Origin of the sequence: Shewanella sp. UCD-KL12, assembly GCF_001957125.1 — a bacterium.
Taxonomy (GTDB): domain Bacteria; phylum Pseudomonadota; class Gammaproteobacteria; order Enterobacterales; family Shewanellaceae; genus Shewanella.
In genome coordinates this window covers 57,672-288,357 of record NZ_MPHJ01000003.1, presented here as the reverse complement: position 1 = coordinate 288,357, position 230,686 = coordinate 57,672, and the positions used below count along the sequence as shown (strand labels likewise).

General features: G+C 41.7%; 207 protein-coding genes, 1 tRNA gene and 1 other RNA gene (2 of these 209 only partly in view). 45 read left to right on the top strand and 164 right to left on the bottom strand.

Going from position 1 to position 230,686, the window contains the following annotated elements; translation table 11 throughout:
- The 19 genes from BM736_RS09015 to pssD all read right to left on the bottom strand — a co-directional run.
- A protein-coding gene (locus BM736_RS09015) for a nucleotide sugar dehydrogenase (RefSeq protein WP_076411057.1) crosses the window boundary here: on the bottom strand, positions 1–565 show its start. It extends 602 nt beyond the left edge of the window; 565 of the gene's 1,167 nt are visible here — the first part of the coding sequence; it begins with the start codon at positions 563–565; its stop codon lies off the left edge, out of view.
- Between the two features lie 88 nt (positions 566–653).
- The gene (locus tag BM736_RS09010) at positions 654–1,376 is read right to left on the bottom strand and encodes a WecB/TagA/CpsF family glycosyltransferase (protein ID WP_083699998.1); all 723 of its coding nucleotides are present in this window, start codon (positions 1,374–1,376) and stop codon (positions 654–656) included.
- Entirely contained in the window at positions 1,363–2,409 is a 1,047-nt protein-coding gene (locus tag BM736_RS09005) for a glycosyltransferase family 4 protein (RefSeq protein ID WP_179079030.1), read from the bottom strand. Before BM736_RS09005 ends, BM736_RS09010 begins: the two co-directional genes overlap by 14 nt.
- A gap of 51 nt (positions 2,410–2,460) precedes the next feature.
- Positions 2,461–3,606, bottom strand: a complete 1,146-nt coding sequence (locus tag BM736_RS09000) for a glycosyltransferase (protein WP_076411052.1) — start codon at positions 3,604–3,606, stop codon at positions 2,461–2,463.
- A 100-nt stretch (positions 3,607–3,706) separates the two neighbouring features.
- Entirely contained in the window at positions 3,707–4,810 is a 1,104-nt protein-coding gene (wecB, locus tag BM736_RS08995) for a non-hydrolyzing UDP-N-acetylglucosamine 2-epimerase (protein ID WP_076411050.1), read from the bottom strand.
- Between the two features lie 4 nt (positions 4,811–4,814).
- On the bottom strand, positions 4,815–6,221 hold the full coding sequence (locus BM736_RS08990; protein WP_076411048.1) for a lipopolysaccharide biosynthesis protein: 1,407 nt from the start codon (positions 6,219–6,221) through the stop codon (positions 4,815–4,817).
- Positions 6,222–6,246: 25 nt separating this feature from the next.
- The gene (locus BM736_RS08985) at positions 6,247–7,377 is read right to left on the bottom strand and encodes a hypothetical protein (RefSeq protein WP_076411046.1); all 1,131 of its coding nucleotides are present in this window, start codon (positions 7,375–7,377) and stop codon (positions 6,247–6,249) included.
- A complete protein-coding gene (locus BM736_RS08980; protein ID WP_076411044.1) occupies positions 7,377–8,465 on the bottom strand; it encodes a nucleotidyltransferase family protein in 1,089 nt (362 codons plus the stop codon). Before BM736_RS08980 ends, BM736_RS08985 begins: the two co-directional genes overlap by 1 nt.
- The gene (locus BM736_RS08975; protein WP_179079029.1) at positions 8,462–9,070 is read right to left on the bottom strand and encodes an acetyltransferase; all 609 of its coding nucleotides are present in this window, start codon (positions 9,068–9,070) and stop codon (positions 8,462–8,464) included. The genes BM736_RS08980 and BM736_RS08975 overlap by 4 nt, the downstream gene beginning before the upstream one ends.
- On the bottom strand, positions 9,063–10,205 hold the full coding sequence (locus BM736_RS08970; protein WP_076411040.1) for a DegT/DnrJ/EryC1/StrS aminotransferase family protein: 1,143 nt from the start codon (positions 10,203–10,205) through the stop codon (positions 9,063–9,065). The genes BM736_RS08975 and BM736_RS08970 overlap by 8 nt, the downstream gene beginning before the upstream one ends.
- A 36-nt stretch (positions 10,206–10,241) precedes the next feature.
- A complete protein-coding gene (locus BM736_RS08965) occupies positions 10,242–11,432 on the bottom strand; it encodes a UDP-N-acetylglucosamine 4,6-dehydratase (RefSeq protein WP_076411038.1) in 1,191 nt (396 codons plus the stop codon).
- A gap of 9 nt (positions 11,433–11,441) precedes the next feature.
- Positions 11,442–12,527, bottom strand: a complete 1,086-nt coding sequence (locus tag BM736_RS08960) for a DegT/DnrJ/EryC1/StrS aminotransferase family protein (RefSeq protein ID WP_076411036.1) — start codon at positions 12,525–12,527, stop codon at positions 11,442–11,444.
- Between the two features lie 4 nt (positions 12,528–12,531).
- On the bottom strand, positions 12,532–13,110 hold the full coding sequence (locus BM736_RS08955) for an acyltransferase (RefSeq protein WP_076411034.1): 579 nt from the start codon (positions 13,108–13,110) through the stop codon (positions 12,532–12,534).
- A 70-nt stretch (positions 13,111–13,180) separates the two neighbouring features.
- Positions 13,181–14,125, bottom strand: a complete 945-nt coding sequence (locus BM736_RS08950) for a Gfo/Idh/MocA family protein (RefSeq protein ID WP_076411032.1) — start codon at positions 14,123–14,125, stop codon at positions 13,181–13,183.
- Between the two features lie 2 nt (positions 14,126–14,127).
- The gene (gene tviB / locus BM736_RS08945; protein ID WP_076411030.1) at positions 14,128–15,399 is read right to left on the bottom strand and encodes a Vi polysaccharide biosynthesis UDP-N-acetylglucosamine C-6 dehydrogenase TviB; all 1,272 of its coding nucleotides are present in this window, start codon (positions 15,397–15,399) and stop codon (positions 14,128–14,130) included.
- Positions 15,400–15,423: 24 nt separating this feature from the next.
- Entirely contained in the window at positions 15,424–16,764 is a 1,341-nt protein-coding gene (locus tag BM736_RS08940) for an O-antigen ligase family protein (protein WP_076411029.1), read from the bottom strand.
- Between the two features lie 21 nt (positions 16,765–16,785).
- Positions 16,786–17,739 (bottom strand): Wzz/FepE/Etk N-terminal domain-containing protein, encoded by a 954-nt coding sequence (locus tag BM736_RS08935; RefSeq protein ID WP_076411027.1) that lies wholly within the window; start codon positions 17,737–17,739, stop codon positions 16,786–16,788.
- Positions 17,740–17,784: 45 nt separating this feature from the next.
- Positions 17,785–18,237: a PssE/Cps14G family polysaccharide biosynthesis glycosyltransferase gene (gene pssE, locus BM736_RS08930; protein ID WP_076411025.1), complete on the bottom strand. Its 453-nt coding sequence runs from the start codon at positions 18,235–18,237 to the stop codon at positions 17,785–17,787.
- A complete protein-coding gene (pssD, locus tag BM736_RS08925; protein ID WP_076411023.1) occupies positions 18,234–18,716 on the bottom strand; it encodes a PssD/Cps14F family polysaccharide biosynthesis glycosyltransferase in 483 nt (160 codons plus the stop codon). The genes pssE and pssD overlap by 4 nt, the downstream gene beginning before the upstream one ends.
- A gap of 513 nt (positions 18,717–19,229) precedes the next feature.
- Here pssD and BM736_RS08920 point away from each other — a divergent pair.
- The 3 genes from BM736_RS08920 to BM736_RS08910 are packed head-to-tail and all read left to right on the top strand — an operon-like array spanning position 19,230 to position 22,154.
- Positions 19,230–20,087, top strand: a complete 858-nt coding sequence (locus BM736_RS08920; protein ID WP_076411022.1) for a glycosyltransferase — start codon at positions 19,230–19,232, stop codon at positions 20,085–20,087.
- A gap of 34 nt (positions 20,088–20,121) precedes the next feature.
- A complete protein-coding gene (locus BM736_RS08915; RefSeq protein WP_076411019.1) occupies positions 20,122–21,276 on the top strand; it encodes a polysaccharide pyruvyl transferase family protein in 1,155 nt (384 codons plus the stop codon).
- Positions 21,273–22,154, top strand: a complete 882-nt coding sequence (locus tag BM736_RS08910; protein ID WP_076411017.1) for a glycosyltransferase — start codon at positions 21,273–21,275, stop codon at positions 22,152–22,154. Before BM736_RS08915 ends, BM736_RS08910 begins: the two co-directional genes overlap by 4 nt.
- Before the next feature lie 13 nt (positions 22,155–22,167).
- Here BM736_RS08910 and BM736_RS08905 read toward each other — a convergent pair whose 3' ends face one another.
- Together BM736_RS08905 and BM736_RS08900 are read right to left on the bottom strand one after the other, a co-directional pair.
- On the bottom strand, positions 22,168–23,214 hold the full coding sequence (locus BM736_RS08905) for a nitroreductase family protein (RefSeq protein ID WP_256717765.1): 1,047 nt from the start codon (positions 23,212–23,214) through the stop codon (positions 22,168–22,170).
- A 219-nt stretch (positions 23,215–23,433) separates the two neighbouring features.
- Positions 23,434–24,726, bottom strand: a complete 1,293-nt coding sequence (locus tag BM736_RS08900; protein ID WP_179079028.1) for a flippase — start codon at positions 24,724–24,726, stop codon at positions 23,434–23,436.
- A gap of 563 nt (positions 24,727–25,289) precedes the next feature.
- Here BM736_RS08900 and BM736_RS08895 point away from each other — a divergent pair.
- On the top strand, positions 25,290–26,942 hold the full coding sequence (locus BM736_RS08895; RefSeq protein ID WP_143562366.1) for a phosphoethanolamine transferase: 1,653 nt from the start codon (positions 25,290–25,292) through the stop codon (positions 26,940–26,942).
- A gap of 61 nt (positions 26,943–27,003) precedes the next feature.
- On the opposite strand, the gene BM736_RS08890 is transcribed toward BM736_RS08895, so the two are convergent.
- The 15 genes from BM736_RS08890 to BM736_RS08820 all read right to left on the bottom strand — a co-directional run bounded on the left by BM736_RS08890 (position 27,004) and on the right by BM736_RS08820 (position 47,107).
- A complete protein-coding gene (locus tag BM736_RS08890; RefSeq protein ID WP_076411009.1) occupies positions 27,004–28,374 on the bottom strand; it encodes a glycerophosphodiester phosphodiesterase family protein in 1,371 nt (456 codons plus the stop codon).
- 690 nt (positions 28,375–29,064) lie between these two features.
- Positions 29,065–30,483, bottom strand: coding sequence for a hypothetical protein (locus tag BM736_RS08885; RefSeq protein WP_076411007.1), 1,419 nt, complete (start codon positions 30,481–30,483; stop codon positions 29,065–29,067).
- A gap of 1,428 nt (positions 30,484–31,911) precedes the next feature.
- Positions 31,912–34,191: a secretin N-terminal domain-containing protein gene (locus tag BM736_RS08880; protein ID WP_076411005.1), complete on the bottom strand. Its 2,280-nt coding sequence runs from the start codon at positions 34,189–34,191 to the stop codon at positions 31,912–31,914.
- Between the two features lie 74 nt (positions 34,192–34,265).
- A complete protein-coding gene (locus BM736_RS08875; protein ID WP_076411003.1) occupies positions 34,266–34,835 on the bottom strand; it encodes a hypothetical protein in 570 nt (189 codons plus the stop codon).
- Complete coding sequence (locus BM736_RS08870) at positions 34,822–35,373, bottom strand: hypothetical protein (protein ID WP_076411001.1); 552 nt, start codon at positions 35,371–35,373, stop codon at positions 34,822–34,824. The genes BM736_RS08875 and BM736_RS08870 overlap by 14 nt, the downstream gene beginning before the upstream one ends.
- Positions 35,370–36,614 (bottom strand): hypothetical protein, encoded by a 1,245-nt coding sequence (locus BM736_RS08865; protein WP_076410999.1) that lies wholly within the window; start codon positions 36,612–36,614, stop codon positions 35,370–35,372. The genes BM736_RS08870 and BM736_RS08865 overlap by 4 nt, the downstream gene beginning before the upstream one ends.
- Before the next feature lie 44 nt (positions 36,615–36,658).
- A complete protein-coding gene (locus tag BM736_RS08860) occupies positions 36,659–37,921 on the bottom strand; it encodes a general secretion pathway protein GspK (RefSeq protein ID WP_076410997.1) in 1,263 nt (420 codons plus the stop codon).
- Positions 37,921–38,616, bottom strand: a complete 696-nt coding sequence (locus tag BM736_RS08855; protein ID WP_076410995.1) for a type II secretion system protein J — start codon at positions 38,614–38,616, stop codon at positions 37,921–37,923. The genes BM736_RS08860 and BM736_RS08855 overlap by 1 nt, the downstream gene beginning before the upstream one ends.
- A 164-nt stretch (positions 38,617–38,780) precedes the next feature.
- Positions 38,781–39,317: a PilW family protein gene (locus BM736_RS08850; protein WP_076410993.1), complete on the bottom strand. Its 537-nt coding sequence runs from the start codon at positions 39,315–39,317 to the stop codon at positions 38,781–38,783.
- Positions 39,298–39,792: a type II secretion system protein gene (locus BM736_RS08845; RefSeq protein ID WP_076410991.1), complete on the bottom strand. Its 495-nt coding sequence runs from the start codon at positions 39,790–39,792 to the stop codon at positions 39,298–39,300. Before BM736_RS08845 ends, BM736_RS08850 begins: the two co-directional genes overlap by 20 nt.
- A 3-nt stretch (positions 39,793–39,795) precedes the next feature.
- Positions 39,796–41,007, bottom strand: a complete 1,212-nt coding sequence (locus tag BM736_RS08840; protein ID WP_076410989.1) for a type II secretion system F family protein — start codon at positions 41,005–41,007, stop codon at positions 39,796–39,798.
- Positions 41,008–42,660 carry a GspE/PulE family protein gene (locus BM736_RS08835; RefSeq protein WP_083699987.1) on the bottom strand — a complete coding sequence of 551 codons (1,653 nt, stop codon included), beginning with the start codon at positions 42,658–42,660 and terminating at the stop codon, positions 41,008–41,010.
- The gene (gspG, locus tag BM736_RS08830; protein WP_256717764.1) at positions 42,660–43,076 is read right to left on the bottom strand and encodes a type II secretion system major pseudopilin GspG; all 417 of its coding nucleotides are present in this window, start codon (positions 43,074–43,076) and stop codon (positions 42,660–42,662) included. The genes BM736_RS08835 and gspG overlap by 1 nt, the downstream gene beginning before the upstream one ends.
- Before the next feature lie 45 nt (positions 43,077–43,121).
- Complete coding sequence (wecA, locus tag BM736_RS08825; RefSeq protein ID WP_076410985.1) at positions 43,122–44,171, bottom strand: UDP-N-acetylglucosamine--undecaprenyl-phosphate N-acetylglucosaminephosphotransferase; 1,050 nt, start codon at positions 44,169–44,171, stop codon at positions 43,122–43,124.
- A gap of 161 nt (positions 44,172–44,332) precedes the next feature.
- The gene (locus tag BM736_RS08820) at positions 44,333–47,107 is read right to left on the bottom strand and encodes an SLBB domain-containing protein (RefSeq protein ID WP_076410983.1); all 2,775 of its coding nucleotides are present in this window, start codon (positions 47,105–47,107) and stop codon (positions 44,333–44,335) included.
- 588 nt (positions 47,108–47,695) lie between these two features.
- On the opposite strand from BM736_RS08820, the gene BM736_RS08815 reads away from it, so the two are divergent.
- Both BM736_RS08815 and BM736_RS08810 read left to right on the top strand, forming a co-directional pair.
- On the top strand, positions 47,696–49,162 hold the full coding sequence (locus tag BM736_RS08815) for an MBL fold metallo-hydrolase RNA specificity domain-containing protein (protein WP_076410981.1): 1,467 nt from the start codon (positions 47,696–47,698) through the stop codon (positions 49,160–49,162).
- Positions 49,163–49,731: 569 nt separating this feature from the next.
- Entirely contained in the window at positions 49,732–51,240 is a 1,509-nt protein-coding gene (locus BM736_RS08810; RefSeq protein WP_076410979.1) for a peptide MFS transporter, read from the top strand.
- Positions 51,241–51,429: 189 nt separating this feature from the next.
- Here the strand turns inward: BM736_RS08810 and BM736_RS08805 are convergent, their stop codons facing one another.
- From BM736_RS08805 to BM736_RS08795, 3 genes are all read right to left on the bottom strand, one after another.
- Positions 51,430–51,822, bottom strand: a complete 393-nt coding sequence (locus BM736_RS08805) for a four helix bundle protein (RefSeq protein WP_076410977.1) — start codon at positions 51,820–51,822, stop codon at positions 51,430–51,432.
- Between the two features lie 83 nt (positions 51,823–51,905).
- A complete protein-coding gene (locus BM736_RS08800; RefSeq protein ID WP_076410975.1) occupies positions 51,906–53,009 on the bottom strand; it encodes a response regulator in 1,104 nt (367 codons plus the stop codon).
- A gap of 51 nt (positions 53,010–53,060) precedes the next feature.
- The gene (locus BM736_RS08795; protein WP_256717763.1) at positions 53,061–54,035 is read right to left on the bottom strand and encodes a VacJ family lipoprotein; all 975 of its coding nucleotides are present in this window, start codon (positions 54,033–54,035) and stop codon (positions 53,061–53,063) included.
- A 380-nt stretch (positions 54,036–54,415) separates the two neighbouring features.
- Between BM736_RS08795 and BM736_RS08790 the strand changes: the two genes are divergently transcribed.
- Complete coding sequence (locus BM736_RS08790) at positions 54,416–56,440, top strand: hypothetical protein (RefSeq protein WP_076410973.1); 2,025 nt, start codon at positions 54,416–54,418, stop codon at positions 56,438–56,440.
- Positions 56,441–56,604: 164 nt separating this feature from the next.
- Positions 56,605–56,922 carry an EscU/YscU/HrcU family type III secretion system export apparatus switch protein gene (locus tag BM736_RS08785; RefSeq protein WP_076410971.1) on the top strand — a complete coding sequence of 106 codons (318 nt, stop codon included), beginning with the start codon at positions 56,605–56,607 and terminating at the stop codon, positions 56,920–56,922.
- A gap of 46 nt (positions 56,923–56,968) precedes the next feature.
- On the opposite strand, the gene BM736_RS08780 is transcribed toward BM736_RS08785, so the two are convergent.
- The 51 genes from BM736_RS08780 to BM736_RS08530 all read right to left on the bottom strand — a co-directional run bounded on the left by BM736_RS08780 (position 56,969) and on the right by BM736_RS08530 (position 107,960).
- Positions 56,969–57,373: a DUF2802 domain-containing protein gene (locus BM736_RS08780; protein ID WP_076410968.1), complete on the bottom strand. Its 405-nt coding sequence runs from the start codon at positions 57,371–57,373 to the stop codon at positions 56,969–56,971.
- 90 nt (positions 57,374–57,463) lie between these two features.
- Complete coding sequence (locus tag BM736_RS08775) at positions 57,464–57,955, bottom strand: chemotaxis protein CheW (protein ID WP_076411178.1); 492 nt, start codon at positions 57,953–57,955, stop codon at positions 57,464–57,466.
- A 7-nt stretch (positions 57,956–57,962) separates the two neighbouring features.
- The gene (locus BM736_RS08770; protein ID WP_076410966.1) at positions 57,963–59,015 is read right to left on the bottom strand and encodes a chemotaxis protein CheW; all 1,053 of its coding nucleotides are present in this window, start codon (positions 59,013–59,015) and stop codon (positions 57,963–57,965) included.
- Positions 58,999–59,790 (bottom strand): ParA family protein, encoded by a 792-nt coding sequence (locus tag BM736_RS08765; protein WP_076410964.1) that lies wholly within the window; start codon positions 59,788–59,790, stop codon positions 58,999–59,001. The genes BM736_RS08770 and BM736_RS08765 overlap by 17 nt, the downstream gene beginning before the upstream one ends.
- 36 nt (positions 59,791–59,826) lie before the next feature.
- Complete coding sequence (locus tag BM736_RS08760; protein WP_076410962.1) at positions 59,827–60,486, bottom strand: hypothetical protein; 660 nt, start codon at positions 60,484–60,486, stop codon at positions 59,827–59,829.
- The gene (locus tag BM736_RS08755; RefSeq protein WP_076410960.1) at positions 60,479–61,600 is read right to left on the bottom strand and encodes a chemotaxis response regulator protein-glutamate methylesterase; all 1,122 of its coding nucleotides are present in this window, start codon (positions 61,598–61,600) and stop codon (positions 60,479–60,481) included. The genes BM736_RS08760 and BM736_RS08755 overlap by 8 nt, the downstream gene beginning before the upstream one ends.
- A 24-nt stretch (positions 61,601–61,624) precedes the next feature.
- Positions 61,625–63,841 carry a chemotaxis protein CheA gene (locus BM736_RS08750; RefSeq protein ID WP_076410958.1) on the bottom strand — a complete coding sequence of 739 codons (2,217 nt, stop codon included), beginning with the start codon at positions 63,839–63,841 and terminating at the stop codon, positions 61,625–61,627.
- 15 nt (positions 63,842–63,856) lie between these two features.
- A complete protein-coding gene (locus tag BM736_RS08745; RefSeq protein WP_076410956.1) occupies positions 63,857–64,594 on the bottom strand; it encodes a protein phosphatase CheZ in 738 nt (245 codons plus the stop codon).
- A 13-nt stretch (positions 64,595–64,607) separates the two neighbouring features.
- Positions 64,608–64,991 (bottom strand): chemotaxis response regulator CheY, encoded by a 384-nt coding sequence (gene cheY / locus BM736_RS08740; RefSeq protein ID WP_012324268.1) that lies wholly within the window; start codon positions 64,989–64,991, stop codon positions 64,608–64,610.
- Positions 64,992–65,033: 42 nt separating this feature from the next.
- Positions 65,034–65,753 (bottom strand): RNA polymerase sigma factor FliA, encoded by a 720-nt coding sequence (locus BM736_RS08735; RefSeq protein WP_076410954.1) that lies wholly within the window; start codon positions 65,751–65,753, stop codon positions 65,034–65,036.
- Complete coding sequence (locus BM736_RS08730) at positions 65,746–66,627, bottom strand: MinD/ParA family protein (protein ID WP_076411176.1); 882 nt, start codon at positions 66,625–66,627, stop codon at positions 65,746–65,748. The genes BM736_RS08735 and BM736_RS08730 overlap by 8 nt, the downstream gene beginning before the upstream one ends.
- 4 nt (positions 66,628–66,631) lie before the next feature.
- Positions 66,632–68,023: a flagellar biosynthesis protein FlhF gene (gene flhF, locus BM736_RS08725; protein WP_076410952.1), complete on the bottom strand. Its 1,392-nt coding sequence runs from the start codon at positions 68,021–68,023 to the stop codon at positions 66,632–66,634.
- Positions 68,024–68,034: 11 nt separating this feature from the next.
- Positions 68,035–70,134 (bottom strand): flagellar biosynthesis protein FlhA, encoded by a 2,100-nt coding sequence (gene flhA, locus BM736_RS08720; RefSeq protein ID WP_076410950.1) that lies wholly within the window; start codon positions 70,132–70,134, stop codon positions 68,035–68,037.
- A gap of 305 nt (positions 70,135–70,439) precedes the next feature.
- Positions 70,440–71,573, bottom strand: coding sequence for a flagellar biosynthesis protein FlhB (gene flhB / locus BM736_RS08715; protein ID WP_076410947.1), 1,134 nt, complete (start codon positions 71,571–71,573; stop codon positions 70,440–70,442).
- Between the two features lie 126 nt (positions 71,574–71,699).
- Positions 71,700–72,500, bottom strand: coding sequence for a flagellar biosynthetic protein FliR (gene fliR / locus BM736_RS08710; protein ID WP_076410945.1), 801 nt, complete (start codon positions 72,498–72,500; stop codon positions 71,700–71,702).
- A 49-nt stretch (positions 72,501–72,549) separates the two neighbouring features.
- Positions 72,550–72,819: a flagellar biosynthetic protein FliQ gene (locus tag BM736_RS08705; protein ID WP_076410943.1), complete on the bottom strand. Its 270-nt coding sequence runs from the start codon at positions 72,817–72,819 to the stop codon at positions 72,550–72,552.
- Positions 72,820–72,828: 9 nt separating this feature from the next.
- Positions 72,829–73,581 (bottom strand): flagellar type III secretion system pore protein FliP, encoded by a 753-nt coding sequence (gene fliP, locus BM736_RS08700; protein WP_076410941.1) that lies wholly within the window; start codon positions 73,579–73,581, stop codon positions 72,829–72,831.
- Complete coding sequence (gene fliO / locus BM736_RS08695; RefSeq protein ID WP_076410939.1) at positions 73,578–73,955, bottom strand: flagellar biosynthetic protein FliO; 378 nt, start codon at positions 73,953–73,955, stop codon at positions 73,578–73,580. The genes fliP and fliO overlap by 4 nt, the downstream gene beginning before the upstream one ends.
- A gap of 8 nt (positions 73,956–73,963) precedes the next feature.
- A complete protein-coding gene (gene fliN / locus BM736_RS08690) occupies positions 73,964–74,347 on the bottom strand; it encodes a flagellar motor switch protein FliN (protein ID WP_076410937.1) in 384 nt (127 codons plus the stop codon).
- 73 nt (positions 74,348–74,420) lie between these two features.
- On the bottom strand, positions 74,421–75,449 hold the full coding sequence (gene fliM, locus BM736_RS08685; protein ID WP_076410935.1) for a flagellar motor switch protein FliM: 1,029 nt from the start codon (positions 75,447–75,449) through the stop codon (positions 74,421–74,423).
- 111 nt (positions 75,450–75,560) lie between these two features.
- Entirely contained in the window at positions 75,561–76,082 is a 522-nt protein-coding gene (gene fliL / locus BM736_RS08680) for a flagellar basal body-associated protein FliL (RefSeq protein WP_076410933.1), read from the bottom strand.
- A gap of 105 nt (positions 76,083–76,187) precedes the next feature.
- Complete coding sequence (locus BM736_RS08675) at positions 76,188–77,816, bottom strand: flagellar hook-length control protein FliK (protein WP_076410931.1); 1,629 nt, start codon at positions 77,814–77,816, stop codon at positions 76,188–76,190.
- A 154-nt stretch (positions 77,817–77,970) separates the two neighbouring features.
- Entirely contained in the window at positions 77,971–78,417 is a 447-nt protein-coding gene (gene fliJ / locus BM736_RS08670; protein WP_076410929.1) for a flagellar export protein FliJ, read from the bottom strand.
- A 41-nt stretch (positions 78,418–78,458) separates the two neighbouring features.
- A complete protein-coding gene (gene fliI, locus BM736_RS08665) occupies positions 78,459–79,799 on the bottom strand; it encodes a flagellar protein export ATPase FliI (protein ID WP_076410927.1) in 1,341 nt (446 codons plus the stop codon).
- The gene (fliH, locus tag BM736_RS08660; RefSeq protein ID WP_076410925.1) at positions 79,768–80,829 is read right to left on the bottom strand and encodes a flagellar assembly protein FliH; all 1,062 of its coding nucleotides are present in this window, start codon (positions 80,827–80,829) and stop codon (positions 79,768–79,770) included. Before fliH ends, fliI begins: the two co-directional genes overlap by 32 nt.
- The gene (fliG, locus tag BM736_RS08655) at positions 80,829–81,866 is read right to left on the bottom strand and encodes a flagellar motor switch protein FliG (protein ID WP_076410923.1); all 1,038 of its coding nucleotides are present in this window, start codon (positions 81,864–81,866) and stop codon (positions 80,829–80,831) included. The genes fliH and fliG overlap by 1 nt, the downstream gene beginning before the upstream one ends.
- Positions 81,856–83,562, bottom strand: a complete 1,707-nt coding sequence (gene fliF, locus BM736_RS08650) for a flagellar basal-body MS-ring/collar protein FliF (RefSeq protein WP_076410921.1) — start codon at positions 83,560–83,562, stop codon at positions 81,856–81,858. Before fliF ends, fliG begins: the two co-directional genes overlap by 11 nt.
- A gap of 70 nt (positions 83,563–83,632) precedes the next feature.
- Positions 83,633–83,989 (bottom strand): flagellar hook-basal body complex protein FliE, encoded by a 357-nt coding sequence (gene fliE / locus BM736_RS08645; RefSeq protein WP_076411174.1) that lies wholly within the window; start codon positions 83,987–83,989, stop codon positions 83,633–83,635.
- Between the two features lie 234 nt (positions 83,990–84,223).
- Complete coding sequence (locus BM736_RS08640; RefSeq protein ID WP_076410919.1) at positions 84,224–85,585, bottom strand: sigma-54 dependent transcriptional regulator; 1,362 nt, start codon at positions 85,583–85,585, stop codon at positions 84,224–84,226.
- On the bottom strand, positions 85,578–86,696 hold the full coding sequence (locus tag BM736_RS08635; RefSeq protein WP_076410917.1) for a PAS domain-containing sensor histidine kinase: 1,119 nt from the start codon (positions 86,694–86,696) through the stop codon (positions 85,578–85,580). Before BM736_RS08635 ends, BM736_RS08640 begins: the two co-directional genes overlap by 8 nt.
- Before the next feature lie 138 nt (positions 86,697–86,834).
- Complete coding sequence (locus tag BM736_RS08630; protein ID WP_076410915.1) at positions 86,835–88,268, bottom strand: sigma-54-dependent Fis family transcriptional regulator; 1,434 nt, start codon at positions 88,266–88,268, stop codon at positions 86,835–86,837.
- Positions 88,269–88,568: 300 nt separating this feature from the next.
- Complete coding sequence (gene fliS / locus BM736_RS08625) at positions 88,569–88,979, bottom strand: flagellar export chaperone FliS (protein ID WP_076410913.1); 411 nt, start codon at positions 88,977–88,979, stop codon at positions 88,569–88,571.
- 10 nt (positions 88,980–88,989) lie between these two features.
- Entirely contained in the window at positions 88,990–89,310 is a 321-nt protein-coding gene (locus BM736_RS08620) for a hypothetical protein (RefSeq protein ID WP_076410911.1), read from the bottom strand.
- A gap of 27 nt (positions 89,311–89,337) precedes the next feature.
- Entirely contained in the window at positions 89,338–90,708 is a 1,371-nt protein-coding gene (fliD, locus tag BM736_RS08615) for a flagellar filament capping protein FliD (RefSeq protein WP_076410909.1), read from the bottom strand.
- 27 nt (positions 90,709–90,735) lie between these two features.
- Positions 90,736–91,125, bottom strand: coding sequence for a flagellar protein FlaG (locus tag BM736_RS08610; protein WP_076411172.1), 390 nt, complete (start codon positions 91,123–91,125; stop codon positions 90,736–90,738).
- Between the two features lie 107 nt (positions 91,126–91,232).
- Positions 91,233–92,051, bottom strand: a complete 819-nt coding sequence (locus BM736_RS08605; RefSeq protein WP_076410907.1) for a flagellin — start codon at positions 92,049–92,051, stop codon at positions 91,233–91,235.
- A gap of 216 nt (positions 92,052–92,267) precedes the next feature.
- The gene (locus BM736_RS08600) at positions 92,268–93,089 is read right to left on the bottom strand and encodes a flagellin (RefSeq protein WP_076410905.1); all 822 of its coding nucleotides are present in this window, start codon (positions 93,087–93,089) and stop codon (positions 92,268–92,270) included.
- A gap of 88 nt (positions 93,090–93,177) precedes the next feature.
- Positions 93,178–94,368 carry a flagellar hook-associated protein FlgL gene (flgL, locus tag BM736_RS08595; RefSeq protein WP_076410903.1) on the bottom strand — a complete coding sequence of 397 codons (1,191 nt, stop codon included), beginning with the start codon at positions 94,366–94,368 and terminating at the stop codon, positions 93,178–93,180.
- An 11-nt stretch (positions 94,369–94,379) separates the two neighbouring features.
- Entirely contained in the window at positions 94,380–96,299 is a 1,920-nt protein-coding gene (gene flgK, locus BM736_RS08590) for a flagellar hook-associated protein FlgK (protein ID WP_076410901.1), read from the bottom strand.
- Positions 96,300–96,375: 76 nt separating this feature from the next.
- Positions 96,376–97,374, bottom strand: coding sequence for a flagellar assembly peptidoglycan hydrolase FlgJ (gene flgJ, locus BM736_RS08585; protein ID WP_076410899.1), 999 nt, complete (start codon positions 97,372–97,374; stop codon positions 96,376–96,378).
- 180 nt (positions 97,375–97,554) lie between these two features.
- Entirely contained in the window at positions 97,555–98,646 is a 1,092-nt protein-coding gene (locus BM736_RS08580; RefSeq protein ID WP_076410897.1) for a flagellar basal body P-ring protein FlgI, read from the bottom strand.
- 30 nt (positions 98,647–98,676) lie between these two features.
- Positions 98,677–99,357, bottom strand: coding sequence for a flagellar basal body L-ring protein FlgH (gene flgH, locus BM736_RS08575; RefSeq protein ID WP_076410895.1), 681 nt, complete (start codon positions 99,355–99,357; stop codon positions 98,677–98,679).
- Positions 99,358–99,366: 9 nt separating this feature from the next.
- The gene (gene flgG, locus BM736_RS08570; RefSeq protein WP_076410893.1) at positions 99,367–100,155 is read right to left on the bottom strand and encodes a flagellar basal-body rod protein FlgG; all 789 of its coding nucleotides are present in this window, start codon (positions 100,153–100,155) and stop codon (positions 99,367–99,369) included.
- Between the two features lie 9 nt (positions 100,156–100,164).
- On the bottom strand, positions 100,165–100,908 hold the full coding sequence (flgF, locus tag BM736_RS08565) for a flagellar basal-body rod protein FlgF (protein ID WP_076410891.1): 744 nt from the start codon (positions 100,906–100,908) through the stop codon (positions 100,165–100,167).
- Positions 100,909–101,109: 201 nt separating this feature from the next.
- Complete coding sequence (gene flgE, locus BM736_RS08560; protein WP_076410889.1) at positions 101,110–102,471, bottom strand: flagellar hook protein FlgE; 1,362 nt, start codon at positions 102,469–102,471, stop codon at positions 101,110–101,112.
- 202 nt (positions 102,472–102,673) lie between these two features.
- On the bottom strand, positions 102,674–104,038 hold the full coding sequence (flgE, locus tag BM736_RS08555; protein ID WP_076410887.1) for a flagellar hook protein FlgE: 1,365 nt from the start codon (positions 104,036–104,038) through the stop codon (positions 102,674–102,676).
- Between the two features lie 120 nt (positions 104,039–104,158).
- Complete coding sequence (gene flgD, locus BM736_RS08550; protein WP_076410885.1) at positions 104,159–105,010, bottom strand: flagellar hook assembly protein FlgD; 852 nt, start codon at positions 105,008–105,010, stop codon at positions 104,159–104,161.
- Positions 105,011–105,022: 12 nt separating this feature from the next.
- Positions 105,023–105,436, bottom strand: coding sequence for a flagellar basal body rod protein FlgC (gene flgC / locus BM736_RS08545; RefSeq protein ID WP_076410883.1), 414 nt, complete (start codon positions 105,434–105,436; stop codon positions 105,023–105,025).
- A gap of 2 nt (positions 105,437–105,438) precedes the next feature.
- Positions 105,439–105,837: a flagellar basal body rod protein FlgB gene (gene flgB / locus BM736_RS08540; RefSeq protein ID WP_076410881.1), complete on the bottom strand. Its 399-nt coding sequence runs from the start codon at positions 105,835–105,837 to the stop codon at positions 105,439–105,441.
- A gap of 228 nt (positions 105,838–106,065) precedes the next feature.
- The gene (locus BM736_RS08535) at positions 106,066–106,905 is read right to left on the bottom strand and encodes a protein-glutamate O-methyltransferase CheR (protein ID WP_179079032.1); all 840 of its coding nucleotides are present in this window, start codon (positions 106,903–106,905) and stop codon (positions 106,066–106,068) included.
- Between the two features lie 134 nt (positions 106,906–107,039).
- Positions 107,040–107,960, bottom strand: a complete 921-nt coding sequence (locus tag BM736_RS08530) for a chemotaxis protein CheV (protein WP_076410877.1) — start codon at positions 107,958–107,960, stop codon at positions 107,040–107,042.
- Between the two features lie 222 nt (positions 107,961–108,182).
- Here BM736_RS08530 and flgA point away from each other — a divergent pair, with 222 nt between their 5' ends.
- The 3 genes from flgA (at position 108,183) to BM736_RS08515 (ending at position 109,723) form a co-directional block, all read left to right on the top strand.
- The gene (flgA, locus tag BM736_RS08525; RefSeq protein ID WP_076410875.1) at positions 108,183–108,887 is read left to right on the top strand and encodes a flagellar basal body P-ring formation chaperone FlgA; all 705 of its coding nucleotides are present in this window, start codon (positions 108,183–108,185) and stop codon (positions 108,885–108,887) included.
- Positions 108,888–108,970: 83 nt separating this feature from the next.
- Positions 108,971–109,291 carry a flagellar biosynthesis anti-sigma factor FlgM gene (flgM, locus tag BM736_RS08520; protein WP_076410873.1) on the top strand — a complete coding sequence of 107 codons (321 nt, stop codon included), beginning with the start codon at positions 108,971–108,973 and terminating at the stop codon, positions 109,289–109,291.
- Between the two features lie 6 nt (positions 109,292–109,297).
- Positions 109,298–109,723 carry a flagella synthesis protein FlgN gene (locus tag BM736_RS08515; RefSeq protein ID WP_076410871.1) on the top strand — a complete coding sequence of 142 codons (426 nt, stop codon included), beginning with the start codon at positions 109,298–109,300 and terminating at the stop codon, positions 109,721–109,723.
- Between the two features lie 464 nt (positions 109,724–110,187).
- Here BM736_RS08515 and BM736_RS08510 read toward each other — a convergent pair whose 3' ends face one another.
- Together BM736_RS08510 and BM736_RS08505 are read right to left on the bottom strand one after the other, a co-directional pair.
- Positions 110,188–110,730: an LPP20 family lipoprotein gene (locus BM736_RS08510; RefSeq protein WP_083699981.1), complete on the bottom strand. Its 543-nt coding sequence runs from the start codon at positions 110,728–110,730 to the stop codon at positions 110,188–110,190.
- The gene (locus BM736_RS08505) at positions 110,727–111,356 is read right to left on the bottom strand and encodes a FlgO family outer membrane protein (protein WP_076410869.1); all 630 of its coding nucleotides are present in this window, start codon (positions 111,354–111,356) and stop codon (positions 110,727–110,729) included. Before BM736_RS08505 ends, BM736_RS08510 begins: the two co-directional genes overlap by 4 nt.
- A 377-nt stretch (positions 111,357–111,733) precedes the next feature.
- Between BM736_RS08505 and BM736_RS08500 the strand changes: the two genes are divergently transcribed.
- From BM736_RS08500 to BM736_RS08485, 4 genes are all read left to right on the top strand, one after another.
- On the top strand, positions 111,734–112,894 hold the full coding sequence (locus tag BM736_RS08500; protein ID WP_076410867.1) for a flagellar assembly protein FlgT: 1,161 nt from the start codon (positions 111,734–111,736) through the stop codon (positions 112,892–112,894).
- 128 nt (positions 112,895–113,022) lie between these two features.
- Positions 113,023–113,098: transfer RNA gene (locus tag BM736_RS08495), tRNA-Arg, on the top strand.
- Positions 113,099–113,148: 50 nt separating this feature from the next.
- A complete protein-coding gene (locus tag BM736_RS08490; RefSeq protein ID WP_076410865.1) occupies positions 113,149–114,444 on the top strand; it encodes a motility associated factor glycosyltransferase family protein in 1,296 nt (431 codons plus the stop codon).
- Positions 114,441–114,719: a hypothetical protein gene (locus BM736_RS08485; protein ID WP_076410863.1), complete on the top strand. Its 279-nt coding sequence runs from the start codon at positions 114,441–114,443 to the stop codon at positions 114,717–114,719. Before BM736_RS08490 ends, BM736_RS08485 begins: the two co-directional genes overlap by 4 nt.
- 42 nt (positions 114,720–114,761) lie before the next feature.
- On the opposite strand, the gene BM736_RS08480 is transcribed toward BM736_RS08485, so the two are convergent.
- The 20 genes from BM736_RS08480 to pseB form a co-directional block, all read right to left on the bottom strand.
- Entirely contained in the window at positions 114,762–115,760 is a 999-nt protein-coding gene (locus BM736_RS08480; RefSeq protein WP_076410862.1) for a kinase, read from the bottom strand.
- Positions 115,757–116,485, bottom strand: a complete 729-nt coding sequence (locus BM736_RS08475) for a sugar phosphate nucleotidyltransferase (protein ID WP_076410860.1) — start codon at positions 116,483–116,485, stop codon at positions 115,757–115,759. The genes BM736_RS08480 and BM736_RS08475 overlap by 4 nt, the downstream gene beginning before the upstream one ends.
- Entirely contained in the window at positions 116,475–117,962 is a 1,488-nt protein-coding gene (locus tag BM736_RS08470) for a B12-binding domain-containing radical SAM protein (RefSeq protein WP_076410858.1), read from the bottom strand. The genes BM736_RS08475 and BM736_RS08470 overlap by 11 nt, the downstream gene beginning before the upstream one ends.
- On the bottom strand, positions 117,962–119,020 hold the full coding sequence (locus BM736_RS08465) for an alpha-ketoacid dehydrogenase subunit beta (RefSeq protein ID WP_076411168.1): 1,059 nt from the start codon (positions 119,018–119,020) through the stop codon (positions 117,962–117,964). Before BM736_RS08465 ends, BM736_RS08470 begins: the two co-directional genes overlap by 1 nt.
- Positions 119,007–119,954, bottom strand: a complete 948-nt coding sequence (locus BM736_RS08460; protein ID WP_076410856.1) for a thiamine pyrophosphate-dependent dehydrogenase E1 component subunit alpha — start codon at positions 119,952–119,954, stop codon at positions 119,007–119,009. Before BM736_RS08460 ends, BM736_RS08465 begins: the two co-directional genes overlap by 14 nt.
- Positions 119,944–121,317, bottom strand: coding sequence for a hypothetical protein (locus BM736_RS08455; protein ID WP_076410854.1), 1,374 nt, complete (start codon positions 121,315–121,317; stop codon positions 119,944–119,946). Before BM736_RS08455 ends, BM736_RS08460 begins: the two co-directional genes overlap by 11 nt.
- Entirely contained in the window at positions 121,314–122,300 is a 987-nt protein-coding gene (locus BM736_RS08450) for a GDP-mannose 4,6-dehydratase (protein WP_076410853.1), read from the bottom strand. The genes BM736_RS08455 and BM736_RS08450 overlap by 4 nt, the downstream gene beginning before the upstream one ends.
- The gene (locus BM736_RS08445; protein WP_076410851.1) at positions 122,297–123,241 is read right to left on the bottom strand and encodes an NAD(P)-dependent oxidoreductase; all 945 of its coding nucleotides are present in this window, start codon (positions 123,239–123,241) and stop codon (positions 122,297–122,299) included. The genes BM736_RS08450 and BM736_RS08445 overlap by 4 nt, the downstream gene beginning before the upstream one ends.
- Positions 123,238–124,401, bottom strand: coding sequence for a DegT/DnrJ/EryC1/StrS aminotransferase family protein (locus BM736_RS08440; RefSeq protein WP_076410849.1), 1,164 nt, complete (start codon positions 124,399–124,401; stop codon positions 123,238–123,240). The genes BM736_RS08445 and BM736_RS08440 overlap by 4 nt, the downstream gene beginning before the upstream one ends.
- 319 nt (positions 124,402–124,720) lie before the next feature.
- Positions 124,721–125,749, bottom strand: a complete 1,029-nt coding sequence (locus BM736_RS08435) for a radical SAM/SPASM domain-containing protein (RefSeq protein ID WP_076410847.1) — start codon at positions 125,747–125,749, stop codon at positions 124,721–124,723.
- 43 nt (positions 125,750–125,792) lie between these two features.
- Positions 125,793–126,851: a putative sugar O-methyltransferase gene (locus tag BM736_RS08430; RefSeq protein WP_076410845.1), complete on the bottom strand. Its 1,059-nt coding sequence runs from the start codon at positions 126,849–126,851 to the stop codon at positions 125,793–125,795.
- Between the two features lie 22 nt (positions 126,852–126,873).
- Positions 126,874–127,962: an FkbM family methyltransferase gene (locus BM736_RS08425; RefSeq protein ID WP_076410843.1), complete on the bottom strand. Its 1,089-nt coding sequence runs from the start codon at positions 127,960–127,962 to the stop codon at positions 126,874–126,876.
- Positions 127,955–129,520: a class I adenylate-forming enzyme family protein gene (locus tag BM736_RS08420; RefSeq protein WP_076410841.1), complete on the bottom strand. Its 1,566-nt coding sequence runs from the start codon at positions 129,518–129,520 to the stop codon at positions 127,955–127,957. Before BM736_RS08420 ends, BM736_RS08425 begins: the two co-directional genes overlap by 8 nt.
- A gap of 8 nt (positions 129,521–129,528) precedes the next feature.
- The gene (locus tag BM736_RS08415) at positions 129,529–129,786 is read right to left on the bottom strand and encodes a phosphopantetheine-binding protein (RefSeq protein WP_076410839.1); all 258 of its coding nucleotides are present in this window, start codon (positions 129,784–129,786) and stop codon (positions 129,529–129,531) included.
- A gap of 25 nt (positions 129,787–129,811) precedes the next feature.
- Positions 129,812–130,876, bottom strand: coding sequence for a pseudaminic acid synthase (pseI, locus tag BM736_RS08410; protein WP_076410837.1), 1,065 nt, complete (start codon positions 130,874–130,876; stop codon positions 129,812–129,814).
- Between the two features lie 11 nt (positions 130,877–130,887).
- Positions 130,888–132,024 carry a Gfo/Idh/MocA family protein gene (locus BM736_RS08405; RefSeq protein WP_076410835.1) on the bottom strand — a complete coding sequence of 379 codons (1,137 nt, stop codon included), beginning with the start codon at positions 132,022–132,024 and terminating at the stop codon, positions 130,888–130,890.
- 7 nt (positions 132,025–132,031) lie between these two features.
- Positions 132,032–133,666 carry a UDP-2,4-diacetamido-2,4,6-trideoxy-beta-L-altropyranose hydrolase gene (gene pseG / locus BM736_RS08400; RefSeq protein WP_076410833.1) on the bottom strand — a complete coding sequence of 545 codons (1,635 nt, stop codon included), beginning with the start codon at positions 133,664–133,666 and terminating at the stop codon, positions 132,032–132,034.
- On the bottom strand, positions 133,667–134,365 hold the full coding sequence (gene pseF / locus BM736_RS08395; protein WP_076410831.1) for a pseudaminic acid cytidylyltransferase: 699 nt from the start codon (positions 134,363–134,365) through the stop codon (positions 133,667–133,669).
- Entirely contained in the window at positions 134,362–135,510 is a 1,149-nt protein-coding gene (gene pseC, locus BM736_RS08390) for a UDP-4-amino-4,6-dideoxy-N-acetyl-beta-L-altrosamine transaminase (protein WP_076410829.1), read from the bottom strand. Before pseC ends, pseF begins: the two co-directional genes overlap by 4 nt.
- A gap of 2 nt (positions 135,511–135,512) precedes the next feature.
- Positions 135,513–136,508, bottom strand: a complete 996-nt coding sequence (gene pseB / locus BM736_RS08385) for a UDP-N-acetylglucosamine 4,6-dehydratase (inverting) (RefSeq protein WP_076410827.1) — start codon at positions 136,506–136,508, stop codon at positions 135,513–135,515.
- Positions 136,509–136,895: 387 nt separating this feature from the next.
- On the opposite strand from pseB, the gene BM736_RS08380 reads away from it, so the two are divergent.
- The 3 genes from BM736_RS08380 to BM736_RS08370 all read left to right on the top strand — a co-directional run bounded on the left by BM736_RS08380 (position 136,896) and on the right by BM736_RS08370 (position 140,582).
- Positions 136,896–139,376 carry a motility associated factor glycosyltransferase family protein gene (locus BM736_RS08380; protein ID WP_076410825.1) on the top strand — a complete coding sequence of 827 codons (2,481 nt, stop codon included), beginning with the start codon at positions 136,896–136,898 and terminating at the stop codon, positions 139,374–139,376.
- Between the two features lie 115 nt (positions 139,377–139,491).
- The gene (locus BM736_RS08375) at positions 139,492–139,971 is read left to right on the top strand and encodes a DUF2947 domain-containing protein (protein ID WP_076410823.1); all 480 of its coding nucleotides are present in this window, start codon (positions 139,492–139,494) and stop codon (positions 139,969–139,971) included.
- A gap of 41 nt (positions 139,972–140,012) precedes the next feature.
- Positions 140,013–140,582: a chalcone isomerase family protein gene (locus BM736_RS08370; RefSeq protein WP_076410821.1), complete on the top strand. Its 570-nt coding sequence runs from the start codon at positions 140,013–140,015 to the stop codon at positions 140,580–140,582.
- A 104-nt stretch (positions 140,583–140,686) separates the two neighbouring features.
- Here BM736_RS08370 and BM736_RS08365 read toward each other — a convergent pair whose 3' ends face one another.
- Positions 140,687–141,583 (bottom strand): DUF6268 family outer membrane beta-barrel protein, encoded by an 897-nt coding sequence (locus BM736_RS08365; protein WP_076410819.1) that lies wholly within the window; start codon positions 141,581–141,583, stop codon positions 140,687–140,689.
- 90 nt (positions 141,584–141,673) lie between these two features.
- Positions 141,674–142,300, bottom strand: a complete 627-nt coding sequence (locus tag BM736_RS08360; RefSeq protein WP_076410817.1) for a TetR/AcrR family transcriptional regulator — start codon at positions 142,298–142,300, stop codon at positions 141,674–141,676.
- Between the two features lie 144 nt (positions 142,301–142,444).
- On the opposite strand from BM736_RS08360, the gene BM736_RS08355 reads away from it, so the two are divergent.
- From BM736_RS08355 to BM736_RS08340, 4 genes are all read left to right on the top strand, one after another.
- Entirely contained in the window at positions 142,445–143,578 is a 1,134-nt protein-coding gene (locus BM736_RS08355) for an efflux RND transporter periplasmic adaptor subunit (RefSeq protein ID WP_076410815.1), read from the top strand.
- 5 nt (positions 143,579–143,583) lie between these two features.
- On the top strand, positions 143,584–146,661 hold the full coding sequence (locus BM736_RS08350) for an efflux RND transporter permease subunit (protein WP_076410813.1): 3,078 nt from the start codon (positions 143,584–143,586) through the stop codon (positions 146,659–146,661).
- Positions 146,662–147,070: 409 nt separating this feature from the next.
- On the top strand, positions 147,071–149,074 hold the full coding sequence (locus BM736_RS08345; protein WP_076410811.1) for a methyl-accepting chemotaxis protein: 2,004 nt from the start codon (positions 147,071–147,073) through the stop codon (positions 149,072–149,074).
- A gap of 297 nt (positions 149,075–149,371) precedes the next feature.
- Positions 149,372–149,590 (top strand): TfoX/Sxy family DNA transformation protein, encoded by a 219-nt coding sequence (locus BM736_RS08340; RefSeq protein WP_083699975.1) that lies wholly within the window; start codon positions 149,372–149,374, stop codon positions 149,588–149,590.
- A gap of 148 nt (positions 149,591–149,738) precedes the next feature.
- Here BM736_RS08340 and cydX read toward each other — a convergent pair whose 3' ends face one another.
- The 4 genes from cydX to purL all read right to left on the bottom strand — a co-directional run bounded on the left by cydX (position 149,739) and on the right by purL (position 157,726).
- Positions 149,739–149,855 (bottom strand): cytochrome bd-I oxidase subunit CydX, encoded by a 117-nt coding sequence (cydX, locus tag BM736_RS08335; protein ID WP_076410809.1) that lies wholly within the window; start codon positions 149,853–149,855, stop codon positions 149,739–149,741.
- 15 nt (positions 149,856–149,870) lie between these two features.
- The gene (gene cydB, locus BM736_RS08330; protein ID WP_076410807.1) at positions 149,871–151,010 is read right to left on the bottom strand and encodes a cytochrome d ubiquinol oxidase subunit II; all 1,140 of its coding nucleotides are present in this window, start codon (positions 151,008–151,010) and stop codon (positions 149,871–149,873) included.
- 15 nt (positions 151,011–151,025) lie between these two features.
- On the bottom strand, positions 151,026–152,582 hold the full coding sequence (locus BM736_RS08325; RefSeq protein WP_076410805.1) for a cytochrome ubiquinol oxidase subunit I: 1,557 nt from the start codon (positions 152,580–152,582) through the stop codon (positions 151,026–151,028).
- Positions 152,583–153,844: 1,262 nt separating this feature from the next.
- The gene (gene purL / locus BM736_RS08320; RefSeq protein ID WP_076410804.1) at positions 153,845–157,726 is read right to left on the bottom strand and encodes a phosphoribosylformylglycinamidine synthase; all 3,882 of its coding nucleotides are present in this window, start codon (positions 157,724–157,726) and stop codon (positions 153,845–153,847) included.
- A 324-nt stretch (positions 157,727–158,050) separates the two neighbouring features.
- Between purL and mltF the strand changes: the two genes are divergently transcribed.
- Positions 158,051–159,490 (top strand): membrane-bound lytic murein transglycosylase MltF, encoded by a 1,440-nt coding sequence (gene mltF / locus BM736_RS08315; RefSeq protein ID WP_076410802.1) that lies wholly within the window; start codon positions 158,051–158,053, stop codon positions 159,488–159,490.
- Positions 159,491–159,570: 80 nt separating this feature from the next.
- Complete coding sequence (locus BM736_RS25400; protein ID WP_256717762.1) at positions 159,571–159,693, top strand: hypothetical protein; 123 nt, start codon at positions 159,571–159,573, stop codon at positions 159,691–159,693.
- Positions 159,694–159,719: 26 nt separating this feature from the next.
- Here BM736_RS25400 and tadA read toward each other — a convergent pair whose 3' ends face one another.
- Positions 159,720–160,235 carry a tRNA adenosine(34) deaminase TadA gene (gene tadA / locus BM736_RS08310; RefSeq protein ID WP_076410801.1) on the bottom strand — a complete coding sequence of 172 codons (516 nt, stop codon included), beginning with the start codon at positions 160,233–160,235 and terminating at the stop codon, positions 159,720–159,722.
- Between the two features lie 113 nt (positions 160,236–160,348).
- Between tadA and BM736_RS08305 the strand changes: the two genes are divergently transcribed.
- Entirely contained in the window at positions 160,349–161,227 is an 879-nt protein-coding gene (locus tag BM736_RS08305) for a GGDEF domain-containing protein (RefSeq protein ID WP_076410799.1), read from the top strand.
- Positions 161,199–161,360, top strand: a complete 162-nt coding sequence (locus BM736_RS25135) for a hypothetical protein (RefSeq protein ID WP_179079027.1) — start codon at positions 161,199–161,201, stop codon at positions 161,358–161,360. The genes BM736_RS08305 and BM736_RS25135 overlap by 29 nt, the downstream gene beginning before the upstream one ends.
- 120 nt (positions 161,361–161,480) lie before the next feature.
- Here BM736_RS25135 and guaA read toward each other — a convergent pair whose 3' ends face one another.
- Together guaA and guaB are read right to left on the bottom strand one after the other, a co-directional pair.
- Complete coding sequence (guaA, locus tag BM736_RS08300; RefSeq protein WP_076410797.1) at positions 161,481–163,058, bottom strand: glutamine-hydrolyzing GMP synthase; 1,578 nt, start codon at positions 163,056–163,058, stop codon at positions 161,481–161,483.
- A 147-nt stretch (positions 163,059–163,205) separates the two neighbouring features.
- The gene (gene guaB, locus BM736_RS08295; RefSeq protein ID WP_076410795.1) at positions 163,206–164,678 is read right to left on the bottom strand and encodes an IMP dehydrogenase; all 1,473 of its coding nucleotides are present in this window, start codon (positions 164,676–164,678) and stop codon (positions 163,206–163,208) included.
- A gap of 119 nt (positions 164,679–164,797) precedes the next feature.
- Between guaB and xseA the strand changes: the two genes are divergently transcribed.
- Positions 164,798–166,126: an exodeoxyribonuclease VII large subunit gene (gene xseA, locus BM736_RS08290; protein WP_076410793.1), complete on the top strand. Its 1,329-nt coding sequence runs from the start codon at positions 164,798–164,800 to the stop codon at positions 166,124–166,126.
- Between the two features lie 62 nt (positions 166,127–166,188).
- Here the strand turns inward: xseA and BM736_RS08285 are convergent, their stop codons facing one another.
- The 9 genes from BM736_RS08285 to BM736_RS08245 all read right to left on the bottom strand — a co-directional run bounded on the left by BM736_RS08285 (position 166,189) and on the right by BM736_RS08245 (position 175,951).
- Entirely contained in the window at positions 166,189–166,689 is a 501-nt protein-coding gene (locus tag BM736_RS08285) for an SRPBCC family protein (RefSeq protein WP_076410791.1), read from the bottom strand.
- A gap of 275 nt (positions 166,690–166,964) precedes the next feature.
- On the bottom strand, positions 166,965–168,437 hold the full coding sequence (der, locus tag BM736_RS08280; protein WP_076410789.1) for a ribosome biogenesis GTPase Der: 1,473 nt from the start codon (positions 168,435–168,437) through the stop codon (positions 166,965–166,967).
- Positions 168,438–168,596: 159 nt separating this feature from the next.
- Positions 168,597–169,784 carry an outer membrane protein assembly factor BamB gene (gene bamB, locus BM736_RS08275; RefSeq protein ID WP_076410787.1) on the bottom strand — a complete coding sequence of 396 codons (1,188 nt, stop codon included), beginning with the start codon at positions 169,782–169,784 and terminating at the stop codon, positions 168,597–168,599.
- A 10-nt stretch (positions 169,785–169,794) separates the two neighbouring features.
- Complete coding sequence (locus BM736_RS08270; protein WP_076410785.1) at positions 169,795–170,415, bottom strand: tetratricopeptide repeat protein; 621 nt, start codon at positions 170,413–170,415, stop codon at positions 169,795–169,797.
- Between the two features lie 13 nt (positions 170,416–170,428).
- The gene (hisS, locus tag BM736_RS08265) at positions 170,429–171,703 is read right to left on the bottom strand and encodes a histidine--tRNA ligase (protein WP_076410782.1); all 1,275 of its coding nucleotides are present in this window, start codon (positions 171,701–171,703) and stop codon (positions 170,429–170,431) included.
- Between the two features lie 159 nt (positions 171,704–171,862).
- Complete coding sequence (gene ispG / locus BM736_RS08260; RefSeq protein WP_076410779.1) at positions 171,863–172,978, bottom strand: flavodoxin-dependent (E)-4-hydroxy-3-methylbut-2-enyl-diphosphate synthase; 1,116 nt, start codon at positions 172,976–172,978, stop codon at positions 171,863–171,865.
- A gap of 63 nt (positions 172,979–173,041) precedes the next feature.
- Positions 173,042–174,010, bottom strand: a complete 969-nt coding sequence (locus BM736_RS08255) for a RodZ domain-containing protein (protein ID WP_076410776.1) — start codon at positions 174,008–174,010, stop codon at positions 173,042–173,044.
- Positions 174,010–174,798 (bottom strand): type IV pilus biogenesis/stability protein PilW, encoded by a 789-nt coding sequence (gene pilW / locus BM736_RS08250; RefSeq protein ID WP_076410775.1) that lies wholly within the window; start codon positions 174,796–174,798, stop codon positions 174,010–174,012. Before pilW ends, BM736_RS08255 begins: the two co-directional genes overlap by 1 nt.
- Positions 174,799–174,829: 31 nt before the next feature.
- On the bottom strand, positions 174,830–175,951 hold the full coding sequence (locus BM736_RS08245) for a bifunctional tRNA (adenosine(37)-C2)-methyltransferase TrmG/ribosomal RNA large subunit methyltransferase RlmN (protein ID WP_076410773.1): 1,122 nt from the start codon (positions 175,949–175,951) through the stop codon (positions 174,830–174,832).
- 277 nt (positions 175,952–176,228) lie between these two features.
- Here BM736_RS08245 and BM736_RS08240 point away from each other — a divergent pair, with 277 nt between their 5' ends.
- Both BM736_RS08240 and BM736_RS08235 read left to right on the top strand, forming a co-directional pair.
- Positions 176,229–177,329: a CNNM domain-containing protein gene (locus BM736_RS08240; RefSeq protein WP_076410772.1), complete on the top strand. Its 1,101-nt coding sequence runs from the start codon at positions 176,229–176,231 to the stop codon at positions 177,327–177,329.
- A 116-nt stretch (positions 177,330–177,445) separates the two neighbouring features.
- A complete protein-coding gene (locus BM736_RS08235) occupies positions 177,446–179,200 on the top strand; it encodes a bifunctional UDP-sugar hydrolase/5'-nucleotidase (protein ID WP_076410770.1) in 1,755 nt (584 codons plus the stop codon).
- 6 nt (positions 179,201–179,206) lie between these two features.
- Here BM736_RS08235 and BM736_RS08230 read toward each other — a convergent pair whose 3' ends face one another.
- Entirely contained in the window at positions 179,207–180,106 is a 900-nt protein-coding gene (locus BM736_RS08230) for a LysR family transcriptional regulator (protein ID WP_076410768.1), read from the bottom strand.
- Positions 180,107–180,242: 136 nt separating this feature from the next.
- Here BM736_RS08230 and BM736_RS08225 point away from each other — a divergent pair, with 136 nt between their 5' ends.
- Together BM736_RS08225 and BM736_RS08220 are read left to right on the top strand one after the other, a co-directional pair.
- Positions 180,243–180,689 (top strand): DoxX family protein, encoded by a 447-nt coding sequence (locus BM736_RS08225; protein ID WP_076410766.1) that lies wholly within the window; start codon positions 180,243–180,245, stop codon positions 180,687–180,689.
- Positions 180,690–180,714: 25 nt separating this feature from the next.
- On the top strand, positions 180,715–181,410 hold the full coding sequence (locus tag BM736_RS08220) for a pirin family protein (protein ID WP_076410763.1): 696 nt from the start codon (positions 180,715–180,717) through the stop codon (positions 181,408–181,410).
- 51 nt (positions 181,411–181,461) lie between these two features.
- On the opposite strand, the gene BM736_RS08215 is transcribed toward BM736_RS08220, so the two are convergent.
- From BM736_RS08215 to BM736_RS08205, 3 genes are all read right to left on the bottom strand, one after another.
- Positions 181,462–181,974: a GNAT family N-acetyltransferase gene (locus BM736_RS08215; protein WP_076410761.1), complete on the bottom strand. Its 513-nt coding sequence runs from the start codon at positions 181,972–181,974 to the stop codon at positions 181,462–181,464.
- 154 nt (positions 181,975–182,128) lie between these two features.
- Positions 182,129–182,431: an NrfJ gene (locus tag BM736_RS08210; protein ID WP_076410759.1), complete on the bottom strand. Its 303-nt coding sequence runs from the start codon at positions 182,429–182,431 to the stop codon at positions 182,129–182,131.
- A 186-nt stretch (positions 182,432–182,617) separates the two neighbouring features.
- The gene (locus tag BM736_RS08205; RefSeq protein ID WP_076410757.1) at positions 182,618–182,842 is read right to left on the bottom strand and encodes a DUF3820 family protein; all 225 of its coding nucleotides are present in this window, start codon (positions 182,840–182,842) and stop codon (positions 182,618–182,620) included.
- A gap of 607 nt (positions 182,843–183,449) precedes the next feature.
- Between BM736_RS08205 and BM736_RS08200 the strand changes: the two genes are divergently transcribed.
- The 4 genes from BM736_RS08200 (at position 183,450) to BM736_RS08185 (ending at position 186,360) form a co-directional block, all read left to right on the top strand.
- Positions 183,450–184,193 (top strand): AAA family ATPase, encoded by a 744-nt coding sequence (locus BM736_RS08200; protein WP_076410754.1) that lies wholly within the window; start codon positions 183,450–183,452, stop codon positions 184,191–184,193.
- Positions 184,153–184,605, top strand: a complete 453-nt coding sequence (locus tag BM736_RS08195; RefSeq protein WP_076410752.1) for a CopG family transcriptional regulator — start codon at positions 184,153–184,155, stop codon at positions 184,603–184,605. The genes BM736_RS08200 and BM736_RS08195 overlap by 41 nt, the downstream gene beginning before the upstream one ends.
- A 240-nt stretch (positions 184,606–184,845) precedes the next feature.
- Positions 184,846–185,670, top strand: a complete 825-nt coding sequence (locus BM736_RS08190; protein WP_076410750.1) for a M90 family metallopeptidase — start codon at positions 184,846–184,848, stop codon at positions 185,668–185,670.
- 129 nt (positions 185,671–185,799) lie between these two features.
- On the top strand, positions 185,800–186,360 hold the full coding sequence (locus BM736_RS08185) for a nuclear transport factor 2 family protein (protein ID WP_076410748.1): 561 nt from the start codon (positions 185,800–185,802) through the stop codon (positions 186,358–186,360).
- Positions 186,361–186,445: 85 nt separating this feature from the next.
- Here the strand turns inward: BM736_RS08185 and BM736_RS08180 are convergent, their stop codons facing one another.
- The 5 genes from BM736_RS08180 to BM736_RS08160 form a co-directional block, all read right to left on the bottom strand.
- Positions 186,446–187,918 carry an HDOD domain-containing protein gene (locus BM736_RS08180; RefSeq protein WP_076410747.1) on the bottom strand — a complete coding sequence of 491 codons (1,473 nt, stop codon included), beginning with the start codon at positions 187,916–187,918 and terminating at the stop codon, positions 186,446–186,448.
- Positions 187,919–188,394: 476 nt separating this feature from the next.
- Entirely contained in the window at positions 188,395–190,044 is a 1,650-nt protein-coding gene (aceB, locus tag BM736_RS08175; RefSeq protein ID WP_076411166.1) for a malate synthase A, read from the bottom strand.
- Between the two features lie 1,107 nt (positions 190,045–191,151).
- The gene (locus tag BM736_RS08170; protein WP_076410745.1) at positions 191,152–193,035 is read right to left on the bottom strand and encodes a GGDEF domain-containing protein; all 1,884 of its coding nucleotides are present in this window, start codon (positions 193,033–193,035) and stop codon (positions 191,152–191,154) included.
- A gap of 244 nt (positions 193,036–193,279) precedes the next feature.
- The gene (locus tag BM736_RS08165) at positions 193,280–193,486 is read right to left on the bottom strand and encodes a hypothetical protein (protein ID WP_076410743.1); all 207 of its coding nucleotides are present in this window, start codon (positions 193,484–193,486) and stop codon (positions 193,280–193,282) included.
- Positions 193,487–193,576: 90 nt separating this feature from the next.
- Positions 193,577–194,392, bottom strand: a complete 816-nt coding sequence (locus BM736_RS08160) for an SAM-dependent methyltransferase (protein WP_076410741.1) — start codon at positions 194,390–194,392, stop codon at positions 193,577–193,579.
- A gap of 504 nt (positions 194,393–194,896) precedes the next feature.
- On the opposite strand from BM736_RS08160, the gene bamE reads away from it, so the two are divergent.
- Positions 194,897–195,421: an outer membrane protein assembly factor BamE gene (gene bamE / locus BM736_RS08155; protein ID WP_076410739.1), complete on the top strand. Its 525-nt coding sequence runs from the start codon at positions 194,897–194,899 to the stop codon at positions 195,419–195,421.
- Between the two features lie 92 nt (positions 195,422–195,513).
- Here bamE and BM736_RS08150 read toward each other — a convergent pair whose 3' ends face one another.
- A complete protein-coding gene (locus BM736_RS08150) occupies positions 195,514–195,846 on the bottom strand; it encodes an RnfH family protein (RefSeq protein WP_076410737.1) in 333 nt (110 codons plus the stop codon).
- Between the two features lie 50 nt (positions 195,847–195,896).
- Complete coding sequence (locus tag BM736_RS08145) at positions 195,897–196,328, bottom strand: SRPBCC family protein (protein WP_076410734.1); 432 nt, start codon at positions 196,326–196,328, stop codon at positions 195,897–195,899.
- 306 nt (positions 196,329–196,634) lie between these two features.
- On the opposite strand from BM736_RS08145, the gene smpB reads away from it, so the two are divergent.
- A complete protein-coding gene (gene smpB, locus BM736_RS08140) occupies positions 196,635–197,129 on the top strand; it encodes an SsrA-binding protein SmpB (protein ID WP_012141754.1) in 495 nt (164 codons plus the stop codon).
- 169 nt (positions 197,130–197,298) lie between these two features.
- Positions 197,299–197,654, top strand: a transfer-messenger RNA (tmRNA) gene (gene ssrA / locus BM736_RS08135).
- Between the two features lie 115 nt (positions 197,655–197,769).
- On the opposite strand, the gene BM736_RS25515 is transcribed toward ssrA, so the two are convergent.
- The 5 genes from BM736_RS25515 to BM736_RS08110 all read right to left on the bottom strand — a co-directional run bounded on the left by BM736_RS25515 (position 197,770) and on the right by BM736_RS08110 (position 200,402).
- Positions 197,770–198,246, bottom strand: coding sequence for a type II secretion system protein (locus tag BM736_RS25515; RefSeq protein ID WP_076410732.1), 477 nt, complete (start codon positions 198,244–198,246; stop codon positions 197,770–197,772).
- A gap of 322 nt (positions 198,247–198,568) precedes the next feature.
- Positions 198,569–198,853 (bottom strand): hypothetical protein, encoded by a 285-nt coding sequence (locus BM736_RS08125; RefSeq protein ID WP_076410729.1) that lies wholly within the window; start codon positions 198,851–198,853, stop codon positions 198,569–198,571.
- A gap of 36 nt (positions 198,854–198,889) precedes the next feature.
- Positions 198,890–199,579, bottom strand: coding sequence for a hypothetical protein (locus BM736_RS08120; protein ID WP_076410727.1), 690 nt, complete (start codon positions 199,577–199,579; stop codon positions 198,890–198,892).
- A 145-nt stretch (positions 199,580–199,724) separates the two neighbouring features.
- The gene (locus BM736_RS08115) at positions 199,725–199,967 is read right to left on the bottom strand and encodes a hypothetical protein (protein WP_076410725.1); all 243 of its coding nucleotides are present in this window, start codon (positions 199,965–199,967) and stop codon (positions 199,725–199,727) included.
- Between the two features lie 120 nt (positions 199,968–200,087).
- Positions 200,088–200,402, bottom strand: coding sequence for a hypothetical protein (locus BM736_RS08110; protein WP_076410723.1), 315 nt, complete (start codon positions 200,400–200,402; stop codon positions 200,088–200,090).
- Between the two features lie 330 nt (positions 200,403–200,732).
- Between BM736_RS08110 and BM736_RS08105 the strand changes: the two genes are divergently transcribed.
- Positions 200,733–201,134: a hypothetical protein gene (locus tag BM736_RS08105; protein ID WP_076410721.1), complete on the top strand. Its 402-nt coding sequence runs from the start codon at positions 200,733–200,735 to the stop codon at positions 201,132–201,134.
- 190 nt (positions 201,135–201,324) lie between these two features.
- Here BM736_RS08105 and BM736_RS08100 read toward each other — a convergent pair whose 3' ends face one another.
- The 6 genes from BM736_RS08100 to BM736_RS25510 form a co-directional block, all read right to left on the bottom strand.
- Positions 201,325–201,627, bottom strand: a complete 303-nt coding sequence (locus tag BM736_RS08100; protein WP_076410719.1) for a hypothetical protein — start codon at positions 201,625–201,627, stop codon at positions 201,325–201,327.
- Positions 201,628–201,682: 55 nt separating this feature from the next.
- A complete protein-coding gene (locus BM736_RS08095; RefSeq protein WP_076410717.1) occupies positions 201,683–202,246 on the bottom strand; it encodes a hypothetical protein in 564 nt (187 codons plus the stop codon).
- Between the two features lie 137 nt (positions 202,247–202,383).
- Positions 202,384–203,865 carry a DUF726 domain-containing protein gene (locus BM736_RS08090; RefSeq protein ID WP_083699968.1) on the bottom strand — a complete coding sequence of 494 codons (1,482 nt, stop codon included), beginning with the start codon at positions 203,863–203,865 and terminating at the stop codon, positions 202,384–202,386.
- A 759-nt stretch (positions 203,866–204,624) separates the two neighbouring features.
- Positions 204,625–205,167 carry a phosphatase PAP2 family protein gene (locus BM736_RS08085; protein WP_076410714.1) on the bottom strand — a complete coding sequence of 181 codons (543 nt, stop codon included), beginning with the start codon at positions 205,165–205,167 and terminating at the stop codon, positions 204,625–204,627.
- A gap of 355 nt (positions 205,168–205,522) precedes the next feature.
- Complete coding sequence (locus BM736_RS08080; protein WP_076410711.1) at positions 205,523–205,864, bottom strand: zinc ribbon domain-containing protein YjdM; 342 nt, start codon at positions 205,862–205,864, stop codon at positions 205,523–205,525.
- Positions 205,865–206,476: 612 nt separating this feature from the next.
- A complete protein-coding gene (locus BM736_RS25510; RefSeq protein WP_076410709.1) occupies positions 206,477–207,004 on the bottom strand; it encodes a type II secretion system protein in 528 nt (175 codons plus the stop codon).
- A 365-nt stretch (positions 207,005–207,369) separates the two neighbouring features.
- Between BM736_RS25510 and nrdG the strand changes: the two genes are divergently transcribed.
- Positions 207,370–207,903 (top strand): anaerobic ribonucleoside-triphosphate reductase activating protein, encoded by a 534-nt coding sequence (gene nrdG / locus BM736_RS08070; protein ID WP_083699966.1) that lies wholly within the window; start codon positions 207,370–207,372, stop codon positions 207,901–207,903.
- Positions 207,890–209,671 (top strand): anaerobic ribonucleoside-triphosphate reductase, encoded by a 1,782-nt coding sequence (nrdD, locus tag BM736_RS08065; RefSeq protein ID WP_076410707.1) that lies wholly within the window; start codon positions 207,890–207,892, stop codon positions 209,669–209,671. The genes nrdG and nrdD overlap by 14 nt, the downstream gene beginning before the upstream one ends.
- A 70-nt stretch (positions 209,672–209,741) precedes the next feature.
- On the opposite strand, the gene BM736_RS08060 is transcribed toward nrdD, so the two are convergent.
- Positions 209,742–211,028 (bottom strand): acetyl-CoA hydrolase/transferase family protein, encoded by a 1,287-nt coding sequence (locus BM736_RS08060; RefSeq protein WP_076410705.1) that lies wholly within the window; start codon positions 211,026–211,028, stop codon positions 209,742–209,744.
- A 343-nt stretch (positions 211,029–211,371) separates the two neighbouring features.
- Here BM736_RS08060 and BM736_RS08055 point away from each other — a divergent pair, with 343 nt between their 5' ends.
- Both BM736_RS08055 and BM736_RS08050 read left to right on the top strand, forming a co-directional pair.
- Positions 211,372–211,854, top strand: a complete 483-nt coding sequence (locus BM736_RS08055; protein ID WP_076410703.1) for a hypothetical protein — start codon at positions 211,372–211,374, stop codon at positions 211,852–211,854.
- A 197-nt stretch (positions 211,855–212,051) separates the two neighbouring features.
- Positions 212,052–213,059, top strand: coding sequence for a lipid A deacylase LpxR family protein (locus tag BM736_RS08050; RefSeq protein ID WP_076410702.1), 1,008 nt, complete (start codon positions 212,052–212,054; stop codon positions 213,057–213,059).
- 51 nt (positions 213,060–213,110) lie between these two features.
- Here BM736_RS08050 and BM736_RS08045 read toward each other — a convergent pair whose 3' ends face one another.
- From BM736_RS08045 to BM736_RS08000, 11 genes are all read right to left on the bottom strand, one after another.
- Entirely contained in the window at positions 213,111–213,935 is an 825-nt protein-coding gene (locus BM736_RS08045) for a DUF1207 domain-containing protein (protein ID WP_256717761.1), read from the bottom strand.
- Between the two features lie 15 nt (positions 213,936–213,950).
- Positions 213,951–216,140: a cation:dicarboxylate symporter family transporter gene (locus BM736_RS08040; RefSeq protein WP_076410700.1), complete on the bottom strand. Its 2,190-nt coding sequence runs from the start codon at positions 216,138–216,140 to the stop codon at positions 213,951–213,953.
- A 31-nt stretch (positions 216,141–216,171) separates the two neighbouring features.
- On the bottom strand, positions 216,172–217,323 hold the full coding sequence (bshA, locus tag BM736_RS08035) for an N-acetyl-alpha-D-glucosaminyl L-malate synthase BshA (protein WP_076410698.1): 1,152 nt from the start codon (positions 217,321–217,323) through the stop codon (positions 216,172–216,174).
- A 149-nt stretch (positions 217,324–217,472) separates the two neighbouring features.
- Entirely contained in the window at positions 217,473–218,627 is a 1,155-nt protein-coding gene (locus BM736_RS08030) for a PleD family two-component system response regulator (RefSeq protein ID WP_076410696.1), read from the bottom strand.
- A gap of 24 nt (positions 218,628–218,651) precedes the next feature.
- Positions 218,652–219,572, bottom strand: coding sequence for a diguanylate cyclase (locus tag BM736_RS08025; RefSeq protein WP_076410694.1), 921 nt, complete (start codon positions 219,570–219,572; stop codon positions 218,652–218,654).
- The gene (locus BM736_RS08020; protein WP_076410693.1) at positions 219,565–224,001 is read right to left on the bottom strand and encodes a response regulator; all 4,437 of its coding nucleotides are present in this window, start codon (positions 223,999–224,001) and stop codon (positions 219,565–219,567) included. Before BM736_RS08020 ends, BM736_RS08025 begins: the two co-directional genes overlap by 8 nt.
- A gap of 13 nt (positions 224,002–224,014) precedes the next feature.
- On the bottom strand, positions 224,015–224,341 hold the full coding sequence (locus BM736_RS25385) for a hypothetical protein (RefSeq protein WP_256717760.1): 327 nt from the start codon (positions 224,339–224,341) through the stop codon (positions 224,015–224,017).
- A 48-nt stretch (positions 224,342–224,389) separates the two neighbouring features.
- Positions 224,390–225,178, bottom strand: a complete 789-nt coding sequence (locus tag BM736_RS08015; RefSeq protein ID WP_256717759.1) for an ABC transporter substrate-binding protein — start codon at positions 225,176–225,178, stop codon at positions 224,390–224,392.
- 369 nt (positions 225,179–225,547) lie between these two features.
- Positions 225,548–226,144: a type II secretion system protein gene (locus BM736_RS25505; RefSeq protein WP_076410691.1), complete on the bottom strand. Its 597-nt coding sequence runs from the start codon at positions 226,142–226,144 to the stop codon at positions 225,548–225,550.
- Between the two features lie 212 nt (positions 226,145–226,356).
- Entirely contained in the window at positions 226,357–226,629 is a 273-nt protein-coding gene (locus BM736_RS08005; RefSeq protein ID WP_083699961.1) for a DUF333 domain-containing protein, read from the bottom strand.
- Positions 226,630–226,724: 95 nt separating this feature from the next.
- Complete coding sequence (locus tag BM736_RS08000; RefSeq protein ID WP_076410689.1) at positions 226,725–227,393, bottom strand: hypothetical protein; 669 nt, start codon at positions 227,391–227,393, stop codon at positions 226,725–226,727.
- A 543-nt stretch (positions 227,394–227,936) separates the two neighbouring features.
- Between BM736_RS08000 and BM736_RS07995 the strand changes: the two genes are divergently transcribed.
- Both BM736_RS07995 and BM736_RS07990 read left to right on the top strand, forming a co-directional pair.
- Entirely contained in the window at positions 227,937–228,593 is a 657-nt protein-coding gene (locus tag BM736_RS07995; RefSeq protein ID WP_076410687.1) for a hypothetical protein, read from the top strand.
- Between the two features lie 281 nt (positions 228,594–228,874).
- Positions 228,875–230,686 carry the 5' portion of an LruC domain-containing protein gene (locus tag BM736_RS07990; RefSeq protein WP_076410686.1) on the top strand. Its footprint extends 333 nt past the window's final position, so the window shows 1,812 of its 2,145 coding nt (coding positions 1–1,812); its start codon is at positions 228,875–228,877; its stop codon lies off the right edge, out of view.

Sequence of the window (230,686 nt, the reverse complement as noted above, 5' to 3'; positions counted from 1 at the left end):
CAGTAAATAAGACTTCTATATCAGACTTTAATGCCGCATCGGATAAGAGGCTTGCGAAAACGCTAGCCCGCTCTGAGCGTTCACCCACAATAATTCGAGAAGGGTAAAGATTATCATGTAATGCTTTTCCTTCACGTAAAAACTCTGGCGAAAAAATAATGTTTGAACAGGCAAACTTTTCAGAGATAGACTTGGTATAGCCAACTGGTACTGTTGAACGAATAACTATTGTAGCTTTAGGGTTTACGTCTAAAACATCAGAGATAACAGACTCTACTGATGAAGTATCAAAATAGTTGCTACTGACGTCATAATCGGTAGGAGTAGCAATAACAATAAACTCAGCATCGGTATACGCAGTTAACTTGCAACTGGAAGCCACAAGATCGATCTCTGGAGAGTTTAAAAAACGTTCTATATCGTCATCAGCGATTGGCGAGATAGAGTCATTAATTAATGCGACACGCTCTTCTAAAATATCTAAGGCAATAACAGAGTTTTGTTTCGCTAATAAGACAGCATTAGACAATCCAACATAACCTGTACCGACCACCGCAATTTTCATAGGTGTTCCTATTCAATATTCGTTTTAATGCACTTTGAAAGCAAGCTTTAAACGAGCTAAGCCTCTTCATAAGAGACTTTTTGCTCAATTACTTTGACTTAGTTTTAAAAAGTTTCTCTTTCATTATCGCGAATAAAAATAAAGGTAACACACGTTGACGTTTCCAACGCCACGGCTCCTGAACCAGCCTGTAAAACCACTCCAAGCCATTATCAACAAAAAATGATGGTGCACGATTCAAGCGTCCACTTATGATATCTAACGCACCACCACAGCCGATAAATATTGACTCAAGACCCGCAACTGTACACTTGTTTGCAAAAAACTCCTGTCTAGGAGAGCCTAAAGCTAGCATGACTAACTGAGGCTTGCTCTGTGCAATACTTTCCATTGCAGACTCTTGAGAGTGATAACCATGCATGTTGCCAACAATTTGTATATTAGGGTACTTAATCTTAATTTTGCCAATCGCATCATTATGAACATCTTCCTGAGCGCCATATATAAATACACGCCAGCCATTAGCATTAGCTTCTTCTAATGCCAAAATTGGCATATTAATTTTTTCACTTTTCATGCCAAAGAAAAGACGTCCAGAGATCACAGCCCCTGCACCATCAGGGTATGGGTATAAAGAAGCATCGACAACAGACTTTAGTTGTTCATCCTTACGATATCGGTATATTTTCTCAGCATTTATTGCTACAAAATAACCAAACCTCTTACTCTCAACGAAGGAGTTTATGTGTTCCCTTGCCATATCTGAATCAACCAGATTAATTGGGCACCCAAGTATCTCATTCGTTTCCACTACGACTCTCCATATAAGACAACAGATCTTTCACTACTTTTTTTCGAGAGTATTGTAATGCGGTGCTAACTGCATTGGTAGATAAATCTTGGCGTTCGTCACTATTCAGCTCTGAGAACTGCACTAAAAAATTAAGTAGTTGGTCACTATTTCCTTTCTCCATAAGATACCCGTTGACTCCGTGTTTAACGTATTCAGGTACAGAGGCATAATTAGAACCAATTACAGGCAAACCAAAACTCATAGCTTCAATTGGTGCGAGCCCTAAACTTTCATGATGCTTAGTGGGAAATAGAAATAGCTGCGCTTGCTCAAAATATTGAGGTAGTTCAGTTTGCTTTACCTCACCAATAACCCGTAAAGAGACTCGTTTATTGACTAATGATGAAAATATATCCTCTTCGATACTCCCAACAACCGTAAGCTCAACATCAAAATCAACTTTATTAAGAGCTTCAAATATTGTATCAATTCCCTTCGTTTTTGTAACTCGGCTAACAAACAAGCACCTGAGCGGTGATGTAACATTAGCATCATAATTAACCTGCTCAGGAAGCTTAACCCCACCAGATGGGGAAACGAAAAACTGTTCAGCAAATGAAGGCTTGGTATCGGCAAGTATTATCGATTTAAAGCTTTCTGAAGGAATGATCAATCCATCACAGAACTTAATTGCCCACAAGTTAAGTCGATGACCTAATCCATTCTTCTTCTTGGGGATTGTATAATCTGAACTGTGGACATTAAAGATTACTTTTTTACGAAATATATACTTCGCAATAACACCTGGGATCAAGGTTCTAGAAAGAAAATGACAGTAAACAACATCTACCTTAGTGAATATTAAAAGATACAAAACCTTTATATAAAAAAGCAGGTATGAAAGTAGTTTGTTCGTGGAGTACTCCATCGCACACAGAGTTAACTTCCCTGAATGGAGTTCCTTCATTTCATCATGAACATTTTTGACAAAAACCCCATAAGAAGGTCGTGATTGGCTTGGGTACATATTAGATAGTAAGAGTATGTTCAAGTTCGTAGTAACCATAATAATAGATAATAAAGGTGCTGATTTTCTAAAGCGCTAACTTTCAATTAATAACTTAGACCAATTATGTTTGACATGTTCCCATTCAAATTGCTTAACTGACTGAGAAACTAATTCTGAATCAAAGCTATAAACGCCATCGAAATAACCTTTCATTTCAGCAGTTAAAGCAGATGTATCTAGATGTTTACTAAGCAGACCATTGTCTCCATGGGTAATAACTTGTGAAAAAGTTAAATTATCCCATGCAAGCACTGGAGCTCCAAGGTGTAAAGCTTCAATTAGAGAGTTACTCACTCCACTTCCACCGCTAACATTGATAACAAGATCAGCCAATTTGTAATAATCAGAAACGTTATTTTTTGCTCCCAAAAATTGAGGAGCGATACTAAGTATTGATGCCTTCGTAGCGTAGGCGTCAAGCTGACCTTTACCAATAAAGACAAGCTCAGAGCCATCTATGATATTTCTTGGTAAGTTTGCGTAAGCCTCGAGTATGAAATCTATGCCTTTAATTGGCCTAACAGTTCCAACATGTAAAAAGATAACTTTGCCATCAGCTTTTGCTCGTTCAAGCTCAACTAAATTATCTGAATTGTTGTCAATGGCATTTTTTCTAACGTCTAAATTAACGCCATTTGGTATAACTATCGATTGACTTGAATAGAAGGTTTCAAGGTAAACGGAAGTATCTTTGCCATTGGCTACAAGATGATCTGCAAAATAAATAACTGAACGTTCAACGGCTCTAATCATATACTGCATTAACTTAGGCTTACGTAAGTCGACTGCATCTTGTGCGAGGCTACCTCTCACTGAACAAATAATACTTCCTTTTATTCGCCTAAACATTTTTAGCAAAATAACGGAAAACATTGTGGGAATGGTTGACAGCACTAGGTTATTTGCATGCTTGTCTACAGTAAAAAACAACTTCTTAAATAAAGTAAGTGACCAAGAAACCATAGTTGCGTAACTATGGAAAGAGCCTATGTAAATCACTCTTAAGTTTGTATACCCCTCAATATCAAATACTATTTGACTATCAGCAGGTGGTGTTGGGCAATACAGGGTGATCTCCGTCGTTTCATCAAAGCTAGAGATGAAATTATTTAACCAAGTATCAATACCACCAGAGTAGTAAGGAAAGGGGGAGTGATGGAATATATTAAGTTTTTTCATTTTTTACTCTATGACATTTAACTACTTCAATAACCCCCCTGAACAAAGCTACTCAAGCTAGAGTAACCTAACCAAGGGGGAGACAAGCACTTAATGTCAGTTATTTACGACTGGAAACTAAGCTTTTAACAATCTTGTCAGCAGCATTCCCATCACCATAAAACGTCTTACCGAAACATGAAGTTGGAAGAATATCACGACACAACTCGTCGGCTTTTTGGAGTAGGAGGGATTTATCAGAGCCTACGATAAAGTTTGCACCAGTTTCAACTAACTCCACCCACTCAGTTTCTTCACGGAGTATTAAACAGTGTTTATCAAAAAAGTAAGCTTCTTTTTGAACTCCTCCGCTATCAGAGGCAACAAAGCTACAGCGGTCTAATAGATAAACCATTTCCAGATAACCAATAGGGTCAATTAAGTGAATGTTGAGTTCTAAGCCAAACTCATTGAGTTTATTCTTTGTTCTAGGATGTAGTGGCATAATGACTGGAGTCGTTAAATGCAACTCATTTAGTGCACTTACAAGCTCCGCTAACTTAGCTTTATCATCTGTATTTTCAGCTCGGTGAATTGTAGATAAAATAAAACCAGCAGATAGATCTATTTTCTCTAAGCCTTTAGGCTTAGCAGCTCTTGGAGTATAAAACTGAGCAGCATCATACATAACGTCGCCAACAAGTTGCTGACTTATAGGAAAGTGATCAAACCCTTCACGTTTTAAATTTTCCAACGCCGAATTAGTTGGGCAAAAAAGCACCGAACTTAGCCTGTCAGTGAGTATTCTATTTTGCTCTTCTGGCATCTTCATATTAAAGCTACGCAAACCCGCTTCAACATGAGCAACATTGATATGAAGTTTAGAAGCAGCTAACGCTCCTGCTAGTGTCGAGTTAGTATCACCGTAAACGAGCACTAGATCAGGCTCAACCTCAAAAATAACCTTTTCGATCTGTTCAAGTTGCTGCCCAGTCATTGCACCGTGCGTCCCGCCACCAATGCCTAATGAATAGCTAGGTTTAGGGATATCCATCTCTTCAAAAAAAATATCACTCATATTAATGTCATAATGTTGACCAGTATGAACAATCACTTCCCTAATTGAATCCTCTGGGTGCTGCTTATTATGCTCTTTGATGGCACGACTTACAGTCGCAGCCTTAATAAACTGAGGGCGAGCACCTACTATTGTCATTATAATCATATAATTACCTGATACTTTTGATTTTTTCTTTAATTTCGATGATACTTGATTTAAAACTAAAGAGGATAACGAGTGAAAATACTAACCAAGCCACATAGACGTAAATCTTCAGGTCATAGGTTAAAAATAAGTGCATTATGGATAAGGTCATACAGCAAAAAGTGACTATATACAGTTTTTTAACTGGAAAAACCCTCCAGAGCATTCTCGAAAAGAATGTTCGGAAGAACAAAAAAAGCCAAAATGAGATAATCGTAGCTGCTGCAGCTCCTATAGCACCATAGCTTGGGATTAGTAAAAAATTTAATACAATATTAGCAACGAGTGCTATCAAGCTAGTGTATAGATTGTATAAAGATTTTTTCATCACATTAATGCCGATACCTGATGTCTCTGCTAATGTGTAAAACAATGGAAACCCAATACACGCGACCATAAGGTATTGCACGCTATTATACTCTACTGGCAATATATATGTGACAAGCCATGAAAAAAGCCCAAAGACACAGAAGGCAATTGCAACGATAAAGAGTAATAGCTCAGTCATGTCATCTACTTTGCTCATATCTTCATCATCAGCGACCCATTTATAGACTGTCGGCGCCCATAGAATAGAAAAAATTGTTTTGAGAAGCATCGCAGCCCCAGCAAAACTGATTGCAACCGAATATAATCCAAGTTCTGTATACGAGGAGTAATGTTGAAGAAAAAATCGATCAAGCGCTGTAATTCCCCAGAAAGCCAAACCAGAGAATGCCAGTGGAAAACCAAAAGCCAATAGCGGTTTTAATTCAGAACAATTATAGGATTGCTTTAATGTTAGAAGCAGCTCTTTGCGAGTCAAAAAAACAAGTAACAAAAAAACAAAGGTCAAACTAACTGTTTGGGCTAACATCAGGTAAAAGAAGTCTAGTTTAAGAGGAAAAGCAACATAAACTACAATTATGATTAAAAATACAAGCTTAGGTAACAGCTGGCTCATGGAGAATGCTAAACCACGGTCTTCCATACGCAGCACTAAAGATAAGTATCGTATAAAGAAAGAGGCCGATAAACAGATATACAACATCAAATCTAATCTAGTGTCTTTAATTTCGAATATGGTTTCAGACGGACTGCTGACACCAAATATAACACTTGTTATCAGCATTATTAGAAGGACTAAACTGGGCAAAACAATAGTCAATAACAAACCAGGTTTATTGTTGTTTTGATGGTATTCTCTTACATATGACTGATCTAAGCCTAAACTGCAAAAAAGGATAGTGAAACTCACAACAACGTGAAGCAGTGAGATTCTCCCTATATCCTCTTGAGGGAAAATCCAGGTCAATAAGGGCAAAGTAGCCATACCAAGCACAGCTACGCCAATAGGGCCTAGCGAAAATGATAATATTTTTTTCAAATTCATAAGAAAATAGTTCGACCAACGCAGATCATATTTGCTTCCACTGCGAGACCACACTCTCCCATGAACTTAACTTCCAAATAATATCCCGGTTATTGCTTAAATGCTCTACCGATTGATTATTGCTTTGTGAAAGCGTCGACAGCTTTGACCCAATATCTTGGACATGACTGACAGTATTGTAACTTATACCGGCATCAACAAAAGTACCGTAAGGTAGCCATTCACCCACTATCACATTAGTTTTAGTAAATAAGCTCTCTTGTGTTGCACCAGATAAAGCATCTGTAGTTTGCAGCTGAATAAAGTAATCAGCGACCACTCTTAAAACCGCATTTTGCTGTTCTGTTAAATAGCTGGTCAGAACCTGATAATTCAGCCCCGAAGAAACCAAAGCATCCTTCACGCTCTCAACATATTCTGGGTTACCGGAATATGTCATCGGGAAGACAAAAAAACAATCCTCGAAAGAGTAGTTAGATAGTGAGTGTATTATTTCTAAGTGCTGCTGTTGTATAGATGCATTTGAGCCAACAACAACAATTTTCATATCAGCTCGGCAATTTAAGCCTAAGATCTTCACCATTTCTAATCTGCTGTACCTGCCATGAGACAGTTGCTTTAAAAGATTCAGAGGGGTCAAACCAAACTTGAAGTTGGTAACTTTCTTTAAATTCAAAGAGTCTTCACCCATTAATGAAGCAACCTTAGCTTTCATTTCTGGTGTTGTGACATTGATAGTATCGCTTTGAAGAAGGATCTTTCGTAATTTAGGTTCACTACGACTTCTGAAAATATCAGAGCCCCAAGTTACACAACTTACATTTGTCGCACTTAATTTATACAGCTTAAAGGGAAGAAGGTGCAAAGAGTCAACATAATGCAGTTGAATTGAATCGTAGTGAATACGATCCCTTCTCAAAATAAACCAGCAAAGCACGCCAGCAAACCATGCTCCACCACCGTATTTTTTGAAAAGTTTAACCCAAATATAACTTAGGTAATTGTGGTATACCCTATCAATACCTTCGGCTTTCACTTTAGGGTATGAAGTTGAAAGACAATCAACTCTTAGGTTAGGATCATCTTTCTTCAGGTTTTCAACAAGCCCCTTTAGATAGGGAGAGTTTAAATTCCCGATTATTAGCTTCGATTTCATTATAAACCTAGAAAATTTCTATCTTCAGAGATACTTTTTACTGTTTTTATATATTCTGGCCATTCGCCGATATCCAGCCAAGATTTTTCACTGATAGGGAAGACACCAACACGTCCTCCTCTAGCACGTACATTTTCTATTAACTCAGTAATATGGAAAAACTTTGCATCTGGTATTTCATCCAATAGATGCGGTTCTAGCATGTACACACCAGCATTAATTTTAAAAGACAGTTCAGGTTTTTCTTGCATACTTTCAAGAAGCCCATCCTTGCCGGATGTCATAGTCCCGTAAGGAATTGATATCTGTTTCAGCGCAGCGACAAGGGTTATCTCATTATTATTATCAGCGTGATACTTATAAAGTTCATTAAGGTCCTGGTCTATCAAGATGTCACAATTCGTCACATAAAATGTGCTCTTGATTTTTCCTTTTAACAAGCTTAATGATCCCGCAGTCCCTAGAGGCTCAGTCTCAGAGAAGTACTCGATAGAATCGGACTTACCAATACTGTCTAAGTAATATTTGATCATCTCTTTTTTATAGTTGACTGACAGGTAGAATTTTTCAGTGCCAGCATTTTCAAACCGGTCCATAATCTCTTCTAAAATGGTTCTCTCACCAATAGGAATAAGAGGCTTAGGGATAACATTTGAGATAGGCTTTAATCGAGTTCCTTTTCCGCCAGCCATTACGACTACAGGGATGTTGTTTTTAACTTTATCATGTGACTCGTCAGCTTCGGCAACACTATCCCAAAAAATGACATCGTCAAGCTCACCACCCTCATTAAGCACAGGCATAAACTCAGCACGTATACTCGTCATAAGTGACTTGATGCTTTCAAGAGAATCATCAGTTGTCGCAAAAACTTTCTTATCTATTACAATCTCATCGAGTCGCTCACTCAGCGCATGACCTTTTATAATAGAACGCTGTATATCACCAATAGAGACTAAATTAATGAAGTTATCTGTGCTACTTTTCAATATGAGTAGCTTTCGTCCTGTATCGTCCATGAGCTTTAAAGCTTGAAGGAGCGTACATTCTGTTTGAATACTTATTTTTTGTACTTGCTGATATGTCATCGTAATTTTCTCGCAGGGTTTCCACACACAACAAAACCATCAGGGACGTCTTTAGTGACTACACTTCCCGCGCCAACAGTAACATCAGAGCCTATGGTTATGCCTGGTAATATAGTTGCGTTAGCACCAATGTAGGAACGGTGACCGATTTCCACTCCACCTAATAAAACAGCATTAGGTGCAATTGTTGTAAATTCGCCAACAGTGCAATCATGCATTACATTTGCATGACAGTTAATTTTCACACCAATTCCTAAAGAGACATTGCTAGATAAATGTGCTCCAGACTGTACACAACTAGCCTCATTAATTGTCGCCGTAGGCGAAATCATTGCTGTAGGACAAATAAGTGTAACTAGGTTGTGCCCAGCTTTAGAATACAAGTGGTAAAGTTTATCCCTAACTTTTGGATAGTCAGGAGTTAAAAACACACTCTCATCACTCGCTTTGGTTAAAAAATCTTCATCTGTAGGATATAACTTGATTAGTTGATTAGTCGGTTCATTATATAAAGGGTCAACAACAGCTGTTAGCTTCACACCAATCCGGTCCGCTAACTCATGTATCTCTTTAAAGTAACCAACCAAAACTAAACTGTTATTCACCACTGTTCAGTCCTTCTCTCAAAGCCTTGGCAATATAACGAACATTTTCACGAGTTATAGCTGCATACATAGGTAAAGTGATCTCGTTATCACCAACATACTCAGTTAAAGTAAGATCTTGACTATTAAACCTTTCAAAGACTGAGAAACGATGCACAGCAGGATAATGAACACTGGTTTGAACCCCTGCAGAATGTAAAGCATCTCGTAAAGTATCTCTCTTTTCCGCTGTAGACTCTTTGAGGATGACAGGCATGACATAGTTAGATGAAAATTCAGTACAGTTTTGAAAAGGTATAACGATACCGGGTATTGCTTTTAGTTCTTCTAAATACCATGAACGGACTTTTGCTCTACTTTCTAAGTCTGCTTGTAACTTACCAATCTGTACAAGTCCAATAGAAGCTCTTAGGTCATCCATTCTATAGTTATAACCTGAATCTACAACATCATAAGTGGTCGCATGTCCAGCAGCCCTTTGGTAAGACATTGTTGTCATGCCATGTGAACGAAGAAGCTTTATTCTGTCAGCAATCTCATCATTATCAGTGATAAGCATTCCACCTTCGCCTGTACTGATATTTTTATTAGAGAAAAAACTAAAACACCCCACATCTCCTATACTACCTAATTTTCGACCTTTATATTCCGAAAGTGGTCCATGACAAGCATCTTCAATTACTTTCAAATTATGCTTTTTAGCAAGAGCCATTATTCTATCCATATCAGCAGGATATCCTGCAAAATGCATAGGAATTATAGCTTTGGTATTTGGTGTAATTTTATTAGCTATATCATCTACACTAATCGTTAAATCATCTAAGCTTGTTATATCTGCAAACACAGGCGTAGCACCAACGTACCTGACACAATTAGCCGTTGCGACAAAAGTCAGTGAAGGTACAATGACTTCATCACCCTCTTTGATATCCATGGCCATTAAAGCAAGGTGAAGTGCAGCGGTACAGTTAGTGACTGTAACTCCACGTTTACTGCCACACATCGCTGCAAACTTTTCTTCAAGCTCAACACATTGTGGTCCCATAGAAAGCCATTTACTTTCTAGGGTAGCAACTACGGCAGCGGTTTCTTCCTTGCCGAAATTCAGATCAAATAGAGGTATTTTAAAACTCATTATTATTGCCTAAACAGTTAGATGGTTTTCATAGCATTACATTTTGCTATCGAGATATTTACCGGTTTCTTTATGCCCGAAATCAGGGATCATTTTGAAGAAAAGCTCTACAAGCATCTCTTTATTCCATGCTTTGTTTGATTTCATCTTCGCAATTTCTTGTTCAAATAAAGCGACTAGCTCTGCATCAAAAATGGCATCATTCTTAATGACACCTAAATTATGAAAACGTTCCATATCCAAAGTTTCATTATCAGTAAAAAACTCTTCGAAGTCTTTCTCACCGGTAGTGTCACTGTCTACGAATAAGCAAGGCCACTTTCCTTGCTCAGGTAAGGTCTTGGCTAACTGCCGTGCCTCATCTTCAGAATCACATAAATGCGGTTCATAGCCTAATTGCTCAAGATACTTAACTGCGATATCTGCAAAAGTGATGAGATGTAGAGCCTCACTTAACTTAGGGAAAAAGATGTCTCTATTCTCACCAAAAATACATGACATTAAACAAAGCTGACCTGACTCTTGAGGGGTCACAAAATAGCGCTTAATATCTTTTGGTGCAACGATAGGTTGTCTTTTTTGAATACGTTGATTGAACCCGTGTAATAGAGAACCATCTGAAAACGCAACATTTGCAAATCGTGCTGTCGAGATAGAGATATCGTGGCTACGACGCATAAGGAACATCTCCATAATGCGCTTAGATGCTCCCATCATATTGACAGGATTTGCAGCTTTATCTGTCGAAACACAAAAATATTTCTTCACACCTTTCTCAGCAGACTGAAGCAAGGTTTTTTCTGTATTAAATACGTTAACGTCAACCATGCGCATTAAGGTAAAAGGGTCTTTTTCGCTACGGACATGCTTTAATGCAGACAGGTTAAGTACGTAATCATACTTTCCGTCAGCCTTAATAAAAGCATCGTACTCTAAGGAGCCAATATCTAGAGCAAATGTTTGAAAATCCCCTTCAATATAGCCAAATGAGCTTCTGATATCTCTCACCAGCTCAACCATATTGTTTTCACTGATATCAACAACATGAAGCTTTTTAGGGTTACGCTTAAAAATCTCTTTAGTTACAGCCTGACCAATAGAGCCAGCTCCGCCAAGCACTAAAAAAGAACACCCTTCAACTTCTCTACGAAGTACAGCATCCCTCTTAGCAATATCCATTTCAAAAAGCGTATTTGTTCGGCCTATTAAAGACAAGATATCAGACACGTAGAACTCCTAAATATTATGTAAATCAGAATCAAGGTATGGATGCATAGGCAAACTAAACACCTGAGCTGAGAGTTGCTCTGCTACAGGAAAGTCCCCCTCTTGGTAACCTAAATGATTGAATGCGGTTTGCTGATGCATACAAGTGCCATAATAGATCATCGTAGGTATACCTTTAGCCTTATAATCAGCCATAACAGCATCTCGATTCTCATCAAGTAAGGTATATTGAGCCCAAGATGATACATAGCCTTCAGGCACTTGTGGCAGGTTAAACTTACTAGCAAGCTTTGCTTGATATGCCTCTGCAGCCTGATTTCGGCTTACCAACTCTTCAGGAAAAACAGCCAGTTTCTCTAGCAAAACTGCCGCTTGGATAGTATCCAAACGGCTATTCATACCTATTCTAACATTGTCATACTTATCACTGCCTTTACCATGAACTCTCAATGATTTAAGCAGAGAGGCATACTCATCGTTATTGGTAAACACAGCACCGCCATCACCATAACAACCTAACGGTTTAGCAGGAAAGAAACTGGTTGTCGCTATATCACCAAAGCTACCTGCACGCTGACCATTTATCTCCCCACCAAAACCTTGAGCTGCGTCCTCAATCAGTTTGAGACCATATTTATCAGCTAGCTTTTGGATTTCAGGATAGTTCGCAGGAAGGCCAAACAGATCAACAGCCATAATCGCTTTAGGAGTTAGCTTCCCTTCCTCAAGTACCGCCTGGATGCGCTTTTCAAGATCTACAGGACAAATATTGAAAGTGCTAGCATCTGAGTCAACAAACACTGGAGTTGCATTAGCAAAAGCAATCACTTCAGCTGATGCAAAAAACGTGAAGGTAGGACAGAAAACAGCATCGCCCTCTTTAATATCCATAACCATCATGCACAGCTGCAGAGCATCGGTACCATTGGCACAAGTAATAGCGTGCTTAACACCAACATACTTAGCGAGTTCAGACTCAAGCTCCGCGACCTCTGGTCCCATGATATATTTACCATGGTCAAGAACAGTTTGAATTCTGTTATCAATACGAGTCTTAAGATGCTGGTATTGTGCTGCTAGATCAATAAATTGCATATGATTAACTCGCTTTCGTTAATATGTCATTACTAAGAATATATTTTGCACCTGTATGTTCACAGGCACACTCAGCGTCTCCCTTCAAAGGAAGTGGTAGCTGCTCGCCATACTCGCTGATCCAACCGATCTGTTTAGCAGGTACCCCTACCATTAATGCATAGGCAGGAACGTCTTTATTGATCACCGCACCAGCACCTACTAATGAGAAAGCACCGACAGTAACGCCACAAACAATAGTGCAGTTGGCGCCTAGAGTCGCGCCTTTCTTAATGCGTGTATCTCTGTACTCTGTTTTTCTTTCAATAAAAGAGCGTGGGTTATACACATTGGTAAAAACCATGCTAGGACCGCAAAAAACATCGTCTTCTATATAGACATTGTCATAAACAGAAACATTATTTTGAATCTTAACGTTATTGCCAATTTCAACTTTGTTGCCAACAAAAACGTTCTGCCCTAATGAGCAGCCTTCACCAATACTTGCTTGCCCACAAATGTGAACAAAGTGCCATACTCGCGTGTTGTCACCTATGCGAGCGCCATCATCAATAATGGCAGATTCATGCTTGGTATATTTCATAAGGGAACTCATCTCAGCTGTAAGCCATGTCTCATGGCTTACAGAGCTATATAGATAGAAGCGTAATGGTTTAAACCAATTTGCTCATTAATGGATGGTAATTGTCAGGATTAGGCGTCAATGCCTGCTCTCTGATGATTTCAACAGTTTCGATCGCGACGCGATTGTCTTCCAGACCGTAACCTTCATTATTCAAAATTTTAGTGTAGCTTTGAGTATGCAGATCAGTGAACCCACCTGAAAACTCTAACTCTTCATCACCAATCATAATACTACGGTAGGTTTTCTTTTCACCTTGCACAGCGTTATCAGGAAGGTTATTGGCGTCAATAGACAGGAACCACTTAACGCGAGCTTGAGCATACTCTAAATAACCTGCAGCAGTTTGCTCATCTCGGTAGTGAACTTCATTGTGCTTTAGCTCACCGAAGATGAAATGCAGCATGTCGTAGAAATGTACACCCACGTTAGTAGCAACACCGCCAGATTTAGCGTTATCACCCTTCCAAGATTTTAGGTACCACTTACCACGAGAAGTCATATAGGTAAGCTCTACATCGAAAACCTTATCTTTAGGCGCGTTGGCAACCTTCTCTTTAAGAGCAAGAATCGAAGGATGAAGACGTAGTTGCAGGATAGTATTAACCTTAGCACCATACTTCTCTTCGTAACCTGCTAGAAGATCTATCTCTTCAGAATGAAGCACCATCGGCTTTTCACAGATAACATCAATGCCATTTTTCAAAGCAAATTTCATATGTGGAGTATGCAAGTAATTTGGTGAACAAATAGAGATGTAATCTAGTTTGTTACCTTTAATCGCTTCATCTTCAATATAGGCAGCGAAATCTTCGAACTCAGTAAAGAATTCAGATTCAGGAAAATGCATATCCATAATGCCTACAGAGTCATTAACATCCATAGCGACAGCGAGATCATTCCCCGTATCACGAATAGCATTTAGGTGTCTTGGTGCGATATAGCCAGCCGTTCCTATCAGTGCAAACTTTTTCATTATTACAACCTCAAATCTGAATCAGATGTTTCAAAAACATACTTAACGTCATAAACCACGTGCTTGTCTTTACCTAGCGCACGTACTTTTTCAATACCCATCTCTTTAAATTCACTATGGTCAACAGCAATGACAATACCGTCGTACTCATTTTGCTTAAGTTCAGAGATCAATGACAGGCCATATTCATGCTTAACTTCAGCAGGATCAGCCCAGCCATCATAAACATCAACGGAAATATTGAAGCTCTTAAGTTCGTTCACAACATCAATGATTTTGGTGTTACGCACATCAGGGCAATCGCCTTTAAAGGTAAACCCAAGTACTAAAACCTTTGCTTCATCAATGTGGATCTTTTTACTAGAAAGCTTCTTCACCATCTGCGTAGAAACATACGCGCCCATACCATCATTGATACGACGGCCAGCTAGAATCACTTCAGGGATGTAACCAACTTCCTTTGCTTTGTGAGTCAAATAATATGGGTCAACACTGATACAGTGGCCGCCAACTAATCCAGGCTTAAAATGTAGGAAGTTCCATTTTGTCCCTGCCGCCTTCAATACCTCTTCAGTATCGATATCGAGTCGATTGAAAATTTTGGCAAATTCGTTGATGATCGCAATATTAAGATCACGTTGAGTATTCTCAATCACTTTTGCCGCTTCAGCTACTTTTATTGACGAAGCTTTGTGAGTACCAGCTGTAATAATCGATGAATAAAGCTGGTCAACAAACTCAGCAATCTCAGGAGTTGAACCGGAAGTAATCTTCATAATGGTAGTTAAGCGATTAACTTTATCACCAGGGTTAATACGCTCAGGGCTGTAACCTGCGAAAAAATCCACATTAAACTTAAGACCCGATACTTTTTCGATAATCGGAATGCAGACTTCTTCAGTCGCTCCAGGGTATACCGTTGATTCATAAATAACAGTATCACCCTTATTAATGACCTGACCAAGTGCTTCAGATGCTTTAACAAGCGGTGTTAAATCAGGCGCATTGTTGTCATCTATCGGAGTTGGTACTGTCACAATGTAAATATTGTAATCTTGAATATCTTGTAAATCGCAAGTGAAAGTTAAACATTCAGCTTCTAACAGCTCTTCACTTTCAACTTCTAAAGTACTGTCAGTCCCAGACTTTAGTTCAGCAACACGCGCTTCGTTAATATCAAAACCAATAGTCGGAAAGCTTTTGCCAAACTCTACCGCTAAAGGTAAGCCCACATATCCAAGGCCAATAATCGCTATTTTAGATTGTTTAAACATTACACTTCTCTTTATATCTTAAAATCATAACTGACAATTGTGCGGGCCTTGGCCTTCAGATTGCACCTTTTTGTTGCTCGCATTCTTCTTAATAAAATCCATTTTTTCATACCACAGCAAGCTATTAATCACGCCAACTGCAATACCTAAAGTACCTGAAATCCAAATGTGTCCACTAAAGCCTGATAACATAAACAGCAAGCCATTTACCAAAAATATGCCCGGAGCATGCACACTATTTACTCGCAGTGTTAGCTTTCCAGCTAACCCAAGCAAAAATGAATAGAAAGCTAAACAGATGGATAAGCCAATAAAACCAAACCAAATTAATAGGTCAACGAAATCAACCTCTGCAGATCCCTTACCACCAGAATGCTTTAAGCCGATGCCTATACCTTGCCCGAAAAGTTGTTCAATAACTGTGCTCTGGTACATATATATGTGCATCAATTCCTTGATAAACACATCCCTGCTTGACCAGATAATCCCCATAATCCCAAACTTTCCATAAAGAAATTGAAAGCGTCCAAGTAGGCCAATAGAGTCAAGGATCTCTAGCACACTAATAAACAGTGCTACTAGTACCACCACCAGAGGGATAATTAGCTTTGCTTTAAATTTAGTAAAGCGATACAGGTTTTGTCTTTCATTAACTATTGGAACCATAAAGACTAAAATAATAGCCGCTAACATGGTCGTTTTAGTCGCGACAATGAGTCCACAAATAACAGTTAAAGCAGATAGCATTAAATACACAAAACGTGGTCTATCATTCCACACCTTATGCAGGGCGTAACCAAAAACAACAAGGAAAGCCGCACCTAGCTCGTTGCCCGCATAAATAAAGCCAGTTGAGCCTGCAGAGTTTCCTCCACCTGTGCTATATGTTATTTGTCCCATGCCCATACCAGCAAATAGGAAGTTCAAGCACAAGGAGAAAAAACAAACCCAAAGGATTCTTTGCGCCCAACGGTAAGACCATTCTGCTGACTCTATGCTCATAATATAAAAGTAGATAAAAATCGTGATAGGCATCAGTAGCTTGATCACATAACCGAAATCGAAAAAAAACATTCCGGGGTTTAACACTTTTATATATGACAAAACAGGTGCGATCATCAAGACAACGATCACTCCGAGAATTGCCAACATCAGCTTAAATCGATAGCGGCCAATTAATAACAACAATATGCCAAACAGAGGCGTTTTATAGATCAGAGAAAACTTCAGATCTAAGCCAAATGTCATTAAAGAAAAGCCAGAAATCATATCCGATAGCAGGTACCCCGCCATCAACCACATCACTACGTGATGTAGCAGAACAATAAACTTATCATTTCGCGCTTTAATCAGCTCACTTTGCATTTTGTATTCTGCAACTAACGATTAATCATGAGACTTGAAAACTAAAACAGGTCGAATAGCGCAATAAAATAACCCTAGAATACAGGACAATACAAAACCTAGTACGAAACCGATTATGCATAACAAGGCTCTAGAAGGTGCACTCTTCTGTTCAGGTACAACAATAGGAGCAATGGTCTCAAATAAAACTTCATCACTCACTTCATTAAGAATTGTAGTCTTTGTTTGCTCGGCGATAAGTTGGTAAAACACTGTTCTTAGCTCAGAAAGTTGAGCATTTTCAGCCTGCTTTGTTAGAAATGCGATGCTTTTTTGAGTCTGTTCATGCTCTCTTTCTTTCCAGTAAGCATTCAGATCTTCTACTAACCAACCAAGCCATAAAGCCGCAAGTTCAGGCGAGTAATACTCAAGATCAATCTTAATAAAACCTTTCTTAGATTGTTCCGTCACAGTGATCATGCTGCTTAATGCTGCATAGGCTTCCCAAGCGGTGGGAACAACATTGAAACCTGGAGGCGCTCCTCGTACCCACTTTTGATTAGCTTCATCATACAGTTCAGGTATGATATTTAACTTTCTACTCACAGGGTCCCAGCTTTCAGCCGCCAATAGCGGTACATATAAGTCACGCTTCTCGATAAATGCCTGCAAGAAAGCTCGAGAGCGCATAAACTCCAACGCAGCAGCTGTTTTATCTGCTCCGCCCCCGCCTAAGTTAATGCCAGCCATACTGGCTAATCCGCCAAATTGACCAGCGATTTGAGAGAGTCCGCCAGCATCGTCTGCACTTTTGGGTAAATAGATTGCGGACGCCCTGTACACATTAGGTAAACTCAGAGCATAGTTAACTGTGATCATTGAAACTAAGGCTGTAAAAATTATGATGAACCATTTAGTACGCCACAACATGGCAAACATAGCTCTAAAAGAGACCACTTCTGTATTTGAATTCAGTTGTTCAATTTCACTAGACATCAATATTACCTAAGTTATTAATATAGCTAAAAATTAAATATAGCTTTAATCAATCAGTTTTAATCTTTCTGCAATTTCATTTGCAGCAAAAAATGGCTCACTGCAGTAAGGTTTGGCTTCAAATTTCGACACATTATTCAGCAACGCCTCTAGTGTCGATAAATTTCGGCAAACTTGTGCAAACTCACTAGTTTCGACAAATCGTAATAGATCTTCTTGATGAGTATCTACCCTATCAATATTGGCTATCACTATGGTTGGTTTACCCATCTCTAATAAAGTAAAAACACTACCGGCGCCGGCATGAGTAATCACCACATCAGCGTTTTCATAATGAGTTTGAATATTTGAAGAGTAGCTAAAGTGCTCACCCGTTTTTGGAATATAGCTACCGTCTGACATCTGAGAGACAAAATGCCATTCAGTGCGACTTATTTCATCAATCTGCTTAAAAAGAGAGTCAAAGCGAGTATGGCCAACAGTAACAAAAATATTCATAACCGCCCTGCATATTCAGCTTTCGGGAATACTTTACTCATACTACGATTTTGTACATAAAAGCTGTGAGACACTCTGTACATTACGTGTCCAGTCAACGACCCTGTAAAGAACCTCGACCAAGACTCAATATAAACAACATGTTTGCCTAACAGTCTGAAGAAAATTGAGGGTAAAACGGCCATACCTGGTCCCGTTGATACAATACCCGATATATTAAACTGTTTAGTCAAACGAAAGCATTGAACTAAACTCACGCTAGCCGCATAACAAAGTTTAAAAGGAGAGCCCCACTTAGCAAACTTATCTCTCGGTTCAGGGCACTCTAAATGCTTTAGCGAACCTAACTTATCGGGCACATCTGCAATCGAGACAAACTTCATATCAGGAGAAGCTTTCCTTAGCTGGATCAATAAACGGCGCATTTGCTCTTGATGACCGCCACGACCATAAATCACCAAAATTACTTTTTCGGACATACTGACTACTGTACCTATCTCTCGATATTGAAAGTGCACCAGAGCGCAAAAATAAACACGACATTGTAATGTAAACCCCCAAACTTAACCACCACCCCTATAGGTAAAAGGCGAGTAAAACAGCTATTTCTAGCTAAAAAGGCATTTCATGGTTATTTTTGTATAAGCATTAATCGCAAAAATACACATCCATAACAAATTCACTCATATTTTATCGACAGATTTTGTGAGAAATGAGAGGAAACCAACAAAAACAAGTGTATACACACCCGCCCAACTTGACACTCGCATATATAGCACCGTCAAGTTTTTACATCGGTTACAATTAGGTGAAGGTTTTTATAGAAAGCAATTTTTGAAAAGATTCACAGCAAGGTTTTAAAGCTACAATATCAAACTACTCAACAAAAGAAATTCTAATGAAACAGTAAACCTGTTAGTCTATGCCTCAGAAATATTGGCCTCCATCTATGCAGCTATCGAAAGGTTGATTAGCATTCTCGGTAAATCAAAATGTTCAGTATCATCATCCCCGCGTACAACGAATCTAAAGTTATAATACCAACACTTGAATCTATTCTATTCGATGAATTTATCTGTAACTCCGAGATCTTAGTCGTTACTAATGCTTGCTATGACAATACAGTAGAGGTAGTTGAAAACTATAAAATTGATAACAGATCACGATTAGAAACACGTGAAGTTGTACTGACAATCATAGATACCCCAGTAGCATCTAAAACAAATGCCATCAATTTAGGCATTGAACACTCAAGCTATCAAGCTAGAGTGTTGTTAGATGCCGATATCTTGATTAGCGGTAAAGACCTTCACACGCTACACAGTAAGATGCTGCAAAATAATGCATTGGTCGCTTCGCCTAAAGTGGCCTTTAACTATCAACGCAGTAACTTTTGGGTAAGTCACTACTACCGAGTAGCCTCTCAATCAAACTACAACCGTTTCCTACGCATCTCCAATGTAATTGCACTATCTTCTGAAGCAATTGCGCGATTAGGAAAGTTACCTAAGATTATTGCTGATGACGACTACATCAGGCGTCAATTTATTCAATCAGAAAAACTGGTTGTAGATGAATGTCAGTTTGAGTTTGTCTGTCCATTGAATGTAACTAGTCTCTTAAAAGCACTCACTCGGGTAAAAATCGGCAACCTACAACTCGCAAAAATTGCATATCTAAAAGATCAATCTTCAGTACCTTTAATCAATCATGGTGATAGTAATAAACCTGGCTTACTGTCGCTAACCATTTTTAGCAGCATTAAATTGATAGTGTTACTACGCGCCAAATGGCAATTGATAACCGGAAACATACCTGTATGGGAACGTGACGAGTCTAGTCGAACTTGAGCAGCTTCCCTGACAAACAATGAGTTAATGAGTAATGAAAAAACAACCAACAACAATTGAAATCTGCGGCATTGGTTTTCCCAATAAGGGCGCGGAGCTGATGCTAATAGCTATCAAGCAATATATGCAACAACACGCTATTCGCTGGTGTATGACGCCTAAGAATGACTATCATTACCGCGCTCAATATCAGTTGTGGCAAAAGTCGTATATTGATCGTTTTGGTTTTAACTTTGCTCAACCTTTAGCAATGTTGCCATGGAAATTTAGGCGCTTCTTTGGACTACTCAATGAATCACAGGTTGATATAGTTTTCGACGCATCCGGTTTTGCCTATGGCGATCAATGGGGACTAAAAAACACGCAGCGTCTGGCTAAGAATGTTGAGAAATGGCACAAACAGGGCAAAAAAATAGTCCTCTTTCCACAAGCTTTCGGTCCTTTTGAGCTGACTGGCCATGGGCAATTGGTTAAAGATATCTGTAGTAAGGTAGATCTAATATTCGCCAGAGATCCAGACTCTTATTCCTATCTGATTAACAAAACGGACAAAGGCAATGTGTTCTTGTCTCCGGATTTTACGCCATTAGTCACAACAGAAGTCTATAAAACTAGTCTCGCCTACAGAGACTATGTATGTGTTATTCCGAATAATAAAATGCTCACTAAGGGCGATAAGACTGAGCAATCTCATTATTTAGAGTTTATCGTCAATCAGGTCGACACCGCTTTATCAATTACCGATAAAGTAGTACTACTAAGTCACGATGGCCACAGAGATAGCGCCTTAATTGAGAGTATTCAGGCCAAGATAAGCCAGCCTGTGCAGTGCTTATATATTGAATCTGCCACCGAATTAAAATCCGTCATCGCCAGTGCAAAAGTAGTCATCAGCTCTAGATTTCATGGCTTAGTAAGCGCCCTATCGAATGGGATCCCTATAATAGCGACTGGCTGGAGCCATAAGTATCGCCACCTGCTTAGCGACTATAATGCACAGGCTCAGCTATACAAAAGCCAAGATAAAGACACTGCAGCTGAACACTTAACTAAGCTTCTCAATGATGAACAGTTTTACTATGACACGGCTAAAGTATTAAGCGATAAAGGCCAAGACCATAAGCAGAAAGTTGAACAGATGTGGGCAAAAATTGAAGACTTAATCCAACTAGAAGACTCAACTCTGTGAATACAGTAACAACACAACCTTTGGTTAGCGTCTATATGCCAACCAAAAACCGTAAAGAATTACTTGAAGTCGCTATTAATTCAGTATTCTCACAAGACTATCCCAATATAGAGCTCGTCATAGTTGACGACGGTTCGTCAGATGGTACCCAAGCGTGGCTCGAGAAGCTCGCACAGCAGCATCAAAATGTTAAGGTGTTTCGATTTGAAGAAAGTCTAGGGGCTTGCGCCGCAAGAAACTGGGCAATAACACATGCATCTGGTGAATTTGTGACAGGCTTAGATGATGATGACCTCTTCCTACCAAATAGAATTTCCTCACTAGTTAATGGTTACAGTGATGACTATGCTTTTATTTGTAGCAGTTGTATTTGGGACTTTGGCAAGCGCCAGCGTATCATTGACAGTATCGACTGCACCATCAATCTAGAACAGCAGCTCAGTTACAATGAAGCGACTAATCAGATCTTAGTTAAACGCGAACGTGTGCTCGCGATAGGTGGTTTTGATACTAGCTTTGTTTCATGTCAGGACTATGACCTCTGGACCCGACTGATTATTGAATATGGTGAAGCTCGTCGTATAAATATCCCCAGCTATATTATCAACGACAATGGCTCGTCAGAACGCATGATCCACAGCTCAAATGGCACCGTCGGTTATACCCAGTTTAACAACAAACATAAACACCTAATGACCAAAGCCAATCTAGCAAATCAAAGGTTTATGCAAATAAGAAGACTAAGAAAGCCATTAACAATCTTAGAAGTTTTAAAACAGCTAGGTTCTGGACATATGAAAAGTAAACTAAGGTACTTTCTCTCATCAAATTTCAAATTCGTACGTCGACTGCATCAGAAGATATACAGAAAAAATTAATCTACACGGGCTTTTACTCAATATCTTTGCGCAAAACGGTTACCGTTTTTTTCTGTGAGTAAGGGATCATACCACTGTCTTTGGCGTAGCCAACGGCGATAAGCATAACGGGCCTTTGATGCGCCTCAAGTTTAAGCAGTTTAGCCATTTTCTGCTCAGGTACCTCAATATCTGGCCAATTAATGGGGCAAGTGCTTAAACCTAAGGTCTCTAGGGCCAGCATCAACTGCATTGATGCAAGGGCACCATCTAAATAGATCACATGACGATCTCGCTCTAAGGCATAAGCGCTTAAGTCCCCCACAACCACTAAGGTACAAGGAATATTATCAGCAAATCCCACAGTGCCTCCGGCCAGTTTAGCCACTTTAGTCGCCATACTTTGTTCATTAGCGACGTAAAACTGAAACGGCTGGCGGTTACACGCACTGGGCGCTAATGAAGCTGTCTCTATTGCCTGATTAAGCAGTTTGTCAGGTACTGACTCAGAGGTAAACCAGCGAACTGAGCGTCGTTGCTGGCAAAGGCCATGAAATTGCTCTGCAGTAACCTCACTGCTTTGTAACTCATGCTTTTGATATGGTATTTTAATTGCTTCAGTCACATCCGAGCCACTATCTGCGTCCCCGAACCTCGCTGAGTACTTCGACTTGGCAGCTTCAAAACTTAATTGGGCTTGAGTCACTATCACTGTTTGCTCAACCGTCTCGAAGTAATGATGTAAGACATCATGCGCCCAGTTTAACTCATCTGTACATAGCTGCTCGCATTCAATGCACTGGTTAAAGCAAGCAACCGTTTCAACAATATAATCTTGAGCGAAAACCGCACGACGAGGCGACATACTCAACCCCTTCTCTATCCTGTGGGTATTACGCCTTAAAAGCGCGCTTGACTGTTGCCCGATGCCTTGCTGCTGATCATAGGCATTGCGACCCGCTAATACCGCTCGTTGTTCTCGGCCAAATTGGCTATTAAAACAGCTGTAGAACCAAGAAGCTCTAGCGCGTAAAAACTTATTGCTAAAACATCGACTCATGGCTAAATCAAATTTCGCCATATTGTGTCTGATCACGGTTTTAAAATTAGATGGAAGGATTGCACGGGCAAGACTTTTCATGGGTAACAAATATTCAGAAATATTGAGCGAAATCTTACGCCAATCATAACCAAAATACCACTGCAACACAGCAATATGACAGTAGAGTTAAGCTAGAGAGAGTAACTAAATACAATCGAAACTCAATTTACTGACAGGCATTATTGTTAAGGCATTAAATCAAAGAGGTGACTGCTTAACATGATAAACATACCGTAACGGTGCGAGTAGCGCCTTAGTCATCACAAAAGCCATAGGACGGGTCTGAACAAAGCAAAAAAGTACGATGTAAGAAGCGACTGCATAAGATACCAAAGTTGCCCATGCTGCACCTATCGCGCCCCATTGAGGGATTAACCAAAGGTTTAAAATAATATTAATCACAGCGCCACTGGCATGGGTCAATAATGAATACTTTGGAATATCTTCAATCAAGATCCACTTACTAAACAGCGCCCGCATAAAAATGAACACACTGGCCCAAATATGTATTTGCAATATCATAATAACACTGCTGTACTGCTCGCCAAACAGCCAAGGAACAAGAGGCGGAGCAATCAATGTCATCACCACTGCAATAATCACAGCCCCCCAGCATAAATAAGTACATAAGGATTGTAATTGGTTTTTATAGCACTTAGCCTTCGCTTTTGACCGGATCAAAGCAGGGTAAAACGAAGCGACAATAATACCAGGAACTAGATACCAGACTTCAGATAAACGACTGGCTAAACTATAAAAGGCAACCGCCTCATTGGAGTCCATATTACCCAGCATCACTTGATCTATTTTCAGATAAATTACAGCAGCAATACTCGATAAAATAAGCCAGACACATCGGCATAAATAATGCCTAGCTTGAGTAGAACACCATGTTAAATGTCTAACCCTTTGATGGTATAGCTGATAAACAATAAACCACATAACACCGAGCACTAGCCACTCGATAGCAGTAATGAGTAGAATACTAGTAATCCCCATACCGTTAACCACAAAAAACAGCTTTATCAACATAAAGCTAAGACCAACACAGGTCCTAATTACTGCTGATACTTTAGATTGAACTTTGGCCTCGAAATAATAATCGAATACGCCAAAAGCATGGGTGAGCTGGGCCAGTAATAAAACCCAAAATAGTGATTGTAGCTCTATAGGCACTAACCAGAGCGCCAACACAGCATAAACAAGGCCCCCAAGCATTGCCCCGATTAAACGCAGCAATATAGCCGTACCTAATATCTTATCTGTATCACCTTCCCTAAGCACAAGCTCTTTACTAACCAAAGAGTTCAGACCTAAGTTTGAAAAAGGCAATAAGAGTCCGATTAACGCCAGTATGTATTGATACTGCCCCAGCTCAGATACAGTCCAGTAGCGGGTCAAAAAGATTGTAAAGATAAAACCACTACCGAGCAGCAGCCCCTTTTCTATAAGTAGCCAACTGGCGTTCTTTAATGCGTTAGATTGCTGCACTTTTTTTATAAGAGTGTGTAAGAAGCTGAGAGGCATAAATATCTAGATTGGCAATTATCAGACTCGATTGTAAACCTTAGCTAGATAAAAACCAAATGCTTACCTAACTTGGGCTCTGCAGCTTTTAGCCCAGAAAAGGGAAAACAAAATCAATAAATATCAGACAAAAAAAAGCCCCTGATATCAGAGGCGATTCATGAAATTGCTAATAAGTTACTTCCATTTCAACTTATTTTACTCGCTATTGGATGAGCGATATGTTCAGCTTTTGTAGGCTTAATTGTGTATATAGGTATGAAAGCCAAGGCTATAAAAGCAGAAATCATTATAGAACACAAAACAAACAATGTTAACCGCCATATGCAAACTTTTACACCAGATTGCGGGGCGCTATGACCGAAAATAGCCTTGTGCACTAATTTGAGTAAGATATACTCCCTCAGAGAAAAAATACCTGAGCCCAGCAGTACTCATCTCAAAATAAAAAACGGGCACAGTGCCTGTAACTGCAACTGCATTGATAATCCTTGTTAGTTTTTAACTCAAGTGAGCGCCCTACCTTTATGAAAAACAAAGTCCTCTTCAGCCTCATTACACTGTGTTTTTCTAGTCTATTTTTCTTTTCACTGTTCAGCTTTAGCTTTGTTTCTATTATTGGCGCATTAGTTAAAGCAGTCATCAGCGGACTGACGCTTTTAATCATCATGTCGGTAATAAACAATAGAAAATCAAGGTATCTATTAGCAGCAGCTTTCAGTGTCAATTTCGCCATTTTGTTTTACGTAGCACTCATGTATGGCCGTTTTACATCGGGTATGTTCGCATCAGTATTAGAGTCCAATAACCAAGAAGCATTGGCACACCTTGCCAGCTTGGATGGCACACTGGTGTTTATCACATCAGCCATGAGTCTCTTGTTATTTGTTTTCACAATTAAAATAGAAAACAATACAAAAGTAGATAACAAGACAAAATTAATGCCTTACATGATGCTCTTGTGTCTATGTATTGCGGTTGTCGCAGCCACAGAGGTAAAGTCACACGGTATTAAAGGGACCAGAATTTCAGAGTCAAGCTACCGAGCCGATGGCGAAGAGCTAATCATCAACCTGTTTTCAGCTAACGCCAACACCCTGATGCTTGCCTCTCTTTATGAATACCGCTCACTCAATGCCTTGGAAACAACCCAAGCAGAGAGCCGTTGGTCAGGCATCAAACGATTAACCCCAGCAAAAGATATTTATGTGGTGATTATTGGTGAATCCGCCAACCGAGATAGATTTAAGCTGTATGGTTATCATAGAGATACCAGCGATGCCTTAGCTGATACAGATCATATCACCTTAGTCACAGATCCACTTTCGGCTTCGGTGGTAACCCGCACCTCAATCCCTAGAAGCTTCTACGTTAATGATGTAGATACTATAGATCATGGCTTGAACATTATTGACCTAGCCAAACAATCTGGCTCAAAAACATATTGGATATCCAACCAAGGGGTTGTTGGCAATCACGATACACCGATCACTGCTATTGCCAAGCATACCGATACACAAAAGTTCTTAAACTCAAACTATGAACTCGCCCGGAGCGACATGGTATTTACTAAAGAGCTAGCGCTAATCCTTAAAGAGACTCATTTAGATGACAGTAACATTCTGAACGGTGCTCATGCTAACGAGCAACAAACTAAGCAAATCAGTAGCAAGTTGGTATTTTTGCACACTATGGGCTCACACAATGACTTTTGCGACCGTATAGAGGGGATGCCATTAAGGCTAGAACCTAAAGAGCTTGATACAGCAGAGGAGTGCTACGACAACAGCATTCTCAATACCTACCATTTAATCACTGAACTAAAAACACAGCTCGATGATTCAAACTTAAGTTATAAGATGCTCTACTTCTCTGATCACGGGTTAGTAGAAATTAAACGCTCACCTTACTTAAGTCATGGCAGTGGCAAGCTCTTCTCAAGGCAGGCATTAGAGGTCCCGCTACTGTTTATCTCCCAAAAGCCCTTAATGTCAGCGGAGCAAAAAGCGATCACTGCGCGCTATTACCTCTCTGACTTCCCACACACCTTTGCCGACTGGCTTGGGGTCACTGCGGACCAAATCGATTTCAGGCGCTCTGTGATCAACCCTAAGTTCGATCCAAACCTGCAACCAGGGAAAGTATTCGATGACAGCTTTAGGGTTCAACTGATTGATTAATAAGTAGCTATAAGCTGTTAGCTGTAAGCTGTTAGCTTTAAGCTGCAAGTTCTAAACTAGTTTATGGCTGAGTGAATAATACTTGTTTATCGACGCTGAAATAATCACTGTATATGGCCGATGCGGTAATGCCGATGTTAGCCCTTATATAGTCGATATCATCCTTTGAGGTGTACACCAAAGATACTATCCCCTGTTTATTGAGCGCCACGGCGTTAGCATAGGCAAGCTTGTCTGCGGGGCTCACACCTCTATAGGTCACCATCATGATCTCATTCCTAACCAGATAGTTGACCAGATCTCGATTTTGCATATGCGCATTCAGCGCCGTATTGATAACACCATGTCGCTTAGCCCGTCGACATTGCACTAAGCTAAAGCATTCGACTATCAAGCGCTCAGTAAAATCAAACTTATCGATAATCTGGCCATAGTCACGGGTTTTATCAGTCACTAGAATAAGGTCGGTATACTGCTTAAAAAGTTGATTTAATTGAAGCAAGTCTACAGGCTTGACGCTACTCTTCTCTCTGAGTTTTACAAACTCATCAAAAGATAATGGCTTAGCATCGTGTAGACCTCTATCGGTAATGCCTTGATATGCTAAAATCCCTTTAACTCTCGGCCAGTCATGACCCCCTATCAATACACCGTCGGACGTCGAAATAAAGTCAATCTCAATCAGTTTCTTACCATCACGTATCGAATGCTCTACTGCGCCCATTGAGTTGGTGTACTTGTCGAACAGATAACTCGCGTCATCAGCCAACTGCACCCCGCCACCTGCATGAGCAATAATAGCGTAGGCATCACCAAATTGGGTATCACCCAGCCTAGACAACACATACTCACTGCTAGCTTCAGCTGAAACACCTAGCCTGTCACTAATCTTCTCATTTGCGTCCACGTAAGTGTTTAGATCAGAAGTCGAATAGGGATCTAAATGGGGAGTCGAATAGCGAGTAAGGTTATCAAGTGTATTTCTGACTAAAACAAAGCTATAGCGATATAGGCTCACCGAACTAGCAAAAGAGATACACGCTAAGATTAGCAGCAAAAGATGGCTTAACTTGAGCTTAGTGCTAGAGCTAGTGCTGAGCTTAAGCCTATCAGTTAACCACCCGGTATGCCTATCAAGCCTCCCATCCATCACATAAGTGATAAATAGTTGCGAGCCAACAAGGATTAAAAAAAAGGTACTAGCGACTATCAACCAATCAAACAGTGACAAAGCTTGCAGCAAACCGGTAGAGAAGTAGAGCTCCTCAAAATCGATATAAGCCGCAAAGTCGCCTTTTAACTGAATCACAACCAACTGCATCAGTAAGAACAGGGCCACTAGCCCAGTTAGCAGGCGTTTTAGTACCAGAGGCTTACTAAAGCTCACCAATGTGAAGGCAAGCAAGGAGAAGAGTGCGATTTTTAACAGCATAGAAAATGAATCACCAGGCTAAGTTAATGGTTAATAGGCTTCATAACATCAAGAGTCATTCTCGCATAAATAGACATAAAAGAGAGATAAAGAGAGATAAAGAGAGATAAATAAGTAAAACGAATCACCTTTATTACCACAGCTTTATAGCAGAAAATCACATTGGCTACTATCATCTCCCCCAACTTGTTACGATTGCTATCCACAACTTAATATGCTCGATTACTGCTAGAAGTCGTAATGGTAATGCTGAAAAAGAGTTTGACACCATTAGCAATTGTATCAAGTTATGAGTAAAAAGCCGAAACTGCTAGTTAACAAACATAAAGCTCTAGTACTTGGCACTTTCTTTATAAAAGACTTGGGGAGCAACCGAGTCGAACAATGCAAAAGTAAAAAAATAGTGAGAGTAACCAGGTTGACTAGCTGGAGCTTTATTTTTGAAGTGCAGTGTTTTTTCTGACGTGATGCTTTACAAAAAGCTAAGCCGAAAAGTTAAGCTAAGCTGTTAGCGTTTTAAGCTATGAGATACAGGAATGAGACACAGAGTCTTAACCAAAGCGTAAAAGCTGTTCTGCGCTAATGCTCTTTAACAATTAAAAACAACAAGCATAAAAAAGGTGAGCCTAAGCTCACCTTTTTATCTAACTATTCAAGATAGTCGGATATAAAACTCTATTAAAGGGTTACTTAGAAAGCAGCACCGTTAGAAGAGTTAGTTACAAAGCCACGGTCAGATGCGTTAGCATTGTAACCAGTGTGTAACTGTACAGTTGAAGAAGCGATGTCTGCGTTACCACGGAATTTAACAGCTAAAGATACTTTACCTTTAGTGAAACCTTCAGCAGCAAGACCATTCTTGATACCAGTAGCTAGTTTAGTTACTGAAGAAGCAGTAGCAGTAGCAACAACACCTAGGTCGTATGAAGTACCAGCTTCGTCAGTAGCGATTACGCTAACTTCAACATCAGATGCTGAAAGGTTTTGTGCGTAGATAACCTGAGATAGACCTTCACCGTAAGGCATGTAAGGAACGTTTACAGTCTCAGAACCAGTTACAGTCCACTGACCAGCATTTAGTGCACCAGCAGCAAGGACAGTAGCACCGTTAGCAGCGATAGCAGCATTGTAAGTAGTTGCAACCATAGTTGGAGCAGAAGCACCAGTCTTTGGAGCAATAGTGATAGTATCATCAGCTACTGTAGCGCCAGTTGGGTAAGTTACAGTGAAAGTAACATCACCAGCGTTATCAGCAGTAGTGATTACACCACCTGCAGCAGAAGCGTAAGTGTACTTAGCAACATCAACAGTAGCTAGAGTTGAAAGAATTGTTGCGATTGGAGCAACAGAATCAGCAGCAGCAGTTAGATCGTTAATACCGTCATCTGCACCAAGTAGTGCTGTAGTAGGCATAGTCTTAGGATCTGAGTAATCGAAAGAGAAAGTATCTTCAGTACCTGATACGAATACTTTCGATGCACCAGCTGTTGAATCATCAATTACAGCATTGAACTTCTTAGTTACAGCGGCTGTGCCAAACTGTGTGATGCTAGCAGCGAAGATTTCAGCGTTAGCTACAGTAGTGTCAGTATCGTGGTTAGACGCACCGTTGTTAGTTGTAGAAGCTGCTGTGATTGTAAGTGGAGCATCTAGAAGAAGAGCACGAGTGAATACTAGGCCGTTCTTAGTGTTGTCAGAAAGATCAGCAGTTGTTGATTTTTCTTGTGCTAGAGTGAAAGTAGAACCACTATTAGCAAGACCAGAAACTACACGGTAAACAACAGTAGTTGCAGTAGTAGAAACTTTATCGAACTGAGCAGTGTCAACCATAACTGTTGTAGGGAACACTGACTTAGAGTCGTAAGCACCACCAAAAGTAAGCTCTAGCTCATCACCAACGATGTAAGCAGCGCCAAATGTGTAAGAAACAACAGGACCAGCCTGAAGGTCAGTAGATGCAAGCTGTGCAGCACCTTCAGTAGAGTAAACAACTGCATTTTCGTTCATAGTAGGTGTAGTTGCATCATCTGGTGCAAATGTACCAGCAGTAGCAGTACCAGTTACTGCAACTGCAGCAGCTACTAAAGACATTTTAAAAAACTTGTTCATACCATCTCCAATTTCATGAAATTCGGAATTGCCCTACTCCTAATATGGAGTATTTATAAAAGGACGCATCCTAAGTTAAATTTAACGTTAGATGAGACCCTAACGCTAACTTTTAAATTTAGTTGTAACTAAGTTGTCGACTTTCACTTGCTAGCTTCTAGTAACTAGCAACTACTTTCTTGCAACTATAAAGCTATCAACTGATTTGCCACACTTCCTTATGGGCAACTTGCTTATGGCGCTTTATACGAGGAAAACTCAATATAAAGGACACATAACGTCGACATAAAGAAGCACCAATACAGATGTATTAGTGCAGCTAGATTTTTAAACCTAGACATTAATACTATCTTTTATTTAGCTTTTCAAGCGCTAACATTAAAATTGGCACTGAGATTGTCACTAATGAGCAATATCTGTGCGAGCGGTTAACATTAAACATTTTCAAAGCGTAAATGTATTGACATCTAACAAGCTTTTGACGCTTTTTCGGTTCCTAATTCAATTAGGCATACCAAAGCAAGAAAGCTGATAAAAGTCTGACACTTAATCTAATAACGACTAGTAATTATCAAATTAACTTAATCGCAACTAACTTAAAGTCTGAATGCTATTACCAAATACGATTCCTGTACAAGAAATAACATTTCAGCATTAGCAGTTTCATCCGACCTCAATTCTAGTGATTATATTAACTGTGTCAACAAGAAACATAGACCACATGCACTGAAAGCGAACAAAAAAAACACAAACGCGAGTTTGTAAATACCAAATTAAGCTTAAATCTAAAAAAACGAGCTTGTTTTGGGTTTCGAGCTTCGAGCTTCGAACTTCAAGCTTCGTACTTCGCGGATAAAAATAGCCACTGCTATACATATGCTTAGTATTTTAATGGCTTTAACCTTTAACAGAAAGGGGAAAGCCACTAATCACTCATAAAGAGGCTTACATTGTGCCTTATCTCACAGATTGGGTAATACTTAGCAAACATTTCCAAATAACTATTGATAAAGAGAAACAATTAGCCAACCCACTTTCAACAAACCAAGGAAAATGTAACGGCTAGGGCTTCGAGTTGCGAGCAACAAGCCAACACTCAAAGCTGGATGCTGAAACAAGCTCAGCATGACACTTTTGGTTAGTTCAGTATGACGCTTTTATTTAGTTCAGTATGTCAGTGTAGGTAGAACTTGATGGGTTTGTCATTCCGTAAAGTGAGGCACGAACTTGTACGGAATCTAAAGCTGTATGCTTGTTAGTTGTTATAAACTAGCAGCTAACATAGGTTACGAGCAACCCTGCTTCAGAATATTCTAAGCACAAAAAAGCCAACCTAATGGTTGGCTAATTTTCATCTGTTTTTACTCTTGACCTACGGTTTATAACTTACCGCTGATAGCTATTAGTTTACAACTCAAACCTGACCGCTTATAGCTGCTCGTCGACCGGTTGCTGTAGATCGATATTGTTCAGTGCTCGCTGGAAGTCATTAAGTATGCTGTTCCATTGACTTGAACGCTCAACAATTTTTGGCGTTACCATGATCACTAGCTCGGTTTTAGTATTACTCTTGCCCTCAGATTCAAACAGGGCACCGATTAGCGGAATTGATTTAAGCCAAGGCACACCAGTATTAGAGTTTGAGCTATCTTCACTGATCAAGCCACCGAGTAAGATAGTTTGCCCAGAATCTGCGACAACTTCGGTTTTGATGGAGCGTTCGAAGAATATCGGGTTATCGCCCTTACCGACCTGGCCAGCTAGCTGATTGGAGATATCTTGATTGATCTCCATAATGACTACCCCTTGTGCATTGACCGTCGGCATAACGGTTAGCTTAATACCGGTCTCTCGGTAACTGATGTTTTCGGTAACCACTTCTCCACTGCCACTTGATGAGCTACCGCTGCTAACGGGGATTTTATCACCCACATTGATGCTAGCCTCAGTACCATCTCGCACGAGTAGTGAGGGCTTTGAGAGAATATTGACTTGGGAGTTCTCATCGATAAAGTTAGCAATCACTTCATTGCCACCACTCTTCCAGCCGAGACTGATACCGCCGATATCTTTAAGCCCCATGGCTCCTTTGGTTGATGCACTGAAATTGCCGCTGCTGAGCGCAAACTCAAAGCCTCGCTTAAACTCACCGGTGAGTTTAACTTCGGCAATGGTGACATTCAACAAGACCTGCTTAGGCAGTATGTCCATACGGCGCACCAGGGGCAGTATTGCCTGATATTCACGGCCCGATGAGTGGAATATCAAGCTGTTCGATCGCTCATCGACCACAAGGGTCATATTTTCATTACTACTGACACTGCTTGCAGGCTTACTGGGGTTATTCGCAATTACACCTGAGTCTTGGCCATCTTTACTGGTATCTAATCGATTCTCCTTTTTCTTGCCCGTAGAACTGACTCCACTGATCAACGGCGCGATACTCTCACCAAGATCAGAGGCTCTGGCAAACCTTGGGGTATAGATATGATACTGACGCTCGGTGCCCATGGAAGGTTTATCTATTTTCTGCACCCAATATTCGACCCTATTTAATAGGTCACGCTCTGCCGAAAATACCGTCACCGCACCTAGCTGTGGCAAGGGCACAAATAGCACACTACCACTGGTTCTTCCCTGCTCAGCAACATCAATCCCTTCGGTTTTCAGAAGATGCGTAATGGAGGTAACAAACTCTTTAACCGATAGGTAAGTAGGGGAGATAAGCGAGATATACTTGCCTCGATTAGCGGGGACATCGAGCAACTGGATCAGTTCGAGGCCACGTACAATCTGCTCCCGCTCACCTTGAATAAATAGCACCCCCTGATCAAAGTCAACACTGATCTGAGCTTCTATTAAGCTACCTAAAGTACGCTGCACATTACCGCGCACGCCATATTTAAGTGGTGTTACCTGTAAGATGGTGCCAGCACTTTGAGGCACTGAGGCTACATCACGGCCAAAGCCCATCACCATGGCAGATTTCTGCCCTTTAGGCACTTGGTAGATATAGTAGATACCATCGGCAAAACGTATGCCCACCCCCTGCTGCATAAGTACCTGCTGGGTCATCTCAAATAATCGACGGGGGCTGATCTTATTACTGACATTCAGCGTCATCTTGTCATTAGGCACATCTTTACCTATGACATAATCAATAGCTAACTGCTCACCAAAAACGTAATTGAGAAATGACTTCATGCTCATATCATCAACGGCTACCGACAGTGATTTTACATCACTGAACTGCTGGCCAGCTTGATTGTTACTGACATTGACCTCATCTCTTGGCAAGGCACTGAGTTTTTGAATATCTGTGCCTTTCTTTTTATCCTCCTCCAACAACTCAGCGACTGAGCTGGCAGCGCCGTCAGCCGACTCTTGGTTATTAGATTGGCCACCCTTAGCGGTTTCTCCAGAGCTAGTATCTTTTGTAGCACTACTAGCTCCATCAGATTCAAGGTAGGAGGGAGTCACCTTATACTGCTCACCCGCTGCTGGGATGCTTGATGTCGCTTCGAGCCCAGTGACTGAATCGGATGTCATAGCACAGTTACTCAAAGAGAGCGTCAGCGCTAACGCTATGCCAGAGCGGGTAAAAATCTTGCTAGCTAATGCGGGCTCAGATGCAGGAGCAGGTCCTGAAACAAGTGCTGAACCTGTATTTATGTTACTGCTGTTTATCATGTTATCTACTTTCATCATTTTAATTCTTTTCATCTACTGATTTAACTGGCGACTCTCTTCAGAGTTGACACCTAGCGTAATTAATCATCGAGTTAGTCGAACATGCTGAGTATGATAGTCCGCTCGCCATTAACAAATTCTATTCTCGCTTGGCTGATTGTTTGGATAGTATAACTGCCCATCATCTGCTGTTGAGCGACACGGAGCTCTTCAGATTCACTGGTTTTAACATCAGTTTTAATTAGTACGGCAAAATACTGCTTATCCCAGAAGATACCTGATAAGCGATATTCATTGTCATCGATAAATAGTTTATCTAAACGGCCCTGCTGGGCTAACTGTTCAGCCTCTGACATGCCAGGCTTTGGCTTATTAACTACATTGGTGTTATCAATTTCTTGTTCAGGCTCAGGTAGATCATAGTTGGCATAGAGTTGATTGACCTTAGCTAGCACCTGCTGATCCAGTAGTGTATTGTCGGCATTAAGAATAGCTTGAGTCTCATTTTGACTCGACACGTCATCACTGCCAACATATAAGCGACTTGCACCGTCCCACATTAAAATAAGTAAAAAAAGCAGCCCCATTGACAACCAAGCCACTTGCTTGTCAGTAAAGTTCGCTAAGGAGCCTGGTAGATTATAAACATTAGTTGACGGCATCAGGGCTCTCCAATGGCATGAATCGAATGATGGCATTGCCGCTAAATGTCCCTAAAGACTCAGGTGTCTGCCCGCTCATGGTGAGACTTAGGTTTGTCACATGAACACTATCACCTAAAGCCGCAATTTGAGTGTGCAGTTGAATAAACTGGTTCACCTGCCCAGAAAACTGTAACCTTAACTGCAATGTCACCCCTTTTGCAGTCGCGATAGGATCGAGCCAGTTACTGCTTCTAATTTCAATATTATTTGCGGTAAACATCTGCTCAAATTGACGTTGTTTAGCAATTTGATAGCGGCCGATATCATTGTAAGTTTCACTGGCTTGATGACGTGCGGCTAACGCAGCGGTTAACTCATCACCAAAAGCCCGCAGCTTAGGCAGGTCATCAATATAGGCGGCAGACTTATCGAGCTTATTTTGTAAACTGTTGGTCTCCTCTATAGTCGCGTTTTGCCAATCAAATATGGGGACAACGACAAATCTCAGTACAAATAACACGGCCAGTAGGCTCAGTAGCAAGGGTTTATTGTTCATAACACTTGCTCCTTAGCACCTGAGCCGCTGCTTTCTTGCGCAGCTTGTTTCATATTATCTGTCACACTGTTTGCTGTATTCTGTGTCGCGATAGTTTCAGATGTATGCTCATCTTGACTAGCATCATAGGGTGCAAGTGAGAAACGGATAATAAAGCTCTCTTTATCATTACGCTGCTTTTTTACTGCCGTCGTGAATTCTGGGTCAAGTACCATAGGGTTATCTAACATGGACTCTAATATATTTGAGGCAGACTCAGCCTCAGCACTGAAGTAAACCTGCTCGTTGTTATAGCGGATAAATTTAACTGTTACCTCTTGCGCATAAAATGGCGCAAAAATTTGCCACACTCGCCACAAGGGGGGCTGCACTTCATTAATATTTTCAAATTGAGCTAGCTCTTGAGTACGTTGGGCAATTTGGCTCTGCAGACGTAACACGGCATTTATAGAATCCGCTTGCTCATCGATTTTCGACTCAGCACGATTATATTGAAACGACACATAGGCTGTACTCAGGGCTAAGTATACTGAAGCACAAACGATTGCAGGCAGTAGCAATGGCTTTAGTAGTGCTTGCCAGTCACGTTTAACCCGCTCAGAGCGACACCAAAAGCCTGTAAATAGCGCTTGACCTCGGCTAAACACACCTTGTATTAACTGCTTTGCTAAATCATCAGAGGAGAACTCAAGAGGTTCAGAGATACTCACGCCAGCAGCCTGAGTAAAAATTGGCAAAGTCTGGTTCGCACTCGCGCTAGAGAACAGGTGAGTCAAGGTATTGGTTAACAGTACTGGACGGCCATCAGTACTCAGATAACGCAAAATCTGATTAGGCGCTAATAAACCGGCAAGCAGATATGACTCAGGAATAACCAGAGCGATCCCTTTAGGGATAATAGCCTTAGGCACTTGCCAAATAGCGACGCGAGTTTTGCCCTCTGACTGATGCACCACCTTATAGAAGAGTTGAAACTCCTGCTGTAGGCCCTCAATCTCAAATTCGATAGCAGCTTTGACATCTTGCTTAATGGTGATCGGTAAGCTGATAGTACGCTCGATATAGTGATGCCTAGCAACCACTAATACCCTAGATAGCTTGTTTATATGAGACAGCTTGTTTAAATGACTTGACTCACCTTGCTCAATTTTATCAAAGCCAGTATCGGACAGGCGATATAAGCCATCCGAGTAGTAAAGTAGCGCTTTACCTATAAGCTGATTAATTCTTGTATAGTTCAATTGATACTCTTTTTTCGCACTGCTTAGCTATGAGTAGCCAAGCATTATATCTTAATTTCGTAAACGATATAGGGGTGTTTATCATAGGGTTGCATCATGATATCCAATTGCTTGGTCAACAAAACTTGATTAACACTTACCTGTATCTCGATTCGTAGTAAGCCACTATTTACAAAGTTGATGGTTTCATCCACCTCTAGTCCACTGAGGTTTTCAAACTGCTGTTGGTCTAACTGTCCTGTCTCTCTAAGCCTAACAATTTCATCCACCCTGTCTTGAGGCATATACAAGCCCATGACCCTAGGTGGTGCTATCATAGGATTGATATAACCTTGAGGCCTGATGGTGATATAGGGCCATAAAAGTTCAAGCATCTGCCTATTAAACCCCCTAACATGCCTCAGCTCTTGGTAGGTTTGCAAGGGCAAATTTGTCGGCATACCTGGGGTATCGTAAAAGCGGGCTTCGGCGCCATTGATACGCTCAGCATCATCACCGTCTTGCCAGTCAACCATGCTGTTGGCCATGATAGAGGGTTGGAGCTGTTCGAGTAACGCTGCAGAGTACTCTTGCTGATAAGCGTTCTGTTGCGAATGAGCGTTACGATTTAGAAAACCACTTTGGTTACTGCTTTCATAATTATTTCCATAAGAGTTTTCAAAATAGTTTCCATAAGAGTTTTCATAAGTGTCTATTCTAGGATTCGTCGAAAAAGAGTTGAGTAGCTCTTCGAATTTAGTCGCCCCATTGCCCCTGTATAAACTAATAAGTCCGGTTTGATCTTGCATGGTGATCTGCACATTATCACGACCTTCTAGACTGAAATTTTTCAACCGCGTACCGTCATCGTTAAAGCGGTAGGTCTCTTGTGGTTGGCTCGTAGAGAAGGCAGATTGATTACTAGCGAGATCTGACTGACTGGCTTGTGTTAAACCAAACGGCTTACCATAGAAGTTCCAGTTTTGGGCATAGCTATTATTAGAATGAATATCTCGCTGACGCTTTTCGGTTATCAGTGAAAATAGCAGTTCAGCCTCTGCGCTTCTTAACTCAGATTGTGCCTGAACGCGATCGACTATGGTTGATGCTATAGAAATTTGATTGCGAGCGGTCTGAGTAAACTGCATCGCCATGATACTAATCACTGCGGTGATCAGCAAAACTTGAAACAGAGCGATTCCTTTCTGCTTAGCATGCCAAGTACCATTACAATGAGAAAGACCAACCTTTGAGCGATGAGACCTCTTTTGTCTATTTATAGCTTGGCTATTCGCTGCATAGCTTGAGTTACTCGAATAAATGGACATTATTGATTCTCAAGCTGGGTAATACGGCTCAAGGAGCTACCTTGATCATTAACCATAGGAATGAGTATTTCAGCCTTATCCCAATAGATGGCAATTGACAATGGCATATAATTACTCTTTTCTGCATCATAACTGTCACGCCATAAAGGTCTAGCACCACTGTTAGTCATAGGATCTTCGCTGGCCATTTTTTGTTGGATATCTTTCCAACCAAATACCTTAAATTGGATATCATCAGCCTTGGCAATTAAAATTTTCTCGTGGCTGTAGTTGATCTCTTGCCCTTGGGTTATCACACCTAACTCAGCCTCTTGATACAAGAGGTATTTAGAGCCATCCTCGAAGTCTTCAACAGTAAATTTAAAGGCGACCGCAGATTTTGGGTGAAAAATAGAACTTTGAGTCACCGCATACATCTCGGTGGGGGTCGATTTGAAATAGTACCTAGGATTGTTAGAAACCCGATAAACGTAGGGAATAATCGAGCTAACAATATCATTCATCAAGATATAGTCTTTGGTCTGTGAGACATTCTTAGAAAAATGACCTAAGCGCCCTTCCCAGTTTGTAGTAAACAGTGAAAAGCTCCAACTGCCCAGCAACATGATCATAGATAGTATGGTCATGGAGATAAGTAACTCAACTAAGGTAAAGCCCTTTGAGAGTCTGTTGATTAGTTGGCTTTGTTTTTTCACTCGATCTCGGTTTTAAGTTTTAAGTTTTAAGTTTTAAGTTTTAAGTTTTAAGTTTGCCACTGTCATGCTGAACTTGTTTCAGCATCCAGCCCTTGGCTCTTAACTTCTGGATATTAGGCTGGCTCGTAGCTCGTAGCTCGTAGCTCGTAGCTCGTAGCTAAAGCTTACCTTTCCCAGCTCAGCTCTTTGTAGTTATATACTCGCTCTTTACTGCCTTGAGAAACAATTAATTCGACATTCCACAGGTAAAATCGAACAGGTTGTTCAACCCAGTCACCTTCATCGATATCAAACTTTTCTGCTGCGCCTTTCTTAGTAATCAGCTCAGTACTCCAGCGATAATCAACGCCAGCTAAATGCCCATCACCACTCATAGCTTCAGTCGCATTACCTCCACGTACATGGCCCTGAATAGTATTGAAAATCATACCGACACTGGCACTGAACTCAACATTATCTGATGCTTTACCACTCGATAACGCTGCCGTGCGATAAACCATCGTCATAGCAGTAACCGTCATGATCAATATCACTCCAGCGATCATCACTTCGACTAAGGTAAAGCCTTTCGAGCGGTTAACTAACTTGCTGCTTTGTCTGCGGCTATTATGCAACGTCTTTTTACGCGAAGCACTTTTATGCAAAGTATTGTTATACAAGGCACCTTTAGACAAAGCGCTATTACTCTTCGATACGTGCATCAACACCCTCAACGAGCTTAAAAAGGTTAACCTCTTCACTCTTATTCGGTAGCTCTATTACCATGGTCTCAGGATAGGGGTAACCACGACTATTAAACGTAATCGTTTGCGGTGCAAAGCTTAAGTAATCGAACTTGGTTTGTTGAAGTTCGCGATTAGCTTTATAAACAATCAATTGGTCTTTATTTAATTCAAATGAATGCTCTGTCGCACTAGCAAAGGCAATATAACTGACTTTGCTTATACTATTCTTAAAACTAATCAATTCTGACTGGGCTTGTGCGCGATCTAACATACGTAAGGTTAATGGGCCAACTAAAGACAGTACTATGCTCATAATCAGCATGACTACGATGAGTTCTATAAGGGTAAACCCCTTAGCACTTAACTTTTGGTTTTGGGCAAAGCTCTGCTTGTTTTTAGCTTTTAGTTCTGAACTAAAGTCAGCTGGTAGTTTAAGGTGAGATTTAGCCATGCATTAGATGCCGATATCATTAACAGATACGATACTCATCATCATGACTACGACGACAGAACCAACAATGCCACCCATAAATAGGATCATTAAAGGTTCGATCATGCTGGTCATTTTATCGGTCCAATTAGAGAACTCTGTGCGAGAGCGATCTGATATCTCTTCAAAAACTGGCGCCATTTTGCCGCTCTCTTCACCCACTTCTAACAGTGACATAAACAGATCGGGAAACAATCCACTTTGTTTAAGTGCTTTAGTGATTGGCTCACCTTTACGTACCTTGTCTTTAACACCCGATAGGTTACGCGCTATCACACGGTTTTTCACACTGCCAGCCGATAAAACTAAGGCCTGATCGAGCTTCACATCGGAATTGAGCATCAAAGACATACTACTGGCAAAACGGATACGCTCAATGAGATTGACAGTGTTGCGCAGTATAGGCAGCTGAAGCAATACATCATCAAACTTATGAGCAAAATGTCCCTGTTGCATCATCCAGCGAAAACCAAAGGCGATTGCAGCAACAACAACAAACAGATGGACTTGATAAGACTGGATCCAGTCAGACACACCAAGCAGTATTTCAGTATAAATCGGTAATTCAGCCGCATCAGCAAACATCACGGTTAACTTAGGTACCACAAAGTTGAAGATGAATAAAACTGAACAGATACAAACCAGTAAAATCACGGTTGGATAGGCGATCGCCTGAGTGATCTTACTTTTAAGCTCTTTGCGGTACTTCAGATCTTGTGCAAGCCCGGCAAAAACCGCGACCAAATTACCACTGGACTCACCGATGGTAACTAGGTTGATATACAAGTTATCAAACACTTTCGGATGCTTGGCCATCGCATCACTGAGACTTTGACCTTTACGCACGTCGTTAGACAGCTTGTTTAATAGCTCCGCCAAAGCTGAGCCCGATTTAGTCCTTGCCAACACAGACAAGGCTTTATCAATTTTAACCCCTGAGTTAAGCAACAAACTCAGCTCAGCAGTGACAAATTCGACATCATCTAGCGTGACAATATTACTATTGCCAAAGCTAAGCTTTATACCTTCTGCAGCGGGCTTTTTTTCAGTGAGTTGAACCGGGCGAAGTTTGTCTTTAACTAGCTGTTCTTTAGCTTGAATTGCACTACTTGCTTCAAGTTCTCCACTGACTACAGCGCCGCTACTGTCATAAGCTTTATACGTATATTGCGCCATTTAACCAGCAACCCTCAACACTTCCTCTATTGAAGTGGTACCTATCATTGCCTTGTAAAAACCATCTTCAAGAAGGTTACGGTATCCCCTCGCCTTAGCCGTTTCGCGGGCAACTAATGGGAAATGCTTATCTTTAGGCAATTTTTTAATCTCGTCGTCACAACGCAGATACTCAACAATCGCAATTCGTCCGCTATAGCCACTATGATTACAGTGTTCGCAACCTTGTGGTACATGAAGGTTGATATCTACACCGCATTGCTTGGCTAAGTCATTAAGCTGATATTTTTCTATTACTCCGGCCGCATCAGGGTGAGGTGCAGCACAGTGTTGACATAGTTTTCGAGCCAGTCGCTGTGCGATAACGGAGGTAATCGCCGCATTGAGCAAAAACTCTTCGGCTCCTAAGTCAATCAAACGCGTATAAGCACTTGCAGCGTCATTGGTATGCACTGTACTAAATACTAAATGACCCGTTAGAGCAGACTGCATGGCAATTTGTGCTGTTTCAGAGTCTCGAATTTCACCTAACATGATCACATCGGGATCTTGCCTTACTATGCTTCGAAGACCTGCTGAGAAGTCAAAACCTATCTCAGATTGCACTTGAACTTGATTAACCCCTTCAAGTTGATACTCGACAGGATCTTCGAGTGTAATTATTTTTACATCGCTGTTATTAATTGAGTTAAGGAAGGTATATAAACTGGTCGTCTTACCACTACCTGTAGGCCCCGTTAGCAGAATGACGCCCGCAGTGGTTTTAAGGTCTTCCTCAATCAAGTTACGAATATCACCGGAGAGGCCAAGTACATCCATATCGTACTTGATCGCTTCTTTTCGCAAGAAGCGCATCACTATACTTTCACCATCATTAACAGGCAAAGCAGAGACACGGATATCGAACTCTTCAGAAGCGATCTTCATCTCGATTTTACCATCTTGTGGCTTACGCTTTTCGGCGATATCCATGCCTGATAAAATTTTCAAACGTGATGCAATTGGCAAGCGCATCTTCGCAGGAAGCATCTCAATATCTTGTAATACCCCATCGATACGAAAACGAATGCGATACTTTTCTTGATAAGGTTCTAGGTGCATATCTGACGCACCGGCCTTTAGCGCTTTACCGATTAGTGAATTCAGTAAGTTAACCGTTGGTGCTTCAGTAGCCAGCTCCTTTAAACGCTCCTCTTCATCAGTAGAGAGTTCATTATCGGCCACTTGCTGATCAGCATCTTGGTAGTGATTAGCTAAGAATCCACTGGTTTCATCATCCAGGATCTGCAGTGAAAAATCGATTTGATAAAACTCTAGCTGCTGCTGAATATCAAAATTTAACGGATCTTGAACTGCAATGACCCAATGACCCTCTTCATTTATAAGAGGGTACCAAGACTGCTCAACCATTTTCGATAAAGCGACTTTTTCCTGCCACTCAGGAGCGTTCCACTCTTTAAGTGACTCTAGGTTAACTAAAGGAAGTTGCAACAACTTGCAATAAAGGTGAGGCAATGTCTCTTCAGACAGTGCCCCCATGTTGACAAGAATCTTTTCTAAGCGTCCATTAGCACGTTTTTGATAAGCATTCGCTTTTTCTAAATCGACTGATGAAACAGCGAAGTCTTGCGATAGTAATGTTTCAATATTCATTATTGATGGATAATATCTTCATTGTCATCTGTGCCACCAACTTGACCATCTTTGCCTAATGATCTTAGCGAATAAGGTAAACCACCTTCACCTGGTGATTGATACTGATATTCGTTACCCCAAGGATCGAGCGGTACATCTTTAGGTAGATATGGGCCGTCCCAACCGTGCTTTGTCGAGCTTCTTAGTTCAGCTAAACTTGATGGGTAAGACCCAACATCGAGTCGATAAGTATCGAGAGAGGTTTCCAGGTTTTTCATTTGCGCAACTGCTGTGCTACGTTGTGTTGAGCTAACCTTACTAAACATCTTTGGCGCAACCAGTGACATTAATAACCCTAGAATAGTTATCACAATGAGAAGCTCAACCAAGGTAAAACCTGCACCTTTTCGTGACTTGCTATGTAACTTTTTCAAATCTGACCTCATTCCAACTGAATATTGAATTGCTAATTAAGTCAATTATAAAAATCGACTTCTAAAACGTGAAATAATCTGCCATGCATGCTGGATGGCATAACTGTATAGGGCAAATATAATAATAAAGCTGATGAACATAATGACTTCTGGAACTTGATAAAGTTCCGAAACAACGCCAACAATTGTCATTAAGCTAGCGCAAAGGCTGATAATGACTAAAGACTGTCTTGGGGTAAAGCCTGCTCTCATGAAAATATGATGCAGGTGGTCACGATCAGGTTTAAAAGGAGAGTCTCCTTTATTAATACGCCTAAACATAATCGCAGCCATATCCATTAATGGAATTGCGATAAAATATAGAGCAGTAACAGGTCTAAATGCCTCAACACCTTCGCTAACACCTATCACCAGTAACCAAACTACAGTTAGTCCGATAAGCATGCTACCCGCATCACCCATAAAGACCTTTCTGAGTATCTTAGTTGGCCAACCTAAATTAAACATTAAATATGCAATCAAGGCAGCTATAAACAGCAAGGGTAATAAAAACCACTCACTGCCAACACGACTAAGTAGAAAAGCCAGTCCAGCGAAGGAGATAAGGCTGAGCATACCAGCTAATCCATCAATACCATCCACCATATTAAACGCATTAATTGCACCTATTACAGCTATCACAGTAAAGAATACCCCAACCACACTGAGGCTAATTAAACCAAACCCAAATAGATTACCTAGGTCTTTAAGGTAAAAGCCTGCGCCGAAAATCATCATAGAAGCGACGATAACTTGTGCAACTAGACGATACCTTACCGGAATATCATATTTATCATCCAGAACACCAATAAATAACAGTAGTGAGGCTGACACTAAATAGATATTTAGCGCTTGGCTATTTGGAATAAACACCATGCTGGTCGTTAACACACTAAGGTAAATTGCAAAGCCACCAATTAACGGGACCCTGCCTGAGTGTTGTTTCCTTCCTGCTGGAATATCGACAAGACCTACCTTCTCAGCAATTGGAATAACCCAACGGATAGCCATAAAGGAGACGATAAATGCGCAACTCAAGGGGATTATAAAATCCATGATTGCTTTCCTATTAACTTACTGATGATCAAACTTGAAAAACGTACAAAGTTAGCACTGCTTAATGATTTAAACAGTGCTAACTTATGTACAACATGTTTGCAAACAAGGAACTTTTTAAGGCTCTTTGTGAATTAACTCAAACTTTATAGCTAATATCTCTACTTAATATTAGAGATAGATGAAAATGCTACGGCTGTATTATAGATGATACTCGTTACCTGAGTCCAAAGGGTTAAGTTATCTTTGTATTCGGTATCTAGCGGTACAATAATCGTGTCACCTGGCTGCAAGCGGTCTTCGCTGCTAAACCACATTGAACGACTTGGTAGCATCACTGAACCGTTGGCTTTGATAACATAGGTTCTGCCATCATCAGCTCTTTCTCTAACCCCACCAGACATATTCAAATATTGGTCTAAGGTTAAACCCTCTTTAAACCTGTGAGTGGCCGCATATTGAACTTCCCCCATCACTGCAATAGTCTGCTTAGTTGATGGCACGTAAAGTACATCTGAATCTTCTAATTGAAGATCGGCCTGCTCAATACCAATAGAGATTGCAGATAGATCGACCACGAGTCGACCAACAGCTTCAATGTTTTCAAGATCCATCAGCATCATCTGAACATCTGAATAATTGACGACATCACCATCTTTTGAAACACCACGAGTAGCGATATCACGACGAAGCTGATCGGCTAACTTTTTAATTTCTAACTGCTCTTGAAGACGAACTGACTCACGAACAAATACTGATGAAGGAAGATACGCGTAATCAGTAAAGCCACCAGCACGTTCTATAACATCCTTAAGGCTTTCACCACGACGTATGTTATAAACCCCAGGGAAACGAACTTCACCACGGATCTCAACTGATTTATTTTCCTGCCATTCTGGCGTTGTCATCACAGTGAGAATATCTCTTCCCTTCAGCACTAAATCTGCATTTGGGTCTCCATTTAGAGCGGGTAATAATTCTATATTCTTATGGGTAATACTTGATCCATCAGCGAGAGTCACTGTACGAGTAAGCTCTGCTCTTGAGGTGTATGCCCCCTCTTTTAAGCCACCTGCAGCGCTGACAATATCAGAGATACGTGCATTGACAGGTAAAGGATACATACCTTCGTGGTATACCTGACCTTTAATGGCTACAACTTGTACGCTTGTCCCTGAGCGACTCTGGTGATTGAGCTTCATAATGATAGGGTAAAGCAGCTCACTTCTATTCATCAGTCCACTTAGCTTGATCAGCTCAGGATCTTCAAACAGGTTAGCCATCATGCGATTAACTTCACCTTTAATCGCTAAAGCTTCATCATCTTCCTCTTGCTCTTGTGCAACGACGACGCCGCCTAGTTGGCTACGATCTCTTAATTTTTGATTTTCTAGTTGTGAAAAACCAGCTTTAAAAAGATCTTTAGATAATGAATTATCTCCAACAAGTTGAACGACTTTTTCAACTCGTTCCCTAACTAAAGTGTTAAGTTCGAAGCGATTTTGAGTATCATCACTAAAATTGAAAAACATCACAATGTCACGAGGGCTGAGCTGAAGATCACTGCTTAGCTGTTTGTCTACAATGGCTTGGGATGGCGAGAACTGGTGAACTTCAATATCACCGTGTTTATTGATCTCTCTGATAATAATTGCGTAATCAAGATCAACTGATGAAGCTAAATCTCCCCATACTGATGGAAGTAAATCACTGATTTTTTGACCTTGATACCATTGATACTTACCAGGACGAACTACCGCACCAACGACTGTAATCGCATCTTCAAATTGTAGAGAAGAGGTTTTAACTTTTACAATATCACCGGCTTTAGCTTTAACAGAACGTTCACTGTCGCTGGTCAAATCAACATTTTTTATCGATCTTAAGCCTTGTTGATTATATCGTTCGATACTGCTGCTTTTAGGGTATGCGCCCCCCGTCAAGCCACCAGCCATATGGATAACATCACCAATTGTTTCATTCTTGCTTAGCTCATAAATAGCAGGTCTACGAACTTCACCATCGACAGATACTAGTCCGCCTACTGATGGAATAAATACCACATCACCTGAGCGTAAACGCATATCGTTAGAGGCGTCACCACGCATAAGCAGATCATAAAGATCTAAAGTACCAATCAATTTACCTTTGCGCTTAAGTTGAATATTTCTGAGCGAGCCAATCTCTGCAATACCGCCCGCGACAAAAAGTGCTTGAGTCATAGTTGATAGGCTAGAAACTGTATATGAACCAGGTTTATACGCATCACCAGCAACGAATACTCTGATTGAGCGCAGCTCACCCATGGTGATATTCGACTCAACCCCTATCATCTGCTGCTTGATACGAGCAGAGACCGTCTTACGCAGGTCCTCAAACTTTAATCCAGAAACTGAAATTGGACCTAGCTCCGGAAACTGAATGCTTCCATCACGACTAATAACCAGATCATACTCTTTGTTTTCTTTGCCATAGAGTTGGACTTTTATATTATCACCAGGACCAACCAAGTACTCACTAGGTACTGGAATATCTGAAACGGGTGAAAAAGTGGTAGGTTCACCTGCGAATAGGTCGTAACCATAGGGCTGTAGCTTTTTGGTGTCTCTATCTTTTTGATCTTTGAGAAATTGAGCGACTTCTTCAACGAGTATTTGTTGCTCTCTCATCTCTTTGGCTTTTTCATCCTCAACTTCACGAGGGTTGATAAGTTGAGAGTTATTAAAATCATCTTGTTGATTGCCTGTACCGCTCGGTGAGGCAAGCATTGATGGGTCGAGTCCATACTGCTTTGCCACTCTTTCTTGCTCAGCTTTGGGTAACTTTTTAAATTGCTCAATCATCTGCGGAGACGGGGTATTAGCCTGAACAGTCCCACTTAATAAACATATTGCACCAAGTCCTGCAATAATGAGCTTTTTGAATTTCAATAACACCTATAAATCTCCAAGATTTAAGCCAAAGCACTCGAGTCAAACGACGCATCTAGTAAAAGTGAAAGATAGAAAAGAATGAGCGATTTAGTATCGATTTAACTAATTACGGCTCTATTTGCAATAACCCTTGACTAACTTTAGGATTAACTTCCTTTCAAAATCCCGCTCGATTATACGCAATTAGACAGCCCAGTACAGTAGAAGATTATTCTGCGCTGACGACTAAACAAGCTGTTAACAAAAGTATATAAACAATCTTCACCTTTTTAGGCTTTCTTATATTCATACTCTTCTCGGTTTTACTCTTTTAGCGATGCGATTAGTGTATCAAGTAGAAACATTGCAATCCTGCCTAGACATAAATAAAGCAGATATAATGCTTGTATATGAACGTAAAGAAGTCACGGCACAGAAGGGCTGAAATACCGCCACTCCATCACAAGCAGCTTTAGCCTCCTCTATACGAACCAAAAAATCGCCATTACAGGAAAAAAGCGGTACATTGATTTAGTACGTAAGGCAAATAACAAGCTAAGTAGCAAATACAATTACAATTACACAAAATGCATGTAATACAAGGAACGTATTATGACCACCTCCCCTATAGCTAGTATCACCCATCATGGTGCAGTTAATGGCGTAACAGGTTCATGTCATCAATTAAATATTCATGCTCAATCAGCTGTTTTGGTTGATTGTGGTCTATTTCAAGGTGCTGAAACGGCAGGGAAGAGCTCTGCAGAGCAAATGAGCATAGAGTTTGATATCAGTCAGATCACAGCGCTATTGGTTACTCACTGTCATATCGATCATGTTGGTCGTATCCCTTATCTTATCGCTGCAGGTTTTAATCAGCCCATCTATGCCTCAGTCGCAATTGCTGCGCTATTGCCAATTGTGATTGCAGATGCTCTTAAAGTCGGTGTCACCAAGAATAAGCGGCTCATAGACCTCTACTTAGATAAGCTAAAGCAACTTATTGTTCCAGTTGAATACGATACTTGGGTAAATATTCAGGTATTGCCACATGCATCCGATACAGATCACGTAAGTCAACATCTTGCTTTCAACAGCGCAAAAGCGAAATTTAAACCAGCGGGTCATATTTTAGGCTCAGCTTATATCGAAGTTGAACTCAGTCGGCCTACAGCTCCAACTGCACACTTAACCGGGAATAATCATCGTGTTGTGTTTTCTGGAGATCTTGGTGCTACTTACACCCCACTTCTACCTAGTCCGAAAAGTCCTTACAGAGCGGACACTTTAGTCATTGAATCGACTTATGGGGATAAAAATCACAAAAACAGAAAGCATCGCAGTAACAGTTTACGTAAAGTGATTGAAAAGGCCGTTATCGATAATGGTGTAGTACTCATCCCAGCTTTCAGTATTGGGCGGACACAAGAAGTGCTTTATGAGCTTGAACAGATTATTCATCGGCAATCCAATAGCCTGCTATGGCAGCAAATTGAAATTATTGTTGACTCCCCTCTTGCAGCCAAATTCACCGAGCAGTATCTGTCTTTCAAACAGCTTTGGGACAAGGAAGCTAGAAAAGCCCTTGAGCAACACAGGCACCCTTTGGATTTTGAACAACTATATACGGTTAACACTCATAAAGAGCACCTTGCCACTATCGATTATTTAGCTAAGCGTAACAAACCCGCAGTAGTCATAGCCGCAAGTGGTATGTGTAGTGGTGGCAGGATAATGAATTATCTAGAAAGGTTTTTAGTAGAGCCTACTGCCGATGTGGTTTTTGTCGGCTACCAAGCAAATGGCACTGCAGGCAGAGACATTCAGCATTATGGTCCATCAGGCGGATATGTTGATATCGATGGTAATAGGATAGATATAAAAGCTGGCATACATACCATATCTGGCTATTCGGCCCATGCAGATCAAAGTAATCTGATTAACTTTGTAAAGCGAATGCGCCGAAAACCGCAACATATCCGTATTGTTCATGGCGATCAGGCGGCCAAAACCGCTTTAGCAGGTAAATACAGAGAGTTATTGCCGGAGGCAGAAATTGAGATAGGGGTTGAGAGCTAAGCCGATAATTGCTCCATGCATCTTCGGCATTCCTGCAGTCCCTTGCGGTCAGATGACGCTACGCTGATAAAGCCAAGAGGACGGCGTTGCCTGAAAAGCTATGAAGTCGCTAGCGCAAAAATGCTTAGATGATGCTTAGCTGGGAGCTGAGACGACGCTTCGCTATTGGAACAGATATGGTACGACAAAATCCTCGAGGCTAATGCGTTCTCCTACATAACTGTAAGCGGCATAAATAACGATAGATAACGAATGAAACAATTTTTAATTTCACCACACCTTTACACCCTAGCTTGTTTAAATACTCAGCATTCACGCCTGCAAAATTGACAATTGCAATCAGAAAAAGGTATATAAGGTGGGTTTCGTAGAATTTATAGCTCCAAATATTAAAATATAACAATAGTCTGTTTCTAAATTGTTGCCAACCATGTTAGGGAAAGCACAATTAATCATGAGCTTAAGTTAGTATTAATGCTCTAAGTTACCAGACTGTAAAATAAAGTAATAATAATTTTTCTGTAGTGACACTTGTTCTACAGGCAATCACAAGCGAAGGTGGAAACTTAATGAGCGTAGCAAAACCCCAAGGGACGATGCTCGGGCATCCAAAGGGACTGTTCCTGTTGTTTACAACAGAGTTATGGGAACGTTTCAGTTATTACGCAATGCGCGCCATTTTGGTGCTTTATCTGGTTGATCAGGTTCAAACTCACGGCGGAGGAGGGCTTGGTTGGACACAAGCTGACGCACTATCTCTTTACGGTACATTTACAGGTCTTGTTTATCTTACACCTCTTATTGGTGGCTGGCTTGCCGATAACATATTAGGTCAACGTAAATCGATCTACATCGGTGGCGCGTTAATGGCCATTGGTCAGTTTACCCTAGCAGCCCCTCATGCTTGGTTCCCAGGTTTAGAAACAACCGTTTTTTACATCGGTTTAGGCACACTTATTTTAGGTAACGGCTTATTTAAGCCAAATATCTCAACTATGGTTGGTGACCTTTATGAAGAGGGCGATCACCGTCGAGATGGTGCATTTACCATCTTCTACATGGGTATTAACTTAGGTGCAGCCTTATCTGGCTTTATTGTTGCTTGGGCTTACACGCAATTTGGTCATACTGAAATTGTCGATGGCAAAGAGATATTTATCAACAACTGGCAGGCAGGTTTCTTCTGTGCTGGTATTGGTATGGTCGTTTCTTTAATCATTCAGTTTTTGTTTGCTCAAAGATTACTAGGTGACATAGGTACAGTACCTGCTGCTAAACTTGATAAGGCGGAATCTGAAGCTAATGGTGAAGTTCGTAAAGAGCCACTCACAAAAATAGAACGCGATCGCATCAAAGTGATCATGGTGATGGGTCTATTTACCGTGATTTTCTGGGCAGGTTTTGAGCAGGCCGGTGGATTAATGAACCTATTCACCAATGACTTTACTGACCGTATGATTGGCGGCTGGGAAGTCCCTACCACATACTTCCAATCACTTAACGCAATATTTATCGTAATTTTTGCTCCGGTTATCGCCTCTATCTGGATCCGCTTAGGTAAGAATGAGCCGAACTCTCCGGTTAAGTTTGCTTTGGGTCTAATCCTGTTAGGTATTGGCTTCCTATTTATGATCGGTGCTGTACTTCAGATGGGCGGAAATCCTGACGCTAAGTCGAGCATGTGGTGGTTAGTCGGTGCATACTTCTTCCATACAATGGGTGAGCTTTGTCTATCTCCTATTGGTCTTTCAATGGTAACTAAACTTGCTCCACTGCGTATCGCATCACTGATGATGGGTACATGGTTCCTATTTATTGCGATAGCAAATAAAGTTGGTGGTATCGTTGGTTCGTTTATTGGACATGGCGGCGCGAAAGAAGAGCAGCTAGCAAATGCTATGTCAATCTTCGCAGGCATCGCTATTACAGCTGCAGCCTCTGGCATACTGCTATATTTCATGGCTGACAAGCTTGTAGATTGGATGCATGGTGCTGAAGGTAATGAGAAACATACAGAAGAGCAAATTCTTGAAGAAGAGATTGCAGTTACTGCTGAGCATGAAGGGATAAAGCATTAAAGAAGGTTCGAGATACGAGTTCCTAGGTTAATAGGACTTGATACTAACCTTGTTATCTGTAACGCCTCACTTGTAAAAGTGAGGCGTTTTATTATGAAACAACTAATCATAACCCCCTAGATACGATGACTTACATCGATATTAAGTACCAAGCCTGAATGATACATCTCATGCCTATAGCAATTGCTCTCAGTTAGTTTTAGCCTTATCTTCCACAGGCGATTCATTCACATCTTCTTGCCTAATTTTGATCAGGGCAGCCAGCATGGCTGAAATCTGTTTAGTTTCATCAATAAGACTCAGCCCCTTATCTCTATCTATGAGTTCGACTTCGATAGCGATATACAGCTGGGTGGCGAGATCTCCTGCGGAACCTTTTGAATAGTATAGGAAGCGAGCAGAATCTTTAGCGGAGGAGCTCTCTTCACCTTCAGCAATATTGGAAGGAATGGAAAGTGAAGATCGAGTTACTTGATCTTTAAAGCCATAATCTCTGCAATTATTGAATAAACGATAGATATCACAAACTAAACGCGAAGAACGACGCCAGACTTCGAGATGTTCAAAAGCATATTTTCTCATCACACAATCCATAGCTCTGAAAAACTATCAAGGCAAGTATTGAGCTAATACCTCGTACCTAAACGCTCGCCACTAGAGCCTTCTTAAAAAGACAGCTGTACATAACCACCAGTTGGTATTTGTTTGTCGTAGGCAAGACCATGAAATTGGTTCTCAAGTAACATCTGTTTATGCTCAGGTTTATTTGAAGCGATACAGAGCTGCTCGCCGGGCATTAACGTTCTAAATTGGGCACTAGGGTGACCCCAATCTAATATGCCTAATTGAAGTGAATCAGGAAGGGCTAAAGGCGTTAAGCCTTGTTGGTTGCGGATATAACAACGCAAGCCATTACCAGCCTGCGCAATTGAAGCGCGATATTGAGTTAACTCGACCACCACATAAGCTATGTCAATACAGATATCTAGCCCTGACTTTGTCATTCTCTCATTGAGATAGCTCAGCATTTTATAGGGCTCGATAATCGCTGCCGTCGTACCATTACGAAATAGCTTTAACTTCTGATTGACGAAGCTTTTTAGTAAGACACTTGCAAATGCAGCTCTATTATCTTGCGGATGAAAGTGCGCCATATACATAACAAGATGATTGTCACCGACATTGACTGTATCAATAAAGTAAGCACTCACCTCATCGGTTTTAAATAGGCTGTAGTCAACTTTTGCTGTCAGATAATTAATTTGGGAAGGGGGAAACAGTTGCTGCTGCACACTTTTAGCTGCCTCCTCATTTTGCTCTAGTAAGGCTAAATTATCTTGTAGCTCTTGGTAAGATAGCTCCTCGATATCTTCAAGGTGAACCTCTTTTGAGATAACAGACTCTAAACACTGTTTTATCGCGTTTTCAATCAGAAAAAGATCTGATACCGGCTTGACCAGGTAATCGCTCGCGCCAATACGTAGTGCTTCGACCACATCAGCCATAACCTGGTTACCTGAGATCACAATAGAGGGGATATTAGCATTAAGCTCTGACATCTGTTTTAGCATGTCTAGGCCGCCCATGATGGGCATACTTAAGTCTGCAAGTACGATATCAAATGCAAACTGTCTAAATTTTTCTAACCCTTGCTCACCATCGTTTGCTTCTATGACCGTTGCCCCCCTGCTATTAAGAAAGGTGGCAACGACTCTTCGAAAAACGGGGTCATCTTCAACAAGTAATATTACTAACTCTTCTAGCGCCATCAATGGTCCTTTTTATAGAAGACCTATTGAGTTAATAATACTCTAGTCTTCTTAATCTAGCTCCTGCATATATTCATCGAGTAGATCATCTTCATCTTGATCTACAGGAACATTTCCATCATACACCTTATAGTCCATATGTTGAAAATAAGCTTCTTTAACAAAAGTATATGGATCTAGTGCATTATCAACTAAGCGTTCCTGATCGATAGCTGATGCACGACTATGCAGGCTTTTCAAGCCCCACTTAAGCAATGATTGCCATATAGTAAGCTCTGATAAAGGAAAGTATAGATCATCTACCCAATCAGATGCGAGTTCACGTGTAACATAAGGTCCTAGAAATGGTGCCATAAAATAGGGACCATTAGGGACACCGTAGTAGCCTAAAACTTCATTAAAATCGTCTTGTTTACGGGGTAAGCCCATCATATCTGCTACATCGATAACCCCCAACAAACCTAAGGTCGTATTGATTGTAAAACGGCCTCCAGCATTTGCAACCCAGCCCCACTTCCCTTGTAGGGTGTTATTGACTATCGCATTGGGTTCTTCAAGATTTAATACGAAATTATTAACCCCAGTTTTTACTGGCATAGGAATATAGTCATTGTAGCCATGAGCAACCGGGCGATAGAAATACCTGTCCATAAATAAATAATTAAAATCCCATATGGCTCTATTAAAGCCTTCTATTGGATCTCTTTCATCGGTATAGCTAATGGTTACAGTCGCTTCATCTGCTTTTACTTGCTCTTGACTAGACTCAAGGGGCGAAGCCGCAAGTTCAGCGCTATGGGTTAAGGTGGTCTTATTTATAGTGGTCTTACTTGTATCCGTCTTACTTGTAGTGCTCTGTTTATCCGTACTGTCGTTAACTGTATTGGGTAAATTAATACTCTTCTGGTGCAATGCAGGGCTATCCGCTGGAGGCTGGCTCGAGATTAAACCGCCCTCTTCAGCAAATAGCTGCCCATGAAATAAGCTGAGGGCCGTTACAAATGATGCTATCCATCTAAACTTCATATTCATCTCTTCGATAATGCAGCCGAATCCATTTCAGCTACTACAACTAATAACTATCGGTATAACGTTTGAGCATTCGGACAGTCTTATCTGCCCCCTTTTATCAGCACTTCCCCTTTAATATAGGCCAGAGCACTGAACCTATAAACTGTAGGTATTACACACTATAGTAAAAGTAGATAGTTTATACGAAACACTAAAGGCCTGAGGCATCAAGTCGATAACAAGATGAGCTAAGTGCGTTTCAGATATAAGTGTAACTAACTAGACTGCTGAGTGTGATTTTCGTTACAAGAGTGCTAAGGATACTTAGCCATAGAAATAGATCAAACTTAAAATCATAAAAAATGTAAATTTAAATATGTTGATAGGATGTTTTGATGGTAGATCCACTCAGTTCGATAACTCATCCCAATGTGTCTAGTACACCTAAGAGTGCGACACCTATAGATGCAACACAGCCACAAGCGCCCAGTAACAACAGTGCACAAACAAGTTTGGCAACTGGCAGTTCGCCTATAGCGAGTGGCGCTTCAAAGACGGCAGCAAACTCAGTAACAGCCAACGTAAACGCTAATGAAGTCCAAATACCAGTATCTCTCAAACTCAGTAGCAAGTCTGATACTCTTGTGGTTAATTCAATACGTTATCAAGTTACTTTTCAGACCACTGCAGACAGAGCTACTGCTAAAGCTTCAGTTTCATACTTGCTCAATAGCCAAATAATTAGCGCCTTATCAGGTTTCTCTAAGGCTAGCCCTGCAGTGACTCAAACCGGTGAAATAAAAGCTACAGATATATCCGCCCATAGAGGAACACTATTAGTTTTAGGTAAGCCCATATCAATACCACTGCCAAAAGCACTACAACAGCTGATTACTGAGCAAAATATCAACCTTAAACAGTTACAACAGATTAGTGCTCGGGAGCAGGGTTATATATTGCCCAAAGCTTCTCTTATCCATCAAAACCTTATCTTTGCTAATGAAAGTAAAATACCTTTACCACCTAAAACGCTACATGAGCTGACTGCTCTGGCTGCTACTAATAGTGCTACTAATGGTGCTAGCAAATCTACAGGCTTAACTGTCATACCCAGTATTCATTACCAGAACAAACAGTGGATGCTCACATTAAAACCACAGCTCGGTGACCTCAACATCAAAATATCGCCAGAAACGGCATCTAATATGAGCTCACCAGTTAACCTTCAGCAGACGATTATTGCAAAGCCAGAGATTTCAAATATCTACTCACAGCTATTTAAGCTATTGAGTAGCAGTGATACTGGGGCAATGCAGAGTTCGAATAAAGAATTCACTAATCCGTTGTTGAAATCAACGCCAGGCCATGACATCCAATCAAAGATAATGCCGAACCAATCGAGCTCAACCAAAGTAGATAAGTTAGGACTGCCCCAAGAGCAGGCTAAAGAACAAACTGCAATTCAAGCAGCTAAACCAGGCCTCATACAAAATCATCTTGAAAAAGCCCTAGGTAAAGCAGGGAGCCTGCCTGAGACTGTACTTACAAAGCCTTCCGTTGCAAACTCATCAGCTGCAACTTCATCAACGATAAACGCATCTAATCTAAGTCAACCTTATGAGAATATATTAGCAAAGAGTGTAAGCACGAATAAACCGCTGGACAATCTATTCTCAAAACTTGCACTTATAATTCCACAGCTGAAACCTTTACCACTTGGTGCTCTGGCAATCCCAAACACAATCAGACAGGAGTTAGCTGGCTTACTTAATATAAACTCCCCCATAACAATGCAGAGTCAAAGCTTGTCTGGCTTTTCTCACATGAACTCAGTTTCTTTGCTGTTTCAGCTACTTCTTGGTGTTAGAGCTAACAATACAGGCAACACGAGTAAAGCGAACATTTCAGCTGTAAAGCACTTGCATAAACTGCAGGCCCAACTGAGCAACCAGAGTGCTTTATTAAATAGCTTAGATAAAGCTGGGGCGACAGAAACCATAGGAAAGCTAGTTTCCAATTTAAATATATACTCCCAAGCGAGTAATGACACTAGCACAGCGGCTAACTGGTATTTCACCCTCCCCTATTCACTCAATCAGCATCAAGAGCAACTAGAGGGTCACTTTAGTAAAGAGGTTGATAACGATGATGAAAACAGTAACCACTGGCGCCTTCAGTTGAAATTCAACCTTAATGAAGGGCCACTGCTCATTCAAGCTAATGTAAAAAACGCTCGATTGAAGATGCTTTTTAATGGGGATAACCATGCATTATTAACCAGGATTGAGCAACTATTGCCTCCATTAGTAAAAAAAATTGGTGACATAGGCTTAAGACCAGACACTGTCGAAACTAAGTTTGCAAAAGTGCCTGCGACTCTTTTGCCTGGTGAGCACTTTTTAGTGAAGGTCAAAGTATAGATGAGGGGGCTATAGGTCAAAGAAGGTTTTAAAGCTTAGTAAGGCAAAGACGACGCCGACACATTGGCTGCCACAAGCCAGATCCTGAAACTAGTTCAGGATGACAGGCATAATTATTTGTAGGAGGGTGCTTTTGCCCCGAGGCTCTAATAAATGGAAATAAGATGAAAGATGAATCTAACAAGAAAAATGAGCGAGAAGCCGTAGCACTTAGCTTTGATGGCCATAGCGCTCCAACGGTATCAGCTTCTGGTAAAGGTCTCCTCGCCGATGAGATAATCGCTATCGCCCAAGAAGCTGGTATACACATACACAAAGATCCACATTTGAGTGATTTTTTACAGCGATTAGAACTAGGAGAGGAGATCCCAAAAGAACTCTACCTTTTGATTGCAGAGTTAATTGCATTTGCTTACATGCTCGATGGCAAGTTTCCTGACAAGTGGGATAATATGCATCAGAAAATAGTGGAAGAGGTTTAAATTGCCCTAGCTACTAGGATACTAGGAACTAGATGCTAGAGGCTTACTAGCCTTTTCCATGTAGTCGGATCAATAGCTCGGCTTCTGCCTTTGGAATTTCACACTCTTGAATTAACTCCTCAACACCTGCCCCTAAATCAACCATTTTCATTGCTCGCGAGTAAAGTTTGGCTTGAGGATCTTGCTGGCTGGCCTCATCAAATTTGGCATCATGCTTTGAAGTGCGTTTTTCAAGTTCTAACATCCGCTTGCCTACGCCAATAGTGCCACTTCTTAACTCTTGAAGCTCTCGCTTTACTGTTTCACGCTGTCGGTCACTCTCTTTAATTAATAACGTCAAAGCCTCAACTTTTGCAGCAAGTTTCTTTGTCTGTTTTTGCTGATACAGCAAGAAACCAAGACTGACTAATACATACACTAATGCCGCAATTAAAATTCCATCACTGGTCATGAATAAGACTCTATAAAGATAGGGCTCCTAAGACCTTTAAAGTCTCAGGAGCTGGATAGTAGAAGCTGGTTGTTATGAACTTAAAGTAGATTAAACCTGTGACAGCTCCATCCACTCCTCATCAGACAGGAGTTTATCTAGGTCAACGAGAATCAATAACTCATTATCTCTGTTGCTAACACCTTGAATAAACTTAGCACTCTCTTCAGTGCCTACATTCGGTGCATTATCTATCTCAGAACCACGTAGATAAACCACCTCGGCAACACTGTCGACTAAAATACCAATCACTTGCTTTTCCGCTTCGATGATCACGATTCTTGTTGAGTCATCGACATCTGCTGATGCGAGCCCAAACCTAGAACGTGTATCAATAACAGTAACAACGTTACCGCGAAGATTAATAATACCAAGTACATAATGAGGCGCGCCTGGGACAGGTGCAATCTCAGTATATCTCAACACTTCTTGAACCTGCATCACATTGATACCATAGGTTTCGTTGTCGAGTCTAAAGGTTACCCACTGCAACACTTCATCGTCTTTATTTACTGCTACTGCTACATTGTTTGCGTCTGACATATCTACCTCAACCAACAGGGTCCTGACTACCTAAACCTGCATTTAAAAGTTCTATAAGTGCGTCGACATGTAAAATGCCGCACATCTGCTCTCTAACGACTCCAGCTAACCACGGGCGCTTTCCTGCATTACTGCGCCAATTGACTGCTGATTTGTTAATTTTTACTGAGTTGACTAACGATTCGCAAGTCAAACCCCAATTGCTATCTTCTAATAATACAACATATTGATAGTTTACGGTTTCAGCTAATGATTTATCATACTTCTCAGGCATCACCCAGGCACAAGTATCGACAATATTTAATTGTGACTCTCTATGAGTTTGAACACCTTTATACCAAGATGGCCTACCCATAATATGATTAACTCGCTCTAATTGAACTATGCCACCTAAGCTCACTAAAGGAACGGCTAATGTTAAACCTGCTACCTTAAAGAATAGTACTTGAAACTCATCATCGAGAGTTTCTAGTAGATCTTTTGTTACTTTTGGAGGCGTTGACGCAACTTGCTGTTCAACCTCAGCCTTTATCTCAATACTGCTACGTACTTTCTGCGTATTTTCCGCTTTACTTTTTTCTTGAATCTTTGGCTCGACCTTAACTGTCGTAGCTATATGCGGTTTAGTTTCTGTTGCAAGCTTTGCATTAACGCTTGTTTTAGCTTCTATTTTGGTTTGAGCTTCTGTTTTAATTTCAGCTTTGACTTCTGGTTTAAAGACTGGTGCCAGCAGTTGCTCTAAAGCTTGTTTATCTAATTGAGGCTCAACTTTATCCAGCCTTGGCTTAGCTGCAACTGTTGCAGTCGGCTTAACTGGCTTTGCTTTAGACAAAGCAGGCTGAACTTGCGGCTCCTGTTGCGGTGACTCAAGTTCACGCTTGTTTGCTATAGGTGAAGCTGTTTTTTCTTTGACTTTTTTATCTGTGACTATATTAGGCTTAGCAGCCTCAGCCTTTGCTTCTACATTAACCTCTGTGGCCACTGTGATACTTTCATCCTCAGTATCGGCAAGAAGCACTGAGAAATAATCGAAAACGGCTTCATCAACTAAGCTTGTCATGAGATAACACTCCTGCAAGCAAATAGTCTAGTAGTCTCTCATAAGCCTTTACACCTCTGCTATGCGGCGCGTAATGAGAAGCAGGTAAGTGCGCTAGGCTAGCATCTCGAAACTTAGTATCCACAGGCACGACATCCGGCCAGAGGTGATCGCCATACTCCTCACCTAAATGTTGAAGCGCTGATGAAGAAGCCTTTGTTCGTCTGTCATACATAGTTGGCACTACGGTATAGCTATACTTAGTCTTTTTAGAGCGTCCCATCAAAATCATGGTTTTTATCATGCGGTCCAGACCTTTTATAGCCAAAAACTCAGTCTGAACAGGTACTATAATGTGCTGGCTAGCGGCTAGGGCATTGACCATTAAAACCCCTAGTACTGGTGGGCAATCTATCAAAGCAATGTCGTACTCATTCTCCACTGAAGCAAGCGCTTTCTTTAAGATGAGTCCCATCCCCTCTTGATGTCCCAAAGAGCGGTCTAATGTCGCTAGCGCCATTGTAGAGGGTAGTAGTGCTATGCCTTCGACAGATGTCGGAACGATATGCTGCTTCACTACACTCGCATTGAGCTGTTTATGAGCTAGAAACACGTTATAAAGCGAGCCTTCTACCTCTTCAGAGTCTACGCCTAAGTAGTAACCTAATGAGGCGTGAGGATCGGTATCGACCATCAAGACACGCAGGCCACGCTTTGCTAGAGTTCCAGCCAGACTTGCTACCGTAGTTGTTTTACCTACGCCACCTTTTTGGTTTGCAATTGTCCAGACTTTCAAAAATAGCCCCTCAGATACACAAATTTCGACATATTATTATTGATTATTCTCTCGTGTCGTTACTCTTATTCCACCATGGGGCAGACTAATCACTTTCACACCATCTTTATCCTCAGAAAGTGTTAATACTTCCTGAGCTTGCTGTTCGTGGTTTGATGATACCTTATTAGCTTCGTCGATTGGCAGAACATTATTATTTGCGTGATTCAGCTTACTACTTTGCTGATCGATTTCAGGTAACAGTTCATTTAAGCCACTCTCTCTAGCCAATGAGACAGGGATCTGTTTTTCTTGTTGCTTAGAGATCAGTGGCACTTGCGCTTTTATGCCTACGCCTTGACTCATTTCAGGCTCCGGATCCGAAAGCTTGGCATCATTAGCTGTAACTTCATCACTTTCAGCAGCTGAGCGAAAGGCACCAGGACCAATCTCGAGAGTAACCTGCTCGCCAGGTTTAGCCTGAGAGAGTAATGTTTGTGTAGCTTCAGGGTGCTGAGCCATCCAGCTCGCGACAGCCTGTGCTTGTTCATCAGGTACCATCAGCAGCACCTGGGTCTTTTTCAACTCTTCAACTTCTTGTAGTAACAGCACATTCTTTTGGCTCATATCCCAAAAAAGAGAACTAGAAACTACCAGAGCAATAGTAAGCAAGAAAATGATTAGAACAGAGAAGGTTTTACCCTTTTCCTTAGCCATTTCCTGATTCTCTTAAGATAGACTCAGCCATATCTTCAAGGCTAATAGAATGAGTCGATAAGCCAGCTGCTGTCACAGCCTGAGGCATTCCATAAACCACACAACTAGCTTCATCTTGGGCCCAAATAGTGGCACCTGCAGATTTAAGCATGCGAGCGCCTTCTCGCCCATCTGCTCCCATGCCTGTCAGCACAACTGCCAATGTATCTCTTCCCGAAAGCTTAGACGCTGACGCAAAGGTTATGTCAACACTAGGCTTATAGTTCATGTCGGCACTACCTGCTAATACTTTAATTCTGCCATGAGCGCCGCCCCTTTCAACCATCATCTGCATGCCGCCTGGCGCAAGGTATGCTGTACCGGGTTTAAGCTGATCACCATTTTGTGCTTCTTTTACCTCAATTTTACATAGCCCATTGAGGCGCCCAGCAAAAGCAGGAGTAAAAGCAGCAGGCATATGCTGTATAAGTAATATGGGATGAGGGTAATTTACAGGCAGCTTAGTTAATATTTTTTGCAGAGCAACTGGGCCTCCAGTAGAAGTACCAATTAGTAACAACTTATACTTTTTGCCCGAGGCTCTCACCGCTGAAGATGACCGAGGCGCAGGGGCTGCGTCTCGGGTTACCCTAGGTGAAGACGATGAAGGACTCACAGAACGTGTCGATGTAGAGCTTGGTGCCGCAGGAGTTGAACGAGTCACTGGACGATAAATACGTCGACGACCTAAGGCTTTTATTCGTTGCTGAAGTAAAACTATCGCATCATCTTTATTTGTTGCAATATCTTCAAAACGTTTTGGCAGAAAATCTAAAGCCCCCGCCTCCAATGCATCTAGTGTTGCTTTGGCACCATCGTGGGTAAGAGATGAAAACATCAAAATTGGCGTTGGAGACTTCGCCATAATTTCACGTACTGCAGTGATGCCATCCATGACAGGCATCTCTATATCCATGGTGATAACTTGAGGTTTTAACTCAGCCGCAAGCTTTACCGCCTCAGCTCCGTTTGCAGCGGTACCAATAACCTCAAGATCTGGGTCTTTAGTTACAATTTCACTAACCCTGCGACGAAAAAAACTCGAATCGTCAACAACGAGAACTTTAATGCCCATTCAAATTCCTATACCGCTTTTTAATTATTTTTTTGCGTAATGCTTAAGTAAACCAGGTACATCTAAAATTAAGGCTATGCCACCATCGGATGTAATCGTCGCCCCAGCCATACCAGGCGTTCCATGTAGCAAGGTACCAAGAGGTTTAATTACAACCTCCTCTTGACCAATTAGAGAGTCAACGACAAAGCCTATCTGCATAGTACCTAGTTGAACAATAACGACATGGCCATGCGCTTTATCACCATGTTTTAGGTTTGACTGCATGCGACTGAGCCAATGCTCTAGATAAAATAGCGGTACCGCCTTCTCTCTAACAATAACGGTTAGCTGGCCGTCAACTATATTGGTTTTGGTCAGATCTAGATGGAAGATTTCGCTAACACTAGAAAGAGGAAGTGCGAACACTTGAGTCGCAACTTCAACCATCAAGGTTGGCATAATGGCGAGAGTAAGTGGCACTTTAATCTCAAGGCGAGTACCTTTGCCCTTGAGTGAGTCAATATGTATGGTACCGTTTAGCTGTGCTATACGGGTTTTAACCACATCCATACCAACACCACGTCCAGATATATCTGAGATCTCTACTTTGGTAGAGAAGCCTGGCGCAAAGATCAGATTGTATGCTTCAGCATCTGACATTCGAGATGCTGCATCTTCATCAAGAACGCCTCGACTAATCGCAATCTCTTTCAATTTGTTTGGATCCATTCCAGCGCCATCATCTTCAATTTTTAACAAGATGTGGTCGCCCTCTTGGCTCGCCGAAAGGGTAATGGTACCGGTTCTGGATTTGCCATTAGCTTCACGTTCAGCTGGCATCTCAATACCATGATCAACTGAATTTCTTACTAAGTGAACAAGGGGATCGGCTAACGCTTCGACTAAATTTTTATCTAAGTCGGTATCCTCACCTATCATGGTAAGGTTAATATCTTTATTTAAACTACGCGCTAAATCTCTAACAACACGCGGGAAACGACCAAAGACCTTCTTAATCGGTTGCATGCGTGTTTTCATTACCGCCCCCTGAAGGTCTGCAGTAACAAGATCTAAGTTAGCGAGCGCTTTGGACATCTCCTCATCATCACGAGATATCCCTAAACTCAGCAAGCGATTACGCACAAGCACTAGCTCACCAACCATATTCATGATCTGGTCAAGCCGAGCGGTATCTACTCGCACTGTTGTTTCTGCTTGAGGCATATTTGCTGGTGCAGGCTTTGCGACAGCTTTCTTCTCTTTTGCAACAGGTTGCGGAGCAGCTTTAGGCGCAGCGACTGGCGCTGAAGCTTGAGGGGCTGCTACAGGTGCCGCTTTTTCGACAGCAGGCTTAGAGGCAGCAATCGGTGCAGTAACACCAGGCCCTGTTCCAGCACCATGCAGCTCATCAAGTAACTTTTCAAATTCATCATCTGAAATATCATCAGAGTCTACTGCTGGTGCAGCTTCTGGGACATCACTCGATCCTTGGGCTTCATTTGATTTGAAGTTGCCAGAGCCATGTAGCTCATCAAGCAAAGACTCAAATTCATCGTCAGTTATATCATCTGACGCTCCAGGGGCTGGAGTGGATGGTGCAGCTTTTGGCTGACTTGACTCAGATGGAGATGGTCCTTTACCACCACCGTGTAAAGCATCTAGTAGCGCTTCAAACTCATCTTCGTTGATCTCATCAATCCCACCCTCACCCGCAATACTGGTTTCGTCTGCGACAGGTGCAGAATCAAACAATTCAATACCTGAGTCATCAGCACTTGTATCTACAGCTGGGCTCTCATCAAATAGCTCAATTGAAGCGTCTATCGTCGGCTCTGCTGGAGGTGTCGAACCTCCCTCACTGGGTAGGGCTGCGCCTGAACTCAGCAGTTTTAAATTGGCAAGTAGCGTGGGATCGGCAGCATCTTGCTCCTCACCAGCTTGTGTCTGCGCGAACATACCATTGATAGCATCAACAGCTTGCAGAATGATATCCATCAATTCAGCTGAAACGGCTCTTTTGCCAGTACGAAGAAGATCGAACGTATTCTCTGCTTCATGGCAAACATCGACCATAGGAGTCAAACTAAGAAATCCCGCTCCACCTTTTACGGTATGGAAGCCACGAAAAATTGCATTCAGCAACTCTGAGTCTTCAGGGTTATTTTCTAAGGTAACTAACTGTTCAGATAGAAGCTCTAGTATCTCACCAGCTTCAATCAAAAAGTCTTGCAGTATCTCTTCATCAACATCAAATGACATTAATATGACTCCTAATTAAAAACCCAGACTCGAGAGTAGATCGTCAACTTCATCTTGGCCTGCAACGACATCTTCACGCTCTTCAGCATTCATGATCGGGCCTTCAGCTTCAACGCTACTATCAACTCTTGTTGGGTTTTCGCTAACAGGTTGATCGCCAAATACTGTTAGCATCGAGACTAAATTATTTTCAACTTCACGAACTAGGTCAATGACTCTTCTAATCATCTGCCCAGTTAAATCCTGAAAGTCTTGGGCAAGCAATATTTGGTTTAGCAGCTCTTTAAGCCGAATTGAATCTAGCTCGCTGCTTTCTACAAATTGCTGAACATCGTGGCATAAAGTTTTAAACTCACTCAGCTCAATATCTCGCCTCATCAGGCGATCCCAGGTAGGTTTAACCGATTGAATATTAGTTGTAAGTGCAGAAGCGAGAGGCAAGCATTCCTCGACAGCATCCATTGTCTTATTAGCAGCTTGCTCTGTCATATCAATAACATAAGTTAGCCGCTCTTTAGCGTCAGGTATCTCATTACTCGCCAGTTCAACCAAGCGATCGTCAACCTGAAAATCTACAATGGCACTGTGAAGTTGACGAGTCAGCCTTCCGACCTCATCGAATAACTCTTTTTGTATAGGCGTAGCAATCTCACGAACTAACTCATCAGCAAGAGATTGCTCTCCTTGAGTCAACAATTCTACAAGTTTATTTGCCTGCTCTAACGAAATGAGCCCTGAAGTTTTCGCCTGCATATCACAACCTTGGTTAACCGAGTCGTTCAAAGATTTTATCTAGCTTCTCTTTTAATGTTGCTGCTGTAAAAGGCTTAACAACATAACCATTCACACCGGCTTGCGCCGCTGCAATAATCTGTTCTCTTTTCGCCTCTGCAGTCACCATCAATACAGGGATATTTTTTAACTCATCGTCAGCACGGATCGCTTTTAATAGATCGATCCCTTGCATGCCAGGCATGTTCCAGTCTGTTACTACAAAGTCAAAATCGCCTTTCTGTAACATAGGTAGCGCTGTTGAACCGTCATCTGCTTCCTGGGTGTTATTAAAGCCCAAGTCTCTTAACAAGTTCTTAATGATACGTCTCATTGTTGAAAAATCATCAACAACGAGAATCTTCATATTCTTGTCCAAGGTTTCCTCCACGGATCTCTTAATTATTGCTTCATGTAATCGTTATTTTTGGGTCCAATGCTTAAGTTTAGCTTTTAGTCGGAGCATTGCTTGACTTAATATCTGGCTTACTCGCGACTCACTAACCTCTAGAATGGCTCCAATCTCTTTTAAATTTAGTGCTTCGTCATAATAAAGCGACAAAACTAATCCATCTCTTTCAGGCAATAATTTAATTGCGGCTACTAATGCAGAATGAAACTGGTCTTCTGCAATTGATTCAAATGTATCATCCTTTACTCCCTCTTCATGAGTAATAACATCGACCGATACACCTAAATCTTCAATCCCGATGACCTTCCCCACCGAAACATCATTCAAAATATGATGGTAATCGTCTAAGGTCATCTCTAATCTTTGCGCTATTTCAGTATCTTTGGCATCTCTGCCGAGCTCTTGTTCAAGCTCGTCAATAACTTGAGCCACACGTCGTTGGTTTCGATGAACCGATCTTGGTACCCAATCCCCCCGGCGTATCTCATCTAACATCGAACCTCGAATTCGAATACCTGCAAAGGTCTCAAATTTAGCGCCTTTACTGCCATCAAACTTAGAAGACGCTTCAAGTAAGCCCATCATTCCAGCTTGAAGGAGATCATCTATCTGCACAGAGGCCGGTAGACGTGCGAGCAAATGGTGAGCAATCTTCTTTACAAGCGGTGCGTACTGTTCAACGATTAAGGCTTTATTATCTAAACAAGTATACGCAGAGGCTTTACTCACTCGCTCTATCCTCCTGGTATTCAGGTCTCTGAACTAAACGTTCAACAAAGAACTCTAGGTGACCCCCAGGCTGCTGCGGTATTGGCCAACTGATAATCTTGTTGGCTAAACCGTGGTAAGCAATCGTAGCTGGCGACTTTGGAAATGCCTCTACAATCAATTTCTGTTTACGAACCGATTTTCTTAAGTTCTCATCAAATGGAATTGTAGCAACTAATTCTAACGCTACATCTAAAAATCGATCGGTAACTTTACTAAGTTTAGCAAAGAGTTCCATCCCTTCACGTAAACTTCGCACCATATTGGCAACTATTTTAAATCGGAAGACGCCGTGCTCTCGACTCAAAATCTTAATCAGTGCATAAGCATCGGTAATTGACGTAGGTTCATCACATACGACAACTAATACATCTTGTGATGCTCTTGAAAAGCTTAGCACCATATCAGATATACCCGCTGCAGTATCGACAATCAGTATGTCAAACTGAGTACGCATCTCACTAAACGCTCGAATAAGACCAGCGTGCTGCGCCTGAGAAAGCTCGACCATAGCTTGTGTTCCTGAGGTTGCAGGTATAATACCTATGCCTTTAGGGCCACGAACTATGATGTCATCCAGTTCAGCATCACCAGAAAGAACATGAGATAAGTTACGCTCGGCACGCAAACCTAGCATGACATCCACGTTCGCCAAACCTAAGTCGGCATCGAGAACGAGTACACGCTTCCCTTTCTCTGCTAACGCAACAGCGGTATTAATTGAAACACTGGTTTTACCAACGCCACCTTTACCACCAGATACGGCTATTACTTTTACTTTTTCGTTATAAGGTTGATTCATCATACGTAAACCACTTGCTTGATCCCGACTCATTGCTTTACTCAAATGCATAGGCCCTTTCATCTGACCGTTCACTATTTATTACTGCTGGTTTTCTATCTAAAACCGATAATGCTTTACTTGCTAACGCTAAAGTATCGGCCACTTGCATATCTTCTGGAACTCTTTGGCCATCAGTAACATAACTTAATGGTAACCCACTTTGTATCAAAACACTCAATGCAGGGGCTAAAGATACTGATTCATCGAGTTTAGTAAGCACTGCACCCGATAATGGAATCCTTTTAAACTGCGCTACAGCATCTTCCAAGACTCTTCTTTGCCCTGTAGATGACAGTACCAGATAACTGCGAATAGGTAATCTGCTATTTGCAGCTAAATTATCAAGTTGTTGAAAAAGTCTTAAATCTCTTTGACCCATACCAGCCGTATCTATCAATACTAGCTTGCGATTACGGAACTGATAAAGAATTTGTTCCAACTCATTGAGATCATGAGCTTGCTTTACTGGACACCCCATTATTTTGCCATAGGTTGCCAATTGCTCAAAGGCTCCAATGCGATAATGGTCGGTTGTGATCAATGCAACTTGATCTGCACCATGATGAGCGGCAAAACGCGCGGCTAGTTTAGCCACTGTTGTCGTCTTTCCAACGCCTGTCGGCCCAACAAAAGCGACGACCCCACCTTGGCGCACTATATCATCACCTTGATTATCTAGCAGGTTAGCTAAACTACGAGGGAGAGCTTTTACTAGATCTGCTGGTGTGTAATGCTCGCTTAACTCAGAGAGTTTCTTGGCAACTTCAGGAGAAAACTCTGCATCGAGTAGCTTACTCTCTAGCATTGCCCCAACCGGATCTACTCGGCTTTTTTGTTCTGTCATCAGAGTATTAACCTGATGTGTCAATAAGTTGCGCAATGATGCCAGTTCTTCTCGCATCACTTCAAGCTCTTGATTAGCCTTGCCCTTCGATTCAGACGGAGACCGGTTAGTCATTGGTTGAGGCGCTGATGCAACGGGCTTGCTGTCTTGCGGTGCTTGCAAACCTTTTGCCCAATCAGGCATATCCAAATCTTGACGGCTATTCTGGCTTACTTGTTGCTCAACCCGACTTTGCTGTCTTTCTAGCAAAGCTTGCAATGAATCCGCTGCTGGAGCAGGTTTAATTTTTGATTCGGAGCGTACAGGTCGCTTTAAACCTAGAGAGATCTTCTCTTCAGCAAGGTCCATAAATGTCGGGCTTGGCACAGCAGCTTCACTTTGAGAGACCTTAGGTTTAGGTTCATCATAATCAACTGCTGCAACGATCTCTATTCCACCAGTCACCTTCTTATTAGACATAATAACGGCATCTGAGCCTAAGGTTTCTTTAACCTGTGCTAGTGCCGTACGCATATCTTTCGCTAAAAACCGTTTAATTTTCACTTATATGCCCTCTACTGGCCTACCGCAGAAACAATTCTAATTTGTTTCTCATCGGGGACTTCCTGGTAGGAGATCACCCTAAGGTTCGGAATAGTGTGCTTTACAAAACGAGAGAGAGTCGAACGTAACATGCCGGATGTTAGCAAGATGGCTGGTTGACCTACCATCTCCTGTCTTTGTGATGCATCTTCTAAAGACTTTTGCATTCGTTCAGCAAGGCTAGGTTCAATGTTAGGACCCTCTCCACCTGTCGCCTGCATGGACTGATGCAACATCTGTTCCAACTCTGGCGCCAAAGTTATGACGGGAATTTCTGTTTCTGGGCCACTTATCTCTTGAACGATCATACGTTTGAGTGAAATACGAACCGCAGCTGTTAATACCTCTGTATCTGCACTCTTAGGCCCATACTCCAGTAATGTTTGCACTATTGTCTTAAGATCACGAATAGAAACGCCTTCGTTAAGCAGGTTCTGCATTACCTTAACGACTGTGCCTAATGGCATTACATCGGGAATAAAGCCATCTACAAGTTTCGGTGAATGCTTTGCCAGCATCTCCATCAACTGCTGCACCTCTTCATAGCCAAGAAGCTTAGCTGCATTATTGGTGAGCAATTGGCTTAAGTGAGTAGCCACTACGGTTGCGGCATCAACGACTGTGTAACCTAAAGTTTGTGCATGCTCCCTAAGTTCTGGTGCTATCCAGACTGCTTCTAAACCAAAAGCGGGGTCCGTAGTTGCAGTCCCTTCTAACGTGCCATAAACTTGGCCAGGGTTGATAGCAAGCTCACAATCATGGCGGATCTCAGCCTCACCAGATGCAACTCCCATTAAGGAGATGCGATAGGTATTCGGCGAGAGATCGAGGTTATCGCGAATATGTACTGCTGGCACTAGGAAGCCTAACTCTTGAGAAAGCTTCTTTCGCACGCCTTTAATGCGGCCTAATAACTCACCACCTTGGCCTTTATCGACTAATGGTATAAGACGATAACCAACTTCTAAACCGATAGTATCTACATGCTGTACATCATCCCAACTAAGCTCTTTGGGTTTAGCTGCAGACTTATCAGCTGCAGGCTTTTTAGCAAGCTCTAGCGATTGCTCTCGCTCTTTTGCCTGCTTCCTATAAAGAAAATAAGCGGCAGAGCCAACTGCAAGCGCAAGTGTTAAAAAAGCAAAGTGCGGCATGCCTGGCACAATACCCATAATAAACAGCACTGCAGCAGCAATGCCAATGGATTTAGGGTTGTCAAACATCTGACTCATCATCATCTGGCCCATGTCACCAGATTCATTTTGACGGGTCACCATAAGCGCAGCGGCGATGGATAGCAGTAGTCCTGGAATTTGTGCTACTAATCCGTCACCGATTGTGAGCAGGGTATAGATCTCAACAGCTGATGAAAAATCCAAGTCATGCTGTACCATACCGATCACAAAGCCACCTAGAATATTGATCACCATAATCAAAATACCGGCGATCGCATCCCCTTTTACAAATTTTGAAGCACCATCCATTGCGCCATAAAAATCAGCTTCCTTGGTGACTTCTGCACGTCTATCACGTGCTTGTTCTTGATTTAATACCCCAGCATTGAGATCTGCATCAATGGCCATCTGTTTACCTGGCATTGCATCTAAGGTAAAGCGAGCACTAACTTCAGATATTCGCCCAGCACCTTTGGTAACAACAGCAAAGTTAATGATGATCAAGATAAGGAAAACAACTAAACCTACGGCATAGTTTCCACCAATAACCACGGAGCCAAATGATTCAATCACCTTACCCGCCGCGTCACCACCATTATGGCCCTCTAATAAAACCACGCGAGTTGAAGCAACGTTAAGTGCTAAACGCAATAATGTCGCAATTAAAAGCACACTGGGGAAGGCTGCAAAATCGAGTGGTCTATCGGTATATATAGCGACAAGCAGTACTACAAGCGCTAACGCAATATTGAACGAAAAAAGAATATCGAGAAGCAACGCCGGCATTGGCAATACAATCATTGCCAGTGCAGCTAAAACAATTAAGGGGGTGCCTAGGCCTTTAAAGTTACTAGGCTTTACTTGCTTTAATTGACCGAGGCGCGCTCTAACATCCATTCAAAAAGTCCAAACTTTGACATCTAGACCTAGCACAGCAAGTTTTAAGCCAATTAGGTGGGAGTGGTTTCAAAAGTGAATTCATTATAATTAGTTTTATACATAGGACTATACCGTTTAATTCACCTTGAATGAATGGCTTATAGCTTAAACGGATAATATATCAGCAAAAATTGCTAAACTTCGGTTCAAATCCTGATATTGATTAAGCTAGCAAAGAACTTGAATGATGAAAGATGCATACTGTCTATCAAATAAAGCGGTAATTAGGGCTAAAAATTCAATTTTAATTTAAGTATTAAGCCTTAATGTTTCAGCTCATCTGGAATTGGCTGTTTAGTCGGAATTGGAGTGGGCCTTCTTCCGCCATTTTCTTGGTACTGTCTTAACTGAAAAACATAAGCTAACACTTGAGCAACGGCAGTAAATAACCCCTCAGGGATCTCTTGATCTATCTTAGTTGTGTAGTAAATAGCTCTAGCTAAAGGAGGTGCCGAAACAATTGCAATATCATACTCTCTGGCTATTTCTCTAATCTTAAAGGCAACATCATCCGCACCTTTAGCAAGTACATATGGCGCGGTAGATTTCATGGCATCGTATTTTACTGCAACGGCATAATGCTCAGGGTTAACCACAATCACATCCGCATTAGGTACCTCAGACATCATTCGCTTTTGAGCCATCTCCCTCTGCATTTGTCTCATTCGGCCTTTAACTTCAGGCTTACCCTCAGTATCTTTAAATTCATCTTTAACTTCTTGTTTTGTCATCTTAAGCTGTTTGCTGTGATTCCAGATCTGAAAAGGAATATCTATCACGACAATAATAATTGTTGATGAACATAGAAGAATAAACATCCACACAAGAAGATCTAATGCATGATGAACATTCCCTGGGAGATTTTCTCTCGAAAGGGCCAAAATTTCATCAAAATAAAAGCTAAGCAAAAAATAGGCAGACAATGCAACGACTGAAAATTTGGCAATACCTTTGGTTAACTCAACAACCGCTTGAACGCCAAACATTCGTTTAAAGCCCGCAATCGGACTCATTTTATCCGTTTTTGGCATAAACGCTTTTGTTGAAAAAGTAAGACCGCCAAGCACGATATTGCCAAGAAAAGCTACCAGTGCAATAACCAGCACTAAACTGGCCATGGGAACAGCAAGTTCTTTACCTATCATGCTCCAAATTAGAAACATCTGATTAGTATCGAACACCTGCTCACGATTCATGGTGAACAGTTTTGTCATCACAGTCATCAAGCTTTGAGCAAGGCTTGGCCCCACCATAGCAAAGCCTACTGCAGCAGACATCAAAACCGCAGAAGTCCCTAACTCCTTTGAGCGAGCAACCTGCCCCTTCTCTCTTGCTTGCTGCAATTTTCTGGGGGTTGCTTCCTCTGTTTTTTCTTGACTGCTATCATTTTCAGCCATTAACTACCCCTTCCCAAAATTGACAGTTCCACTTCACTGAGATGACAGTTTAATACGGATCTATTTGGATGCTTCCAGCTAATTATCCATCGCCTTATGAACTTCACAACAACTAATACATCAATATCATTGCAACACACCATCAGTGTTACATTGAAGGTGTAAAACATTACACATCAACACTTGAGCAGAACTCCATACACTCCCAAAATGCTCCATTATAGGCGTTAATGTTAACCATAGAATGATAAGACCGCTCACCATAGTAACTGGAAAACCAATAGCGAAAATATTCAGTTGAGGCGATGCACGCGTCATCACGCCAAATGACAAATTAATTAATAACAGAGCAACAATCGCTGTCATTGACATGGTGAGTGCTGCACCAAACATGTAGGCGCCCCACTCTGCCAACAGCTTATAACTTGCGACACTAATTCCCTTATTAGATATTGGAATAGTTTCGAAACTCATCACCAACATTTTTATCATCACAAGGTGGCCATCGACGGCAAGAAATATCATGGTAGTAAGCAACAGAAATAGGTTACCAATCACCGGAGTTTGTTGGCCAGATGATGGATCGACCATAGAAGCAAAGCCTAAACTCGTTTGCATACCTATAATTTGCCCCGTGAGTACAAAAGTTTGCATAACAAGTATTGAAATAAAACCCATAGCTGTTCCTATGAGGATCTGCTGCAACGTAACAAATATTGCGGCAACCCCAAACAGCTCGACATTCTCTACAGGAGGGAGGACTGGAGCAATTGCCAAAGTAATGGCCATAGAGAGTAGCAGTCGAACCCTAGTTGGGGTTGTATTCGCGCCAAAAACTGCCATCACCATAAACATGCTTGAAACGCGAAATAATGGCCACATGTATGATGCTATCGTGTCCATGATGGTGGCCATGAGTATATCCATCAAGGCAACCTAAATACTACAGTTTCAACTCGAACTGAAATTGATAATATCATCCCACAACCTGCGGGATCATATTCACCATCTGCACAAAAAACTCCATCATAGTCTGAATCAAGGTATGACCAAGAAACATCAGTGCAAACAGGGTCGTTAATAGGCGAGGCAGAAAGCTAAGAGTTTGCTCATTAATAGAGGTCGCAGCTTGGAAAACGGCGACAACAAGACCGATCACAAGCCCTGGTACAATGATTAGGGAAACAATAGTCACGATAACCGACAGGGCTTCTCGGAAAATATCAACCAGTGACTCAGGATTCATAAGCCCTCCCTACACCCCAACCCCGAAGCTATTTGCTAGGGTTCCCATCACTAAACTCCAGCCATCTACGAGCACAAATAGCATAATCTTAAATGGCAAAGAAACAATCATCGGCGAAAGCATCATCATACCCATCGCCATCAAAATACTTGCAACAACCAGATCTAGCACCAAAAAAGGGACAAACAACATAAAGCCAATCTGAAAGGCCGTTTTCAATTCGCTGGTTATAAATGAGGGGATTAACACGCTCATAGGTACATCTTCAGGCTCATTAATATTTTGATAACCTGAAATTTCGATGAAGGTATCTAAATCCGTTAATCTTGTTTGAGCCAGCATAAAGGTTTTTATGGGCTGCTTGCCAAGTTCAAATGCTTGCTCAACATTGACTGCTTCTGCCATATAAGGCTTTACGGCGTCGTCATAAATCTTGTCGAAAACAGGTGCCATAATAAAGAATGTCATAAACATACTCATGCCTATGATCACCTGATTAGATGGGGTCTGCTGCAGACCAATAGCTTGCCGAAGAATTGAGAGAACCACCACTATTCGCGTAAATGAGGTGAGCATAATAACCATTGCAGGCAAAAAGCTCATTGCCGTCATCAGTAACAAAATCTGCATTGTCACTGAGTACTGAGTCTCACCATCTGGATTGGTGGATACCGTAACTGCGGGCAAAATACCATCAATAGCTGATGCTGCTGGAGTGAAAGCAAGTAAACCTATACTTAATGTTGCGAGTAGCCCCTTCATACTTGTTTGCCCTTAGCTTGACGGAGGCGATCAGCAAAAGATTCTGTTTCAATTTTAATAGGAGAAGATAACTTATCAATGACTTGAACTTGCTGGGAAGTGACACCAAGCAAATACTGCTGCCCTCCTACTTCAAGTAATACGATTTTCTCTCTCTGGCCTAAAGGCATTACCGCTAACGTTTTTAACACACCATGGCTTGTTGGCGTTAAATTCAAGCGTTTCACAATATAAGCAAGTACAAAAATAATAATGAGTACGACGATTAACCCACCTAACATATTCGTCATGGTGGAAATAGCAGACCCTTTCTCAACGGCAGAAGTAACTTCTGGAGAAGCTGCAAGACCACCAACGAACAATGAGTTAATCATAACAACCTTTACTTTAGCTTTTTAATACGCTCTGTTTGACTGATAACATCAGTCAGTCGAATACCAAACTTATCATTCACCACCACAACTTCACCATGAGCAATCAAGGTTCCATTGACCATAACATCTAATGGTTCACCTGCAACACGATCAAGCTCAACCACTGAGCCTTGGTTTAGCTGCAACAAGTTTCGGATACTAATAAAACTCCTTCCCACCTCCATCGAAATAGTGACAGGAATATCCATAATGGCATCAAGCTTAGATGCATCCTCTTCAGAAAGAGGGGTTGAACTATCGGCTAGCTCATCAAACTCAACAGCTTGTGCTTCCTCAATCGCTTGCTCGGCCATTGCTTCGGCCCAATCATCACCAGTATCTTCTGTGCTCATTTTCTGTTTACCTTAACCACTTACTATCAATTCAAATACCTTAGCTGGAATCTATTCCATACCTAAGCGTTTTCTATAGCTCTGATATTTCCCTGCTCTTTCCCTTTCTCGTCACTAGCTGCAGTTCAGATTTTACCGTTTCAGGTCTAGGGATCTTCTCCGAAACGCGCAGAGCTAAATTATCCCTGGTCTTACCTAATTTACATCTATATGTAGGCAGGTCTTCAACACGTAAAACGATATGCTCAGGCAGTTCGACAGGTATGATATCGCCGGCTTTAAACTCCATTACATCTTTTAGGGTGATCTCCTGCTCTACGACAGTAGCATCTAAGCCTACATCGATATCCATGATCTCATCTTTGAGGGCTTGGGACCACCTCATGTCAGTATCTTGAGTATCACTTTGGACACCAGCATCTAATAGCTCACGAATAGGCTCTATCATCGAATAGGGCATAGTGATATGAAAGTCACCACCTCCCCCATCGACTTCGATATGAAAAGAGCTTACGACGACCACCTCTGTAGGGCTGACAATATTCGCCATCGCAGGGTTAACTTCTGAGTCTAGGTAATCAAACTCTACATCCATCACCGGCGCCCAAGCATCTTTGTAATCTTCAAAGATGATTTTCAATAGAAGTTGAACAATTCGCCGCTCGGTAGGAGTGAATTCACGCCCTTCAATTTTGGCATGAAAGCGCCCATCTCCACCAAAAAAGTTATCAACAAGAATGAAAACTAACCGTGCTTCCATAGTGATCAACGCAGTACCTTTAAGGGGACTGAAGCGAACCATATTTAGGCTTGTTGGTACAAATAGGGTGTGAACATACTCACCAAATTTAAGCATTTGGACGCCATTAATAGACACCTCAGCCGCTCTTCGCATCATGTTAAACATACTTATGCGTAAGTGACGAGCAAAACGCTCGTTAACAATCTCAAGCGTTGGCATTCGCCCACGAACAATACGATCTTGAGAAGAGAAGTCATAAGAGCGGGCGTCTATCCCGCCCTCTTCAACATCATCCTCTTCAACGTCATCTACACCATGTAATAACGCGTCAATTTCGTCTTGGCTTAATAGATCACTCACAATAATGCCTTTTTAACAAGAAGTTGGAGGGCTATAAATACAGTCAAAGCACATTTAATCAATTTTACACTCACAGAAAACATTCACATATTTCGACAGTTTTACTATTTATTACTGCATGACAAAGCCGGTAAAGAGTACTTTTTCGACCACTTTTCTGCCAGTCACAGGCAGTAGCGTATTTTGTACATTTAGTAGTGCCAGTTGACGCATCTCATCTTTGCCAGCCAGCGAGCTTAATTTTTGAACATCTGCGCTACTAAAGGTTGTTAGCAACGCATCTTCAATTAGGGGGATATGTTTTTTGATAAGCACATCATCATCTGAACCTCGAACCATCAGCTGGACTTTAATTTCAACCAACCTCGAACGATTGGCTCCAGGCAAGTTGAAGAGAAAAGGTCTAGGCATACCAACATAAAATGCCTCACCGACATTAACGGCCTCCTCAGTTTCGACGCTGCCATCATCAGTAACAGTACTTTCGCTACTATCACTAGAGCCAAGAAAAAACCATAGCGCTCCCGCAATAACCAATACCAGTACTAAGCCAATGACGCCAAAAATAATCAGTTTCTTTTTACTTTTAGGCTCTTCATTTTCTTCAAGCTCTAGAGACTCTTCTTCAGCCATTTGCGCTTCCTTTTAAGGCATCCTTCTCACATATCTTTACCAATAATAGGTTAAGATTAAGCGAGGTCTACAATTAACAATCTCATTTTGCTATAGATTACCCTCTTATGCATAATAATCTATACCTGAGCGATAACTTGTTGCTTGATTTGAGCTTAATAGTGAATCATCTGCGGATAATTCATCCAGTTCAGCATCATAACTGTCTTGAGAATGCTCTGAACTTCCCCCCTCCCCTTGATCTTTGCCTGAGTCTTGTTGAGACACATGACTGTCGGTCAATTGCATCCCTTGCTCAGCTAACATATCTTTTAATCTTGGAAGCGCTTGTTCGACAATATCTCGAGTCTGATGTTGAGCAACTTGGAACTGAACTTGAGTTTGATCGCCTTGAACTTGAATTCTCACCCTGACCTGACCTAACTCTGGTGGATCGAGTCTGATTTCAGCATGCTGTATTCCTTGACTGACCATAGTAACAAGTTGTTGCTTCATTACAGGAGAGAATCGTTGAATCATATCCTGCATGGTATTTTGTTGCTCATTATGTTGGCGCAATGATAGCTGGAACTGAGGGATTTCAGGCTTAGCATGCGTATTTGCACCAAGAGGTGTGGTTTGAACAACTTTTAAGTCAGATGTTAATGATGAGTCATTTTGAGATGTCCCCTCAAGGCTACTAACCGCAGAGAGTTTAACTGACAAATCTGCGCCTTTTAATTGCTGCTCAGCTTGAATACTTGCAGCCATAGCAAGCTTTGTATTAACTTGAGCCTTCGGTGCTTCTTCAATAATGCTCTTTTCACCCAATATATTAGTAGCTTGCCCCGCTCTCCCTTGCAATGATAAGTCAAGTTGTTGCCCAGGGATCTGCCCTTTAGAGGCATCCTGATGAATGACTTTCCCATCATCAAGTTGAATCGTGGCGCCTTTAGATACTTGCCCTGCTGCCAATGAGGCCTGTGGATTATGCTGTGCTATCGATTCGTTTACCTTTGAAGCATTGGCAGTAGTAACAGAACTTGTAGCTTCAGTCGCTCCAGAGACACTCACTCCGGACAATTGAGCTTGGGTTAATTGCACATTAACCCCTTTTGCCATAGCAATAAGTTCAGTCAACGCTTCAGGGGCAAGTTGAGTTAATTCATCTTCAGTTAAACCTGTTTGCTGAATAAGTGTATTAAGCAGCTCACTATCCATAACCTCACCGGTTTGCGGGTCTAACATCGCGCTTTCATCCAGCTTACCGATGGCTGAACTTTTTGAGTCAGTGGATAAGAGCAATTCATCTGCGGCTAAAGTTTTAGTTTCTAAGTCTAGAGCTTCTAAGTCTAGAATTTCAGCACTAAGGCTATCGGTATCACTATCAAGCGGCAAAGTATCGCCGCTAACTTGCAGCAGCTCTTTATTATCTAGGTCACTGGCTAAATTTATTTGCGCAAGCAAATGGTTCACATCAGCCGTTTTATCTGCTGCTATTTCATCTTTTGATACAAGATCATTAATCTTGGTATCAACGCCCTGCTTAGCAGCAGGCATACCCTCTTTCGAGTTGGTATTTTGAGTATGTTTATTTTCACTAGACTTAGCATTAGCTTGCTCTAAAACTGCTGAAAAATCATCACCTTTAGCGGATTTACTTTCGCTTTTATCGCTTTGTTTAATACCTCCAGTCGACATTTTTTCAGGGGCATTATCTTTACTCGCTAAAAGTACATTTGTCATTTTCTGCATATAGCCTCCAACAAGGCTGTTCGTAAATCAATTTAGAGAAATTAGCTGCATTAGGCTGCGTCAATTTTGTGGCCTAAATACACTGGAACACAAGCTAACTAAATACCGAAGCAATAAAGATGCCAAAACATTTTAAACATCAAGTCTATGGAAGTTAACGGCTGCGCTTACGGTAAAATTGCTGAGATGCAAACTCATCTATCATCTTCTGTTCAAGCCTTGACTCTACTAACTTAGCCTTTTCCGCTTTGTGTTCGAGAAGCAACTCAACGGCTTTGCGCTTTTGTTGCTTCTCTTGCCAGTGACTCTGACGATGCGCTCTTTGATTATCAGCCTCTGATACTGAGGCGATTTGTTTAATTATCGCTTCATCAACTTGCTTCACAAATTGATGAAATTGATGGTAATAACTTGCACTGATATTTTTGCCATGATGGCCTTCCATCTGCTTCATATAATCTAAGCGATAATTACGTAATGCATCTAACTGACCCTGACTTTTTTGCAACGTTAGTTGAGCTGACTTCAGTTGAAGCGCAGCTTGCTCCTCAGCTTCCGTAGCCAGTTTTAACACTGTGATAAGAGGGTCTTGTTTTGCCATTTTTACTCCTGAACTAATAGCGGCTAGACACTAGCATCTAATCATACCTGACACTGGGCACCTAGCTGAGACAGCATAAGCTCACTACTTTCAAAACTGATAGCATCTTTCATCGTCTGCCTTAGAAAGGCGTTCATTGCAGGTTGAAGTCGAATGGCATTGTCAATTCTCGGATCACTGCCTTGGGTATAGGCACCGATGGAGATAAGATCTTTGTTTTGTTGGAACAGAGAATACACCTGCTTGACGCGGCGCATAGACTCTAAATGTTCAGCAGAAATCACCATAGGAGCAACACGGCTTATTGATGCTTCAACATCAATAGCTGGGTAGTGACCTGAATCTGCTAATGTTCTTGAAAGAACAATATGCCCATCAAGAATTGCTCTTGCCGCATCGGCAATGGGATCTTGTAGGTCATCTCCCTCTGTGAGTACAGTATAAAAAGCAGTAATAGAACCTTGCCCTGGCCCACCATTTCCAGCCCTTTCTACGAGCTTAGGAAGCTTTGCAAATACTGATGGCGGGTATCCTTTAGTTGCAGGTGGCTCGCCCACCGCCAGTGCTATCTCTCGCTGAGCTTGGGCATAACGAGTAAGACTATCCATCAGCAATAATACGTTATAACCAAGATCGCGAAAGTACTCAGCAATCCTTGTTGAGGTTTCACAAGCTCTAAGCCTCATCAAGGGAGATGTGTCAGCAGGCGCTGCAACGACGACTGAACGTGCCCGCCCCTCTTCACCTAAAATCTCCTCAATGAACTCTTTCACCTCTCGCCCACGTTCACCGACCAAGCCAACAACAATAATATCTGCGGTAGTACCGCGCGTCATCATGCCTAGTAGCACACTCTTACCCACGCCGGATCCTGCGAACAACCCCATACGCTGACCTTTACCGACTGTCAGCATTGAATTAATGGCTCTAACACCAACATCAAGGGGCTCTGTGATAGCTCGTCTAGCTAATGGATTGATTGAAGCGGAATGCCGTGGCGCTTTTTGTTCAGTTTTAAGGCGACCTAAACCATCAAGGGGTTGACCGTTGCCATCTAAAACCCGGCCTAACAGCGAAAGGCCTACATTTAGCCCTGTTTGTTCACCAAGTGGAGTCACTCGAGCGCCAGGGAGTACTCCCCTTAACTCTTCGATAGGCATTAGGTATAACAGCTCATCATCAAACCCTATCACTTCAGCAATAAGCTCACCTGCTAGCGTTTCTATACTGCATAAACTACCTACTGATGCCCTACATCCCGTCGCCTCAAGTGTTAAACCAACGACACGGACAAGCTGACCGCTTGCCTCAGCGACAAAAGGATGAATTTTTTCCTGTTGTTGGCGAACTTTACTCAGTAGTTGGTTTTGCCGACTGCTCATTTTCATCTACGCCTTCTGCATCATTAACCTGGCTGTCATTAACCTGAGTATCATTAAGCTCAGCATCTTTAAGCTGATCATTATGATAATCATCTGAACTTATAGGAGGTGTCTCAGTTACTTCTGAACTTGTCTGTTCAGGCTCTGGTTGTGCAGTGTCTGATTGTGGCGCTTCACTGGAAGATGATTCATCAGCTGTTGATTTAGTATAAACGTCAGACAATGACTCCTCTTGCTGTAATTGAGTATGAGCCAGGTGCTGATGGTGATGGTTCATCTCATCAAAAACACTATTGATTCTTTGCTCTAGGCGCATATCGACACTGCTTCGCTGACTATGAATAACACAGTCACCCGCAGTTAAACTCGGATCAGCTTCTAATAACCAGCGACTCTTCTCTAATTGCTCTGCAGTGTATAGCTGCTGCACTAATTGGTGATCATCAGGGTGTAATCGAATCGTTATCCCTTGCTCTTTAATCGGCAGGGAATCTACACCTTGCCTTAATGCAGATAAAATATGTTCAGGGTGAGTTTTAATCTCATGACCTATGACCGTACGAGCAAGCATCATAGTTAGCGCAACAAGCTCTTTCTCAATTTCTGTATCTAACAACTCCAGCGGCTTCTCAAATTGTGCGATTAAAGACTCAAAACGAGATATCATTTGTGCAGCTTGCTCTAACCCTTCGGCATGCCCCTGCTCTATCCCCTGCTTAAGCCCCTCTTCATGTCCTTGCTTTAACCCTTCAAGACGCCCACTTTCAATACCAGATTTAATTCCCTCCTCTTTACCTTGAGAGAAACCATCTTGAATCGCTTCATCTCTAATAGCCTCAATTTCAACTAATGTCGGAGGAAGAAAAGAGGGAGCCTCATCTTCTATGGTTTTTTGTAAGGTTTTTCGGCCGAATAAATTCGAAGTATCATCAGCTACAGGCTCTGTAATATCTGGGATCTGCCAATGAGAATAATCGCTAACTTCGACATTTACATCGGCAGAGTCTTGTTCATTATTATCAGGTTTCATTATAAGAACTCTTCACCACCGCCACCGCCTAGCATAATTTCACCACTGTCACTTAAGCGTCTTGCGATAGATAAAATCTCTTTTTGAGCGACTTCCACTTCACTAATTCGAATTGGGCCCATCGCCTCTAAATCATCTCTTAATAGCTCTGCAGCACGTTTAGACATGTTGCCTAATATCTTATCCTTAAGAGCATCGTCGGCTCCCTTCAGTGCCTTCATCAGCACATCTTGTTGAATTTCCCGCAGCAAGACTTGAATACCGATATCGTCAACATCACTAAGATTCTCAAAAACAAACATGAGGTCTTGGATCTGTTGGGCCATCTCTTCATCAGACTCTCTCATGGTTTCCATAAGCTGGCTTTCAACACCTGTGTCGAGATAGTTCATGATGTTTGCCGCAGCTTTTAAGCCACCCATCTTGGCGGCCTGAGCGCCACCCTGTCCAGCAAACTGCTTCTCCATAATGTCATTCAGTTCTTGAAGTGCTGCAGGTTGGACCTCTTCAAGGTTTGCAATGCGCATCATCAGGTCGAGTCGAGTATTTTCTGGAGACTGAGCAAAAATTTCGGCAGCCTGGTCAGGCTCAAGGTATGAAAGTACAATGGTTTGTATCTGTGGGTGCTCGTTTTGGATAATAGTAGAGACTTGGCGTGGATCCATCCATTTCAAGGATTCAAGGCCTTTTGCCCCGCCGCCCATAATGATCTGCTCAATCAAGTTACCCGCTTTATCTTCACCTAAAGCTGCGGTCAACGCCTTTCTAACGAACTCTTCACTATTAAAACCAATCGATGAGTATTTCTGTACTTCATCAAGAAAAAGCTGGTGAACACCAATCACTTTTTCCTGTCCAAAGTCTTGCATAGCAGCCATCGCCATACCCACCTTTTGTACCTGTTTGGGCTCTAGGTGTTTTAAAATAGATGCCGCATCGGCTTCACTCAAACTTAATAGTAAAATAGCCGTTTTTTCAATACCGGTTAACTCATCGATATTACCTGGCTTACCGCCATTATCTGAATTATTGCTCATCTTGTTGTAACCAACCTTTTACTACCTGTGTAGATAACTCAGGTTCATTTGCCACTAGTGCTCGAATAGCTTTAATCATATCATCATCTTTATGAAGATCCGGTATCAAAATTGAACCATCATCAGCATAACTATATTCAGCTTCTGGGCGGTTAAGCATCCCTAATGTGTCCGATGCAAACTGATCTTCAATCTCTGCAAGCTCATCACCAAATTTTGGCTCATCAGGTACATTCACGCTATCTGGATAAATAAGACGCTTTAGCATAGGTCTAACAATAAACAGGATAAGTGCAAGAATGATGATCCCGCCCATACCTAATTTAAGCGCTCGCCAGAACCAAGGCTGCTCCCATAATTCAGGCGCTGGGGCCTCCTCAATGAGTTGATCCATAAAGGGGACGGTCACTACTTCAAGAATATCGCCGCGTTGAGTATTAAAACCAACAGCGCCTTCTAATAAACGGCGAATGTTTGCCAGTTCCTGCTCGGTTCGCGGTACTCGATTAACTTGTCCATCTTCACCTGCTGCACCTGTTTTGAAGTCGACAGCGACTGATACACTGACTCGTCTAACCGTACCTATCTGTTGTCTTGTATGGCTAATGGTCGTATCTAGTTCGAAATTACGTGTCGCTTCTTTATGTGAAGACCCTGATGGGTTACCGCTGCCTTCTGCATCGTTATTCAAAGCATTTTCTGGGATGTTGCTTTCCATTGGAGGCTGGTTTGTCAAAGCACCAGGGATGCCTCCAGTACTGCCACCATTAGAGTTATTCTCTACCGTCATCTCGCTTCTTAGCGCTGGCAGATCTGGGTTAAATCTCTTCGCTGTCTGCTCGACAGCGGTAAAGTCCATAGATACATCGACTTGAGAAGTAAAGTTTTCGGGGCCTAAGATAGGCATCAATATAGACTGAACTTTAGCTCTATATTCAGACTCTTTTTGTTGCACGAGCTCCAGTTCGCGTCTTGCTCTGGCCGATACACCATCTTGGCTGCCAGAGTTGAGTAAACGGCCATTTGAATCAGTTACTGTGACTTTTGTAGGAATTAATCCCTGTACAGCTGATGCAACAATATCGACAATAGAATCAACTTCCTCTTGTCCTAGTCCGCCTCGTCTGGCATTAATCACCACAGTCGCACTTGGTTGAGCACGATTACGAGCAAATACATTTTCCTTAGGTATCGCGAGAATTACTTTTGCGCGGCTAACACTTCTTAGCTCTTCAATTGCTCTGGCTAGGTTTAGCTCTTGACTGTGTTTAAGCCTCGCTTGCTCCATACGCTGGCTCACACCAAAACCACTATCTTGGCTTAAGAAATCATTCTTTGTCGCGGCATTATCGATCCCTTCACGGCTTAAGATCATTTTGACTTCTTGGTACTTATCTTCCGGTACCTTTACGACATTCACATCAATCTGATATTTAATTTTATTTTTATCAAGTACATCTAAAATTTGTACCATCTCCTGAGTATCCATCTTCCCTAATGGTCGATATTCAGGTTCCTGAGCCCATAGCATGATGAATACAGCAAGGGCTAAACAGATAGCTAGCGCAAGGATCATAGTTACTTGACGTAACATATCGACTCCGCCAAACATTCCGCTCCCGCCTGACTTATTCTCTTCTTGAACGCCACCTGCAAGTTGATCACTTGCTAATGTGGACTCAGAACCTACAACCATATCGGTACTCAAAATAGATACTCGCTTATTCTATTAGTTTTTAACTAGGTGCTTAATTTGTTACCTGAAGTTAAACAGGCATACTCATAATTGATTTATAGGCTTCAACGAACTTATTTCTTACCTGAACCGTCGCTTCAAAAGCAACACTGGCTTTCTCTCTCGCTATAACTGTATCGGAAAGAGTAACTCGGGTATCGCCCATGTCTAATCGGCTAGCAAGCGAAGCTGAATTTGATTGTAACTCACCTACAGTACCAATAGCTTGTGAGAGTAGCTCTCCAAACTCACTGCCTGATGTATTGTTAACCTGTTGTGTAATAGGTGAGCTGATCGGAGAGCTAAGACCAGAGCTAAACCCTGATGGCTTAATTTCTCCACTTAGAGATTGCATCTCTTGTAGTAATGAATTGGCTCCAATTTGCATATCTTTCTCCCTATCACACTGGCTAGTGTCGAATAGTTGACGAACATAACTGATAGATATGAACATGCAACATTCCTGCCAAGTAATCAGAATTAGTAGATACTGAAATACTTCAGACTTAAAGAATGGCTGTTAGTACGCTAAGTATGTGCCCACTTAGTGGGCCATAACTAGAAGTAAAAAAGGAAGGTTTTAAAAGAATAGTTTCTAGCAGTTCGAGAAAATTATCTTACGTTATGCGGGGATCTCAATACCTAAATCTCTCATTTTAGCCATTTTATATCTCAGTGTTCTTGCACTGATCCCTAGTTTTTCAGCAACCAATTTTCGACTACCTTGGCACATAGTCAAGGTTTCTAGAATAATCACATGTTCTTGCGCTTTTAGCTCATCACCAAGGGCATCAAGTTCAGCAGGCTTATTCTGAACATTCACCTCAGTCTCTACTGGATCCTGACTCAAAACCACATCATTAGTATCAAGTATAATATCACCGACTGAAATTTTATCACCGCAGTTCATTATCAGGGCTCTTTGAATAACATTGTCTAACTCTCTGACATTACCCGGCCATCGATGAGTCAATAACCTTCGACAAGCACTTTCATCAAGCTCTGGAACTAACGATAACCCAGCAGTCGATGCATGCCTTGCTATTAAATGTCTAGCGAGAGGTAAGATATCAGCGGGTCGTTGATTTAAAGCTGGCCAGGCTAGTGGGAATACATTAATTCTATAATAAAGATCTTCGCGAAATTCACCGGCGGCGACAATCGCTTTTAGATCACGATTAGAGGTCGCTAGTACTCTTATATCTAGCTTTATGCTCTTTCGCCCACCGAGGCGCTCAACTTCTCGCTCCTGTAGAACCCGTAGAAGTTTAGCTTGAAGTCCTAAGTCCATTTCAGAGATCTCATCGAGCAATAGCGTACCACCTTGGGCTTGTTCAAATTTACCAGGACACGCTTGATATGCTCCCGTAAAAGCTCCCTTTTCATAACCAAACAGAGTGGCTTCGAGCATATTTTCAGGGATCGCTGCACAGTTAATGGCAATAAACGGCCCCTGCTCTCTGTTACTGTTCTGATGAATATATCGGGCCAATACCTCTTTACCTGAGCCACTAGGGCCGAGGATCATAACCGAGGCATCAGAACTTGCGACTCTCTGAGCAAGATTTAAAAGCGCCAAACTTTTATCATCGGCAACGATAGGCTTATTTTCAACCGTCTTCGGCTTAACGTACCTCGACACCTGATTTAACAGCACTTCAGGCGCAAAAGGTTTTGCAAGATAATCAACAGCGCCTAATTTTATCGCATTAACTGCATTATCAATCGTTGCATAGGCTGTCATCAATAAAACGGGCAGTTGCACTTGATGTTGTTGCAGATAATTCAGTAATCCAATACCACCAATACCTTCCATTTGAACATCACTGATAACAAGATCGTAAACGCCTTGTTTGAGTTTCATAATGGCATCTTCTGCAGAGCTCACATCATCACATTCGTATTGCGCTAGTAACAAGGTATCTAACAGTGCTTCTCGTAGAGAGTGATCATCTTCAACCAGTAAAATTTTACCTTCAGACATGATTGCCTCCTTTGCTTGTTAAAGCCTCTGTCACTATTGGCTTGGTGCCAGGTTCTGAGGATTTACAATGTAGCTTAGGGAAGATAAGGCTTGCCTTACAGCCTTTACCTTTTTCACATCTTAGTTGTAACTTTCCGCCGTGGTTAGCAACGACAGACTGCACAACGGCAAGTCCTAAACCTGTGCCTTGAGCCTTGGTCGTAAAAAAAGGTTCAAGAACCTTTTGCTGCATCGCTTTATCTAGCCCCTTACCGTTATCAGTGACATCGAGCAGTATCTGGTTGTCGGTCTCTGTAGACTTCAGTTGAACCTGGGTTGCACCAGCCTCAATACTGTTAATGACCAAATTATTAATCGCTGAGCTTAATGAGCTAGTATTGGCAATAAATTCACTTGTTGACTCATCGATGCGGCTTAATTGACAGAGATGCTGCTCAGCGATTGGCTCACAATTTGCCATGACATTGTCAAAAATAGATGAAGCAAGCTGAGCGTCTCCTTGCTCTTGTCCTCTACCATTGGCCATGAGTAGCATATCATTGACTTGATGCTCCAACTCATTGAGCCTATCGACTAATTTACTTTGAAAACGCGTTCTTGATTGTTCTGAAATTTTTGAACTCGCTAAATTAGACGCATAAAGTAAAGCGGCCGTTAGCGGTGTCCGGACTTGATGGGCTAATGTCGCCACCATTTTACCTAACGCAGACAAACGTTGCATATGCGATAGGTTCTTTTGTAATAAACGCGTTTCGGTAAGATCGGTCAATACAATCAATTGACCAGGCTCTGGTGTGAGTGGCGTTATCGCTAACTTAACTCGACGACCATTCTTGAGTGACACTTCATGACCATCATCATCCTGCGGGGAAAAAGCGCGATTAATAATCTGCAACCATTTCAGCCCCTCAAGTGGTAAACCTAAAAGTTCTATGGCCACTGGATTAGCTTCAGTTACAAGACCGTCACCATTAAGAATGATAATACCGGAAGGCATGGCCTGCAGGATATGCTCCATACGGTTAGACATATTTGCAGCAGGTGTTGACTCCAACCATTTAGGAGACCTGTGATGATAACTATTCTGTTTTAGTTGAGGACTAACCGACATACCCGCTCCGTCAAAAAAATACTGCTAACGGAGTAACTGCACGAAGTGTGCCAAGAGGTAAAGTAGGGCTTTAGATGAGAGTTCCTAGGCAATAAGACTTTGAGGCCTTGAAGCCTAGGAATTATACAGGTTTAACAGTTAATCTTTGCCCATGCCATACTTGCGCATTTTTTCTACAAGCGTTGTACGCCTGATACCAAGCATCTCTGCGGCCCTAGCGACAACATTATCTTGCTGTTCAAGCGCTTGCCTGATCATATCAATCTCTAGCTCAGCCAAGAGGTCCTTCAAGTTAACACCTTCTGGCGGAAGTTCACTTGGAAAACGTGTTTCAGGGATCTCAATGGACTCTTCGTCACTAAAGATAGCAGCCAGTGCGTCACGCTCCAACTCCTCTTCACTGATCTCAACAGAGTACTCAGGTACATCTATATGACGATACTTAACGGGCAAGTCATTGACATCGACTAAACCACCTGGGTAAAGGATAGTGAGCCGTTCAACTAAGTTAGATAGCTCTCTAACATTACCAGACCAAACATGTTCTTTGAGAGATTCTATTGCCCGCTGTGTGAAGCGAACCTTACCACGTCCTTCATTATAGACACGGCTGACAAGCTCTTGTAAAAGCAGTGGGATATCATCTTTTCTTTCACATAAAGCAGGCATCTCAATTGGGAATACATTTAGGCGGTAATAGAGATCTTCTCTAAAACCACCATCGGTGATCATCACCTCGAGATCTCTATGAGTAGCTGCAACGACACGAACATCAGCTTTGATTGGTTTACTGCCACCGACGCGCTCAAACACCCGCTCTTGGAGTACACGCAGTAACTTAACTTGCATCTGCAGTGGCATATCACCAATTTCATCAAGAAATAATGTGCCATTTTCAGCAAGTTCAAAACGACCTTTCCTCGCGCTAATCGCACCAGTAAAAGAGCCCTTCTCATGGCCGAATAACTCACTTTCTAACAATTCTGCTGGTATAGCACCGCAGTTAACAGGAATAAAAGGCCCGTCGCGTCTATCAGAAATGTAGTGAATATTTCTTGCCACGACCTCTTTACCCGTACCTGATTGACCGAGTACAAGAACCGTTGCTTCTGAGCTCGCAACTTGGCTTATCAAATGACGAACCTGAGCGATGCCCGTGCTTCGACCTACCATGCTTCTAAACAGCTTGGTTTGATTGGCACTCGTCGGCGTATCAGAACGTTTAGCTTGGCCAAACACCTGACAGAAATGAAGTAGCTCAGTGAGCTGAGGATAATTCAATGGCTCTTCAATATAGCCAAGAATATTAGAAGCAGAAATGCCATCTTGCTCACCAAGTAGCAAAATGGGTTGCCATGGCAGTTTTGCTGCTAAAGCTTGAAATAACTCTTTAGACTGTGAGTCAGCAGCGATAACCAAGGCTCTGAATCGAGTGTTTTTAATTCGCAGTTCAAGTTTATCAATTGCGACTAACTCAACTTGCTCACCTAAAAACTCAAATACACATGATAAGCGATTAATTCGCTCTGACTGGTTACCGACAAGTAGAATTCGTTGATCTGTTTGCATCATTAAAAAAGCCGTAAAGCGCTCGTCATTATTCGCATTAATTATTAGTGTTTGTTGCTTAAAAGCGATGTAGTGTTGCCATTACAATTCTGAACAAAATCACTACCATGAGGAATAGTGTATTATCAGCAAGCTATTAGCAAGTCTCAGATGCACTTTATGCTTAACTGAATTGATATTCTTTCAACTTATTTGATTTTAGCTGAAAAACTCAACGAATCCATAGCGGCTCGTCAATTTATTGACTAGAGCCAAATATTTGGGGCCGCAGCCCCTAAATAGGCTCTACATGATAGTAATTGATTAAACAGCTTCCGTATGAGATGCCATATGATGTTGCTCAATAGGGATTGCATCCCATCCCTCTTTAATCGTTCGTAGGATCTCACAAACATCATCGATCGCTTGAACATCATTATTTAAGTTAGCTTCTGAGATTCGGCGTAACATAAAATCATAAAGATCACTTAAGTTATTCGAAATATCCCCGCCTTCATCCATATTAAGGCTGTTATTTAATCCATTGACAATCCCAACCGCCTTGCCTATGTAAACACCTTTATTCTGTACATCATTATTCTCAATAGCGTAACGGCTCTGTGCAAGCCTTTGTAATGCGCCTTCAAACATCATTTGAATAATTCTGTGAGGAGTTGCAACCGAAATTTCACTTTCGACTGATACTTTACGATATGACTGTAATGATTTTCTCATGATAACCTGCCTATTTCACACCAATTGATTGGTAAACATTGATTTGGCGCTTAGCTTTACTTCCTATGTGTAACAACGCTTGTCTATGACGCAAAATAACTTGTGCTTGTTGCTCAAACTTCTGCGTTAATAGTAATTGCTGTTCTAACATCTGCTTATCTTCAGCTTTTAATGACTGTAAGACTTTATCGAGTAAAACTTGACGCTTTTCAACATAACCAAGCAATTTTTGAACCAACTCATCAGTACCCTCATCCTCTGCAGGGATTTTATCTAAAGTTATTAGACAATTGGTTAATTTTAAATTCAGTTCATCCAGCTCTACTAACATATGTAATCAAGTTCCTAAAGTTGATAACTATCCAGAATTCTTAATCACGCCTGGTAGGGAATTCAAGCCATTTACTATGCCAGAGGATTGCTGGTTTAATTTACCAACGACAAGATCCATTGCGTTAAACTGTTTAAAAAGTCTTGCTTCTAATAATTCCATTTTCAATGAAAAAGCTTCCCTTTGAGAATCCAATCTTTGCTTATCACTGGTGTATGCGTTATTTCTAGAGTCAATTAAACCACCAGTTTTTACGTAACCTTCAACTAAATCATCTAACCTAACTGCAAGCCCTGTCGATTCAGTAGAAAAAAGCCCCTCTATACCAGCCATGTTCGTTTCAATTGCAGAATCTAACTTACTGCTGTTAACTGATAACTTTCCATATCTATCAGCTTCAATACCAATATCATAGAGTGCCACAGATTCACTACCGACTGTCACTCGATCGCTAATCATATTTCTTAACTGAGACTCGATAGAGCGAACCATTGAGTCGCCTTGTAACGCAGCAGCCTCATCTTTATCACTATCGTATTTAGTTAATTTATCAATTGAATTAATTAAACTATTATAAGAATCAACAAAGCCTTGAACATTTGTTTTTACAGCTTCAGTATCTAACTCAATTTTTAATGTGCTTGTTTTACTTAGGTCTGCATCGGTAAGGTTTAGAGTCACGCCGGTAATCGCACCTGTGACTTCATTGGTTTGCGAGGTTATTTTCTGTCCATCGACATGAACAATTGAGTCTTGAGCACCTTGAAGTTCTTCTAAATTGCCTACACCGAACATGTCATTAAGTGCAGAACCTGTAGTATCGTTAGCAACAACAGAGATTTGGCTATCTGTTCCCTCTGTATCAGAGCTAAGTACTAAACGGCTGCCTGCATCACTGGTAATAATAGTGGCTGTGACCCCCACATTATCTTCAGCGCTATTTATATTAGCAGCAATATCTTCTAGAGAGTCAGCGGCACCAACATTAACAGAAAAGCTATTTCCATTAACAGTGAGATCTAAGCTTCCCTCTCCTACGGCTGCTGTTGGGTCAGTAACATTTGTCCCTGCAACTTTATGTGCTAATGCAAGTTGCTCAACTTGTATATTATAACTACCAGACTGTGATGTTTTATCAGCAGTGGCCGTTAAGTACGTACTTTCGCCAGTTGATACACTGCGTTGATTTAAACTTTCGCCATCTTTAAGCTTCTCTAGTGCATCTTGAAAGTTTGATAAGGCACTTTTAAGCGTGCCAATAGCAGAGACTTTCGCGTCAATAGTCTCTTCTGTTTTATCAAAAATAGCTTCTTTCGGTACTTTTTCTGCATCAACTAACACACCGACAATAGTGTTAATGTCGAGCCCAGAACCTATTCCCGTTGCTGTTAATGCCATACTAACCTCTTAAATCAATATTTATCTCTAAGCTTCTGTTTTCATCAATAGACCAGTTACTTCAGACAATTTCTGAGCTAATTTCAAAGCCTCTTCATTAGGTATCTGTCTGATAAGATCACCTGAGTCAATATCCATAACACTCACAATATTCTGTCCAGAGCTTTCATCTATTTTAAACGCTAGCCCTTTGCGCATAACTGACATCATATCTGATAAATCGCCAACAAGTTGCGCCAACTCCTCAGGTGTTTGCTTCTGCTCAGCCCCTTTCTCTTTCTCAGCCTGTTCCACAGCTTGAATTATAGAGCTTCTATCCAGTTCGACGTCCGTGGCTCCAGCCTGCTTAATCGGTGCTAAGCTTAAATCTACTTTAGCACCTGTGGAATTGGATGAACTCAATGCATTGATATCCATTACCATAATAAACCTCCGTCTATCTCTCTATAACTTAAAACTAATCAAGGGAGATCCGTTGCCGAACCTCCCTTGTCAACTTAACTATAGCTAATCCCTCACTACTTTTATAGTAGTGAAAGCGCTATTTGAGGAAGTTGATTCGCTTGTGCGAGCATGGCTGAACCAGTTTGTTGCAGTACTTGGTTCTTAGTCATAGTTGAGGTTTCTTTTGCAAAATCAACATCAACAATACGGCTCTTCGCATCAGCAACGTTTGATTGCGTATTTGCACTGTTGCTGATGTTATGCGAGAGACGGTTTTGTACAGCACCTAACTTAGAACGACTTGTATCAATAGTCTTAATCGCAGCATCGATATTGGTCAGTGCAGTACTACGTCCAGCTGAAGTAGTTACGTCCAGTGCACTTACTGAAAGAGCTGCAGCATCAGATTTTCCGACAGAAACATCAATTGTCTCACCACCTTGGTGACCAACTTGGAATGATTTACCCGTTGAGAAATCACCATTTAGGAGTTTTGTATCACCAAAAGCAGTACTATCACCGATTGCAGTGATCTCTAAAGCAAGTGCATCCATCTCGTCTTTAAGTGCTGTTAAATCTGCAGTACTGTTTGCACCGTTTTCAGACTGAATGGTCAAGTCACGCATACGTTGCAGCATGTTTGTCTGCTCTTGCATCGCGCCTTCTGAAATTTGTGCAATAGAGATTGCATCGTTAGCGTTACGCATACCAACTTCAAGACCACGAACCTGAGAGTTCAAGCGGTTTGAAATAGCAAGACCTGCCGCATCATCTTTTGCACTGTTAATACGTAAACCACTAGATAAGCGCTCCATTGAGGTAGCTAAGTTGCCACTAGACATGTTTAAGTTTTTCTGAGCTTTCATTGATGTGACATTAGTATTTACTGTAATAGCCATAATCTTTTCCTCTTTATACCTGACTTCAGAACTTGCCTGTCTGCTTAAGCCAGGCTGAGCTAATTGGTTACAGTATATTTAACGGCAGAGGAGTTTTTATCTTTAGCTTTTTTTTTAAAATTATGCCCAATCTATTTTACAACAAAAAAATCAACAACTTAAAGTTAACGGGACGGCTCGAATCATTAATTCGAGCCATTTCAACCTTTAATAACATTAGCCTAATAGCGATAATGCAACTTGCGGAAGCTGGTTTGCTTGAGCCAGCATTGACGAACCAGTCTGTTGCAATACTTGGTTCTTAGTCATAGTTGCCGTCTCTTTGGCAAAATCGACATCAACAATACGACTCTTAGCATCTGCAACGTTAGATTGTGTATTGGCACTATTACTAATGTTATGCGCTAAACGGTTTTGAACTGCACCTAATTTCGCTCGCTGGGTATCAATAGTTTTGATCGCTGCATCGATATTAGTCATAGAGGTACTTCGACCTGCTGATGTCGTAACAGTGATAGCTGCAACTGATAAAGTGGCTGCATTCAATGTTCCTACTGATACAGTAACATCTTCACCATTTTGGTGACCTACCTGGAATAACTTTCCAGCTGAGAAATCACCAGCTAACAGCTTAGTCTCACCAAAGGCTGTACTATTACCGATAGCAGAGATCTCAAGGGCAAGTTCATCCATCTCATCTTGGAGCGCTTGTAAATCTGCAGTACTGTTTGCACCGTTCTCGGACTGAATTGTCAGATCTCGCATACGCTGGAGCATGTTAGTTTGCTCTTGCATTGCACCTTCTGCAATCTGAGCAATAGAGATTGCATCATTAGCGTTACGCATACCAACCTCTAAACCACGAACTTGTGAGTTCAAACGGTTAGAAATTGCCAGACCTGCGGCATCATCTTTAGCACTGTTAATTCTCAAACCACTCGATAAACGCTCCATTGACGTTGCAAGGTTTTGAGAAGACATATTAAGGTTTTTCTGCGCCTTCATCGACGTCACGTTAGTATTAACTGTAATAGCCATTTTTGACTTCCTCTTCTTGGTTATACTGCCAAGACATCGAGCTTGGCTAAATTAAATGTGTATCTTTTACGTTTTCTCTATCTAGGGCCTAGATATAATCAAATAGCGATGTAGAACCTACTTTGCTAAATACACTTGATGCTGCATTTAAAGCGACTTGCTGTTTCTCAAGCTCCGTAATAGCACTGGCGTAATCTAAATCCTCAAGCATCGATAACGCTGAACTATTCACGAGTTTTTCATCTACATGGCTTGTGTTATAACTTTCTAAGCTTTTTAAGCTATTGCCTGCTCGACCCCTCTCAATGCTAATTTGATTGACGCCGCTATCAATATTATTCAATATCTGTGCCAACTCAGCCTTACCTTGTGGAGTATTAGCTTTATTTGGGTCTTCAATGAGGGATATAGCTTGATTGATTGTGTCGAAGATACTGACTTCAGGAGCCGGAGTAATAGAGAAACTATCACCCGCAGCAGGCATACCGTCCAGCTTGACCTCTATGCCATTAAAGTTAATAGGGTTTGAGGAATCAAAGCCCACTTCAGTAGTGACTAGGGTGTTGCTAGAGTCTCTAACCTCAAGGTCGGCACCTACCATAGTAAATGTATAGGTATCATCAACATAGGTTGCTGGATTAGCAATCACAGCACTCTCAACATTAAAGTCACCCACTTGAGATGCCAAATAATTGGCACTAAAATCCCCTAAACCACTGGGTGAGTTCATAAAAGCGCTGTCACCAGGTATATTGGCTCCGACCGTCACACCTGATGCTACAACGGCATCTCGAACTCCACTGTCACCGCTATAAACCATATTGCCTGCAGCATCGAAAGCAAAAGGTTGGCTAGCAGTTTCAAAGCCAGAAAACAGATAATTGCCGGATTCATCTTTGCCGTTAGCCAATGCTAATAACTCTTCTAGCGTTCCACGTAACTCATCGGCAACCATTTTCCGCTCTGAATCACCGAGACCACCATTTATTGCACGCAAGACCTGCTCACGCGTTGAGCTAACTAAGGTTTCCGCCGACCCGAGCTTACTTTCAGTCAATGACAAGCGGTTGTTAGCAAAATCTATATTTCGCGTATATTGCTCAATAACGGCATTTTGCTGCGCAAGGTTATCAATACTTATTGCGGCAACGGGGTCATCACCGGCAGTATTCACCTTTTTACCCGTAGAGAGTTGATCGATAATATTGCTCGTTGCAGTTTGTTTATTCAAAACACTATTTATATTCTGATTAAACAACTGAGCTGTTGAAATTCTCATATCAGTCTCCTTTACCTAACTGAACTAAATAGTGTGTTGAAGATTTCATTGGCCGTTGTCATTATTCGCGCCGATGCTTGATAAGCTTGTTGAAACCGCAAGAGATTTGCCGCTTCTTCATCAAGGTTCACTCCTGACTCACTCTGCACTCGGCTATAGGCTTGAGAATAAACGGCATCAGCTGAGCCTACGGCAATTTCAGCAGCTTTAGTTTTTCCACCGATTGACAGCTTTGTTCCTTCATACACATCAGCTAACGTCGAGCCACCACTATTCATCAACTTTGACTCACTGAGTTTTGCCATAGCCACAGCATTAGTGTTGTCTCCAGGTGCAAATGAAAGGTCAAACGTAAACCGCTCTGTTGTCGCTGGCGCGGTTGATGAGACATCAAAAGTAAAACCATGGGCACTAATTGAAGGAGGTACATATGCGGCAGGTGCCCCTAGTGAAGTCCCCGCGGCATCAAAGACTTCAAACATATTTGTCGCGGTATTTATCTCAAAGGTGAGTTCTGAACCCGTTAGAGGAAAATTTGCATCAGCTCTATTATCTATACTGACCATTTCAACTTCAGTGTTACCCGAGTTAGTAGCATCTGCCGTGATCTTCGGCGCAGCAGCTGCAATGCCCTTAGCATCGGTCATTTCAACCGCAATACTTGCTGCAGCACCTGAAGATGGTCTTATTTCGAATTTATCACCATCGGCAAAGGCACCTGAATCGAGATGTATGGTAAATCCATTGGCACCATCGAGTTGGGAGCCATTTAATGTTAGTGGGGTGACACTTCCAGTGACCGAATCTTTTAATTCGTAGGTTGCTGGTGCTGTATAGCTAAGCTCATAACTATTACCTTCAAGCAAGCCTACATCATCAATATTAACTCTTAAGTTCGCTGAGCCAGTATTCGCACCAAAATCACCAACACGACCAACAGACATAGTTGGGTCATTAATATCTTTGAAAATATTTTGTCCCATCTCGCCATTGAGATCAAAACCTTCCGAATTGGCCTGATTGAACGCATCAGCAACGCCGAGCGCTAATTGGCTAACTTCTAACTCGGCAGGAACTAACGTATTTTCTCTAAAATCAAATAAAGCACCTATTTGTCCGCCCAACTTTGCCCCATCGATAATTTGACTTTGATTACCAATCATTGCAGTCAATTGGAGCTCGCCTGGATATGGGTCACCAGCAGTCGTCCCTACAGACATAGAGACTTCACCCGAAACCAGCATGGCTGCGCCACCGAGCATCACACTTTTTGCCCCTGTGTCTAACGGAATAACCGTCACTTGAGCATATTGGCTAAGCTCTTGAATTAGCGCATCTTGTTTGTCTAATAACTGAGAGTCTTCGCCTTGTGACTTCATCAGTTCTTGGTTTATTGTGCCAAGTTCTTTACTGATCTCATTGATTCTGTCTGTGATCCCAGCAATTTGATCATTAGTTTGCTGCATCTGACCATCTAAGTGCTTCTGCATCTGATTCAAACTATCTGCTAGCTGAGATGCAGAACCAAGCACTGAGCCCCGAATTCCCATGTCATCGGGTAGATCGGCAAGGCTGTTTAGTCCTGAGAATAGATCGTTTAACCCCTGCGGCACTGATTTGCCTATTTGGGAAAATAGCTGATCCATCTCATTCATCTTAATGTGGGTCGTTTGTGCTTCACTAACCGCCGTTTGCCCTATGCGTAACTCTCTTGCAGCATAATCGTTATAAATGCGCTTAACATCTGTAATATAAGTACCGGCGCCATAAAAGCTATTACCCATACGTTGTGATTCAAGGCTAGACTGCTGAGCAACTTGCCTGTGATACCCTTCGGTATTGGCATTGGCAATATTGTTACTGGTAACGGCAAGCTGAGACTGAGAAGCCAAGACACCCGTTCGTGCAATATTGAGTAGATCCATAGACATTACAAACACCCTCTATCTATTTCAGTTAAGCCTTGTGAAGTCACTAACGAGTGGACTTTTGTTTTGATAAGGCTCATTACTTTGCCCCCAGTGAAGGTAAGCTGATATCAGGACTAATTGATTGCATTACCTTAATCACTTTATCGGCATATTTCGGATCGGTTGCGTACCCCGCGTCTTGAAGCGCTTTGATAAACTCATTAGGATTAGCTGCTTTTTTCATCGCTTCTTGATATCTTGGGCCTTCAGAGATAAAGCTGACAAAATCATCAAAACTTTGCTTTATATCCTCATACACTCGGAAGTTAGCTTTTTGCTGCACCGCAACGCCCTGCTCAAATTCAAGCGTGCTAACCAAGGCCTTATCCCCCTGCCAACGCTGATCAGCTTTAATATTAAACAGGTTATTACCCGACTGACCTGCGGCGTTTTTAACCATTTTTTGCCCCCAGCCAGTCTCTAGAGCTGATTGCGCGATCAATACTTCCGGTTGAGTACCAATCGCCTTGGCAGCCTTTTCAGCATGAGGATAGAGCTTATTAATAAAATCGTCTCTGTCAGAGAAGGTCATTTCCGACGGCTTTGCTTCAGACGGCAAACTCTTGCCAGTCAAAATATTGTCAAATGCTTTCTCTGAAGCTAACAGTGACCCGTTATCACTATCTTGTTGTGTTACAGCCCTTTGCATCACCCTATCCTTGGTTGACTCAGACATGAGGCTAGATTGTGAGTCACCACGTAAAACAGAGGCTGGCGTTACATTACTGGTACCGGGAGAAAGCTGCTGCACCATTAAATCTGCTAGCCCTAACATGCCTTTATCAGAGAGATTTACCGACATCTGTTGGTCATGCATCTGCTCATAAAACTTAGTGTACTGGCTGTTCATCGGACTATCTGACTCAAAAACCGCATTGGCATCACGCATGCTTTTCATCAACATCTGTACAAAAATCCCCTCAAATTGCTGGGCAACCTCTTTCAAGGCTCCCTGGCTATCTTTCTGGGACTTAGATCTCAGAGAGTCGAGACCTCCGATATCCAAAAAGTGAGATGAATTTGACAGCTTGTCCATAATGTTCTCTTGTCGCTCCGACAATATTCAGACGATGTAAGCTACTTACTGCAAGGTTTACACCAACTTAAATAATTATTGATTTGCACCGTTTAAGGAGAAGAGGTTTACGAGAAAAAGATAATAAAAAGGAGCATTAGCAAGACACTAAGCTCCCAATTTATAACATTACATATTTGTTTAGATGATTATCAGCTCACCATGTAACGCGCCAGCCATTTTAAGAGCCTCTAAAATAGCCAAAACATCAGAAGGCGCGGCACCAACTAAGTTAACAGCCCGCACAAGCTCATCGAGTGTTGTTCCAGGGTTAAACATAAACATACGATTATCTTCTTCAGAGACATCAATCGTACTGTCAGTGGTGACAACTGTCTGACCACCCGCTAGAGGATTAGGCTGAGAGACTTGAGTTGCCTCAGCGATAGTCACTGTGAGGCCACCATGTGTTACTGCTGCAGGTAATAAACGCACGTCTTTGCCTACCACTATGGTGCCGGTGCGCGAGTTTACAATAACTTTTGCAGATTCAGATGCTGGCTCGACTTGGATATTTTCTAGCGTTGCCAAAAACGACACTCTTTGAGAAACATCTCGTGGCGCACTAACCTGTACGGAAGCGGCATCGAGTGGTCTGGCCATTCCAGGGCCTAGCAACTCATTGATTGCATCCGCTAAACGTTTGGCGGTGGAAAAATCGGCGCGGCGCAGATTAAATGTGAGATGATCGCCAGTCGAAAATGGCGTGGCGACAGTACGCTCAACAATGGCCCCATTTGGAATACGGCCTACAGTAGGTGTATTTTGAATGACTTTAGAGCCATCTAACCCCTCAGCACTAAAGCCACTTACCACCATGTTGCCCTGGGCAATGGCATAAACATTACCATCAACACCTTTCAAAAAGGTCTGCAGCAATGTGCCACCTCGTAGACTTTTAGCTTCACCTAAACTAGACACTGTAATATCCAGTGTTTGACCGGGTTTAATAAAGGGTGGCATATCGGCGTTTACTGCAACAACAGCGATATTTTTAATTTTGGGTCTGAAGTTATCAGGGAGGTTAATACCAAAATTTTTCAACATGGTCTTAAATGTCTGTTCGGTATAGCGAGTTTTCTCACCCGTTCCAGGCAAACCGACAACAAGACCATAGCCAATTAATTGGTTTGAACGTACGCCTTGTACATTAGCGATATCTTTAATGCGTTGAGCCTGACTAGGTCCTGTTACAACCAAAAGCATCAACAGGCAAATTAGTTTAAGTTTCATAGCTAGACTCCACTTGTAAATAGCTACACATTAAAATGGCCACCAGCTGCCCATAAAGAACGAGCTTAACCAACCGACTTTCTGTACATCCGCAAAGGTGCCGGTGCCACTGTACTGAATTCTCGCATTAGCCACGCGTGGTGAATCAATGGTGTTATCTGGGCGAATATCTTGTGAGCGTACCACACCAGTTAAGCGCACAAATTCATCACCATTATTGATACTTATCCACTTCTCTCCACGAATAACTAAGTTACCGTTATTAAGTACCTGCATGACATTGGCTGAAATACTGCCCGATAAACTGTTACTCTGATCTGCATCAGACTCACGCTTAGTATTCATACTATCTTTGTATCGCAGATCAATAGGCTGACCACCCACTGTGATATTGCCACCACCGGCATAGATTGGATCTAAGGTTAAATCAGTTCCCTTCTTAATCTCATTATTTGCACTTTTACTTGCTTGAGTCTCTTCCATCAAGATAACAGTAATAATATCGCCAACCTTCAATGCTTTGATATCAGAGTAGAGGCTGGATGCTTGGCTGTCTTGATACATAGAGCCTGTTGCCGCTATTTTTGTTGGCGGCGCTTCAGGATAAACAGGCGCATAATATGGATCGTCTGGGATAGGCTTTTGATTTGTTGTACTACAACCAACCAACAGCAAACTTGATAAAAGGGTAATAGTGAAGTAATTACGCATAACTATCCCCTACAGATTTTGATTCACGTAAGAGAGCATCTGATCAACCGCTGAGATAACTTTAGAGTTCATCTCATAAATTCTCTGGCTCTCAATCAAGTTAACTAGCTCTTCGGTCACATTCACATTTGACGTTTCTAATGCACCTTGGCGAATAGCGCCCATGCCATCAAGTGATGCGGTACCTTGGATCGGAGTACCACTGGCGCCCGTTTCGAGATACAAGTTCTGACCCATAGGGTCAAGACCACTTGGGTTAATAAAATCAGACATAGTCAACTGACCAACGACGGTATTCTCAGCCGTGCCAGGCGTTTTTACTGACACCTCACCTTCTGCAGAAACGGTAATGCTAGTGGCATCATCAGGAATAGTGATTGCAGGCTGCACGACATAACCAGAGCCTGGCGTTACGATTTGACCAGTGTCATCTAGAGTAAATTGACCGTTACGGGTATAGGCTGCAGTGCCATCAGGTAACTGAATTTCAAAAAAACCTGGTCCCTCAACCATCAGATCTAAAGAGTTATCTGTGGTCAGCATATTTCCCTGAGTAAATACTTTTTGGGTAGCAACAACCTTGGTCCCGGCTCCGACATTCAAACCATTGGGTAACTTAGTATTAGATGCACTCACACCACCAGCTTGGTTAACAGTTTGATAAAGTAGATCTTCAAATACTGCTCTACTTTTTTTATATCCAACAGTACTGGCGTTTGCGACATTGTTAGAGATCACAGAGATATCGGTCTGCTGAGCATCAAGCCCAGTCTTACTAATCCATAAAGCGGGATGCATAATTTACTCCTAGCTAACGCGCATTAATGAAGAGGAAGCTTTGTCCATCTCTTCTGCTGTTTTCATCATTTTGACTTGCATCTCAAACTGACGCTGAATATCGATTAAGTTCACCATCTCATCGACGGCGTTGACGTTACTCCCCTCAACGGCGCCACTTTCGATAGCAACAAGAGGATCGGCTGGGGCATTTTCCCCCGTCATCTGCCTAAATAGGCCATCAGATCCTCGCATTAAATTTTGGTTTCCAGGGTTCACCAGCTTGATTCGTCCAACCTCTTCAATCACCTCAGCCGTTGACCCCAAAGGCCTGACAGAAATAATACCGTCTTGGGCTATCTCAATCTTATCTATCGGAAGCGGTAATACGATTGGACCAGCATCGCCCATAACAGCATTACCTCTGTCGTTACGAAGTACACCTGTGGTGTCAAAGCTCAGGCTTCCAGAACGTGTATAAGCCTCACCGCCATCATCAGCCTGAACCGCAATCCAGCCATCACCTTTTACGGCGATATCTAGATCTCTACCTGTGGTCTTGATAGGGCCAGAGGTAAAATCCGCTGATGGGCTTTCTGTCATCGCAAATACACGAGTTGGCAGTCCTTCACCAAAAGCCTGCATTGAACGTGCCTGCTCCATATCTGCTTTAAAGCCATCGGTGTTCGCATTAGCTAAGTTGTTAGCTCGCACAGCCAGCGAATTCATATTCTGCTTAGCGCCACTCATTGCGACGTAGAGTAATTTGTCCACTGGTTCCTCCGTCAATCTTTTGCTGAAAACTTTCCTATTAACATAACAAAGCAAACATCATGCCAGAATAAAATCGATTTATTGGCGGCTAACGAGGCTGAAGCGATAGAAGATAGATAGAAGAGATAAAATAGCGGAAAGGCATTGCCGGGGAGGCAATGCCTAGTAGATATTTAACAGATTAAAAACACCATAAATCCATTAACGTATCTGTAGTACGGTCTGCTGCAAGGTATTGTTAACTTCGAGTGTTCTTGAGTTAGCTTGGAAATTACGCTGCGCAGAAATAAGATCGACAAGCTCTGTGGTTAGATCAACATTTGACTGCTCAAGTGCCGATGAACGAATACTACCAAAGGTACCACTATTCGCTTCGCCCGCAAGTGGCGTCCCGGAATCTAAACTTGCCTTCCAAGAGGTATTGCCCACTTGAGTTAATCCCTGTTCGTTGGGGAAACGTGCTAAAGCAACCCGCGCCAAAGCGACCGTAGAGCCGTTACTATAGCTCGCATTGACCAAACCATCAGCGCCGACCTCTACGTTAGTCAAGCGACCGACGGTTGTACCATCTTGGCTCAACTCTGTGACTTCAAAAGGTGATGCGTATTGAGTGGGGTTATTAAATCCAACCGTTAACGTCTGAGTGCCGTCAGTGCCAGGGCCAAGTACATTCGCCCCTCCAACGCCTAACTGCTCAGTTTTTATCACGGCTGGATCATTACCAATATGGGCACCGGTATCATTAAATTTAACCACCGCGCCCTTCCATCCCCCTGCAGTTTCAGCATTTTGAGGTGTATCAGGGGTACCGTCTGCGTTCGTATCGGTTTGATAGACTCCAGCTGGACCATCTAAGTCAACTTGCTGACCATCAACAGCATAAAACGCTACCCAGTTACTCTCACCTGTGTAAGCTGCATTAGGTGGACGAACAAAGTAAGTAGTCATGATATGCGGCTCACCAAGAGAATCATACATGGTCACTGCTGTTGAGTTGTTATAGGTTGAGCGATCTGCAGGATCAAAAAGCGCAGGGTCTAATGGTGAGTCCCCCGCATTAAGGTTCATCTGCAAACCAACATTTTCGGTCATCTGAGGGCTACCCGCAGTATCAGGGATAGCCACTGGCTTTGTGGTTGTTAAGCTTACTGACGTTGAGTTGCCATCTTTATCGACTGGAAATGTTTGCAGGTAGTTACCTTGAGAATCAACCATATAGTTACTTGAGTCGACTTTAAATGCTCCCGCTCTGGTAAAAGATTGATCTTTACCATTAAGGTCGGAAGAGGTCACAAAGAATCCGCCGCCATTAATCGCCATATCAAGCGCGTTATTGGTAAACTGCAGACTACCTTGATGAAACTGTTGCGCGACTTGACTGGTTGTCGCCCCGCCACCTACAGCGGTTTTGCTGTTGGAAAAAATAGAGTTGGCATAAACATCAGCAAATTCAGCACGAGATTCTTTAAAGCCGATGCTATTAACGTTAGCAATATTGTTTGCGGTGGTATTTAGATCTTTCTGAGCAGAAGAAATTCCGCTCAATGCGATATTAAAGGACATGGTTTACCTATATTCAATCGATTACGACAGGCAGAAAGTTTCTACCAAATTCAATTCATAACAGCAGGCAATGGATAAAATCCATCGACATATAACTTTTACTGTGAGCAATTTACAGCTCTAATTAACGGCCAGCCTAAGTCCAAGTTTTAAGCTAAAAGGCATTGCTCTAGAGCAATGCCAGGTTTTATGTTATTGATTTCTACCTGATCTGCAGTACCGTTTGCTGCAAGGTATTGTTAACTTCGAGTGTTCTTGAGTTAGCTTGGAAATTACGTTGCGCAGAGATAAGATCCACCAGCTCAGTAGTCAAATCGACATTTGACTGCTCAAGTGCTGATGAGCGAATGCTACCAAAAGTACCACTATTCGCTTCACCAGCTAATGCAGGGCCTGAGTCTAAACTTGCTTTCCATGAAGTGTTCCCTACTTGAGTTAACCCTTGCTCATTTGCAAAACGCGCTAAAGCAACTCGAGCAAGTGCAACGGTTGAACCATTACTGTAGCTGGCATTCACCAAACCATCGGCGCCAACTTCAACATTAGTTAAACGGCCTACTGTAGTACCATCTTGGTTTAGCTCAGTCACTTCAAAGGTCGATGCATATTGCGTTGGGCTATTAAAATCGATGGTTAATGTCTGGGTACCGTCAGTACCAGGACCAAGCACTCCAGCACCAGCAACACCAAGTTGCTCAGTAACAATCGTTGCTGGATCGGTCGAAGTATGCGCACCAGTATCATTGAACTTAATCACCGAACCTTCCCAGCCACCAGCAGTGACAGCTGGTGTTCCCGTAACATCTGCAACACCATCACCGGTTGTATCTTGATCATAGACACCAGCAGCACCAGCTAAGTCGACTTGCTTTCCATCAACAGCATAAAATGCCACCCAGTTACTCTCACCTGTATAAGCTGCATTGGGTGGGCGTACAAAATAGGTGGTCATAATATGTGGCTCACCTAATGAGTCATACATAGTCACAGCGGTTGAGTTGTTATAGGTATCTCTGTCTGCAGGATCAAATAATGCAGGATCTAACGTAGAATCCCCAGCATTAAGGTTCATCTGAATGCCGATATTCTCGGTCATTTGCGGGCTACCAGCTGTATCTGGGATCCTAACGGGTTTGGTCGTTGTTAAACTCACGGAAGTAGAATTACCGTCTTTATCAACAGGGAATGTTTGCAGGAAATTTCCCTGAGAATCAACTAGGTAGTTACCTGAATCGACCTTGAATGCGCCTGCTCTAGTAAAAGAGTGATCTTTTGCATCAAGCTCAGATGAGGTGACAAAAAAGCCACCACCATTGATCGCCATATCCAGTGCATTATTAGTAAACTGTAAGCTACCTTGATGAAACTGTTGCGCTACCTGACTTGTTGTAGCACCGCCACCTACAGCAGTTTTACTGTTAGCAAAGATAGAATTAGCATAAACATCGGCAAATTCAGCTCTGGACTCCTTAAAGCCGATACTGTTTACGTTAGCAATATTGTTTGCTGTTGTATTTAGGTCTTTCTGCGCTGCAGAAATCCCACTCAATGCAATATTAAACGACATAATTCACCTCGATTCCAATTCATTACTGCAGGCAACAATCCTATTCACCTACAAAGCTTCACATTAACAAACTACCTAAATACGCTAGAGAATCCTCTAGACCAAGTAAATTTTCATGACTTAAGTTTCTGAATCAACAGGTCTATAACTGCTGCTAGATTCTGAAACCGCGAGTACATCGCCAATTTTAATACCGCCCACGCCTCTAAGGTTCAAAATAGCGCCCGTACTGGCAGTACCTAATGAGACACTGGTAACATGTGCATAGGTCGATACTGGTAGCTCTTCACTTGTACCATCAACACGGCCCGTGGCCTTAATTGAATAATTGCCACTAGCAACTGGCTCACCATTTTTTCCGAGTCCATCCCATGTCACGTCAACATTACCACCTGCACTACCATCTACATCATAAGTCGTCACTAACTGACCCTTATCGTCTTCTATACGCACTGTGATAGTTTCAATTGGCTCAGGTGTACTAATGATGCCTTTGAGCGACGGGTCTTCAGCAGAGATATGTCCAGTATCAGATGGGATCAATACCTTTTGGCCAACAAGCCCTGATGCTTGCAGTGCTTGACTTGAAGTCATCACAGTATTGAGGTTAACAATCTCATCATTGAGGTTGTTGATACCATCTACTGTTGAAAACGATGCCATCTGAGCAATCATCTGGTCGTTGTCAACAGGCTTAAATGGGTCTTGCATCGACAACTGTTGACTTAAAAGCGAAAAGAAATCCTCTTGTGTCAATTCTTGATTATTTGCTTCAGGAATTGATGACTCATCTGGCAAACGAATTCCGTCAATAAACGGATTGCCCGTACTAGAGGTTTCCTCTGCAGACTGAGTCGTAGCAGACTGTACAGCTGACGAAGTCGCCTGCTGAGATGGACTTGCACTCTGCGGTGAGGCCGCTGTTTGGCCGCTAAGGGGCTGAGCACTGTTAAGTGGGTTGATGAGGCTCACTTCTTACCTCCTTTATTTGCCAATTCGTAAAGTTTGCTGAAGCATAGATTTGGCAGCTTCAGCCACTTGTACATTCATCTGATATGAACGAGATGCGGAAATCATATTCGCCATCTCCTCCATGACATTTACATTTGGTTTATAGATAAAACCATCCCCATCAGCCATAGGGTGACTAGGGGAATATTCTTTCTGTAATGGCGCATCACTCTCTACTATGCCTTTTACAGCAACAGCTTGAGACTGCTGTTGATGATTAGCTTTCGCCATCTCAGCTTCAAATATTGGGTGACGAGCGCGATATGTCTCCTCAACGCTACTCGATACAGCATCAGCATTTGCGATATTACTCGCCGTGGTGTTTAATCGCACCGACTGGGCTGACATCCCCGAGCCTGAGACATTAAAGATATTAAATAAACTCATGATTAATCACCTCTTAATGCTTTTTTCAAGCCTGAAAACTTACCGTCGAGAAACCCTAGTGACATTTGGTATTCGAGTGCATTTTGCATAAATTCTGATTGCTCTTTTTGCATATCAACCGTATTACCGTCACCTGTATCTGGTTGACTAGGAACTCTATAGCCATAATTTTGCTGTGATAAAGCCTGAAGATCGAAATGGCGACTATCACTTTGACTCATTGCTAATCCACCTTGTCGACTCCGAGCTGACTGTAACGCTTTATCAAAATCAACATCTCTAGCTTTATAATGAGGCGTGTCGGCATTGGCGATATTTGACGAGATAACTTCTGCACGTTGGGATCGGATCCCTAGCGTGTATTGATGCACACCTAACGCTTTATCAAAGTTAATCGCCATAAAACTGCCTCCTAGACTCTATGGGTTAATTAAAGCAATAGTTGTGCCACAAACAGAAGAAAATGACTAAGGTCCAAAAGCTAAGAAGGGAAGGATAGAAAGGTACAAAACAAAACTGCTGAGTGAATGCCCTTAATCTTGATGATATTTAAGGGCAAATACTCAGTAATAAATGGGTTTAGCTATAAATCAGATAACAAAATAAGAAAAAAGGTGAACCGCTAGCGACTAGGTTTTCTTTTGATAATAGATACCTGGATTACATCTGATCATATCAAACTCCTCCGTAAGGCCAGCGATTGACTCCGAAGCCCCAAGAAACAATATCCCTTTAGGGTTTAAAGCGGCAGCAAATTGCCGCAGAATTTTTGCCTTTGCCTCTGGGGCAAAATAAATCAGGACGTTTCGACAAAAAATGATGTCAAATTTACCCAGCAAGGTATAACTCTCGAGCAAATTATGAGCTCTAAAATTAACAAGCTTTTTGACATTATCTTTTATGATCATAGATTTGGATGGCGTTGCATCAAAAAACTGACGCTTTCTTTGCTCAGAGAGACCACGCCCTAACGCTAAGCTATCATACTCACCGTTTTTACACTTATCTAGCATAGAGGGCGATAAGTCAGTCGCTAAGATTGAAGCGCTGCCTGGCAAACTTCCTGGCTTTTTCTGCTGATATTCTAATATGGTCATACCTAAAGAGTATGGCTCCTGACCTGAAGAACAAGCTGCAGACCAAATCTTTAGTGGCCGGCCGAGTCTAGAATATTCAGGAAGCAATGTGCCCGATAACAACTCAAATGGGTAACGGTCACGAAACCATAACGTTTCATTGGTAGTCATGGCATCGATCACTTCAGCCCTTAGCTGACGCTCAGTAGGCTTCATCGAATGTTTGACAACTTCAGACAGTGAAGGAAGGTTGTATTTCCCCATAAGTGGAGCTAAACGGCTCCGAACTAGATATTGCTTATTATCACCTAGCACGATTCCGCTGTGTTGCTCTAGAAAGAGTCTAAATTGCGTATATTCATTTTCAGCGAGTGATTTATTCGGCACCTTGATATCCTAGTATCAAAAAAACAGCAATGACAACATAACAAAAATCATCATGACACGAATTATAATGAGCGCAGTTTTATACACGAGCAGGGTATAAGAAACAAGTTTTTATCCCCTCTGCGCTCTACTAATAATCATTATAGACTCAAATGCTTATTTACTGCAGCAGCAAGTTCATCAGGATTAAATTTAGCAATAAAATCATTTGCCCCCACTTTCTCAACCATAGCCTGATTGAACACCCCACTCAGTGAGGTATGTAAGACAACTTTTATACCACTCAGCTTAGGGTTATCTCTAATCTCAGCAGTTAAAGTGTAGCCATCCATTTCAGGCATCTCAATATCTGAGATAATTAAAGGGATCTCAGTTGACACATCATCCATCTCGGCACTGATAGCATTAAGCTTATCAAGTGCTTCTTTGCCATCTTTAGCGGTGTCAATTTGCAAACCAAGCGACTCTAATGCCCTGATTATCTGCTTACGGGCAACGGCAGAATCATCGATAACCATAATATGGAAATGCTTCTCTCTATCTATGGTTAATGTTTCATCTACCTCCTTACTAATTTCAGTTTTAACAGGAGATATTTCATCTAGAATCTTCTCAACGTCGAGGATCTCAACTAACTCCCCTTCTATCTCTGTAACTGCTGTAAGGTATGAATATCGACCAGCACCTTGAGGTGGCGGCATGATCGCTTCCCAATTCATATTGATAATTCGCTCGACAGAGCTAACCAAAAAACCTTGAACACTTCGGTTATACTCAGAAATAATAATGAAACAACCCTCAGTATTTTCGATTGGTCGCCCACCAGTTGCTGCACTCAAATCAATTACCGATATGGTTTTCCCCCGAATATGGGCAACCCCTTTAACATTGTTATTGAGCTTTGGAAGACCCGTTAAAGGTGGGCACTGGAGTACCTCTTTGACTTTAAAAACGTTAATACCAAATCTTTGACGACCATTGAGTTTAAAAAGCAATAACTCTAAACGGTTCTGACCGACTAACTGTGTGCGTTTGTTTACTGACTCGAGAATGCTTGACATAATGCGCTTGCCTTGTCGTCTTTTAAATTCTCGCCTATTGCTCAATCAAGAGTAAGTATAGGCATACTAATTGCTTACTATTTTCTTAGGGGTCTTTATCTCAAAACTTGACCAATAAGAGTCAAGTTTATGACGTTTTCTCTTCGTTTCTGAGAAAGACTAATATTTCGGTCACTAAGAAAGTATAGGTGTAATCTAGCTCATCAAGCTAGTCTATTCATTATGAAAGTAAAATTTGTCCTCTTTTCATTGATTTTTTTCACAAATAACGTGCTCTGTGCACAAGTTGCTAGTGTGCCATCACTATCGACCATTTCCCAATTAGCTATAGAAGTTATTGAACAAAAAATTGATGTTGCTGAAGGCGCAAGAGTAAATATAACCCCACAAAGCTTAGATACGAGACTAAAACCACCACAATGCTTACCACCTATAAAAGTCGAATTAGCCAGTAATCGCGCAATCAAGCGTAATAATACCGTCAAAGTAAGCTGTGAAAGTCCACAGCTTCAATATCCTTGGCAAATTTTCCTTTCGGTGAGAGTCGATATTTTATTTCCTGTTGTTGTCGCCAAAGAGATACTGTCAAATGGCGATCTTATCTCCAACGGTAATGTCACCATAAAATATGTTGAACAAACGGTGCTCAGGGGTCAGCAATTCAATAGTGTAAAAGAGGTTGTCGGCACTCGTGTAAAAAGGCGCATGTCTCCCGAACAACCAATTTTTAGCGACAACCTATGTTTTGTTTGTAAAGGCGACTCTGTCTCTATTTATGCTCGTACTGACAGCTTTGAGATAAAAACCGTCGGAGAGGCGCTGCATGATGGTAACTTAGGTGATAGAATTCGTATTAAGAATACACTTTCCAATAGAAAGCTAGATGCCAGAGTCATTGATGTTGGAGAGGTAGAAGTTAGAATGTAATTATGCACTTTTTTATTAAAGCTTTGTGTATCACCGCCGATACACGATTATGTTCTTCTCATTTTTAATTGTTGGAGCCAAATATGGCTATAGATATCAAGCAAGTTAGCACCGCAGCTAATACTCAAATAAATAAGCCTTCCACAAATAAAAGCGGTGGACAAACAACAAGCGAATCAGCTTCACCGTTGAGCACTCCGCCAAAAAGTGATTCTGTGTCACTGACATCACAAGCACAACAACTACAAAGTACTCAGGCTAAAATGACCGATATTCCTGAAATAAATGAACAGAAAGTTCAAGAGATAAAATTAGCCATTTCAGAAGGTCGCTATAAAATTGACCCTGAAAAACTCGCAACAAATATCGCGCAGTTTGAAAATGACCTAAAGGATTTAAGCTAATTACATATGAATTCGATAAATAATATCATCGAGCTACAGATCGAACTGCTTGCAAAGCTAAAAGTACTGATTAAAGAGGAAAAGGATGCATTGAAAGCCCAAAATGCCGACCTTCTTCTCTCTTTAGCTGGTAATAAGGCTAAGCTGTTAGATGAGCTTAAAAATAACGATGATGTTTTATCGCAACATGAACAAAGTCATTTACTTGCAACAGACAAAACACTGGCAACTCAAGTTTCCTTTGCAAAAGAGCAGATGGCAGAATGCCAACAGTTAAACAGTGAGAACAGTAGTCTAATCGAGTTGAACATTGCCAGTATGAATCGTTTTGCGCAAGCTTTACAGGTGAGTCGAAACGCCTCAAGTTTGACCTACAACGACAAAGGTAAAACCTCAACAATCTCAACACTAGGTAATGACATAAAAGCGTAAAAGCAGCAACGAGCTAGAGATAAAACTAGCAAGCTCCATGTCGCGATCCACAAGTCACTGCCCTCCCCTTAAATCCAAGTGAGCAGCTCTAGGAGCATGATAACTATTTTGGTCGTTAAGCTTGAAGTATTGGTGCCCGCAACCTTTAACTGTATATACCAAAACTAGCAAGATAGGCAATATTCACAGGCCTAAACTCGAAGCCTGTACACTTCTCATATCTCCTCACGACTTCTGCACTGGAAGCGTTTCTATCTTTTAGTCTTGTTCTTTTATGCCGAGCAAGATGATTATTAATAGTCACAGGTCAAGAATGTTCCATACACCATACAACACCTCCTTCATTGCCCATAGGAACATGAGGAGTGCCTTTAAAACATCTGGAAACTAGAAGTATGGTCCCCGCTTAAATAGTACGGGGATGACAAAGGTAGGATGCTTATAGCTAGTAAGCCATAGCTAGTTTAAAAATAGGTGATCTCTTTAATTTTCTGAGGTCTGTTTTGCTGCTGATATAGCTCCCATACTTGAGAGAAGTCTAGCTCTAACTCAGTCACATAATGATCACCAGCAGGATAAGTCTTAATCACCTTAGCCCCTCTGATCACGCCTGATACTGAAGCTTGAATACTATCACTCGACAATACCCAATCATTAACGTTACTGTTTGCTGAAAGCTGCTGACCATAAACCTGTTCGGCAAGCTCTCTATATGCGGCTATTTTTGAAGCCTGCATTGCCATTAACACTTTTTGAGATTGAGACTCAGCAGGCTGAATATCTAATGGTGCATAACCGATAGCTGTTAATTTAGGAAAGCTTTCAGGCGCCTGAGTTTCCCATTCAATATACCTATCTTTTGACGCGCAACCTGAAATCAACGCAGTGGACAAAATAGCAGCAAGGGCTACTGCCTTTGCTAAGGGGCTCTTTGAAGGAGATGTTGAGGTCTGGATCGCAGTATTAGTCAAAACTTTTATCGAAGTTAATGTGAAAAACTTATTCATTGTACACCACCTATCACCTGCACTTCTTGAGACCCTCTTTGAGTATCACGATATAAAAGCCCATCTTTAGACACCACTTTTTCGGACTGACTTAAATACCCTGGTAATTCATTAATACTAAAAGCCCCTTGCGAAGCCGAAACCACTCGATTATTGGTGATATTTACGATTCTAGTGTTCACCACAGCGCCCTTTCGATTCATACTCATAGTAGACACAACAACATGCTCTACAGCTATGCCTGAAGGCAATTGCTTCCAATCTCTCGTTAATAAGAAATCCCCATCTGGTGTGACACGAATATTGTCACCAACATTGATATCGACAAGGTTAAATTGACGTGCATGAAGCGCCGAGATGAACCCTTGCTGCAGTTGTAAGCCAACTGCATTCGTTTTATTGAAAGAGTCTAATAGTACTGGCGTTGCCACTAATAATGGCTGCTTACTCGACAACTCATCATTTTGCTCAACAAGCTCACTGACTATTTGCTCAGACATATGGTTTATTGCCGATGTTGCCGGCAACTGATTGCCTCGGCTCAGCGGCTCCTGAGGTTCATCATGGTTACTGCTTGTACACGCACCTAAGAGTAACGCTGTAAAAAGTATCGTCACTTTATACATTTTCTTTCCTAATTTATCAGTGCCTGTCATATATGGCACGACTCGACGAATATTGAATAAGAACCGAGCTAACATTTAATAAAACAAAGCAAGTTACAGGCCAAAAAGGCTAACCTCTGCTTTAAATCTATCTGTCAGTCATAGGCGTTTATCGGCCTACAAACATAAAACTAAAGCGACTCAATTATGTTTCACAGGCAAAGTCTAAAATTGATATTTCTGACTCAAACATAAGGCCCCATGGCACAATTATTGCTTTAATCTATACAATATGAGGTTAGCCATAAACAGTGTCAGAAATGCGACAGCTACATATTACTTTCCCATACACTGACTGATTAAAGCATCCTGTGTCGCTTACATAGTGGATTAATTAAATGAAAATGTTTGCCGTTATAATTTGGATTTTTCTTGTTTTTTTTACTTCAAATGTTGAAGCCGCTTGGGTTGTAGTAAAAGGACAAGCAAATATTGTTGACGGTAACGTCAGCAAAGCTCGTGAAGACGCTATAGAGCAAGCATTAACTTATGCAGCCCTACAAAACGGGGCACAGTTCACGAGTAAACAAACGGTAAATAATGGCCAACTCGTACAAGATAGTTTTACCATTAATAAGCAATCACAAGCGACTAAAGTGGAGCTAATCAAAGAGTTTATAGAAGGTGAAAAACTCACCGTTATGCTTCGAGCGGATGTACAGCAACCGCAAGATGCAAAGTGCGACAGCCAACAACTCAAGGCGGCTATTCTCGTGCCTCAGTCACTCATCAAAGATAGAGCACAGCTTCGCTATGGCAATATCGGCTTTTTTGAAAAAAACCTGTCTCAACGGTTAGGTGATGCCATTGATGCGCAATCGATATCCAGCTTTGCTCACATCCATGCTAATGAAAGGTTAGATGTCGAACAAGCACTTGTCGATATTCGCGGCTACCGTTTGCCTAGCTGGCTCAGTGAAATTACCGACAGTCAGTATGTGCTACTACCTGAAATTATTGATATCTCAACCGATCCAGCAGAAAGTCATATGATGGGGCTTTGGAGTAGTGATCCGAATCGTCAATTCCAAATAAGACTCTCTCTGTATCATGGGATTAGTGGTGAGCAAGTATGGAGCCAATCATATGCCACCTCATCCCCTTGGGAGTTTCCTAAACAGGAAACAGTCCCTTCAAATCACCAAAGATTTTGGTTATCTGCATATGGGAAAAGCATTGATAAAATAATAGTCAATGCCATTGAGGATATTGATAGCACATTAAATTGCCGACCAATACTAGGCCAAGTAGTAGCAAAGCAACATGACAGAGTCATTTTAAATCTAGGCCGTAGACATGGCATAAAAGTAGGCGACGACTTTCAGTTAATATTACAGCAAAACATGCCAGACAGGTTTGATAAAATGAGAGCTGTCGCAGGAAAAAGTAAAGCGAACATCATCATAGATCAGGTAACAGAAAAAACAGCAACTGCGGTACTCGTCGATAAAAATGCCTCATACAATGTGCAAATTAATGATCTTGCGATAAAGATGTAATCTAAGTTGCTTTTTGAGAGCAGATAAATGAACAAACAAGTAAGATCGGATGATAATTAAGCAACTAAATTAATTAGCTTTTCATCCGCTCTTTTCATCTAGGTGAAAACCAGTATAATCACTGACGTCTCCCTATAGCTCAACAGGATAGAGCAGTCGCCTCCTAAGCGATCGATCGGGGTTCGAGTCCCTGTGGGGAGACCAGTTAGTGATCTAATGTCTTGTGATAAGTATAATATTCAAGGATAGAGTCAATGACTGAACTATTTTCAACAAATCTTCAAATTATTCAGCAACGCTGGCCTGCTCTTGCTTCTGCTCTCAAATTTCAATCACTCGATGAACTCGATGCCAACTTAGTCACAGGCAATAACCAAACAATTAGTGTCAATGGCATTCAATTAAGTAGCCGCCATGATCGAATGGCCGAAGCCCAGCTTTTTATTAATCAACTCCCTCTAGATTGTGAACAGGTTACCGTTTATGGTGTTGGAATGGGTGATGTCCCCAGTATATTGACTGACAATAAACAGATAAAAAACATTGATATCTGTCCACTCAATCTAGGGCTTTTCGCGTTATTACTTTCCTATACTGACCAACGAGAATGGTTAACCGATAGCCGCATTAGAATAATTGAGCTCCCCAATCAGCACCAAATAGCGGAACCCTATATAGCAGTCACCCCAGACCTTCTTCTTGCTGACAATGAGAATGCAACTTTGCGAGATTTACTAGCTCTTGAAAATAACCGAGAGTTTGCAAATAAACAGCATCAAATAGATGATCCTAAACTCATTAAGCGCTTTAACGAAAATAAACAATATTTAGACCAAGATCCCGATGCAGCAACGTTAAGGCTGACTCATACCCAACATAATACGTTAGTGATTGGCTCAGGGCCGAGTTTAGAAGCGCATTATGATTATTTAAAAGCGCAGAGGGCACTCCCTATAGGTAAGCGGCCATTAATGATTGCTGTCGATACTGCTTTCAAAGCTTTATCGAGCCAAGGTATTACCCCAGATATTTTAGTGAGTATTGAATCAAATATTACTCTCTCACATCTCCCCGATGAGATACCAGACTCTGTGACCTTGGTTTATTTTCCAAGAATACCATCAAATGTGATTGAGCATTGGCCAGGACCTAGATTTAATGCCTATTCAAAAGGGGCTATTTACAACCGTCTTGATGCTGAATACCCAAAACTTCGTTTGTTTACCAATGGCAGTGTCATTCATCCAGCTATTGATTTAGCTGCTTACTTAAATAGCTGGGAAATTACCCTCTTTGGCTGTGATTTTAGTTATCCAAATAATAAAACCCATGCTTTTTGGAAAGATGGCTCTCTTGGACCAAAAGCTGAAAATGCAAAACACTGGGTGATAAATGGCCATGGAGACAGAGTAGGAACGGATCTTAACTTCAGGGCATATTTAAGAAGTTTGGAGCACTATATTCGCTTCAAACCTCAAATTAAATTCTATCAATCTAGCCTAGACGGTGCCCGTATTCATGGTGCTCAATACAGGGAGTGCAAAGTATGATTATTTGTAATACTGATACATTAAAAGAAAAATTAGTCTCTACCGCTCAATTACTACGCTTAGGGCAAGAAGCTGAAGGGTCAAAAAGATTAAGAGAGTGTCTAGATCACTTAGAGCCTATGCTACCTACTCTCACTAATTCACAAGCAATATTAGCTAGCGTTCCAGCGATGCTGTCGGCACAAGAAAGGCAAGATTGGCTAGGGTTAGCAGATACTTTGGAATATGAAATCACAGCTTTACTTAATCAACAGCAACAAATACAAGCGAAATAATTAAAAGCTTATGCTGCCAAGATTAAATTACAGTTCATGCGCTTAAAAGAAGCCGTTAGGTTCGTACATTACGATTTTTGAGCCGCAAGCTCCAGTTTTAATATTGACATGAATGAATTTACTTAAGCGCTGCTTAATTGCTGCATGATGCTCAGGCTTAGCTAAAAACATCATAAAACCTCCTCCGCCAGCTCCCAACAACTTACCGCCGTAAGCCCCCGCGTCCATGGCTGCTTGATAAATGTCATCAATTTCTGAAGACGATACATCACTAGCTAACTGCTTTTTTAAATGCCATGACTCAACTAGCATCTCCCCTAAATCGGCGATGTCACAATGCGCTCCTTGAAGAATATCTTTTGCTTGAAATGCTAACCCAGCCATTTGGGTTATCTGGGACTGCTTCTGAGCTAAGTTTTCAATCTGCTTACCTGCAATCTCACTGGCTATACGACTTAGGCCTGTAAAAAATAACATTATATGAGAGTTCAATTGCTCTGATGTATCTTCATGCATAATAAGTGGAGTTACGCTGATTTCACCACTACGGCTAAACTCAATAAAATTTGTCCCTCCGTGAGCAGCCCAGAGTTGATCCTGAGAACCAACATTCTCTTTAATCACCTCCTGTTCGATACGTATCGCCTCTTCACCTAATAGATGTGGTGATGAAATCTTCCCCTGTTTTGCACGCATAGCATTTAACAAGCCAACGGTAAATGAAGAACTTGACCCTAAACCCGAACGGGCCGGCAGATCTGCTTGGTGATGAATCTCTATACCTTCTCCGTTGTGCAATTCAGATAAAACAGCCCTTACCGATGGATGCTGAATCTCATTAACCGTTAAAGGTAGCTCCACTTTAGAATAGACAATTCGGTGCTTATGCTCAAAAAACGGTGGTAGATTACGCACTGTCAGATAGCAGTATTTATTGATTGCCGTTCCAATAACTGCACCACCATGCTCTTTATACCAAGTTGGGTAGTCAGAGCCTCCACCAAAAAAAGAAACGCGAAATGGTGTCCTTGAAATAATCATAAATACTCCTTCAGTACCTTTGCAGCACGCCCATAACTTTCTGGTGTTCCAATATCAAGAAATGAACAATCACTATATTTGCTGTAAGCTAGCTCTAATTTCCTATTCGAAAAAAACTCCTGCTCAATGGCTCCTTTATCGAACGTTTTTATTACGTTTGTGGCTTCAGAAGAGAAATAGTAGATTCCCGCATTGATCCAAGAATGAACCCGTTGTAATGCGCTTTTCTCTTCAAATGATTCAATTACATCTTCATTTTTAAAAGTAAGGCAGCCGTAACGGGAAGGGTCATTGACTTTAACTGTAGCCAATGCAGCACTGTTTCTATTGCGATGTTGATAGAGAAAATGGTTCAGGTCCAAATCAACAAAGGTATCTCCATTGATGACGAGGCATTCATCTACACTGAGCCTATTTAAAGCAAGACTTAAGCCGCCCAGCGTTCCTTTAGGCTCTGCTTCGATTACATACTCAACCCTAACCCCATCCAACTCGCGATATAAAGAAAGAGCCTTGATCACCTGTTCGGCTTTATAACCTAATGAGAAAATTAGTCTATGAACTCCCTGAGCTTTTAGCCATTGGATTAAGATATACAAAAATGGCTTTCCATCAATTGGAGCAAGTATCTTAGGTCTATCTGCAACCATGCTTCTTAGCCGCGTACCTAAGCCCCCAGCAAGTATAACGACAGGAGGTAAGTTGGCATCTTTTTCAACTCCCATCAGGTTTTCCTTCAGTTAAAATTTGCCTTTTCAAACGAGATTGACTCATAGACTGAATATGCACACGAGTATCAACCCCAAATTTATCCTCTACAAACTCTAAGTAATCTACCGACTCAAAATACTCATGAAATGCATCATCTCTAAACTTTAAAACAGTCGCTGAAGTTTCAAACTCAGTTTCTAATGGTAGACAATTATAACTGTGCTGCGAATAGCCACTCCAAAACTCAGGCAGCGGAGTGTCATTAGCGATAGCATCTTGATAAAGCTGAGATCCAGGATACGCCATAGCAGAATAGAAATTAACAAAATCGCATTTAAGCTGTTTAGCTAGTTCTAAAGTGTGTTCCATTGACGCAACAGAGTCTTGAGGTAAACCAAAGATAAAATTACCAATGACATTAATGTCTGCCGACTGTATATCTCTAACTATATCAATTATATTTTGGCTATTGAGTGACTTATTAGCACCATCACGTACAGTTTCATCCGCAGACTCGATACCCAGTGCCAACCACCGAATACCAGCACTTCGCATTAATGACAACGTCTCTTTCCTCACCGTATCCACTCTCGCATAAGCCCAAATATTGAGCTCCGGAGCAAATGGTTTAGCCGCAAGAAGTTCACATATTTTCAGATAATGATTCTTTTTAAGCACAAACATTTCATCAATAATTTTAAACGTTTTAACACCATACTCGTGGTACAGATAACTCACTTCATCAACGACAGCTTGTGGACTACGACATCGATATTTATGTTCAGTAAAGGGTGCATTAATACAACAAAAAACGCACTTATAAGGGCAACCCAGTGTGGTATAGATAGATGCATAAGGTTGGCGCATATCTAACTCACCAAAACACTGCCAATTGTGCGCCCTATATTTATCCATAGGGAGTCGATCCCACACTTTACCGTGAAGACTCTCATCTAAGTCATTTATCAGAGGCGGATTAGGAGTGCTTTTAACTTGGCCAAATTCATCTTGCCAAAATAAGCCAGCAACATTTTCATACTCCCCCCCTTTTTGAAGTACGGTAATTAATTGTTCACACGTTTTAGGCCCTTCACCAGAGCAGACAAAGTCTACAGGCTCCTCCAATAACGTTCTTTCGGGTAACGCCGCAACATGTCCTCCAAGAATTAATATTTTCTGTTGAAGTGAGCCCAACTTAACTTGCTCAGCCAGCGCTCTTGCAGAAGACATCATTTGGGTTGATGCTGAAGGCTGATGCCCATATACAACCAGGATCACTAAGCTGGGTTGTCTAGCTAAGATTGTTTCCGCAGCTTTCTTAGGTGATAGTGAAAGCGCTTCGGTATCCAGAATATCAACATCATACTCCCTATCTAGTAAGTAACCTGTGATCAGCCTAGCCCACAACGGCGGCTCCACGGCTGTTAATTCGCTACCAAGAGATTGATAGATAGCTTCACGCCCACCAGGACTTACCACTAGTGCATCCATTAAAATGGCCCCTTAAATTGCTTCTGGTAAACGAGCTTTGCCTCATCTTCACTTGGAGGCCAATTTTGATTAGAGGTTATTCCCGTCAATTCAATGATAGCTTCAGCTATAGTTAAAGGGTTGGGATAAAATGCATCCTCTAAACTAGGAGTAGTTGGACATGTAGTAGCCGAAAACCCTAAGCGCTTGACTTTAATTTCGCCTAAATTAGCTTCACAAACTCGTGTAATAATTTCTGCTGAGGCACCGCAGTTCAGCCAAGCATTGTCTACAACTAGTAGGTGTCGTGTTTTTTCTACAGAGGTCAGTACTGGTGCCATATCAAGCGGTGATACAGTCACAGGGTCAATCACTTCAACACTAACCCCCTGCGTTTGCAGTAGTTCTGCAGCTCGCAGAGACTCCATCACCATATTTGAAATGGCAACAATTGTGACAGTTTCTCCCTTTCGAACTAGTTTGCTTTTTCCCAATTCGACTCGATATTCAGAGCTAGGAACTTCGGCCTGAGTGTTATATAGCAACCGATGTTCCATGAAGATAACAGGATTGGGGTCATCTATTGCAGCAAGTAATAATCCTTTTGCATCAAAGGCATTTGAGGGGGCTACTACCTTTAACCCAGGAATATGCATAAACAAGCTATGTAATGCCTGGGAGTGTTGAGCACCTTGTCCCCAAGACTTACCGATAATACAGCGAACGACTAGAGGCACATTCACTTTACCGCCATACATGTAGTGAGCCTTGGCAGCAATATTAATAAGCTGGTTCATACACAGTAATAGAAAATCCATTCGAATATGGATATGGATAGGCTTCATACCAGCCATAGCAGCTCCAATTGCTACACCTGTCATAGCATCTTCCGACAACGGGGTTGTAAATACTCTATCGGCTCCATATTGCTCAACTAAACCTTTAGTTGTTCCTAATATCCCAATATGATCATCAATATCTAACCCCATAAGAAAAACATTCTCATCAGATTTTAATGCAACATCAAGCGCTTGATGGATTGCTTCATTAAAGAAAGTATCAGTGCTATCGGTAAACATAATCATATACCTCACTGGGTTCAGGGAATGGAGATGAAGCTGCGTACTGGAATACCTGTTCGATTTCGTTACTGACTAAATCAATAATTAGTTCGCGTTTACTTTTACAGAGTAAAGATTCCAATACTTTAAGTGGATCCGTCATTATAGATTTAGCAATCTGCTGATGGTCACGATAACTTTCCTCACTTTCATTCCCTGGACCTACATGCTGTAACCAGCGGCAACAGCTTACTTCAAGCAGTGCTGGACCACTCCCCTCCCGAATAGACTGAATAATACCATTAGCCTGCGGTATTAGACTGAGTAGGTCACCATCTGTATGTTGATACGAAGAAACACCAAATCCTTCTGCTCTGCCAACTAAATCAGAACTTGCCCATCGTTTCGATAGCGGCTCATGAATAGCATAACCGTTGTTTTCAACAACAAATAAAATTGGGAGAGATTTCAATGATGCAAAATTAAGACTCTCATAAAAGCAACCCTCCTCAGTCGCGCCATCTCCAAGGAAACAAACCACAACCTGCAAACTTTTCTTCATTTTTAGTGCTAGGGCATGACCCGTTGCCACAGGTAAGCCTGTGGCAACGATTGCAGAAGTTCCTATAAAGTTAACTTTTGGTTCAATGAGGTGCATAGACCCACCTCGACCTTTAGCACAACCAGTAGATTTACCATATAGTTCAGCAATAAACTCTTTAGCTGAACCACCTTTAGCTAGATACGCTGCATGTCCTCTATAGGTGGCACATACATAATCCTCTTGATTGAGGGATTCACAAATGCCAATACTGACAAACTCTTGACCCACAGATAAGTGCACCGGACTTTTAATATTGTCTTGCGGGTACTCCTTCGCGATCTTCAACTCAATATTTCTAATAAAGAGCATCTTCCTGTACAGATTCTCAATATTTGGTTCACAGCTCATTAGGTGGCTCCTTCGTAATACCTACCGAGTCCAATATGCTTTTAGTCCAGCTATCTACATTCAAATTATGATCGCGAAAATCCGAAGCATGTTGATAACAAGTCTCAAAGTAATGCTCATCAATAAGCAAACGATCTAAATGTGAGAAAAGTGCTTCTAAATCATTAAAAAATAAACAAGCATCTGAGTCACCTATAAATAGCTTGGTCTCTGTATTCTCTTCCTCAACTAAAATAGCCCCCGATGCAATCGTTTCTCTCACCTTTCCTTTACACTGCTCTCTAAAAGAGTAAGTTTGAGTATTAACGCAGATTCTTGTTCTCCTTAACGAATCAGCGTAGTCTTCAATTGAGAGGATATCTCCACCATGTAAAAAACCACCAATATGTTGAAATCGCTCGCCATATCGTTTAGATAACTCCTCAATCCAGTAGCCTCTACTCCCAGCAGCTGTTCCAAACACGGCAATATCTATATCTTTTTTAATTTCAGTATCTTCATAAAACAGTGTTGGGTCGAAAACACTTGGTAAAAACTTTACTTTCTCAACATTAGTATGCCGCTCATAGGGACTGAGGCCTGCTCTCATCTTTTTCAATCGGCTACCGTTACTGTTTTCAATACAAAGATCAGCCCATGTCAGGCAATCTCTTTCAAACTGTAAATAGGGGCTCCCCTCATCGTCCTCATCATAATCCCACCAGAGAGTCACATACTTAATATGGGGGTAAGACGCTTTCAATTTATGCCAATATTCGAATGGCAAACAGTCACCTGGTTGTGTTGGACTGTAAAAAATCACATCTGGTTTAGTCTCTTCAATTTTAAACTGAATATCCTGATATAAACCTTCAAAATAAGCACTCGTACGATGTGTGCTTTGGTACACTTTGTGGACATTCAACGATGGATATTGTGCTGTCAGGCTGTCATAGATACTACTTTCAAATGCCTTACTAGAGATCACTACATGCTCACCATAATCGCCAATATCACTCACAGGAATGACAGGAATAGATTGAATGTTCGTTCCCCAAAGCAGTTCATTTTTATCAGCAACCGCGACGACATTGAATTCAGAGAATAGCGAAAGATTTTGAGTTGTATGAAGGCCCGCACCATATAAAACGCATGGTTGTGAGTTAACTTGCAATTTGATTTTTTTCAGGTTCTCTATTGCTATAGGTTTAAAATAATCGTCATAGGTTCGTTCAGAACATATTAAGGAGTGGGATTTTACATATTTAGAGTTGAGGATAGGTTTAACAATTTCAATTTTTGCCGCGCTATCATCAAAACTTTTAAGCTCAAAGTTTTGAACAACAAACAACCAGTTAATAGGTATTACTGTATGCTGAGTCATTGGCTATTTTCATCCCTTCTATATTGAAGAAGAAAGTCTAAGCTCTGCTCAAAAGAGTATTTGGGTCTCCAGCCCGTTTCGCGGTAAAACTTTGAGGAGTCAGGGATTTGTAAGGTAATGTCTGCTGGCCTTAGCAGGCTTTTATTTAAACGAGAGGGTATTTGAGCTATCGACTTGCTTTTTAATATTTCAAGTACTTCTCCAACCTTATAAACATTATCTCCACCGATATTGTAAACCTCACCAATCTTACCTTTAGTCAATGCAACCCAGTAAGACTCCATTGCGTCACGCACATCAATTAGAGTTCGAGTAGAGTCTAAATTTCCATGACATAACTCTTGTTGCTTGCCGAGTTCTATCTGAGCTATTTGATCAGCAAACGAGGTAGCAAACAGATCTAACCGCCTTGGATTGATATAAGTAAACATTCTTGTCCTAATCACTTTCATTCCATAACTGAGGAAGTAACTCTGGCCTAACAGGTCTTGTGTAACTTTTGAAACAGAATAAGGGTTTACAGCATTGATCGGACAACTCTCATTAATTGGCACGTTTTTAGGATCAACTTTTCCGTACACTTCAGAAGTACTACAAAATTGAATAACAGGATCTAAAGAAAGTAACCTTATCGCCTCTAATAAGTTAGCCGTTCCCATTACATTATTGTTAATCACGGAAAGTGGAGTAATAAAAGAATTCTTCACATTGGCATAGGAGGCAATGTGAAAAATACCATCAGGTTTCACCAGTTCTAGTACGCGAATAATTGAAGAAACATCAAGCAGGTCACACTCGTGAATAGTTATTTTATTTTTAATACTATCAACATTATTATGATGGCCAGCACTATGCCAACGGCTAATACCATGAACCTCAACTTCAGGGTGGTTATTGACAATATATTCAGCTAAATAGCTGCCACCAGAGCCAGTAATCCCTGTAATTAAAATCTTTTTAAACTCTCGAATAGCCCCACTCATACGTTGCTATACTTGCTATTGGTTATCATAGTGTACCCTTTGATGAGCTCTTCAATACCATCGCCTAAGCTAAACTTAGGTCGGTATCCAGTCGCCTCAATTTTTTCATTCGATACTATATAGTCACGCTTATCAGGGTCCTCCCCGATCGGTGCATCAAGGTATGTGAATTTAGGCAAAAATTGCTTTATTTCATCACATAATTCTCGTTTTGAAATATTGGCATCAGACAAGCCCACGTTATACGCTTCGCCTTTCATTGCATCGAAGTTATTTAGCCCATGCTCAAATGTGGCCACAACATCTCGAATGTGGATGTAATTGCGTTTAAAGTGCGACTCAAATAGAACAACAGCAGAGTCTTTTACTGCTCGATAGACGAAATCATTGACCAAAAGGTCAAGGCGCATCCTTGGTGACATACCGAACACAGTTGCAAGGCGAAAACTGATTGCGTTACCTCTATCTAACACAGCTTGCTCTGCTTCCACTTTCGTTTTTCCATAAAGACTTATTGGCTTAAGCGGACTAGTTTCATCACAGAACTTCCCTTGCTCACCAATCCCATAACCACTGTTAGTTATAGGCATTAAAATCCGCTGTTCTTTACTTAATACTTCAGTAAGCATCACCACGGCATCACGGTTTGTCGAGACAGTACCTAATTCATCTCGACCACATAAAGGCGCGCCAACTAATGCCGCCAAAGGAATAACCACATCAGCCTTTCTCGTTAGGCGAGTTATCAGCCCTTTATCACGGCAATCACCCCGCTCTACATTAAAGTTTCTATTGGCACATAAGGTATTAAGTGAATCTTGGTTAAACATAAAGTTATCTAGCACTGTCACTTTATGACCAAGTTCAAGTAACCTCGGAGTTATCATTGATCCTAAATAACCCGCGCCACCCGTAATGAGGATCTGTTTGCTATCATTCATAATTCTGCTAACACCTGTTTTAATTTAGTGAGTTGCTCAGTCAAATCGAAAGGGTGATTACCAACAAAAAAACCATAATCATGCGCATGATCTGCCCACCTCATATCACCCACTTGGCTATACTGATAATGTTTAATCACATCGTGACGCAGGAAGTTGCCGCCTGTGATCATTCTAAAACCAATATCAGCATTTTTGAGTGCTGAAAAAAGTTTGCTACGACAGATTTCTGCATCAGGGTGGATCATCATAGGAAAGCAAAATGCTGAGCTTTTACCATGTTCTGTTTGGATGATAAAGCGGGGATCAGATGAGAATAGTTCATTGAAAACCACAAGGTTTTTTCGCCTTTGCTCAGTAAATCTTGGTAATTTTTTTAACTGTTCAATGCCCACAATACCAGCAAGCTCTGTCGGTCTAACATTGTACCCTGGCAGAATAAAGCGATATGCTTCTAAAAAAGCATCATCCGTTTTATCATATAAAGATGAATTGTCTGGCTGACCACGGGTCCAACCGTGATTTCTAAGAGATAGTGCTAGTTGATAAAGCTCAGAATCATCAGTAATTAACATTCCCCCTTCCATGGTTGATATATGATGTGAAAAAAAGAAGCTAAAGGTACCAATGTCACCAAACGTTCCCGTTTTTTTACCATTTAACTCAGCATCTAATGACTCACAGTTATCTTCTAAGAACATCAAATTATGCTTAATAGCAAACTCTTGAAGAATATCTAAGGGGGCTGGATTACCAAGAATACTCACCCCTACAATCATGCGCGTATCTTTGCTTAAAGCTGCATTTAATTGCTTAACATCAATATTAAGTGTACTAGGGTCGACATCCACAAACTTTAGTTTTAACCCATATTGCTGCAATGGGTGATAAGTTGTTGCCCATGATATAGCAGGTACTATTACTTCATCGCCTTGCTTTAAAGGTTTATCTTTTCTATAGCAAAAGGCGGCTGTCGCAATTAAATTTGCAGATGAGCCAGAATTAACCATCACAGCATATTTTTTACCATGATACAGCGCGAACAGTTTTTCAAATTCTTCGACTTTCTCTCCCATAGAGAAATAGCCGCTTTGTATTACCGAGTTTAGGGCATCATGCTCTTCACAGCCAAAAGTAGGACTTGCCAACTCATAAAACATCTCAACTCCCTGGAGCGTACAGCTTCACAATATCAACGTAGAATCAATCAAAGCACATATCTTAATAGAGCAAATTTCATACCAACCCCAGCTTAATTAGGTTGATAAGTAAACTCAACTTGTTTAAATATCAATCAAAACAGCCGATTGCACAACATTAAAGATACATTATTCACAAAATGACAACAAGCTATAGATTAGAGTAAAGTGGAATTACTGCTTGGGAGAGCAACAAATAATTGACAGTTAGGAACTGTTTTTTGGAGGGGATAGATAAGACCTCTTATCATTTGACGAATTGATAAGAGGTGTATAAAAACTAACTAATCTCGGTTATAGCAGAAAGTTTAAGATCGCGCAGGTTCTTATCACTATCATCTTTAGTACATGCTCTTTCATAACAAAGATCACATGGAGAGCGTTTCAAGCCGAAGCTAAAAAGATCCTTCCGCCATGATTGCATTAATTTAGACCCATAAAGCTCAAATATGGTGGCACCATCGCCAATAGAGCCTATTGCTAAACGATTACCTTCATCAAGGTCAGGCATGATATTACAACATGGATATACAAAACCATTATGATAAACAGTAAACTCTCTAAAAGGCCTAAAACATGGGTAGTCTCTTAATGTCTCTATCTTTAAATGTTCAATGGCTCCTGCGCGAGAATGGCCAACCTGCTCATAATTAACACAGCTCACATCTATTCTCATTCCTTTATAGTCAAAATGAGTATGAATGGATTTATCAACATTTTCTGAGTCAATAACAAGCTTCTGTTTTAACTTCACATAGAAGGCTTTAAGCTCTTCATGGCGTTCGAGATGCTCGTATATGCCTTTTGGATGCAAAGTTACATTAATGCCTGTGACGCCTATTTGTGATAACGTTTCAAGAGCTTCTAAATCAAGGTAGTCACCATTTGAATTAAAAAATACTCTCGCTTTGGGTAGGTGAGCCAAAGCATATGTCAGCTTTTCATAAAACTTCTTTTTACTGGCTAGTGGCTCGTTATACAAGTTAAATACTAGCTTTTCACTATAATCAATTTGGCTCAATTCACTGATCAACCTCTGATAAACATCATCAGACATATGTTGAATCTTCCCACGACGCTCATCAAGAAAAGATACCGGACAATAACTACACTTTCGATTGCAAAAATTAAATGCCTCAATATTAATAATTGATACATAACGACGAAACAGGTCTTTACACTCAGTTTCAACAGGTCTGCCTACAAATAAAGTAGGCTCAATGACCTGCTGGGTTAACACCTTATCCCAATAATCAGCACCATTAACACTTGCCGGTCGTTCATCTTTTATATGTTCCACTCGATTCATTACAACTCCTTGTACCTAATTGCTTAGATACAAATATAATCAATTACTTTTTTAATTTATAAAGACGCAGCTCTGAATTAAATCCATCAATAGTCTCAAACCCAAAAGGGGTTACATTAGTAGCAATCAGCTCATAATCAGGTAGAAAAGTGTCATAGTCCTCGCTTGTAATCGGTTTTTTTACTCCTGCATGACTACCATCTGTGGCGAGTTGTTTACCCTCTCTCAAGTTTCTTAGCAGTACATACTGGCAATTTAATCGCGCTACATGGCCAAGGTAATTAGCAACTATTTCAGGCTCCATCTCTTGAAAAGAGATAAAATTAATAAACAGATCCAACTCCCCTTTCACATCAGGTAACTGCCAAGGGCAGATCACAGCACCTTGATAAAGATTAGATAAGTTAGTTAAAGATAGATCTGATAATGACTTGGCTGTTTGATAGTCAGCAATCTTGTTTTTACCGAAATTAGTTTGTAAATAATAGGTGGAAAACAGACAAGTTGGCGCAATATCAACATTCATGTAGAAGGTCTCATTTCGCTCATCGCTTAAGAGTATTTCACCTAAAGAACCGAAACCACCACCAATCTCTAATACTGTTTTAACAGGTACATTCTTCAGCTCTTGCTTTAAAAAATTTAGCCCTAGTAGATAATTCAAGCTTGAACGACTAAATTTTCTCCCCTCAAACTCAAACTGTTCCAAAGGTGAACCTACTGTGCTTTCACTAAATTGGCTGGTAAAAGGTTCTCTTTCACATTCACTTGCTTTATATACCCGATAATCACTTTTAGCGTGCATCTCACCAGTTAGAAACTCCATGGTCGAAAGATATGATTTTTTATCGCTATCAAGCTCCCCCTGACATACTTCTAGTACGCGTTGATACTTTTCCGGTTGAGTTGCCCAGCCATGGAATAGGTAGGTGGGGACAAAGAAAGATAGCGCACCTTTTAGTGAGCGAAACTGCTCAATCCCCTTACTTTCTAGTTCTGCTTGAAGTGTCATTGCTCCGTGTTGCCAAAAATGAGTCGGTTGGTAATGCTCATCGACTTTTTTCATATCGTCAATAATGACTTGAGCTTGCTCTGTCCACATATATTGAATTCCTTATATGCACTTACTGTTTGGATAATATTTTCTTTGGAATACAGTAAAGTACGGTTTCTAACAACATATCCCCGTAAACACGTAAATACATGTCATAATTAGGGTTTATCTGCATGATAAGTTCAGGGATCTGCCAAAGGTCTTTAGGATTATGGTAAAGGCAGATAGCTAGAACGGGAGAGAAGTCTGCTATCGTTTTACTCGCCCCACTTAACGCCTGCTTTTCAGCCCCCTCTACATCCATTTTAATAAAGTTAGGTCTTGCACCGTAAACCACATCATCCAATGCGACGCAGTTTATCGTCGAAGCATTGATACTTCCGAGGGATAACTTACTTGAAGTATTACTGTCAGCTTCAAAGCTTAACTGAGCTGACTCACTCCATACGCCAGATGGATAAACAAATACACGCGCGTTATTGCCAGTATTTACCAGCTCAGAACAGGCTGTGTTCAAACCAAGTAAGTTAGCAGGATCAGGCTCGAAACTGGCACAGTACTCAACGGGCAACTGCTTTGCCTTTGCTACTTTAAACAAACTCTTTAGCGTATCGCCATTATAAGCACCGGCATCTATAAATCGGACACTTTCAAGATGGCTTAAAGCTGGTACATCGTCAGTAAAGTACTGTAATTGCTCATCTGGACTAATGTAGTCTTCGATTAAAAATTCGGTTCTGAATCGGACGATTTTAGCTAATAAATCACGGCTAATATCATCACATAACAACTTATTAAAACCTGCTATCGCGGCTTCATCGACTCTATCACTGAGATTTTCACTATACCAAAGGCTATGAAGTTTAAGTTCGACAATAATATTCGGGAAAGCTGTTAATGACTGAGTAAAGTCGAACACATTGATAAAGCCATCGCTCTCTAGCTGTTTCTTGATTTTACGGCTCATCAAGCCTACAGAGATATAGATCTTAGCGCCTTTATCTGTCACCTCTTCAGGCCTAATAACGCTTACGCCATCAACGTTGGTTTTCGTCGAAAAACTATCGATGATGGCAGCAGGCTCCACGCCATTCGCTTTCATGGCTCTAAGGAATATTTGGCCCTGGATACCAGCGCCAAACAGATATATATCACTCATCAAGTTGCTCTCCATATAGCATTACCCGCAGCATATCGGTCCACCCTTGATTGAGCTTACTGTACTGCTCTCTTAATAAGATTTTTGAAACTTTGCCTGTTGGGGTCAAGGGGAGTGACTCTGGGAAAAAATATTTCAATGGTCGCTGAAATGCTGCTAAATTTTTATTAGCGATTTTTCTTAAGCTTGCTTCAATATCACTCTGAGCATCTGATATGCAAATGGCCACAATGACTTCACCCAACAAACTATCTTCAACGCCAATGACTGCAACCTCATGCAACTCGGGGTGGGTTAATAACTCAGTTTCAATATCTTTTGGATAAATATTAATTCCACCAGAAATTATCACATCTTTTTGTCTACCGACATAAGTGACAAAACCTTCTTGATCTACATAACCTAAATCGCCAGTAAGAAAGTACTCATGATGACTTGAGAGCTTAGTTAACTCTCTCTTACCGTAGTAGCCTGAAAAGGAGAGAGGAGATTTAACAGCAATTTGGCCGACAAGCTCACAAGGCAAAACCTGTAACTCTTGATCTAGTATCTGTACTTTTATGTTGTCACAAGGTTTACCCACGGTTTTATATTTTTCATTGGCATCTACAGGAGCTAAGTTTGTCGCAACAGCTATCTCTGTCGCACCATAGATTTCATGAAAATCACAACCTATAGCGTTAAAAACTTGAGCTTTAAAGCCTGCATCGATTGGGGCTGAAGAAGTCACAATGGTCCGTAAACTTTGGATGGTTTCAGTATTCGATAACAAACTATTTTTAAGCGCATAGAGATGAGAGGATACAGCGATCACAAAGTTAACTTTATGTTCTGCGACTAAGCTCAACCAGCTTAATGGGGTAAATCGTGAGAGGTGTATTAAACTTGAGCCAAGTAGTAATGGCACAAAGGTTAAGCGTTGCCCTAAAGAGTGAAAAAAAGGCGATGCGCATAACGTAGTGTCAGCAGAAGTCAGTTTATATAGCTGCCATGTTTGCTCTGCACGTGCAAGCTTTACAGCTTGGGATATCATAATAGGCTTTGGCTGCCCGGTCGATCCTGAAGAGAGTGTAATAAGAAAATCTTCTTCAGATTGCCACTGCTCTGGAATATCTTTGCAAACTTGCTCACTAGTATCATTTAAAACATCTAAGTGGCTTAAGTACTCAGGATGACTGATGTCATCAGTTGACATAACTTTGAACTGCTGACTTAGAGAAAGCTTATCGAGTAAGTGCTGTTTCCCCATAACTATGTTGGCATCTACAGCATCACAAGCAGCTAACAACTGTGCTGGCAACATATGAGCATTCATGGGGATACAACATCCACCGACTTTAGCTATCGCTATGCTGATGCATACATTATCGAGCTGCTCATCAGTTATCAAAGCTATACGTGGTCGCTCACCACCGCTGATGACTGATATGTCTGCGGCAAGACTGTCTATTCTTTGCAATAATTGCAAATATGTATAGCTCTGTTCTCCATCTTGAAGTGCCAACTTGTCAGGCGTTGCACTAGCAACTGAGTGAAATCGAGTATAAATAGGAGACATACTGAGCCTTATGATGCCAACTTATCACAAACAGACTGCGCTAAGCCTTTCACTAGTTGCAAGTCAGGGTTGGCTAACTCTACAGGCTTAAACTTGATCAAAAACTCTGATTCTAGAGTCATGATTAAACTTAAAATAGCAAAAGAATCTAGTAAGCCTTCAGTGACAAAATTGCTCGCTTCATCAACCGAAACTTCAGCAGAAATATTTTGTTTAATGTAGGACAAAATGGTCTCTAGAACCTGCGAGTACTGTTCATTATTCATATAAAATACACTATGTAAGTAAATATTAAGCGATCACTTCCCAACTTAGGCGATCACCCGTTTGTAGGTCTTGGCTCGCCTTTCGTCCAAGTACTAATGGAAGATATTTGGGTGAAAGACCATAACCTGGTCTTACTGAGCGGATATTAAGTTCAGTGAGCACTTCACCGGCCTTGATTGACTTCGACACATACAGAGAGCGGCGACCATTGCAGTTTTTTGCAGCTTCAGGTGTTAGGCTATATTCAACCTTACCTACAGCGACTTCAGCCCTACGGATCTCAGTGATCATATTTTTAAACTCTTCGATTGTCAGGGAAAAGAAGCTATCAACAGTCTCTTCACCATCATCAAGTTTAATATGTTTTTCAATCACACTGGCACCTAGCGTTACAGCTGCAATTGGTACCCCAATGCCAACGGTATGATCTGATAGCCCAACAGGACAATTAAAGGTCTGCTGTAAGTTTTGCACCGTTTTAAGGTTCACTTCTTCGGGAGGGGTTGGGTAAGCCGTGGTACATTTAAGTAAAATAATCTCTTCACAACCAAACTCAGATAAACAATCTACAGCTCTTGCAACATCGATCAAGCTAGCTAGCCCCGTCGAAACTATGACAGGTTTGCCAGTGCTCGCCACTTTTTTTAGAAGCCCTAAATCTACTATTTCAGGAGAGGCTATTTTGTAGGCTTTAACAGGGAATAACTCTAACTCATCAACTGAGCTATCATCAAAAACAGAACCAAAAAGCTCCACTCCTAACTTCTCAGCTTCTGCAAACAGCTCTGGTAGCCACTCCCAAGGCGTATGAGCATACTCATATAAATTGTATAGGTTTTTATAATCCGCCCAAGCATTGTCTTTAGGGATTGCAAAATCACCATGGCTAACATTTAGAGTTATAGTATCTGGGCGATACACTTGCAGTTTAATGGCATCAGCACCAGTTGAAGCCCCTGCACGTAAAAGCTCTAGTGCTTTATCTAAACTACCACCGTGATTACCTGATAGTTCTGCAATAATATAAGCAGGCTCACCAGAACCGACTAGGCGTTCTCCTATAGTTACCTTTTGAGAAATGCCTTTCATGGATGACTCCTTCATTTTATATCTATCCATTGTTGCTGTTTGTTAGACTCTGTTGCAGCATCGAGTAATGCAAGACCGTCATGGGCATGTTGCCAGCCAAATACATATGGAGACTGTTGAACACCAGTCTGCTTGTATTCGAGCAGTGCTTGAGCGATATCTTGATAGAGGTTTGCAAATGCTTCAATAAAGCCACCTGGATGCCCGGGCTTAAATCGTTCAATTATTTCATCTTGGAATTGACAGTTACCACGGTTATAACTTGACTTGACCGATTTCTGGTTATAAAGATGCAATACTTCCGGCTCTTCTTGAATCCACTCAGCACTGCCTTTGTCACCATAAATAGATATTTTCAGACCATTTTTATGTCCTATTGCCGTTTTACTGACCCAGAAGGAAGCCTGCATATCTTGCTCACACTTAAGCCAGATGTTGGCATCATCAACAATACCTTCAAACACTGAAAAGTGGTTAAAATTGGCATTGACCTTTAATGGCTTTAGACCAGTAACAAAATCACTTAAATGATGTACATGTACTGCGAGATCCAGCAGAAGCGTGGGGATCTCACCATCCACTAAACGCCATGCTTGCGGTGCCATTAGGTTAACGTCTTGAATAAAACCATCAGAGGGCATTTCAATTCGAATTTGCAAGAGTTTACCTAAATCCCCAGCTTGAATATGTCGACGTAACACTCTTACCATAGGGTATCCACTATAGTTAAATGTCACAGCGAGAAACCCTTTAGTTTTGTTTAAGGCTTTCTGAATTGATTTGGATTGAGATAAATCAGCTGCCATCGCTTTTTCACATATAACAGCGACACCGGCAGCGAGCAAAGCACAAACAACCTTTTCATGTAGTGGAGTAGGCGTTAAGACTACTACTGCATCAAGCTCTGAAGCTTGCTCTTTAATATACAGTTGCCAGTCACTATAAATATATTCAGCAGCAATATTCCATGCCTCGCCGGTTTTATCACTTTTAAACTGATCCCGTGAGAAACAACCCGATACAAGCTGCCAATGCCCATCCAACTGACAAGCAACACTATGGGCATAACCCACAGCGGATTCATGAGCACCGCCAATAAAACCAATTTTTAATGGTGTAACGGTGGTATTTGGTTTAATTTGATGCATCTCAATCCTATGACAAAGTCGTTTGTGATAATGGTTTAGCCTTAGGCTCCCTCATTACGTAGTAAAATTCATCTATTGAAGCACCTGCAAAAATCGAACCAATCGCTGCATAATAAGGGTGTTCTTCACTTACCTCATTAAAGCCTAGGTAGTCATTCATCAACTTAACATACCGATTTTCTTTATGTATCACTGCAATCCATGGGATTAATGGCCAATATTTGTCACAATGTTCCAACTGCCAGTTCAGTGCTAATAATGCGTCTTGGAAAGAAGTATTTTGTTGGCATACGAACCAGCCACCGATAAGAAATTGACACTCTTTGAAATCTTGAATTTGATGCCATATATACAGACTTGCCTGATTGTCTTTCTCTAATAAATAAGAACTTCTTTGAGTATTAAACCACCATGTATAATGCCCTAGTCGAGCAATTGGCTTAGACTCAATCATGTTCTGTGCATTTGAAGATAAATTACGGCTATCCAAATAATGATTAATATCGCTATCGTCCACTGGGCGCACTCGATAATGCTCATTAAGATTTTCGTATGATTCTGGTTTGATTTGTACTGGAGAAATAAACTCTGCCAACTTTGGCGCTGTAGAGTTAAGCAAAAAGTTGGCAACTCTAGACGCACCTAAGCCATCAATATTTATCGCTTTACTTGGTAGGACTTTTACACGTTCATAGTGTTCATAAATAGTCAAAATTAGAGGTGCAAGCAGCCCGATATCAAAGCTTTCATCACAATGAAAGTAATGCCCTATCCCCTCTAAATCAGCAAGTGGAGTTTGTTGATTCGATGCTAGTGAAAACGTTAATGCAGGTTTATTGAGTGCCAATAACTGATATAGAACACCGCCAGCAGCACCTATATATAGATCACATTCCATCAAGTGCGGATATAGATCGAAACAATCAGTGATTGGTTGAATCTGGTTATTTCCTTGAAAAATATCTAGCAGCTGTTTGTTTTCGGTTAGCGGACCTAATATCGGCTTGATAATAATGTCAATCGTGTTAGTTAACTGTAATAGAGCCGAAATAATGTCACTATTAACGCGATTATCTCCGCCACCACCAACACCAATCAAAACAGTAAAACTCTCTCTTTTTTGCTCTTGGGGGGGCTGTCGGTATTGAGAATCAAGCAATGCGTATTGTGGACCAATTAGCTTTACTGCCTGAGCAGGAACTAACTTATCGTAAGCTGAGTTGGAAATATCTCCACGCCAACGAATATCTAATAAAACGTCGCAAACATGCTCCCTGCACAGGTCATCTATTACGAGTAGCTGCGTTCCTTGGCCAAAAAATATCTCCTCCCATTCTTTACCTAGCAAGTAATCATCGAGGATCAACCAATCTACTTGTTTATTAGCCAAAAATTGTAGCGTTGAACGTGCATCCAATTCCACACTATGGCTAACTCGCTCAGTTGGTGTTTGATCATGGTTGAATAGGTAGCCATACTCAAGCCCATCAAGAAAAGGAAGCACTCCGGCATCAAAGTAAGACAATAAAAAATAACACTCATGTCCAAGCTCTTTGAGCTCACGAGCTAGGCTACAGCAACGAACAAGGTGACCAACTCCAGCTCCTTGGCCAGCATTAACCCTAAATATAATGCGTTTCATTTAAACACAGCTTTCCTTCATCGCTCGAAACATAGCTTCAGCCCTTAGCCAATCATCAGGGGTATCAATATCCTGAACTTGATGAATGGGTAACGGGTAGGGAATCGAATCACTAGAGAACATTCCTTGACTATCAAGAAAACCATCCGTACTTCCCCAATAAAATTGGCCTGCATCATGATATGCTTTTTCTAAATCTTGCGATCGACTGCTAAAATGTTCAGGTTGGAACATCTCAATATCACCGGCTAGGTTAATTTTAAATGCACGTTGAATTGGTGATGGAAACTCTGTTACCCCAAAACAAAACTTTTTCTGTGGATTCTGCTTCAAAATAGTGAGTGCTTCACTCAACGCTTCTGCGCGTATAAAAGGGGCTGTCGCATACATTACACACGCATATTCTGGTTTATCATCGTTCTCTATTAGCCAGTTCAGCGCGTGGGATATGACTACCCCGGTAGTAGCAAAATCATCAGACAATTCAGCGGGTCTAAAGAAAGGAACCTCGGCACCATAACATTTTGCAATCTCAGCAATCTCATTATCATCAGTAGATACAATCACTCGATCTATGCACCCACTTTCAAAGGCACGCTCAATAACATGGGCAATAATCGGCTTGCCATCAAAAAGTTTTATATTTTTTCTCGGAATACGCTTACTTCCTCCCCTTGCGGGGATAATGGCAATGTTCAACTGAGCAACTCCTTTAATGTATTACACACGTAGTCTTGCTGTTCGAATGTTAAATCGGGAAATAAAGGTAAGGTCAAACAGGATTGGTAGTACCGCTCTGCATTCGGGAAATCTCCCTTACGAAAACCAAGCTTATGGTAAAAGGGCTGTAAGTGAATAGGTATATAATGAACATGTACTCCGATATCAGCGGATCTCATGCTATTAAAGATAGCTCTCCTATCACAATGTTCAGGCAGTACAACAAGCAACAAGTGATAAGAGCTTACACTGTCTTTTAATGGAGTAATTACCTTTATTCCATTACCTAGTAAGAGCGATTGATAGCGTGTCGCTAGGAGGTTTCTTTTTTCTACAATTGATGCAAGCTGAGTTAGTTGACTATTGCCTAATCCAGCTTGCAGATCTGTCATTCGATAATTAAATCCAAGTGATTGCTGCTCATAGAACCAATCCCCTTCCTCTGAACTTTGCATATCAACTTTATTTTTCGTGATCCCATGGCTACAACACAGGGACATAGATTTAGCTAAGTTGGGATCATTTGTTGTTGCGACCCCTCCTTCTCCTGTAGTAATTATCTTTACAGGGTGAAAACTAAAGATAGTGATATCGCTATACTTGCAGCTCCCTAATGGCGAGTTTAAATACGAGCCCCCAACACCATGAGCAGCATCTTCGATAACTTTAATATTATATTTTCTAGCTAACCTAGAAATTTGTTCCATATCGCTACTATGCCCAGCCATATGAACTGCGATAATAACTTTTGGTAACTTATCTACTTGGCTGGCCTCAGCTAATTTTAATTGCAAGGCTTTTGGGCTTATATTAGCAGTGTCAGGATCTATATCGATAAAATCTACAGATGCACCGCAGTAAAGTGCACAGTTTGCTGAGGCAACAAACGAAATAGGACTTGTCCACACAGTATCGCTTTCAGACACGCCTAGGGCTAAACATGCAGCATGCAACATGGAAGTAGCACTATTGCCGGCTACGGCATATTTAGATTGAGTTAGTTGAGCAATTTTTGACTCAAACAAAGGAACTTGTGGACCCTGAGTTAAAAAATCAGATTTGAGCACTGAAGTTACAGCTTCAATATCTTCTTGAGAGATTGACTGACGCCCGTAAGGGATCATAGTTAGCAGTCCTCATCTAACTGTTTAATCTGCTCAACTGATAAAAATTGTGGATTATTTCCTGAGTGATACTCAAAACCTGGTTTTACGAGTCTCCCAGTTTCACCAAGTTTATTGGTAGAATAATCATTCTCCAAACCAAAAAAAGTAATACTTGGTGTTATAACAAAATGGTCATCAAACTCAATAGTATGATGAGAGTCATCACCTGGGCACATTATCTCGTGCATCTTCTCCCCAGGACGAATACCGACAATATCTTGAGCCAAATCTGGCGCACATGCATCAGCCAAATCTCTGATACGAACTGAAGGAATTTTAGGAACAAAAATTTCCCCTCCCTGCATTCTAGAGAAATTTTTAAGAACAAAATCAACGCCATCTTGCAAGGTTATCCAAAACCGAGTCATATCGGGGTGAGTAATAGGAAGCGATGTTGCACCATTCGCTATCAGTGACTTAAAAAATGGCACAACAGAACCACGAGACCCAACTACATTGCCGTAACGAACCGCTGAGAATCGAGTTTCGCCACCACCCACAATGTTATTGCCAGCAACAAAGAGCTTATCAGAAGCTAATTTTGTCGCACCATACAGATTAATGGGGTTTGCCGCCTTGTCAGTAGAGAGTGCAATAACCCGTTTTACTTTATTTGCAATCGCTGCTTTTATAACATTCTCTGCACCATGGATATTGGTCTTAATACACTCCATTGGATTGTATTCAGCTGCTGGCACCTGCTTTATCGCTGCGGCATGAATGACATAATCTACGCCGTTGAAAGCCTGCATCATACGATCGGCATCACGAACATCTCCCAAAAAGTATCGCATACAGGGATCATTAAAGACCTGCTGCATTTCATACTGTTTTAGCTCATCACGGGAAAGAATGATCAATCTTTTAGGCTTATACCTTTCCAAAATCGTTTTGGTATACTTCTGACCAAATGAGCCAGTACCGCCTGTTATCAGAATCGATTGATTATCAAACATGTACTCTCCAAAATATCACAGTGGTAATTCAAGTTGCTTGAAACACTCAAATGTTAGTTCACATGAGTAAGTAATAAAGCAAAACTTACACCAAGATGACAAATTACAAGTTAACAGCCCAAAGTATGAGCAAAATTATTAGAAAGCTATAAATTAAACAGTTTTAATTTTAGTAACTTAATCTGGATTGTCTATCCTTTTACGCTATCATTCAAGCGCTATAAGCAATTGGTATCACTATATCTAGTGATTATTGAAATCAAGCATGATTGATGGCATGTTTTTCGCACTTCGGGTTAATAACCAAACATAATTAGCTATTATTCGTCACCAATTGTTTAAAATGACAAATAATTGACGTTTTAAAAATAAGTTCTGAGGGTCTTCATGCTAGCAACCACATTTGAAATATCTAAAACATTCGCTGTTAGCAAGTTCAATGAGTACTATTTACCCAGTATTAATAGACATACATTTGAACAAATAGACTCAATTAGCTATTACGATAATAAATACAACTCGTCATTATCAAACGTTGACACCTTGCATGTAATTATCGGTCTAGATTCTGGTCTACTGGCAAATTATGTGATGGACAAGCCCATTGCTGAAGGGGCTATGTACATTTTTGTTGAACTCGATCCAGTTCTAGAATTATTAACAATAGATATTCCAAACCATCTAAAAGGTGTGGTTAAAATTTGCTCAGTTAAGGCACTAACTGAAATACTCAAAGAAGCAGATATAAACCTATTCATTGTAAAAGAACAATTCATGGTACATCAATCATCTGCTGTTTCTGGCGGCTATATAGATGATTACGCACAGTTAAATCACGATGTAGAAAAAGCCGTTGAGCATGAACATTTCGAACAACAAGTCGGTTTCAATCAAAAAATATTTATAAGAAAACAACTTCAGAACATCACTGAAAACGTGCTACCTGCATCAGGTTTAAGAGGAAAGTTCAAAAATAAAACCTGTATTATGCTTGGTGGCGGTCCCTCTTTAGATAACAACCTAGAGTGGGTCAAACAAAATGCGGATAACCTGATCATTTTTGCAGTATCTAGACTAGCTGGTATGCTTGCTAAAAAGCATATTCATGTCGATGTACTGGTTTCTGTAGACCCTCAAGATCATGCTTTTGAAGTATACAGGGAGATGATGCCCTTGGCAGCGCAACATCTATTAATTGCCTCGCACCATCTAAGCCCTCTAATTCTAGGGCAGTGGAATGGCTGTTCACTCTATACCTCTAGTCGCTACCCATGGAGCTTGACCTTAGATGGGAACAACATTCCTAACATTGGCCCTACAGTAACAAATAGTGCCATTCAAATAGCTGTTGAGATGGGGTTTAACCAAGTATTGCTTTGTGGCGTAGATTTTTGTCACTCACCATCTGGTATAACACACGCACAAGGCACTTTCGGCGCAGAGTTAAGCCCTGATTTAGGAAAAATGTTTGAATGGGTTGAAACATACTCAGGAGAACTTGCAGAAACACCTATTCAGTTACTACATGCAGCTCAATCGTTGCAAGAGAAAGTAGCTGAACGACCAGATGTAACTTTCATCAACTTATCAAAAAATGCATCAAAAGTAGAGGGCGTAAAATTTCGACCTGCAGATGAGATCTCTCTCACGCCAATCGAGGAGAGCTTAAAAGAAAGCCTTAAGCCTGCCAATATGAAGCTGTCCGTGGAAGAAAAACTGCAGGATATGAGAAATAGCTTGGCCGAAACTCAATCGGCTGAAAAAAAGTTTACTGCTATAAAGAAGCTTGTGACAACAGCGCTTGATCTGGCTGATAAACTAATTAAAGAAAAAAATAACTCCCCAAAAATTCAAACTTATTCCAATAAAATTGAAAAAATTGAAAACAAGATCAATAAACAGTTTCTTAATGAGTCGATGTTGATCAAATTTTATGGCTTTTATGAATTTTCTAAATTTCTTTCAACGAAACACACTGATGATTGGACGCAAAGTCAAGTTAGTCAGATGACTAAGACCTATTATCAAGCTTACTTCGCAATCTGTTGTGAACTGCAACAATTTATCTCCTCTGCAAGCACCCGAATAAGCTCCCGCATAGATGAGCTCAACCCCAATGCTGATGTTTCAAACTTAATTAAACAATGGGAGAATGATAATCAGCTAGGTCGAAGTGTCATTTGGAAATTAGAGAATGATTCTAGATTACAAAAACTTTCAGAAAGTGATCTAGCCAAATTGGAACAAGCTGAAGTCCAATACCAGCGAAACTTGACTGAATCACAACCAGCTCCGACCTCCAAAAGCACCTTAAATAACCTATCTGAGGCACATTTAAAACTGAGTATCTTTCTTAAAAATAAACACCTGATAGGTATCTCAAAGATGCTCCAATATTTAACTCCACATAAAAACAGTCAAGAAATTGAAGTATCCAAACTCTATGCGCTCACTTTAAGCTACAAACTGATGCTTGAAAACCACAACGAAAAAGCATTAGCTGCAATCCTAAAGGTAGAGAGTCAACATCGTAACGAAACTATACTCAAACAAATAATCCACCTAGCACTTATGCAAAGTAACTTAAAGCTAGCTGAAGATAATTACGCCAAGATTGTTAGCTACAGCGACGAGTACCTGCCTCATTATGCCCATGTATTAAAGCTCAGTGGTAAGCCGCAAGAAGCACTAAACATCTACCTTGATTACTTGGATAAATATCCTGAAGACATTCCAGTTCTATTAAAGCTTGGTATTTTCTTAGCTGAGGTAGGACAAATTGAAGGAGCAAAGAGTGCATTTTTACAAGCTCTTGATGTAGATCCCAATAACCATGCCGCTGCAAATTACCTTCAACAAGTTAGCTAAAGCAATGAACTCCAACAGCCTGTGATAAAGAAAATCTGCAGGCTCTCTTTCATTTGCAGTTATCAAAGCCTTATAATGACGCAGCATATTTTAGTTACACATTCAGCGAGGCCCTGTGTCACACACCTATATCCCCCTTGAACAATACAAACGTAAATGGATTTTTAATCATAAAGATCTGCCTGTTACTGATGAAGATAAGGCTTTTATTAAGCCACTTGATCAAAAGGGGTCGATGCAGATATGGAACAAGTGGATCAGCAATCGTAGTAGCCGTACAGAACAGTTCTCTAAGGGAGATTGGGCTGCGAAAGGCGATGCTTGGTCTGAAACCGATCACTGGCAAAGTGCTTGGGATAGTGAAGATCCTGCCTTACCTGAAATGTTTGCCGCTCATTTCGACTGGGCTGATGATGCAGTTGTTTACTTCTGTTATGAGAAATACCAAGTCATCGAAACTCGTTGGGACGTATTTGTACGTAATTGGAAATGCTTTCTATTTTTTGATGATGGCCCGCTACTCATCTCTCCTAAACAGAAGCAGGCAGCGCTTATTCACCAAAATGGTCAATACCAAATTGGTCACCGAGGCTGATTATTCAGCCTATCTACCCTAATAACAATAGAGGTTATCTGATGTCCCTCATTGGTACTTTTTCTAAAGCAGCACTAATTACTGCAGCTTTTATGTCATATACAGCAACAGCCAAAGAGATCTCTGGTGTTGAAATCAGTGAACAACTGGACGCTTCAGGGGTTCAACTTCAGCTAAATGGTGCTGGCGTTCGTAGTAAGTTCTTTATCGACCTCTATGTTGGCAGCCTTTATCTGCCAAACAAAACAAGCAAGCTTGAGACTGTATTGGCCGCACCAGCTGCCGCAGTAAGGCTTAATATCACCTCAGGGATGATCACCTCCGATAAGATGCGAGATGCGATTATTGAAGGTTTTGATGATGCGACAGATGGTGACACCCAAGCGATTCAAGCGCAAATAGATAGCTTTATGGCATTGTTCACTGACGAAATTGTGGAGGGGGATCAGTTCACCTTCGTTACCAGCAAAAGTGAAGGTGTAACAGCATTTAAAAATGGCACAGAGCAAGACACTATAACAGGTGAAGCTTTTAGAACTGCACTGCTAAAAATTTGGTTGGGCGATAGTCCTGCCCAAAATAGTCTTAAAAAGGCGATGTTAGGTAATTAGTCAGTCTGACATAATGAAAATAAGCACAAATTGATTTGTGCCTATTTTTATCTCATAGAACCAATCTGTATACTTACACATCAAACATTAATGTTAAGCGTAAATCAGAACTTATATTCTGCCGCTAAGGCAAATGCGACTTGGTTATCAAGTGTTTCAATCAATTCAGGCTCACTAAGCTCCATCTCTGAATCAAAATAGTAACCGGCATATCCGTTTAAAGTTATCGAATCACTAACAAGCCAACCAGCCCTAACAAAGCTCACCCACTCATCGACCTCAACAGTTATATCCTGATCCTGAATAAGAAATCTTTGCGTCCGTTTAGATGTACCAAGGCCAATATCAAAAATAGGGCTTGCTTGATAAGTCAGCTCTAAGCCAGCTGGTCCACTAAAACCTGCAGAGAAAGGATTCCCCAAACGAAACCTCTCATTTATCTGCCAGCGCACAGCAAGGTAAGGCACAGTACGAACCTTAGAGATATCGTTAAGGTATGCCACACCAAAACCTAGCATATTCCCATCTTCAAAGCGGTACATTCCTGCCGCTACCAAACCGTAGCTCATTGCATCACTGCTCGATACCCCCGCTACATCTGCATAAGCATATTGAATTTTGGGTGCCATCATAAACATCCAGTGTTTATCTGGCCGATAGGCCAGAGAAATACCAGCACTATAACGAGTTAAGTCGCTCCAAGGGGTAACAACACTATCAAACAGCTGTTGTTTTACCTTCCAATCATAATTTAAAGAAGCGTAACTCAGGTCGAAACCCAAAGACCATTGACGGCCTAAGGCCTGCTTGTACTTCGCATCAATTATCCATGTATCACGTTGCAGTGACTGGTTTGATGTTGCGACATCAGCTTCATCTGTAGTTATCGCTGATGCACTAATCGTTAACGGCGAAAATAATTTTGGTTGTTGCGCATAAACTACACCACTCGAATGCAATGCTAAAAACACTCCTACGACAATCAACTTTATCTTGCTCATTCTATTCCCTTAGTCACTCATTCGTTTAAACTATCTCATGTTAATTTTTATTAGCTCTGTAACAACTTACAATAAATCCCCACTAATAACTCATTTAATTTTGTAAGCTCTCAGGAACATAGCTACGCACTCTTTTAAGTAGTCTGAACGCCCTTCAACCAAATCATCTACATCTAACCCAAGCTCCAGTTTTAGTCGCATCTCACCGAACATCATTAAGCAAAGACGCACGGCACTACTGCGGCAACCATCAAAGCGGTAAACACCCATGGTTTCAACTCTCTCTAGATAGTCCGAAAGCAACTCAAGAAGATGTTGTGGCCCGGCATTAAAAAACATTTTCGATATTTCGGGATGAGTTTCAGCCTGCGCAACACAAGTTGTAAACACGGTAATAGCCTCTGGGCTGACAATCAGATCCCCAAAATATTCGGCAAAACAGTTAAGCGCCACCTCAGGATCACTTGGATCGCTAAACACACCCTCAGATAATCTCTGAACGACACATTTAGACTCTATCGATGCGATAAAAAGATCATCTTTATTACCAAAGTGCGAGTACACTGTCTGTTTAGAGACCCCTGCACGCTTGGCCACTTCATCCATACTGGTGTTAGGAAAGCCTTGACCGCAAAAAAGCTCAATAGCAGCTTCAAGGATCTGTAAACGTTTCTGCTCGCTCCGAGTCAAATTATCGCTAGCTACCACTAAATTCATACACAAGCCTCTATTAACAAGCTTTTTACAGTTTAGACACATTTAATCACAAAGTAGACTAGACAGTCCAGTTTTTTGGAAATAGACTAGACAGTCTAGTTTAACTGTTTTTTAACCATAGATTAACCAAGGATGTCGATCAGGATGAATAACTTAACACTCGCGTCAAGCTCAAGGCTTGCGATCAGTATTTTGCTTGTTAGTTTTCTATCTGCTTGTCAGAAAGAGGTTACTGAGCATTCATCCCAACCAAAGGTACATACGGTAACAACGGCCACTATTGTGCCAGCCAGCTCTTACCTTCATACCCAAGAGTTCACTGGTACGATTAAGGCGGGTAACACTACAGGTATTGGTTTCGAATTAGCCGGAAAGATAAAATTACTCGCTGTAGATAGCGGTAATTCAGTCAAGCAAGGGCAACTGTTGGCCAGTTTAGATACTCGCTTACTCGAAGCTGAAAAGCAGGAGCTTGAAGCCAGTGTGCTACAGAACAGCGCCGATCTACGACTTGCAAAAAGTACATTAAATAGAAGTTTATCGCTACGAAAACAAGGTTATGCTTCCGAGCAAACACTCGACGAGCTTGAAGGTAAGCTCAACAGTCTCCTTGCTGCTCAAAAACGACTTAACGCTTCAGTCTCTGCTAATGCACTGCGCATTGACAAATCCTCTCTACTTGCGCCATTTGATGGCGTTATCAGTAAAAGAACCAGTGATTTAGGAGAGGTTGTAAACTTAGGCACCCCAATATTTACACTCATTGAATTTAACAACCCTCAAGCAATTGTCGGTGTACCTGTCAACGTTGCCCAGCACTTCTCACCTACTCAGCAAGTAACGATAAGAGTGGCTGATAGTCGATACTTAGCCTCTATTGAGGGCGTTGGCGCCGAGGTCAACGCTATTACCCGAACAGTGCCAGTTAGACTTTCGTTACCCAGTGAAGCAAAGGTACTAAATGGTGAGATTGCCTACCTTGAATATGAAAAAGCGATCTCACAGGCTGGTTTTTGGGTCCCAATTTCAGCACTTACGGATGGCGTGAGAGGACTGTGGAACATCTATGTTCTGAGTAATAAACAGCCTCAAGATAGTCTAGACACATTCAGCATTGAAAGGCGCGACATTGAGATCCTCTACACCAAAAATGAACAGGCCTATATTCGTGGAGCAATACACCCAGATGAGGTTTACATAGACCAAGGCTTACATAAGCTTGTTGTGGGCCAAAAGGTCAGGCCTGTAGCCAATTCTTCTACCGCTGCGGCGAGGTAATTGTGATGATAAAAGCTTTCGTAGAAAATGGACGTTTAGCAAGCTTATTTATCGCTTTACTGATTGTCGCAGGTTTAGGTGCAATCTCCAGTTTGCCCAGAATGGAAGATCCAGACATTACTAACCGTTTTGCCTCGGTGATCACTCAATACCCTGGCGCATCTGCAGAGCGGGTTGAAGCTTTAGTGACTGAGGTACTAGAAAATCAATTGCGCCGTTTAGAGGAGCTCAAGCTGGTTCAGTCGACCTCGCGCCCAGGCATCTCTGTTATTCAACTCGAGCTAAAAGACAGCGTAATGGATACCGAGCCCGTCTGGTCAAGAGCCCGAGATCTGGTAGCCGATGCTAAGCCTTTATTACCCTCTCCGGCTCAAAATGCGCTTTTAGATGATCAAATTGGTTATGCTAACACCGCAATATTAGGCCTAGTTTGGAAAGGCGGTGGCGAGATCCGCACCGACATGTTAAACCGCTATGCCAAAGAACTACAAAGCAGGCTCAGGTTATTAAGCGGCACCGATTTTGTTAAGCTTTATGGTGCCCCCACCGAAGAGGTTTTAGTTCAACTTGACGGCAATAAGATAAACCAACTTAGGCTAACACCCGCATCGATTGCTAATATCCTCAGTAATGCTGATACCAAAGTCTCTGCAGGTGAGATAAATAATAGTCACTTTAGGGCGCTAATCGAAGTCTCAGGTGAACTAGACTCACTCTCTAGAATACGGCAAGTTCCCCTTAAAATTGATGATCAAGGTCAGATCATTCGTTTAGGTGATATTGCCACCATAGTTAAACAACCTAAAACGCCCGCGAACGCCATTGCGCTTATCGAGCAATCACAAGGTGTGATGGTCGCCGCGCGCATGCTCAACAATACACGTGTTGACCTATGGCTGGCTAAAGTCAGAACCTCAGTAGAAGAGTTACAAGAATCACTACCCGCCAATATAGAGGTTCAATGGCTATTTGATCAAGAGAGCTATACCAGCGAACGATTAGGCGGGTTAGTTGGCAGCCTCCTATTAGGCTTTGTGATCATATTAATTGTGCTCATGCTCACTTTAGGCTTGAGAAATGCACTAATAGTATCTCTGTCACTGCCACTCACAGCACTGTTTACATTAGCTTGTATGAAGTACATAGGCTTACCCATTCACCAGATGTCAGTGACAGGCCTAGTAGTAGCACTCGGTATTATGGTTGATAACGCTATTGTGATAGTCGATGCCATTGCTCAAAGGCGGCAACAAGGACTGTCTAGAGTAGAAGCCGTGAGCGCCACACTTAAGCACCTTTGGTTACCATTAGCTGGCTCAACCATCACCACTATGCTCGCTTTTGCACCTATTGTGCTAATGCCAGGTGCAGCAGGTGAGTTTGTTGGTGGCATAGCTATTTCAGTTATGTTTGCTTTGCTAGGCTCCTATATTATCTCCCACACCCTTATTGCAGGCTTAGCTGGACGGTTTGGCGTCGACTCAAACCAAAGTAAATGGTATCAACGAGGCATAGCCTTACCTAAAGTTAGCCAGCTATTTAATGCAACACTCAACCTCGCCCTAAAACGGCCACTACTTTCAGCGCTACTTATTGGCATTCTGCCTATAAGTGGGTTTATCGCTTCAGGCCAAATGACAGAGCAGTTCTTTCCTCCATCAGACCGAGATATGTTTCAAATAGAGGTACATCTGCCACCGCACTCCAGTGTACAAAGCACTCGCACATTGGTGGAAAAGATGGATCAACAGTTAAGAGATACTCAAGGTGTCACTCGGATTGACTGGGTTATTGGCGGAAATGCCCCATCGTTTTACTACAACTTATTACAGCGTCAACAGGGGGCGAGCAATTACGCGCAAGCTATGGTAAAAGTCACCGATTTTGACACTGCCAACCGACTCATTCCTCAATTACAAACTAAGCTTGATTTGGCAAATCCACAGGCGCAGATCTTAGTGCGCAAGCTTGAACAAGGCCCGCCTTTTAATGCCCCCGTTGAACTGAGGGTGTTTGGCCCTAACCTTGATCAGCTCAGGCTCATTGGCGATGAAGTGAGACGTATCCTAAGTAATACGCCCGATGTCATTCATACCAGAGCAACCCTAAGTGCTGGAGCCCCTAAAATCTGGTTTCAAGTCAATGAAGACGCCAGCTTGATGAGCGGGCTAAACCTCACTGAGATTGCCCAGCAGATCCAGATGGCGACGATAGGCATCAAGGGAGGCAGCATTTTAGAGCAGACTGAATCTCTGCCAGTGAGAGTGCGTCTACAAGACAGCACCCGTGAGCAGCAAACTAAGTTATCTGAGATCAACTTAGTTTCACAATCTGGCGCAGGGATACCTCTGTCTGCACTCGCAACGAGCCAAATACAGGTGAGCCGTGGAGCAATTCCGCGCCGAGATGGCCAAAGAGTAAATACCATAGAAGCATACATATTAAGTGGCGTGCTGCCCCAACAAGTACTCGATGATGCTAAGGCGAAAATCGACAGTATTGCACTACCCGCTGGATATCATATTGAAGTAGGTGGAGAGAGTGCTAAACGTAATGAGGCTGTAGGCAACCTGCTTTCAAATGTCGTCTTGGTTGTCACCTTACTATTAGCCACTGTAGTGCTTTCATTTAACTCATTTAGACTAACAGCGATTATTCTTTTCAGCGCCATGCAGTCTGCAGGCCTTGGTTTACTCGCCGTTTATTTATTTGGTTACCCTTTTGGTTTTACAGTCATTATTGGCTTGCTGGGGTTAATGGGCTTAGCGATTAATGCAGCCATTGTGATATTAGCTGAGCTTGAAGATCAAGATGACTCCAGGCAGGGCAATATAGACTCAATAGTAAAAGTCGTATCGAGTTGTGGCCGTCATATAGGCTCAACCACAATCACGACCATAGGAGGTTTTTTACCGTTAATTATTGCTGGGGGCGGTTTTTGGCCACCTTTTGCTATCGCCATCGCTGGCGGTACCTTGCTCACCACCTTGTTATCGCTCATTTGGGTACCGACCATGTACAAATTAATCATGAGGCCTGAAAAACAAAAGCAACTATTAGCAGCTCCTATAAAGAGCTATTAAAAGCTATTCTGAGCCACAATTAGCGATAACTCCTTGCTGCTTTGCTATCAACAAAGCAGCAACATTTCAGGCATGCTTACAGCTGAAACATACAACTAGGTGTCAGTTTTAAGCAATGAATCTTATTGAGTCTATAAAGTTAAATAATCACAAAATAAATATTACAGATCACAAATCTCACCAATGTGCGTTGTTATGCGTAAACCATACTATCGTCAACCTCTTTTAAACTCCGTATTACTCTTTATTACTCACTATCACCGCAAAAATTATCGCTGTTACAAGGTAGCGATAAAAGTCCACATCAATCGATATTTTTTGTAATAAATGTCGCTTTTAGACCTATATCAAATCTTTGAAAGTTAATGTGATTTACATTATATGGATCATAATAAGAGTGGACCTGAGTATGAACTATAAAAATTGGCCAATAGCCAAACAGATCGGCACACTAGCGTTATTACTAACGGTATTTGTGTTTGGAATATTGAGTAGTATCTCCTACCTGACCGCCGCTAATGTTTTAGAAGAGAAAGGCGTTTCAGCAATGCAAGATCAGATGCATATCACAGCAGATCTGATTGAGCTTCAATACAGCAGTTTACTGGCTCTTGCCCAGCGTAATGCCGATATTCTTCGTGCTATGTATCCAGGACAATTTAGAAAGCCCGATAAGTCAGTACGAGTAATGGGGGTTCCCACGCCTGCACTTGCCCATGAGCGTGAGCAGATCAACGCCTCAAAAAGTAAGGTCGACCGCTATTCTAACCTAACAGGTGGTAACGCCACGGTTTTTGTTCGTGACGGTGATGACTTTGTTCGTATCTCAACATCACTTAAGAAAGCCGATGGCAAACGCGCGCTAGGGACATATTTAGGTAAAAACCATCCTGGCTATTCGGCGTTAATTAATGGTGAGCAGTTTGAAGGTTACGCCAAGCTTTTCGGTAAAGACTATATGACGGTTTACCGCCCTATCATGAGTATATCTAACGAAGTTATTGGTATCTTATACATAGGATTTGATATCAGTGAGTCGCTCACAGAACTTCAGCGCACGATGAATGCACTGAAACTCGAAGAATCAGGCCATTTCATGTTAATGCGTCAAGCAGATCTGTCAGTTGTTTCACACCCAAACTATGACGTCGAGACTAAGCTCACGGCCACATCATTAGATGGTTTGACTCAAGAGCAAGCATTAACCCATCAAGGATCATGGCATTATAAAAATAGCCAAGGGCAAAATATGTATGCCTACAGTATCAATATACCAGGATGGAACTGGGCATTGGTAGGCATTGCAAAAGTCAGTGAGCTCAATGAAGAGAGCTTACAGCTGCTGAGCATCAACGCAATGGTCGCTGTGGTCGGCATTATACTTATCACCTTACTGCTCTCTTTAGTGCTAGTCAGAACTTTACAACCACTCAGGAGCTTACAGCAACAGCTAGACATGCTAGGTAAAGGAGAGCTGTCACAAAATTTTGCCAAGCCAAGCTTAGACAGTAAGAACGAAGTAGATAAAATTACCATAAGCACCTCACAAATGGCTGATGGTTTAAGACAACTCATACTCGCACTACAAAAATCAGTTAGCACCTTAGAGTCACAGGCCACACATGCCCAGCAAACGGCGAGATTAAACGGTGAAGAGGCGCAATCTTTAATGGCCCAAACCGATCAAATTGCCACCGCAATTGAAGAGATGTCGACGTCAATCAGAGATGTTGCGAGTCATGCGAGTGAGGGGGCAAACAAGAGCCAGCAAGTCGATAGTGCCTCACGCGAGGGACATGAGCAGTTAAACCTTGTCGTAAAAGGCTTGTCTGAGCTGAGCCAACAATTAAATAGCAGTCATGTCAGCGTAGAAAATGTGACTAAAGAAAGTGAAGCCATCAGCCAAGTGACTGAAGTTATCAATGGCATTGCAGAGCAGACTAACTTACTTGCGCTGAATGCTGCGATTGAAGCTGCTAGAGCCGGTGAGCAAGGAAGAGGTTTTGCTGTTGTTGCTGACGAAGTACGTACCTTGGCACAAAGAACCCAAACCTCAATCTCTGAAATAGGCCTAACCATTACTCAGCTACAATCTTTAGTAAAAAATACAGCCTCTCAAATGGGGCAAAGTCAGCAGCTAGGTATTGAGTCTGCCACCCAAGGTGAAGAAGCAAGCAGCCAGCTAAACCAGATCACCCATAGCATTGGTGAGCTAGCCATTGCATCCAGTAGCATTGCAAGTGCAACAGAGCAACAGAGCGCTGTTGCCGACGAGATAACTCGTAACCTGCATCAAATAACGGAACTGGCAAGAGATGGCGAGCAAAGAGCAGGTGAAACGGTTGACTCGGCGCAAGAGCTCTCAAACATAGCACTTGAGATTAAACAGCAGATCAGCGTATTTAAAGCTTAGTCGCTAAACACAATGCAACTAAAGAGCAGGGTGCGAGGTAATTGTTGTATTAGTTGTATTAGTTGTATTAGTTGTATTAGCTTCTAAGATTGTCCAACCTTAAAATAGCAGAAAAGGGAAAGTTCACTTTCCCTTTTCTGCTCCCTTAATTTTCGCGTATCCCCCCCCTACTTAGTTCCTCGTGACACATTCCTTCAAACCTGCCACTATCCTAGCCACACCTGTTTTAAGTCACTCCAAATGGGGGCAAGCATTGAACGTTGAAAACCTGCCGGGGCTCGGCCCTAAACCAGCACTGTGGCTAAAATAGGTATATTCACTAAAGATGATTTGGCAAGTACTGGCCCAGTAACCGCTATGATAAGACTAGAGCATGCAGGAATAAAACCAGGTATAAATATGCTCTATGCACTTGTAGGAGCGCTTGAGGGCGAACACTGGCAAGAGGTTGCACGTTTACAAAAAGGTGAGTTGCTTCTGGCCTTAGATGCAGCCAGGGAGTTAGATAAGCTCTAAAAACTCTTGTAAGGCTGTAAGGCAAACAAAAACCTTTTCTTATCCTTGCCCATACCCCTTATCCTTCCCCCAAAAAATAAAAGCCCCGCCACTTTGTAAAAAGGGCGAGGCTTTAACTGATACTCAATTAATACTTTCTATAACAGCATTAATCTTGTTCTTCAGTATCTCTATCCATGTTTTCTGTATTTTCAAGCCAAAGCGCATTGATAATACCGAATGAACACGCCAGCAAAATACCTAATATCCAAGCAAAATACCACATACTTTATGGCTCCTATTAGTAAAGTGACGTCTTATTGTTTTCGATAAATTCACGCGACAAACGCCCGAACATCTTCAGATACGTATACACAGTATAAGTAAGTACAATAGGAACAAAGATGATTGCAGCCCATGTCATTACAGTCAGTGACATCTCACTGGCAGTCGAATCCCACATAGTCAAACTCACATTTGGCTCTAGTGAAGACGGCATAACAAATGGGAACATAGCAGCGCCACACGTTAAAATCACTGCTGCAATTGCTAGTGAGCTAAACAAGAAGGCAAAACCACTGCGGTTGATGCGGCTAGATAACAGCACCAGTAATGGCATTACTAGGCCCAATACAGGGAATAACATAGTGATTGGATACTTGTCATAGTTTGCAAGCCAAGCACCAGACTCTACAGCAACAGTCTTAAGTGTTGGGTCTGAGATGCCATACGTATCAATAGCTGAAGTGATCACATAACCGTCGATACCATTAACTAACCAAACACCAGCAGCACCAAAGAGTACAAATAGTAGCGCAGAAAAAGCTTGAGCAGCTTTAGCGGCACGAACTCTTAGCTCACCTTCAGTCTTCATCTGTAGCCATGTCGCACCTTGCATCATAAACATACTGACACAAACTAGGCCTGCAATGAGTCCAAATGGATTTAATAAGCCAAAGAAACCACCATGGTAAGTCGCTCTTAAATACTCATCAAAGTTAAATGGAACACCTTGCAACAAGTTACCAAATGCCACACCTATGATCAGTGGCGGAACAAAGCCACCAACAAACAGCGCCCAATCCCAAGTCTTACGCCATCTAGGGTCTTCTATCTTTGAACGATAGTCGAAGCCCACTGGACGCAGGAACAAAGCAAATAGCACCAACATCATAGCAACGTAGAAGCCGGAGAAAGATACACCGTACACCATAGGCCAAGCAGCGAATAATGCACCACCGGCTGTGATTAACCAAACTTGGTTGCCATCCCAGTGAGGGGCAATCGAGTTAATCATTATACGGCGATCAGTGTCGTCTTTACCTATGATAGGCAGGAGTGCACCCACCCCCATATCGAAACCGTCAGTGACAGCAAACCCAATGAACAAGACGCCAATCAATGCCCACCAGATAACTCTTAGCATTTCATAATCAAACATAATCAGATCTCCTGCTTAAGCATCTAGTTTTTCAAAGTGATAGCGACCGGTCTTCATACAGCTTGGACCTTGACGAGCGAACTTAACCATCAAGAACACCTCGATAACTAACAACACAGTGTAAAACAGTGAAATTGAGATAATACTGAACCAAAGATCGCTAACCGTTAGACTCGATGCTGACATGAAGGTCGGTAAAACTTCCGAGATAGTCCAAGGCTGTCTACCATACTCGGCAACAAACCAACCACACTCAATCGCAATCCACGGAAGTGGTAAACTATAAAGCGCAGCCTTAAGCACCCAAGGCTTCTCATCAATCTTATGTCGTGTGCTCTGCCAAAACGCTGCAGCAAACACAAACAACATAATGATGCCAAGACCAACCATCACACGGAATGACCAGAACAGTGGTGCAACATTTGGAATAGAGTCATTAGCCGCGGCCTTGATCTGCTCTTCAGTCGCATCCACAACGTTCTCAGTGTAACGCTTAAGTAATAGGCCATAACCTAAATCAACTTTAGCTTCTTCAAAAGCTGCGCGTAGCTCTGGCGTTTCTTCACCAGCTCTAAGCTTAGTTAACATGGCATAAGCTTCCATACCATTTCTGATACGAACTTCATGCTCATCAATAAGGTCAATAATCCCTGTTACTTCTTCATCAAGCGAACGTGTTGCAATGATTCCCATTGCATACGGGATCTTAATAGCAAAATCTGTTTCTTGAGTTTCTTGATTAGGGAAACCAACTGCAGTGAATGCAGCAGGAGCAGGTTCTGTGTGCCATTCAGCTTCAATCGCCGCTAGCTTAACGCGCTGCGCTTCACCAACTTTATAACCAGATTCATCACCTAGCACGATCACAGAAAGGATTGAGGCCATACCAAAACTTGCAGCAATAGCAAATGAGCGACGAGCAAAAGGTAAGTCACGCTTTTTCAAGATGTAGTAAGAGCTAATCGATAGTACGAACATTGCACCGGCAACATATCCCGACGCCACGGTGTGAACAAACTTAACTTGAGCCACTGGGTTAAAGATAACATCAGCAAAACTGGTCATCTCCATACGCATCGTTTCGTAGTTAAAGACTGAACCGATTGGGTTCTGCATCCAACCGTTCGCAACCAGAATCCACAGTGCTGACATATTGGAACCTAGCGCGACTAACCAAGTAACAGCCAAATGTTGACGTTTACTGAATCGGTCCCAACCAAAGAAGAACATACCTACTAAGGTTGACTCAAGGAAGAATGCCATCAGGCCTTCAATAGCAAGCGGGGCCCCAAAAATATCACCTACATAGTGAGAGTAATAGGACCAGTTAGTACCAAACTGAAACTCCATAGCAAGACCAGTTGCTACGCCAAGTGCAAAGTTGATACCGAATAACTTACCCCAAAACTTGGTCATATCTTTATATATCTGCTTATCAGTCATCACATAAAGTGACTCCATGATTGCAAGCAGGAAGGCAAGACCCAAAGTTAAGGGAACAAACAAGAAGTGATACATAGCTGTCATCGCAAACTGGAAGCGCGATAGCTCAACAACCTCTTCTAAAATCATTAGTGACTCCTTAGGTGGTGCAATCACTCTTTATGATTAGATCCCCATCAATCATAAAAAGTGCCTATTGAGAATTTTATTAGTATTTACACGCAAAAATGCGGTAAAAGCGGCTAAACATAACTTTTTTTATAAATAGGCTGAATTACAGATAAAACCGCTGCAACCACCCCGTATTGTGACCAAGCTCACAACAAGCATTATCTTTGTGACAACCAGAACGACAAATCACTACAAATATTGGCCAAAATCTTAATAATCAATTATTTAACGAAAGAAAAATTAATTCCTAACCCCTATTTTATACCATTCAAAATTGATTCAAATCAATCAATCAGATTGGATAAAGCGGGTTTTGTGGCTAAGCACACAGTTCACCCCCCAACAAGATAGACAACCCCAAAAAAGCATGCTAGGAACCCTCAAAGCAATGGGTTAAACAACTATTTACAAACTCTACCAGCAAATAGACCACCAAAGCGTAAAAACCAAAAGATTTAACAAGTAACAGATTAATTATTTTATCCGGACAAATTAACAACAACAACAAAATCAGTTTAAAAACAGATGGTTATGACAACCTTAATTTATTGAAAACAATTGAATCTAATTTATCAATAGATTTACTAATGATTAATATCAATTTTTCTCGTTTGATAACTCACTCAAACAGTAATATTATCTATCCCGTGCTCAGGAGAAGACTAACAAACCGGTGAAGTAGCCCGGCTTAGTTCCACTCCGCTCACATCACTATTAACTGTGTGGAGATATCACAATGAAAAACTTATTTAATCGTTTAGCAACTAACTACAAGCGTGTTTTTGTTGAACTTTATACTGCTCGAGAGCTTTAACCTCTCAATGTAGTAACCGCTTTACTTGAAGTTTTGTTAGCGCAAAACGGCCCCCTCTCTTTTTAAGTGAGGGGGCTTTTCTATATCTACAGCATTAAATTCCCACTTTACTGATGAATTAACCAGCCAGATTTAGCATCACCTTATATAATAGTTGTCACATCGCTGGATAGCGAATTTACACTTTTACTGGTTTGAATTAGATATGTTGCCAACGCTATATTTATAGATGTTTAGTCATTGCTTACACACTAATGTAAATGTAAGAGTATGATTTAAAAGATATGATTTTCAAGTGTAAACCTAAAAAAAAAGAGCTCCTAAAATTTAGGAGCTCTTTTTAAGGCAGTTTTCTTAAGGTTATAGTAAATTAGTACCTTGAGCTGCAGTTTTTGAAAGCAAGATATTAGCCAAGCTTAACACGCGCATTTCTGAACATTCTCATCCATGGACTATCCTCGCCCCAGGCATCTGGATGCCAAGAGTTAGCAACAGTTCTGAATACTCGCTCAGGGTGCGGCATCATTATCGTTACACGACCATCAGAGCTACAGATCCCAGAAAGCGCATTAGGCGAACCATTCGGGTTTTGCGGATATTGAGTCGCAATTTCCCCTTTTCCGTTCACATAACGCAGTGCAACAGTGCCTGATGCTTCAGCTAAAGCCATCGCTTCAGGTGTTGCAAACTCAGCACGCCCCTCTCCATGGGATACAGCTATTGGCATACGAGAACCCTGCATCCCCTCAAGGAAGATAGATGGACTCTTCTGTACTTCAACCAAACTAACTCGCGCTTCGAAGCGCTCAGAGCGGTTTCTAACAAAACGTGGCCAATGCTCGGTACCAGGAATAATATCTTTCAGAGTTGAAAGCATCTGACAGCCATTACATACACCAAGAGATAGGCTATCTTCACGCTCGAAGAATTGAGTAAACTGTTCACGTGCTCGTGCATTAAACAAAATAGACTTAGCCCAGCCCTCACCCGCTCCTAGTACATCACCATATGAGAAGCCACCACAAGCCGCTAGGCCCTGGAACTCATCAAGGGTTACGCGGCCACTAAGAATGTCGCTCATATGAACATCACGACTTTCAAAGCCTGCTCTATCGAAAGCCGCAGCCATTTCAAGGTGTGAGTTGATACCTTGCTCGCGCAAAATAGCCATCTTAGGTGCAGCACCTTTGAGAATAAATGGCGCAGCCACATCTTCATTAAGGTCAAACGTTAGCGCTGCTGTTAAACCTGGCTCTTTAGCATCTTGTTTAAGCTTAAACTCTTCATCGGCACAATCTGGGTTATCACGCAAAGACTGCATCTTATGGGTTGTTTCAGCCCAGATAGTTCTTAGCTCTGTACGAGATTCAACGAGTAGCTCACGCTCACCGTCATTGATAGTAATCGTATCATCCGTCGTTAATCCACCGATAACATGACATGCAACTCCAGCGGCATTGAACTTAGCAATAATAGCTTCACTTTGAGCGGCATTAACTTGAATGACACCACCGAGCTCTTCATTAAAGAGTCGCTCGATATCTGAACCTTCTACATCTGCAAGATCGATATTAAGACCTGTGTTGCCAGCAAAAGCCATCTCAACAAGCGTGGTTAAAAGGCCGCCATCGCTACGGTCGTGATAAGCAATAACATCTTGGCTTGCGACAAGAGGCTGAATCACTTCAAAGAAGCCGCGTAGTAAACTTGAATCTGTCAGATCTGGCGCACTATCACCGAGTTCACTATAAACTTGAGCAAGGCAAGAGCCACCAAGTCGGTTATTCCCTGCACTTAAGTCGATAAGTAATAGCTCAGTCTCACCTTTATCGCTGCGAAGCTCAGGTGTCACTGTATTACGGATGTCTTTGACTGCGCCAAAGGCTGTAATAACCAGAGACATAGGTGAAGTCACCGACTTATCTGTGCCATTATCTTCCCACGCTGTCTTCATTGACATTGAGTCTTTGCCGACAGGGATAGTGAGGTCAAGCTCAGGACATAGCTCTTCACCAATCGCTTTAACTGCCTCAAAAAGACCAGCATCTTCACCCGGGTGACCTGCTGCAGACATCCAGTTAGCTGATAATTTAATGCGTTTAAATGAACCTATATCAGTACCAGCAATGTTCATGATTGACTCAGCAACAGCCATACGTGCTGATGCGCCGAAATCAAGTAGTGCAAGCGGCGTACGCTCACCCAAAGACATAGCTTCACCGGTGTAAGAGTCGAAACTTGATGCCGTTACAGCACAATCAGCAACCGGAACCTGCCAAGGGCCGACCATCTGATCGCGATTAACTAGACCTGTTACACTGCGATCGCCAATTGTGATTAAGAAGGTCTTCTCAGCAACAGTTGGCAGTCTAAGAACACGGCGAACCGCTTCTTTCAACACAATTTTACTTTGATCAACTGCAGGAGACTCAGCCTTAGCACTTACCACATCACGGCTCATCTTAGGCGCTTTACCTAATAGAACTTCAAGGGGCAAGTCGATAGGCTTATCTTCAAAGTGCTCATCACTCAGTGATAGGTGACGCTCTTCAGTCGCGACACCAACCACAGAGAATGGTGCACGTTCACGCTCACAGATCGCAGTAAATGTCGCAAGATTCTCCGGCGCTACAGACATAACGTAACGCTCTTGAGATTCGTTACACCAGATCTCTAATGGGCTCATTCCTGGCTCATCTGATGGCACATTTCTTAGCTCAAACTTGCCGCCACGGTCGCCATCATTAACGAGTTCAGGAAAAGCGTTCGAAAGCCCACCCGCGCCCACATCGTGGATAAATTGAATTGGGTTGTTATCACCCATCTGCCAACAGCGATCAATAACCTCTTGGCAACGACGCTCCATCTCAGGGTTTTCACGTTGAACAGAGGCAAAATCAAGATCTTCATTTGACTCACCAGAAGTCATCGAAGAGGCAGCACCGCCACCTAGGCCAATATTCATCGCAGGGCCACCAAGTACTATTAATTTAGCACCTACGGTGATCTCACCTTTTTGGACATGTTCTTCACGGATATTACCTAGACCACCGGCAAGCATAATAGGCTTATGGTATCCACGTACTTCTACACCGTTATGACTACTGACTTCCTGCTCATAGGTACGGAAATAACCTAATAGTGCCGGACGACCAAATTCATTATTAAATGCAGCGCCACCTAATGGCCCTTCAGTCATAATATCTAGTGCAGTAACGATACGCTCAGGCTTACCGTAATCAGCTTCCCATGGCTGAACAAAGCCTGGGATCTTTAAATTTGAAACACTAAAGCCTGTTAAACCCGCTTTAGGCTTAGAGCCTCGACCCGTTGCACCTTCATCACGGATCTCACCACCAGAACCAGTAGCAGCGCCAGGATATGGGCTGATAGCCGTCGGGTGATTGTGGGTCTCAACCTTCATTAGGATATGCATAGGCTCTGGATGGTAGCTATACACACCGTCATCTTCTGGGAAGAAACGACCTGCAGTGTAACCTTCCATTACCGCTGCATTATCTTTATACGCTGATAAAACACCATCCGGAGTTTTAGCAAACGTGTTTTTAATCATCTTGAACAGAGATTTTGGCTGAACTTCGCCATCTATGGTCCAATCTGCGTTAAAAATCTTATGACGACAATGCTCTGAGTTTGCTTGAGCAAACATCATTAACTCGACATCATTTGGATTACGGCCAAGTTTTATAAAGTTCTCGACAAGGTAATCAATCTCATCTGGCGCAAGCGCTAGACCAAGTTGGCTATTAGCAAGCTCCAGTGCACTGCGTCCTTCGCCTAAAATATTAACGCTGGTTACGACTTTAGGTTCAGTTTGAGCAAATAACACATTAGCTTGATTGAACGCTGGCATGATAACTTCAACCATACGGTCATGCAGTAACGCGTTTAACGCCTTTTGCTGATCGCTAGTTAGAGTCTCAGACTGTACATAGTAGGCAATACCACGCTCTAAACGCTTAACCTTATTGAGTCCACAGTTGTGGGCAATATCGGTAGCTTTAGATGACCAAGGAGAGATAGTTCCTGGACGTGGAGTAACAAAGTGAAGTGAACCTTCTGGCGCATGAGCTTCAATTGCTGGGCCATAGGTAAGGAGTTTTTCCAGTTGCTGAGTTTCACTCTCGTCTAGAGACTCAGTCAAATCGGCTAAATGGATGTACTCAGCATAAATATCAGATATAGGAAGTGCTGCATTTTCACAGGCTTCCATTAACTTCTTAACTTTAAATACTGATAAAGCAGGGGCTCCGCGGATGATCTCCATCACGTCATTTCACCTTATAGATTATAATTGCAGGGTCAGATCTGGCGACATTATAAGGAAATGCGACAGACAAATCACCCGAAGTATCTACTGAAAACAGTGTTTCCTATTACGCAAAATCAATCTAATTTAAAATGAGTAAATCATCAGCAATATGGGGAGGAAATATATAAAAATTAGCCCATAATTTAACTATTGTTTCTTAAAACCGATACAGAAAAATATTGATAAAACTTCACCATCAATCAGTTTTTATTCAGTTACCAATCGATATGATATAATCACCCGCTGTCTTCCTGAAAAATGTAGAGAAATAAGCGATATATGAAGAGACTCTTGTTTGTTTTACTCACTGTGATCCTGCTGGCTTCTTGCCAGAAGGTAACTGTGGAACAAACAGAACTCACGCCCCCAATCATTAAAACCTCACTGAAAGTCGGTACACTTTATGGTTCTCAAGTGTACGTAAAAACAGGGCAAGGTGACGCGGGGTTTGATTATGAGATGGCAACGCGTTTTGCCAATTTTCTCAAGCTTGAATTAGAAATGCTGCCCTACTCTAATATCGGTGAACTGTATAAGGCACTCGAGAACGGAGAAATAGACCTTATCGCAGCCGGGCTTGCCGATACTAAAAACCGCCGAGAGCAGTTCCGTTTAGGGCCGCCACTTTATCGAGTTAATCAAGTTTTGGTCTACAAACAGGGGACGAGCATTCCGCGTGATATCTCTCAACTGAAAGATCATATCACTGTCACAACAGATTCATCATTTGTTGAAACACTATCTCAACTACAAAAGCTGTACCCTGAGCTGCTATGGGAACAAGAGAAAGATAAAGACAGTGAAGAGTTGATGGGGATGATTGCCAGGGGTGAGCTCACTTATACTATTGCTGACTCAACAACATTTGATATTAATCGCCGTTTTATGCCAGAGCTACGTGCAGGGCCTGTCCTACGTGAAAAGCAGGCTATCGTTTGGCTCATTCCGCCAAAAAATAGCGATCAGCTGATGAGCAACCTACTCAGCTTTTGGCACAAGGAAAAGCGAAAAGGAACCTTAGCTCACCTCAATGAGAAATATTTTGCTCATGTAAAACGCTTCGATTATGTCGATACTCGGGCATTTTTACGTGCCATTGATAACAAGTTACCTAAATATAAAGATAAATTTATCCACTACGCCGATGGGATAGACTGGCGAAAACTGGCAGCCACTGCTTATCAGGAGTCTCATTGGAACCCTAATGCGCGCTCTCCAACGGGTGTGAGGGGCTTAATGATGCTAACTCTGCCTACAGCAAAGCAGGTGGGGATCGATAACAGGCTTGACCCGGAGCAAAGTATTAAAGGTGGCGCAAAGTATCTCAACGATATTTTGAAAAGGCTGCCTGAGTCCATCCCTGATAATCAGCGGATGTGGTTTGCGCTCGCCTCTTATAACATCGGCTATGGTCATGTTGAGGATGCAAGGAAACTCGCCCAATCTATGGGGCTTAACCCCAGTGCTTGGCGGGACCTTAAAGAGGTATTGCCTCTGCTTCATAAGCGAAAGTATTACAAGCAAACCCGATATGGCTATGCTCGCGGTAACGAAGCGGTTCATTACGTTGACAGTATCCGCCGTTATTACGATACATTGGTCTGGGTAGACAACCAAAACAAACTTATGGAAGACGAGGAAGCTCGCCAAGAGGAAACTCAAATGGTAGAGCGCTCAAGTGAAGAGAGTGAAGCATTAACAGGCGCTCAGCCCCAGTAAACCTTACTGCAGCAACATCCAATTTTATCCGCACATAAGCTTAATAACATCACTAAAATCTTGGTGAATGAGGAAAGAAGATGAAAAGAAATAGACTAAGATTTATCTCTTCAAGAAGAAGAACCCAGCAAAGGTCTCGCCATTTACGCACCATGAGCCGTCAAAAGATGTTCTTTGTATTTATCAAACCTAATGAGCAGTAATGACTCCCCTTCAGATCGCAGTAAGTTTAATTACTGCTTTGAGCTTCCGCAGCTTTTTGCTGCTTTCTCAGCGCTTTTTTCTCTTTTCGCCTACGCCTGAAAAATTGGCTTAATTGCTCACTGCATTCATCAGCCAGTACCCCTTGAGTCACCTCTAGCTGATGATTGAGCGCCGGGTGCCTAACCAAATCAAGAACAGTCCCCGCCGCGCCGGTTTTCTCATCTGTTGCCCCAAAAACCAAGCGTTCAACTCTAGAGTGGACAATCGCACCAGCGCACATAGCACAAGGTTCTAAGGTGACATAGAGTGTTGTATCAAGCAGCCGATAATTTTGAACCACTTGACCAGCCTGTCGCAGGCATAGCATCTCAGCATGCGCAGAGGGGTCGTGCTGATTAATACAATCATTTGAGCCTACAGCGATCACTTCATCGCCTTTCACTAAAATCGCCCCAACAGGCACTTCACCACGCTTTTCAGCTTCTTGCGCTTGTTGCATGGCCAGTTGCATAAAATGCCTATCTCTATCTCGTTGTTCCAATCTCTACCCTCCTCAATATCTCACTCGGTATTATACCTTTGAAAGCCATAGTTTCTAACGAATAAATCATTTCTAACTATACTGAGAGTTAATCCTTTGCTGATGGATAAATAATGTTCTCTCGCTTTAGCAAACAGTTCTTTATATTAGCGTTATCATTACTGATGAGTTTCTTTATCATCCACAATGCAGAGCTAATAAATACTCAATTAAGTATCGAGCTACAGGCCGAAGCTATTCGAGTCATTATCTGCCTTACCCTACTATTTTTGATTGAATCCATAAAAGATCAACAACAGATTTACTTACCCCTGTTTATTGGGGTCTGCGCACTTTACTTTGGCAATCTTCTTAACTTAATCGATGATTTTTATGACATGAATCAAGCACCACTAGCCACCATAGAAGACCTATTTGCAACCATTGGTTTAATCAGTGTGCTTATCGGCGTCGGCTTATGGGCTAAATATCATAAAAATCAGATAAAGCATCTTATGAAGCTAGCTGCAACCGATCCATTAACTGGATTACTTAATCGACGAGCGGCCATGAGCCAAATATCTAAGTATAAAGTTACAGGCCTTTTGGACTGTGTCATGATTTTAGACCTAGATAACTTTAAGGTGATTAATGATACTTTTGGCCACTCCGCTGGAGACAATGTCCTAAAAGAGGTAGCAAACATCTTACTTAACCAACTCACCAATAATGAGATAATTGCACGCTGGGGTGGAGAGGAGTTCTTAATCTATTGCAAACAGCCTAATGAAGAGGCTTGCCTAGAGCTTGCCATAAAAATTAAATATCAAGTTTCGCAGCACCTTTTTAAGGCTAACAATACGAGCCTAAAAGTCACCACGAGCATTGGCGTAGCAACATCTGCTTCAGAAAAACTTAAACTGTCTGAGACCATCAAGCGGGCAGATAAAGCCCTTTATCAAGCTAAAGCGGCTGGTAGAGATTATGTTCAAATGGCTGGCGTTAATCCATGATATTCAAGTAAGTCGGCGCGGTGGAGAAAATGTAAATCATCCACCTTCTGAAGAAGGTGGCTTTAAAGTGACTCCCTATAAGGGAGCTTTAGTTACTGTACACCTGCAAGTCGCCCTTGATATATCCCTATAGGCTCTACTAAATCACTGACCGCTATGGATGGTAACCACCTACTGAAGTATGTGGTTTAGGGAAGAAAACAAAAAAGGGCACCTAATTAGGTGCCCTTTATCTATTCAGTAATTAAACTGATTATTCCCACTCGATTGTCGCAGGTGGCTTACCTGAAATATCGTAAACCACACGCGAAATACCATCAATCTCATTGATGATTCGATTAGAAACACGGCCTAAGAAGTCATATGGAAGATGTGCCCAATGTGCCGTCATAAAGTCGATAGTCTCAACAGCACGTAGAGATACAACCCAATCATATTTACGGCCATCACCCATCACACCAACAGAGCGAACAGGCAAGAAAACAGTAAATGCTTGGCTCACTTTATGGTATAGCTCAGCTTTGTGTAACTCTTCGATAAAGATAGCATCGGCAAGACGCAGTAGGTCGCAGTACTCTTTCTTCACTTCACCCAATACTCGTACACCAAGACCAGGTCCAGGGAAAGGATGACGGTAAAGCATGTCGTATGGTAGACCTAGCTCTAAGCCTATCTTGCGAACTTCATCTTTAAATAACTCACGCAGTGGCTCAACAAGACCGAGCTCCATATCATCTGGCAAGCCACCCACATTATGGTGTGACTTAATCACGTGTGCCTTACCTGTTGCACTGCCTGCAGACTCAATAACATCCGGGTAGATAGTGCCCTGTGCTAGCCATTTAGCATTAGCACATTTCTTCGACTCTTCATCGAAGATATCAACAAATACGTGACCGATGATCTTACGCTTAGCTTCAGGATCCGCTTCGCCCTTCATCGCATCTAAGAAGCGATTTTCAGCATCCACATGAACGATATTCAGTCCAAAATGGTCGCCGAACATATCCATCACTTGCTGCGCTTCATTTAGACGTAGTAAGCCGTTATCAACGAAGACACAAGTTAGCTTGTCACCAATAGCGCGGTGAAGCAGCATAGCCACAACTGATGAGTCAACACCGCCAGATAGCCCAAGGATAACTTCGTCATCGCCAATCTGCTTTTTGAGTTTCTCAACCGCATCTTCAATAATTGAAGCAGGCTTCCAGTTCGCCTCACATTGACAGATATCCAGAGCAAAGTGCTCTAGCATACGTTTACCTTGGCGAGTATGAGTCACTTCAGGGTGGAACTGTACACCATAAAACTGTTTATCTTCATTGGCCATTGCGGCAAATGGACAGGTCTCAGTGTTAGCAACAGTCACGAAACCTTCAGGGATAGCTGAAACCTTATCACCATGGCTCATCCAAACATCAAGTAAAGGCTTACCCGTTTCGCTGATAGCATCTTCGATGCTCTTAAACAGCGCAGACTCAGTCTGTACTTCAACTTGAGCGTAACCAAATTCACCTTCACCTACACCTTGGATAACCTTACCACCAAGTTGCTCAGACATTGTCTGCATGCCATAACAGATACCAAGTACTGGCACACCAGCATTGAATACATACTCAGGGGCACGCGGAGAGTCTTGAGCAGTTACGCTTTCAGGTCCGCCGGCGAGGATTATCCCGTTCGGTGCAAAACCTTTAATCTGCTCTTCAGTAACATCCCAAGCCCATAGTTCACAGTAAACACCGATCTCACGGATACGTCTGGCGATGAGTTGTGTGTACTGAGATCCAAAATCTAAAATGAGGATCTTATGCTCATGAATATTGCTCATGGGAAACCTTATTTGTTTATCTAATTTTCGGTATCAATCTCAGTCTAAGTTCAACTCATGGTTTAACTGACTTGAGATTGGCATAAAATGGTTATTTAAAACGGGCGACTCAAAGTCGCCCGTTTAAACAATCGTTGTTAACCTAAGTTATGAACCAGAACTGTAGTTTGGCGCTTCTTTACTGATAGTCACATCATGTACATGTGATTCACCCATACCAGCAGAAGTAATTTTTACAAACTCAGCTTTTTCATTGAGCTCTTTAATTGTCGCGCAACCTGTAAGCCCCATACATGAACGTAAACCGCCCATGTGCTGGTGAATAATTTCTTTAAGCTTACCTTTATATGCAACGCGGCCTTCGATACCTTCAGGTACAAGCTTGTCAGCAGCGTTATCACTTTGGAAGTAACGGTCTGATGAACCTTGTGTCTGAGTCATTGCGCCAAGTGAACCCATACCACGGTATGACTTGTAAGCACGGCCATTGTAGAGTTCAGTCTCGCCCGGCGCTTCATCTGTACCTGCAAACATAGAACCTGCCATGATGCATGACGCGCCAGCAGCTAGTGCTTTAGCTAAGTCACCAGAGAAACGAATGCCACCGTCAGCGATAACAGGAATATCTAGATGTTTAATGGCTGTCGCCGCATCAGAAACAGCTGTTATCTGAGGCACACCAACGCCAGTCACAATACGTGTAGTACAGATTGAACCTGGGCCGATACCCACTTTAACAGCGTTAACGCCGGCTTCAACAAGCGCTAATGCGCCTTCAGCTGTTGCCACATTACCGCCAACAATTTGTAGTTCAGGGTATTTTGCACGAGTATCACGAATGCGTTGAAGAACGCCTTCAGAATGTCCGTGTGATGAATCGATAAGCAACACATCAACACCGGCTTTAACAAGTGCGTCGACACGCTCTTCGTTACCAGCACCAGCGCCTACAGCGGCTCCAACTCGAAGACGGCCTAGCTCATCTTTACAAGCGTTAGGCTTTTGCTCAGCTTTTTGGAAATCTTTTACTGTGATAAGACCTTTTAGCTTGAAGTTATTATCAACCACTAATACTTTCTCAACACGATGTGAGTGCATAAGCGTTTGAACTTCATCTAGCTTAGTACCTTCAGGAACGGTAACCAAACGATCTTTAGGTGTCATAACCTGATCAACTGTACGGCTCCAGTCAGTGATAAAGCGAACGTCACGGCCAGTAATGATACCAACAAGTTCGTTGGCTTCATTGACTACAGGGTAACCTGCAAAACCATTTCGCTGTGTCAGCACTTTAAGATCTGCAAGCGTTGTGGTTGGTGTGACTGTGACAGGCTGCTGTACAATGCCCGCTTCGTAAATTTTAACTTTACGAACTTCTTCGGCCTGTTGCTCGATCGTCATATTTTTATGGATAAAACCAAGACCACCTTCCTGTGCAATGGCAATTGCCAAACGAGCTTCAGTCACGGTATCCATGGCTGCAGACACAATAGGAGTATTGAGTTCGATCTTATTAGTTAGACGAGTCTTAAGAACGGCGGTATTAGGGAGTACGGTCGAGTGTGCAGGAACAAGTAACACATCATCAAAGGTAAGTGCTTCTTTCTTTAAACGTAGCATGGCAACATCTCCCAAATAGAGTAGGTTTGGAGGTGAAATATTGCGGCGAGATTATACCTTGCATATTTCACTTGGTAAATGGAAAATAGTAAAAAAGTGCCATTAGCAGTAAAAATTGTATGAAAACACCAAAAAATAACGTTTACACGGTTTCACGCCTCAATGGCGAAGTTAGGCAACTTCTCGAAGGTGAACTGGGTAAAATCTGGTTGAATGCCGAAGTTTCCAACTTTGCATCTCCCAGCTCTGGCCATTGGTACCTCACTTTAAAAGACAATAATGCTCAAATTCGCTCCGCCATGTTCAAAGGACGTAATCGCAGTGTCACCTTTAAACCCGTTAACGGGCAACAGGTGCTTGTTAAAGGAGCGATTAGTGTCTACGAACCTAGGGGCGACTATCAGTTAATTCTTGAGTCGATGCTTCCAGCTGGCGATGGTTTGCTAGCACAACAATATGAAGCGCTTAAGATGAAGCTGGCTGCTGAAGGTTTATTTGCCGCAGAAACCAAGCGCCCTATCCCATCAAACATACAAAAAATTGGTGTTATCACATCTGCTACAGGCGCAGCGCTTAAAGATGTGCTCCATGTACTAGCAAGGCGCGACTCCTCCATAGAGGTGGTCGTTTACCCCACTCAGGTACAAGGTGAAGGGGCTGACAAGTTGATATGTAATGCAATTGATATCGCCAATGCTAGATTAGAAGTCGATGTACTACTGCTTACACGCGGCGGCGGCTCACTGGAAGACCTATGGTGTTTTAACAGCGAAGATTTAGCCCATGCTATCTATAACAGCGCCCTGCCGGTTATCTCAGCCGTTGGTCATGAAGTTGATACAACCATCAGTGATTATGTCGCCGATGTTCGAGCACCGACCCCCTCAGCAGGCGCCGAGTTGCTTTCAAAAGATGCTGAAAACAAACGTGAGAAACTTGAGTTATGTCTATCAAGACTTAAACAGAGTTGGCAGCACTACCAGTTAAAGACCCATAGTCGTATGCATAACCTCAACCATCGACTACAACGTCTAGACCCTAAGCGTCGTCTAGAGCAATATGAGCAAAGCTTCGATGAAATGCAGTTCAGGCTTGACGCTGCTATGGAGAAAAAACTGTCTAACCTTGCCTTGAAACAGCAGCAACTGACTCATCGGCTAAACCAACAATCACCTAAAAACAAGCTAGATTTAGAAAGCCAACGACTCAGTTACTTAAGCTCAAGACTTAAAGACACCATCAAAGAGAAACTAAGCAACAGCGAAAAACACCTGAAATACAGTGCTCATCAATTAGAGACTGTTAGCCCTCTGGCGACATTAAGTCGAGGTTACAGCATAACCCAAGATGCTGATGGTAAAGTGCTAACCTCAGCAGCAGATGCTTCAGCTGGCGATGTGCTGACAACAAAACTACTAAAAGGTGAAGTGCAATCTAAAGTGCTTTAATCGCCTTAAAAAACCGTAGCTTATAGAAGACAAGGCGCTAACTCTTACCTAGATGCTGTCATTTAATCTAGCAAAAGAGCTGGCGCTAAATTGGTCGGAAGCTCACTGCCAATATTCTTGCCAGTAAAAGCGTGATGGGCTAAACCTGAAAGTAATTTCTTTTGAACACCTTTCATCACTGAGCGCATCATTAATCCCAATAAAGCCCCTATTAGGCCGTACTTTACTTTGTACGTCATATACATAGAAACTTCACAACTGGTTTCGCTCAGCTTTATCACCTTAAAGCCTGCATACATGGTCTTCATCGGCATCGTAAATTCTGTAAGCACCACTTTAAAGCTCGTGCCTGCTTCATATTCTATTATTTCTTCAACCACACTGGTGTCATCATAAAACTGACAATGACGTTTAGCTGATAAGCCTGAACGTTTATCACCGATAATCGGGGAGCTTTTAACACCGATACTAAACTTCTCGACCCCAGCAAAATCATCCAATATCCCCCAAACCTTTTCTGCTGATACGTTCATTTTTACCGCAGTGCTAACTTGATGCTCCATGCCACTATTTCCATTTAATTTATGATGGTTAGGAGTATGTCATAGCACTACTGACAGCATTATGTCAGTAGGTGTCACTGAGTATGAAGGGAATGGCACAGCGAAAGAGGAAGAGCCCCTCCTCTACCTCGTGTGGCCGGGGAAAAGCACTTCCATGTACAACCCCCCTCCTGCTACCTCCTGTAGCCCGGGGATAAGCACTTCCATGTGCAAAAAAGCCAGCTTAGATGACTAGGCTGGCTTTTATAGGTAAACGTGATTATAGAGAGTAGAGTCTATTTCTTATCTTTGTCTCGGATGTGCGAGATCATACGCTTACGACGACGCTCTTGGCTGACTGTTAGCTTCTTGCTATTCATCCCTTCAAACGGGTTGCCACCATCTTGGAAACGCACCTGAATTGGTGTGCCCATCACTTTCAATGAACGACGGTAGTAATTCATCATAAAGCGTTTGTACGAATCAGGGAGTCGCTTAACCTGATTACCGTGAACAACCACGATTGGTGGGTTGTAACCACCGGCATGGGCATATTTAAGCTTAACTCGGCGACCATTCACCAATGGTGGTTGATGGTCATCCTGAGCCATCTGCATGATACGAGTTAGCATAGAAGTACTGACGCGACGTGTAGCACTGTCATACGCTTCTTCAACTGACTCATAAAGATGGCCAACACCTGTTCCATGTAGCGCTGAAATAAAGTGAATACGCGCAAAGTCGATAAAACCTAAACGACGGTCAAGTTCACTCTTAACACGATCTTTAATCTCTTGATCGATACCGTCCCACTTGTTGACAGCAATAACCAGTGCACGTCCTGCGTTCAATGCAAAACCTAACAGACCAAGATCTTGCTCTGAGATACCTTCTCGCGCATCGATGATCAGTAGTACTACGTTACTGTCTTCTACCGCTTTTAGCGTCTTAATGACCGAGAACTTCTCAACAGTCTCATGAACCTTGCTACGACGACGTACACCAGCTGTATCGATAAGCACGTATTCACGCCCCTCTCGCTCCATCGGGATGTAGATACTGTCGCGCGTAGTACCAGGCTCATCATAAACAACGACACGCTCTTCACCTAAAATTCGGTTCGTCAGTGTCGACTTACCCACATTTGGCTTACCAATAATGGCAAGCTTAATAGGCAGGTCTTGTAAGCGCTTTTGCTCAGCTTCCGCTTCCTCTTCAGTGTACTCACGCTCTTCTTCATTCTCTTCGCCTTCACCGTCACGGTTAAGGCCAAGGGCTTCAGCATAAGGGGCGAGTGCATACTCAATCATATTGGTTACGCCGCGACCTTGCGCTGCAGCCATTTGATAGATTTCACCTAAACCTAACGCCCAAAACTCAGCACACGCTGAATCAGCATCAATACCATCGACCTTGTTAGCAACGACAAAGGTAGTTTTTTCACGGCGACGAAGGTGCTCTGAAATCGCTTGATCGGCAGCAGTTAGACCCGCTCTAGCATCAGTTAAGAAGAGTACTACGTCAGCCTCTTCGATAGCCGCCAGAGATTGCTCAGCCATGTGAGTCTCAATCCCCTCTTCGGTACCATCGATACCACCGGTATCCACTACGATAAACTCGTAGCCAGAAAGATGAGCTCGGCCATATTTACGATCCCGAGTTAGCCCAGGAAAGTCGGCCACCAAAGCATCTCTGGTGCGCGTAAGGCGATTAAATAGGGTCGACTTACCTACATTGGGTCGCCCAACAAGGGCCACAACTGGAATCATTTTTTTGCCTCTAATCAACTATTTCAAAAACTATTAAATATAAATAATGCACGTTTCGCCTACATTTTCAGGTCAAATAGACGTGCATTTTTCAACAACACTTAACACAAAAAGCCCCCGGAACAACTTCCGAGGGCTATTTATCAATTCAGATAAAGCTTACGGAAGCGTTATTCTAGCAACTTTTCCATCGCGAGTCTGAACATATATATTATCACCTACGACCAAAGGTTTGCTAAACAAGCCAGAGCCATCAACTTGAACTCTTCCGACAAGCTCGCCTGTCGACCTATTTAGAAAGTGTAGATAACCTTCGAAGTCACCGACAACTAAATACTCTTTATAAGTGGCCGCTGATGTCAAAGTACGGTTAGTCAGCTCGGTATTGCTCCAGCTTTCTAAACCATTACGTCTGTCAACAGAGTAAATTCGACTGTGATCATCGACAAGGAACAAATTAACACCAGCACTTGCAAGCTCATGGAAACTTGAATATTTACGTGTCCAAACCACACGGCCTGTTCTTAGCTCCATTGACACTAAGTTACCGTTATAACTTACAGCGTACAGGTTTTCACCGATGATCAATGGCTGCATATCGATATCAGCCATACGAGTAAACTCGTTACCACCTTTTGGCGTATAAATCGCTTGTTCCCAAGCTGGTTGACCGTTGTTTTTGATAACAACAGCTATTTTACCATCAGCCGTGCCAACGAAAAATCCACCAGACTCATACGCAGCAGAACCAGTACCACGAAGGGTTAAGGTCGGTAGCTTTGACTCATATGCCCAAAGTTTTTCTCCGTCATCGATTTTAAACGCTTCAAGCGTTCCAGAGCTGGTGCTCACCACAACAACATCTTCAGCTACCGTGGGTGCAGAAAGCAGTTCACCGCCTGCAATAACAGACCACTTAGTATCACCAGTTTCAGCATCTAAAGCGCCAAGTAAGCCACTTTCACCACCAATAAACAGCATATCCCTTGCAGCTGTTACACCAGCAGCAAGCTTTGCACCTTTATTTTTAGCTAAGATATTATCTTTAAAAGCTGAACTAAAATCTTTGTTCCAAACTTTCTCACCTGTTGCTTCGTCAAAAGCAACGACTTGACCATAACGATCGGCAACAAAAAGTTTGTCGTATCGAGCAGCAGGACGAAGACGCGAGTAGTAATCCCCGACGCCATTGCCAACGCTTGCACTCCAAGTGACTTCAGGAAATACCGATGCCGTCAGTTCAGGTAAAGGACTGATTGGTTCCTCTTCAACATCACTAGATGAACAGGCAGATAACAGGCCGATACTCAGACCACATGCGAGTAGTGTTTTGCACCAAGACTTCATGGGCGTTTCCTTATGCCTTATTTAAATTGTCTAGCTTCATCTGCAGCGCAGGGCTTGCAGTCACGCCACCACCATTAACAGCCGCTTGATAAGCAGCTTTAGCCTGCTCTTCGTCGCCTTTACGCACATAGAAATCACCTTTAAGCTCATCTCTTTGCGCAGTAAATGCAGGATCAGATACCTGCTCTAATGTTGTGATAGCCGTTGCAACTTGCCCTTGTTCAGCTTGAACACGCGCTAAACGCATAGTCGCAACCATAACCAGACCTTTATCAGCAGAAGAAGCTACAACACTTTTTAGTGTCGCTTCTGCTTTTTCTAAGTCACCCGCTTCAACAGCAGCTTTAGCGACAAGCAGCTCTAGCAGAGACTGATAACCTTTTTGGCTATGGTCTTTAGCAAAGTTCTCAGCAGCAGTAAGCATACTGCTATCTGTTAAGTAACCGGCACTAACAATTTGAAAAGCTTCCGATGCTGACTCAGCTTGAGCCACTTTATGATCTGAATAGTAGTTCCAGCCGAATAGGCCGCCTAGACCAACCACAGCGCCCACAACTACTGAGCTACCATAATCTTTCCAGAACTGTTTGATAGCATCTACTTGTTGTTCTTCTGTGCTATAAATTTCCACGTATTCTTCCTCTCTAAATCAGTTCTGCAATATAAGTTGCCAACTCATCACGGGCAACCAATTCTTGTTCTTTCTTCTCACGCAGATATTTAATCGCTACCTGGTTATTGGCTAATTCATCTTCGCCAATCACTAAGGCAACAAAAGCACCACTTTTATCTGCACGCTTCATCTGTTTCTTAAAGTTACCGCCACCACAATGGCTCATCACTCGCAAGTTCGGCACTTGGCTTCTCAATGATTGAGCTATTTTAATCGCTTCGACTTTACAGGCATCGCCCATCGCAGTGACATAAACATCTACAGTGGCAGGAATATCTTTAGTCAGCTCTAAGGTTTCCAGCATTAAAACAATGCGTTCAAGGCCCATAGCAAAACCAACAGCGGGGGTATTTTTACCCCCTAACTGCTCAACTAACCCGTCGTAGCGACCACCTGCTAAAACAGTACCTTGAGCACCTAAGCTTGAGGTAACCCATTCGAAAACTGTGCGGTTATAATAATCTAATCCACGCACTAGACGAGGATTGATGACGTATTTGATGCCAACGGCGTCTAAGAGTTCACATAAATATGAAAAATGTGTGCGAGACTCTTCACCAAGGTAGTCGGTCAACTCAGGAGCATCTGTTAACAATGCCTGAACTTCAGGGTTTTTCGTGTCTAATACGCGTAGAGGGTTGGTGTACATACGACGCTGACTTTCTTCGTCTAATTGCTCTTTAAACTGCTCTAAGTAAGCAATCAGAGCCTCTCTATAAGTGGCGCGTTCAGCAGGATCACCTAAGGTATTAAGCTCTAGCGTCACATGATCAGTGATACCAAGCTTTTCCCATAAGCGCGCAGACAGCATCAGTACTTCAGCATCAACATCAGCAGTGCCAATACCGTAAACTTCTACACCAAACTGATTAAACTGACGGTAACGACCTTTTTGAGGGCGTTCATGCCTAAACATTGGTCCCATATACCAAAGACGCTGCTCTTGGTTATAAAGTAATCCATGCTCGTTGCCCGCACGTACTGTTGAGGCTGTACCTTCTGGACGAAGTGTTAGGCTATCACCGTTTCTGTCGTCAAAAGTGTACATCTCTTTTTCAACGATATCGGTGACTTCGCCAATCGAACGCTTAAAAAGATCAGTACTCTCTACGATAGGAGTACGGATCTCGCTATAACCATAAGCACTTACGGTTTCACGTAGTACGCTTTCTAGTTTTTGCCATAGAGGGCTTTGGGATGGCAGAATGTCATTCATTCCGCGAATCGCTTGGATCTGTTTTGCCACGATTTAGACTCGTCCGATTTAGCTATAAAAATTAAAAAATGTCCCGCAGTATATCCCGCAGGGCAGTATTATCAAACTCAAAACTGTTAATTTGCAAACTGTCGATACCAAAAAGCAGATTTAGCAAGCATGTTTGCTAAATCTGCTTATGAGAAAGGACTATTTGCTTAGGTCTTTCGCTGGGATTCTGTCATTAATGATAGAAGCTTTGGCTCTGATTTTTGCTTCAAGTGAGTCAACGATATTATCGTTATCAAAACGCTCTTTTTGCCTCACCCCATCATCAAAGTAACCACTCTTGCGATTACCTCCAGTAAGGCCAATATCGGAAACAAGCGCTTCACCTGGGCCGTTAACCACACAACCAATAATAGAAACATCCATAGGGGTAACGATATCTTCTAAGCGCTCCTCTAATGCATTAACTGTGCTGATAACATCGAACTCTTGACGAGAACATGATGGGCAGGCAATAAAGTTGATGCCACGTGAGCGAATACGTAACGACTTAAGGATATCAAAGCCGACTTTAATCTCTTCCACAGGATCTGCGGCTAACGAGATGCGCAGGGTATCACCGATGCCTTCTGCCAAGAGCATACCAAGCCCGACGGCAGACTTTACCGAACCAGCTCTAGCGCCGCCTGCCTCAGTAATACCTAAGTGCAGTGGTTGTACTATCTGTTTAGCCAATAAGCGGTATGACTCTACGGCAAGGAACACATCAGATGCTTTAACACTGACCTTAAATTGTTCAAAGTTAAGTCTATCGAGAATATCGACATGACGCATAGCGGATTCAAGTAAGGCCTCGGGTGTCGGCTCCTTGTACTTATCCATCAAATCTTTTTCTAAAGAGCCACCGTTAATACCGATCCGAATTGGGATATTCTTATCACGCGCGCAGGCAACGACATTACGGATACGATCTTCACTGCCAATATTACCTGGATTGATACGTAGACAATCAACACCATATTCAGCCACTTTAAGGGCAATACGGTAATCAAAGTGGATATCTGCAATTAGCGGGACATTGGTTTGCTGCTTAATCAATTTAAACGCGTCAGCCGCATCCATCGTAGGGACTGAGACACGTACTATATCTGCTCCAACGTTTTCAAGTGCGCGGATCTGAGCCACGGTCGCGTCAACATCTGTAGTGCGAGTATTAGTCATCGACTGTACTGCTATCGGAGCACCATCACCAATAGGCACATCACCGACATAGATACGGGTAGAAGCACGTCTTTTAATTGGAGTTTCATTGTACATCTTAATTACTCTATCTCTTTTGTCGCCTAAGCAACAAAATCTAATGTGGATTCAAAAATTGATTTAGCCTGCAAATGGCAATGTTAAACGCGCAACACGTCCGCTAGGGAAATCAGCTAAGCTAACGGCTTTGCCGTCCAGCTCTATATTGACAGATTGCGGTGCACCAAGTGTCAGCTTAAATGGTGCAGCCCCTGACAGATTAAGCTTACTACCTGCACGCTTTAGATCGTTCACTAAAACTTTACCGCTCGAATCGGTAATATTTATCCAGCAGTCGCCATTCAGGTCAACCATTAATGCCGACAAAGTGCTTTCATCTGCCACATGAGTGGTAACCTCAGCGCTTGGCGTTTCTACTAAAATAGGTTCTACCAAAGCAGCTTCATTGGATGACGATACACCTTGGCTTACATCACCTTTAAGGTTTTCATCATTAGCTTCAGCTTCGTGATCAAAAACAGACGCTACTGATGGTAGCGCTACGCTTGCTTGCTCTACTGTTTCTTGTTCTGCTGTAACTTGGCGCTCTGTCGAGCTTGAGGAATCAGCAATCTCTTCGACGGTAGGCATAGAGATGTCTGTTGAAGAGAGAAGATCTGACTTCTGTACCCACCAGACCACCAGCAGTGCTAATAAAATAAACCCAATCAAATACGTCACAAACATCAACCTGCCATCTCTGGCTTGTCGTGTCGTCTTACGTGAAAAACTTTGCATTTGTGGATCGACAGCTTGAGGGAGTTGTATTGCTAGGCAACGCTTTATTGCAGCTTGATCGGCTTGGACTATGCGTGCGAAGTTTTTCACATAGCCTTTGACATAAGTGGGAGACGCAATTTCATCGAACCTATCGGCTTCGATATCGGTCACAATGCAAGGTCTAAGGTGCAGCTGCCCTGCAACGTCAGCAACACTGGCTCCCATTGCGAGTCGAGCTTGCTGTAAAAGTGACCCGATAGTTTCTGACTCGGGCGCATCTATTTGATTATCGGCTTCGTCCTGTAGCGTATCGATCTGTTTTTTAGTCATTATTGCATACTGGCTCGATATTGCTTGGCTTCGACTGATGCGGGGAACTTGGCTAAAAGTAAAATACCAAATTTTCTTGCTGCATCAAGATCGTTTAGGCCCTGCTCAATTTTTATTCCCAACGTTAAACTCTCAGCGGACTCAGCAACCACTCTATGGTAACGAGCGAGTTGGGCTCGAGCATTACTATAGTCACCGGTTTCAACGTCGATCTCGGTTAATTCAATTAAAGACACTTGCCTTCTTGGGTCATATCGCAATGCCATACCGAAGTATTCTTGCGCTTTTTGTAACTGACCTGCTTTGCGACTGCAGATACCTAAATTTTCGTAACTGGCTGCAGCCCGTGTATATGCTGGCATTTTTATCGCTTTCAAAAATACCTTTTCAGACTCTGCGTATTTCTTCTGCTGGCAAAGAAAAACACCAAAGTTGTTCATGCCATCACCTGTGGCATCGCTGCTATTTATCGCTTTACGATAATAGGTTTCAGCATTATCTAGCTCGCCTACGGTTTGATAGTAGTAAGCCATAGAAACATTAACATCTTCTATATTCGGTGCAAACTCTATCGCTTTATTCAGGTTAAATTTTGCCTGCGCACTATTACCTTTTTTTAAATATGTGAGGCCGAGCTGAGCTCTTTGTCTTGCAGCGGCGACATTATCAAAGCTACGTTCCGCTACAGGCGTTTCGGTACCGCTGTAAACTTCTTGGCTCACGCATCCTGTCAACAAGCTTGTTGACAGAACGAGTACTGAAGTTATTTTTAGCAATCCTTGCATCATTAGCAAGCCTATCTTTCAAAAATTCAGAGAGTTAGTTTATTGTGACCGAAATTTGACTATCTTGCATGCGTTTTTTCGCTAAACGCTTAGTTCTGTCTCTAATATCCCCTGCAAGCTGTCCACAAGCGGCATCAATGTCATCACCTCGTGTCTTCCTCACTATGACTGTTAAGTCATATTCCATTAACACTTTAGAGAAGCGATCAATACGTGAATTAGAAGAGCGACCATAAGGAGAACCAGGATAAGGGTTAAATGGAATTAAATTAACCTTACATGGTGTATCTTTCATCAACTTAGCAAGTTCATGGGCTTGGTCGGTGCTGTCATTAATATGATCGAGCATGACATACTCAACCGTTACGCGGCCACGGTTAGCGTTAGACTTAGCAATATAACGTCTAATACCCGCTAAAAATTCCTCAAGAGGATACTTTTTATTGACAGGAACAAGCACATCACGCAGTTCATCATTGGGGGCATGAATGCTCACAGCCAGAGCAACGTCAAGCGCATCGCCTAACTTATCTAGTGCAGGAACCACACCAGAGGTTGACACTGTCACTCGTCTTTTCGATAAACTAAAACCGAAATCATCAAGCATGATATCCATTGCTGGGATCACGTTTTTAAGGTTGAGAAGTGGCTCGCCCATTCCCATCATCACGACATTGGTAATAGGACGTTCACCCGTCTCTTTAACAAATCCGATAAAATCAGCAACTCGCCAGATCTGACCAACGATTTCAGCAACCGTTAGGTTACGGTTAAATCCTTGCTGAGCCGTAGAACAGAAAGTACATTCGAGCGCACAACCTACTTGTGATGATACGCATAAGGTCGCACGGTCGCCTTCTGGAATGTAGACGGTTTCAACTTCTTGTCCATCACCTACATTGATTGCAAACTTGATGGTGCCATCATTAGACTTTTGATAGCTTGAAATTTCAGGGGCGACAATCTCACAACGCTGTGAAAGCTTGGCACGCAGTGCTTTATTGATATTAGTCATCAACTCGAAGTCACTGACACCGAAATGGTATATCCACTTCATCAGTTGATCAGCGCGGAATGGTTTTTCACCCATCTCGGTGAATAACGCTCTTAACCCTTTACGGTCAAGATCCAATAAATTGATCTTCTTCTCACTCATTTTAACTAACCTCAACACTTAAACTGTTCTAATGCCTATCACAGGGCGGCGAATTATACAGATTATCGGCTGTTTTAGCTAGTCACACCGAATTTAGCAAGGATACGCTAAATGAACATTAATTAATCAAACAACCAATTCTGTTACGAAAAATAGCCCCTTGATGACTTTAGTTACAAAAGGAGAGAGAAAATCACAATCTCTATCTCTTGATGTGGGTCAGGGTTATGCTAGAATTCCATTGGGCTAATATCGGTCCGTCATTGTAAATCCTTAAATGATCACCCTCATTATTATTGTAGCAGTCGCTATTGGAGTCTCCTTTCTCTGTAGTGTCTTTGAAGCCGTTTTACTTTCTGTAACGCCTAGCTACATTGCAAACTTAACTCAATCAAACCCGGAAGCTGCAAAACGACTTGGCCAACAAAAAGAAAATGTTGAGTCTCCACTCGTTTCTATTCTGACACTCAATACAATTGCCCATACTGTCGGTGCTGCTGTTGCTGGTGCTCAGGCTGCAAAAGTATTCGGTAGTGAAATGTTGGGTGTCTTTTCGGCAGTACTGACCTTTTTGATCCTGTTTTTCTCTGAAATTATCCCTAAGACCTTAGGGGCTAACCATTGGCGAAAACTCGCACCATCAGTGTCAACAGCGCTACTTTGGATGGAACGAATCACTAAGCCACTGATCTGGATGTCGATGCAGGTTACTCAGCTTCTAGGCAAAAGCGATGACGGTCAATACATTCGTCAAGAGATGAGTGCAATGGCTAAAATTGGCCATGAATCTGGTGAGCTCGATGAACAAGAATCTAAGATTCTGACTCAAATGCTGACAGTTAAAGAGATGCCAGTTACCGCCATTATGACGCCAAGAACCGTGATGTTTAGCCTGCCTAGCGCTATGTCTCATGAAGAGTTTGCACGTAAACATAAAGCCTCTCCGTTCACCAGAATTCCCATTTTTAATGAAGACCCTGATGATGTCATCGGCTTTATTAATCGCAATGAAATTTTGCTGGCTGAACGTAGAACGCCAAATGCACAGATTGGTGACTTAAAACGTAATTTAGTTATCGTGCCTGAAACCGCTAAAATATTGCCACTGTTTCAGCTACTAATAAAACGAAATACTAAAATTGCCATGGTCGTCAATGAGTATGGTACAGGTGAAGGCATAGTAACCTTAGAAGATATTATTGAGTCTCTGCTTGGATTAGAGATTGTCGATAGTAATGACCCTGTAACAGACATGCAGCAGTTAGCGCGAAAGCGCTGGGAACAGCGTATGAATGAAAAAGGGATCAGGCTCTCTGATGACGGTGAATTTGAATCTTACCTTGAGACGCCTAAAAGCGACTCATCACAGGCTAACTAGTTAGCTATCGGTATAATAGCTTTACACTTCGTCATAAAAGGGAAACATAAGTTTCCCTTTTTTATTGTCAAATAGGTGGTAAAATCTCCGGCCGCATTAAGGTAGATAAGAAATAGATGGCATCAAGTTACTCACTCAAGCTCGCACATATCAATGACACCCATTCACATTTCGAACCCAGCCGTGTCAAGTTTTCAATTAGCCATGCTGGTAAAAAATATGAAGTTTATAGTCATACAGGCGGCTGTGCGCGTATCGCTTATCAAGTTAAGCAAGCACGGACTTTAGCTGAAAGTCAGCAGCAGGTATTTCTATTTCTACATGCAGGAGATACCTTTCAAGGGACCCTTTACTTTAGTCAGTTTAAAGGGTTAGCCAATGCCCACCTTTTAAATGAACTGCAACCTGATGCTATGGTGTTAGGAAACCATGAAATTGATGCTGGGAACGCGCCTGTACTTTCGTTTTTAAATAATATTGAGTTTCCATTACTCGCAGGCAACATGGATCTGAGTCAGGAAGATCCGAGTAAAGAGAGCCCAATGCGGGGGCACCCTAATCTACTTGATTACGATAGCGACTCAGCAACGGCTAAGGTGCTTTTTAAGCCACTTGGTGATAAAAAGTTGGCAATTATTGGGATCACGTTAGATCAGATGGCATCGATTGCCCGTCCCGATCCCGATACCCACTTTATTGATGCTATTGCAACGACTCGACGTACTATCGCCAAGTTAAAGTCTCAAGGGGTCGATCATATTGTTTTACTTAGCCACCTAGGCGTAATTCAAGACAGAGTCATTGCCGATAAAGTCGATGGTATTAGCCTTATCGTAGGTGGGCATACACACACGCTCCAAGGCGATTTTGAGCAACTTGGACATAGTGCCACCCCTTATGCAGAGCGCGTCAATAACACACCAATCTTACACGCAGGCAAACATGCTGAAACCATAGGGCTTGCAGATATTGAATTTAATGCCCAAGGTGAAGTCACACAGATAAATGGTCACAACTTCTTTATGCTAGACCAGCAATTCATTATCGAATCGGAAGATGAAGTATTTGCTGACGAGTACCAGGCAGTAAAAGATATTGTGACAAACCACCCTGGATGCTTAGGCCCTGAAGAAGATGCAGATATAGCGCAGATAATTGCAACGCATTACCGTCCGGCCATCGATGCACTCGATAGCCAAGTGCTAGGTTTTGTTCCAAGAGACCTCATTCATACTCGCCTACCCAGTAAAGCACTGCCTCATGGCAGTGAAATTGCTCCTTGGGTATGTAAAAGCATCTACCATGAAGCTAAAAAACGTCACCCTCAGGTAAATTTCGCCCTGCATAATGCCGGCGGTATTCGCCAGTCTCTCAATAAGGGCTCTATTTCATTGGCTGATGTTATCGGTCGTTTATTACCCTTTGAACTCCCTTTGGTACAGTATCAAATATTAGGTGCCCACCTCTTTGAGGCCATTGAGTCAGCAATTAACTCCGCCACGAATAACAGTGTTACCGGAACAGGTGCTGGCAGTTTCCCCTATACCTATGGACTTAAATACTGCTATGACGGCCGTAGACCACTTGGGCAGAGGATCTTATCGCTAGAGGTGATCTGTCACTCAGAGAGTGAAGAGCAATGGCACAAGGTTCAACGTGATAAACATTACTATGGTGTTTCATCTGCTTATACCGCTTCAGGCAAAGAGGGCTACCAGCCATTACTGAAAGCGCAATGGCAAAAAGCGATTGAAGATCTCACCTTACCAGCAGCTTTCATCCGCTTTATTGAGAGCAAGCAATCGTTAGAGCAAGAGTTGTCACCCCAAATCACCTATACGAGCCATCGAGAGGCGAGCGCAAACAATTAAGCAATTTTAATGGGGCGTCAGCCCCCAATCTCGTTGAGCTAACCGTTCAACAAACCAGCGCAGTGCTTTGCCCTCCTCATTTCGTCGCCAAGCAATACATAGAGGTTGTGGGTGTCGTTCACGCTCTGTTTGGCGCACAACAAGGCTTTCTGACTCCAACTCTGCTGCTATCATGTGCTTTGGCAAAAATCCGACACCTACTCCTAGCTCTTGTGCCTTAATCTTACTTGCCATGCTCTGCACTCGTATCACCTGTCGACTCTCAAAAATCCCAGAAGAACGCTCAGCAAGAGTGACTGAAGTATCAGCCACAACAACTGATGGATAGCGCAGAAGATCTTCATTAGTGATGAGGCGATTGGCTGCTAGAGGGTGATCAGGTGCTATCGCAAAAACAAACTCCATGATGCCAATGGATTGTAATTGATATTCGCCTTTCGGTCTGTCCTCAACCACCCCCACAGCAATATCCGCCCTGCCACTATGTAACGCATCCCAGCCGCCTCCAAGTGATTCATCAAGTATCGAAACAGCGACTTGCTTACCCAGCCGAGTAAATACACCCACCTCTTTAAGCAAAGGTAATTCGCTCAATACCGTATCTTTAGCGATCACTAACTTTGGCTCCCAGCCGGTGGATAACTGATGTACAGCCTCCTCCAATTGAATAGCCGCAGCTAATATCTCCCTCCCCTGACTTAACACCAAGCGGCCAGCAGGGGTTAATACAGCACGTTGCCCACTTCTGTCAAAAAGCTTGACCTTAAGATCGGATTCTAAACGCTTCATCGTGTAAGTCAGCGCTGATGGCACCTTGTACAAAGACTCTGCGGCCGATGAAAAGCTACCTTTTGTTTCAATTGCATCAAGCACTTTTAATGCATCTAATGTGATCAAGGAAGACATGCCACCACCAGTTCAATTTATTTGAATACAGAGGTCAAAATGTTCCGATTTTGTTCACTTAAAGTCAAGAGTAAGCTTAAGTACAAGCATTAAGTTAAGCCTTAATACATGTAATAAATTCATTTAGGAGATAAACATGAAGTCAAATATCTACAAACTGATTAACTCTGAAACAAGTTTCGCCACGTTAGCCTTAAGGATACCAATAGGCATTATCTTTATGGCACACGGCGCCCAAAAGCTTTTTGGCTGGTTTGGTGGTTATGGCTTAGAAGGCACAGGTCAATGGATGGATTCTATTGGGTTAGGGCCTGGTTACCTTATGGCTCTACTAGCAGGTAGTAGCGAGTTTTTCGGTGGTCTCATGATCTTAATCGGATTAGCAGTAAGACCTACAGCGGCCGTACTTGCTTTTACTATGCTGATTGCCATCTTTTCTGTTCACTTCAGTAATGGTCTATTCATGTCCAATAATGGCTATGAGTTTGGCCTCGCACTATTAGCCGCATCGATATCATTAATGATATCTGGAGCTGGTAATTTATCCGCCGATCGACAGTTAATTAAAGCCATTAAGCTTTAGAAAATAACGAGAGAAGGAGTTAGACATGCTTGATATAAGAGTTAGTAGCCAAAGAGGCAGAGGAAAGTTTAGCTGGCTAGACAGTAAACATAGCTTCTCATTTGCTGATTATTACGATGCTAATCGAATGGGCTTTGCGTCACTCAGGGTCATCAACGACGATACCGTTTCACCAGGGGCGGGTTTTGATACTCATGGTCACAGGGATATGGAGATAATTAGTTATGTTACACAAGGGGAGATAATACACAAAGATAGTCAAGGTCATCACCAGCGGTTACCTGCAGGTGAGTTCCAATTGATGTCTGCTGGCAAAGGGATCTATCACAGTGAGTTTAACCCTTCTCAATCAGAATCGCTTAAATTTCTGCAGATATGGATCCAGCCTGATACTGTAGGTGGTGAGCCTAGCTACCAGCAAAAGCATTTCAAGCAAACGCAGGCTATCAAGGCAATAGTGAGCCCGACAGGTGAAAACGGCACACTGAAGATAAAACAAGATGCTTATCTTTATCGGCTGTCATTAGTGGCGCAGGAGCAAACCCGTTATGAAACAGAGCCTCAACGCAAGCTCTATGTTCATCTTATTGATGGTGAGCTTATGCTTGAAGGAAAACTGCTAAAAGCCGGAGATGGAGCAGCGATCACCAACGTTGATAAGCTCGATATAATCGCTCACAAAGAGAGTGGTGTATCAGGGCTAATATTTGATATGGCCTGACTAAAAGGAGTTAGGCTCCCCCCACTTTAACCTACAGTTTCTTACTGATATTTATTGTTGTTTACTAACAAGAGGCTTAGCCATTAGAAACCCCATGATCACTTGCCCCAGTTTTTCCTGATAACTTCTATGCTTAACGTTAAACCCGTAGTTAAGAAAAAGTGGCTTAGAGAGATGGGATGCATCGACGCTCAGTTCAGAATATCCTTGGGCTACAGCCCAGCTCTCCAGCGTTTCATAGAGTAACTTGGCAACACCTTGCCCTTGGTGTTCAGGGTGAACATAGAGGCTATCGATATAGCCCTGGGTGTAAAATCCAGTTTCAACATTTATAAAGCCACAACAGACAGGTAAGTCCCCACGCAGATAATTGGTTTCAATCACCAACCAAGATTTGGAACGTGTCATACGCTTGTGCCAATGATATCTAGACCTAGGTTTAGCCGACCAAGCTGATTTATCAGCACTCGAATATAGCGTTTCATCTATCCCATGAATAGCATCGTGAAAAAGTTGACTGATGCTTTGAGCATAAGCTGCATGATAGGGAATGACTGAATACATATCTGCTAAAGAGAAAGGGATGATAATGCTAGTTTGCTACAGAAACGTCTTTAGATAAATACAAAAATGGTGGCGATCACAAATGTAATCAAGCCACCATTTATTATGTTGAACTGAACTCAGTTGAATATGAGTTTGTTACTTTAAGCCAAGGCTACTTTTTGTCGATACGTCCAACAAACAATAGCTCATCGAAAGTACGGTCAAGTGTCTTGCTGGTGAAATCATTCATCCACATCTGCTCTTGAACAACAACGGTATCACCTTTGTTTACTTCAATTTGAGGACCAGCTGCCCAGAACGTCTTATCTGACTCTTTAATCTGAACATAGGTGTAACCACCACCGTTCATTGTATCTAGCACAGTACCTTCATGAACAACACCAGCAGCCCATGCGCTTGAGATACCTAATGCAAGTGTGGCAACTGCTGCCAATTTAATAAGTTTAGCGATCATTGCTTGTTCCTTTTTACGATGTTTATCGATTTGTTTTCGGCTTAATGAGGCTATTAAAGCATGGTGCACATAATAAATCTCTAATAGAAGTCACAAACTTCCTAGCAATAGAAAACTTTTAGAGCAAGATCTCACTATCAAATAATCATCATTAATTGGGGAACTTCCTGTAGGCTCGAGTATGAACTAACGTCGTGCTGACTTATCGAGTAAGGGCTGTAACATGCCTTCTAACCCATTTAGTTTAATCTCATACATTAAAGCAAGCTGCTCACCGAGCTTGCCTTCCGGGAAGCCTTTTGAATGAAACCACACTAAATACGGCTCAGGCAGCTCTAACAATTTTCGTCCCGCATATTTACCGAAAGGCATTTTCTGATTGATAGCATCCAACAACATCTGTTCATTCATTTCAAATAGCTCTGCAACTTTGCATGTTCAATGCATATAGGATAACCAAGAAAATCGAGTTCATAAATAGATACCTTAATTGGCAAGTCAGTGATTCATGGCATGGAGGTTAAATCCCAAAAGGTTGCCATTATCACTCAAAACACTAATAACAAATTGGAATAAGCATTTCATAAAAATACATTTTTATTAATACACCTTAATACTAATAGGTGAATAAATATTCACATTACCCCCACCAAAGCACACTATACGGTAAATATTCTAGCAGAAACCAATGTAACCAACTGATAACAAAAGAATCAGCAAGTGAATATTTACTTACTGCAAAACCAGTCAAAAAACAGGCGAAAACATTGTATTGTCAATAACTTGTCGACTACGGCATTTTGACCTAATAATAAAAAATGTCAAAAAATCATAAGGTTGACTGACTTTTAATTAGTCACTAAATTACCTTTAACGCCAGTGCTAACAAATGAATAAGTCGAGCTTGCTCAACTTATTATTCGAACTAAATAGATAATAACTGGTGCTTAACAAATAGTTGTTGGTAAACAAAGTTAATCAGAGTGTAAATTTTGGCGACTTTAGTAAGGGGAAATATATGATCATACTAGTCGGCGGCGAAAAAGGTGGCAGCGGTAAAAGCTGTTTAGCACAAAATATCGCCGTATTCTTAACTGCCGAGTGTGGCGCATCTATCATTATGGTTGACTGCGATCCACAACGAACCACGTCTGACTGGATACAAGCCAGAAATAATAACCCTGAACTGCCTAGCATCAATTGTGTTCAACTCTACGGAAAAATTCGCAATGACCTACTGAGTCTCGAACAACATTATGACTTTGTCATTGTTGATTGCGGCGGTCAGGATAACCTAGCCTTGCGTGCAACTATGTCTGTCGCTTCTCATGTGCTGATGCCACTTAGACCAAAGAGACGCGATCTAAAAACGGTAAGTCATATGGACGATATCGTCGCGACTTGTATGATGATTAACCCTAAAATGCGCGCATCGTTCGTGATAACCCAATGCCCTAGTCTACCTAACCAATCCAATCGTATCTTTGAAGCAAAAGATGTTTGCCGCACTTACGACATCAATGTACTCGACGCTATCACATATAGCAGGAATATCTATGATGACAGTGAGGAGTCGGGCCTTTCAGTCATTGAGATTGAGCCAAAAGGCAAAGCGGCTGCTGAAATGCGCGGGATAGCCTGTGAGATGTTGCAAGCTAAAGGTGCAACAGAGATCAGAAACCGTATAGCAACTACACAGATGAATAAAATGAGAGGTGACTATGGGTCTGGCCGATCTCAAGAAAAACTCTACGCGGTCTAATACCGCAGCCATCAATAAGCAGAGACCGATGCAGATGTCTCTTGAAAGTTTAATTGAAGACTTTATTGATGATGCAAGTATGTATGCTGCTGGCCAAAGCCATAATGACGATATCATGGCTGATGTTATTCAGTTACCCCACAGAGTGACCAAACAAGGTAGTGACAAGCATAGTCAAACGAATGTTAGACAAGCGATTCAGGAAAAGGCTGTACTCAAAATAAGTAAAGGCGATGAGCCATTCAGAAAGGCAACATTTACCTTAAGTGAGTCTGCTATTTCTCACCTGGCCGAAATAGCCAGTGGATGTGATATTGCGAAGTCCAAGTTAATTCGTTTTCTGATCGAACATCATTACTCCCTTGATGAAGACGAAAGAAAGCAAAAGGAAGCGTCGATTATCGTCGACTAAGCAATGAATATTGAGGCAAATTGCTAACCCTTTAATCGCTAGTAATGATATTAAACAACCAAAGCGCTACAAACCGTTTCTCCCAACCTTAGCTGACAGCTTACTTTTCCCAAAGAGTACTTTCCGGGCTGTCAGCATTTTTTGTTCAGTACACCCAATATAAGGCAGATACTTTTATTAGATTGAAATTATGCCAATCAACCCCTATGTAATATATTAGGAATTGATAAAGGGTATTTTATGATCGGTATTTTATTAGTCAGCATCATCGCAATAGCAAGCATAACTTGGATTGCCTCCAGCCGTTGGCGCAGTGAGCGTCGCCGTCAGCAAATTAAGCAGCAAGCCTTTCCCAAAGCATGGCGTGCCATTTTAAAAAAACGCATGCCATACTTTCGTTTACTCCCAGCCGATCTACAGTTACAGCTAAAAAAACATATTCAGATTTTTATCGCTGAAAAGGAGTTTGTCGGCTGTGATGGCATCAAAATAGATGATGAAATCCGTATCACAATTGCAGCGCAAGCCTGCTTACTTCTGCTTAATCGCTCTACAGATTTTTACCCTAACCTTAAACAGATATTGGTCTACCCCTCAGTCTTTTTCGTCAATAACCAAGAGCACAAAAGCGGCGGTGTGATCAGCGAACGTCAACGTATTCTCTCTGGTGAGTCTTGGCAAAATGGCAAAGTTATCCTCTCTTGGCAAACCGCACAAGCAGATGCTGCAAACCCTATCGACGGCAGTAACGTCGTTATTCACGAGTTTGCTCACCAGCTCGATCAAGAAGATGGTAATGCTAATGGTGCGCCGATCCTAGATAATGTCAGTGATTACTCACATTGGTCGAAAGTGCTGAGTGAGGAGTTTGCAGCACTCCAACAACACGCTAAGTACAATACCCCCACACTCTTTAGTTATTATGGTGCAACTAATCCTGCTGAATTTTTCGCCGTGGTCACAGAGGTATTTTTTGAACGACCCAAAGAGGTCTATCAATATCACAGAGCACTTTATAAAGAGCTCAGCCAATTTTTTAAACTCGATCCTGTTAATTGGCACTAACTATAAATGCTAATCCTATCTAGAAGGGACGGTTTGATGACCTTGTGTTAGAACAATTAATGCTGTTTGTATGTATGATACGACTAACTCTAAAAATAACACTAATTCTGAGAAATCATGAGGTAAACAATGGCGAAAAGTTTTTCTTATAAAGCGGCAAAAAACAGGTGGAACATACCACTGGCTATAATCACGTCTCTTGCCTTTACTACCTCGTACGCTTATGCCAACGAAACCAATGAAACCAATGAAACGCAAGTTAATCCAATGACTAATACCTCAGTCATTGCTTACCCAGAAGCTAATGCCGTCTTAGACCAACTGCACCGAGCTGCCAGCTTAGCAGATTGGGAGGTATATTTTAGCTTATATCTGCCAGATGCTGTTTTTATCGGTACTGATGCGACAGAACATTGGGGCATGACTGAGTTTGAAGGGTATGCCCGGCCGACCGACGGTTGGACATACGAACCTAAGTCGCGAACTTTAATATCCGCTTATACACAGCACAAAGATCAAGTGCTGATGTTTGACGAGCTATTAGACAGTGCTTCATACGGACTAAGCCGAGGCACAGGAACCTTAATCAAGACTGATAAAGGTTGGAAAGTCGCGCAATATCACCTTAGCTTTCCCATTCCGAATGAGATTGCAAAAGAGATAACCACACGCATAAAATCAAAAATGTAAGCCTAAGGTATGAGCTCTTAAGGGTTTGCATTCTTAAAGGAATAAGGTATGAGCTTGATAAAGGCTCATACCTCAAAAAATTCTCTTAATGCCCCATTGCCGCGCCCAAGCATACATTGGCTAACTCTGTAAAATGAGTAAAATTATCAAACTCACCCTGATTGAATTTTCTCTGAGAACTATCTCTATCGGCGTAAAACATGCCAATCACTTTCTGATCAATTATTAAAGGCGCTATCATAAAACCTGTTGCTGATGTTTTATTTTTAAGCTCGTCATCCATATAAAGACGCCACTTAGGAGAAACAGGATCATCAACAAACATTGGCTGTTTTAGCTCTATACAATCACAGAAAAGACATTGAGGTTGCTCTAAGGTGATAATAAACTCACTTTTCATCTTCTCAGCACCTTCGCCAAGTGCAATCCTTGGCTGCAAGCGTTTGCGATTAGGTGATAGAAGTAAAACCCCGCAACGATCTACTCCAACGCCCTGCAATACCCCTTCCAGACAAATGGTGATCACCTGATTAAAGTCGGCCTTGCTTACAGCACAATGAGTCAGCTCTCTGAGCTTTTTAAGCTGTATCGTCATATCAGGCATTCGCACGATAGGTGCATTGATCTCTGCTTCAAGATCTTTTCTCAGGTGCTTGGGGTCGGGTAAATAATCGACCAACACCTTTGCACCGTAGGCTTCAGCAAGCTTCTTAGTTGCATTACTGCAGCGAACCATACGCCCCTTTAGTTCATCGACTTCAATATCTAGCATATTGGCGGCTTGCTTGAGCCTATGTTGTAACTCTTCAGGTGCAGGATTTTCTCTTGCTAGTATTTCGCTTATCTCATTAGCTAAAAAGATACTACGGATCTCAGGCGTGCGGGTATCAGGATTGCTCAATGACTTAAGCAGCACATCGCCCAATCCCCAGCTTCGAGCAATACCCAACGAGAGTTTATTAAAGGAGGTACCTAACATCTCTCGAATAACGGCTTTCTCCTCTTTACTATCTGTACAGCTTTCCATTGAAGCATCTAACGCGATGGCTTCTTCACTGCCAATACTCCAAAAAGCACTCTCACCGAGGTGATACAGAAGCGATGCTATAAACACCTCCTCTTGCAACTCCTCATCATGATCTCTTAGCATCATTTTTGCGAGCATAGCGGCTTGAAATGCACGGGCCATTAATTTAATAAGCCGCTGATACACAGGCTCTGATAAACCTTCAGATTCAAGCAGACTGCTGAGCAATTTAGCGGTTATACAGATATTACGTATGGTATCGAAACCAAGGACCACAGTGGCACGACTGACTGTCGTCACTTGGCTTTGGCCTTTACTATAAGTTGCACTATTTGCCACTCTTAATATCCGAGAGGTCAGTGCATTGTCGTGCATCACGCTCTTCCCCAGTAAACCGAGTGAAGAAACGTCATCTTTAGCTAGCTTCTCTAATGTTTTAACAGTAGAGCATAATGCCGGCATCTCCTGATCGCTGATGCGTTTGGTCCAGTAATCGACTCCCTTCGATTTAACCTGAGATTGAGTCTGCATTGTGGCCTTAACGTGATTTTATTTTGACAAATGACAGCATAGCTATCCCCTAAATAACATCTAATGCAGTCTTAAACTGCAACTATCTAAAGTATAGGCATAAATTTTTATAACATAATTAATACAAGCTTTACCAATAAAGATAGTTTATCTAAAGAGATAATTAATAACAGCCTAATTTGTAGGCGGTTACCTCTATACAAGGGGTGTTAAGGTCGAATTGAGGGATAAAATAATGCCTGTTTTTAACGCTTAAGCAAACTTAAAAATTCAATAAAAAAATGCGGCTCTATTGAGCCGCAAACACAAGCAAACATTGTCGTAGCAATGTCTAGGTAAAGCGAGGTGCACTCATTGGTACTCTGTGCAGTATTAGTAAGAAAAACCCATGCAGCACGTAGGAATACTGCACGGGGGACAACGGCTGCAAAGCAGCAAATTGAAAATAGATTAACTTATGAGTCTCTTTATTAGGCTTAAGCTGTTAACAGGTCATATCCAGGTTGAGTGAGAAAATCAACCAGTTCATCTGCTGTTGTTATCTGGGTAAACAGCTCTGCAGCCTCAACATACCTGCCATTAGCAAAAGTAGACTCTCCCACCTCTAACATAATATTGCTCATCTCCTCCTTGAGCATTTGAGTAAACAGCGATTTAGTTACTTGCTCACCGCTAGATAACTTCTCCTTATGTTTAATCCATTGCCAGATGGCAGTACGGCAGATCTCTGCGGTAGCCATATCTTCCATCAAGCCATAGATTGGCACACAAGCATGACCTCTGAGCCAAGCCTCAATGTATTGCACCGCTACGCGAATATTCAGCCGCATCCCAACCTCAGTACGCTCACCATCACATGCTTTTAGTAACTCTTGAGATCGTATGGGGCCGTCAACATCTCGAGTAATATGCAACTGATTGCAGTAACCTTCACCGATATATTGGTTAAACACTGCTAACGCTGTTTTTGCTAAGCCAGGATGCGCTATCCAAGTGCCATCATGTCCATTTCGAGCTTCTAGCTCTTTATCACGACGTACTTTATCTAATACTGTTTGATTAGTGTGTTCATCTTTTGTAGGAATTAATGCTGCCATGCCCCCCAAAGCCAATGCGCCCCGCTTATGGCAAACCTTCACTAACAAGCGTGAATAAGCACTTAAAAAGTCTTTATCCATGGTGATAGATTGTCTTTGTGGTAAAGCAAACTCACTGTGGTTTTTGAGGGTTTTGATATAACTAAAGATATAGTCCCAGCGCCCACAGTTAAGTGCGACAATATTTGAACGAAGCTCAAACAAGATCTCTTCCATCTCGAATACGGCCGGAAGCGTCTCAATTAAGCAGGTACATTTTATTGTTCCAGGCTGTAAACAGAAGCGCTCCTCAACAAAGGCAAATACCTTTGCCCACCAACGTGCTTCGAGATGACTTTCAAGTTTTGGAATATAAAAATAGGGGCCACTACCTTTACTGAGCAGTTGCCGATAGTTGTTGTGGAAAAACATAGCAAAATCGAATAAAGCTGCCGGTATGCTGGAATTAGCAAACTCCACATGCTTTTCAAGCAGATGTAGCCCTCTAATTCGACAAACTAATACAGCAGGATCATCTTCTAATTTATAATTTTTACCTGTTTCAGGCTGGGTATACTCAATGTCCCCTCTAACTGCGTCACGTAGATTTATCAGCCCTTGAACAAGCTTACTCCAGCTAGGTGCAAGCGAATCTTCAAAGTCAGCCATAAATACTTTTACGTCGGCATTCAACGCATTGATGATCATCTTACGGTCAACGGGGCCAGTGATCTCCACTCGCCTATCAGTTAAGTCATCAGGGATACCTCTGATCTGCCAGCTCCCCTCCCTCACTGATTTTGTGTTAGCTAAAAAGTCAGGCAACACACCTGAGTCAATCTCAGCTTGCTTATCTTCTCGTAACTTTAATAGCTGAGGAATATCCGCTGAAAAATGATCACACAAAAGAGATAACAAGCTCAGTGAGCCTTCAGTAAAAATAGCTTCTTGCCCATTAACATGGTCACCGACAATTTTAAGCCCTGCAGGTTTTACACTATCGCTATTCAAACTATCTTGCTTCTGCGATAGTGAAGATTCGGCAGCCATTGTGGCAATATCATTATCTTCAATTGCAAATGACGTTGAGTTAGAAGCAGAAAGAGCCGTGGCTGAAAGCGCCTGCATCGGCTCCCCCACATCTAAACGTCTAAATTTTGGCTGATGCTTTATCGCTTCACATGTTTCATGCGTCATTTTACTTCCCTCAGTATTTTCAACATAGATTGCAGACTGACCCCAAGCTAAACCCCGGCAACCTGTGATCTTGCAATCAAATATGTCTGCTTTTGAACAAAACCTACTCAGTTAGTATTCAGTTTGCAATGCCCAAGCATTACAAGCGGTCCGATTAAAGCAGGTCATAAAAACAGTGACAATGGCAAAAACAACACCAACCACAAAGAATAAAGTTATTTAAATACAGTTAATTACAAAATCCTTCAAACAAGTAACACATTTATATTTTTAACTTGTCAGACAAATTGACCACAGCACTTAAGCTAAAACCAGTTACGTAATAAAAAACCACATCGGAACATAAACTTTACATTAGACTTGTAGGTATTACTCACCAGTCAATAACGGCTTTGTTTATCACTTACCCTAAAGGAATATTAAAAAAATACGTATTTTCAGATATTTATATAACAGTAGAATCAAGACGAATTAAAACGACCGTTTAACTATTACCTTGACGTAAAGGTTAGCAAACCACCAACAGCTGTTAACAGAGGTTTAACAAAACTGTTTTTTGTATGTCGATCAACATGCAAAAAAACATTGGTTCAAGAGGAAAAAATTTACTAATCGACGAATATTTCAGCGACTGAACTCAGATGACAAGTAAAGAATGGGCATGCCACGCTAGGCAGTAACATAAAAATGCTGATAGATTTACGGGCGAGGAGGTAATAACAAGGAAGGGATATTATCGCTCACTTGAGAAGGCTAGCATCAGAGAACTAACTTAAGAGAACTAACTTAAGAGGGCTAACTTGAGAGGCTCTGAAATCACCTGCAGGTTAACCACCGAAGAATCGTGTAGCCGCAGGTTTAGAAACAAGCGCCACACTCAGGACTAGGTTTTAACCATACTTCAGATCGAGTCGACAAGGTTTAAGTCAAATAGGCTAAAAAGGGCTTAAGTTAACCTAATTAGCCTAATGCAAACTTGCTAGCTTGATAGCCTGCGCGGCTTTGCTCCATATCAGCATGGTATACTGACACCCTATTACGTCCCTGCTTTTTAGAGCAATACATGGCAATATCAGCTCTATGTAATAGCGGGTCTAGACTCAGGTCACTCTGAGTATTTGAGGTCACACCAAAGCTAGCGGTAACCTTAAAGCTATGCCCTGAGTATTTTGTATTTATCTGTCGAATAATTTCGCAGCACTCATGGGCAAAACTCTCTGCAATATCACTTTTAGTATCAGGTAAAAATAGCGCAAACTCTTCACCGCCAAAACGTGCAAAGGTATCATCCCGTCGACAGTGTTTGTCTATCACCTCAGCAACTTTCTTTAACACCCAGTCGCCTGTGCCATGACCATAGTTGTCGTTGATGTTTTTAAAGTTATCTAAGTCAAACATGACAACACTGAATGACTCACCTTTGGTCGCAGCCTGGATAAAGCTATTTTCACCGATATTTTGTGCCGTTCCTCGGTTAAAGATCCCGGTCAGGGTATCGAGTTGAGCTAAACGCTTATATTTTCGCTTCTGAAATAACAGTACAAGTGCAAAGATGGCAAGCAGTATTGAGCCACCAATGATTAAGGTGAGCAGCATATGCTCATTGTTACGTTGGGACTCAATCAACTCCCTTTTAGTGGTGTACAATTCTCGCTCTTGATTTAGATAGCGAATTTGGCGCTCTTTCTCAAGGTAATCTAATTTGGTGGTTTCGAAGGCGACGATCTTGCTTTGAGTCTCTCCTAAAACTTTCGAATAATAGCTCTGATATAGTTTGAGGTTTTGTAGGGATTCCGCACTGTTACCTTCTAGCTCATTTAATTCTGATATAGCTTTATATACATCCGCTAGCAACTTTTTATCTTTTAGCGTTTCAGCAATGCCCAATGCTTTACTTAAGCGGACTTGGCTTGAAGTAAGCTCTTGTTCAAGTATATCTACTGACGAAAGCTGTAACTCAGCTTCTGCCACTTCAAGCTCATAGAAAATTGCTCGAGATAGATCGATTGATTTCAAGAGTAATTGCTTTGCTTTAGCAAGGTTACCCATCTTGATCTCTATATCAGCGATCTCACGTAGCCCCCCTGACATAAACATTTTCTCACCGGAGAGTTCACAAGCTGTATAGGCTCCCTCATGTAAGGAAACGATCTCTCCCCAGTAATTAGGATCGCTTTTGTGTACACCGTATACGCTTTTAGCGTATGAAAAAGTGACAAAACAACGATGTCGTAGCTCAGTGTAGCGATCCAATTTAGCGTATAGAGTCGTCGCATACTTTAATGCTTCTGTATACAGATTTATCTGTTGTAGTAACTCTACAGCTAACCTGTATCCGAATACTTCACTTTCTATATCATCGACAGTAATCAGTTTTGGGATCAATAGATGTAGTGTGTGAAATGCTTTTTCAAACTGGTTATCGTGAGAGTATATATTGGCTAAAAGTGCCAACTTTCGTGTTTCGTACTTCTGCATCTCAGCAGTATTAAACTCATCACTTGAGGATAAAATTGATATAGCTTCCTCAATCCTTCCAGCTAAAGAGTATGAGTGAGCTTTCAGTAACATGAAGCGTACTTTTTGGGTGTCGTCCATACTCACTAAGAGTTTATCTAACTCTTTTATAGAAAGAGAGACTAACGCTGGGTCAATTGTGCGTTTAGCTTCCAACATGGTGAGATGAGAATTAAGTTGAGAGAGGCTCACCTCTTCAGCTTGCGTAAAATGGCTAACTAGCAGAGCAAATAAAGTAGCAATGATCTTAAGGTGAGATATGACATGGCTAGCATGCATTGAAAAATGATTCTTCATAGCTAACGTTATTGAATAATCATTTATCATTTTACTTTTCCTATCAAGCATACGTCTTAGTGAAGCCAATATTGCTTATCTCACCTTTAAAATAGAATTGACACATACTAATAATCACAAAGACACCTGAAAGGCTTTTAGTGATTAAAAAGCGCAGTTACGTTTTACTTTCATAACTACGCTTAATCAGTTCAGTGTTGAATGATAGCAAAATTACCCTGTTTTTTACCATTGAGTCAGTAAAAGCTAGGTGATCAAGCATTCACTTAGTATTTTAATCTGGATTAACGATATACTTTCCGTATGCCTTTTTATCACCTGTAAGGTCAGTTAGGCTTTTCTCATCACCAGAACGCATTGCAGCTTTCTCCTTATCATTTAACCCAGCTTCTTCCATCACCAATTCAGGGTTTTCAAGGTATTTCGCTTTTAAGTTTGCATCTGAGCTTAGGTTTTCTAATAGATCATTTAACTTCGACATCAACATTTCCTTTTTGTTATGGTTTAGTTTACAGCTAGCTTAGTTGTAGGTTTCTCTTTCAAATTAACTATTTGTCTTCTAGCACTAGCTTTAACCCAAATCGGCTGCAGTGATCCCTAATTTGGCTAAAACCTTATGGTTTATCTCCAAAGACTGAGATGGGGGGATCATTAAAGTGCTAATAGCTGTTAAACGAGCAAAAGGCAGATCTTTTAAAGCTAACTTATCTACCCTTGCTTGCTGTGTTGGCAAATTGGGCGCTTCATAAATAGTGATCTCGTGCGCTAACGGATACCATTCATTAAGCTGCTCGACCAGTACCTGTAGTTTATCTGGTGACGTATTAAACTCTGTCAGCGTATGTTCGCCAGCAATACCTATCTGCCATAAAACCAGGTGTGTTGTAGGGTCTGGCACATGCTTATAAAACATAAACTGGCTAGCTTCAAAGCTTTGATGGCCCGACTTACCAGGATCAATACCTAAATCGGCCCATAAGCAAGCTTCAGCAGAAATACCGGGCTCCATCATGGCGCTGTATCCTTCGCCTCTTGCTTGTTCAATAGCAAAGTGAGAAACACAGGCAAACACCCCTGGATGGCCATAAAGCGCGCAAACAACTTTGCTGCCATTACGCACTTCACTTAAGATAGCTTGCACCATTTGGTTATAGGTTTCTCGCCGGCTCTTAACCTCATCCTCCTGTGCATAGAAAGGTTGAAGACTAGATACATTGTTATTGAGAGTTTCAAGCCAGCGTTGAGCGAATCCATCAGGAACTAACGAAAAAACGATATCGGCATTTTCAATATAACTCTTACTCAGCACACTAATTTGTCCAGCTAGGTTTAACCCTGTACCAACACACACTAAGCTACCTTTTTGAGCACCTATCTGCACTGACATTCATTTTTCCTGAACTATTTAAAGCCAAACACATTCTCATAACTTTCATACCAGTTTGCAAGTGCTTATTGCCTCGTAGACAACTTTAAACAAATTAATATGTTGCAGCTCAATCTATCTCTAAAAATCATCCCCCTCATAAAGATGTTAATACTTAGTGATAGTAGTCACGAACAAGGTAGAGCTCCTCCTTTTATTAAGAACACAACTCACAGGAATAGACTCAAGCGTATCTAAATGATAAAAATGGCTCAAAATATTGGAACCAACCGTATAAAGCAGTGTCGAAGCGTTACCAAAATTTTTTTGCTTTATCAAAATGGTGGACATATGCAGCCGGTGACGATGTTATAGTCGCTCTACCTATGTCTCAAAAATAGGTAACAAGATTTAAACCACTGTATTTAGGCAAAGTGTTTCATCAGCCCTACAACGATAAGCCTTGTCATCGAGGCCCGTGCTTGGGTATGATGACCGACAGATTTTTATGAAGTAGCGTATTCAATGACATTTAAAAAGAAAAGTCTCACCCTTTTGGGCGCAGCTGCGCTCTCGTTATCCATATCTGGCTGTAGCGTTTTTGACTGGTTGATCTATAAACCCGATATCCCGCAGGGCAACTATATGGAAACTCAGCAGGTTGAAAAACTACGTATCGAGATGACGAAAGAGCAGGTTGAATACATACTCGGTAAGCCTGTGTTACGTGATAGTTTTGCTGATGATACTTGGTACTATGTTTACCATTATAAAAGTGGCCGTGATGCCAGCATCATTCATAAAGAACTGATCATTCATTTTAATGAAAATGATCAATTGACTAAGGTGGTTGGTGATTACGATCTTGCTGAAGATTTTGATACACCTCTCGAACAGAGCCGATTACCTGACGCTCCTTCGATAGAAGCAACAACTGAAAAGTCTGTTGAGGGCGATGAAGAACCATTGATCCCAGAACAGAGACCAGATACTAAACCATTAGTTGAAGAAGATGATCCTGAATCGCAGGCACAAAAGAAGTTTGAATAAACTTTTTTAAAGCTATTGTTTGTAGCTCTGCCTTGGACATTCCAAGGCAGTATCTATAGCAATTCGATTAAATATCTATTAAGTAATAGCGTCTAAACTTTAGCACCAGTTTTTTTATTGATTCGCCCTTCATCTTTTGCCTTTTCAGCACGCCTACGACGCACATCTTTAGGGTCGGCAATCAAAGGCCTGTAGATCTCAACTCGCTGCCCTGGCGTTAACACTTCAGTATGCTTAACCAATCGACTAAAAATACCCAGTTTTACACTGTCGAGATCAATCTCTGGGAAATAAGCCTTCATTCCACTTAACTCAACAGCTTCGATACAAGTCGTCCCCGGAGCAACTTTTATCTGAATGCGCTTTTGTTGTGTAGGTAAAGCGTAGATAACTTCAACTGCAAAGTTTTCCTGATCTAAGTTCATCAACTTTTCTCTTTCTAATATGAAACTTTCTCGTGGCTAAGCACTAGATTTTATTGATAAATAACTTTAGCTCGCCCAGTGAATGCAGTCACCATGGATGACATTAGCTCTTTAAACACTTTGCCAAAGGCTATCTCAACCAAAGAGCTGGAAAATTCAAAGTTCAATTCAAAATCGATTTTACAGGCATCTTCGGTCAACTCAGTAAAGCGCCATTCACCTATCAGGTGGTTGAAAGGGCCATTATCTAATGCTAATTGAATACTCTTGCCTGGGACCACTTGATTTATCGTCGTAAACGTCTTGCTGATACCCGCTTTAGATACATCAACCGATGCAAGCATGGTCTCGCCATCAAACTCGAGTACTTTCCCGCCAACGCAGCCGGGCAAAAACTCTTTATAAGATTCAACATCATTGACAATTTCATACATCTGCATTGCACTAAAGCGCACTAACACACTGCGGGATATTTGGGGCATTCGACTCTCTTACCTGAAACAGTTATCTCAACAACTTGATTAAACGAACGAGCATTGCAGCAACTGAATAACTTACTGCAGAGCACTAATGAAAGGATTTTAACACGAACGTAGAAAAACGCATATTTACCTCCTCAGGTTCTAGTTAGATTGTTGAAGTCGATACAGGTCTACATCCTAAGAATCCCCTTAGAGGGTTAACTTTTGCTCAAAAACCAAACAAACCCACGCTATTGTGCATAAATGTTTGAATATTTCGTTAGCAGCAATTCCAAAAAGTCTGTCCCTGCGTATAATAGCCAGCCTATGGCTAAGAAAAACGCAAAAAAATCAAAAAACTCCTCCGCATCAATTGCACGTAATAAACGCGCAACCTTCGATTATAAGTTCGAAGAGAAGATGGAAGCAGGTCTATCCTTAATGGGATGGGAAGTTAAGTCTATTCGTATGGGCAAGGTAAACTTGTCTGAGAGCTATGTATTTATGAGAGATGGTGAAGCCTTTCTCTTCGGTTGTACCATAGCCCCACTGAATACCGCCTCAACCCATGTAGTGTGCGATCCTATGCGCTCACGCAAACTTCTGCTCAAGCGCAAAGAGCTAGATAAGCTACAAGGGCTAGTTGATCGCAAAGGCTACTCTATTGTTCCAATCTCAATGTATTGGCAAAAAGGTGCTTGGGTAAAAATCGAGATTGGTCTTGGTAAAGGTAAGAAAGAGCACGATAAGCGTGACGACACTAAAGACAGAGAATGGCAGATTGAAAAAGCACGTACCATGAAGAAAGCGGTACAGCAGTAAGCAGCTTTGAGCAACAAAGAGCAGCGATAAAAAAACGATACACAACAATCCGAGCGTAGAAAGTAAGTTAAAGCTTATCTAAAACGGTTGGATAACGAACAAACGGTATAGCGAGTTGCAAAACAGGCTTGGTAATCAAGTCGCAACGCGTTACACTTGTTTTGTACTTGGGGGCGATTCTGGATTCGACAAGATTCTCGAAACCCTGGGAGCATGCCGAGGGGCGGTTGGCCTCGTAAAAAGCCGCACTGTTATAGTTGCAAACGACTCTAACTACTCTCTAGCAGCTTAGGCTAGCTAGCCATCTTGCTCACGTTTATCAAATGGGCAGAGTATTAAGATGGTCACCTTTACATTTGATAGCGAGGGAACCACGTTCAGGGGTGAACCGCGAAACAGTACTGAACTCGCCAAATGCAATCCTGTCTTTCGGAGTGTACTTGGTTAACCAAAAGAGAGACTAAGCATGTAGCGCCTTGGATGTAGGCTTTTTGGACGCGGGTTCGAGCCCCGCCGCCTCCACCAAATACTAAAAAAGGCCAACCACTTCTTATTACAAGAATGGTTGGCCTTTTTTATATCTAACACTTCCTTTTGCATCAAGCGACCATCACTCAATTTAGAGTTTAATATTACTCACCTATTTACAGCTAACCACCTCTAGGCTGTACTTCTTGTTACTCTCCGTTGGTGGTTGATAAACAAGCCAGCATTTTCTGTCTGCATGTATTTTTGAATAGATCCAAGATTCCCCGGCACCGAAGCTTGGGGTCACAAGCCAGTCAGCATCACCAGTGCCACCGATTGACTGCGTCATGTTTTCAACTAGCCTTGGTAGATCAGCATAGGCATTGGTTGGATAGCCGTAAGCGAACAGATCACAATCAGAACAAAATTCAGGTTGAGCAGAGGCTGAGCCCTCCTTACCTTCTATAGCCATCTTGGCGTAAGATATGATTAGGGCACTATCAATCGTTCCTTTCATCGCCTTAAGTGAGGCGTTTGCCGCATCATCACTCAAGCTGATGAATCTAGGCGCTGCAGTAATGGCTAAAATTCCCAAAATTATGACCACGACTACAAGCTCGATTAATGTAAAACCTTTATTATGTTTCAATCGCCTCTCCTTATAAGACACGCACTGACGTTGTTTTTAAACCCGCTGTATTGCGAAACAAGATCGTTGGTACAGCAAAACATATATCGACTTTGGGTTGCCCTTATCATCTCCCCGCCACAGCAGGGGCAAACATGTTTATCCACTATTTACAACATTCTTGGTTGCCACAGTTAATTCTGTTACATAAAGATTTATCCCTATAAAGGAAGCGTTTCATGTAAATATTTTTCTAGTACTTCAGGAAGCCAATATTACTTTTATCACTACCGTTCTCTTACTATAAAAAACCATATCCACACGGAAATGGTGGAAAAACGCCCTAAAGTTTGTCTGCGAATTTTTTGCACTTCTGTGGTGAAATAAGCCAAGCTTTTTTCTTCTCTTTTAAAAATGCTTCGATGTAATCCCCTTTACCTACATGCTCACGACCTATCTCATCAGCCTTTATCTTTAACCCGAGTGCTTTAAGCTTGTAGCCTGGCGTATCTTTTAGCTTTAAAGCACAAACCTCATACTTAGCAGCAAAAGACGCCCCTACCTTCTGGGCAAAACCAGCATTTACACAAAATGAAGCCAACAGGGCAATAAATAACAGCTTTTTCATTGATATTTTCCTATTCAACCCATTTGGGTTATTGTTTTATTTAGTATTTTTTCTATTTTTAAATAATCGCCAAAGATTAATAGCAGCAGCGGCAATTGCGGCTATAGATAAAGCTGGGAGCGCTACAGAAATAACAACGACTCCAGCAGCATGGATAATCAACAAAATTAATAAGTTGATATTGTTCAGCTTGCTTCCAGGATTTTTACTTATCGGCTCTGGTACCTCAGCTAAACTGATAATCTTTGATAGAGCTTTCTCTTGCTCTATATTTTGGCTAAGCAGTGATTCGAAACCTCCAATAGTCTCGACGATAAAGCTCACTGACTTATTCACAGCTCGCTTGTCCTCCTTCAATTCCCTCCTTAAAGCCTCAACCTCCCCCTCAATCCTGTTTAGCTCCTTGCTAATAGCACTAATACCTAACTTTTTTGTTGCCACCTCTTTTTGAACTTCAGACAAGTTAAAGCTATTAAAACGACTCATAGAAACGTCAACATTACTGTTTTTCGATATAAGTACAGCAACTCTATCCTCTAGTGCTTGCCTTCTTAGAAGCATCTCTGCGGCCAGCTTTCTTAGCTCTTTTATTTTTAATGTGAAGTTAGTCTCTTTGTTTCGATATCTTTCTTGGATTGATTGTGACTCAAAATTTAGCGCTTCAATTTCAGCCTCAACTGCACCTATCTTCTTTATAACCTGAGTTTTTTGTTCTACTACACTCATGGTCCAGTCTCTTGTTTATTGAAAATTATGTGTAAGGCTTTCATTAGGTAGATAGATGTAAATCTCTGATGGCTATATTGATACTGAAATGCCACAACCCTTTTGAGCCATTAGTCGCTTTAGTCAGCCATATCTAAACCTCCCTTTACCTTAAGCTGCTTCTTCTCTTTAATTTGGAGAGTTGATACTCAAGACTTGCTCTAATGACTGTTAGTCTCTCTAGCTCTGAATGCATCTCTGCGAGTTGTTGCTCGACTAATAACTTGTCAGCTTTTGCAATTTCAGCCCTAGACTTAAGAATGTCAGCCTTATGAGCGCAATGTATAACCCAAGACCACCACACAATCGCAATCATGATTAAGATTGAACTTACAGTTCCCATATCCATCAGGTAACTCCTGCAGCTTTGATAACCGCCTCATCTATGCTAAAGATGCTCACAACTCGATACTGTTGAGTTTTAAAAATGCTAAACCAATCAAGCCAACAAAAATGCATACAGTAGCCACTACAACACCACCACTCTTTGAGCAATTGCGTGGTGAAGTTGTGAAGAGCCAGTGATCCAATGTTCACTCCCTTGCGCTTGAGCATCCATAAACTCAGAAAAACGCTCTCTTGCCACCTCTTCACTCTCGGCGATAATAACTTCTATGTAAGCGTCGTCATCACCGTAGTGCCCAACTACAACCCACATGTTCTCAATAACATCACTGACAGGCTCACATGAACGACAAACAGGAAGTCCATTAACTTCTCGGTGTGATAGTTCAGCCTTGCAGATAGAGCAAGTTGATAAGATACATACATTTTCGTTAATCATTTCACTCTCTCATTTATTGGGTTTGATCTTAATCGACTTGTAAGAACAGCTCGGTAAAGGTGCAAAGGTCGTTAAGTACCTGTTCAACTGTTACTTTTAAGCACCATAATCACTATCAGTGTTACCCTGATGTTTCTACGACGGCATTTTACACGCAAAACAGAGGGCTGCAACCAAAAAACCCTCCAAAGAGGTAAAAATACACGAAAAATCCCCACATATTGATATTAATCATATTTTCAACCGTTGAATGAATATGGAGGGTATTAACTTGTGTTCCCTCCTTACGAGGTGTATTCTTGATTCACATAAATAATTCGGAGTTGAGTTTTGGATAAAGTGAATGATGTAGGCGATCTTGACGAGCACGAGGTCATGGAATCCTTCAGGAAGATGAAGCGACATGTTGGCTTAGTCTATTTTATGAACCCAATTAGACTTGACTCGTATAGAAACATCGACGATCCCAAGTATCGTGATCCAACTAATGCTGAAGTTATACAGGTCATAGATACTATGATATTTATTGGTCACTGCAAGACTGATATAGCCAGAATGCTTGGCCTCAAAACTGCGAGCAAAGATAAGACAAAAGTACTTAGGAAGTGGTGTGATGGTGAACGAGATGAGGTATCGAGTATCCCTTACTCATCCTGGGTTCACTTATTAGTGTTAAGCGGTAAAACTTGCTTATACAACGTGGTACCTGATGAAGGCTGGACTCGGTCTTAACAATGACTAACTAGCACGAGTAACCTCTTTTCTTTAATGAGCATAGGCATTCATACCTATAATGAGGGCAGTAAATCAGGCAATTCCCAGATTACTGCTCTCGATTCAAATTGGTGATAGTATGGCTTTATCTAACTATTTTAAATTCGATTATATTTGGAAATAACCCCAAACTGGACTGCCTCGAGTCTTATGACTCACTTCCCTCCCTTCCTATGACCTCTGTAGCCTTCTTTTTTATTTTGAGCTTAGCAGCATCTATAGCTAGTTCTTTATAGCTTTTGGCCTCAGGCTTTATTCGCATGCAATCCCATACCGTTACAACCCAGCCAGAAAGAATCACGATTGCTGCGATACCGCAAAATATATCAAACCAAGATAACTCTTGCTCTGTAGCGAGCGAGTAACCAATAGAGATAATTGCAGGCAAGCAGACTAACGGAGCAATGAAAATCGATGAAGCACCTACACTACCAAATATTTTTTCCAACATTACTACCTCTTAAGTAGACGCCCTGACGAGCGAACTCGTTCTGTATATTTTCCAATTATATTCCTTGAGCTTCTAACCCATCAAAGTTGTAATATTGAGAAGTAAAGCTCCTGTGGAAACGCATAGGGTTAGGAGTTGCAATAAACTCACCACCACAGCCAGGGTGAATAAAGCCTGTTTGTTTAGTACCATAATATTGAAATGCATCAAACCCGAGCGAGTAGTCCCCATCAAAGGGACTCACATGACTACTGCCACAGTCCAGGCACTTCTCTGTATTTATCCGCTTTGAGATGAGGTGAAGAATTAAGGTTTGCTGGTCAATTACTCCTTGGTAATGTCTCACCATGTCACGCGCTGACTTACTAAGAAGTTGCATCAATGTTCTCGTTTTAAACCGTTTGAGCTCTTCTCTAGATTCAATGATTTTTCGAAAACAGCCATCAGGATCAAAATACTCTATTGGCTTAAATGATCCACAGTCATGGCACCAACCTAAATGCCTATTCAAAGGGATTTGATAGCCATCTAGAAGATAGAAAAACTGTCCCCAAACTACTGAGGAACTGCCATGAAAGCCACATTTAGCACAGTCAAGATCTATGGAAGGCATTGACATATTTTGCGTCACTCTTGAATAATTAAATGATAACAAACAGTATGGAATATGGACTAACAGCCATAAACTCCAAAAGAAGTTTTTAGTTCAATAAACAATAAGGTAATCTGAAGTTAACGTCAGACTCCCCTAAACAACTATTTATCGATATCAATATCATAAATTAGCCGCAATATCTCAGAGTAGTTTTCTTTCCATTTCATATGTGAATCAACGAAATTAGTACAATCTAGATTGGATATTTTAGGTGCTTCAAAAGGGATAGGATAATACCCTATAGGTTTTGTTAATTTAGCATTCGCAGTTTCATATAGTCTTTTTAAGACCATATCTTGTTTGCTATAACAATTATACAAATTCCCATCTATTGTAGAGATGGCACTCATCCAGCCTTTTTCATCATCCTTACCTACAGCCCCACCAAGTAAAATAACATCATCGATATATTTTTGGCTTTTAGTCCCTAAAGCTGCCAATGCATAATAAATGACTCTGCAACCCAAGGAGTGTCCGACAAGATTAAATTTTTGTCCCGATGTTCTAGAAATGCTTTCTGCTAGTTGTGAGCCAGCTTGTGCAGCTCTTAGCATAGCTGAATGCCATGGATTAGAGATGATATCTGAAATTAATGCGATACTTGCCGCAGGCCCCATTCTAGCTGCGGCCTTAGCGCCTCCTTTCTTAGCTAGTGCAGCTAAAGCGACTTGCGCACCTTTCTTTCCAACTCCACCAGCAAATGCTGCACCTAGGTTAGCATTACTTTTTGAGTCCCAAGTAACCCCATATGTAGAATGCCTCAACCCCGCAAATAATTGCTCAGCTTGCCAATCATGGAAATCTGTTTCCCCCTTTTGTGTAAAGCCATTAACAAAAATTGTTCTTACGTCCGAGCCTTTTACGTCTCTTAGCCTTTTTATAGAAAAACTTTTGTCATCCCCATGGAATTTATTCGCAACAACGCCACCTAAAACACCACCTAACGCAGCCCCACTTGCAGTGACAATCATAGTTCCAGCAGCTACAGAACCACCAATAGCCGCTAACGATGCGCTTGTTAATGCTGCACCATTTAATCCAGCAATTGCAGCTCCTGTCCCTGAAGCACCTAACACCCCCATATTTCCAATGGCTGCAGCAATAGGCCCAGCAGTTCCGCCTGAACCTATAATGGCTCCAATACTTACAACTCCAACACCAGCGTAAGCCAAGTGTTTCACTGGTTTAGCTAGGTTTCGTTGCTCTCGAATAAATAGTGTTTCATACTCTGAGATGTCATCTAGCTTTTTAGATAAGGATTTAAAAGAAGCAATTGTTCCATCATGCTCTGCACAAAGTTCATTGTTCCAACTTTGGTCAATTTTTGTAAAAGCAGAATTTACACGCCCTAAAGCTTTTAAAGCCCCATGCTCTTTTTCATCAGCAAGACGAGCTATCTCTATCTGCTTTAACGTTTCAGAGCTTGGAGTACTTTTCGCCATATGATTACAGCATCGGCATTGCACAGTACTATTATTACAACTGCAACATTGATAAATATTCCTAGTTAAAAAACTTTGCACAACTTTAGTGTGCTCGGCATGTTCAAAGCACCATGAACAATAGCTTGTGATTTTTGACATAATGATAAGCCTTTAGAGCAGCAAGAAAACAATCAGGAGTTACATCCAACGGAAGAAAGTCTCATACTCTTTCTCCTACACAACATCTGCTTAGTACATCTGTAGATAGAAATTGAGAAACCAGATCTTACTTGAACCTTTTCTTTGTCTTTTGCTCTCTATTTTTTTAATATGGAGTTAAACTAATAATGCGAACCATACAGCATTTTAGAGGGTTAATAACAAATAAACCTCCCAGTAAGAGTAAATACCAAGCCTTAACTACAAAAAAACCAGACTTTGATCATATTTTGGAAGTTTCTAGCTTTTGATTCATTGTGATAATGATGAGCAAGATGTATTTCCAATAGTTTTGCGTTTAATTGCTATAAACTTCAATGTGGTTGTAGAGAGTTTGTATTTACATAAATGATATAAATCTAGATGAGTGAAATGAATTGATGACTGGAGTCACAACGAACAAAGGTAACACTAAAGGTAACACCCTAAATTAACAACAAAACTGAATTAAATAAAATCAATTAGGTAGCAACCAAAATCGAGCCCCGCCGCCTCCACCAAATACTAGAAAAGGCCAACCACTTCTTATTACAAGAATGGTTGGCCTTTTTTTATGCTTAATTTTAAACAGTTACGTGATATCCCTTGCTTTTTCTGCACCTCCCCCTTCCAAAATAATCATGACCTTATCATTTATCAATGGTAAAAAATGATTGATGGTGGCAGATAAGCCCCCTTATTGAAATTTTCGGCTCAGTGCTAGAACCTATAATTTACTGCTATTCCCTGAGCATCTTTACCCATTGAGATAGGTACAACAGATAAATTAGGATCTTCAAATTTATCTGTTAAGAAGTAGCTTACTGTGTAGGCCAGTGCAGCCCCCGCTAGAACGTCAGTACTCCAATGCTTATTAGCCTGCACCCGAGAGTAAGCAACACCAGTAGCTGCCAAGTAAGCAGGCAGACCATATTCCCAGCCATAGCGATGATGCATAAAACTGGCACCACTAAAAGCAGCTGCTGTATGGCCACTAGGAAAGCTACGGTGTCCACCACAAGGCCTATCAATATCAGTAACCGTCTTAGTGACCTCAGCGATGCCTTGGGTAATGAGTAGGCCTTTAGTTAACTGCCATGCGCCTTCTGAATCACCTTTGAGCCAAGCAGTAATATAACCAGCAGCAGGAATAGCGATCTGTGCGTAATCACCATAAGTACGCCAGTCATTGTTAATGCTTTCTACGTGTGCAGAAGCATTAAAAGATAGACATAGTACACAAAGTGAAAACAGCTTTTTCATGTAAAACCCCGTTGAAATTAAGATTAATTTGGCGAGCCGTTAGCTCATGGGGCGCATTAGACCACTAAGAGGTGCACGAAATACCATTAGCACTTTTAGTGATTAGTAGTCTTTATCGGGGAGTGGTTTGCAGATACTAAAAAGGCAGCATAACTATAAGCATGTTTTGGGGGACATTCTTGGCGCGAGTAGAATTTGCTTTAGAATTCAAACCTAATGCGATGTTGTTCTGTGGGTCGCGAGCTGGCATAGAGATACCGTCAGGAATAACGATAGCTTCAGCACAGTAGCCCATATAAAAACATCTGCACTAGGCAGATGTTTTTATGGTCTAATTTTGTAACTTAACAATCAATTAGTTTTGTTTTCTAACAAACTTAGATTTAAGCATCATCTGTCCGTGACCATCAACCTTACAATCGATGTCATGGTCTGAGTCTACAAAACGTTTGATAACCGCTTTAGTACCCACTTTAAGCACTAATGATGAACCTTTGACTTTAAGGTCTTTGATTAGTGTCACTTTATCATCTTCTGCTAATAGATTACCTACAGCATCTTTTAAGATAATAGCATCAGGATCAACAATAACTTCGTTAGGGTTCCATTCATGAGCACATTCAGGGCAAACGAGCAGTGAACCGTCTTCGTATACGTATGTTGATTCACACTTCGGGCATGGTGGGATAGCGCTCATGGTATTTTCTCTTCAATAGGTAATCTGTTGAATCATACTTGATCTGTCATTTTTGGAAATGAACGTCAATATAACTCGCTTTTCAAAGAGGTATTATAATCAAAAATTCGTTTATCATCTAGATTGGTAATCTAATCCTGTGAACAAGCCTAGATAGTTAGCTATTATTGATTGCTAGCTTTACCACTAAACTTTACCTACAGACCTTGGCCTCTTAATTTTTTGCATGAAAAAGCCTGCTAAAAAGCAGGCTTTGAAGAGAGAAGAGAAAAGCGCGTCGGGGGCTAGCTTGTTTCGTACATACTTTTTACGACTTACATTACTACTTACTTTACAACTTACATTTACACTTGCTACTTGCTACTTGCTACTTGCTACTTGCTTCATACGTACTAAAGAGAAAACAGGGTTATGCTATTTCCCTCGCTAACCGCGCTGTAAGCCCAGAAACTAACACGGTTGCTACTTTTAGCATCGTGACACTCAAAAACAAACCCAAACAATCACGAGCCAAAATACGCTTTTCATTAAACAGTATAGTAAATAATTTTTAAGTTTCTTGCGTAATAACTAAACATTCTGACGCTTTATTTGTAAGAACATAATAGCGAGTTAGCAACCCGCTAGCTCGACGTCATAAACTGGTGCAGCGTTTGGGTCATCCTGATCGCAGCTATCAGGGTTCACGGTGCCGTAGGCTTGCTGGTACATAAAATAGCATTGGCTAGCCTTTATATTTTGTTGGCCAAAGCCGAAATAGATTTTGTCGACACCTTCAAATTCAAAGCCTAAGCTGTCATCACTATAATCTAGTCGTTTAGCCACATCAGTGTTATCTAAGTAACCGCATTTAAGTCGAGTCTCAAATACTCCATCACCGTCAACATCCACATCGGTCAAGTCACCACGACCGGGAACAGGTTTTGCTCGGTAGCTAGACAGCTTAGATAGCAGATACATCTGCTTATTCGCTTCCTTCACTGCTGAGCTAAATTGTTGTAATACGGCATCCTTTGCATCAACACTGAGATTAATAAATCGACTCGATGCAGTAATGGCTAAAATAGCCAAAATAACAATCACAACCACTAGCTCTATCAAGGTAAAGCCCTGAGAGCTTGTGTACCCTTTTGCATCCATTCAGTTAACCATTGCATATACATTTTCAGGAAACAAATTCTGCCCATAAATGTTACAACTTTCAAGTTTTAAGCGTGATCCCGGTACAAGTCCTGACCATTAAATCAACAAACTGACAATGTTAACGACTACTGTACTAATCGTGTAGAACAAACGCTCAGTAATAAGCTCAGCAACAAACTAAGTAACTAACAGCAATCATTCTAAAACGCTATATATGGACATAAAATCACGCCAAACCACTATATCCTGTGCTTCGTTTTTAATTTTAGTTAATTAGGTTTGATCTAAGTCAATTACCTACCACTATAGATCACTATATATTGTATCTCATAATAAAAATACAACTATATATGGACATAGTCATGTACTTTAACTGTCTAGCGCCCTCTATTGTTTTCCAAGAGGTTCCCGGAGAGATCGCGCTTTGCTTCAGCATCACAGGCTGTAAAGTTGGCTGCAAAGGCTGTCACAGCACCGAAATTTGGAATGAAAAAAGCGGTACGCCTCTCACTAATACAAGCTTTACCTCTTGGATTGATAAGTACCAAGGGCTTATCAGCTGTGTGCTGTTTTTCGGCGGTGAGTGGCAAACAGTTCAACTGATTGAAAAGCTTAAAATCGCCAAACATTATGGCTTAAAAACCTGTCTATACTCTGGCGAAAAATATGTAGATATGGCTATTAGCGATCATCTGGACTTTCTAAAAACAGGCAGATGGGTCGCTGAACTCGGTGGACTCGATAGCCCGTATACCAATCAAGTCTTTCGCGATATGAACTCTAGCCAGAAGCTCAATCATCTATTTGTCCCTAGCTCCCCCAATGGCTCAAATGCCCCGACTAACCTATTTTCACTAACACAACAAAGACAAGGAGCAGATAATGTTGCGGCTTAATCAAGATCAAATCGACAATAAAAAGGGCTTTATCAAGCACTACTTTCAGGCCAGGAATGCGGCTGAAGGCTCTAAAATGGACGCTAATGCTAATGTAACCCATAAAAATATCGCAACACTAGAAGCCGAGTTATTAAAGGACTGCTTTGTTCAGATAAATCGTGGCTTAGTACACGATAAAATCCGTGACACTTTTGATGAGAATCTAGCTAAAGAGTACCTCAGACAGATTGAAGAGCATGAGATCTATGTTCATGATGAAACTAGCCTAAAGCCCTACTGCACATCGATTAGTATGTATCCTTTCTTGCTAGATGGACTAACAAATCTCGGAGGAGAGTCAAAAGCGCCTAAACACCTTGAGTCTTTCTGTGGCTCATTTGTAAACCTTATCTTTGCAGTGTCGTCGCAATTTGCAGGCGCTGTGGCTACCGTAGAGTTTCTAACCTACTTTGATTATTTTGCTCGCCTTGAATATGGAGAGGATTACCTTTCAACACACCAAAAGCCAATTGAGAACCATCTGCAACATGTCGTGTATGCCATAAACCAACCCGCTGCGGCTCGTGGTTATCAGAGCGTATTTTGGAACCTTTCAATATTCGACCAACACTACTTTTCCTCTATGTTTGGTGATTTTGTTTTTCCTGACTTTAGCAAGCCTCAATGGCACAGCGTTGATCGATTACAGCAGTTCTTTTTAGGTTGGATTAACAAGGAGCGTGAACAATCCATCCTCACTTTTCCTGTTATTACTGCAGCTATGCTCACTGAAAATGGTCAATGTAAAGACCAAGACTTTGCATTAAAACTTGCCGAGCAGAAGTCGGCTGGTAACTCTTTTTTTATCTACCTTTCAGATAGTGCTGACTCATTAGCCTCCTGTTGTCGCTTGCGCAATGAGATAACAGATAATACCTTCTCCTATTCACTCGGTGCAGGTGGCGTAGCAACTGGCTCTATAAACGTTATCACGCTAAACATGAACCGTTTAGTGCAGGATGGCCGAAGCTTGCAGACCGAAATAGAGAAGATACAAAAATATCAGGTGGCCTACAGAAAGTTGATGGAGGAATATTTAGCCCAAGGTGCGCTATCGGTTTATGATGCAGGCTTTATATCCCTAGATAAGCAGTTTTTGACCATAGGCATTAACGGTATGGCCGAAGCTGCAGAGTTTTCTAATATTCAAGTTGGCAATAATTCCGAATATAAATCCTTTGTGAGTAAGCACCTTAAAGTGATATTCGACGCTAATCAACGAGCTAAAAAAAGTTACGGTTTTATGTTTAACACTGAGTTTGTGCCCGCCGAAAACCTAGGAGTGAAAAACGCTAAGTGGGACAGAAAAGATGGCTATCAAGTGAATCGTGACTGTTACAACTCCTACTTCTATTTAGTCGAAGATGAGCAAACCAATCATCTTGATAAATTCATTCTCCATGGCAAAGAGATAAATCAATATCTTGATGGAGGCTCTGCATTACACCTTAACTTAGATGAAGCACTCACAACAGATGCTTACTTAAAGCTATTTAATGTCGCGGCTAAAACTGGCTGCAACTACTTCTGTACCAATGTAAAAATAACTATCTGTAATGAGTGTGAAGCGATAGACAAACGGACCTTAACTCACTGCTCATCTTGTAACAGCAGTAACATTGATCATGGTACGCGAGTGATAGGTTACCTTAAACGCGTCACCGCCTTTAGTGAGGCAAGACAAAAAGAACATGGGCTTAGGCATTACCATAGGCAAACGGCTTAAACCAGTCCTAAGACTAGCGCATCTTGCAATAACGAGAGCTCTTCTAAACTCAAGAAGAGCTCTTAGTCATTTATACGCTCAATCCCCACTGCTCAAAGGTTTCAATACACAGTTGCTCTCTAAAATTTGGATGAGCAATATCAATAAGTGCTCTGGCACGCTCCCTGAGTGAGCAACCTCTTAAGTTGGCAGCACCGTACTCTGTGACGATATAATGAACATGAGCACGGGTTGTGACTACACCGGCCCCTGGGGATAAAACAGTCGCAATGCGTGAAACCTTCCCACCAGCAGCGGTGCTAGGCAGTGCAATCACAGAGCGCCCCCCTTCAGATAAGCCTGCACCGCGGATAAAGTCCATTTGGCCACCTACACCTGAGTAGATTTTAGTCCCGAGTGAATCAGCACAAATTTGCCCTGATATATCGACCTGAAGCGCCGAGTTGATTGCCATTACATTAGGGTTCTTACGAATAATCGCAGTATCATTGACCTGCTCTATATCCATAAAAATCACTGAAGGATTATCATCCACATAGTCGTAGAGTCGCTGACTACCTAATGCGAAACCTGTAACAATCTTGCCAGGATTAACGCGTTTCTTGCTGTTGTTAACCACGCCCCTTTCTACAAGATTTAGCACACCATCAGAAAATAACTCAGTATGAATGCCTAAGTCTTTATGCTCAGTTAAACAACTTAAAACGGCATCAGGTATCGCCCCTATCCCCATCTGCAAGCAATCACCATCTCTTACAAGTTTGGCAACATGATGACCTATGGCAAGACTGGTCTCATCGCTTGCAGCTAATGGATGCTGCGGTAAAGCTGTACTGCACTCATACACGGCGGCAAATTTGTCATAATGAATAAACCCATCACCATGAGTACGGGGCATTTGGGGATTAATATGCGCAATAATCTTACCCGCAACCTGGCAAGCAGCTAGCGTAGCTTCAACCGATATACCCAATGAACAGATCCCATGTTTATCTGGTGGTGAAACCTGAATAATTGCCGTATCAATGGTTTGCTCACCTGAGCGAAATAGCTTTGGTACTTCCGATAAAAAGATAGGGACATAATCAGCATCCCCTTGCTGTAGCAAACTACGTGTTGGCAGGCCGCCGAAGAAACAACGATGCCTTAAATGGCCTTTTAAACTGTCACAGCTTAATGACTCAGCACACTCAGTATGAAGCTGTAATAGAGTGAGGTTATCTTTCGTCAGGGCATGCTCAGCGAGCGCATTTAGCAGTAGCCTAGGTGTTGCCCCCATAGAGTGGGTCCAAAGCGTTTCACCACTGTTAATTATTGATACCGCTTCCAGAGCAGTTTTACAGACAATCGGCGCCATTGATGATTCCAGCTATTCTATTTATTGCGCAAATAGTAGCAAAGCGTCATAGCGGCATATATCGATGAGATCATAGTTTGTTAGCGACTAACATAAACAGTTTTCGTCTAAGTGTTCACAAATATTTACAGTCTTTATAATCACTTAGATACCATGTACCTAGACATGTACATCAGTTCTTATTTAAAGGTGCTATTGAAGGTGCACCATCGATACTCACCTATATTCATGAGCTACTGCAGTTTACCGACTAGCTACCTGTTTATTCAGCAAAGGTTAAGCCTTATGCGTTTAAATTATCACCAACGAGATGTTAATCCTTCCCTTTAAAACTGGAGTTACTATGAAGAATTTCATCATTTTTGCTTCGATTGTCATCGCTTTTAGCTTTATCGCTTCCTTCTCTAACACTTCTGTTGCCACCGAAATAAATAGAGACGCTTGGACACATCAACCCAAACCCGACAAAGCCTCAATTATCGCCACTTACGGCTACCAAAAAATGAAGTTAGTCGATACAGGCTCAGGTAAGGCTGCCGTTGTATTTACTCATATCAATGACCGTGAATATTGTGGAGGTCAAGATGCGCTATTCAACCCCATTGAAGCCAGTATCAACGTGGAGTTAGAGATAGATAAACAATTTAAAACAATCTCGCTGCCAGCGCTTCTTGGGTGCTCAAAGGGAGTCTCTTTCGCTAAAGTTCACGACAGTGAAAGCATGGAGTTTATTGCCATGATGGATGATGCCGATAAAGTACTTTTTCATGAACAGGAGTACACATTAAAAGGCTTTAAAGCCGCTAGCGAAGAGGTTATTGATTAAGCTTGAGCTACAAAATAGTGAATATTAAATTGCATAGAACTTATGGACGGTAACACCTATAAACTATGCATAACCTCAATCAATAACTGAACTAATCCCCCTTTCTGCGACAAAAAGACACATTTTGCCACTGTTGTTAACCAGATAATCTGTTTACTCTGGGTTATCGCTTATTTTCTACTACGTGGGGTTGCACAGTGACTAAACAGACCAGCTATAGCAACCATCTAAAGGGAGCATGCCTCCCTCTCCTATTTATCGCTCCTTTTAGTACGGCAGATCAGTGGCATATTCAGCTAGATAACGACATCATTTTTGGCGATGACGGAAATTATACCAATGCAATTATTGTCGGTTGGGAAAGTCAGCCTTTAGATAACTTAACGCACACTGTTTTGCCTATTCAGTGGCAAGCAAATCTTGCTTTTAATCAAAGTGATGCGCAAAGAGCTTGGGGGGTTACTTTAGTTCAACAGATGTGGACACCTGGTTTGATTGAAATTGAATCGCCACAGGCTCATGACCGCCCATATGCAGGATACTTAGCAATTGAAAGCCATACGGCAACCTACGGGAAGACTCTGGCACAAAAAAACTGGGTTTCATTGGGTGTCGTCGGCCCTGCATCTGGCAATGAGCTTATGCAGTCCTTTGTGCACAAGATAACTGACTCCTCTGCGCCACAGGGCTGGGATTATCAAATCGAAAACCAGCTAACAATTCAAGCCGCCTACGAAGTCGATGCATTAATAGGGCGCACAGAGCCATCAAATAGTGACTTTCTAGCCAGTACGCAGTGGGAGTTGAGTGGATTTAGCCACTCGCAATTAGGCAACTTTCGTAGTGAAACAGATATTGGACTAACACTTCGTTGGGGGAACGAGTTGGCTAACTCATTTGGACGGTTAAGTCAGCATAGCGGGCAGTACGGTAATATCTCAGCGACGACTCCGTCATCCACTTTAATGGTATATAGCCGCGCATATGTTGGTTATCGATTTAACGATCTTACTTTAGAAGGCGATCTGCCCTATGACAGCTTTGTAGAGTTAGAAAACCGACAAGCTGGATTGAACCTTGGTGTTATTTGGGCCCAGCCAAACTGGTCTCTTGGCTGGAGTTTTAACACTTATACTCGAGAGTATGAGAGTAACTATGACAAATGGCACGGATACGGCTCACTGCAGTTTAGCTGGAATATATAGCTTAAGAGTCACAAGCTGGCAAAACGATGGTGAAGGCTTTTAAACTTCCAATTAAAAGGTAAATGCCCAGCCCAGTTGAGGGCCTTTTTGAATAAAGTCCATCTCATAATCAATACCCTCTTCCGTAGAATCATTGCCTATCTGCAAATACCGATATCCAATCCAGACATTATGTAACTCACCAAAACGATAGATAGCTGCAGCATTAAAGCCAAAATCCCTATCATTATCGCCGATAATCTTTGTATCTGCCGCCACAGATATTCCCCAATCATCACTAAACCAATGACGATAAGTCACACCTGCAAGCCAATCAAATAGATGCTCATTTGAGATAGGAACAGATTGCTCTATCTGAATAATACCTTCATTAGAGAGTGGGGAGACATTCACATCCAGTTTATTGTAAATATGCCTGACTCCAGTAAAGACACGGAAACCAGGCAATACCTCATAACCGGCGAGTAGATCGTTAACAGCCATATGCATATCGACTTCAATGTTATGTCCAGGAGAGATGACGCCTCCAGTAATAGGACCTGTTAACCCCTCTGTTTGGGTATCATTTTTTACCCTCAAGTAGTTGAGCCTTAAGCTGTATAACCAGTTTCCTCTTTGAGCATACAGATCACCAATCAAGCCAAAGTTGAGATTATCAATTATATTGCTGAAGGGAACTTCGATATCAACCCGCTCTAACCCGCCAGTGATTGAGCCACTAATACTGGGTGCCCATACCATGGGAAATGCAACTAGATAGTTCCACTCATCAGGCTCATCAATGTATGAATCAGGGCCAACTTCATATTCATCGGCGTAAAGCGTGAAGCTCATTACACTTACAATCGCCACGCAACTTTTTAAAACCTTATTCATTACCATCCCTAATGATTATTCAATCCAATGCAACACATCTTTGATGACTGACCAACGAGGCTTTTTAGGCTGTGCATTCTGCCCCAAAATCCAATAGTCATATAAGGTATCAACATATCCAGCTGACCTTTGTAGCTCAAGCCAACTGTTCATAAAGTTAACTAAGGTGGGGTTTTCCATAGCCACAACATAGGAAGCTGGAAAAGACTTAATCTCTTCACGGTTATATAAAGTAGTGTAGCTAGGGTAGAGCATCGTCCAGGTTTTACCCGCCTCTAAACTAATAATTAACCCATCCCAAGTATTCCCGTCATCTACAAAAAACGTTTTATCTGATTCGATAGTATCGAACTGCCAGTTAGGGTATTTATTAATTAAATAGGGGGTTATAGAGTATTGACCTACCGACGCAAACTTAAGCTTCCGCTTTGCAAGTTCGGCATTATTTTGAAACTCATCGGCGCGATGATCTTTAACCACTAAGGTGTAATGTAAGGTTAGTACTGGATTGGTAAATGCCAGATGCTGTAACCGTAACGTCGTCATCTGAATACCTGAAACACCTATATCAAACTGGCCGGCATTGATTGCATTTAGAGCCGTATCTATTTGGTAAGGTACGAACTCAATATCTACATCTAATTCTAGTGCAAGCCTTTTCATTAATTCAATATCAAAACCAACTAATTGGTCACTTTCATTAAAGTAGGAAAATGGTACTTGGATTGGATTATAACCTACTCTTAACACACCACTTTCTTTAATCGCAGTAATATCTCTTAACTCATTCTTTTCCTGTGATTCGGCCTTTTGATAGGAGATGACTTGCTCTGGAAGCTCTGTTGATGTCGTCATCTGAGCGACGACTTTATCCATTTTGTACTCTGTATTAACGATACTATCGAGTAGTAATCCAGTGCCGAGTAACGTTGCCCCCATGATCACCGGAGTCAGCGCACTATAAAACATCAAACGCTTCATACTTATCTTAGCGATGCCAGCAAGCATCGCCGTACCTCCAACTGCAAGAATAAAGATGTTCATCGCCGCCAATAGTGAAGTAAAACGACTAGTAAACAGACTTGATACCATATAAAGCTGAAATAGATCGGAAGATAGTTCAAGTGAGTCAAGCAGCATTGGAATCGTCAGATAAACGCTCCCAAACAGACTGATTAACCCATTAACTGCCATAGGGAAATAGGTGAAAAAATCAAGTTCAGAACCTGAGAACCAAGCTGCGAATAACACAAAAACAATAGTGAGTAACTTACCTAAATTAGGGAAGCTAAACACCACTGGAATGATAATATTTGCATAATCATCAGTATCTTCACTGCCAATATCATACTTATGAAATAGCTCCTTAGTTCGCTCAATAAGCAATGGCAATATGATAAATATATTACCTGCAGCAAAGGCGGTGATCATTGCATCTTTTGCTATTCCAGTGATATCTCGGTAAGAAAATGGCGTGAACGTCGCCAAAATGGCAGGTAAAACCCAGTAAGTTAAAATGATGGTCATGACGACATGAGCTGCAAAGTAGACCTGTAATTTTTGAAACTCTTCGAAATCCATAGTACCAGCGGTTGCTGCAGTCATAGCAAAAATACCAATTGGCATTAACTTAACAATATATTGAGTGACCTTATTAAATGAGGCACCAAGCAACTGCATCGGCTTCATAAGTGACTCTTTGTCATCAAGTGATATTAAGGCAATTCCAGTAGCTACACAAAACAGTACAATAGCCGGTATGTAACTCTGCGAAAGCGAAAAGAACGGGTTTGAGGGAATATACAAGTCGAGAATGTTAACAGAATTAGGATCATCAAGTGCTGTTAAACTAAAAAACTCCCCAGCCTCCCACTCTGGAAATGTATATTTGATACTATACATAACCACCAAGCCAAACAGCCAAATAATCAGCATTAGCTTGCCAACTTTAACCCCTAAAGACTTAGCTTGAGCATAAGTCAGGTTCCCTAAGCTAGAGATCAGCGAGACAATAATATAAGGAATGATGGTCATCTGCAGGAGCTTGATAAATGCATCACCAATCACCGACATCCAAGCGAGTGTCTCACCAAAAAATAGACCAAACCCAATCCCTGCGGCAAAAGATAGTAGCACGACAGTCGACATGCTCATCTTTTGTTTTGAAGGCTCTGGAATCGCTTTTGTTTCTGTAGTTGCTGACATACCTGTCTAACCTCAATTTCTTTTATCAATATTATTGGCTTATTGCTAAGCTCTGTGTCGTAAATTCGGTAATAGCAGACTGATAAATACTGATGTATTGGCTAATTTTTTCCTCAGGATTAAACAGGTTAGCAGCACGCACTCTACCCTTTTTTCCCATCATATTTTGCAGCTTTGAGTCGGTTAATAGTTGAACTAAATAGCCTGACAAGCTTTTAACATCATCAGGATCTGCCATAAAGCCGGTCACCCCCTCCTCAACGACCTCAGGAATACCGTCAATATTGCTACTTATCGTGGGAACAGCGCAGGCCATAGCCTCAAGGACGACCATGCTGAAAGACTCTTTGTAACTTGGCTGAATAATGCAATCGGCATTGGCAAGATAAGACTCAACGTGAGTGATATCTCCCATAAAATTCACTTTATCTATTATTTCTAAACGCTGGCATTCAAGTTTAATTGCATCAATATCAGGCCCAGAACCAAGTAATACGAGTCGTGCATTAACACTAGCTAGTGCTTTATCGAAAGCACGGATCACCGCTTTACTGTTTTTTATAGCTCTAAAATTTGAGACGTGCATGACTACTTTCTCATCATCATGAGCTAACGTTCTACGAACATCTAAACAGCGGTTTTCAGGCGAGAACTCATCGAGATCGATAAAGTTATGGATCACTTCAATAGGCTTGGTAATCTCAAAGTTATCTTTAATATAATCCCTTTGAAAAGCAGAAACAGTAGTCACTCTGGTACTCTTATTAATACTGAATTGATTCAAGGGGTAAAGTGGCTTATCTTGCCCGACCACTGTGACATCAGTACCATGAATTGTTGTGATTGTTGGAAACTTTATTGTCGATATTTCACATGCCAAATAGGCACACAGAGAGTGAGGAATAGAGTAATGTGCGTGCACAACATCTAATTCATACTTTTCAGCCACTTCAACTATTTTTGCTGTTAGTGAAAATGTATATAGAGGATCAGAGAAAAGTGGGTAATCGATAGGTTCCACTCGATGAAAGAATACATTCTTACACCCTTCTAATAATTTAAAGGGCCGAGTTCGAGAGATAAAATGAACTTCATGCCCCATCTGTGCTAACCCTAGCCCGAGTTGGGTGGCCACAAGGCCTGAGCCTCCAATGCTTGGATGGCATACAATCCCTATACGCATAATATTGTTAACCTCACCCTAAGTTAGCATAACGTTACAACCTGGTTACCCAAAATAACAACCTAGCATTTTGCGAGTGAGATTCCAACAAAAACAGCACCTTAAAGGTGCTGTTTTGATTAACTAGAAATTTTAAACGTTAGTATTTACTATTGATTTTTGTTTTGCTTAGCATCATTGAGCGTATTGAAGAACGTATAGAGACTCTCAAGTATCTCCCCTAATTCACCGCTGACGACTTGTGTTTGCCCTTGAGTATTCTGAAGCTGCAATGATGTCTGATCGGCCAGCGCCATTAGTTTTTTCTCTTGGTCTTCCTCTAAACCCAGCCCAAATAACATCCCCTCAAGCTCTGATACCATGCCATGCATGATCCCTTGAGAGTTTTTATCATGTTCAAACAGCCTTGCCGTTGTCTTTTTAATCTGTTCTTCAGCCACAGAGATCACTTGGGTAAATATCTCTTGCCTTTGTTCCAGCATCACTGAACGATTCTTTATATTTCCCAGTTGTGCATTCGCAATATCCATTAAGATGGCTAAATGGTCTCTAAACCGACCGCAACGCTTCTCATCATCTAGCGGCATATCTTTTATCAAAAGCACGATATAAGGATCTCTGATGATAGTGCGAATACCCACACTTAATATTCTTTCAGAATGCACCACAAATCGAGACAATACATTCGCTTCTATACTATCCTCTTCACACCCCACAAAAGTCACTTGCCCAGCATCAACACGAGTGACTGCATTCATCCCAAAACTTGAGAGAATATTTATCATCGCTAGACCAACGTCGTGAGCTTGCTCTATGGATTGCACATCTTTGATAAACTGAACAACTTGCCCAAGCTCACTACTAACGGTCATCGCCTCCATCGCGATACCCATCGCTTCTGTGGCAGACTCCTTTGCTTTAGCCATCTTTAGTCTTTGACCTAAGCAGTTAGCCACCTTGGCAAATAAAATCTCCGGCTCAACCGGCTTTACAATATAATCATCAGCGCCAGCTTCAAACCCAGCAAGCCTCTCTTCGTATGAGTCCAGTCCAGATACAAAAATGATGGGCAAACTTTCTGATTGGTACTGTTTACGCAGTTGTACGCAAACCTCATAGCCTGAAAGGCCCGGCATCTCGACATCGAGTAATATAAGGTCGGGCATCGTTTTCTCAACATGGACTAAACACATATCGCCAGAAGCAACTTCAGCGACATTGTAGTCATCTTCAAGCATTGCTCTAAGCATCAAGCGGCTGTCAGCAGTATCATCAACAACTAGAATATTCACATTTTTGCTCATGATTAATTCCATTTTTTAGTGAGATTAAACAATTTTTTTATCTAGACTAGGTGCCATAACCTGGTTGTCTGAAGCAACAACCCTGTTCCGCCCTTGCTCCTTTGCGATATATACCGCTTCATCGGCGCGAGTTAACAGTTCAACAAAGGTATTTTCATGTTCCTGAAGCTGTGCGACACCAAAACTTGCCGTTACAGTAATTCCTGATGGCTCAAGCGCCTCAATCTTTTCCCTTAATCGCTCAGCTTTTTCAATGGCCGAATCTAACCCGCAGTGCTCAAGCAATACCACAAATTCCTCCCCGCCAAATCGGGCAACCACATCCTCTTTCCTGTTATCAGCTTGAAGGACTTGGGCAATGGCTTTGAGGACTTGATCACCCGCATGGTGACCAAATTGGTCGTTGATATGCTTAAAAAAGTCGACATCAATCATGAGTAAAGACAAGTCATGCCCATGCCTATCTACATGGGCCAATTTATTATTAGCAGATTCGATTAAGAAATGTCGGTTGTACAATTGTGTGAGTTGATCATGCAATGCCATGCTTCTGAGCTCATCACTTTGATGTTTTAACGTTATTTGAGTGGAAACACGAGCAGTCACTATGGCTGGACGAATAGGTTTAGCAATATAATCAACAGCGCCTAGTTGTAGGCCAAACTCTTCATCCTCATCAGAGTCTCTGCCTGTCACAAAGATAATGGGAATATGTTTCGTTTCAGGGTTTTGCTTCAGCTGGCGACACACTTCATAGCCATCCATTTCAGGCATTATCACATCAAGTAAAATAAGATCCGGTAAAGGTGGGGTTTGTGCCAGCTCAAGACAACGCTTACCATTCATCGCAATCTTTAAGCGATAGTCTTGCTTTAGGCAGCCAGCTAAAAGTTGAATGTTAGTGCGGGTATCATCGACTAACAAAACAGTCGCTTTCTCATCCATTGATAATCCCCTTTGATGTATTCAATTCATCATCCACAAGATAGATAGCCAGCTCACTTAAACAAACACTGGCTTCTTCATGATCAAAGTCTTCTAAAAGCTGCAATAAACGGTCAAATTTGCTTTGCAAATCTGCTTGTTCACTGGCTTTTTTCAGGTGCTCAAACTCATCAACATCGATAAAGCTGCCTTCACTGAGCTTCTGAGAAATATCAGCTAAGCTATCAGAGATAAGCTTATCGGTGGCATATGACTGCACTGCAACTTGAGACTCTGGCTCATCATGCTGTTTTACAACTCGCGTTAACTCTTCATACACGGCTGTTAATTCAGGCAGCTTAGTGTTGATTACGTTAAGGTCTCCATCTTTTGCCGCCAGCTCAATCTCAGCGGCACACGCCTGTAATCTACCGCCACCTAGGTTTGCAGCTACTCCTTTGATGGTATGAGAGATTTGTCTCAGTTGCTCCATGTCCTCTTTGCAACCTGCATCATTTAACGCTACAACTCTTTTTGGCATATCTTCTAAAAACAGTTTAACAATGGCGTTAAATAACGACTCTTTTCCCATTGAACGCTTGAGCAATGCCTGCTTATCCCAAACTTCTTCATCGATATCATGGCTAGCGACACTGTCACCGCTCTTATCATATCCCTTATCAAGGTCCTCATCACTGACTGTTACTGCGACCAAATTTGGCGCGGCTAATGTCTCAGTGGCTGTTTCGTTTTCAGCATTGGTATCGCTCACCTCTTCAGCTTTAGCGGCAGGCAACCATTGGAGTAACTTATCCTGTAACTTATCGGGGTCAATGGGCTTAGGCAGATAATCATTCATACCAGCATCAATACACTTTTCTCTATCTCCCAACATGGCATTGGCAGTCATTGCGATAATTTTTATTTGTTTATTATCTTCACCTGCATTACCAGCACGTATCGCCTGAGTCGCTTGGTAGCCATCCATTTCCGGCATTAAGCAATCCATCAATACAAGGTCAAAAGGTGCATTGGCACTCGTTTTTAGCTTTCTAACAGCCTCGAGACCATTTTCAGCAACTACAACATCTAGCTTAAAATCTTCTAAAATTCCCGTAGCAACAAGTTGATTAACATAGTTATCTTCAACTAATAGAATACGTAGATTATCTTGCCAACTTAAACTCTCTGTTGAATTTGCTTGGTATTTCAAGGCCTGAAGATAGTGATGTGTGACTAGAGGTCCAGCATTTTGTAAAGCCTCTCCCCCATCGGCAACAACATTAAGTGCATCAAAAAGATCGCTCGTGGTAGTGGGCTTAGGGAAATAACCACTAAAGCCTAATTTGGCAAAGAAACTAGCATCACCCATCTGAGACATTGAGGTCATCATCACCAGCTTTATCTGTGCGAAACGAGGATCAGATTTCAACTTCTGGCCAAGTTCAGCGCCATCCATCTCTGCCATCTGCATATCTAAAAAAGCAACATCAAATTTCGGCGACTCGGGATCATTATAGACAGCTTCACATATTTCTAGCGCTTGTTGACCACTAGAGGCCTCTACAATCTTCGCCCCCCACAACTCTAGTTGCCCGCGTATAACTTCTCGGTTTGTGGCATTGTCATCAACCACAAGTAAGTTCAGCTCGTTAATATCAACCTTTGGCATCACTAAGGTAGATCGCTCACTACGACCTAGCTTAACTTTAATTTCAAAACAACTACCGACACCATAGACACTACTTACACTGACATCTCCTCCCATTAGGCGAGAGATGCGCTGCACAATCGCAAGCCCTAAACCAGTTCCACCAAACTTTCGTGTCGTCGAGGCGTCAACCTGACTAAATGACTCGAATAATCCATTAATTTTATCTGCAGGGATACCGATCCCTGTATCAGAAACAGAGCAAGTAAACAGCCACTGACCATCATCAGCTTCAGTCAAATCGCCTCTTACAACGATCTCCCCTTGCTTAGTGAACTTAATGGCATTACCCGTTAAATTTGTTATTGCTTGACGTAACCTGCCTGGGTCACCTTTGACCATAGATTGGTCGACGCCTTTAAGGTCTAGAATAATTTCAAGCTTTTTATTTTGCGCTTGATGCGCTATCCCCTCCGCAAACTCTCCAAGCATCCCTCTTAAGTTAAAGTCGAGCTCCTCCAGCTCAAGTTTACCTGCATCAATTTTGGAATAGTCCAAGATGTCGTTAATTAAAGAGAGCAGTGATTGGGCACTAGATTGGGCAATACCCAGCCGGCGATTTTGATACTCTGTTAACTTAGAGTTAGACAGCAAGCCCAACATACCTATGACACCGTTCATTGGCGTACGTATCTCATGGCTCATACTGGCTAAAAACTCACCCTTAGCTTTAGTCGCTAGCTCTGCTTCTTCTTTAGCCAAAACCAGTGCTTTTTCATTTTCTGTTCTTTCAGTGATATCTCTAAAGCTCCATACTCGACCATAGTATTCACCATCTATTTTCATCGGTGTCGATGTCCGTTCAAACACCCGTCCGTCCTGTAATACTAAAATATCAAATGCTTCACTTTCTTCATCTCTGTAGATCTCCTCAATACGGTTAAGAAATACTTCAGGATCTTTAAGCTGCCTCATTATCTGTTTTAAGACAATTTTATCATTTAGTCCTTTATCTAACAGCTCTTTAGCCACTCCCCAAAGCTCTGAGTATTGGCTATTAGTTTGTAGTATTTCTCCCTCTTTACTGGTGACAAAAATACCGTTCTCTGCCGACTCTAATGTCGCATTCGTTAGGGTTAACGCCTCTTTAACTTCCAATTCTTGCTGTTTTCTCTTAGTAATATCAGTGCGGATAGCGATATAACTTTTAGGGCGATTATTCGCATTTTTAAGGGCTAAAATGGTTGAATCAACCCAATATAACTCCCCTCTTTTATTTCGATTACAGACCTCACCATGCCAGACATTGCCCTTAGTGATAGTGCGATACATTTCAGAGAAGAATTCGGTAGGGTGGTAGCCAGAATTGAGCATTCTATGATTCTGACCTATCAACTCTTTCACTGAGTAGCCGCTGATCTCAGTAAATTTTTCATTAACATAGCTAATTGTTCCCCGTAGGTCGGTGATCGCAACTATGGAGTGTTGATCTAAGGCAAACTGTTGATCTTCAAGTGAACCTAAAGCTTCCTTAACTTGAAGGCTTGCCGATTGTAACTCAGCCTCCTGAAGCGCCTTAGCCTTAAGCATATAGTTAAAAGAGTTAGCCAGTAACCCAAGCTCACTGTTGTCTTCAATCACAACCTCTGTGACCTCTTTACCTACGGCAACCTTTTGACTCACTTCAGCCAATCTGATCACTGGTCGAGTAATCTTGCGAGCAATAAATATGGCAGCAAAAAATACTGCTAAGGCTGTGATTAAGACCAAAAAAAAGGTTACCTTTTTAAGCCAATCACTCGTGGACAATATCTCTTTGCTATCTATCTCACTAATGATTAGCCACTCGACATTGGCCAGATTGACGACCTGATACAGTCCAATGACCTCATTTCCTGTCGGCCCTATATATTCTTTGACATCACTTATTTTTAACCCTTTATTATCGCGGCCTCTCATATCCTGCCAGTCTAGATAAGCCTGAGTACTTATTTTCTTGTTTAGTACTTGACCCCAATCACCATTGATTGGCGTTCTGAGCAAGCCATCTGAGCCGACGATATAGTGAGTCAAAGAGCTATTATCAGGTATAGTCGAGTGAAGCATGTTAAATATTTTGTCGAATTTCAGTTCAATAACATAAGCACCGATCGGGCTACCGAATTCATCTAAAACAGGCGCAGAGATAAAGCCTGAAATCTGATCTTTTTTCCATGGACTGTACTCAAGCCCTGAAAACGTTGCAGCGCCTGAGGCCATAGTGGTTTGTAAGCTATTTGAAAATTGCGAGTCGACTAACTCTGAGGAAAAAACATTTCTGCCTTTCACACTTTCATTAAGCACTGCGTAAAGGATATCCCCTTCACTATCAATCAAGAAAATGTCATTGATATAATCATATTGGCGACTCAAAACAAGCAGATCATCTTGTAAACCATCTACTCGTTTTGCCCAATCATAACTACTGATATAACTCTGTACCGACTGCCTCTGGACAACTTTCCCTTGAAACAGCGAGCTAAGCAATTTGCTTGCATTACTTGATTCCGCTTCAACATTCAGATCGACCATTCTATAGTTAAACCAGCTCTCAATGGATTCAACACTGAGCAGAGATGATTGGGTTAACTCATGCTCAGCGGCATTCACTAAGCTCTGCTTAGCTTGATTGTAGCTATACCAAGAAACCATTATCAGAGGAAGCAGTGACAAGATCAGAAACCATATGGTGAGGTTAGCACTCAGGGATCTGAACGGGCTAATTGTCTTACCTGGCGTTGATGTGAGTTCATGTTCCATGATGGGTCTCGCTCTACTGATTTAATGGAGCTAGTCTTACAGCTCTTTCAACTATATGGCTGCGATTAAAGCTTTCATCTGCAAAATCTTCAATATCGATGGGGTTCCTGATAATGCCTCCCTCAACGGCTAAGTCCATAATGAGCCTCAAACCGGGTTTATCCACATTTAAACTATGATAATTAATCACCTTTAAATCAGGGTCTAAACTAGCAATAATCGCTTCACGAGTATGAGCAGGAATATGCTTACGAACTAGCCTTACGATCTCCTCCATATCTTCCCCCCCTAAATTACGTGCAGTCTCAATGTCATCGCCCGCTTTATGGATATAATCCATCACCTCCTGTACGGCTTGCTGCTTGTTAGTAATGGCATAATCCGTTGCTTAAGCAATACATTCGACATGTCCATGCTTCCACGGCATTACATCTTTTGAGTACCATGCTACGTGGCCGAAACCGCCTGTTTCAACCACATCAGCCCAAGGCAAAGATTGCTCAAAAGCAGCGGCTTGGGCGCGATTACTTTTACTCTTAATAAAGCTTGGTGACTTTGGTGGGGCGACGGCTATGGCTAATACATCCGTCCCAGAACTTGGTGTTAAGCTCATGGTAAGGCCATGCTCTTTAAGGTACCGATACAAAACCACAGTATGTGTGGCTAATAGATGCGGCATACCAATTTCAGTTGATTTTCCAGTTACCTCAAAGACCTCTTTTAATGCTTTAGCGACTTTATCATCAGGCTTTCTTTCATGCCTCATAGAGGCTAATTTCACTTTCCTATTAAGTTGGTCATTGATTGCAAGTGCATTCCCATCACGGTGCATCAAGCCAATCCAACGAAAGTGAGGGTTCTCACTGTACATATCCATCGCCAAAGGGCTCATCACATAGGCCATATCAACATCACCAGATTGAAAGTAGGCCCGTAGCAGATCCCAGTTTTTCATCTGCTCTATTTGAAAGTCTGCATGCTTCATCTCACCTCTATATCTTTCATAGGCAATAATCGAAGCGTAGTGATCGGCTAGGGGGATATAAAGCGCTCTGATCTTTTTTCGCTCAGATGCAGATGTATTTGCACTCGCAGATAGCGCTATGATGAAAACCATTACAATAACAACTGCTAGATAAGTAATAAGTCGATGTGATGAACGCACAGCCACTGACATGTGTCTCTCCTTGACTTGTAATGAGGGGCAACTGCAAAGTAATACCTCATTGAGCTTAGTCGAGCATCTTCAGCTTTTCACTACTCAATGAGAAATAATATCTGTTTATTCTTGCCCATTAAGTACTTACTTTTTATAGGGTCTTTAATCTAACTCGATTGAATTTCAACCCTTTGAATGTTCAGCGCAGCACTCGTGAGCTTTACCTCGCGATATTAAGAATCTAGCCTTGAGGAGGAAAAAGAAGAAAACAAACAAAAAGGAGTACAGCTGTAATTTGGTGACAAGAGTAGAAACTTAGAAAGCTAAGAGCTTTAATCTGATATAACTAAAGCCCATATTGTCTAGTGATGACTTCAGCGAGTTTTACTAACAACCTTGGTTAATCACATTCAACATTGGCTCATCCCCCTGCGCATTAACGCCGGTATACTCAAGTAAACAAAGACTGTCAACACTCAGCCCTCTAGGCACAAATGATATATAACTATCTGGTTCATGTGTCATTATTCCCCACTCAGACATGACAACTTCATCAGTACTAGTTAGATGAGTAGCATCAATATTTAGTGCTGTGGTAATACTATTAAAAATCACTCGATCGATAGGGCCTAAGCTTTTAGTATCTTGCGGTAAGAACTGTAAACTTGTTGGCAAGTAACCATATGCGAGCAAAGTGCTGCCTATGCTAGCGCCTAAATCTACGCTCGCCACAGCTTGAGTCTCTTTCCCCTGAATCAATGCCTTGCTATAAACTAAACTGTTACCACTTGAGACCGCTCCCTTCATTCCCTGTAATACGGAGTGGTGAGCATCACTTTTTAAGTTGATAAATTTAGGCGCAGCAACAACTGATAAAATCCCTAAAACAATGATAACCACCACTAGCTCTATTAAAGTAAAGCCCGCATTACTTTTCGGTGCTAGCGCTTTATATTGCGGTCGTATTTTTCCACTTAAGCTCATAAAATTTACTCTCAAAATTTTACCTAAAGGCAATTGCATGGTTTGCGGATAGTCAATTTACAGAAAGCTGAAAAGCGATATAAGATAAGAGGTGTTAATTAGGTGAGTTAAGACAGTTATTCACACCATTTTAACCATCTGCTTGCAATTTAGTTAATTAATCGATATTCAACAACATACCCCTTGTCACTTGTAACAGTTATGAGTAACAGCTAGTGATCCCGCCTGTACAAATCCCACTCCTCAATCACCTCCCCTGAAGGCAGGTGACATAACCCTAAAGCACCATCTATGCCTGTTTTTATCTCGAGCTCTCCATCGAGTGCAAAACAATAGCTAGAGGCAGGGTTGGTCATACTCGCGCCAACTGTATCTTGCTCTATAACACAGGCTGTCAATGCTAATACGATGAGTAGTACGCCTAAATAAACAATACCGATATGAAACAATCTAGGGATGATATTTTGCGGGGTTAAGCTCTGCATATTTGACCTTTATATTATTCATTCCTAGCTCAAGTCATTAACTAAAAAACGCCCATCAGGACGTTTTTGCATTGCAATAAAAGCAATATTACTGCTTAGAAGCGGTAACCAACGGTGAACATAACGGTGCTAAAATCTCTGTTAGACACATCATTTTTAACTTTGTGTGAAGGTGACGTTACAGGCTTAGCATTATAAGCACTTGCAGAATAGCTCATGTCACGCTGACCATCTTGCCATGTGTAATGAAGGTTAAAGTTAAGGCCGTTATCCATGTAGTACCCCACACCAACCATTGGAGCATATTCGTAATTGCTAGAACCACTAACATTTAAACCTGCAGTATTTGTAATCCCACCATCACCATTTTCTCTAAGATCAAAACCTGTTCCTACTGAATACTTAGACATCTCAACACCAGCTTTAACGGCAAGATGCCCTGCGCCTAGATCAAACTGGTAACCAGCATATAGGCTGTGAGCACGATATTTATCTTGTGAGAAAGTATCTGCTGATACACTGATCCCATCATTAACATCTGGATGCTGGAAGTCATAAGTATCGCTATTCTTATTCTCATCTCCCGTATAGGTATAACCAAAAATAAAGTCGCTATAGCCAGCTTCAAGACCAACAGCGGCATTAGTGCCACCCGCTTTACTGTGAGATGCACCGACCATAGGGTTGATAGTAAACTCACTAGCACTAACTGCAGATGCAACTAGCATTGATGTTAAAGCACACGCACATAAAATTTTTTTCATAGTCAATTTCTCTTTAATAACTCTCTGAATAAGTTGGCTTCATGCCTTCGAGGGGCTCCCCTCCTTTTGATGTGGCCATGATATAAAGTGACAAATCACCATTCATCATTAAGGAAATTGATAGCACTTAGAGATACAAGAAAGGCTTATTCCTCCCATTTATGCTCATAAGTTCTTCACCTTTGGCTTTTATGCTAATGAGCTGTCAACATTGCACCGCTCCAAGTATCAAACAGGTAAATAGAAGGTAAATTCCGAGTAGCTACTGAGTAAGTACGGGCTTGTATTACTAGTAATAAAATCTACTTGATGAGTCATGCTCACTTGAATTTAAACTTAATCAAGCAGCAAAGGCCCTATTGGTAGAAACCTGAATGAATAAAAAAATTAAGGAGATAGAGGATAGAACATAAAGAGGTAATATTTGATTGAGGTATCCTGCTACTTAGTCCTTTACTAGAAAACAATTAAACTCATAGTAATGACTAGTAAGGTTTAAAACAGTTAATATGGCCTTAATCCAGACAGTAAATAGAGAACATGATGACAACAGCACTTTCTTCAAAAGCGAAAGCAGAGCTTGGTAGTTTATTGGTCAATACCGAGGAGCTAGTGGATCTGCTCTCTATGCTTCCTAAAGATCTACTCGCTGAATACCCGCTCCTTCAAAAAGAACTTATCAGTAAGCACCCACACACTAGAAGCTATAACAAAGCGCTTAAAGAGAAGCGCTTTACTAAAGAGGAGTTTCGCGATCGCATCTTTGCTAGGCTTGATATTTTTGCTTATGAGATGGCTATTACAATCAACTCAGACTACTTAATTGAGCGAGTCATGCTGACTGTCGGTGATGATATTAATAAGATTGATGAGCTCGAAATGAATGAGATAGGTGCAGATGTACTCCAGCGAATTCTCCTTGATCTAAGTACCCAAGTTAGAAAACAAACTCAGCCAAAAGGCGATCACCCTTTTCTGGCAGAAAGAGGCCGTATCGACCATACATTTTGGCGACACGCTGAGAAAGCCTTCGATGCTTACAATGAAGGCTATACCACACAAGCAGCCCTCGATGCTTGGTGTCAACTCAATCTAAATACCCGCTGCCCTCAAAGCTTTATCCGCTGGTTAAAAGCAAATAGCGACCCTAGAGAGCTCAATGAATGGAATGAGTATGTTGCTCAAGGCAGTGATGCTTAATCCCTATCGGAAATGACAGTTAGATAGCTCCGCCACCTTGGGGCTATCGTTCTGTTTTACACTCCTACCTTCTAGCATTTAAATCCCCTCAACTAATCCCGTTTAAACAAGCCCTTTCAAGTAAATCATTTTTTTAAACCTACTCGCACTATGAGTTGCAGAATGCAGCCACCGCTTAGAAAACAAAAACAACATAACAACAAACCATGCAGAAACAACAACTTAAAAACTGGCACACCCCATGCAGAGTACAGCTAAGCGATCATCTAAAGGGAACTGCTATGAAACGATCATCACTTTTAATACTGGCCTACACTGCAAGTTTAACTTCGCTAAGTGCTATAGCTGGAGAGTTTGAGTCTTGTCCAACTAAAGCATTTATCATTCAAACCCCATCTTCTATCCCTATCTCCTACGGAGTTGAGCTAGCCACAGGGAGTTACGTCATTCTTTCCAGCGATATGAATCGCATTAAAGCCTACAACGGCGTTGGATTTAATTACCATGATAACTTCATCTATGGCTGGGACTATGAAGCAAGCACACTAGGTAAAACGGGAGATGATTATCAGATATCCCCGCTTAGCGTAAATAAAGATGCCGATGCGGCAGCTGCTGGTAACTTTTATGTTGGCGATATCGCTATCGATGAAAATGTCTGGTACGGCTATAGGAAGAATAAAGGACTGTTTAAGATCCCACTTGATAACCCAAGTAACTACTCAATGTCGCTCGTTGCAGGTAGTAAAGCCAATGCAACTTATAATATTACTGACTTTGCCTTCCACCCTAGTGATGGCTATATCTACGCAGTAACCAATGGTGCAACAGGTAGCCTACTTCGAATAGACCCTAGTGACGCATCGGCTGATAACTTAGGCGTTGTGGTCACCTCATCAGGCACAAACTTCACCTTTGGTGCACAATTTTTTGATCCCTCTGGCACCCTATATCTCAGTAATAACAAGGATGGAAAGATCTATCGCCTCAATGTCAATGATGCAAGCCCCAGTGCAGACATCTTTGCCTACGGCCCCTCTTCATCGAGTAATGATGGCGCCCGCTGTGCGCTCGCTGAGGTCCCAGTCGGCGATAATGTCGATTTTGGTGATGCACCTGATACCTATGGGACTTATATGACATCTAACGGCGCTAGACACTCCATTATAGATGACTTTTATTTAGGCTCTGGTGTTGATAGTGAGGCGAACGGTTACCCTACCCCATTATCTGATGATGCAAGTGATGGCAATGACGATGAAGACGGTATCAGCATGCCTACTGGCTTTGAACTTGGAGAATCTGCCATCGTATTAGTGACAGCGACTGGTTCTGGTGGCTATCTTAACGCTTGGTTTGATTGGAACCAGAATGGTGAGTTTGACAGTGATGAGCAGGCGATAAGCGGACAGTCTCTCACCCCCGGCAGTAATACTCTCAGCCTAGATGTCCCAACTTGGGGAAAAACTGGCCAAACCTGGGCAAGATTTCGCTTCAGTAGTTTAGCCGATATAGGACCTACAGGTGGCGTTGGTGACGGCGAGGTGGAGGATCACCAGATCACTATTACTGAAACTGGGGTCACTATTAATTACTACCCTTCATCGTCAGGCTATACATCAGTTGCCTACGAAGACCTTTATCCTGACCAAGAAGATTACGATATGAATGATGTCATCTTCCACCTCAGGTTTATTGAATATGTCAAAAATGATCAAGTTAGACGCATTGAGATAGAAGCTAAGCTCGCAGCAATGGGCGCCGCTTACCACAACGGTTTCGCCATCCAGTTACCTGATGTCGCCTTTGATAAGGTAAAGGAAAATTCTATAGAGTGGAGCATTGACGGTATCGCTCAAACTAGCTCACCACTTGAGTCTGAACAAACCAATGCCGTATTCATATTGACTGAAGATCTGTGGGATCACACCTCTATCGCCAATGGATGTAATTTCTTAAGAACTGAAACAGGTTGCGGTACAAACCATAGAACAACTTGGAGAATGACAATTCCGTTTGAAACCACGATAGCTCAATCTCAAATGCCTGAATTTCCTTACGATCCATTTATCTTTGCAACCCCTGGAATGGAT

Bases quoted from the DNA above. Each gene is read 5' to 3' on its own strand.
- BM736_RS09000 (WP_076411052.1), bottom strand. From the start codon at position 3,606: ATGAAAAAACTTAATATATTCCATCACTCCCCCTTTCCTTACTACTCT.
- wecB (WP_076411050.1), bottom strand. From the start codon at position 4,810: ATGATTATAATGACAATAGTAGGTGCTCGCCCTCAGTTTATTAAGGCT.
- BM736_RS08990 (WP_076411048.1), bottom strand. From the start codon at position 6,221: ATGAATTTGAAAAAAATATTATCATTTTCGCTAGGCCCTATTGGCGTA.
- BM736_RS08985 (WP_076411046.1), bottom strand. From the start codon at position 7,377: ATGAAATCGAAGCTAATAATCGGGAATTTAAACTCTCCCTATCTAAAG.
- BM736_RS08980 (WP_076411044.1), bottom strand. From the start codon at position 8,465: ATGACATATCAGCAAGTACAAAAAATAAGTATTCAAACAGAATGTACG.
- BM736_RS08970 (WP_076411040.1), bottom strand. From the start codon at position 10,205: ATGAGTTTTAAAATACCTCTATTTGATCTGAATTTCGGCAAGGAAGAA.
- BM736_RS08960 (WP_076411036.1), bottom strand. From the start codon at position 12,527: ATGCAATTTATTGATCTAGCAGCACAATACCAGCATCTTAAGACTCGT.
- BM736_RS08955 (WP_076411034.1), bottom strand. From the start codon at position 13,110: ATGAAATATACCAAGCATGAATCTGCCATTATTGATGATGGCGCTCGC.
- BM736_RS08950 (WP_076411032.1), bottom strand. From the start codon at position 14,125: ATGAAAAAGTTTGCACTGATAGGAACGGCTGGCTATATCGCACCAAGA.
- tviB (WP_076411030.1), bottom strand. From the start codon at position 15,399: ATGTTTAAACAATCTAAAATAGCGATTATTGGCCTTGGATATGTGGGC.
- BM736_RS08940 (WP_076411029.1), bottom strand. From the start codon at position 16,764: ATGCAAAGTGAGCTGATTAAAGCGCGAAATGATAAGTTTATTGTTCTG.
- BM736_RS08935 (WP_076411027.1), bottom strand. From the start codon at position 17,739: ATGTCTAGTGAAATTGAACAACTGAATTCAAATACAGAAGTGGTCTCT.
- pssE (WP_076411025.1), bottom strand. From the start codon at position 18,237: ATGAATATTTTTGTTACTGTTGGCCATACTCGCTTTGACTCTCTTTTT.
- pssD (WP_076411023.1), bottom strand. From the start codon at position 18,716: ATGTCCGAAAAAGTAATTTTGGTGATTTATGGTCGTGGCGGTCATCAA.
- BM736_RS08920 (WP_076411022.1), top strand. From the start codon at position 19,230: ATGTTCAGTATCATCATCCCCGCGTACAACGAATCTAAAGTTATAATA.
- BM736_RS08915 (WP_076411019.1), top strand. From the start codon at position 20,122: ATGAAAAAACAACCAACAACAATTGAAATCTGCGGCATTGGTTTTCCC.
- BM736_RS08905 (WP_256717765.1), bottom strand. From the start codon at position 23,214: ATGGCGAAATTTGATTTAGCCATGAGTCGATGTTTTAGCAATAAGTTT.
- BM736_RS08895 (WP_143562366.1), top strand. From the start codon at position 25,290: ATGAAAAACAAAGTCCTCTTCAGCCTCATTACACTGTGTTTTTCTAGT.
- BM736_RS08890 (WP_076411009.1), bottom strand. From the start codon at position 28,374: ATGCTGTTAAAAATCGCACTCTTCTCCTTGCTTGCCTTCACATTGGTG.
- BM736_RS08885 (WP_076411007.1), bottom strand. From the start codon at position 30,483: ATGAACAAGTTTTTTAAAATGTCTTTAGTAGCTGCTGCAGTTGCAGTA.
- BM736_RS08880 (WP_076411005.1), bottom strand. From the start codon at position 34,191: ATGATGAAAGTAGATAACATGATAAACAGCAGTAACATAAATACAGGT.
- BM736_RS08875 (WP_076411003.1), bottom strand. From the start codon at position 34,835: ATGCCGTCAACTAATGTTTATAATCTACCAGGCTCCTTAGCGAACTTT.
- BM736_RS08870 (WP_076411001.1), bottom strand. From the start codon at position 35,373: ATGAACAATAAACCCTTGCTACTGAGCCTACTGGCCGTGTTATTTGTA.
- BM736_RS08860 (WP_076410997.1), bottom strand. From the start codon at position 37,921: ATGTCCATTTATTCGAGTAACTCAAGCTATGCAGCGAATAGCCAAGCT.
- BM736_RS08850 (WP_076410993.1), bottom strand. From the start codon at position 39,317: ATGCACGTATCGAAGAGTAATAGCGCTTTGTCTAAAGGTGCCTTGTAT.
- BM736_RS08845 (WP_076410991.1), bottom strand. From the start codon at position 39,792: ATGGCTAAATCTCACCTTAAACTACCAGCTGACTTTAGTTCAGAACTA.
- BM736_RS08840 (WP_076410989.1), bottom strand. From the start codon at position 41,007: ATGGCGCAATATACGTATAAAGCTTATGACAGTAGCGGCGCTGTAGTC.
- BM736_RS08835 (WP_083699987.1), bottom strand. From the start codon at position 42,660: ATGAATATTGAAACATTACTATCGCAAGACTTCGCTGTTTCATCAGTC.
- wecA (WP_076410985.1), bottom strand. From the start codon at position 44,171: ATGGATTTTATAATCCCCTTGAGTTGCGCATTTATCGTCTCCTTTATG.
- BM736_RS08815 (WP_076410981.1), top strand. From the start codon at position 47,696: ATGACCACCTCCCCTATAGCTAGTATCACCCATCATGGTGCAGTTAAT.
- BM736_RS08810 (WP_076410979.1), top strand. From the start codon at position 49,732: ATGAGCGTAGCAAAACCCCAAGGGACGATGCTCGGGCATCCAAAGGGA.
- BM736_RS08805 (WP_076410977.1), bottom strand. From the start codon at position 51,822: ATGAGAAAATATGCTTTTGAACATCTCGAAGTCTGGCGTCGTTCTTCG.
- BM736_RS08800 (WP_076410975.1), bottom strand. From the start codon at position 53,009: ATGGCGCTAGAAGAGTTAGTAATATTACTTGTTGAAGATGACCCCGTT.
- BM736_RS08795 (WP_256717763.1), bottom strand. From the start codon at position 54,035: ATGAAGTTTAGATGGATAGCATCATTTGTAACGGCCCTCAGCTTATTT.
- BM736_RS08790 (WP_076410973.1), top strand. From the start codon at position 54,416: ATGGTAGATCCACTCAGTTCGATAACTCATCCCAATGTGTCTAGTACA.
- BM736_RS08785 (WP_076410971.1), top strand. From the start codon at position 56,605: ATGAAAGATGAATCTAACAAGAAAAATGAGCGAGAAGCCGTAGCACTT.
- BM736_RS08780 (WP_076410968.1), bottom strand. From the start codon at position 57,373: ATGACCAGTGATGGAATTTTAATTGCGGCATTAGTGTATGTATTAGTC.
- BM736_RS08775 (WP_076411178.1), bottom strand. From the start codon at position 57,955: ATGTCAGACGCAAACAATGTAGCAGTAGCAGTAAATAAAGACGATGAA.
- BM736_RS08770 (WP_076410966.1), bottom strand. From the start codon at position 59,015: ATGACAAGCTTAGTTGATGAAGCCGTTTTCGATTATTTCTCAGTGCTT.
- BM736_RS08760 (WP_076410962.1), bottom strand. From the start codon at position 60,486: ATGGCTAAGGAAAAGGGTAAAACCTTCTCTGTTCTAATCATTTTCTTG.
- BM736_RS08755 (WP_076410960.1), bottom strand. From the start codon at position 61,600: ATGGGCATTAAAGTTCTCGTTGTTGACGATTCGAGTTTTTTTCGTCGC.
- BM736_RS08750 (WP_076410958.1), bottom strand. From the start codon at position 63,841: ATGTCATTTGATGTTGATGAAGAGATACTGCAAGACTTTTTGATTGAA.
- BM736_RS08745 (WP_076410956.1), bottom strand. From the start codon at position 64,594: ATGCAGGCGAAAACTTCAGGGCTCATTTCGTTAGAGCAGGCAAATAAA.
- BM736_RS08730 (WP_076411176.1), bottom strand. From the start codon at position 66,627: ATGAGTCGGGATCAAGCAAGTGGTTTACGTATGATGAATCAACCTTAT.
- flhA (WP_076410950.1), bottom strand. From the start codon at position 70,134: ATGGATGTTAGAGCGCGCCTCGGTCAATTAAAGCAAGTAAAGCCTAGT.
- flhB (WP_076410947.1), bottom strand. From the start codon at position 71,573: ATGGCTGAAAATGATAGCAGTCAAGAAAAAACAGAGGAAGCAACCCCC.
- fliR (WP_076410945.1), bottom strand. From the start codon at position 72,500: ATGGATATACTCATGGCCACCATCATGGACACGATAGCATCATACATG.
- BM736_RS08705 (WP_076410943.1), bottom strand. From the start codon at position 72,819: ATGAATCCTGAGTCACTGGTTGATATTTTCCGAGAAGCCCTGTCGGTT.
- fliP (WP_076410941.1), bottom strand. From the start codon at position 73,581: ATGAAGGGGCTACTCGCAACATTAAGTATAGGTTTACTTGCTTTCACT.
- fliO (WP_076410939.1), bottom strand. From the start codon at position 73,955: ATGATTAACTCATTGTTCGTTGGTGGTCTTGCAGCTTCTCCAGAAGTT.
- fliN (WP_076410937.1), bottom strand. From the start codon at position 74,347: ATGAGCACAGAAGATACTGGTGATGATTGGGCCGAAGCAATGGCCGAG.
- fliL (WP_076410933.1), bottom strand. From the start codon at position 76,082: ATGGCTGAAGAAGAGTCTCTAGAGCTTGAAGAAAATGAAGAGCCTAAA.
- BM736_RS08675 (WP_076410931.1), bottom strand. From the start codon at position 77,816: ATGCAGAAAATGACAAATGTACTTTTAGCGAGTAAAGATAATGCCCCT.
- fliJ (WP_076410929.1), bottom strand. From the start codon at position 78,417: ATGGCAAAACAAGACCCTCTTATCACAGTGTTAAAACTGGCTACGGAA.
- fliI (WP_076410927.1), bottom strand. From the start codon at position 79,799: ATGAGCAGTCGGCAAAACCAACTACTGAGTAAAGTTCGCCAACAACAG.
- fliH (WP_076410925.1), bottom strand. From the start codon at position 80,829: ATGAAACCTGATAATAATGAACAAGACTCTGCCGATGTAAATGTCGAA.
- fliG (WP_076410923.1), bottom strand. From the start codon at position 81,866: ATGAGCAATAATTCAGATAATGGCGGTAAGCCAGGTAATATCGATGAG.
- fliF (WP_076410921.1), bottom strand. From the start codon at position 83,562: ATGGTTGTAGGTTCTGAGTCCACATTAGCAAGTGATCAACTTGCAGGT.
- fliE (WP_076411174.1), bottom strand. From the start codon at position 83,989: ATGCAAATTGGAGCCAATTCATTACTACAAGAGATGCAATCTCTAAGT.
- BM736_RS08640 (WP_076410919.1), bottom strand. From the start codon at position 85,585: ATGTCTGAAGGTAAAATTTTACTGGTTGAAGATGATCACTCTCTACGA.
- BM736_RS08635 (WP_076410917.1), bottom strand. From the start codon at position 86,696: ATGTCGGTTAGTCCTCAACTAAAACAGAATAGTTATCATCACAGGTCT.
- BM736_RS08630 (WP_076410915.1), bottom strand. From the start codon at position 88,268: ATGATGCAAACAGATCAACGAATTCTACTTGTCGGTAACCAGTCAGAG.
- fliS (WP_076410913.1), bottom strand. From the start codon at position 88,979: ATGAGAAAATCATTACAGTCATATCGTAAAGTATCAGTCGAAAGTGAA.
- BM736_RS08620 (WP_076410911.1), bottom strand. From the start codon at position 89,310: ATGTTAGTAGAGCTGGATGAACTGAATTTAAAATTAACCAATTGTCTA.
- fliD (WP_076410909.1), bottom strand. From the start codon at position 90,708: ATGGCATTAACAGCAACGGGAATAGGTTCTGGGCTCGACATTAACACT.
- BM736_RS08610 (WP_076411172.1), bottom strand. From the start codon at position 91,125: ATGGATATCAATGCATTGAGTTCATCCAATTCCACAGGTGCTAAAGTA.
- BM736_RS08605 (WP_076410907.1), bottom strand. From the start codon at position 92,051: ATGGCTATTACAGTAAATACTAATGTCACATCAATGAAAGCTCAGAAA.
- BM736_RS08600 (WP_076410905.1), bottom strand. From the start codon at position 93,089: ATGGCTATTACAGTTAATACTAACGTGACGTCGATGAAGGCGCAGAAA.
- flgL (WP_076410903.1), bottom strand. From the start codon at position 94,368: ATGAGAATTTCAACAGCTCAGTTGTTTAATCAGAATATAAATAGTGTT.
- flgK (WP_076410901.1), bottom strand. From the start codon at position 96,299: ATGTCTATGGATCTACTCAATATTGCACGAACGGGTGTCTTGGCTTCT.
- flgJ (WP_076410899.1), bottom strand. From the start codon at position 97,374: ATGGACAAGCTGTCAAATTCATCTCACTTTTTGGATATCGGAGGTCTC.
- BM736_RS08580 (WP_076410897.1), bottom strand. From the start codon at position 98,646: ATGAAACTTAAACTAATTTGCCTGTTGATGCTTTTGGTTGTAACAGGA.
- flgH (WP_076410895.1), bottom strand. From the start codon at position 99,357: ATGCGTAATTACTTCACTATTACCCTTTTATCAAGTTTGCTGTTGGTT.
- flgG (WP_076410893.1), bottom strand. From the start codon at position 100,155: ATGCATCCCGCTTTATGGATTAGTAAGACTGGGCTTGATGCTCAGCAG.
- flgE (WP_076410889.1), bottom strand. From the start codon at position 102,471: ATGTCCTTTAATATCGCATTGAGCGGAATTTCTTCTGCTCAGAAAGAT.
- flgE (WP_076410887.1), bottom strand. From the start codon at position 104,038: ATGTCGTTTAATATTGCATTGAGTGGGATTTCTGCAGCGCAGAAAGAC.
- flgC (WP_076410883.1), bottom strand. From the start codon at position 105,436: ATGAGTTTATTTAATATCTTTAATGTCTCAGGCTCGGGGATGTCAGCC.
- flgB (WP_076410881.1), bottom strand. From the start codon at position 105,837: ATGGCGATTAACTTTGATAAAGCGTTAGGTGTGCATCAATACACGCTA.
- BM736_RS08530 (WP_076410877.1), bottom strand. From the start codon at position 107,960: ATGTCAAGCATTCTCGAGTCAGTAAACAAACGCACACAGTTAGTCGGT.
- flgA (WP_076410875.1), top strand. From the start codon at position 108,183: ATGAAAGTAAAATTTGTCCTCTTTTCATTGATTTTTTTCACAAATAAC.
- flgM (WP_076410873.1), top strand. From the start codon at position 108,971: ATGGCTATAGATATCAAGCAAGTTAGCACCGCAGCTAATACTCAAATA.
- BM736_RS08515 (WP_076410871.1), top strand. From the start codon at position 109,298: ATGAATTCGATAAATAATATCATCGAGCTACAGATCGAACTGCTTGCA.
- BM736_RS08510 (WP_083699981.1), bottom strand. From the start codon at position 110,730: ATGAATAAGTTTTTCACATTAACTTCGATAAAAGTTTTGACTAATACT.
- BM736_RS08505 (WP_076410869.1), bottom strand. From the start codon at position 111,356: ATGTATAAAGTGACGATACTTTTTACAGCGTTACTCTTAGGTGCGTGT.
- BM736_RS08500 (WP_076410867.1), top strand. From the start codon at position 111,734: ATGAAAATGTTTGCCGTTATAATTTGGATTTTTCTTGTTTTTTTTACT.
- BM736_RS08490 (WP_076410865.1), top strand. From the start codon at position 113,149: ATGACTGAACTATTTTCAACAAATCTTCAAATTATTCAGCAACGCTGG.
- BM736_RS08485 (WP_076410863.1), top strand. From the start codon at position 114,441: ATGATTATTTGTAATACTGATACATTAAAAGAAAAATTAGTCTCTACC.
- BM736_RS08480 (WP_076410862.1), bottom strand. From the start codon at position 115,760: ATGATTATTTCAAGGACACCATTTCGCGTTTCTTTTTTTGGTGGAGGC.
- BM736_RS08475 (WP_076410860.1), bottom strand. From the start codon at position 116,485: ATGGGAGTTGAAAAAGATGCCAACTTACCTCCTGTCGTTATACTTGCT.
- BM736_RS08470 (WP_076410858.1), bottom strand. From the start codon at position 117,962: ATGGATGCACTAGTGGTAAGTCCTGGTGGGCGTGAAGCTATCTATCAA.
- BM736_RS08465 (WP_076411168.1), bottom strand. From the start codon at position 119,020: ATGTTTACCGATAGCACTGATACTTTCTTTAATGAAGCAATCCATCAA.
- BM736_RS08460 (WP_076410856.1), bottom strand. From the start codon at position 119,954: ATGAGCTGTGAACCAAATATTGAGAATCTGTACAGGAAGATGCTCTTT.
- BM736_RS08455 (WP_076410854.1), bottom strand. From the start codon at position 121,317: ATGACTCAGCATACAGTAATACCTATTAACTGGTTGTTTGTTGTTCAA.
- BM736_RS08450 (WP_076410853.1), bottom strand. From the start codon at position 122,300: ATGAGTGGGGCTATTCGAGAGTTTAAAAAGATTTTAATTACAGGGATT.
- BM736_RS08445 (WP_076410851.1), bottom strand. From the start codon at position 123,241: ATGAATGATAGCAAACAGATCCTCATTACGGGTGGCGCGGGTTATTTA.
- BM736_RS08440 (WP_076410849.1), bottom strand. From the start codon at position 124,401: ATGTTTTATGAGTTGGCAAGTCCTACTTTTGGCTGTGAAGAGCATGAT.
- BM736_RS08435 (WP_076410847.1), bottom strand. From the start codon at position 125,749: ATGAATCGAGTGGAACATATAAAAGATGAACGACCGGCAAGTGTTAAT.
- BM736_RS08430 (WP_076410845.1), bottom strand. From the start codon at position 126,851: ATGTGGACAGAGCAAGCTCAAGTCATTATTGACGATATGAAAAAAGTC.
- BM736_RS08425 (WP_076410843.1), bottom strand. From the start codon at position 127,962: ATGAGTGATATATATCTGTTTGGCGCTGGTATCCAGGGCCAAATATTC.
- BM736_RS08420 (WP_076410841.1), bottom strand. From the start codon at position 129,520: ATGTCTCCTATTTATACTCGATTTCACTCAGTTGCTAGTGCAACGCCT.
- BM736_RS08415 (WP_076410839.1), bottom strand. From the start codon at position 129,786: ATGAATAATGAACAGTACTCGCAGGTTCTAGAGACCATTTTGTCCTAC.
- pseI (WP_076410837.1), bottom strand. From the start codon at position 130,876: ATGAAAGGCATTTCTCAAAAGGTAACTATAGGAGAACGCCTAGTCGGT.
- BM736_RS08405 (WP_076410835.1), bottom strand. From the start codon at position 132,024: ATGCATCAAATTAAACCAAATACCACCGTTACACCATTAAAAATTGGT.
- pseG (WP_076410833.1), bottom strand. From the start codon at position 133,666: ATGAAACGCATTATATTTAGGGTTAATGCTGGCCAAGGAGCTGGAGTT.
- pseC (WP_076410829.1), bottom strand. From the start codon at position 135,510: ATGATCCCTTACGGGCGTCAGTCAATCTCTCAAGAAGATATTGAAGCT.
- pseB (WP_076410827.1), bottom strand. From the start codon at position 136,508: ATGTTTGATAATCAATCGATTCTGATAACAGGCGGTACTGGCTCATTT.
- BM736_RS08380 (WP_076410825.1), top strand. From the start codon at position 136,896: ATGCTAGCAACCACATTTGAAATATCTAAAACATTCGCTGTTAGCAAG.
- BM736_RS08370 (WP_076410821.1), top strand. From the start codon at position 140,013: ATGTCCCTCATTGGTACTTTTTCTAAAGCAGCACTAATTACTGCAGCT.
- BM736_RS08365 (WP_076410819.1), bottom strand. From the start codon at position 141,583: ATGAGCAAGATAAAGTTGATTGTCGTAGGAGTGTTTTTAGCATTGCAT.
- BM736_RS08360 (WP_076410817.1), bottom strand. From the start codon at position 142,300: ATGAATTTAGTGGTAGCTAGCGATAATTTGACTCGGAGCGAGCAGAAA.
- BM736_RS08355 (WP_076410815.1), top strand. From the start codon at position 142,445: ATGAATAACTTAACACTCGCGTCAAGCTCAAGGCTTGCGATCAGTATT.
- BM736_RS08350 (WP_076410813.1), top strand. From the start codon at position 143,584: ATGATAAAAGCTTTCGTAGAAAATGGACGTTTAGCAAGCTTATTTATC.
- BM736_RS08345 (WP_076410811.1), top strand. From the start codon at position 147,071: ATGAACTATAAAAATTGGCCAATAGCCAAACAGATCGGCACACTAGCG.
- cydX (WP_076410809.1), bottom strand. From the start codon at position 149,855: ATGTGGTATTTTGCTTGGATATTAGGTATTTTGCTGGCGTGTTCATTC.
- cydB (WP_076410807.1), bottom strand. From the start codon at position 151,010: ATGTTTGATTATGAAATGCTAAGAGTTATCTGGTGGGCATTGATTGGC.
- BM736_RS08325 (WP_076410805.1), bottom strand. From the start codon at position 152,582: ATGATTTTAGAAGAGGTTGTTGAGCTATCGCGCTTCCAGTTTGCGATG.
- purL (WP_076410804.1), bottom strand. From the start codon at position 157,726: ATGGAGATCATCCGCGGAGCCCCTGCTTTATCAGTATTTAAAGTTAAG.
- mltF (WP_076410802.1), top strand. From the start codon at position 158,051: ATGAAGAGACTCTTGTTTGTTTTACTCACTGTGATCCTGCTGGCTTCT.
- BM736_RS25400 (WP_256717762.1), top strand. From the start codon at position 159,571: ATGAAAAGAAATAGACTAAGATTTATCTCTTCAAGAAGAAGAACCCAG.
- BM736_RS08305 (WP_076410799.1), top strand. From the start codon at position 160,349: ATGTTCTCTCGCTTTAGCAAACAGTTCTTTATATTAGCGTTATCATTA.
- BM736_RS25135 (WP_179079027.1), top strand. From the start codon at position 161,199: ATGTTCAAATGGCTGGCGTTAATCCATGATATTCAAGTAAGTCGGCGC.
- guaA (WP_076410797.1), bottom strand. From the start codon at position 163,058: ATGAGCAATATTCATGAGCATAAGATCCTCATTTTAGATTTTGGATCT.
- guaB (WP_076410795.1), bottom strand. From the start codon at position 164,678: ATGCTACGTTTAAAGAAAGAAGCACTTACCTTTGATGATGTGTTACTT.
- xseA (WP_076410793.1), top strand. From the start codon at position 164,798: ATGAAAACACCAAAAAATAACGTTTACACGGTTTCACGCCTCAATGGC.
- BM736_RS08285 (WP_076410791.1), bottom strand. From the start codon at position 166,689: ATGGAGCATCAAGTTAGCACTGCGGTAAAAATGAACGTATCAGCAGAA.
- der (WP_076410789.1), bottom strand. From the start codon at position 168,437: ATGATTCCAGTTGTGGCCCTTGTTGGGCGACCCAATGTAGGTAAGTCG.
- bamB (WP_076410787.1), bottom strand. From the start codon at position 169,784: ATGAAGTCTTGGTGCAAAACACTACTCGCATGTGGTCTGAGTATCGGC.
- ispG (WP_076410779.1), bottom strand. From the start codon at position 172,978: ATGTACAATGAAACTCCAATTAAAAGACGTGCTTCTACCCGTATCTAT.
- BM736_RS08255 (WP_076410776.1), bottom strand. From the start codon at position 174,010: ATGACTAAAAAACAGATCGATACGCTACAGGACGAAGCCGATAATCAA.
- pilW (WP_076410775.1), bottom strand. From the start codon at position 174,798: ATGATGCAAGGATTGCTAAAAATAACTTCAGTACTCGTTCTGTCAACA.
- BM736_RS08245 (WP_076410773.1), bottom strand. From the start codon at position 175,951: ATGAGTGAGAAGAAGATCAATTTATTGGATCTTGACCGTAAAGGGTTA.
- BM736_RS08240 (WP_076410772.1), top strand. From the start codon at position 176,229: ATGATCACCCTCATTATTATTGTAGCAGTCGCTATTGGAGTCTCCTTT.
- BM736_RS08235 (WP_076410770.1), top strand. From the start codon at position 177,446: ATGGCATCAAGTTACTCACTCAAGCTCGCACATATCAATGACACCCAT.
- BM736_RS08230 (WP_076410768.1), bottom strand. From the start codon at position 180,106: ATGTCTTCCTTGATCACATTAGATGCATTAAAAGTGCTTGATGCAATT.
- BM736_RS08225 (WP_076410766.1), top strand. From the start codon at position 180,243: ATGAAGTCAAATATCTACAAACTGATTAACTCTGAAACAAGTTTCGCC.
- BM736_RS08220 (WP_076410763.1), top strand. From the start codon at position 180,715: ATGCTTGATATAAGAGTTAGTAGCCAAAGAGGCAGAGGAAAGTTTAGC.
- BM736_RS08215 (WP_076410761.1), bottom strand. From the start codon at position 181,974: ATGTATTCAGTCATTCCCTATCATGCAGCTTATGCTCAAAGCATCAGT.
- BM736_RS08210 (WP_076410759.1), bottom strand. From the start codon at position 182,431: ATGATCGCTAAACTTATTAAATTGGCAGCAGTTGCCACACTTGCATTA.
- BM736_RS08205 (WP_076410757.1), bottom strand. From the start codon at position 182,842: ATGAATGAACAGATGTTGTTGGATGCTATCAATCAGAAAATGCCTTTC.
- BM736_RS08200 (WP_076410754.1), top strand. From the start codon at position 183,450: ATGATCATACTAGTCGGCGGCGAAAAAGGTGGCAGCGGTAAAAGCTGT.
- BM736_RS08195 (WP_076410752.1), top strand. From the start codon at position 184,153: ATGGGTCTGGCCGATCTCAAGAAAAACTCTACGCGGTCTAATACCGCA.
- BM736_RS08190 (WP_076410750.1), top strand. From the start codon at position 184,846: ATGATCGGTATTTTATTAGTCAGCATCATCGCAATAGCAAGCATAACT.
- BM736_RS08185 (WP_076410748.1), top strand. From the start codon at position 185,800: ATGGCGAAAAGTTTTTCTTATAAAGCGGCAAAAAACAGGTGGAACATA.
- BM736_RS08180 (WP_076410747.1), bottom strand. From the start codon at position 187,918: ATGCAGACTCAATCTCAGGTTAAATCGAAGGGAGTCGATTACTGGACC.
- aceB (WP_076411166.1), bottom strand. From the start codon at position 190,044: ATGGCTGCCGAATCTTCACTATCGCAGAAGCAAGATAGTTTGAATAGC.
- BM736_RS08170 (WP_076410745.1), bottom strand. From the start codon at position 193,035: ATGATAAATGATTATTCAATAACGTTAGCTATGAAGAATCATTTTTCA.
- BM736_RS08165 (WP_076410743.1), bottom strand. From the start codon at position 193,486: ATGTCGAAGTTAAATGATCTATTAGAAAACCTAAGCTCAGATGCAAAC.
- BM736_RS08160 (WP_076410741.1), bottom strand. From the start codon at position 194,392: ATGTCAGTGCAGATAGGTGCTCAAAAAGGTAGCTTAGTGTGTGTTGGT.
- bamE (WP_076410739.1), top strand. From the start codon at position 194,897: ATGACATTTAAAAAGAAAAGTCTCACCCTTTTGGGCGCAGCTGCGCTC.
- BM736_RS08150 (WP_076410737.1), bottom strand. From the start codon at position 195,846: ATGAACTTAGATCAGGAAAACTTTGCAGTTGAAGTTATCTACGCTTTA.
- BM736_RS08145 (WP_076410734.1), bottom strand. From the start codon at position 196,328: ATGCCCCAAATATCCCGCAGTGTGTTAGTGCGCTTTAGTGCAATGCAG.
- smpB (WP_012141754.1), top strand. From the start codon at position 196,635: ATGGCTAAGAAAAACGCAAAAAAATCAAAAAACTCCTCCGCATCAATT.
- BM736_RS08125 (WP_076410729.1), bottom strand. From the start codon at position 198,853: ATGAAAAAGCTGTTATTTATTGCCCTGTTGGCTTCATTTTGTGTAAAT.
- BM736_RS08120 (WP_076410727.1), bottom strand. From the start codon at position 199,579: ATGAGTGTAGTAGAACAAAAAACTCAGGTTATAAAGAAGATAGGTGCA.
- BM736_RS08115 (WP_076410725.1), bottom strand. From the start codon at position 199,967: ATGGATATGGGAACTGTAAGTTCAATCTTAATCATGATTGCGATTGTG.
- BM736_RS08110 (WP_076410723.1), bottom strand. From the start codon at position 200,402: ATGATTAACGAAAATGTATGTATCTTATCAACTTGCTCTATCTGCAAG.
- BM736_RS08100 (WP_076410719.1), bottom strand. From the start codon at position 201,627: ATGTTGGAAAAAATATTTGGTAGTGTAGGTGCTTCATCGATTTTCATT.
- BM736_RS08095 (WP_076410717.1), bottom strand. From the start codon at position 202,246: ATGTCAATGCCTTCCATAGATCTTGACTGTGCTAAATGTGGCTTTCAT.
- BM736_RS08090 (WP_083699968.1), bottom strand. From the start codon at position 203,865: ATGTCAAAAATCACAAGCTATTGTTCATGGTGCTTTGAACATGCCGAG.
- BM736_RS08085 (WP_076410714.1), bottom strand. From the start codon at position 205,167: ATGAAAAAGCTGTTTTCACTTTGTGTACTATGTCTATCTTTTAATGCT.
- BM736_RS08080 (WP_076410711.1), bottom strand. From the start codon at position 205,864: ATGAGCGCTATCCCACCATGCCCGAAGTGTGAATCAACATACGTATAC.
- BM736_RS25510 (WP_076410709.1), bottom strand. From the start codon at position 207,004: ATGGATGCAAAAGGGTACACAAGCTCTCAGGGCTTTACCTTGATAGAG.
- nrdG (WP_083699966.1), top strand. From the start codon at position 207,370: ATGTACTTTAACTGTCTAGCGCCCTCTATTGTTTTCCAAGAGGTTCCC.
- nrdD (WP_076410707.1), top strand. From the start codon at position 207,890: ATGTTGCGGCTTAATCAAGATCAAATCGACAATAAAAAGGGCTTTATC.
- BM736_RS08060 (WP_076410705.1), bottom strand. From the start codon at position 211,028: ATGGCGCCGATTGTCTGTAAAACTGCTCTGGAAGCGGTATCAATAATT.
- BM736_RS08055 (WP_076410703.1), top strand. From the start codon at position 211,372: ATGAAGAATTTCATCATTTTTGCTTCGATTGTCATCGCTTTTAGCTTT.
- BM736_RS08045 (WP_256717761.1), bottom strand. From the start codon at position 213,935: ATGAATAAGGTTTTAAAAAGTTGCGTGGCGATTGTAAGTGTAATGAGC.
- BM736_RS08040 (WP_076410700.1), bottom strand. From the start codon at position 216,140: ATGTCAGCAACTACAGAAACAAAAGCGATTCCAGAGCCTTCAAAACAA.
- bshA (WP_076410698.1), bottom strand. From the start codon at position 217,323: ATGCGTATAGGGATTGTATGCCATCCAAGCATTGGAGGCTCAGGCCTT.
- BM736_RS08030 (WP_076410696.1), bottom strand. From the start codon at position 218,627: ATGAGCAAAAATGTGAATATTCTAGTTGTTGATGATACTGCTGACAGC.
- BM736_RS08025 (WP_076410694.1), bottom strand. From the start codon at position 219,572: ATGGATGAGAAAGCGACTGTTTTGTTAGTCGATGATACCCGCACTAAC.
- BM736_RS08020 (WP_076410693.1), bottom strand. From the start codon at position 224,001: ATGGAACATGAACTCACATCAACGCCAGGTAAGACAATTAGCCCGTTC.
- BM736_RS25385 (WP_256717760.1), bottom strand. From the start codon at position 224,341: ATGGATTATATCCATAAAGCGGGCGATGACATTGAGACTGCACGTAAT.
- BM736_RS08015 (WP_256717759.1), bottom strand. From the start codon at position 225,178: ATGTCAGTGGCTGTGCGTTCATCACATCGACTTATTACTTATCTAGCA.
- BM736_RS25505 (WP_076410691.1), bottom strand. From the start codon at position 226,144: ATGAGCTTAAGTGGAAAAATACGACCGCAATATAAAGCGCTAGCACCG.
- BM736_RS08005 (WP_083699961.1), bottom strand. From the start codon at position 226,629: ATGCAGAGCTTAACCCCGCAAAATATCATCCCTAGATTGTTTCATATC.
- BM736_RS08000 (WP_076410689.1), bottom strand. From the start codon at position 227,393: ATGAAAAAAATTTTATGTGCGTGTGCTTTAACATCAATGCTAGTTGCA.
- BM736_RS07995 (WP_076410687.1), top strand. From the start codon at position 227,937: ATGACAACAGCACTTTCTTCAAAAGCGAAAGCAGAGCTTGGTAGTTTA.